General features: G+C 35.8%; 204 protein-coding genes, 6 tRNA genes, 3 rRNA genes and 5 pseudogenes (1 of these 218 only partly in view). 98 read left to right on the top strand and 120 right to left on the bottom strand.

Going from position 1 to position 221,870, the window contains the following annotated elements; all coding sequences use genetic code 11:
* The 30 genes and pseudogenes from IP358_RS07425 to IP358_RS07570 all read right to left on the bottom strand — a co-directional run.
* A protein-coding gene (locus tag IP358_RS07425; RefSeq protein WP_006803058.1) for a capsular polysaccharide biosynthesis protein crosses the window boundary here: on the bottom strand, positions 1-682 show its beginning. 1,394 nt of this gene lie to the left of the window's left edge; 682 of the gene's 2,076 nt are visible here — the first part of the coding sequence; it begins with the start codon at positions 680-682; its stop codon lies beyond the left edge, outside the window.
* A gap of 146 nt (positions 683-828) precedes the next feature.
* Entirely contained in the window at positions 829-1,020 is a 192-nt protein-coding gene (locus IP358_RS07430; protein ID WP_040498761.1) for a hypothetical protein, read from the bottom strand.
* Positions 1,021-1,420: 400 nt separating this feature from the next.
* Positions 1,421-2,101: a D-glycero-D-manno-heptose 1-phosphate guanosyltransferase gene (hddC, locus tag IP358_RS07435; RefSeq protein ID WP_006803057.1), complete on the bottom strand. Its 681-nt coding sequence runs from the start codon at positions 2,099-2,101 to the stop codon at positions 1,421-1,423.
* Positions 2,089-2,694 carry a D-sedoheptulose 7-phosphate isomerase gene (gene gmhA2 / locus IP358_RS07440; protein WP_006803056.1) on the bottom strand — a complete coding sequence of 202 codons (606 nt, stop codon included), beginning with the start codon at positions 2,692-2,694 and terminating at the stop codon, positions 2,089-2,091. Before gmhA2 ends, hddC begins: the two co-directional genes overlap by 13 nt.
* Positions 2,682-3,707: a D-glycero-D-manno-heptose 7-phosphate kinase gene (gene hddA, locus IP358_RS07445; protein WP_006803055.1), complete on the bottom strand. Its 1,026-nt coding sequence runs from the start codon at positions 3,705-3,707 to the stop codon at positions 2,682-2,684. Before hddA ends, gmhA2 begins: the two co-directional genes overlap by 13 nt.
* Positions 3,708-3,711: 4 nt before the next feature.
* The gene (locus IP358_RS07450; RefSeq protein ID WP_006803054.1) at positions 3,712-4,740 is read right to left on the bottom strand and encodes a GDP-mannose 4,6-dehydratase; all 1,029 of its coding nucleotides are present in this window, start codon (positions 4,738-4,740) and stop codon (positions 3,712-3,714) included.
* A gap of 72 nt (positions 4,741-4,812) precedes the next feature.
* The gene (locus tag IP358_RS07455; protein ID WP_257534929.1) at positions 4,813-5,460 is read right to left on the bottom strand and encodes a hypothetical protein; all 648 of its coding nucleotides are present in this window, start codon (positions 5,458-5,460) and stop codon (positions 4,813-4,815) included.
* Positions 5,420-5,716, bottom strand: a complete 297-nt coding sequence (locus IP358_RS07460) for a hypothetical protein (RefSeq protein ID WP_257534913.1) — start codon at positions 5,714-5,716, stop codon at positions 5,420-5,422. Before IP358_RS07460 ends, IP358_RS07455 begins: the two co-directional genes overlap by 41 nt.
* A gap of 9 nt (positions 5,717-5,725) precedes the next feature.
* Entirely contained in the window at positions 5,726-6,970 is a 1,245-nt protein-coding gene (locus IP358_RS07465; RefSeq protein WP_006803052.1) for a protoporphyrinogen/coproporphyrinogen oxidase, read from the bottom strand.
* Positions 6,971-7,011: 41 nt separating this feature from the next.
* On the bottom strand, positions 7,012-8,064 hold the full coding sequence (locus tag IP358_RS07470; protein ID WP_101357066.1) for an NAD-dependent epimerase/dehydratase family protein: 1,053 nt from the start codon (positions 8,062-8,064) through the stop codon (positions 7,012-7,014).
* Positions 8,065-8,625: a dTDP-4-dehydrorhamnose 3,5-epimerase family protein gene (locus IP358_RS07475; protein ID WP_101357067.1), complete on the bottom strand. Its 561-nt coding sequence runs from the start codon at positions 8,623-8,625 to the stop codon at positions 8,065-8,067.
* 71 nt (positions 8,626-8,696) lie between these two features.
* Positions 8,697-9,773 carry a GDP-L-fucose synthase family protein gene (locus IP358_RS07480; protein ID WP_101357068.1) on the bottom strand — a complete coding sequence of 359 codons (1,077 nt, stop codon included), beginning with the start codon at positions 9,771-9,773 and terminating at the stop codon, positions 8,697-8,699.
* On the bottom strand, positions 9,774-10,331 hold the full coding sequence (locus IP358_RS07485) for a dTDP-4-dehydrorhamnose 3,5-epimerase family protein (RefSeq protein WP_101357069.1): 558 nt from the start codon (positions 10,329-10,331) through the stop codon (positions 9,774-9,776).
* Positions 10,332-10,496: 165 nt separating this feature from the next.
* Positions 10,497-11,702 carry a DegT/DnrJ/EryC1/StrS family aminotransferase gene (locus IP358_RS07490; RefSeq protein WP_370525634.1) on the bottom strand — a complete coding sequence of 402 codons (1,206 nt, stop codon included), beginning with the start codon at positions 11,700-11,702 and terminating at the stop codon, positions 10,497-10,499.
* Positions 11,694-12,941: pseudogene (locus IP358_RS07495) on the bottom strand (protoporphyrinogen/coproporphyrinogen oxidase); the annotation flags it as partial. The pseudogene IP358_RS07495 and the gene IP358_RS07490, both read right to left, overlap by 9 nt.
* Positions 12,942-12,990: 49 nt before the next feature.
* Entirely contained in the window at positions 12,991-15,291 is a 2,301-nt protein-coding gene (locus IP358_RS07500) for a discoidin domain-containing protein (protein ID WP_101313251.1), read from the bottom strand.
* A 61-nt stretch (positions 15,292-15,352) separates the two neighbouring features.
* On the bottom strand, positions 15,353-16,447 hold the full coding sequence (locus tag IP358_RS07505; RefSeq protein WP_006803045.1) for a hypothetical protein: 1,095 nt from the start codon (positions 16,445-16,447) through the stop codon (positions 15,353-15,355).
* Positions 16,444-17,457, bottom strand: coding sequence for a hypothetical protein (locus IP358_RS07510; protein ID WP_006803044.1), 1,014 nt, complete (start codon positions 17,455-17,457; stop codon positions 16,444-16,446). The genes IP358_RS07505 and IP358_RS07510 overlap by 4 nt, the downstream gene beginning before the upstream one ends.
* Complete coding sequence (locus tag IP358_RS07515) at positions 17,445-18,626, bottom strand: hypothetical protein (RefSeq protein WP_006803043.1); 1,182 nt, start codon at positions 18,624-18,626, stop codon at positions 17,445-17,447. The genes IP358_RS07510 and IP358_RS07515 overlap by 13 nt, the downstream gene beginning before the upstream one ends.
* On the bottom strand, positions 18,626-20,005 hold the full coding sequence (locus IP358_RS07520) for a bifunctional cytidylyltransferase/SDR family oxidoreductase (protein WP_006803042.1): 1,380 nt from the start codon (positions 20,003-20,005) through the stop codon (positions 18,626-18,628). The genes IP358_RS07515 and IP358_RS07520 overlap by 1 nt, the downstream gene beginning before the upstream one ends.
* A 26-nt stretch (positions 20,006-20,031) precedes the next feature.
* Positions 20,032-21,687, bottom strand: coding sequence for a polysaccharide biosynthesis/export family protein (locus IP358_RS07525; RefSeq protein ID WP_006803041.1), 1,656 nt, complete (start codon positions 21,685-21,687; stop codon positions 20,032-20,034).
* 1 nt (position 21,688) lies between these two features.
* The gene (locus IP358_RS07530; RefSeq protein ID WP_006803040.1) at positions 21,689-22,804 is read right to left on the bottom strand and encodes a capsule polysaccharide transporter; all 1,116 of its coding nucleotides are present in this window, start codon (positions 22,802-22,804) and stop codon (positions 21,689-21,691) included.
* Positions 22,794-23,465, bottom strand: a complete 672-nt coding sequence (locus IP358_RS07535; RefSeq protein WP_006803039.1) for an ABC transporter ATP-binding protein — start codon at positions 23,463-23,465, stop codon at positions 22,794-22,796. The genes IP358_RS07530 and IP358_RS07535 overlap by 11 nt, the downstream gene beginning before the upstream one ends.
* A complete protein-coding gene (gene kpsM / locus IP358_RS07540) occupies positions 23,462-24,238 on the bottom strand; it encodes a capsule polysaccharide transporter KpsM (protein ID WP_006803038.1) in 777 nt (258 codons plus the stop codon). The genes IP358_RS07535 and kpsM overlap by 4 nt, the downstream gene beginning before the upstream one ends.
* Before the next feature lie 77 nt (positions 24,239-24,315).
* The gene (locus tag IP358_RS07545; RefSeq protein WP_006803037.1) at positions 24,316-24,669 is read right to left on the bottom strand and encodes a hypothetical protein; all 354 of its coding nucleotides are present in this window, start codon (positions 24,667-24,669) and stop codon (positions 24,316-24,318) included.
* Positions 24,666-26,039 (bottom strand): cytochrome P450, encoded by a 1,374-nt coding sequence (locus tag IP358_RS07550; protein ID WP_006803036.1) that lies wholly within the window; start codon positions 26,037-26,039, stop codon positions 24,666-24,668. Before IP358_RS07550 ends, IP358_RS07545 begins: the two co-directional genes overlap by 4 nt.
* A gap of 11 nt (positions 26,040-26,050) precedes the next feature.
* A complete protein-coding gene (locus IP358_RS07555) occupies positions 26,051-27,190 on the bottom strand; it encodes a hypothetical protein (protein ID WP_006803035.1) in 1,140 nt (379 codons plus the stop codon).
* A 135-nt stretch (positions 27,191-27,325) separates the two neighbouring features.
* The gene (gene trpF / locus IP358_RS07560) at positions 27,326-28,825 is read right to left on the bottom strand and encodes a bifunctional indole-3-glycerol phosphate synthase/phosphoribosylanthranilate isomerase (RefSeq protein ID WP_006803034.1); all 1,500 of its coding nucleotides are present in this window, start codon (positions 28,823-28,825) and stop codon (positions 27,326-27,328) included.
* The gene (locus IP358_RS07565; protein ID WP_006803033.1) at positions 28,825-30,444 is read right to left on the bottom strand and encodes a bifunctional anthranilate synthase component II/anthranilate phosphoribosyltransferase; all 1,620 of its coding nucleotides are present in this window, start codon (positions 30,442-30,444) and stop codon (positions 28,825-28,827) included. Before IP358_RS07565 ends, trpF begins: the two co-directional genes overlap by 1 nt.
* Positions 30,441-31,946 carry an anthranilate synthase component I family protein gene (locus IP358_RS07570; protein ID WP_006803032.1) on the bottom strand — a complete coding sequence of 502 codons (1,506 nt, stop codon included), beginning with the start codon at positions 31,944-31,946 and terminating at the stop codon, positions 30,441-30,443. Before IP358_RS07570 ends, IP358_RS07565 begins: the two co-directional genes overlap by 4 nt.
* An 81-nt stretch (positions 31,947-32,027) precedes the next feature.
* Here IP358_RS07570 and trpB point away from each other — a divergent pair, with 81 nt between their 5' ends.
* Together trpB and trpA are read left to right on the top strand one after the other, a co-directional pair.
* Positions 32,028-33,299: a tryptophan synthase subunit beta gene (gene trpB / locus IP358_RS07575; protein WP_006803031.1), complete on the top strand. Its 1,272-nt coding sequence runs from the start codon at positions 32,028-32,030 to the stop codon at positions 33,297-33,299.
* The gene (trpA, locus tag IP358_RS07580) at positions 33,292-34,077 is read left to right on the top strand and encodes a tryptophan synthase subunit alpha (RefSeq protein WP_006803030.1); all 786 of its coding nucleotides are present in this window, start codon (positions 33,292-33,294) and stop codon (positions 34,075-34,077) included. The genes trpB and trpA overlap by 8 nt, the downstream gene beginning before the upstream one ends.
* Positions 34,078-34,096: 19 nt before the next feature.
* Here the strand turns inward: trpA and IP358_RS07585 are convergent, their stop codons facing one another.
* The 8 genes from IP358_RS07585 to IP358_RS07620 form a co-directional block, all read right to left on the bottom strand.
* The gene (locus IP358_RS07585; protein ID WP_006803029.1) at positions 34,097-34,765 is read right to left on the bottom strand and encodes a YggS family pyridoxal phosphate-dependent enzyme; all 669 of its coding nucleotides are present in this window, start codon (positions 34,763-34,765) and stop codon (positions 34,097-34,099) included.
* 9 nt (positions 34,766-34,774) lie between these two features.
* Positions 34,775-35,845 carry an RIP metalloprotease RseP gene (gene rseP, locus IP358_RS07590; RefSeq protein ID WP_006803028.1) on the bottom strand — a complete coding sequence of 357 codons (1,071 nt, stop codon included), beginning with the start codon at positions 35,843-35,845 and terminating at the stop codon, positions 34,775-34,777.
* Positions 35,846-36,391: a CDP-diacylglycerol--glycerol-3-phosphate 3-phosphatidyltransferase gene (gene pgsA / locus IP358_RS07595; protein ID WP_006803027.1), complete on the bottom strand. Its 546-nt coding sequence runs from the start codon at positions 36,389-36,391 to the stop codon at positions 35,846-35,848.
* Positions 36,392-36,400: 9 nt separating this feature from the next.
* Positions 36,401-37,180 (bottom strand): enoyl-ACP reductase, encoded by a 780-nt coding sequence (locus IP358_RS07600; RefSeq protein WP_006803026.1) that lies wholly within the window; start codon positions 37,178-37,180, stop codon positions 36,401-36,403.
* Complete coding sequence (gene dapA / locus IP358_RS07605) at positions 37,180-38,082, bottom strand: 4-hydroxy-tetrahydrodipicolinate synthase (RefSeq protein WP_006803025.1); 903 nt, start codon at positions 38,080-38,082, stop codon at positions 37,180-37,182. Before dapA ends, IP358_RS07600 begins: the two co-directional genes overlap by 1 nt.
* Positions 38,083-38,090: 8 nt before the next feature.
* Entirely contained in the window at positions 38,091-39,359 is a 1,269-nt protein-coding gene (locus IP358_RS07610) for a M16 family metallopeptidase (RefSeq protein WP_040498797.1), read from the bottom strand.
* A gap of 56 nt (positions 39,360-39,415) precedes the next feature.
* Entirely contained in the window at positions 39,416-40,480 is a 1,065-nt protein-coding gene (pyrD, locus tag IP358_RS07615) for a dihydroorotate dehydrogenase (quinone) (RefSeq protein ID WP_006803023.1), read from the bottom strand.
* A 136-nt stretch (positions 40,481-40,616) separates the two neighbouring features.
* A complete protein-coding gene (locus IP358_RS07620; protein ID WP_006803022.1) occupies positions 40,617-42,728 on the bottom strand; it encodes a methyl-accepting chemotaxis protein in 2,112 nt (703 codons plus the stop codon).
* A gap of 99 nt (positions 42,729-42,827) precedes the next feature.
* Between IP358_RS07620 and IP358_RS07625 the strand changes: the two genes are divergently transcribed.
* Complete coding sequence (locus IP358_RS07625) at positions 42,828-43,856, top strand: SLAC1 anion channel family protein (protein ID WP_006803021.1); 1,029 nt, start codon at positions 42,828-42,830, stop codon at positions 43,854-43,856.
* 11 nt (positions 43,857-43,867) lie between these two features.
* Here IP358_RS07625 and IP358_RS07630 read toward each other — a convergent pair whose 3' ends face one another.
* From IP358_RS07630 to IP358_RS07660, 7 genes are read right to left on the bottom strand one after another with little or no spacing between them, the layout of a single operon-like run.
* The gene (locus IP358_RS07630) at positions 43,868-44,761 is read right to left on the bottom strand and encodes a methyltransferase regulatory domain-containing protein (protein WP_050754830.1); all 894 of its coding nucleotides are present in this window, start codon (positions 44,759-44,761) and stop codon (positions 43,868-43,870) included.
* A 50-nt stretch (positions 44,762-44,811) separates the two neighbouring features.
* Positions 44,812-45,423, bottom strand: a complete 612-nt coding sequence (locus tag IP358_RS07635; protein WP_050754829.1) for a class I SAM-dependent methyltransferase — start codon at positions 45,421-45,423, stop codon at positions 44,812-44,814.
* 57 nt (positions 45,424-45,480) lie between these two features.
* Complete coding sequence (locus IP358_RS07640; RefSeq protein ID WP_006803019.1) at positions 45,481-46,377, bottom strand: sulfate/molybdate ABC transporter ATP-binding protein; 897 nt, start codon at positions 46,375-46,377, stop codon at positions 45,481-45,483.
* A complete protein-coding gene (modB, locus tag IP358_RS07645; RefSeq protein ID WP_006803018.1) occupies positions 46,374-47,045 on the bottom strand; it encodes a molybdate ABC transporter permease subunit in 672 nt (223 codons plus the stop codon). Before modB ends, IP358_RS07640 begins: the two co-directional genes overlap by 4 nt.
* Positions 47,035-47,421 (bottom strand): hypothetical protein, encoded by a 387-nt coding sequence (locus IP358_RS07650; protein ID WP_006803017.1) that lies wholly within the window; start codon positions 47,419-47,421, stop codon positions 47,035-47,037. Before IP358_RS07650 ends, modB begins: the two co-directional genes overlap by 11 nt.
* A gap of 16 nt (positions 47,422-47,437) precedes the next feature.
* Entirely contained in the window at positions 47,438-48,202 is a 765-nt protein-coding gene (modA, locus tag IP358_RS07655) for a molybdate ABC transporter substrate-binding protein (RefSeq protein ID WP_006803016.1), read from the bottom strand.
* Between the two features lie 9 nt (positions 48,203-48,211).
* The gene (locus IP358_RS07660) at positions 48,212-49,015 is read right to left on the bottom strand and encodes a TOBE domain-containing protein (protein ID WP_006803015.1); all 804 of its coding nucleotides are present in this window, start codon (positions 49,013-49,015) and stop codon (positions 48,212-48,214) included.
* Between the two features lie 144 nt (positions 49,016-49,159).
* Between IP358_RS07660 and IP358_RS07665 the strand changes: the two genes are divergently transcribed.
* From IP358_RS07665 to leuB, 3 genes are read left to right on the top strand one after another with little or no spacing between them, the layout of a single operon-like run.
* Positions 49,160-49,375 (top strand): hypothetical protein, encoded by a 216-nt coding sequence (locus IP358_RS07665; protein ID WP_040498750.1) that lies wholly within the window; start codon positions 49,160-49,162, stop codon positions 49,373-49,375.
* Positions 49,376-49,378: 3 nt separating this feature from the next.
* The gene (locus IP358_RS07670) at positions 49,379-49,891 is read left to right on the top strand and encodes a 3-isopropylmalate dehydratase small subunit (RefSeq protein ID WP_006803013.1); all 513 of its coding nucleotides are present in this window, start codon (positions 49,379-49,381) and stop codon (positions 49,889-49,891) included.
* On the top strand, positions 49,878-50,945 hold the full coding sequence (gene leuB / locus IP358_RS07675; RefSeq protein ID WP_006803012.1) for a 3-isopropylmalate dehydrogenase: 1,068 nt from the start codon (positions 49,878-49,880) through the stop codon (positions 50,943-50,945). The genes IP358_RS07670 and leuB overlap by 14 nt, the downstream gene beginning before the upstream one ends.
* 27 nt (positions 50,946-50,972) lie before the next feature.
* Here the strand turns inward: leuB and IP358_RS07680 are convergent, their stop codons facing one another.
* Positions 50,973-51,389, bottom strand: a complete 417-nt coding sequence (locus IP358_RS07680) for a universal stress protein (protein ID WP_006803011.1) — start codon at positions 51,387-51,389, stop codon at positions 50,973-50,975.
* Between the two features lie 103 nt (positions 51,390-51,492).
* On the opposite strand from IP358_RS07680, the gene selA reads away from it, so the two are divergent.
* Genes selA through IP358_RS07700 form a run of 4 tightly spaced genes read left to right on the top strand, consistent with a single transcriptional unit; the run spans position 51,493 to position 56,949 of the window.
* Complete coding sequence (selA, locus tag IP358_RS07685; protein ID WP_006803010.1) at positions 51,493-52,878, top strand: L-seryl-tRNA(Sec) selenium transferase; 1,386 nt, start codon at positions 51,493-51,495, stop codon at positions 52,876-52,878.
* Entirely contained in the window at positions 52,866-54,689 is a 1,824-nt protein-coding gene (gene selB, locus IP358_RS07690) for a selenocysteine-specific translation elongation factor (protein WP_006803009.1), read from the top strand. Before selA ends, selB begins: the two co-directional genes overlap by 13 nt.
* A 10-nt stretch (positions 54,690-54,699) precedes the next feature.
* Positions 54,700-55,710: a hypothetical protein gene (locus IP358_RS07695; RefSeq protein ID WP_006803008.1), complete on the top strand. Its 1,011-nt coding sequence runs from the start codon at positions 54,700-54,702 to the stop codon at positions 55,708-55,710.
* Positions 55,711-55,719: 9 nt separating this feature from the next.
* A complete protein-coding gene (locus IP358_RS07700) occupies positions 55,720-56,949 on the top strand; it encodes a molybdopterin molybdotransferase MoeA (RefSeq protein WP_006803007.1) in 1,230 nt (409 codons plus the stop codon).
* Here IP358_RS07700 and IP358_RS07705 read toward each other — a convergent pair.
* A complete protein-coding gene (locus IP358_RS07705; protein ID WP_040498747.1) occupies positions 56,944-58,452 on the bottom strand; it encodes a Na+/H+ antiporter NhaC family protein in 1,509 nt (502 codons plus the stop codon). The genes IP358_RS07700 and IP358_RS07705 overlap by 6 nt on opposite strands.
* Positions 58,453-58,533: 81 nt before the next feature.
* Positions 58,534-61,176, bottom strand: coding sequence for a phosphoenolpyruvate carboxylase (locus IP358_RS07710; protein WP_006803005.1), 2,643 nt, complete (start codon positions 61,174-61,176; stop codon positions 58,534-58,536).
* 149 nt (positions 61,177-61,325) lie between these two features.
* Here IP358_RS07710 and IP358_RS07715 point away from each other — a divergent pair, with 149 nt between their 5' ends.
* Positions 61,326-62,519: an aspartate aminotransferase family protein gene (locus IP358_RS07715; RefSeq protein ID WP_101313261.1), complete on the top strand. Its 1,194-nt coding sequence runs from the start codon at positions 61,326-61,328 to the stop codon at positions 62,517-62,519.
* Between the two features lie 35 nt (positions 62,520-62,554).
* On the opposite strand, the gene IP358_RS07720 is transcribed toward IP358_RS07715, so the two are convergent.
* From IP358_RS07720 to IP358_RS07740, 5 genes are all read right to left on the bottom strand, one after another.
* Positions 62,555-63,070, bottom strand: a complete 516-nt coding sequence (locus IP358_RS07720) for a c-type cytochrome (protein ID WP_040498942.1) — start codon at positions 63,068-63,070, stop codon at positions 62,555-62,557.
* Between the two features lie 9 nt (positions 63,071-63,079).
* The gene (locus tag IP358_RS07725) at positions 63,080-66,493 is read right to left on the bottom strand and encodes an autotransporter outer membrane beta-barrel domain-containing protein (protein ID WP_370525615.1); all 3,414 of its coding nucleotides are present in this window, start codon (positions 66,491-66,493) and stop codon (positions 63,080-63,082) included.
* A gap of 317 nt (positions 66,494-66,810) precedes the next feature.
* Positions 66,811-67,719 (bottom strand): tetraacyldisaccharide 4'-kinase, encoded by a 909-nt coding sequence (locus IP358_RS07730; protein WP_006803003.1) that lies wholly within the window; start codon positions 67,717-67,719, stop codon positions 66,811-66,813.
* An 8-nt stretch (positions 67,720-67,727) separates the two neighbouring features.
* Positions 67,728-68,858: a DegT/DnrJ/EryC1/StrS family aminotransferase gene (locus IP358_RS07735; protein ID WP_006803002.1), complete on the bottom strand. Its 1,131-nt coding sequence runs from the start codon at positions 68,856-68,858 to the stop codon at positions 67,728-67,730.
* Positions 68,859-68,870: 12 nt separating this feature from the next.
* Positions 68,871-69,629 carry an NAD+ synthase gene (locus IP358_RS07740; protein ID WP_040498792.1) on the bottom strand — a complete coding sequence of 253 codons (759 nt, stop codon included), beginning with the start codon at positions 69,627-69,629 and terminating at the stop codon, positions 68,871-68,873.
* A 132-nt stretch (positions 69,630-69,761) separates the two neighbouring features.
* On the opposite strand from IP358_RS07740, the gene IP358_RS07745 reads away from it, so the two are divergent.
* Positions 69,762-70,685 carry an OmpA family protein gene (locus tag IP358_RS07745; RefSeq protein WP_006803000.1) on the top strand — a complete coding sequence of 308 codons (924 nt, stop codon included), beginning with the start codon at positions 69,762-69,764 and terminating at the stop codon, positions 70,683-70,685.
* A 9-nt stretch (positions 70,686-70,694) separates the two neighbouring features.
* Positions 70,695-72,089, top strand: a complete 1,395-nt coding sequence (locus IP358_RS07750; RefSeq protein ID WP_006802999.1) for a chemotaxis protein CheX — start codon at positions 70,695-70,697, stop codon at positions 72,087-72,089.
* Here IP358_RS07750 and ruvX read toward each other — a convergent pair.
* Genes ruvX through fliW form a run of 5 tightly spaced genes read right to left on the bottom strand, consistent with a single transcriptional unit; the run spans position 72,066 to position 75,945 of the window.
* A complete protein-coding gene (ruvX, locus tag IP358_RS07755; RefSeq protein ID WP_006802998.1) occupies positions 72,066-72,506 on the bottom strand; it encodes a Holliday junction resolvase RuvX in 441 nt (146 codons plus the stop codon). The two genes, IP358_RS07750 and ruvX, sit on opposite strands and share 24 nt — an antisense overlap.
* Before the next feature lie 56 nt (positions 72,507-72,562).
* On the bottom strand, positions 72,563-73,816 hold the full coding sequence (locus IP358_RS07760; RefSeq protein ID WP_006802997.1) for a glycosyltransferase: 1,254 nt from the start codon (positions 73,814-73,816) through the stop codon (positions 72,563-72,565).
* A gap of 27 nt (positions 73,817-73,843) precedes the next feature.
* Positions 73,844-74,743 (bottom strand): tRNA (adenosine(37)-N6)-dimethylallyltransferase MiaA, encoded by a 900-nt coding sequence (gene miaA / locus IP358_RS07765; RefSeq protein WP_006802996.1) that lies wholly within the window; start codon positions 74,741-74,743, stop codon positions 73,844-73,846.
* A 21-nt stretch (positions 74,744-74,764) separates the two neighbouring features.
* Positions 74,765-75,508: a pyrroline-5-carboxylate reductase gene (locus IP358_RS07770; protein ID WP_006802995.1), complete on the bottom strand. Its 744-nt coding sequence runs from the start codon at positions 75,506-75,508 to the stop codon at positions 74,765-74,767.
* Between the two features lie 8 nt (positions 75,509-75,516).
* Positions 75,517-75,945, bottom strand: coding sequence for a flagellar assembly protein FliW (gene fliW, locus IP358_RS07775; protein WP_006802994.1), 429 nt, complete (start codon positions 75,943-75,945; stop codon positions 75,517-75,519).
* Positions 75,946-76,167: 222 nt separating this feature from the next.
* On the opposite strand from fliW, the gene IP358_RS07780 reads away from it, so the two are divergent.
* From IP358_RS07780 to IP358_RS07815, 8 genes are all read left to right on the top strand, one after another.
* Complete coding sequence (locus tag IP358_RS07780) at positions 76,168-76,836, top strand: outer membrane protein assembly factor BamD (RefSeq protein WP_006802993.1); 669 nt, start codon at positions 76,168-76,170, stop codon at positions 76,834-76,836.
* An 8-nt stretch (positions 76,837-76,844) separates the two neighbouring features.
* Entirely contained in the window at positions 76,845-79,304 is a 2,460-nt protein-coding gene (gene lon, locus IP358_RS07785; RefSeq protein ID WP_006802992.1) for an endopeptidase La, read from the top strand.
* Entirely contained in the window at positions 79,304-79,936 is a 633-nt protein-coding gene (locus IP358_RS07790) for a ribonuclease HII (protein ID WP_083781400.1), read from the top strand. Before lon ends, IP358_RS07790 begins: the two co-directional genes overlap by 1 nt.
* 81 nt (positions 79,937-80,017) lie before the next feature.
* On the top strand, positions 80,018-80,818 hold the full coding sequence (gene minD / locus IP358_RS07795; RefSeq protein WP_006802990.1) for a septum site-determining protein MinD: 801 nt from the start codon (positions 80,018-80,020) through the stop codon (positions 80,816-80,818).
* Entirely contained in the window at positions 80,815-81,048 is a 234-nt protein-coding gene (minE, locus tag IP358_RS07800; protein WP_006802989.1) for a cell division topological specificity factor MinE, read from the top strand. The genes minD and minE overlap by 4 nt, the downstream gene beginning before the upstream one ends.
* Before the next feature lie 6 nt (positions 81,049-81,054).
* Entirely contained in the window at positions 81,055-82,134 is a 1,080-nt protein-coding gene (locus IP358_RS07805) for a divergent polysaccharide deacetylase family protein (protein ID WP_006802988.1), read from the top strand.
* 76 nt (positions 82,135-82,210) lie between these two features.
* On the top strand, positions 82,211-84,340 hold the full coding sequence (locus IP358_RS07810; RefSeq protein WP_006802987.1) for a WD40 repeat domain-containing protein: 2,130 nt from the start codon (positions 82,211-82,213) through the stop codon (positions 84,338-84,340).
* Positions 84,337-85,140, top strand: coding sequence for a DNA-processing protein DprA (locus IP358_RS07815; protein ID WP_006802986.1), 804 nt, complete (start codon positions 84,337-84,339; stop codon positions 85,138-85,140). Before IP358_RS07810 ends, IP358_RS07815 begins: the two co-directional genes overlap by 4 nt.
* A gap of 4 nt (positions 85,141-85,144) precedes the next feature.
* Here IP358_RS07815 and IP358_RS07820 read toward each other — a convergent pair.
* The 5 genes and pseudogenes from IP358_RS07820 to IP358_RS07840 all read right to left on the bottom strand — a co-directional run bounded on the left by IP358_RS07820 (position 85,145) and on the right by IP358_RS07840 (position 89,559).
* A pseudogene (locus IP358_RS07820) lies at positions 85,145-86,004 on the bottom strand (hypothetical protein).
* A gap of 92 nt (positions 86,005-86,096) precedes the next feature.
* Positions 86,097-86,669: a C39 family peptidase gene (locus IP358_RS07825; RefSeq protein ID WP_006802984.1), complete on the bottom strand. Its 573-nt coding sequence runs from the start codon at positions 86,667-86,669 to the stop codon at positions 86,097-86,099.
* Entirely contained in the window at positions 86,669-87,553 is an 885-nt protein-coding gene (locus IP358_RS07830; RefSeq protein ID WP_006802983.1) for a hypothetical protein, read from the bottom strand. Before IP358_RS07830 ends, IP358_RS07825 begins: the two co-directional genes overlap by 1 nt.
* A 187-nt stretch (positions 87,554-87,740) precedes the next feature.
* A complete protein-coding gene (locus IP358_RS07835) occupies positions 87,741-88,181 on the bottom strand; it encodes a hypothetical protein (RefSeq protein ID WP_006802982.1) in 441 nt (146 codons plus the stop codon).
* A gap of 193 nt (positions 88,182-88,374) precedes the next feature.
* Positions 88,375-89,559: a cation:proton antiporter gene (locus tag IP358_RS07840; RefSeq protein WP_006802981.1), complete on the bottom strand. Its 1,185-nt coding sequence runs from the start codon at positions 89,557-89,559 to the stop codon at positions 88,375-88,377.
* A 176-nt stretch (positions 89,560-89,735) separates the two neighbouring features.
* Here IP358_RS07840 and IP358_RS07845 point away from each other — a divergent pair, with 176 nt between their 5' ends.
* The 4 genes from IP358_RS07845 to IP358_RS07860 all read left to right on the top strand — a co-directional run bounded on the left by IP358_RS07845 (position 89,736) and on the right by IP358_RS07860 (position 93,425).
* On the top strand, positions 89,736-91,007 hold the full coding sequence (locus tag IP358_RS07845) for an aminotransferase class V-fold PLP-dependent enzyme (protein ID WP_040498786.1): 1,272 nt from the start codon (positions 89,736-89,738) through the stop codon (positions 91,005-91,007).
* Between the two features lie 76 nt (positions 91,008-91,083).
* Positions 91,084-91,317, top strand: a complete 234-nt coding sequence (locus tag IP358_RS07850; protein ID WP_006802979.1) for a hypothetical protein — start codon at positions 91,084-91,086, stop codon at positions 91,315-91,317.
* A gap of 3 nt (positions 91,318-91,320) precedes the next feature.
* A complete protein-coding gene (locus tag IP358_RS07855; protein WP_006802978.1) occupies positions 91,321-91,545 on the top strand; it encodes a hypothetical protein in 225 nt (74 codons plus the stop codon).
* 5 nt (positions 91,546-91,550) lie between these two features.
* Positions 91,551-93,425: a primosomal protein N' gene (locus IP358_RS07860; RefSeq protein WP_006802977.1), complete on the top strand. Its 1,875-nt coding sequence runs from the start codon at positions 91,551-91,553 to the stop codon at positions 93,423-93,425.
* Here the strand turns inward: IP358_RS07860 and murD are convergent.
* Together murD and mraY are read right to left on the bottom strand one after the other, a co-directional pair.
* On the bottom strand, positions 93,418-94,686 hold the full coding sequence (gene murD / locus IP358_RS07865) for a UDP-N-acetylmuramoyl-L-alanine--D-glutamate ligase (RefSeq protein ID WP_006802976.1): 1,269 nt from the start codon (positions 94,684-94,686) through the stop codon (positions 93,418-93,420). The genes IP358_RS07860 and murD overlap by 8 nt on opposite strands.
* Before the next feature lie 10 nt (positions 94,687-94,696).
* Positions 94,697-95,755: a phospho-N-acetylmuramoyl-pentapeptide-transferase gene (gene mraY, locus IP358_RS07870; RefSeq protein ID WP_006802975.1), complete on the bottom strand. Its 1,059-nt coding sequence runs from the start codon at positions 95,753-95,755 to the stop codon at positions 94,697-94,699.
* Positions 95,756-95,839: 84 nt separating this feature from the next.
* Here mraY and gpmI point away from each other — a divergent pair, with 84 nt between their 5' ends.
* The 3 genes from gpmI (at position 95,840) to IP358_RS07885 (ending at position 99,401) form a co-directional block, all read left to right on the top strand.
* Positions 95,840-97,309, top strand: coding sequence for a 2,3-bisphosphoglycerate-independent phosphoglycerate mutase (gene gpmI / locus IP358_RS07875; protein WP_006802974.1), 1,470 nt, complete (start codon positions 95,840-95,842; stop codon positions 97,307-97,309).
* Between the two features lie 80 nt (positions 97,310-97,389).
* A complete protein-coding gene (locus IP358_RS07880) occupies positions 97,390-98,085 on the top strand; it encodes a hypothetical protein (RefSeq protein WP_006802973.1) in 696 nt (231 codons plus the stop codon).
* Positions 98,085-99,401 (top strand): peptidase U32 family protein, encoded by a 1,317-nt coding sequence (locus IP358_RS07885; RefSeq protein WP_006802972.1) that lies wholly within the window; start codon positions 98,085-98,087, stop codon positions 99,399-99,401. The genes IP358_RS07880 and IP358_RS07885 overlap by 1 nt, the downstream gene beginning before the upstream one ends.
* Here the strand turns inward: IP358_RS07885 and IP358_RS07890 are convergent.
* The 4 genes from IP358_RS07890 to IP358_RS07905 are packed head-to-tail and all read right to left on the bottom strand — an operon-like array spanning position 99,398 to position 103,774.
* Positions 99,398-99,937: a gamma carbonic anhydrase family protein gene (locus IP358_RS07890; protein ID WP_040498742.1), complete on the bottom strand. Its 540-nt coding sequence runs from the start codon at positions 99,935-99,937 to the stop codon at positions 99,398-99,400. The genes IP358_RS07885 and IP358_RS07890 overlap by 4 nt on opposite strands.
* Before the next feature lie 57 nt (positions 99,938-99,994).
* A complete protein-coding gene (locus tag IP358_RS07895) occupies positions 99,995-100,840 on the bottom strand; it encodes an aldo/keto reductase (protein ID WP_006802970.1) in 846 nt (281 codons plus the stop codon).
* Positions 100,841-100,850: 10 nt separating this feature from the next.
* Complete coding sequence (locus IP358_RS07900) at positions 100,851-103,532, bottom strand: AAA domain-containing protein (protein WP_006802969.1); 2,682 nt, start codon at positions 103,530-103,532, stop codon at positions 100,851-100,853.
* A 41-nt stretch (positions 103,533-103,573) separates the two neighbouring features.
* Positions 103,574-103,774 (bottom strand): hypothetical protein, encoded by a 201-nt coding sequence (locus IP358_RS07905; protein ID WP_006802968.1) that lies wholly within the window; start codon positions 103,772-103,774, stop codon positions 103,574-103,576.
* Between the two features lie 12 nt (positions 103,775-103,786).
* Here IP358_RS07905 and IP358_RS07910 point away from each other — a divergent pair, with 12 nt between their 5' ends.
* The 3 genes from IP358_RS07910 (at position 103,787) to IP358_RS07920 (ending at position 104,546) form a co-directional block, all read left to right on the top strand.
* Positions 103,787-104,089, top strand: a complete 303-nt coding sequence (locus IP358_RS07910; protein WP_040498740.1) for a hypothetical protein — start codon at positions 103,787-103,789, stop codon at positions 104,087-104,089.
* Positions 104,090-104,157: 68 nt separating this feature from the next.
* The gene (locus tag IP358_RS07915; protein WP_248613412.1) at positions 104,158-104,349 is read left to right on the top strand and encodes a CrcB family protein; all 192 of its coding nucleotides are present in this window, start codon (positions 104,158-104,160) and stop codon (positions 104,347-104,349) included.
* Positions 104,346-104,546: a fluoride efflux transporter FluC gene (locus IP358_RS07920; protein WP_232086830.1), complete on the top strand. Its 201-nt coding sequence runs from the start codon at positions 104,346-104,348 to the stop codon at positions 104,544-104,546. The genes IP358_RS07915 and IP358_RS07920 overlap by 4 nt, the downstream gene beginning before the upstream one ends.
* A 21-nt stretch (positions 104,547-104,567) precedes the next feature.
* Here the strand turns inward: IP358_RS07920 and IP358_RS07925 are convergent, their stop codons facing one another.
* The 6 genes and pseudogenes from IP358_RS07925 to IP358_RS07945 form a co-directional block, all read right to left on the bottom strand.
* Positions 104,568-105,149 (bottom strand): NAD(P)H-dependent oxidoreductase, encoded by a 582-nt coding sequence (locus IP358_RS07925; RefSeq protein WP_006802966.1) that lies wholly within the window; start codon positions 105,147-105,149, stop codon positions 104,568-104,570.
* A 124-nt stretch (positions 105,150-105,273) separates the two neighbouring features.
* Positions 105,274-105,705, bottom strand: a complete 432-nt coding sequence (locus IP358_RS07930) for a MerR family transcriptional regulator (protein ID WP_006802965.1) — start codon at positions 105,703-105,705, stop codon at positions 105,274-105,276.
* Positions 105,687-105,977 (bottom strand): ABC transporter C-terminal domain-containing protein, encoded by a 291-nt coding sequence (locus IP358_RS08700; RefSeq protein WP_409337788.1) that lies wholly within the window; start codon positions 105,975-105,977, stop codon positions 105,687-105,689. The genes IP358_RS07930 and IP358_RS08700 overlap by 19 nt, the downstream gene beginning before the upstream one ends.
* Before the next feature lie 177 nt (positions 105,978-106,154).
* Positions 106,155-107,588 (bottom strand): annotated as a pseudogene (locus IP358_RS07935) (ABC-F family ATP-binding cassette domain-containing protein); the annotation flags it as partial.
* A 58-nt stretch (positions 107,589-107,646) separates the two neighbouring features.
* Positions 107,647-108,474, bottom strand: a complete 828-nt coding sequence (gene lgt / locus IP358_RS07940; RefSeq protein ID WP_040498738.1) for a prolipoprotein diacylglyceryl transferase — start codon at positions 108,472-108,474, stop codon at positions 107,647-107,649.
* Between the two features lies 1 nt (position 108,475).
* Positions 108,476-108,772: a hypothetical protein gene (locus IP358_RS07945; RefSeq protein ID WP_006802962.1), complete on the bottom strand. Its 297-nt coding sequence runs from the start codon at positions 108,770-108,772 to the stop codon at positions 108,476-108,478.
* A 77-nt stretch (positions 108,773-108,849) separates the two neighbouring features.
* On the opposite strand from IP358_RS07945, the gene IP358_RS07950 reads away from it, so the two are divergent.
* Together IP358_RS07950 and IP358_RS07955 are read left to right on the top strand one after the other, a co-directional pair.
* The gene (locus tag IP358_RS07950; RefSeq protein ID WP_006802961.1) at positions 108,850-110,112 is read left to right on the top strand and encodes a homoserine dehydrogenase; all 1,263 of its coding nucleotides are present in this window, start codon (positions 108,850-108,852) and stop codon (positions 110,110-110,112) included.
* Positions 110,102-110,470 carry a YraN family protein gene (locus IP358_RS07955; protein ID WP_006802960.1) on the top strand — a complete coding sequence of 123 codons (369 nt, stop codon included), beginning with the start codon at positions 110,102-110,104 and terminating at the stop codon, positions 110,468-110,470. The genes IP358_RS07950 and IP358_RS07955 overlap by 11 nt, the downstream gene beginning before the upstream one ends.
* Here IP358_RS07955 and IP358_RS07960 read toward each other — a convergent pair.
* Positions 110,467-111,873 (bottom strand): TrkA C-terminal domain-containing protein, encoded by a 1,407-nt coding sequence (locus IP358_RS07960; RefSeq protein WP_006802959.1) that lies wholly within the window; start codon positions 111,871-111,873, stop codon positions 110,467-110,469. The two genes, IP358_RS07955 and IP358_RS07960, sit on opposite strands and share 4 nt — an antisense overlap.
* Before the next feature lie 55 nt (positions 111,874-111,928).
* Between IP358_RS07960 and tgt the strand changes: the two genes are divergently transcribed.
* Entirely contained in the window at positions 111,929-113,062 is a 1,134-nt protein-coding gene (gene tgt / locus IP358_RS07965) for a tRNA guanosine(34) transglycosylase Tgt (RefSeq protein ID WP_006802958.1), read from the top strand.
* Positions 113,063-113,086: 24 nt separating this feature from the next.
* On the opposite strand, the gene IP358_RS07970 is transcribed toward tgt, so the two are convergent.
* Together IP358_RS07970 and IP358_RS07975 are read right to left on the bottom strand one after the other, a co-directional pair.
* On the bottom strand, positions 113,087-113,245 hold the full coding sequence (locus IP358_RS07970) for a YgaP family membrane protein (protein ID WP_083781398.1): 159 nt from the start codon (positions 113,243-113,245) through the stop codon (positions 113,087-113,089).
* A 10-nt stretch (positions 113,246-113,255) separates the two neighbouring features.
* The gene (locus tag IP358_RS07975) at positions 113,256-114,611 is read right to left on the bottom strand and encodes an NAD(P)/FAD-dependent oxidoreductase (RefSeq protein WP_040498735.1); all 1,356 of its coding nucleotides are present in this window, start codon (positions 114,609-114,611) and stop codon (positions 113,256-113,258) included.
* A gap of 231 nt (positions 114,612-114,842) precedes the next feature.
* Between IP358_RS07975 and IP358_RS07980 the strand changes: the two genes are divergently transcribed.
* From IP358_RS07980 to IP358_RS08045, 14 genes and pseudogenes are all read left to right on the top strand, one after another.
* Positions 114,843-116,384: a YifB family Mg chelatase-like AAA ATPase gene (locus IP358_RS07980; RefSeq protein WP_006802956.1), complete on the top strand. Its 1,542-nt coding sequence runs from the start codon at positions 114,843-114,845 to the stop codon at positions 116,382-116,384.
* A gap of 59 nt (positions 116,385-116,443) precedes the next feature.
* A complete protein-coding gene (locus IP358_RS07985; RefSeq protein ID WP_006802955.1) occupies positions 116,444-118,150 on the top strand; it encodes an ABC transporter ATP-binding protein/permease in 1,707 nt (568 codons plus the stop codon).
* Positions 118,150-119,091 (top strand): glycosyltransferase family 2 protein, encoded by a 942-nt coding sequence (locus IP358_RS07990; protein ID WP_006802954.1) that lies wholly within the window; start codon positions 118,150-118,152, stop codon positions 119,089-119,091. Before IP358_RS07985 ends, IP358_RS07990 begins: the two co-directional genes overlap by 1 nt.
* A 2-nt stretch (positions 119,092-119,093) precedes the next feature.
* Entirely contained in the window at positions 119,094-120,242 is a 1,149-nt protein-coding gene (locus tag IP358_RS07995) for a glycosyltransferase (protein ID WP_006802953.1), read from the top strand.
* On the top strand, positions 120,242-121,405 hold the full coding sequence (locus tag IP358_RS08000) for a glycosyltransferase (protein WP_006802952.1): 1,164 nt from the start codon (positions 120,242-120,244) through the stop codon (positions 121,403-121,405). Before IP358_RS07995 ends, IP358_RS08000 begins: the two co-directional genes overlap by 1 nt.
* Positions 121,406-121,452: 47 nt before the next feature.
* Positions 121,453-121,854: a CoA-binding protein gene (locus tag IP358_RS08005; protein ID WP_006802951.1), complete on the top strand. Its 402-nt coding sequence runs from the start codon at positions 121,453-121,455 to the stop codon at positions 121,852-121,854.
* The gene (gene ilvA, locus IP358_RS08010; protein ID WP_006802950.1) at positions 121,851-123,053 is read left to right on the top strand and encodes a threonine ammonia-lyase; all 1,203 of its coding nucleotides are present in this window, start codon (positions 121,851-121,853) and stop codon (positions 123,051-123,053) included. The genes IP358_RS08005 and ilvA overlap by 4 nt, the downstream gene beginning before the upstream one ends.
* A 7-nt stretch (positions 123,054-123,060) precedes the next feature.
* Positions 123,061-124,248 (top strand): glycosyltransferase family 39 protein, encoded by a 1,188-nt coding sequence (locus IP358_RS08015; protein ID WP_006802949.1) that lies wholly within the window; start codon positions 123,061-123,063, stop codon positions 124,246-124,248.
* A complete protein-coding gene (locus IP358_RS08020) occupies positions 124,245-124,919 on the top strand; it encodes a pilus assembly FimT family protein (RefSeq protein ID WP_006802948.1) in 675 nt (224 codons plus the stop codon). Before IP358_RS08015 ends, IP358_RS08020 begins: the two co-directional genes overlap by 4 nt.
* 13 nt (positions 124,920-124,932) lie before the next feature.
* Entirely contained in the window at positions 124,933-125,763 is an 831-nt protein-coding gene (rsmA, locus tag IP358_RS08025) for a 16S rRNA (adenine(1518)-N(6)/adenine(1519)-N(6))-dimethyltransferase RsmA (protein WP_006802947.1), read from the top strand.
* An 11-nt stretch (positions 125,764-125,774) separates the two neighbouring features.
* Positions 125,775-127,784: a ribonuclease J gene (locus IP358_RS08030; protein ID WP_006802946.1), complete on the top strand. Its 2,010-nt coding sequence runs from the start codon at positions 125,775-125,777 to the stop codon at positions 127,782-127,784.
* A gap of 34 nt (positions 127,785-127,818) precedes the next feature.
* Positions 127,819-128,102: pseudogene (locus IP358_RS08705) on the top strand (hypothetical protein); the annotation flags it as partial.
* A gap of 365 nt (positions 128,103-128,467) precedes the next feature.
* A complete protein-coding gene (locus IP358_RS08040) occupies positions 128,468-131,152 on the top strand; it encodes an N-6 DNA methylase (RefSeq protein WP_006802945.1) in 2,685 nt (894 codons plus the stop codon).
* Complete coding sequence (locus IP358_RS08045) at positions 131,127-132,824, top strand: restriction endonuclease subunit S (RefSeq protein ID WP_083781397.1); 1,698 nt, start codon at positions 131,127-131,129, stop codon at positions 132,822-132,824. Before IP358_RS08040 ends, IP358_RS08045 begins: the two co-directional genes overlap by 26 nt.
* Positions 132,825-132,856: 32 nt before the next feature.
* Here IP358_RS08045 and IP358_RS08050 read toward each other — a convergent pair whose 3' ends face one another.
* On the bottom strand, positions 132,857-133,096 hold the full coding sequence (locus IP358_RS08050) for a DUF2443 domain-containing protein (RefSeq protein ID WP_006802944.1): 240 nt from the start codon (positions 133,094-133,096) through the stop codon (positions 132,857-132,859).
* Between the two features lie 162 nt (positions 133,097-133,258).
* On the opposite strand from IP358_RS08050, the gene ilvC reads away from it, so the two are divergent.
* Genes ilvC through IP358_RS08065 form a run of 3 tightly spaced genes read left to right on the top strand, consistent with a single transcriptional unit; the run spans position 133,259 to position 134,809 of the window.
* Entirely contained in the window at positions 133,259-134,284 is a 1,026-nt protein-coding gene (gene ilvC / locus IP358_RS08055) for a ketol-acid reductoisomerase (protein WP_006802943.1), read from the top strand.
* A gap of 7 nt (positions 134,285-134,291) precedes the next feature.
* On the top strand, positions 134,292-134,486 hold the full coding sequence (locus tag IP358_RS08060; RefSeq protein ID WP_006802942.1) for a hypothetical protein: 195 nt from the start codon (positions 134,292-134,294) through the stop codon (positions 134,484-134,486).
* A 20-nt stretch (positions 134,487-134,506) separates the two neighbouring features.
* A complete protein-coding gene (locus IP358_RS08065) occupies positions 134,507-134,809 on the top strand; it encodes a hypothetical protein (RefSeq protein WP_148401147.1) in 303 nt (100 codons plus the stop codon).
* Between the two features lie 98 nt (positions 134,810-134,907).
* On the opposite strand, the gene IP358_RS08070 is transcribed toward IP358_RS08065, so the two are convergent.
* The 5 genes from IP358_RS08070 to IP358_RS08090 form a co-directional block, all read right to left on the bottom strand.
* Positions 134,908-134,984: transfer RNA gene (locus IP358_RS08070), tRNA-Asp, on the bottom strand.
* A gap of 5 nt (positions 134,985-134,989) precedes the next feature.
* Positions 134,990-135,065: transfer RNA gene (locus tag IP358_RS08075), tRNA-Val, on the bottom strand.
* 26 nt (positions 135,066-135,091) lie between these two features.
* A tRNA-Glu gene (locus IP358_RS08080) sits at positions 135,092-135,166 on the bottom strand.
* A gap of 12 nt (positions 135,167-135,178) precedes the next feature.
* Positions 135,179-135,254, bottom strand: a tRNA-Lys gene (locus tag IP358_RS08085).
* A 42-nt stretch (positions 135,255-135,296) separates the two neighbouring features.
* Positions 135,297-136,340 (bottom strand): CinA family protein, encoded by a 1,044-nt coding sequence (locus IP358_RS08090; protein ID WP_006802941.1) that lies wholly within the window; start codon positions 136,338-136,340, stop codon positions 135,297-135,299.
* Between the two features lie 76 nt (positions 136,341-136,416).
* Here IP358_RS08090 and ppk2 point away from each other — a divergent pair, with 76 nt between their 5' ends.
* The 5 genes from ppk2 (at position 136,417) to IP358_RS08115 (ending at position 141,137) form a co-directional block, all read left to right on the top strand.
* The gene (ppk2, locus tag IP358_RS08095) at positions 136,417-137,319 is read left to right on the top strand and encodes a polyphosphate kinase 2 (protein ID WP_006802940.1); all 903 of its coding nucleotides are present in this window, start codon (positions 136,417-136,419) and stop codon (positions 137,317-137,319) included.
* A 191-nt stretch (positions 137,320-137,510) separates the two neighbouring features.
* Complete coding sequence (locus IP358_RS08100) at positions 137,511-138,548, top strand: glycosyltransferase family 8 protein (protein ID WP_248613416.1); 1,038 nt, start codon at positions 137,511-137,513, stop codon at positions 138,546-138,548.
* A gap of 95 nt (positions 138,549-138,643) precedes the next feature.
* Complete coding sequence (locus tag IP358_RS08105; protein WP_006802938.1) at positions 138,644-139,033, top strand: twin-arginine translocation signal domain-containing protein; 390 nt, start codon at positions 138,644-138,646, stop codon at positions 139,031-139,033.
* Complete coding sequence (locus IP358_RS08110; protein WP_006802937.1) at positions 139,030-140,709, top strand: FAD-binding oxidoreductase; 1,680 nt, start codon at positions 139,030-139,032, stop codon at positions 140,707-140,709. Before IP358_RS08105 ends, IP358_RS08110 begins: the two co-directional genes overlap by 4 nt.
* Positions 140,706-141,137 (top strand): c-type cytochrome, encoded by a 432-nt coding sequence (locus IP358_RS08115; protein WP_040498733.1) that lies wholly within the window; start codon positions 140,706-140,708, stop codon positions 141,135-141,137. Before IP358_RS08110 ends, IP358_RS08115 begins: the two co-directional genes overlap by 4 nt.
* A 13-nt stretch (positions 141,138-141,150) precedes the next feature.
* On the opposite strand, the gene IP358_RS08120 is transcribed toward IP358_RS08115, so the two are convergent.
* Positions 141,151-142,407, bottom strand: a complete 1,257-nt coding sequence (locus IP358_RS08120) for a glutamate-5-semialdehyde dehydrogenase (RefSeq protein ID WP_006802935.1) — start codon at positions 142,405-142,407, stop codon at positions 141,151-141,153.
* 140 nt (positions 142,408-142,547) lie between these two features.
* Here IP358_RS08120 and IP358_RS08125 point away from each other — a divergent pair, with 140 nt between their 5' ends.
* Together IP358_RS08125 and IP358_RS08130 are read left to right on the top strand one after the other, a co-directional pair.
* On the top strand, positions 142,548-143,213 hold the full coding sequence (locus IP358_RS08125; RefSeq protein WP_006802934.1) for a bacteriohemerythrin: 666 nt from the start codon (positions 142,548-142,550) through the stop codon (positions 143,211-143,213).
* A gap of 7 nt (positions 143,214-143,220) precedes the next feature.
* Positions 143,221-144,966 carry a flagellar assembly protein A gene (locus IP358_RS08130; RefSeq protein ID WP_006802933.1) on the top strand — a complete coding sequence of 582 codons (1,746 nt, stop codon included), beginning with the start codon at positions 143,221-143,223 and terminating at the stop codon, positions 144,964-144,966.
* A 15-nt stretch (positions 144,967-144,981) separates the two neighbouring features.
* Here IP358_RS08130 and hisF read toward each other — a convergent pair whose 3' ends face one another.
* On the bottom strand, positions 144,982-145,773 hold the full coding sequence (gene hisF / locus IP358_RS08135) for an imidazole glycerol phosphate synthase subunit HisF (RefSeq protein WP_006802932.1): 792 nt from the start codon (positions 145,771-145,773) through the stop codon (positions 144,982-144,984).
* A 100-nt stretch (positions 145,774-145,873) separates the two neighbouring features.
* Here hisF and trpS point away from each other — a divergent pair, with 100 nt between their 5' ends.
* The 7 genes from trpS to IP358_RS08170 all read left to right on the top strand — a co-directional run bounded on the left by trpS (position 145,874) and on the right by IP358_RS08170 (position 151,821).
* Complete coding sequence (trpS, locus tag IP358_RS08140; protein WP_006802931.1) at positions 145,874-146,869, top strand: tryptophan--tRNA ligase; 996 nt, start codon at positions 145,874-145,876, stop codon at positions 146,867-146,869.
* Entirely contained in the window at positions 146,869-147,480 is a 612-nt protein-coding gene (gene bioD / locus IP358_RS08145; RefSeq protein ID WP_006802930.1) for a dethiobiotin synthase, read from the top strand. The genes trpS and bioD overlap by 1 nt, the downstream gene beginning before the upstream one ends.
* Positions 147,481-147,560: 80 nt before the next feature.
* Positions 147,561-148,112, top strand: coding sequence for a DUF507 family protein (locus IP358_RS08150; RefSeq protein WP_006802929.1), 552 nt, complete (start codon positions 147,561-147,563; stop codon positions 148,110-148,112).
* Positions 148,112-149,257, top strand: coding sequence for a glutamine-hydrolyzing carbamoyl-phosphate synthase small subunit (gene carA, locus IP358_RS08155; RefSeq protein ID WP_006802928.1), 1,146 nt, complete (start codon positions 148,112-148,114; stop codon positions 149,255-149,257). Before IP358_RS08150 ends, carA begins: the two co-directional genes overlap by 1 nt.
* 5 nt (positions 149,258-149,262) lie before the next feature.
* Positions 149,263-150,447, top strand: coding sequence for an aminotransferase class I/II-fold pyridoxal phosphate-dependent enzyme (locus IP358_RS08160; RefSeq protein WP_006802927.1), 1,185 nt, complete (start codon positions 149,263-149,265; stop codon positions 150,445-150,447).
* Positions 150,434-151,078, top strand: a complete 645-nt coding sequence (locus IP358_RS08165) for a pimeloyl-ACP methyl esterase BioG family protein (protein ID WP_006802926.1) — start codon at positions 150,434-150,436, stop codon at positions 151,076-151,078. Before IP358_RS08160 ends, IP358_RS08165 begins: the two co-directional genes overlap by 14 nt.
* Positions 151,078-151,821: a methyltransferase domain-containing protein gene (locus IP358_RS08170; protein WP_006802925.1), complete on the top strand. Its 744-nt coding sequence runs from the start codon at positions 151,078-151,080 to the stop codon at positions 151,819-151,821. The genes IP358_RS08165 and IP358_RS08170 overlap by 1 nt, the downstream gene beginning before the upstream one ends.
* On the opposite strand, the gene IP358_RS08175 is transcribed toward IP358_RS08170, so the two are convergent.
* Entirely contained in the window at positions 151,805-152,122 is a 318-nt protein-coding gene (locus tag IP358_RS08175) for a rhodanese-like domain-containing protein (RefSeq protein WP_006802924.1), read from the bottom strand. The two genes, IP358_RS08170 and IP358_RS08175, sit on opposite strands and share 17 nt — an antisense overlap.
* Positions 152,123-152,216: 94 nt before the next feature.
* Between IP358_RS08175 and IP358_RS08180 the strand changes: the two genes are divergently transcribed.
* The 5 genes from IP358_RS08180 to hemB all read left to right on the top strand — a co-directional run bounded on the left by IP358_RS08180 (position 152,217) and on the right by hemB (position 156,012).
* On the top strand, positions 152,217-152,465 hold the full coding sequence (locus IP358_RS08180) for a tetratricopeptide repeat protein (protein ID WP_006802923.1): 249 nt from the start codon (positions 152,217-152,219) through the stop codon (positions 152,463-152,465).
* Positions 152,456-152,857, top strand: a complete 402-nt coding sequence (locus tag IP358_RS08185) for a CiaD-like domain-containing protein (protein ID WP_006802922.1) — start codon at positions 152,456-152,458, stop codon at positions 152,855-152,857. Before IP358_RS08180 ends, IP358_RS08185 begins: the two co-directional genes overlap by 10 nt.
* 256 nt (positions 152,858-153,113) lie before the next feature.
* Positions 153,114-153,797, top strand: coding sequence for a response regulator transcription factor (locus IP358_RS08190; RefSeq protein WP_006802921.1), 684 nt, complete (start codon positions 153,114-153,116; stop codon positions 153,795-153,797).
* Positions 153,790-155,028, top strand: a complete 1,239-nt coding sequence (locus IP358_RS08195) for an ArsS family sensor histidine kinase (protein ID WP_006802920.1) — start codon at positions 153,790-153,792, stop codon at positions 155,026-155,028. The genes IP358_RS08190 and IP358_RS08195 overlap by 8 nt, the downstream gene beginning before the upstream one ends.
* Positions 155,029-155,037: 9 nt before the next feature.
* Positions 155,038-156,012, top strand: coding sequence for a porphobilinogen synthase (gene hemB, locus IP358_RS08200; protein WP_101313241.1), 975 nt, complete (start codon positions 155,038-155,040; stop codon positions 156,010-156,012).
* Between the two features lie 41 nt (positions 156,013-156,053).
* Here hemB and IP358_RS08205 read toward each other — a convergent pair whose 3' ends face one another.
* The gene (locus tag IP358_RS08205; RefSeq protein ID WP_370525616.1) at positions 156,054-159,959 is read right to left on the bottom strand and encodes a hypothetical protein; all 3,906 of its coding nucleotides are present in this window, start codon (positions 159,957-159,959) and stop codon (positions 156,054-156,056) included.
* A 169-nt stretch (positions 159,960-160,128) separates the two neighbouring features.
* On the bottom strand, positions 160,129-162,234 hold the full coding sequence (locus IP358_RS08210) for an RNA degradosome polyphosphate kinase (protein WP_006803283.1): 2,106 nt from the start codon (positions 162,232-162,234) through the stop codon (positions 160,129-160,131).
* Between the two features lie 147 nt (positions 162,235-162,381).
* On the opposite strand from IP358_RS08210, the gene purM reads away from it, so the two are divergent.
* Genes purM through IP358_RS08235 form a run of 5 tightly spaced genes read left to right on the top strand, consistent with a single transcriptional unit; the run spans position 162,382 to position 166,772 of the window.
* Entirely contained in the window at positions 162,382-163,374 is a 993-nt protein-coding gene (gene purM, locus IP358_RS08215; protein ID WP_040498888.1) for a phosphoribosylformylglycinamidine cyclo-ligase, read from the top strand.
* A 47-nt stretch (positions 163,375-163,421) separates the two neighbouring features.
* Positions 163,422-164,162 (top strand): SH3 domain-containing protein, encoded by a 741-nt coding sequence (locus tag IP358_RS08220; protein WP_006803281.1) that lies wholly within the window; start codon positions 163,422-163,424, stop codon positions 164,160-164,162.
* 2 nt (positions 164,163-164,164) lie between these two features.
* Entirely contained in the window at positions 164,165-164,947 is a 783-nt protein-coding gene (locus tag IP358_RS08225; RefSeq protein WP_006803280.1) for a shikimate dehydrogenase, read from the top strand.
* Between the two features lie 39 nt (positions 164,948-164,986).
* Complete coding sequence (gene hpf, locus IP358_RS08230) at positions 164,987-165,547, top strand: ribosome hibernation-promoting factor, HPF/YfiA family (RefSeq protein WP_006803279.1); 561 nt, start codon at positions 164,987-164,989, stop codon at positions 165,545-165,547.
* Entirely contained in the window at positions 165,525-166,772 is a 1,248-nt protein-coding gene (locus IP358_RS08235; protein ID WP_006803278.1) for a polynucleotide adenylyltransferase, read from the top strand. The genes hpf and IP358_RS08235 overlap by 23 nt, the downstream gene beginning before the upstream one ends.
* Here IP358_RS08235 and IP358_RS08240 read toward each other — a convergent pair.
* Genes IP358_RS08240 through rfaD form a run of 4 tightly spaced genes read right to left on the bottom strand, consistent with a single transcriptional unit; the run spans position 166,749 to position 170,311 of the window.
* A complete protein-coding gene (locus IP358_RS08240; RefSeq protein WP_006803277.1) occupies positions 166,749-167,183 on the bottom strand; it encodes a hypothetical protein in 435 nt (144 codons plus the stop codon). The two genes, IP358_RS08235 and IP358_RS08240, sit on opposite strands and share 24 nt — an antisense overlap.
* Entirely contained in the window at positions 167,184-167,744 is a 561-nt protein-coding gene (gmhA, locus tag IP358_RS08245) for a D-sedoheptulose 7-phosphate isomerase (RefSeq protein ID WP_006803276.1), read from the bottom strand.
* Positions 167,745-167,754: 10 nt separating this feature from the next.
* Positions 167,755-169,293: a D-glycero-beta-D-manno-heptose-7-phosphate kinase gene (rfaE1, locus tag IP358_RS08250; protein WP_006803275.1), complete on the bottom strand. Its 1,539-nt coding sequence runs from the start codon at positions 169,291-169,293 to the stop codon at positions 167,755-167,757.
* A gap of 4 nt (positions 169,294-169,297) precedes the next feature.
* Positions 169,298-170,311 (bottom strand): ADP-glyceromanno-heptose 6-epimerase, encoded by a 1,014-nt coding sequence (rfaD, locus tag IP358_RS08255; protein ID WP_101312933.1) that lies wholly within the window; start codon positions 170,309-170,311, stop codon positions 169,298-169,300.
* Positions 170,312-170,421: 110 nt separating this feature from the next.
* Here rfaD and IP358_RS08260 point away from each other — a divergent pair, with 110 nt between their 5' ends.
* Positions 170,422-171,231: an HDOD domain-containing protein gene (locus IP358_RS08260; protein ID WP_006803273.1), complete on the top strand. Its 810-nt coding sequence runs from the start codon at positions 170,422-170,424 to the stop codon at positions 171,229-171,231.
* 1 nt (position 171,232) lies between these two features.
* On the opposite strand, the gene ispG is transcribed toward IP358_RS08260, so the two are convergent.
* The 3 genes from ispG to gltX form a co-directional block, all read right to left on the bottom strand.
* Entirely contained in the window at positions 171,233-172,315 is a 1,083-nt protein-coding gene (ispG, locus tag IP358_RS08265; protein WP_006803272.1) for a flavodoxin-dependent (E)-4-hydroxy-3-methylbut-2-enyl-diphosphate synthase, read from the bottom strand.
* Between the two features lie 12 nt (positions 172,316-172,327).
* Positions 172,328-174,505 carry a WD40 repeat domain-containing protein gene (locus IP358_RS08270; protein WP_006803271.1) on the bottom strand — a complete coding sequence of 726 codons (2,178 nt, stop codon included), beginning with the start codon at positions 174,503-174,505 and terminating at the stop codon, positions 172,328-172,330.
* 65 nt (positions 174,506-174,570) lie between these two features.
* On the bottom strand, positions 174,571-175,992 hold the full coding sequence (gltX, locus tag IP358_RS08275; RefSeq protein WP_006803270.1) for a glutamate--tRNA ligase: 1,422 nt from the start codon (positions 175,990-175,992) through the stop codon (positions 174,571-174,573).
* 194 nt (positions 175,993-176,186) lie between these two features.
* Here gltX and IP358_RS08280 point away from each other — a divergent pair, with 194 nt between their 5' ends.
* The 12 genes and pseudogenes from IP358_RS08280 to IP358_RS08335 all read left to right on the top strand — a co-directional run bounded on the left by IP358_RS08280 (position 176,187) and on the right by IP358_RS08335 (position 183,916).
* A complete protein-coding gene (locus IP358_RS08280) occupies positions 176,187-177,878 on the top strand; it encodes an acetolactate synthase large subunit (RefSeq protein ID WP_006803269.1) in 1,692 nt (563 codons plus the stop codon).
* A gap of 3 nt (positions 177,879-177,881) precedes the next feature.
* Positions 177,882-178,355 (top strand): acetolactate synthase small subunit, encoded by a 474-nt coding sequence (ilvN, locus tag IP358_RS08285; protein WP_006803268.1) that lies wholly within the window; start codon positions 177,882-177,884, stop codon positions 178,353-178,355.
* 9 nt (positions 178,356-178,364) lie between these two features.
* Entirely contained in the window at positions 178,365-179,369 is a 1,005-nt protein-coding gene (gene lpxD / locus IP358_RS08290; RefSeq protein WP_006803267.1) for a UDP-3-O-(3-hydroxymyristoyl)glucosamine N-acyltransferase, read from the top strand.
* A 69-nt stretch (positions 179,370-179,438) separates the two neighbouring features.
* The gene (locus IP358_RS08295; RefSeq protein ID WP_006803266.1) at positions 179,439-179,732 is read left to right on the top strand and encodes a hypothetical protein; all 294 of its coding nucleotides are present in this window, start codon (positions 179,439-179,441) and stop codon (positions 179,730-179,732) included.
* Between the two features lie 2 nt (positions 179,733-179,734).
* Positions 179,735-179,986, top strand: coding sequence for a hypothetical protein (locus IP358_RS08300; protein ID WP_006803265.1), 252 nt, complete (start codon positions 179,735-179,737; stop codon positions 179,984-179,986).
* Positions 179,987-180,142: 156 nt separating this feature from the next.
* On the top strand, positions 180,143-180,361 hold the full coding sequence (locus IP358_RS08305) for a FeoA family protein (RefSeq protein WP_006803264.1): 219 nt from the start codon (positions 180,143-180,145) through the stop codon (positions 180,359-180,361).
* Positions 180,361-180,773, top strand: a pseudogene (locus IP358_RS08310) (FeoB small GTPase domain-containing protein); the annotation flags it as partial. The gene IP358_RS08305 and the pseudogene IP358_RS08310, both read left to right, overlap by 1 nt.
* Entirely contained in the window at positions 180,747-182,042 is a 1,296-nt protein-coding gene (locus IP358_RS08315; protein WP_370525635.1) for a nucleoside recognition domain-containing protein, read from the top strand. The pseudogene IP358_RS08310 and the gene IP358_RS08315, both read left to right, overlap by 27 nt.
* The gene (locus IP358_RS08320; protein ID WP_050754838.1) at positions 181,930-182,610 is read left to right on the top strand and encodes a nucleoside recognition domain-containing protein; all 681 of its coding nucleotides are present in this window, start codon (positions 181,930-181,932) and stop codon (positions 182,608-182,610) included. The genes IP358_RS08315 and IP358_RS08320 overlap by 113 nt, the downstream gene beginning before the upstream one ends.
* Entirely contained in the window at positions 182,607-182,915 is a 309-nt protein-coding gene (locus tag IP358_RS08325) for a hypothetical protein (RefSeq protein WP_006803262.1), read from the top strand. The genes IP358_RS08320 and IP358_RS08325 overlap by 4 nt, the downstream gene beginning before the upstream one ends.
* Before the next feature lie 10 nt (positions 182,916-182,925).
* Positions 182,926-183,726 carry a DUF4198 domain-containing protein gene (locus tag IP358_RS08330; RefSeq protein WP_006803261.1) on the top strand — a complete coding sequence of 267 codons (801 nt, stop codon included), beginning with the start codon at positions 182,926-182,928 and terminating at the stop codon, positions 183,724-183,726.
* Positions 183,727-183,775: 49 nt separating this feature from the next.
* Complete coding sequence (locus tag IP358_RS08335) at positions 183,776-183,916, top strand: FeoB-associated Cys-rich membrane protein (RefSeq protein WP_101312930.1); 141 nt, start codon at positions 183,776-183,778, stop codon at positions 183,914-183,916.
* Here IP358_RS08335 and IP358_RS08340 read toward each other — a convergent pair.
* From IP358_RS08340 to IP358_RS08360, 5 genes are all read right to left on the bottom strand, one after another.
* On the bottom strand, positions 183,909-185,360 hold the full coding sequence (locus IP358_RS08340; RefSeq protein ID WP_040498897.1) for a replicative DNA helicase: 1,452 nt from the start codon (positions 185,358-185,360) through the stop codon (positions 183,909-183,911). The two genes, IP358_RS08335 and IP358_RS08340, sit on opposite strands and share 8 nt — an antisense overlap.
* Positions 185,344-186,099: an EI24 domain-containing protein gene (locus tag IP358_RS08345; protein ID WP_006803259.1), complete on the bottom strand. Its 756-nt coding sequence runs from the start codon at positions 186,097-186,099 to the stop codon at positions 185,344-185,346. Before IP358_RS08345 ends, IP358_RS08340 begins: the two co-directional genes overlap by 17 nt.
* Before the next feature lie 4 nt (positions 186,100-186,103).
* Positions 186,104-187,531, bottom strand: coding sequence for an Asp-tRNA(Asn)/Glu-tRNA(Gln) amidotransferase subunit GatB (gene gatB / locus IP358_RS08350; RefSeq protein ID WP_006803258.1), 1,428 nt, complete (start codon positions 187,529-187,531; stop codon positions 186,104-186,106).
* Positions 187,532-187,629: 98 nt separating this feature from the next.
* On the bottom strand, positions 187,630-188,694 hold the full coding sequence (gene flhB, locus IP358_RS08355; RefSeq protein ID WP_006803257.1) for a flagellar biosynthesis protein FlhB: 1,065 nt from the start codon (positions 188,692-188,694) through the stop codon (positions 187,630-187,632).
* 2 nt (positions 188,695-188,696) lie between these two features.
* Complete coding sequence (locus IP358_RS08360; protein ID WP_006803256.1) at positions 188,697-189,275, bottom strand: molybdenum cofactor guanylyltransferase; 579 nt, start codon at positions 189,273-189,275, stop codon at positions 188,697-188,699.
* A 94-nt stretch (positions 189,276-189,369) separates the two neighbouring features.
* Here IP358_RS08360 and moaA point away from each other — a divergent pair, with 94 nt between their 5' ends.
* The 4 genes from moaA to queF all read left to right on the top strand — a co-directional run bounded on the left by moaA (position 189,370) and on the right by queF (position 192,758).
* Positions 189,370-190,368: a GTP 3',8-cyclase MoaA gene (moaA, locus tag IP358_RS08365; protein WP_006803255.1), complete on the top strand. Its 999-nt coding sequence runs from the start codon at positions 189,370-189,372 to the stop codon at positions 190,366-190,368.
* 95 nt (positions 190,369-190,463) lie between these two features.
* On the top strand, positions 190,464-190,901 hold the full coding sequence (locus tag IP358_RS08370) for a Dps family protein (protein ID WP_006803254.1): 438 nt from the start codon (positions 190,464-190,466) through the stop codon (positions 190,899-190,901).
* 171 nt (positions 190,902-191,072) lie between these two features.
* Complete coding sequence (gltS, locus tag IP358_RS08375) at positions 191,073-192,284, top strand: sodium/glutamate symporter (protein ID WP_040498884.1); 1,212 nt, start codon at positions 191,073-191,075, stop codon at positions 192,282-192,284.
* 3 nt (positions 192,285-192,287) lie between these two features.
* Complete coding sequence (gene queF, locus IP358_RS08380; protein WP_006803252.1) at positions 192,288-192,758, top strand: preQ(1) synthase; 471 nt, start codon at positions 192,288-192,290, stop codon at positions 192,756-192,758.
* Positions 192,759-192,787: 29 nt separating this feature from the next.
* Here queF and uvrB read toward each other — a convergent pair whose 3' ends face one another.
* The gene (gene uvrB, locus IP358_RS08385) at positions 192,788-194,764 is read right to left on the bottom strand and encodes an excinuclease ABC subunit UvrB (RefSeq protein ID WP_370525617.1); all 1,977 of its coding nucleotides are present in this window, start codon (positions 194,762-194,764) and stop codon (positions 192,788-192,790) included.
* A gap of 111 nt (positions 194,765-194,875) precedes the next feature.
* On the opposite strand from uvrB, the gene IP358_RS08390 reads away from it, so the two are divergent.
* Entirely contained in the window at positions 194,876-196,468 is a 1,593-nt protein-coding gene (locus tag IP358_RS08390) for an ABC-F family ATP-binding cassette domain-containing protein (RefSeq protein ID WP_006803249.1), read from the top strand.
* Between the two features lie 5 nt (positions 196,469-196,473).
* On the opposite strand, the gene IP358_RS08395 is transcribed toward IP358_RS08390, so the two are convergent.
* Entirely contained in the window at positions 196,474-197,358 is an 885-nt protein-coding gene (locus IP358_RS08395) for a fumarylacetoacetate hydrolase family protein (protein ID WP_006803248.1), read from the bottom strand.
* Between the two features lie 151 nt (positions 197,359-197,509).
* On the opposite strand from IP358_RS08395, the gene IP358_RS08400 reads away from it, so the two are divergent.
* Both IP358_RS08400 and IP358_RS08405 read left to right on the top strand, forming a co-directional pair.
* Positions 197,510-198,046, top strand: coding sequence for a hypothetical protein (locus IP358_RS08400; RefSeq protein ID WP_006803247.1), 537 nt, complete (start codon positions 197,510-197,512; stop codon positions 198,044-198,046).
* On the top strand, positions 198,043-200,508 hold the full coding sequence (locus tag IP358_RS08405; protein WP_248613420.1) for an ATP-dependent nuclease: 2,466 nt from the start codon (positions 198,043-198,045) through the stop codon (positions 200,506-200,508). Before IP358_RS08400 ends, IP358_RS08405 begins: the two co-directional genes overlap by 4 nt.
* A 204-nt stretch (positions 200,509-200,712) precedes the next feature.
* Here the strand turns inward: IP358_RS08405 and rrf are convergent.
* The 5 genes from rrf to IP358_RS08430 all read right to left on the bottom strand — a co-directional run bounded on the left by rrf (position 200,713) and on the right by IP358_RS08430 (position 206,300).
* A 5S ribosomal RNA gene (rrf, locus tag IP358_RS08410) occupies positions 200,713-200,828 on the bottom strand.
* Positions 200,829-201,221: 393 nt separating this feature from the next.
* A 23S ribosomal RNA gene (locus IP358_RS08415) occupies positions 201,222-204,105 on the bottom strand.
* A 443-nt stretch (positions 204,106-204,548) separates the two neighbouring features.
* A tRNA-Ala gene (locus IP358_RS08420) sits at positions 204,549-204,624 on the bottom strand.
* A 14-nt stretch (positions 204,625-204,638) separates the two neighbouring features.
* Positions 204,639-204,715 (bottom strand) — tRNA-Ile (locus IP358_RS08425).
* Between the two features lie 86 nt (positions 204,716-204,801).
* Positions 204,802-206,300: ribosomal RNA gene (locus IP358_RS08430) — 16S ribosomal RNA — on the bottom strand.
* Together the 16S, 23S and 5S rRNA genes with 2 tRNA genes alongside form the textbook arrangement of a ribosomal RNA operon.
* A gap of 817 nt (positions 206,301-207,117) precedes the next feature.
* Between IP358_RS08430 and IP358_RS08435 the strand changes: the two genes are divergently transcribed.
* Positions 207,118-207,993 carry a DMT family transporter gene (locus IP358_RS08435; protein ID WP_006802332.1) on the top strand — a complete coding sequence of 292 codons (876 nt, stop codon included), beginning with the start codon at positions 207,118-207,120 and terminating at the stop codon, positions 207,991-207,993.
* Here IP358_RS08435 and IP358_RS08440 read toward each other — a convergent pair.
* Genes IP358_RS08440 through IP358_RS08455 form a run of 4 tightly spaced genes read right to left on the bottom strand, consistent with a single transcriptional unit; the run spans position 207,983 to position 212,634 of the window.
* Positions 207,983-209,107, bottom strand: coding sequence for a glycosyltransferase (locus tag IP358_RS08440; protein WP_232086787.1), 1,125 nt, complete (start codon positions 209,105-209,107; stop codon positions 207,983-207,985). The two genes, IP358_RS08435 and IP358_RS08440, sit on opposite strands and share 11 nt — an antisense overlap.
* Complete coding sequence (pglF, locus tag IP358_RS08445; protein ID WP_006802330.1) at positions 209,079-210,887, bottom strand: UDP-N-acetylglucosamine 4,6-dehydratase (configuration-retaining); 1,809 nt, start codon at positions 210,885-210,887, stop codon at positions 209,079-209,081. Before pglF ends, IP358_RS08440 begins: the two co-directional genes overlap by 29 nt.
* Entirely contained in the window at positions 210,888-212,009 is a 1,122-nt protein-coding gene (locus tag IP358_RS08450) for an aminotransferase class V-fold PLP-dependent enzyme (protein WP_006802329.1), read from the bottom strand.
* A 10-nt stretch (positions 212,010-212,019) separates the two neighbouring features.
* Positions 212,020-212,634, bottom strand: coding sequence for an acetyltransferase (locus IP358_RS08455; protein ID WP_006802328.1), 615 nt, complete (start codon positions 212,632-212,634; stop codon positions 212,020-212,022).
* A 123-nt stretch (positions 212,635-212,757) separates the two neighbouring features.
* Between IP358_RS08455 and IP358_RS08460 the strand changes: the two genes are divergently transcribed.
* Both IP358_RS08460 and IP358_RS08465 read left to right on the top strand, forming a co-directional pair.
* Positions 212,758-214,044, top strand: coding sequence for an adenosylmethionine--8-amino-7-oxononanoate transaminase (locus IP358_RS08460; RefSeq protein WP_006802327.1), 1,287 nt, complete (start codon positions 212,758-212,760; stop codon positions 214,042-214,044).
* 21 nt (positions 214,045-214,065) lie between these two features.
* Positions 214,066-214,521 carry a hypothetical protein gene (locus IP358_RS08465; protein WP_006802326.1) on the top strand — a complete coding sequence of 152 codons (456 nt, stop codon included), beginning with the start codon at positions 214,066-214,068 and terminating at the stop codon, positions 214,519-214,521.
* A gap of 1 nt (position 214,522) precedes the next feature.
* On the opposite strand, the gene dcuC is transcribed toward IP358_RS08465, so the two are convergent.
* The 8 genes from dcuC to ruvC form a co-directional block, all read right to left on the bottom strand.
* Positions 214,523-215,986 (bottom strand): C4-dicarboxylate transporter DcuC, encoded by a 1,464-nt coding sequence (gene dcuC / locus IP358_RS08470; protein ID WP_006802325.1) that lies wholly within the window; start codon positions 215,984-215,986, stop codon positions 214,523-214,525.
* 147 nt (positions 215,987-216,133) lie between these two features.
* Entirely contained in the window at positions 216,134-216,391 is a 258-nt protein-coding gene (gene rpsR / locus IP358_RS08475; RefSeq protein ID WP_006802324.1) for a 30S ribosomal protein S18, read from the bottom strand.
* A gap of 9 nt (positions 216,392-216,400) precedes the next feature.
* Positions 216,401-216,952, bottom strand: coding sequence for a single-stranded DNA-binding protein (locus tag IP358_RS08480; protein ID WP_006802323.1), 552 nt, complete (start codon positions 216,950-216,952; stop codon positions 216,401-216,403).
* An 18-nt stretch (positions 216,953-216,970) separates the two neighbouring features.
* Positions 216,971-217,357 carry a 30S ribosomal protein S6 gene (rpsF, locus tag IP358_RS08485; RefSeq protein ID WP_006802322.1) on the bottom strand — a complete coding sequence of 129 codons (387 nt, stop codon included), beginning with the start codon at positions 217,355-217,357 and terminating at the stop codon, positions 216,971-216,973.
* A 96-nt stretch (positions 217,358-217,453) separates the two neighbouring features.
* Positions 217,454-218,467, bottom strand: coding sequence for a DNA polymerase III subunit delta (gene holA / locus IP358_RS08490; RefSeq protein WP_006802321.1), 1,014 nt, complete (start codon positions 218,465-218,467; stop codon positions 217,454-217,456).
* Positions 218,467-220,626 (bottom strand): RNB domain-containing ribonuclease, encoded by a 2,160-nt coding sequence (locus tag IP358_RS08495; RefSeq protein WP_006802320.1) that lies wholly within the window; start codon positions 220,624-220,626, stop codon positions 218,467-218,469. The genes holA and IP358_RS08495 overlap by 1 nt, the downstream gene beginning before the upstream one ends.
* Positions 220,619-221,251, bottom strand: a complete 633-nt coding sequence (gene thyX / locus IP358_RS08500; RefSeq protein ID WP_006802319.1) for an FAD-dependent thymidylate synthase — start codon at positions 221,249-221,251, stop codon at positions 220,619-220,621. The genes IP358_RS08495 and thyX overlap by 8 nt, the downstream gene beginning before the upstream one ends.
* Entirely contained in the window at positions 221,242-221,733 is a 492-nt protein-coding gene (gene ruvC / locus IP358_RS08505) for a crossover junction endodeoxyribonuclease RuvC (protein ID WP_006802318.1), read from the bottom strand. The genes thyX and ruvC overlap by 10 nt, the downstream gene beginning before the upstream one ends.
* Positions 221,734-221,870: the final 137 nt, after the last annotated feature.

The raw sequence follows: 221,870 nt of genomic DNA on the forward strand, positions 1-221,870 counted from the left end.
AATATCCTAAAAGCTCTATGGGATTATAATTCTCCTTTAATAAAACGCACTCTTTAGGAATCATATTAACATCTATATCGCTTGTTTTTTTGCCGCTTAAAACATCAGGATGAATCTTAATATAAATCCTGCTTGTAGGATTTTCCCTAATAGCATCATCAATTAAATCCAAAGTAGAAAAGCTATCTGCTAAGCCATATTTTAAAGAAGCATCGTTGGCAACTTGAGTAATCACTAAAATACGACTCTCATCTCCTACAAAAAAGTCTTTAGGGATAGAAAGATTATTATTATACTTACTAAGCCTTTCGTGTTTAATCTGTTTTATCGCCAAACTTGCTTCAGTCAAAAACCTATCATCAAACTCATAAGTATTTAAGATTCTCTCTAATTCACTCTCACTTGTTGCATCATAATAGATACCAACAGCATCCTTTACAAGAGAAAAGCTAGGGCTATTTTCAACTCCTAAATCCAAAGAACGCAAAAAACCATCTTCCAACAAAAGAAAGCTGGAATTATTTTTTTTTGCCAATTCAATTGCTTTTAAGCCTGATTTCTTTCTTCCCCATCCTAAAAAAATATCATTTTTTTGAATTTTTTCACATCCCTTATACAAAATGGCGCAATAAAAATTCTTAACATTAACAATAAGTTGCCTAGAAGTAGAATAAAAAACCATACGCCTAATTCCTATTTTAAATTCTATTTCTGATTATACTAAAACTTCTCTTCTCAACTTCCAAATTTTAAATAATATGCCAATATACCCCCCCCCCCCGCCAATAAAAGAAGTATTAGTTGTCTCAATTAAATCCTTTCCTATTTTTAGGCTAAACACTCTTTTTCTTTTAAAGCTTCTTTATAATCAGGATAGGATTCCAAAGGCGGTAATTTTAAAAAAATATCTTTACTAGTTTCCTTTTGATAGGCTTTTAATTCTTTTTGATGTTTTCTAGCAATACGCCATATCGTAAATGGCATCCTAATGCAACCAAATAGAGATTTAGAATTTAACATTACTGCTAGTCCCAATTTGTAAGAAAGTTGATTTTGAATTCTAGCTTTAGCAGTTCCATAATTTAAAGCAAAACGATTTTAGATGTATTGTTATAAATATATCTAAAAAGAAACTCTAATTTTTTCATCGGGAACGCTAAATCATCTAATATCTTATCTATTAATTTCGGGCACAAAAACTCTTCTTTTCTAAATTCATATTTAAAGTCATTTTTTACCATAAACTCATATTGAGCACTATGTTCTAATGTCCAATTATGTACACATTCTCCCGACCAAAAATATTATCTTTTACCTGAGCACAAGGAACGCCTACATTAATTGTATTTGAATAGTAAACTTTATTGACTAAACTTTTGGTTTGTATAAAAAAATAATATTTCCATTTTTATCAATTGTTTTAAGCATGCTCCTCCTTATATTTTCCAACAAACAACGCATAATCACTTGGGATTCCAATATCTATAAAATAATCATCAAATACCTTAGATTTAACTTTTAATCGCCCGCAATTTTCTTGCAAAAATTCCTCAAAAGAAAATTTATCTTGCAATGAAAAATTATCAAAAATATCCTTCTTTATATGATAAATACCGCCATTAATAAAGCCCTTTTTTTTATAAACTTTTTCCTCAAAAGATACTACAAATCCTTGATTGTCTATATTTATAGAACCATATCTATCAAAATTTTTCATTTGCTTTAAAGCTATGCATATCTTACTTTCTTCTAGAGATAACTTTTTTAAATCAATATCAAAAAAAGTATCACCATTTAAAACATAGGCTTCATCATCAATAAACCTTAAGGCATCTTTTATAGCACCCCCAGTTCCAAGAAGATCTTTTTCTATATTATAAATTATATTAATTCCACAAAATCTATTTTTAAAATAATCTTGTATAACTTCATACTTATAAGAGACACTTAAAACAACTTCATCAACTCCCTGTTTCTTAAGATATTCTAACACAAATGCCAAAAATGGCTTATCTCCAATAGGAGCCATAGGCTTTGGAGCTTCCTTAACAATACTTCTTAGCCTAGTCCCAAGCCCACCAGCTAGAACTATAGCTTGCACTCAAATCCTTTACCAAAAAGCTCTTCTTCTACAATAGCGCATAAAATATGCCCAACAACAATATGCGATTCTTGAATTCTAGGAGTGCAAGTTGATGGAATCTTAATACAATAATCGCATAAATCTGCCATTTTCCCACCACTTTGTCCAGTTAGCCCAATACTAACAATGCCCTTATCTCTGCAGACTTTTAAAGCCTCTACAATATTTGCACTATTTCCGCTCGTAGATATCCCTATAAATACATCTCCCGCCACACCCTGTGCCTGAACCTGCCTAGCAAAAAGCTTATCATATCCATAATCATTACCAATAGCGGTCAAAACACTTGTATCCGTCGTGAGTGCGATACTTGGAATTCCTTCTCTATCAAAATAAAACCGACTCACAAACTCTCCAGCTATATGCTGTGCATCAGCAGCGCTTCCTCCATTACCAGCTATTAAGGTTTTATTGCCATTTCTATAAGCTTGAGTTATCTTTAATGCAATTTCTTTAATTAATCCTATAAGTGCATCATCTTGCAAAATAATATTTTTAACAGAAATAGAATCAATAAATTGTTGTTTAATATAAACACTTAAATTGTCCATGACTTCACACCTTCTTTCACAAAATTAAATTCAGCCACATACCCCCCCCCTCCCTCGGTATTTAACTTTTTCACAAGATTATATTTTCTAATAGGATCTACCATAAAAAACATAAATCCACCAGCTCCAGCACCACTAATCTTTCCACTGTAAGCACCGCTATCCATAGCTAGTCTATAAATTCTATCTACTTCATCATTGCTCACAATCTCAGAAATTACCTTTTTTGACTCCCATGACTTACCAAGTATCCTAGCAATATTTTTAAAATCACCCTTTAGTAATGCCTCTTTCATATCGCTTGCGTCTTGCTTAATTTGATGCATAGCTTCTAAAGATTTGCCTCCTTGCAACTTCCCTTTCTTATGAGATTCTATATCTTTTGCCTCTCTAGTAATATTTGTAAAATACAACACAACTTGAGACTCTAACTCGCTAACAATCCAATTTTTAACCCTAAGAGGATTTACAATCACGCGCTTATCACCATAAAACTCCATAAAATTAAATCCACCAAAAGTTGCAGCATACTGATCCTGTGCACCGCCAACTATTCCCATTTCTTCTCTTTCTATTTCAAAAGCAAGTTTGGCGACATCATACTCCCCAAGTGGCAAATGTAACCATTCTACAAAAGCAGCAATGATAGCAACAACTAATGTGGAACTTCCCCCCAAACCACTTCCACTAGGAGCATCAGAATAAGTGTGTAAAGAAAAACTAAGAGGTTTCTTAATAAAATCTCTCACTAAACGATTATAAATACATTTATACAAATCAAGCATTCCATCAAGCGCTAAAGACTCTGCACTTTCATACTCCACAAGACAATTTGTATCAGGAGAATCAAAAACAATCTTGCCATCATCTCTTTCTTTAATAGTACAACGAATATACATGGAAATTGTTGCATTTAAAACATACCCGCCATATTTTTCACAATACAAATCAATATCTGTTCCACCACCTGCCAAACCTAATCTCAATGGAGCTTGCGAACGCACTATCTTCATTGTTTTACCTATTCAATGGAATTCTACCCCTAGAGATTTCATCTCTCCAATGGTTTAGCAAATCTTCAAACATTTTTCTAGCTGGAATCTCTGGCTTCCAATTAATAAAACTTTTGATTTTTGTATTATCAAACATTTGATAATCAGCATCAATGGGTCTCATTCTCTCTTCATCCTGCTTGATTTCTATATCTTTTCTTGTTGAAAATCCTAAAAGTATTTCTATCACCTCAGGTAGCTTAAAAGCCTCTTCTCCAGCAATATTAAATGCTTCACCACAAGGCACATTCCCTTTCTCGCTTTCAAGAGATAGCAAATAATATGCCCTAATAGCATCACGACAATCCTGAAAAGTCCTAACACTTGATAAATTTCCAACCTTAATCACAGGCTCTTGGAATCCCGCTTCAATCAACGCGATTTGTTTAGCAACAGTACTTTCAAAAAAGACATCACTGCGTCTTGGTCCACTATGCGTCCCCATTCTTGTAACAAAGGTTCGGATTCCATAAGCCTCACCATAAAATCTTCCTAGATAATCTGTTCCAATTTTGCTGATGCTATATGGACTTGCCCCATGAAATGTTGTCTCTTCATTTAGTTTCACACCAACTTTTGCGCGCCCATAAACCTCACTAGATGAACAAATATGCACCACAGGATCATAACTATCTTTATCTCTAAGATTTCTAATATTTTCTAAAATATTTGCCGTACCTATAATATTTGTTTGCAATGTCTCTATGGGAATATCAAAAGAAGTTTTTGGATAAGATTGTGCTGCAAGATGAAAGACAACATCTGGCTTCTTGCTCTCAAAAAGTTTTTGGATACTAGAATAATCATTTAAATCTGCATAAAATACACTAATTCTATCTTTTTTATTTATCCTATCACTTAAATGATAAATATTATCCATAGGCTCTTGCCAACGCATCATTCCAATAACTTCATAATTTGTATGCTCAAGCAAATAGTCTGCCATCTGCGACCCAACTTGCCCTGTAAAACCTGTAATTAATGCTGTTTTCATTGTAGTCCTTTATTGTTTAGTATTATATCATAACAACATTAAATCATTAGCTACTTAATTATATATTTACATTTATTCCCAACAAAACTTAATAGGAATTTCAGGATTAGAAGGATGCACTGGAAAATCAAATCCTTCCACAATACCTTCTTTTCTGTATCCATATTGCATCAAATTTTTAGAAATATCTTTTCTCAAATAGGAAACCTCCAAGGTAACACTAAAAAATAAATTCCTACAATAAAAGATCTTTCCGTGATTGTTAAAATGAAAATGTATTGGTTGATAATATTGATTTATTCTCTCCAAAATCTCAAATCTTCTCTTTGCTTCAAGCGTTTCTTCTGGATTACATCCGTGAAATTCAAAAATAACTTGTTCAAAATATCGATTAATTAATTCCATATCTATTCTTTCAAAAATATCCCATTCGGCATTTTCAATATCAATTTGCAAAATATTTGGCAGAGCGGAATTTAACTCATTGCTCTCAATGATTGCTTCTAAAGTCGTCATATTATCACTATTTTGCAATCCTACAAACTTCTTATAAAAACAAATATTTGGATGATCGTATGGTCCTTTATCTATGCTAGAATCGTATTCTAAAACCTTATACCCCCTTTGCGCCATTTCTAAATCCCAAGGAGAATAATCAGAAACGCCAAGAGAAATCGCTTTAGGAGATAATGCCCCCCCCCCCCGATACCAATAAATCATTATACATAACATACCCGCCATCACCGTTACCGCCAATCCTAACAAGCTTATCATTTGGAATATTTAATGGCTTTAATATTTCTAAATATTTACAAATATTATTAAAGCATTCAGGGTTGTTATTAATTCTAATATAATTCCTGTCCCTATTTTGCAATAACAGCAAAAGAATCTCTTTATCTTTTTTGTTAATATCTAAATTTGCAATTATATTTGACATTAACAAGCAATAACTAATCTGTGTGTTCAAATCCATCTTGTCTCCCTATAAATATTTTTCTTTAATTTTTTTAGCCAAATCTATAGATCTCTTGATGCATATATCCATATTATAATATTCCCACTCACCAAAACGCCCGTGAGAAATAATGCCCAAGGAATCCAAATATTTTATTGCCTTTTCTTTAGAGTCTTTGTAATTCAAATCAAACAAAACATAAGCATGATCGGTAATATTATGTCCGACAATTCTTTTTAAGAATGGAAGTTTTTTACCTTCTTTTTCAAAATAATCTACACTGCGCACACCAATAGACTCAGTAACACAATAATTCTTCTTAGGAGTCACCACAAATCCAGTATTTGACAACCGATGAATACCAATCTCCGGAATTGGGATATATGCCCAAGTTACATCCAAACTACCGTCTGTCTCCCAAAGCGCATTTGAAACTTTATTATACTTTAATTTCTTAAAATATTCTTTTGCATCATTTGCAACATCGCCCAAAAGCCCAACAAACAAATCCAATGGAGTAGTATTAATAATCACATCATACTCTCTCTCTCCATTTATAACCCACTTTTTTGCATTTTTCTCTATGCTTTTTATAGGATAATTTAAAATGATATTTACTCCATTCCCAATTGCTTCTATAAAGGTATTTTGATTGTTAGTCTTTGGGTAGTAAAAATGCTGGTGTGCCATGCCATCATTCACATTTCCAAATAGCGACTCAAAAAATCTTACTTTATCTGGCACAGGAAGCTTCATCTGTTTATCATCTATAGTCCAAACGCTATCCATATTTTTGGGCTCAATACCCCAAATTTTAGTATTATAAGGTATAAAATACTCTCTTGCTAAAGTTGGTCCAAAATGATTTATGAACCATTCTTCTAGATTTTTTCCTTTTTCATAAGATGCATTAAGCATTTCATAAGTAATATCAAATGCTAACTTTGAATCAATATCATTAATCTGTTTTACAGAAAATTCTATCGGATACGAAATCCATTTACCCCTAAAATAAATCCTTGTTTCTCTTTTTATGCCATTCCACTCTGTTTTGGACAAAACCTTATTAAAAACAAACTCTTTTACATCTTCATATTTAGAATCAAAGCAATGTCCTCCATTTACATGGTATGTCATCCCATCAACATCTTTGGTTCTAGCTATACCTCCAACAACAGGCTCTTTTTCTAAAACTTCTACTTCAAAATCATCTTTTAAAAGCCTTGCAATAGATAATCCAGAAATTCCAGCTCCTAAAACTCCAATTTTCATCTTATACTCCTAAATTTAATTAATAAATACAAATCATTTATTTAATGATTCATATACCATTGACACATTGCTTCTAATCCTTTTTCTAATGAAATTCCACTTTCAAAGCCAAGTTTATTAAATTTTTTTCTACTCATACTTTTATATAATGTTCCATCATTGGAATCCACCTCCTTTTCAAAAATTAACTCTCCCTTATATCCTATAAACTTTGCCATTAATAAAGAAAGCTCTTTAATGCTAACGGGGGATTCGTTAGCGAAATTCACAAAAGAGCTTAATAAATTTCCGCCTTCATCATATTCACACAATGCCTTAAAATCCACATTATTTGCTAAGTAAATACAAAAATTCGCAAGATCTCTTGCATTTGCAAACTCCCTAGCAGCCTTTCCTGTGCCAATCATCTTTATATAATCTTTAAAGATTCCATATTTTTCACAAAATTGAATTGCGTCTTGCTGGTTAAGGTTTAAATCCATACATAAAGCTTCAAAATTGTTTTCATTTAAATGTTTTGCCAAGAAAATTTTTCTAAAAATTCCAGCTTGCACATGGGAATCTTCTATATCAAAATTATCATTTTCTCCATAAATGCTAGTTGGAGCAACACATAAAAAATTAGTTCCTTTCTCTAAGTTTAAATATTCACACAATTTAATTCCAGCCACCTTGCTAATCGCATAGCTTTCATTGTTTGGCTGAAAAGATCCGCTTAACATATATTTTTCCTCCAATGGCAAAGGAGCATCTTTAGGATAAACACACGCAGAAGCAAGATAAATTAGCTTCTTAACATTAAATTCTGCCGCACAATAAATCACATTATTTTGCATCATCAAATTGTTATATAAAAATTCAGCAGGATATTTTCTCTGCTTAATAAAGCCACCTACAAATGCTGCACAAAAAAACACATATTCTGGCTTTTCTTTTGCAAAAAACTCTTGCACTACTTTTTGATTGATTAAATCAAGCTCTTTATGTGTTTTATAGATAAGATTTGTATAGCCTTGCTTTTGAAGCTCTTGCAAGATTGCACTCCCTACAAGCCCTCTATGCCCTGCTACATAAATTTTAGAATCTTTTTGCATTTAAAACCCTTTTGTATGATCTTGTGTCATAGCTTCAATATCTCTATTTGATAAAATAGGATTTTCAACTCCCCAATCAATGCCTATGCGTGGATCATTCCAAGCAAAAGTGAATTGATCCTTTGCATCCATATACTCACCGTCATAAGCCAATTTATAACAATACATAGAATCGCATTTTGAGCTGACATATTGCGCATTACCAAAATATGGGGGGATTAAAATTAATTTTTGATTATCAGAATTAATTATAAACTTTTCCCATTTTAAATATGTTGGAGAATCCTTTCTGCAATCCACCACAACTTGATAAATCTCTCCCGTTATACAAGTTACAAGCTTCCAAGACTTATGATCTCCGTGTATCCCTCGCAATACATTAGGTTTAGATAGAGTAAATTTATCAAGCACAAATTCTAAGCCATTAGGCAAAAGATGACCAATGGCATCTTTGGAATAACTTGACCAAATCTCCCCTCTTAAATCTTGAAATTTGTTAGGGGTAATAATATAAATGCCTTTTAGCTTTTTAGATTCCTTAATATCAAATTCTATTGCCATCCCTTCCCCCTTATGCAGCTTTTGTTGTATAAACAGGAGAAATAGCTCTAGAACTTTTAAAGGCAACTAGGTTATGCCCCCCCCCCCCGACTACTAGATTCTAATCCTTGTGTTAAATACCATTGATACATCATTTTGATTCCTTGTTCTAAATTGATTTTATGTTTCCAGCCTAAACTTTCAAGCTTTGAGCCAGAAGTTAGCTTATGCATTGCCCCATCAGGACGCCTATCATTAAAGGTAAGCCTACCTTTAAAGCCCACAATCTTCTGAATTAATTCCGCAAGTTCTTTAATGCTAATATTTGCATTTGGAGCGACATTAATGTGTGTATTTTGCACCTTTGCTTCACTCTTATGCAAATCTTTAAAATCTATATTGCGCATTATAAATAAACAAGCACTTGCTAAATCATCACTATGAATAAACTCTCTCGTTGGTTTACCGCTACCCCAAATCTCTACTGCATCTGCAGAAACTCCAAAGCTAGCAAGATAATCTTTTGCTTTCTTAAAATCTGTCATCTTTAAATCAGCCAAAATCTCATTGCTTCTACCCTCTCTTAAAAGATTCGCCAAATGCATTTTACGCAAAACAGCTGGTAAAACATGGGAATTTTCAAGATTAAAATTATCGTTATTACCATAAAGATTCGTTGGAACAATAGATAGAAAATTAGTATGATTTTGGAGATTGTAACTTTCACACATCACAAGTCCCGCAATTTTAGCAATTGCATAAGGCTTATGAGAATATTCCAAATCACCTTTTAGCATTTGATCTTCATCAGTGGGCATAATTGCATTTTTGGGATAAATAGCAGTCGAAGCGATAAAGACAAGCTTCTTAACTCCACTAAGATAAGCATTATGAATCACATTGCACTCTATCATTAAATTCTGATAGATAAAGTCTGCCCTGAAAGTATTATTTGCTGCAATTCCCCCCGCTTTTGCTGCACAAAAAAACACATATTCTGGCTTTTCTTTTGCAAAAAACTCTTGCACTACTTTTTGATTGATTAAATCAAGCTCTTTATGTGTTTTATAGATAAGATTTGTATAGCCTTGCTTTTGAAGCTCTTGCAAGATTGCACTCCCTACAAGCCCTCTATGCCCTGCTACATAAATTTTAGAATCTTTTTGCATTTAAAACCCTTTTGTATGATCTTGTGTCATAGCTTCAATATCTCTATTTGATAAAATAGGATTTTCAACTCCCCAATCAATGCCTATGCGTGGATCATTCCAAGCAAAAGTGAATTGTTCATCAGCATCAACATACTCCCCCAAATAAGCACATTTATAGTAATAAACTGCGCTTTTGCTCCTCACACAATGCGCATTTCCAAATCCCGCTGGCACTAAAATAATTTGTTGATTTTCTTGATTAATTGTAAATTTCTCCCATTGAAGATATGTTGGAGAATCCTTTCTGCAATCCACCACAACTTGATGAATCTCGCCATAAACACAAGTTGCAAACTTATATGTTTTTAAATCTCCGTGGATTCCACGAATCACATTGTGATGAGAGTAAATAAATTTATCGTGAATAAATCTCAAGCCACTTGGCAAAAGTTTATCAATCTTTTCGCTAGTAAATGCAGTCCAAATCTCTCCTCTTAAATCTTGAAATTTGCTTGGGGTAATAATATAAACGCCTTTTAGCTTTTTAGATTCCTTAATATCAAATTCTATTGCCATACTCTCCCCCTTATGCAGCTTTTGTTGTATAAGCAAGATTTTGTAAGCAAGAGATTTGAGAAGGATTAAGTTTTAAATGTGATGTATTGTTTTTTATAGAAGAAGCTAAATAAATAGTAAAAATAATAGAAGTAGCATTAAAATCTTTAATGCTACTAAAGGCAACTAGATTATGCCCCCCCCCCCGCCGATAACTTTGGCAAATAATTTAATAGAATCAGAAATATCCACTTGATGATTCCCTACAAAAAATCCTTTTTCTTGAAGATACTTTGCATTTTTAAGCTCTTTGTGGATTGTGTAGTCAAAATATTTTATCACCTCATTTTGTGTGAAATCCCCTGTGGCAATAGGGCGATATTCAATATTATTTTTTTCTAGCTTTTGGATAATTTCATTTCTTTGTATTTTAGAATCAGGACGAATAATTAAGGAAAAACCAAACCAAGAACTAGAACCGATTTCTTTTTGTATGATAAAATCAGGGTGATTTGCAAAATAACTACAAAATAGTTTTGCATTTTCTCTGCGATGCTTTAGAAAATCTGGAAGTTTTTTAAGCTGCTCTATTCCTATTGCACCGCTCATTTCAACAGGACGCACATTATAGCCGGGCAATACAAATCTAAAAGACTCACTAAACCAATCATCACTCTTTTTGGCTACCAAATTATCCTTTGGCAAATTTCTAGTCCAGCCGTGCGCCCTTAAACACAATAAAATATGATAGAGCTCCTCATCATCAGTTACAACAAACCCCCCTTCCATCGTTGCCATATGATGAGAATAAAAGGTGGAAAATGTCCCCATAACCCCAAATGTTCCAGCTTGCTTACCTTTGTATTCTGCACCCATAGATTCACAATTATCCTCCAACAAAATAATATCCCTGTTAGAAATCATTGCCTTAATAGCATCAAAGTCATTAGGATTTCCTAGCAAATTCACACACATTATCATTTTTGTAGAATCTGTAATAGCAGTTTTTAAAGCTTCTAAATCATAATTAAGCGTCTCCAAATCAATATCTACAAATTTAAGCTTCAATCCATACTGATAAAGTGGATAATAAGTGGTACTCCAAGAAACAGCTGGCACAATCACCTCATCACCCCTTTTTAATCGTGGAGTCTTTGTATAAAATAATGCTGCTGTGGCAATTAAGTTTGCTGTTGAACCTGAGCTTGTCATTACAGCATACTTAGATCCTACAAACCTAGCAAAATCTTTTTCAAACCCTGCAACCTTCTTACCCATTGTAAATATATCACTTTTGATAACTTCTTGAATTGCTTGTAACTCTTTTTCATCCCAAGTAGATGAGGCTAAAGTATATCTAGTTTTTACATCATCGGTCTGCGATTTCTTCATTTCTTTAATTTTTTTAGCCAAATCTATAGATCTCTTGATGCATATATCCATATTATAATATTCCCACTCACCAAAACGCCCGTGAGAAATAATGCCCAAGGAATCCAAATATTTTATTGCCTTTTCTTTAGAGTCTTTGTAATTCAAATCAAACAAAACATAAGCATGATCGGTAATATTATGTCCGACAATTCTTTTTAAGAATGGAAGTTTTTTAATCTCCTTTTCAAAATATTCTATAGAATGACTTCCCAAGCTTTCAGCAAGGCAATAGTTCCTATTGGGCGTAAAAAAGGTCCCCATATTTATAGTTCTATGAATACCTATATCGCAATCCGGTATATATGCCCAGGTAAAATCCACACTTCCATCAGTCTCACACAACACATTTGAAATTCTATTAAATTTCAAGTTTCTAAAATATTTTTCTATTTCATATGGAATATCCTTTAATATATCAACTATTGCATCCAATGGAGTAGTATTAATAATCACATCATACTCTCTCTCTCCATTTATAACCCACTTTTTTGCATTTTTCTCTATGCTTTTTATAGGATAATTTAAAATGATATTTACTCCATTCCCAATTGCTTCTATAAAGGTATTCTGATTGTTAGTCTTTGGGTAGTAATATCCACTTGCTTCAACCATACCATCTACACCTTTTCCACTTACCAAAGATTTATAAAAATTTTCCTTAGTGGGTATAGGAAGCTTCATTTGTTTATCATCTATAGTCCAAACGCTATCCATATTTTTGGGTTCAATACCCCAAATTTTAGTATTATAAGGTATAAAATACTCTCTTGCTAAAGTTGGTCCAAAATGATTTATGAACCATTCTTCTAGATTTTTTCCTTTTTCATAAGATGCATTAAGCATTTCTTTAGTAATTAAAAAGGCTAGTTCTGTATCAAACTTATCGATCTCTAAAACAGAGTTTTCTATAGGATTGCCAATCCAATGTCCTTTAAATAATATTTTTGCATTTTTGACATAAGAATTCCATTTATTCTTCTCTAAAACACTAGAAAAAACAAACTCTTTTACATCTTCATACCTTGATGCAAAGCAATGTCCTCCATTTACATGATATGCTACCCCATCAACATCTTTGGTTCTAGCTATGCCTCCAACAACAGGCTCTTTTTCTAAAACTTCTACTTCAAAATCATCTTTTAAAAGCCTTGCAATAGATAATCCAGAAATCCCAGCTCCTAAAACTCCAATTTTCATTTCTATATCCTTTAAAATTTATACATTATTATATCATAACTAATGTTCGTCACCTATTTCTAATCGTTCCTAGCTCAAACAAAAACTTGATATATCCTCCCCTCCACCAAGTCCTATTTGCTTCAATCAAAGCCTCTCCAAGCCTATAAGAAAGATGATTTTTATATTTCAATGCTTCTTTATAATCCGCATAAGATTCTAAAGGAGGCAATTTCAAAGAAGGATTTTTTTTAATTTTTTCTTGATAAGCTTTTTTTTCTTGTTTGTATTTATAAACAATACATAATAATTCATAGGGCATTCTCATATAACCAGATAGAGATTTAGAGTTTAGTATCATTTCTTGTCCTAATCTGTAGGAAAGCTGATTTTGGATTCTAACTTTAGCAGAAGGTGTGCTATTTTTATGAGAAGATTTGGCTTTAGAGAATTGTTCTAGTTTAGTCAGAGAAAGCTGTTTTGGATCTTTTGCCTGTTTCATTGGTTTTGACAATAAAGCCTTGATATCTTTTTGATAAGATAAAAATTGTTGATTGTCAGGCTCTGCTTTTAAAGAATCATCAATAAATTTCAAAGCATCATCTAAATGCTTTCTACAAACAGAGATTTTTGCTGCCATATAGCTGATATAGGGATATTTCGCACTAGCAAACTTTAAATACCTATCCCTCAAAGGATCATAAATAGGAAAAGCCCATTTATTCATCACATTATGTAATCCCCAAATCGCTTCAAAAAAATGCTCTCTATTTAGACACTCTGTTTTCAAATAAACATCTGCTGTTTTTAAATCCCTTTTTGCAAATAGCAAATCTACCATAGCAACTCTATAAAAATCATTTTCAGAATCTTCCTGCATCGCCTTAGATAACCATTGATATGCAACATCAAGCGGCTTATTAAGCTTTTTTGCAAAAGCATAAAGTCTATAATAACAATACGCTCTATGTAAATTTCCAATCTCTAAGCAATGAATATTCTTTTGAATAATATTATAAAGTTCTTCATCGCTATAAATATCATAAAACGAACAAACAAGTTCTCTCCCAGCAATCATACTTGCCGTATTTGAAAATACAGAAGAACCCGTAGAATAAATTTTTTTTGCCTTGCTTAAAAAATTCATATCAAAAAATGCTCTTTCTTGATTTGTATAATTGTAACGCCCTTCAATAAGAGAATCCACTGAATAAATTTGAATATCTTTATTAGGTTTAATCTGATTTAAATAATCTTCTAAAATCCGATTAGACTTGAAATCTTGCCCAATAATAACGATATGATTTCTCTCCCACTCCATCTTTGCAATCTCAATTGCAACCTCATAGGGAAAATGCTTAGTATGCATCCATAATTCTGGTGCGATTCTAAATTCTCCAAGAACCACTTCCCCCCCCCTTAAATGCATTATCACAAAATCATTAGCAATAATGTCACTACAAATATATTCCACTTCTTGAATCATTTGCGCACACCTATCTGACCACTGAATACTTTCGTAGCATTTTTTTAAATCTTTTAAAGCCTCTTCTGGCACAAGATCACGCATACATTTATGAGGACCCACTTTGCCTGTAAAGGCACCCCATTTATGTCTTAGAAAGCTACTCTTAGAATCTTTAAAAGATAGATTCACAATATCATTTCCATGGGAGCGATATTTTGAAGAAATCAGATGTTTCTGCAAAAATTCTTTTGAAAAAATCTTCTCTGCCATCAATATCTGATTGCAAAAAGATACACCTTCTTGGCCTTTGACATCACATCTGCCATCATCGTTTGTTCCATTTAACCACGAAAAAACAAACTTAAACTCTCCCCCAAGCTTCTCTGCAACATACATTGCGCTTATAATTGTGGCAAGTCGCATTCCAAGACCATCCAAACGACTCCCAGCAATATAGTGATACCTTCTTTGCAAAACCTCAACCCTTCTTAATACCAAATGCCCCCTAGTGTTTAAAGAAATTTTGATATATCTAGCCTTTAAGGATTGCAACACATTAATCTCTAAAACTTCTAAATCCGTCCATTCAAATAAACTTAAATCAAGATTAATCCAATTTGCTTTATCCAAAGAGCATTCAACTTTTAAATTTTTATTGATTTTTTGATGTTTTAACTCTTTTCGATTTGTAATCCTTATACAATCAATCGCATAAACACCCTCTAAATCCACCATCCAAAAAGGATTATTCTCCATTCCCGTATGAAAAGCAAAATTTACATCTTCCAAACTAGCATCAATTGCCCGATTTGCATCATCAATATGCGACCATTTACTCACAGAACTCTGAATAGCCTTTTTGCTTTCTGTTAAATCCACTACATCTTCTTCTTTCCAAATCATAATCAACCTTTCTTAATTTTATAAAAACAAACATTTACACAACAAATCTATTGCTACACTTTTACTCCCTAGTTACAAAATCCACCAACCAATCTACTCTCTTGTGCTTTGGCATATCTTTAAGTTCTTCAAAAGAATAACTAATATAAAAATCTCTAATCTGCTCAAGATTTTCTACAAGCCCAAAATCGCCACTTTCTTTTACTGCAATTTGGTTATAATAGTCTTGCAAGAGAAAATCTTTAGGAATTACATTTTCTGCTTGATTTATAAAAATATTTGTTTGTATCAATTTATTTAAAAGCTGAATTTCCATAGCAGAAACATCAACAAATGCTCTATAAATGCGATAGGTTGTTTCAGTTGCTTTAATAGCTCCTCTATTGAATAGTTTCGCCAAAAATCCCTTATGCTTATATCCTAGAATATTTACCTGTAAAGCATTTTTTCTTAAAAGACTTATACCTTGCTCCAAATACTGCCTATATTTCTTATCTCTATGTCCCGTATTTGGATGTGGCTGAATAAGAACTTTTTCCAACCCGCCAATTTTTGCATACTGAGCAATCTTTTTAAAGGCATACAAATCCGCACTAAGACTGCTATACTGCTCCGCTTTGATTCCGCCCTCCCAAGTTGGCGCATAAAGAATATAAGCCCCCTCCTTTTGATAAGCTTTTTTATAAGGATTGCCACCAATAAAAGTATCTCCCATCTTCAAAACTCTATATCGACAGACATCATCCTGTGTAAAAATTTTATACTGTAAATACCTTCTTACCCCAACATCCCCAGCGCAAATAATGTAATCATAAATCCTTATAATAGGCTTTATACTTGCAAGCTTATTACTTTCTCCATGCGTAACAAAAATATGTTTAGCATTTCTAAAAGTCAAGATTCTGCAATTTGATTGTGCGTTAAAAAGATAGAAGACAACCTTATATTTGCTCATATCTAATCTATTGATATTTAAAAAATATCTATGTGGGATTTCATATTTTTCTAATGCCTGCTTATAATACAAAAAAGATTCCTTATAGCTTTTAAAAACCACTTCCGTATTATCTCTGCTAAACACACCTTCTTTAAAATAACTAATAAGTTGCCTAATTGCACCTTTAACTTTACTATCTATGTAAATAGCACTCATCATTCTATCGCCCTTAAAAGCTTCTCAAAAGTATTATTAAGAATATAAGATTTGCCAATCCAATATTCTGCAAAAGCTTCTCTTTCTTGCTTTTTAAAATCTCCTTCATTTAAAAACATTTCAAATCTATTTAAATCTGAAAAAAGATACAACCCATCTAAAGAAACATATTTATCCTTTAAAAAATCCTGCATAAAAGCTTCATTTGGAATGTAAGTATAAATAGGAGCATTAAGCATTAAAAATTTCTCTATATATGTGCGCAAATCACACACCAATCCTTGGCAACCAGCAAATATTGCATTCTCCATTTTGCGATGCACTCTACACTTGATAGCATTTATGGCAAGTAATCCATCAAGTTTTCTATAAAAAGCCTTTAAAGCATAAGTTTTTTTAGAAGTTATTATAAAATCAACAGAGAGTTGATGATTAAAAGCATATTTTATGATGGTTTGCATAATCACAAAAGACATTAAGCTCTCAAAATTAGACAGCACACACACTAGATTATCTTTCTTTTTTACGCTATATAAATCAAGCAATTGCGGTTTACCAATCTTCATCACTTCCATTGTCGATAAACCTTCTATTTGGGACATCTTTTCAACTCCAGCTTGAGATGGTAGCCAAATTGCATCATAAGCCCTAATTACCTTTGATAAGGCAGAATCCCTAATAGAGTTCTCGCTCCCGATAAAGATATGCTTAAATCTAGAAAAATTTAACAAGTGAATATTTTTTGGATGATGTGATAAATAAAAAATTGCTTTTAAATTTTTAAATTTAAATATATTATCCTCAACCTCTACCACACTTGGCGCGCAAATGATATGGCATAACTCAAAGTGACTCTTCAATTTGTCATACAAAATTCTATCACGAACCAAAATACTAAATTTTACATTTATTTCTAAAAAGATTGGAATCCAATAGGACAAATGATTATATCCCACTTTTGCATTCTCTCCACTTTGAAGCAATACTATAGAATCATAAACTACTCTAGACATATATCCTCCCCAAACTGTTTTAGATGTCCAATAAAAGCATTGTTGAGCGTCTCTTCTTTCCCTAAGATATATTCTTGTGCTTCAAGTCTTCCTTTTGCTAAAAAATCATTCCCCTCTAATACATTTTTAATGCTATCATACAATTCACTAGGCGAAGAAAACAAATAGCAATACTTCTCATAAGGCATATTACTCTGTGCAATTTTAATCTCTTTTTCTTTGGGAATATACAAGAAAATAGGGGCATTTGCTGCCAAACATTCAGTAACTACACCAGAAATATCGCAAATAAAGAGATTTGTTTTTTTGATTAATTCACTCACATTAGTCTCTACAGGCTTAATCTCTGCTAAATTCTCTTTTTGTAGCTCTTTATCAAAATATATAAATTTCTTTTCTCCATTTCCCATATGGGGATGAAATTTAACAGACAACTCAAAAGGCAAGGGCTTTATTTTAACTAGATTATCTCTTAGCAATTCCAAAGAGGAGTAATCCTGCTCCTTATATAGTCCCTCCCAAGTAGGAAGATACAATAGTCTTAAATCCCCTCCAAATCTTTCTCTCCATCCTAAATCTATCTCATCAAAAACTTCTTTAAGAGTTGGACGCCCAACTTTAACAAACTGCAAGCCATTCAAAGAAAATCCAGCATTTAAAAATCTATCTCTATGAGCATCTCCGGCAATCCAATTCTCATCATACACTCTAAAGAATTTTCGAAAACTCGACGCTTTATCACTATCTCCATGCCCAATAAAAATATGCTTAATTCGAGTCTGATAAAGAAGGCTCATATTATTACCTGTGTTTGAAGGATAAAAACAAGCCCTAATCCCAGAAAACACATTAAAAAATTCATCTACTTCTTTTTTTGTTTTTGCATAAACAATATTTGCCTGTGGATACTTTTCAACCATTAACTCAAATACTTCCAATTTTCTAACAAGGATTACAAATTTTACCTTAGATTCTTCAAAATAAGGATACCAAAGGTTAAGATGAACTAAAGCCGTATATGCAATTTCACCCGTATGCAAAACTACTCTAAAATCAGTATAAAAAACCCTACAAGCCGAATTTGGAACGCGACCATTATTTTTAAGATTTAAAAACATATCCTTAAAAAATAATCTAGGGGTTTTAATTAGCTTGGATAATTTACTCATTATTTTTCCAAATTTACCTCTACAATTTGTCCAGTAAAATCAGACAACAAGGTGTTAATTGCAACATAAGCAACATCTTTTGGATCCAACAAGGTATCAGGATTCTCTTTTCCAAAGTTAGCTGTACGCATAGGCGTTAAAGTCCTCTGAGGGCTAATACAATTTACCCTCACTTGATTAACACTTTTAAACTCTTCCGCCAATGCTTGTGTTAAATTAACAATTGCTGCTTTTGAAGAGCTATATAAGGAATAACCGGATCTTCCTCTTGTATAAGAGCTTGAAGCAAAATTTAAAAGTTGCCCCGAAGTCTTTTCCAAATATGGGAGCGATGCTTTAGCAACATTTATTGCCCCAAGATAATTAATATTGATAGTGTCTAAAATATCGCCATAACTCATAAATTCCAAATGTGACTTTATCAAAATAGAAGCTGTATTTACAACAAAGTCTATTGAACCATATTTTTGATAAACACTATCCAAATCTCTCTCAACATCAGACAACAAAGCAATATTTGTATTGGTAGCTGTTCTACTAAAAACTTCTACTTTAGCACCATAAAGTTTAGTCAAATTTACAATATTTAAACCTATACCAGATGCTCCACCGAACACCACAACAACTTTATCCTTAAGATTTTCTTGATAGTATTTTTCACTATGTATAAAATCGTTTCTTATATTTCTGAGTTGAAAGATCTTATCCGCAATGCTTATATCGCATGGATATGTGATTTTAATATTTTCCAAACTACCCATCACTACATGAATTTTTTCATCAGGCAAATACTTTTTAACAATTCCACAATCATCAGTTGAAACAAAATCAGAATCTTTATCCGCTATTAAATAAGCCCGTCTAATCGTTTCCAATTTGAAAGCTTGCGGTGTTTGCCCTTGCATCATAAATTGCCTCTGTGGAATACTAGTTATAAAACCATCTTTTACTTCAATGATAGTGTCAGTGGAAGGTATCGCAACATCTACCGCATTACAATATTGCAAAGATTCTATAATATCATCAATAATTCTGTTATCAACAAATGGGCGAACCGCATCATGAAATATCAAATTAATTTCTTTCTCATTTTCATAGGACAATATAGCGCTTAATGAAGAATCCCGCCTTTCTTCGCCCCCAAAAATAATCTTTTTAACTTTAGAAAATTTATTCTTAGCAACAATTTCTTCTATTCTATTCTTCCAATCTTTCTTAATAACAATACAAATCTCATTAATATTCTTATGCTCAGAAAAAACTTCTATCGTATGCTCAATAATAGTCTTCCCAGCTAATTTTACAAATTGCTTTGGAATATCAAGACCAAATCTATTTCCCATTCCACCTGCTAAAATTACAGCAACATTCTTTCTCAATGCAAACCTTTCCAATAAAATATCTTCTACAAATTTAACACAACATTTGTTGCAATTGCAATTTGGTATAAAATCTGTGTCAGCATACCAAAAATCTGCAGATTTTGTGTATCTACTTTTGGAAGCACCAAAATAGAATCTCCAGCTTTAATATCAGCAGAATTCCATCTACCATTATATTTGCTAGCTTTTCCACTATTATTAATAACTAAAACTCTTCCAACATCCGCTCTCTTGCTATAACCACCTGCTAAATCTATATAATATTTTAAATCTTTCTTATCCAAATAAACAAAAGCTCCAGGTATTGATACCTCCCCTTGCACAATTACTAAATTATTTTTATTTGGGACATTAACAACATCACCATCTTCAAGAACCACAGATGCATATGCCCTAACATCGTCAATAACAATTTGTCCTTTAGGTTGAGCTTGCTTTGCGCGTTCAATAAACTCTAAAATCGTTTTTGCTTGTGTTGCTCTAATAGCCGCTTGCTCTGCATTTACAGATGAGCTTGTAAGAGCTAAAGTTTCAAGCTCTTTAAGCTGCGCATTAATAAGCTCCTTTTGCATTAAAGCTACACTTTTTCTAAACACCTGCAACGCGTTAATATCAGATTGATTGTTAGTTGCAATCATTTTTACAACATCTGCTAGAGTTGTTCCCTTCCTTACTACAATAGAGCGCAAGCCATTATGCTCTCCTTCAATATTAATATTAATATTTTCCGCCACATAATCTGGTCTAAATTCTATTTCATCTCCAGCATAAAGTTTCACACTTCCAAATTGTTTCTTATCATAAGCATCAACAACAAGTTGTCTATCTTGTCTATGGCTTCTAACCACTGCATTTGTAACAATGGGCTTAACGCCGGATACTCTAGCAATATCAAACAAGCTTTGAATATCTTTTCCTAATTCAAATCTAAAGGGCTTTTGCACATCACCCTTAACAAACACATAATCTTGCACACTGCCTACCAAAATCACATCACCCATTCTAAAAGGAAAAAGCTCAATTCTACCCTCTAACAAAAAATCATACAAATCTACATATTTTATAACTTTATTATTGCGCAAAATTTGTATATCTCTAAAGCTCCCATATTCTAAATTAATACCAGCTGCTTTATCAATATATTGTATGATGGAATCCGAACTCAATCCTTGATAAAGACCGGGCTTATTGACATTTCCAGTAACAAATACAGAAATGTTTTGATAAATATCCAAATCCGCATACACAAAGACATTATTTTTATAAACTTTATTGATTGCTTTTGTAATAACTTTTACTAATGCGCTATTTTTAACACCCAGCAAATTAATTGCGCCAACCATTGGAATAAATATATTTCCTTGAGAATCCACCACTAAAGTGCTAGAAAATTCAGTTGCACCCCAAATTTTGACATTAATTCTATCTCCAACTGCAAGTTTATAATCTGGATTATAAATGTGCTGTCTAAATTGTGTAAAATTTCCATTAAATAAATGTTCACCAAAAATCCCAACTAAAGATTCTTCTTTTGTTACTTCTTTGTCTGTAGTATTTTCTGCTTTAGATTCTATTTCAGATTCAACCACATCAATTGTTTGAACTTTTGAAATTTGAGAAACATCTACTGCACCAAACACTAGCAAAGGAAAAATTAGTAGTAATAAAATTCTTTTCATTTTAATATCTATGCTCCTCTATAATCATTCTAATAAATTTAACCACCCCAAAAACCAATGAAAAAATCATAAAAGCCGTAAGGATATTATAAATTTTTTCTGGATACTTCGCACTTTGTGGCAAGCTTGGATTTTGTATTACAACCACTTGTTTAATTTTTCTTAAAGCCTCAATTCTTGCTGTTTCATAAGCTTTTAGGGCAGTTGTATAAGCATTTTCCGCAAAAGTAACTTCAATTGAGAGATCCTGAAATTGTGCAGCGAGATCATTCAATCTTTGCGAAGTTTTAGGGGAAGCAACTTTATTTTTTTCCACACGCAACTGCTTCTTTAATGCTTCAATTTCTGATTTGATAGTAACAATTTGTGGGGCACTCTCATTAATATAACTCTGCATCATTAAAAGCTCCGCTTCTTTGGTTGCCATCTTAGCCTCTAAACTCCCTATTAATTGCAACCTTCCCTCTGCCTGTTTTAATGGATCAAAGATTCCATATTTATTCTGAAAAGCTAAGAGATCATCTTTTGCTTTCTGGTATCTCTCTTTAAAACGCAAAAGCTCCTTTTCTGCAAACTCCATTTGTTCTCTAGCTGCCCTATGAGAGATTTCATTAATAAACCTTTCACTCTCTTTAACGATTGTTGTGGCAATAAGATGCGCACTTTGCGCGTCAAAGCCTTCTACATCAACTCTTAAGATACCATCTCCTAAACCATCTTGCAAGATTTTCACGCGATTTTGGTAATACTTCAATAAACCTTCTTGTGTAGATTCCAATGCAACACTATAAAAGAGATCAATTGTTTGCTCTGCATAAAGCTCTCTTATATTAATTTTTTCTTCAAGAATTTTTAGCATATCAAGCGAGTGGATATAAGATTTTAGAAACAAAATATCTTCATTAGATAAAGAACCATTATTGAGCAAAGAAGCTAAACCATTAATTTCTCCTGTGCTTTGTGTCGTTGCCTTTACACTTAAGATACTCTCACTTACATAGCGATCTTCTGCTATAAAAACATAATAAAATGCAACAAAAAGAGTGAGAATAATAACAATTTTAAAGGAATGTAAAATCTCTAAATTTTTAACTCTTTCTAAAAAATTATTTAGCATTAATTTTTCCTTGATACACAGCTATCCCTTCATCTACATCATCATAAACAGTCGCTTTGCCTTCTTGCATAAATACGATTTTATCACACCACTGCTTAATCTCTGATACATTATGAGAAACCATAATCACCTTAGACTTAGACAATCTCTCCTTATAAATCCGATTGCTTTTTTCCTTAAATTTGGGATCTCCAACTGCTCCTGCTTCATCAATTAAATAATAATCAAAATCAAAAGCCATACTCAATCCAAAAGCTATTCTTGCTCCCATTCCAGCAGAATAAGTTTTCATAGGCTCATCAAAAAACTTGCCAATTTCTGCAAACTCTTCTACAAATTCTACCTTTTCCTTTAAAGCTTCCCCTTTATATCCATAAACTCTAGAAATAAAACGCACATTATCTCTTGCAGAAAGACTTCCCTGGAAAGCGCCAGATAAACCTAAGGGCCAAGAAAGCTTTTTATTAATAATAATCCTGCCTCTATCTGGCAACAAAGAACCACTAAGAAGTTTCATTAATGTAGATTTTCCTGCTCCATTTCTCCCCATTAATCCTATACTACAATTATCAGGAAATTCAAAGGTTAAGTCTCTAAAAACATAATGCCTACCACCTTGTGTGAGAGAATAAGATTTTGTAAGATTTAATAATTTTATCATCTTGTGGCAATCAACTTTTCTCTAGTAAAATAATAAAAAAATAGCCCCAAAAAAAGAATAGCAACCAAACAAATAAGTGGATAATAGTAGTTGTAATTATCTAACAAAGGATAATTTACAAAGAAATTATATTTTAAAAGCTCCATAATATGCAATAAAGGATTGTAATAAAAATACTCAAGAATAGGCTTTGGGATAATCCAAGCAGGAATCACAACAAAAGAGGTCCAATATAAAATTGCATTAATATACCCAAAAAGCTTTTGAATTGGTTCAGAAAAATACCCAGCTATCGCAAAACACATCCCCATTGAAAAACCAAATAAAACCAACATTACAAAAGAAAACATAACCTCTAACATATGCTGCGGAATCACATGCATATGAAAAAACCAGCCCGCCAAAAACATAACACAAACAAAAATCGTCAAATAAATACAAAACTCCAATAATGCCCTAGCAATAAAAACATGGATAGGACGAATAGGCTTATAGGCAAAAAGGGCTAAATTTGCTTGAATTCCACTTAAGATCTGTGTAACTATGCTTCTAAACATAAAAAATGGAATAATCCCGATAACCAAAAACATAAAAATTGAAATCCCATCAGGCATAATTTGATGGCGAAACTCTCTAATTGCAGTAACCAATGAAGCAATCACCAAAATCACCATCATAGGCTCACCAATTACCCAAAAATACCCTAAGTATTTATTGATTCCAAATCTAGTTTTAAGCTCTCTAAAAAAGAGAGCATGCACAACATTAATCATCTACTTCCATTTTCTTTTAATCAAAGTTGCCATTTTACTACACATTATGCTTACAAAACATTAATTAAAACAAAATTTTATAATTGTTTTCCAATTGTCTGTTCTGTAAGTTTTTTTTTAATAACTAGATCTATAATGGGCTGCTCCCTTTTATTTGCTTTCTTGCAATGATCTTTATCAAAAAAATCTGTAATCCTTATAATAACTTTTGCCCATCTTTTATTTCTCTTTCTCCAAGCATGTGAAGATAAAGATTCCCAAGCATAGCCATTAAATAATGTTGCATTTACGAAATGATCAAGAGCTCTTACGCCCTGTCTCACTCTATCTGTCTTTCCAAAAGTCCCTACTATAACAATAAAAAGATAACTAACAACCGCCAAAGGCACAATTGCACACAGCAAAATTGTGCCTGCTAACTTTTCTCTCATTGATTTCTCTTGATAAATTTAATGCGCATTCCATTAGCCGATCTAATAGTCAATCTCCCTACAATATCTGGCACAAAGTTTTCTTCTAATTCTAATTTATATTTTCTAATAATATTTGCAAGAATCAGCACAGATTCCTGCATAGCAAATCCCTGTCCTATACAAATTCTCTCTCCCATTCCAAAGGGCATATAAGTATCCTTCTTAATATTACTCTTGCTTTCGTGCCTTGTTGGATCAAATTCATGAGGATTTTTCCAAAAACGCTCATGCCTATGGATAAGCCAAGGAGCAACCACAACTCCCGAGCCTTTCTTTACAAGCTTATCTCGCATTTTTCTATCTTCTCTTGTTTCTCTTGCAAAAAAACCAACAGGTGGATAAAGCCTTAATGCCTCTTTAAAAATACTTGCTACATAATGCATTTCTTTGATATGTTCTATCTCAAAAACTCCATCACCTGCAACCCTAATAATTTCTTTATAAGCTTTTTCTTGCTCATTAGGAGCTATGCTTAAAATATAAAGAGTCCAAGTTAAAGAGCTTGCAGTTGTCTCATGCCCTGCCAAAAAAAGCATAGAAACTTGATCTAAAATCTCCTCAAATGTAAATCTTTGATGAGTTTCTGCATCAACAACTTGCAATAAAGAAGATAAAATATCCTCATACTTCCCTAAATCACTTTGTGCATTATGATATCTAGGAGCGATAATATCAGACAAAACTTTGCGAATCACAGAGGCAGCTTTTAGTCTTTTATTTTCCCCTAAAAGCCTAGAAAGCCATTTAGGAAAGCAAAACATTGTTCTTAATGCCGTCTTAGTTGTCTCCTCTTGCACGGTCCCAAATGCTTCCAAAACGAGTTTGCCCTTTGCTTCATCTAACTTAGAGGACATAATTGTTCTAAAAATTACATCAGCTGTTACAAAAGTCATAATTGCATCCACTTCAATAACTGCACCATTTTGACAACTTGCAAGCTTTCTCATCATATCATCTGTAGCATCGCGCATAAGATTGAAAACTTTAGAAATTCTTGTCATCTCAAAAGAAGGTCTTAAAAGTTCCCTTTGCTTTTTCCACATCTTATCATTAGTCGTGAAAATACTCATTCCTAAAAGAGGCTCTAAAAGCTCGTGTAAAAGCTGACTTTTAGGAAAGTTTTTCACATCATCTACCATAACATGCCTAACTTCCTTTGGATCATTAACAACATACAAATCAAATCCGGGCATTTTAACCCTGCCCATCATCATTTTATAACTGCGCTCATACAATCCATCTAACCAAGATCTTCTTTTAAACAAAAAAGTTGCAAATGTCGAAGCTTTAGTTTTATAAGGTTTTGGATGAAATGGACACACTCCCATAGGCAACTCCTTTATTGTATTTTATTCTCAAGCATTAAATTTCCAATCACAAAATCAAAAAAATCATATTGCCCTTTGATTTGCGTGGCAAATAGATATAAAAAATGCGCTTTGTATTTATCCCTTTTGATGCTTTTATATTCTCTTGGCTTATAAAGCGTATGAAATCTAGCAGATAAATATTTTGGAGTAAATTTGGCATTAATTCCGCTTGTTTTTAGAAAATCAACTTGCGGAAAACAAGCTCCATCAATAATAGAAGTGAAATCATACCAAATAATCTTTCTTTGAGCGATAAATTCTAAATCTTTTTTAAAAATTCTTGCTTCCTTATGAAAGCTTACTAAAGGAATACATTCCCCCAATGTTAGAATCTTTAACTTTGAATAATCAAGCTTTGCTTTTTCGCACTTTCTAAAAACTTCTGCCAACACACAAACACTAAGCATTGTGCCCACGCTATGCGCAATAAGAATAGCCTCATATTCTTCATCATTTTGATGTTCTTGTAACTGCTTCAAAATCTTTTCACTAAAGGAATCAATTTTATCTTTAAGTAAGGTTTGTCTATAACTTTCCCATTTGGAGCTAAATGCACAAATTCTTGCAATCCAAAATATTGCAAGCTTTTTGCCAACCCTAAACATTAATTGTGGTAAATAAAACAAAATCAATACACCTAAGGCAACCCCCAACAAAAAATGAAATTTCTCCCAAAAATAGAACAAACCCCCAAATGCAAAAAATAAAGTCAATATCACGCTAAAAAGCACATAAAAAAATGGATAAAACCCTGTAATAAGCTGATAAAAAGATTCCTTTCCAAACTTAATAAAAAATCCTGTAATAACATAAAATCTAAAAAAAACAAAACAATCTAACAAAGTATCTTTAATGCTATCTGACCAATTCTCTTTAACAATTTCATTCCAATTTAAAAAAGTATATTTAATCTCTGTCTTTGGTGTTTTAATTTGCCAAAATGGATAACCATCCACACCAATTTGACTTCTTGAAATCTCATAATCATAGGATAGAATCTGATTTTGCAAGGATAAGTTTTTCTTGAAAATAGAATAATAATGCCTATATCCCCTTGGATCATAGCCTGCAATATAAAACACATCTCTTTTAAAACACTCTTTTTTCATAAAAAGCTCTCTTTTAATTACGCAATATCAAAGTATAACTCACTATTACTTTTTATCGCTTTACACAATAAGATTAATCCTTAATTTTTAGATTCCTTAAGTGTCTTGCATCTCTCCTGTAAATATTTTATGCTCCTAAAGATAGTCTTTAAGATTAGAAATTAAAGCTTGTAATTTGTCTTTATCCTTGTTGCCTGCACACTTTTCAATACTGGAATTTATATCTAGCATCTTAGCTCCCATTTGTTTTAGTGTTACGATATTTTGGATTCCAACTCCCCCAGCCACGCACAAATACTGCATTTCTAAAGATTCCAACACACCAATATCAATACATTCTCCACTTCCTCCACCTAATGCACTTTTAGAATCTAGCAACACAAAAGGACTTGATAGCTCATCTAAATCTTCTAAATCTTTCTTAAGCCCCACATTGACGACCGCATAATACGCAAATTCTGCTTCCTTTAAATCCATTCCACCAAAATACTGAGATTTTACTCCATGAAGTTGCAAAGCGTCAATTTTACCACTTTGATAAAACTCCAAAGCCTTTTGCATTTGCTTCACATCATCTTTAATTACTGCAACTTTTAGCACATTTGGATAATCTTTTAGCACATTTAAAATTCCATTTAAATCTTGCACAAAGCGTGGTGATTTTGGCTCCAAGATAAATCCGAGTGCGCCAACTTTTTCTATATTCTCCTGTCTTAATTCATACAAAGCCTTGGCGCACATCTTGGCGTCTTCTGTGTTTGTGATTCCACAAATTTTAACAAATCCTAGTGCGGAATCTAAAAGCTTAAACACATTCTTATAAAAAGCATTAGTGCTCTCTTTCCCTTTTTGCATCGCACTTTTTAGCTTTTTTAATGTTTCTTTAGGATTCTTGCTTCTTACTAAATAACTCCCACACAAAATTCCATCAAAACCCAAATTTCCCACCACAAAACCATCAAAACTACAATTTAACGAAGACTCAAAAATCACCTTAGCATTAGGATTTACACATTTTATGGAATCCAAAAGATTATATGCTCTAATTTTATCAATACCAAAGGTATGCAAATTACGCGAATTTACGCCAATCAAAGATGCATTTAATGGCGCGATAAACTCCACTTCAAAGACATTATGCACTTCAATTAAAGGAGTTAGATTCCATATTTTACACGCATTATAAAGCTCCAAAAGGCGCGCAAATCCACCATTATTCTCATCTAAAAACACAGCGGCAATCAAAAGCACCATATCTGCACCAAAATCATAAGCTTCTTTAATCTGCTCCACTTCTGTAATAAAATCTTTTCTTAGCACGCAAGCACTCTTAAACGCATTTTTTACAACTCTTAAATCCTCTAAATCTCCGTGAAAATAATCTTGCTCACACAGCACAGAAATAGCTAAAGCACCCGCTTGCAAATAAGATTCCGCTAAGACACTAGGCTCTAAAATCTCGCTAATCTTTCCAGCACTCGGACTTGCTCTTTTAATTTCTGCAATCACAAAAATCTGTTCCAAATTCGGCATATTCAAAGGAACATTGCGTGTGGCGTGGCAAATTTTATGTGTTTTTTTCTTTGCTAAAATTTCTTGTAGAATCGTAGGAACTTGTGTTACTCCTAATTCCATTAAAATCCTTTTAAATACATATTACTAATTTTTTGAAAAGACTTTACAACTTCAAAAACAGCACCATCTTTAATAATCTTTTTTGCTCTAAAAAAACCATCTCTAATAGAATCCACCAAATCGCATACATACAATGCAGCTCCCATATTTAAGGCAACCAAATCAAGCTTTGGTGAGTTTAAACCCCTAAAAATATCTTGGCTAATTTCTAAATTCTCACACGCATCGCCACCCTTTAACAAAGAATAAGGCACAAAAGAAAGCCCAACTTCAATAGGATTAAAAATATAAGTTTTAAGCTCTCCTCCTTTAAGCTCAGTTATCTGTGTAGGTGCACACAAGGAAATTTCATCATAACCATCTAGCCCACTAACAACCATTGCACGCTTGATACCTAAAATCTGCAACGCCTTTGCCATAATCTCTGTATAACTTTTCTCAAACACTCCAATGAGTTGATGTGAAATAGGTGCAGGATTACTTAAAGGACCAATAAGATTAAAAGCAGTTTTAAAGCCTAAAGTGCTACGTGCTGGGGCTGCAAAACGCATTGCAGCGTGAAATCTTTGTGCAAATAGAAAAGTTAAATGTAATTCCTCATAAGCTCTTAAAGCGTTTTGAAGCTCCATATTTGCATTAATTCCAAGTGCATTTAGTAAATCTGCTGAACCGCTTTTAGAAGTAATTGCACGATTTCCATGCTTAATGATTCCAAAATTTTCTTCTCTAGCCACAGAAGCCAACAAAAGCGCACAAGTTGTTGAAACATTAAAAGTCTTTACACCGCTTCCTCCAGTGCCTACTAGATCAAAATTTTTCTCAAACTTTCTTTTAGGCGCAAAACGCACCGCTTTTTGCTTTAACACAGAAGCAAATCCTGCTAACTCATAAGAATCTACACCTTTTATCTCAAGACTTGTTAAAATGCTTCCAATCTGCGCATCACTTAGATTTCCCTCTGTGAGTTCATCCATTAAGTTGTAACTTTCTTGAAAATTTAACGACTCTTGTTTAAGTGTCTTTTTTAGGTATTCTTTTATAGGAATAGGTTCTCTTGCATAATGTAAGAAATTTTGGAGCATTTTTATCCCATCTTTTGTGCCTATAGACTCTGGATGAAACTGCAAGCCCACAAGATGATATTGCTTATGCTCTACTGCCATAATCTCCCCATCCTTACTTCTTGCACTCACAATAAAACACTCTGGTATCTCATCTTTTTTGCCTACAAGCGAATGGTAACGCACAATAGGTGTTCTTTGTGGAATATGGCGAAAAATCCCTTTTTCATTATGAATTAGTGGTTCAACTTTTCCGTGAATAATATTCTTAGCATTAACAATCTCCACTCCAAAGGCTGCCAAAATAGCCTGATGTCCTAGACAAATTCCCAAAATAGGATAAATTCCTTTGAAATTTTGCACAATTTCAATATTAAGCTTAGAATCCCTAGGCGACTTAGGACCCGGACCCAAAATAATATAGCTTGGATTTAATGCTTTAATTTCTTCAAGGCTTGTTTTGTCGTAGCGTACAACTTTAATTGGATAACCAAGCGTGCTAAAGGCTTGATAAATGTTAAAGGTAAAGGAATCGTAATTATCAATTAAAAGTATCATTGTTTATTCCCCATAATTGCCTCAACCAAGGATAGCATTTTGTTTTGAGTTTCTTTGTATTCTTCACTTGGGATAGAATCATACACGACGCCAGCACCCGCTTGCAAATAATATACGCCTTTTTGATAGATAGCTGTGCGAATTGTGATTGCAAAATCCATATCACCATTTTTAGAAAAATATCCAATCGCCCCTGCATAGATTCCACGCTTATGAGATTCTAAACTTTCTATGGTTTTTATTGCTTGAATCTTTGGCGCACCACTTACTGTTCCCGCTGGAAATGTGGCAAACAAAGCGTCTGTTTTTTTATGAAGCTTCAAATCCATTTTGCCTTGCACTTCAGAGACTAAGTGCATTACGCGTGCATATTTTTCTATAATTCTCTCCTGTGTTACGCACACGCTATTTGGTAACGCAACTTTACCTATATCATTACGCCCTAAATCAAGCAACATTAAATGCTCAGCATTTTCCTTTATATTATCTTTTAATTCCCCTTCAAGCTTAGAATCTTCTAATGCATTTTTCCCTCTTGGGCGTGTGCCAGCAATTGGACGCGTAGTAAGTAAGGCAAAATTTTCTTCACTATCACTTTGCACCTTAATAAGAACCTCCGGGGAGCTTCCTATAATTTGATATTCTCCAAAATCAAAGTAATACATATAAGGACTAGGATTGCTAGCTCTTAAATTTTCATAAGCCTGCAAAGGGGGTAAATCACTTGTAATTTCAAGGCTTTGACTTGGCACACATTGAAGCAAATTTCCTACATAAATCTCATTTTTTAGCAATTCTACCATTTGTATATAATAAGATTCTTTATTCTTAGGATTTATTGCTGTTTTATATGCCCTATTCTCTTTTTTGGGTATTTCGATGCTTGCTAATTTATCTAATAAATCCTTATTGCATTTTTCTAAATCAAGATTGCACACTTCATTTTCATACACAACATTGACAGCATAAAGCATTTCGTAAAAATGATCAAAAATCACAAACTCTCTCCCAAAAATAAAAGCATTTTCACTTGCTTGATATAATGGAGGATTATGGAATTGCATCTCTTCAATTTCGCTAAAAAACTCATACCCAAAATACCCAACACCTCCTAATGGCAGAGGCAAAAAGCTTAAATCCTCTGAAAAAATTGCCTCACTAACCTGTGGTGCAAGAGCCATAAAAGCCTCTAAAAAATCAAGGAATTTTGGATTTTTTGGCAAAATAAAACTACTGATTTTTTCTAAGGAATTCAGTAGATACTTATTAGAATCTTTTTGTAATAAATATTTAGAATCTTCTTTTATGACTCTAAACGCCTCTTGCGTGATTAAAAGAGAGAATCTCCCCTTACCTGTTGTTAAAAATGCAGATTCTAGTAGCACTGGTGCTTTTAGAGATTCACATACCATTAAGGGCGTGATCTTTGAAGCAGAGATTTTTTGAATTTTAATTTGCGCTTTTGCGCCTTGATTGTTAGATTGTTGTAAAAATGCAAACATTATTAATCTTTTAAAAAATTTGGGTGAAATTATACAAACTTTTTGCTACAATGAAAATTATTTTATCTTAAAGACTTATAAATGAAGAAGATATTCCTAAAATCCAAAGAAGGTTTTTTTGGTGAAAATATAGAAAATTATATGCACGCATTTGGCGGACAATATGTTCCTGAAATTTTATATCCCGCACTTAGGGAATTAAAAGATTGTTATACAACTCTCTTAAAGACAAAGTCTTTTAAAGCCGAATTAAAGGAGCTTTATCATTCCTTTATTGGACGTCCAACACCCCTAATTTATGCAAAAAATGCTAGTTTATTATTAGGGAATTCTATTTATTTAAAGTTTGAAGGACTGGCAAATACAGGCGCACACAAAATCAATAATGCGATAGGACAAGTCTTGCTTGCCAAAAAAATGGGAAAAACACATATTATAGCTGAAACTGGCGCAGGGCAACACGGGCTTGCCACAGCAGCGGCATGCGCAAAACTTGGGATTAAATGCACAATTTTTATGGGTGCCCGTGATATTAGACGGCAATTCCCAAATGTATTTAATATGGAACTACTTGGAGCAAAAGTTGTAAGTGTAGAGAGCGGCACACAGACGCTAAAAGATGCAGTAAATGAGGCTCTAAGGGAATGGAGCAAAGATTCTAAAAACACTTTTTATGTACTAGGAAGCGCACTTGGTCCCCATCCTTATCCTGACATTGTGCGTGAATTTCAAAGTGTTATTGGAAAGGAATTAAAAAAACAAACACAACGCTTTTTTAAAGGCAATCCTGATATTATGATTGCTTGCGTAGGTGGAGGAAGTAACGCAATAGGATTTTTCAGTCACTATCTTAAAAGCAAAGTAGAATTAATTGGTGTGGAAGCTGGTGGATTAGACGACAAAAACAATGCAATTAGAATGCATAATGAGAGTTCCAAAATTGGAATTGCACAGGGTTATAAAAGTTATTTTCTAAGTGATGCTTATGGAAATTTATTAGAAACTTATTCTATTTCAGCTGGACTTGATTATGCAGGCATTGGTCCTCAACTTGCACATTTAAAAGAAATTAAACGCATACAATTCATAAACGCAAATGACAAAGAAGCCCTTGAAGCCTTACAATTTTTTGCCAAAAATGAAGGAATTATTGCCGCATTAGAGTCTAGCCACGCATTAGCAGGAGCTTTAAAAGTCGTAAAAGAAGTTAAAAACAAAAAGATTCTTATTAATGTGTCTGGGCGCGGGGATAAGGATATTTTCATCACCGCAAAAACCTTGCAAAAGGGACGCTGGAGCGAATTTTTAAGTCAAGAAATCCAAACAATGCAAAAGAAGGAAAATAATGAATAAGGCAACACAAAACATTGCATTAATGGGACATATTGTAGCAGGCTTTCCAAATTTTGCGCAGAGTTTAGATTCTGCAATTGGAATCGCAATTGGCGGAGCAGAGTATTTAGAAGTGCAATTTCCTTTTTCTGATCCAAACGCAGATGGAATCGCTATTGCAAATGCGTGTGAAATAGCACTGAAAAATGGCTTTAACACTGATCTTGGATTCCATTTTATTGCAGAGTTACAAGAAAAACTAAAAACACTTAACTGCCACACAAAACTTATTATTATGACTTATGGAAATATTTTGTTCTGCTATGGTATTAAGAAATTTTTACAAAAAGCTAAGGAAGTTGGTGTATGGGGACTTATTGTTCCAGATTTGTCTTTACAAAACGATGAAAATCTTTTCAAAGATAGCAAGAAATTAGGACTTCAAAATATTGCTCTTATTGCCCCTTTTACAACACCTAAACGCATGCAAGAATTAAATAAAGCTAGTGGGGAAATTCTATATGTTATTGCACGCAATGGAATAACAGGTGATACAACCATCATCAACCAAAACTTGTTAGACTATATCACCCTAGTTAAAACAAATTGCACTAAACCCATTGCACTAGGGTTTGGAATCCAAAACAAAGAGCAAATCCAAAATTTACGCGGAGTCGTTCCCATTGTTGTTGTAGGAAGCGCCTTTGTGCGATACATCACAAATCTTTGCTACAACTCAAAAGATCACAAGACAATCACACAATCCTTAAAAAATTTCACGCAAAATCTTTTAGAATAAATCTTGCGTGCTTATAATTTCATTTAAATAATGTGCTTCCTAAGCGCACACAATTACTTCCACAAGCAATGGCAAGTTCAAAATCTCCACTCATTCCCATACTAAGCACTTCTGCGCCTTTGATTTGCGAAAAAAGATTCTGTGTAAGTTCAAAACTTTTTTGCACCAACGCCTTATCCTCTGTGTGCGCTCCAATACTCATAAGCCCACAAAGCTTAATATTCTTGCATTCCCCTTTAATCCTTGCATACGCTTCTAGGGCAACTTCTGGCATAAACCCACTTTTGCTAACCTCTTTTGCGCTATTAACTTGTAAAAGAGCGTTAAGCTGTTGATTTTCTCGCTCTAAGCGTGATTGCAAGGCTTGCGCTAATTCTAAAGAATGCAAACTTTGCAATAAATAAGGCTTAAGTTGCAAAAGCGCATTGATTTTATTACTCTGCAAAGAGCCAATAAAATGCCACTCTAGCGGCAATGCTTCTAATGTGCTTGCTTTTTGCTGCAAATCCTGCACTTTATTTTCTCCAAACGCTCTTTGTCCGCAAGCATACAAAGTGGCAATCTCTTCTTGTGTAGAGTATTTACTCACAGCAACTAATTGCACAATGCGCCTTCTATCCACAGCAATTCTTGCCTTTTCAATTCTTTCAATTGCTTCCAGTAAATTTTGATTTAACCGCGCCTGCATTGCATTCCTTCAAAAAGGCATTGTGCCATTAATGATTCTTAAAACATCATTATATAATCCAAGTCCCATAAGCCCTAAAAGCACTATCCACCCAGCAAGACTTAGTCGATAAAGCGTTTCTTGCGTAGGAATCCTTTTGCTAATCATCTCATAGAGCGTAAAAAGAATGTGTCCTCCATCTAATGCGGGAATGGGAAGCAAATTTAAGATTCCAAGATTAACAGAAATTAACGCACTAAAGGCAAAGAGCGTTACAATTCCAAGCTCTGTTGCCTTTTTTGTAATACTAACAATAGAAACCACTCCACCCACTTCACTTAAAGGCACAACTCCAACTAGCATTTTTTCAAGGCTTTGCAAAATAAGCTTGCTAGACTCTTTAGTCTCTTTCAAGCCATAAAAGATGGAATCCAAAATACCATAAGACACCACACGCACTTCACCGCTTGCCACAATCCCAAGCAAAGGGCGTTGAATGCTCTCTCCAAAGAGATTTTTAGAATTGCCAAATTGCGGCGTGATTGTTGTTTCATATTCTTTATTTTCACGCAAAAAGACAATTTCAAGCTCACCTTTAGATTCCGCTATTGCACTACTTAGATTCCCCCAAGTGCGAATTTTCTCTCCATTAATTGCCACAATCTCATCACCACTTTTTAGCCCGGCTAAACTTGCTGGCATATTAGATTCCACCTTGCCAACAATGGGTGCTAACTCATTTTTGCCAATTAATCCAATCGCAACAAAAAGCAAAAAGGCTAAAAGCAGATTAAAAAACGAACCTGCCGCTAAAATCACTAGCCGTTTCCAATGTGCGATTCCATATAAACTATCAGAATCGCTATTGCGTAACTTTGGATCTATATCGCTCTGCCCTTTAAGCTGCACAAAACCGCCCAAAGGAATCGGGCGCAAAGAATATTCTGTATCGCCAATTCTCTTTTTCCATAAGCGTTGTTTTCCAAAGCCTATGCTAAAGGCTTCTACTTTCACGCCAAAAAACTTTGCAGCCAGAAAATGTCCTAGCTCGTGAAAAAATATCAAAAAAGAAAGAACTAAAATTGAACCAATTAATCCCATCTACCTAGCCTTTACATACATTTTTACATAATCATAACCTGAATATAGCGTTAAAAATACTGCAAGCCAAAGCGTAGCATTGCCAAAGGAATAATCCATTAACAAAAACGCAATCGCAGTAATTTGCAATCCTGTTTTATATTTGCCTAAATTTGAAGCAGCAACTCTCACACCCTTACTTGCTGCAACCACGCGCAAACCGGTAATAAAAAACTCTCTACTTAAAATCAAAAACACCGCCCACACATTAGCCCTACCTAAAACTAGCAATCCAAGCAAAGCTGCTAACATTAAAAGTTTATCTGCTAAGGGATCAAAAATCTCTCCAAACACGCTACCTGCGTTAAAAGTGCGCGCAATAAATCCGTCAAAAAAATCTGTAATGCTTGCAATACAAAATACTAAACACGCAAAATAGTTAATCCAACTTGGATGAATAGGGGGCGGCAAAATAAAGCTTCCATAAAGTATTAATCCAAGCAATAAGAAAGCTAAAACAATGCGTAAAAAAGTAAGAAAGTTTGGCAAAGATTCTAATTTTAACATATCATTTACTTATTTAAAGCTTGTTCCCCCATCAATAACAATCGTCTGCCCTGTTAGCCAAGAGCTAGAATCGCTATCACACAAGAACAAACAAGCCCCAGCAATATCACTTGGCTGCCCCATACGATTAAGCGGACTTTGCGATTCCACCGCTGCTTTAATCTCTGCATAATCTGGAAAGGCTTTTAGCGCGTCTGTATCAATAGGACCACCACTTACAGCATTAACACGGATATTAAACTCTCCTAATTCCATTGCTGCGTATTTAACCATTGTTTCTACTGCATTTTTAGAATTTCCGTGTCCTGCATAATTTGGCATATACACTAAATTTCCAGTAGAGCTTAAAGAAATAATGCTTCCCCCACCAATTTTCTGCATTCTTTTAGCTGCTTCTTGCGCTCCAACCACAAAAGCTAGCACGGTAGCTGTATAAATATTATTTAGCCCCTTTGGCTTAAGTCTCATAAATGGCGCAAATCCACCGACAACACTTTTACCATAAATGATTGCATTGCTAATAAAAAAATCCACACGCTCAAAATCTTCATCAATTTTTACAAACAAATCCTTGTAAGTTTCAGGCTCAAGCACATTTAGAGGATAAGCTTTTGCTTTAATCCCATATTTACTTTCTACATCTTTAATAATATTTTGTGCTTCTTCTTCATTTTTATTATAAGTAAATGCAATATTGACTCCATTTTGTGCGAAGCGATATAAAATTGCCTTACCGATTCCACGCGTTGCGCCACTAATTACTAATGTTTTTCCTTTAAAATTTTCCATTATTTAACTACCTCATATTGTTTTAAGATTTTTTCTAAAAGCTGCAAATTCTCTGCACTTGGAGCCACTAATGGCAAGCGATATTCTAGTGTTTTTAAAAGCCCACTTAAATACATTGCTGCTTTAATAGGAATGGGATTACTCTCTATAAATAAAGCCTTATTGATTGCATAAAGCTCGTTATTTATATTCTTTGCTAGTTTGTAATTTTGATCTCTTAGAAGTGCGTGTGTTAATTCTGCAATTTTATTAGGTAGAAGGTTAGAAGTTACAGAAATTACGCCTCTTCCACCACAGCTAAGAATAGGATAATTGATTGCATCTTCACCACTAACAATACACAAGCTCTCTGCTTGTGTATTTAAGTCAATCACCTTTTCAATGCTTCCACTTGCCTCTTTGATGCCATAAATATTTGGCACTTCCTTAAATAAATGCAAAATTGTAGCACTCTCTAAATTTACTCCTGTGCGTCCTGGAACATTATAAAGCATTAATGGAATTTCAACAGCATTTGCAACAGCTTTATAGTGCTGAAACAATCCTTCTTGCGTAGGCTTATTATAATAAGGGGTTACACATAAAATTCCATCAGCCCCACAAGATTCTGCAAACTTTGCCAACTCAACGGCTTCTTGCGTGGAATTGCTACCTGCACCTGCTAAAACTTTAACATTAGCATATTTTTTACACACACTCACAGCAACTTCAATACACTCTCTATGTTCCTTATGACTTAGCGTTGCACTCTCCCCTGTTGTTCCAACAGGAATAAGAGCATCAATTCCATTGCGGATTTGACGCTCTATTAAACCTTCATAGCTTTCTAAATCAAGCGCACCATTTTTAAAAGGCGTTACTAATGCTGTCATCGCACCTTCAACTGGATTTTTTACCTGCATAAACTTCCTTATTTTGTTAGGGTTAAAATTGTTGCATTTTCAGATGCAAAATACTTTTGCGCCACTTCAACAATATCTTTTAAAGAGAGATTTTCAAATGCTTCTTCAAATTGCAATAAACTTTCTAAATCTCCACGAGCAATATAACTTCCAAAGAGATTTGCCACACCACTGCTAGATTCTAAATCATACAAAAAACTTGCACGCATATTTGTTTTAACCTTTTGCAAATCAGCTTCTTTAATTTTGCCTTGCTTAATCTTCTCAATCTCTTGTAAAATTGCTTTTTCTAAACTCTCTAACTTCACTCCAGAATTTGCAATCCCCATAAAAATAAAAAGTCCCGTATCCACTAAATCCATATTGTATGCATACACTTCTGCTGCTAACCGTTTTTTATCCACGATTTCACGCACAAGCTGACTACTCTTACCTCCACTTAAAATCTCACTTAAAGCACTAAGGGCAATTTGATCTTTATGGTTAAAAGGAGGAATTTTATAGCCAAGCGCTAAAACTTCAATTTCACTTTGGCGATGAATTTTTGCGCGTCTTTCCCCATCTTGCTTTGGCTCTTGCATATACACAGATTGTGGAATCTCTTTTGTATTTTTAATCCCTTCAAAATGTTTTTTAACCGCCTTTAATGCTTCCTTTTCATTCACATCACCAGCAATCACAACGACTGCATTTTTGGGCTGATAATAAATACTATGAAACTCTTTTATATCCTCAATGCTCCAATTTCTAATATCATCCATAAAACCAATAGGTGTCCAATGGTAAGGGTGATACACAAAAGCTGTATTAAAAAGTCTAAAATACAAATATCCCATAGGATTATTATCTGTTCGCCATAATCGTTCTTCTGCTACAACATTACGCTCAGGTTGAAACTCGGAATCCTTCAAGTTGAGATTTTGCATAAGTTCCGCAAAGAGTTCTAAAGATTTTTCTAAATTTTGTGTGCTAGATTTTATATAATAATGCGTATAGTCAAAGCCTGTGGAAGCATTTGTAGCCCCACCATAACCTTTAACGATCCTATCAAATTCCCCAGCCTTTAAATTTTTTGTGGATTTGAAATTTAAATGCTCTAGCATATGTGCGATTCCGCTTTTTCCCATAACTTCATTGCGACTTCCCACTTTATAAAACACATCAGTTGTGATTACTCCACTTTGATTTTTTAGAGGAATAATTACGACTTCCAAACCATTTTTTAATACGCTTTTATAATGCTTAGGAAGCACAGATTGATCTGCTAAATTAGCCATTAAAACTCCTGCAAAAAATATTTTTACACAAAAAATAAATAAAATCGCACGCAATTTCATAAATCCACACCAATTGCTTCGCTAATATGGTTAAATCCATCACGCTCTAAATATTCTTTCAGTCCCTTATTGATATTCTTAACTAGACTTGGACCCTCAAAAATCATTGCACTAAAAACTTGCACGAGATTTGCGCCCAAACGAATCCTTGTATAGGCTTCTTGTGCATTTGTAATTCCACCTACACTAATGAGCGTTGTTTTGCGTTTGCTTACCTTAAGAGTTAGAGCGATTTGTTTTAGCATTTCACGCGCTTTTGGTGCTAAAACTTTCCCAGAGATTCCACCCTTTTCTTTAGGATTTACCACAAGAGAATAATCCAGCGTTGTATTAGTCGCAATAATCCCTTTTGCCCCATTATCTATCGCACATTCTACTAAACTTAACGCACTTTCAATGCTTAAATCAGGGGAGAGTTTTAGATAAATAGGTTTTTTATAAATTTCACACAATGCTAAAAATAACTCTTTTACAAAAGTTTCATTTTGCAAATCGCGTAAATTTGGGGTATTTGGCGATGAGATATTAACACTCAAATAATCTGTATTTTTCTCAAAAATCCTAGCAAGCGCAGTATAGTCCTTAATTGCATTTTCTTGTGAAGTTAATTTATTTTTACCAATATTAACCCCAAGAGGCAACACAAAAGGATAGCATTTATCCAAGCGCATACTCACCGCATTAGCACCATCATTATTAAAGCCCATCGCATTTTGGATAGACTCTTCATTAATATGTCGCCAAAGTCTAGGTTTTTCATTTCCACTTTGCGCCAAAGGTGTTACAGCCCCCAATTCTAAATGTGAGAATCCTAATGCACAAAGGGATTCCAACATTGTGGCATTTTTATCAAACCCTGCTGCAAGCCCCACAGGATTATAAAAACGCATTCCATCAATTTCTTGAAATAAAATAGAATCATCAAAGCAAAATTTTTTAGAAACAAAAGGAAGTAGTGCTGGAATCTTTGGAGCAAATGCGCAAACAAACTCTACAATACTATGTGCAACTTCTGGATCTAAGCGAAAAATAAATTGGCGTAAATTCTGATAATGCAGCATTTCTACCTCGAATTCAATTTCAAATTAAAAGACTCAAAATTGTAGCATTTTTTAATAAAGTTACCATAAAAAAGACAGAAGATCCTAACCTTGCCAAAAGCAATTAAAAAACAGAAGTTAGAATCTTTTTTAAGCCTTAATATTTTTTCTTATTGACATCTTCTAAAATCGCATCCGCTAATTTTGCAACATCTTGTCCAATCACACTCACTTCTTTGGCAATCAAATTATTTTGCTCTGTAATTTCCTCAACCGCATTGATAGATTGTGTAATTGCATTCATTGCACTTGCTTGATTATTGATATTTTCCCCTGTTTGATTAATAGATTGCACAAGCGTATTTGTATAGGCTTCAATCTCACTTAGGCTCTTTCCTGTGCGCTCTGCTAATTTTCTCACTTCATCTGCAACAACTGCAAAACCTCTTCCGTGCTCCCCAGCTCTTGCTGCTTCAATGGCAGCATTAAGTGCTAGCAAGTTTGTTTGATCGGCAATATCTTGGATAATTTTTAAAATATTTTTAATCTCATCGCTTTGTTTTGCTACTTCTTTAATCATCGTATTGCTATCTTGCATATCTTGTGCGATTTGCGCAATAGCATGCGAACCTTCTTGTAGAGAGTTTGTTTGCGTGTTAGACTTTTCTGCCAAATCATTTAAAAGATTCATTAAAGCATTGCTTTTTTCATTAAGCGTATTAGAGCATTCTGCGCTAAAGCGCAACATTTTTGAAACTTCTGCTCCTAGTTTATTTGTGATAATCTCCACATCTCCCTTTGGATCTTTAAGAGAGCGTGTAAAATCTAGCTCTGAAAACGCCTTATGCACATTTGCAATCTCACGCAAATTTATCCCAATATGTTGCTGCAAGGAGTCTAGCATCATATTTAACACATTTTTTAACTCTATAAGCTTTGGATTATTTGGTTTTGAGTTAATGCGCACACTTAAATCCCCATGCTCAATTTTTGCCACTGTTTCAAGGGATTCTTTAATTGCAACTTGATCTTTCTCTAATCCTTCTTTAATTGTTTGTGCATTTTGGTTAATCATCTCTCCCATCATTCCTAATTCATCGCGATGATTGATAATAATATTTTCAAAACTTTCGCGCTTATCATTAAGATAATCAAAAAACCCTTGCAAGCCACTTTTAATATTATTTAAATGCTTAGAGATAATATGTCCTACAAAATACATTGCTACACAAATTATTAAAAGAACAACCAAAGAGATTATTGCGGCAAAATTTCTATTTTCTTTAGCTGTTTGTAACATTTCATCAAGAGGAATATTTGCAAACACTGCCCAATGGATTCCATCTTTACCTAATGTCAAAGGCTCCATAATTGTTGTAATAGGTGCATTGGTGTTTGGGCTAATGCGCTCAAAGACAACTTCCTTGCCCTTTAAAGCTTCCCTTAGATGCGAATCTGCGCTTTTATCAACTTGCTCCATTTTGCGATTAAAAACATGAAAAAACTTATGGTGCAGCACAACACTATCTTGCGAAAGCAACACAATAAAGCCACTTTCTAAAATTTTCACCTTTTTAACAGATTCTCCAAGCTCTTGCATATCAAATGCGATTCCACTTATTCCTAAAGTTTGGGAATTATAAGTGATTTTATTCAGCAAATAAACAGGCGCATATACAGGTGTTTTATCGGCACTATCTTTAGATTTTGGTTGTATGTTTGGGATAAAAATTGCTTGAGATTTACCCTCTTCAAAAAGTGCGTTTAGCTCACTATCTGACATCTTTAAGGGTAATACATTTTGCGCATTCTCACTTGCATAAACTTCACCATTAAAAAAACGCACAAAAGCGGATTGATACATCGTATCTTGCGATATTGTAGCATTTAGATAGCCACGCAGCATTACTGCACAACTATAATCACACAAGCGTGTTGAGTTAAAATCTCTTAAAGTTTTTAAACTTTCTGTTGCAATTGTGGCAATATTTTGTGCATTTTCAAGCCCCAAATCCACACGCTTTTCAATAATTCTTGCCTTATCTTTTAAAATTGCTTGTGCGTAATTTGTCGTAGTTTCCTTAGCAAATTCAAAGTTTCTATCACCCACTAAAATCACAACCATAGCTAATCCAACAAACGATACCGCAAGTCCTGCAATAATAATTTTAGCCTTCAAACTAATATCATTTATCTTTGATAATTTTTGCAAAATCCCCATCTTTCTAACATTCTCCATAAAAAAGTAAATTCTTAACTTTACTTTCATTGTAACATATTTTACTTATATCTATTGTAATTTAATCACAGATTAAGATGCCACTTTAGAATATACTTCCGCCTTAAATTTAAAACTGAAAGGAACATTATGGAATCACAAAATACACAATGTCAAATAGACTCCAAACAAAGTTGGTTACAACATTTTCCTATTATGTTTTTTGCCAGCATTATGGGCGTTGGTGGATTATCCCTTGTTATTAACAAATCTATTAAAATTTTTGATTTATCTTTACATTGGCTTTTTCTTGCGTTTGTAACACTTAGCGCCTTTTTATTGTGCCTTATCACATTACTTTATGGATTAAAAATCCTAAAATATAAAAACGCCTTTAAAAAAGAGTTGAAACACCCTATTCGTATTAATTTCTTTGCGGCAACTTCAGTTTCCATTTTGATTGTTTTGATGCTACTTTTACCCTTTATCCCAAAAGGCTTTGCGCTCACTCTTTTTTATTTAGGGGCTGGTTTGCAACTTATATTTAGTTTATATGTTGTGCGTTTTTGGTTTATCAACGAAATGCAGCAAAAAATGGCGAACCCTGCTTGGTTTATCCCAATTGTAGGTAATCTCATCGTGCCACTTGCTGGAATGCAACTAAGCATACAAAGCTACATTATCCCTTTTGAAATTCTTATTTTTTACTTTGGAATGGGAAGCTTTTTTTGGATTTTACTAAATGCTGCTTTATTGATTCGTTTAGTCTTTGGTGAAAATTTACCGCAAAAATTCCTTCCAACTCTATTTATTTTTATCGCCCCGCCTAGTGTTTTTGCGCTTGATATTCTTGCGCTTTTTGGCAAACTTGCAAATGCAGGCGTGTTATATGGAATCGCAAGCGCAAGCTTTAGTATCGCACTCTTTTTTATGTTTTTAATGGTAAGTATGTTTGGAGTATTTAGAAGCATTAAATTCGCACTTTCTTGGTGGGCTTTTACCTTTCCAACAGCTGCTTTTACGCTTTGCGCATTAGAGCTTTATGCAATCTCTTATTCTAAATTCTACGCATTTTTAGGAATCTTTGGAATTGCATTAACGACAATCATCGTAGCTGTCGTATCTTTTCGCACATTAACAGCGATTAAAAAGCGTGAAATTTGCGTATTAGAAGAATAAGCTCAATGCGCTTATTCTAAAATTCCAAGTGCTTTATAAAGTGGCACTTTTTCTAAAAACTCTTTAACCACTTCTTTAATCACCGCTTTATTTTCCGCTTCTGACTCTAGGATTTTTCCTTCTTTGATAATCTCTCTTTTATTCTCTTTGAAGAGTTTTACAATGAAATTAACAAGTTCGGTTTCTTTTTTGGTTTCTTTGATGTAAGCACTTATAGCTAGTTGTTCTATGCTTGATATCATTAAAGCTGAGGCAGTAACAGGGGAAGCAAGATAACTTGATTGACCATAGCGAACCAATCTTTTTAAAAGATTGGCATTATAAACTTTAACCCTTTTTTCAATATCTGGTGTTAAAGGCTGTGTTGGACTAATAATGTTTTGATGGACCCCAAGCATTAAAAATTCTAAAACTTGCCCAAATTTTAACTTGCACTCCTGTGTAATCTTTCGCATTGTTTTTGGTTGAAAGTCATCTTTTTCTAAGACATTTAAGACAGGTTGATAAATTTCTCTATTAAGATTAATCTCCCCTACGGCACATTGAACTTTATCTTTAAGATTTTTGAAAGAATTGGTTAGAATAAAATGTGTATTCATAAGCCTATCCATTGCTTGTTTATATGTAATAGCCCTAGCACCTTTCACATAAATATCTCTTCTAAATTGGCAATTTAAATAATAATCTTTTAATTGTTCTTTAAAAATTTTATTTTGGATTTTGTTAAAAAATTCACTCGCATTAGACATAATATTGAATCTATCAAATTGACCAAGGCAATCTGCACTAGTTGCAAAGGAACATTTAGCTTCTTCTATCATTTTTGCCACTTGGTAGAAATAAAAACAATCCCAATTTTGATTAAAATATTCATGTGAAATGTATGCAAAATTTTCATTCTTCACATCTTCTAAAAATTGCCTATTTTGAGGAACATTAATGGCATAACTAGGATTTATTTTAAAAATTCCTCTATAAACCCTAAACTGCTTTTAACAAAAGCTTGAGTATCCATTTCCGCAGAACCATATAATTCTTTATAAAGCGATAGAAGTTCTCTAGAGGGAGTTTTTGCAGACCAGCCGGGCATACAATTATAACTATTATAGACTACACCCCCAACTTTTAAAAATTTTCTAATAATCTCTAAAATGACATTGCGATTTTCCTGACTAATCCAAGAAAAAATGCCATGAAGAACAATATAGTCAAATTGTGGCTGTTCTTTTTCAAAACGCTCTAAAAGCTCCCTAAAACTATCATCATATAAAATAATATTATCGCCTACTGCATAATCTCTTGCGATTGCTACTTGCATAGGATTAAAATCCGTGCCGACATAATTTCCGCTTGTTGTTGCCGCATGCACATTAATGCTCGCTCCTTGCCCAAACGCAAGCTCTAAATAATTAAAACTTTCTGGAGGACAAATATCTTCCTCCCCCCTGCAAGGAATATCATACCCGGCTAATGTTAAATTAAGATTTAAATATAATGGACTTAACTCTCTAAAATAATAATTTACATATTCCACATCTGTAAAATACCCCTCACTCCAAACTGCCATAAACTCTCCTATTTTTGCATTAAAAGTTCAAGATTGTAACACAATTCAAATTAACATTTACAGATTTGCTATTTTTGTTACCACTGGATTCCACGCTTTTGAAGAGAGCATTACACAATCGCCACTTTTTAAATCCACTACCTCCTCTTCTTGTGCAGTGATTTGTGCGATTTCATTGCCGATTAATACGCTTAAAACATACACTAGCCCACTTTTTTTAATCTCTAGCACCACGCCACTATGGCGGAATTTGCCACTAGGTAAATCTTGCAAAAACACGGAATGCGGGCTTCCTTGCTTGTGTATGATTCCTTTTTCAATGAATAAAACGAAGTTTGAGAGAAAAAACACTTCACTAAAATTATGGCTAACTAAAAATGTGGTGAGATTAAAATGGCGATGGATTTTTAAGAGTTCCTTTTGAAGTTTATGCGCCATCACGGAATCTAAAGCAGAAAATGGCTCATCTAAGAGCAAAATTTCAGGGTTCCTAACCAATGCTCTAGCTAAAGCCACTCTTTGTTGCTGTCCGCCACTTAGCGTGTTTGGCTTCTGTTTAGCGAGAGCTTGTAATTCCGTGATTTCTAGCAATTCTACAACCTTTTTTTTATCAGCCCCTTTAGGTAAAGCAAAGCTCAAATTCTCTTCCACACTCATATTAGGAAAAAGCGCGTAATCTTGAAATACAAAGCCTATGGTGCGTTGTTGTGGTGGGAGATTTATGCTAGCCTTTCTTGCTTCTTTTGCCTTCTCAAACCAAACTTTATCCCCCACTTGCACACGCCCAAAATCTGGTTCAACTAAGCCTGCTAAAATCCTTAAAATCGTTGTTTTACCTGCTCCACTTTTTCCAAAAAGCGTGATTAAATCTTGCTCTTTAAGAGTGCAAGCTACTTTTAAAACAATTTCACCTTGCGCACTCAAAAGGCGTTTTTCAAAGTCTAAAATAATCACTTTGCCCCCCTTTTATTTAAATAAAAAGTCAAAAGCAAAATCAAAAATGTAACCGCAAATAAAGTCAAAGCATATTGATGTGCTAGGGCATAATTTAGGGATTCTACCTCATCATAAATCGCAATACTTGCCACACGCGTAACGCCCTCAATATTCCCCCCTATCATCATCACTACGCCAAATTCCCCGATAGTGTGCGCAAAGGTTACTACAATTCCAACAAGCAAAGAGCGTGAAATATTAGGCAATAACACCGCATAAAGAATTCTAATGCGATTTTTTCCAAGTGTTAAAGCCGCTTCAAAAAGTGATTTAGGAAGCGTAGAAAACCCTGCTTGAATAGGATTTACCATAAAAGGAAGTGAAAAAATCACAGAGCCTACAATCAACCCTTCAAAACTAAAGACAAGTTTAAGATTAAAAGTTTCCAGTAAAAACTTCCCCAAAAAGCTTTGCGGACTAAAGGCAATTAGCAAATAAAAACCCAAAACACTAGGCGGAAGCACCAAGGGCATTGACACAATCGTTTCTAAAACGGGCGTGATTTTGCTTTTATTAAAAGCTAAAAAATATGCTAGCGGAATTGCAATTATAAATAGCACAAAAGTTGTTATTAACGCTACTTTGAGCGTTAAAAGCATTGTGATTAAAAAACTATCAATTTGCATAAATCATCACAGCATTTTCAGGGATATGCCACTTCACATAATCCCCCTTTTTTAAAGCATTTTGGCGGATAAAATCTAGCGGACACAAGGCAGTGATTGCCTTATCTTGCACTTCTAATGCTAGCCTTGCAAATAACTCATCTTGTTGTATATCTAAAATTTTGGATTTAAAAGTATTGTGCAAGCCCTTTAATTCCAAGCCCACAATTACACTACTTTCTTTAAAACCTAATTCTAAAGTTTTTTGTAAAAATGATTCTAAAAATGTAGAATCCTCTAGCAAAAGCGCATTTAACATTTGCGATTCCATATTTTTAGAACCATCGCATAATTGCACACAAAGGCGTAAAATACCTTCTTGTGCGTCAAAATGCATTAAGATACCTTGAAGTCTATTCAACGCTATATCCAAATTTGACAAATTTTTCTTTTGCGTTTTTACTTAAAATATAGTCTTTAAAATCCTTAGCAAGTTTAGAATCTTTACCATAATTTGTAATCACAAGTGCTTGTTCAATGGGTTTATAAAGCTTTTCATCAATGGCTACATAACTCATTGTAGATGTATTAATCCCACTATCTCCTAACATTGATAAAGCAGTAAAGCCCACTTCCGCATTTTTAGATTCCACATAAGTTGTTGCAGCACCTATGCTCTCCCCTGTTACAAACTTCGCTTGCACTTTTTCAAGCATCTTTGTAGCTTCCAATGCTTCCATTGAAGCCCTACCATAAGGGGCAACTTTAGGATTTGGAATCGCGATATGTGTGATTTTAGGATTTAAAATATCGCTAAATTCTTTAATCTTAAAGTTTTCATTATTGCTCCAAAGCACTAATTTCCCTTTAGCATAAATCTCTTCTTTGCTTGGGGCTAACTTTTCTTCATAAAGTTTTGCAGGATAGCTCACATCAGCAGCAACAAACAAATGTGTAGGCGAGCCATTTTTAATTTGCGCATAAGCCTTGCCACTTGAGATATAAGAAATCTCAATTTTATCGCCTTTTTTATTCTCTAAAAAATCTGTTTTAATCTCTTCTAACACATATTTTAATGAAGCTGCTGCTAAAACTTTAATCTCTTCAGCTTGCGCACTAAGGCTAAAGATAGCTCCACAAATTCCAACGATAATTGCTTTTTTGATTCCACTTAACATTTCCTCTCCTTAAATTCCTAAAATTACATTGTTTGCTTTAAAACCAAACCACACTTTTTGCCCAACTTTTAAAGCCAAATTTGTTTTAGAATCTTCTGTAACCACAGCACTCAACTCCGTTCCGTTGCAATTAATGCTAACTTCTGCATTCACCGCGCCATCTTTTAAATGGCTCACTTCTCCACAAAGGCAATTACGCAAGGACATTCCCTTAGGCTCTTGCGTGAAAACCACAATCCAGTTTGCCTTAATAAGTGCATAAGCTTGCATCCCTACCTTTAATCCAAGCTCTTTTAGGGAATGCAAAGTGATTGTACTTACAATTTGGATTCTATCTTGCACACTTAGTGTAACTTCTGCATTCACCGCTCCTTCTTTAATCGCTATAATCTCGCCTTGTAGTTGATTTCTAGCACTTGTTTTTAACATTACGCTTCTCCTTATTGTTTGTATGGATTCTTTTGTTTTACCAAGTAAGGAATCCCAAGCCTCCAAATCTCCTTCAAAAAGCGTATAAAGCTCTTGTGAGATTCTCTCCATCTCGCGAAAAATCCTAATTGCTTCTAAGCCTTTTTGAGTAACTTGTGTTCCGCCGCCGCCCTTACCACCTGTTACACGCACTACAAGGGGTTCGCTTGCGACTTTATTCATCAAATCTACGCTATCCCAAGCCGCTTTGTAACTCATTCTCATTTCTTTTGCCGCTTTAGAGATTGAACCGCTTTTTGCAATCCGCTCTAGCAATTCAATCTTGCCGTGTCCTAAGAAGTTTTTATCTTGTTCTTTAATCCAAATACGCCCTTGAACCTGCACAACTTTTCTCCACAACAGATTTTAAAAGATAGGTCAAATTATATTTTAATATATAACGATTTGTCAATTTTATAATCTTAAGTTTTATTTAAATTATTTTATTAATTCTTTTTGCTATAATAAGCCCTTATGCAAGGAGAAAAAATGACAATTATTAATCAAGAAACACGCGATGTCTTAGTAGAAAATGTCAAAGCTTCACCAGAAAACTTAATCTTAGGAATTGAGCACGCTCTAATTTCAAATGATATAGACCCACAAAGAGTATTTTTTCTAAAAGTGCCAGAGTCTTGCAAAAAGGCTCTTTTTAGCAAAGATTGGTATTGGAATGGTTCAAAGCTTGAAGTTTATAAGGATTAAAAAATGCAAGAGATAAAAAACGCAAGGGCGTGGAAATTTGGGGATAATATAGATACAGATCTAATTATTGCAGCGCGTTATTTAAATACAACAGATTCTGCAATTTTAGCCTCCCATTTAATGGAAGATGCAAGGAATGGATTTGTAAATTTAATTACAAAAGGCGATATTATTGTAGCAGGTGAAAATTTTGGTTGTGGCTCTAGTAGAGAACACGCACCAGTAGCCATTAAAGCGGCTGGGATTAGTGCAGTAATTGCCAAGAGTTATGCAAGAATTTTTTATCGCAATGCTTTTAATACAGGCTTGCCTATTTTAGAGATTCAAGAAGCAGATTCTATTAATGAAGGTGATATTTTAGAGATTGATTTAAAAGGCGGTGTGATTAAAAATCATACGCAAAACTGCGATTATGCCTTTAATGCGATTCCACCTTTTATGCTAGAGCTTTTAGAGAGTGGCGGATTAATCCCTTATGCAAAAAACAAGCTAGGAGAAACAAATGCAAAATTATAAAATCGCTGTAATTAAAGGCGATGGAATCGGACCTGAAATTATTAATGAAGCTTTAAAGGTTTTAAAAGTTACAGCAGAAAAGTTTTGTTTTAACTTAGAATTTGAAGATTATTTAATGGGCGGAATCGCTTATGATTTAACAGGCTCTCCCTTGCCTAAAGAAACTATTGAAGGCTGCTTAAAAGCAGATGCTACACTCTTTGGTGCAATCGGTGGTGAAAAATGGGATAATTTGCCGCGTGAGTTGCGACCAGAGAGTGGATTATTGCATTTAAGAAAAAGTTTAGAAGTTTTTGCAAACTTCCGCCCTGCTAAAGTTTATGATGAATTAGTTGATGCTAGCACACTAAAGGCTGAAGTAATAAAGGGCGTGGATATTCTAGTGGTGCGTGAGCTAATTGGAGGAATCTATTTTGGCACGCCAAAGGGGCGCGATAAAGATAGGGGCTTTAATACAATGGTGTATAGCGTTGATGAAGTTAGGCGCATTGCTCACACTGCCTTTGTTGCAGCAAGAAAACGCAAGCAAAAAGTGTGTTCTGTAGATAAAGCAAATGTGCTTGATGTTAGCCAGCTGTGGCGTGAAGTTGTTAGTGAAGTGGCAAAAGAATATCCAGATGTAGAGTTAAACCATATGTATGTAGATAATGCGGCAATGCAGCTTATTAGGAATCCTAAGCAGTTTGATGTGATTTTAACAGGCAATCTTTTTGGAGATATTTTAAGCGATGAAGCAAGTATGCTAAGTGGCTCTATTGGCTTGCTTCCTAGTGCGTCTATTGGCGCAAAAGCAGCGATTTATGAGCCCATTCATGGAAGTGCGCCAGATATTGTAGGAAAAGGGATTGCCAACCCTATTGCAACCATTGCTAGCGCTGCTATGCTTTTGCGCTATTCTTTAGGACAAACTCAAGCAGCAGAAGCGATTGAAAGATCAATTGAAGAAGCATTAAAAGAAGGATTCCGCACAAAAGATATTGCAGATTATGGCGCAAAAGAAATTTGCAGTTGTGAGCGTATGGGAAGCGTGATTGCAGAGAAAATCAAAAAGTGAAAAGTTAGAATCCAAAATTGGATTCCATTATTTCACAATTAAAATTGGAATGGGAGATTTTTCTGAAAAATCGTTTTGATTAGATGAAAAAATCTTATTCCAAAAGCTCTCCTCACTCTGTCCAATAACTAGTAAATCAAAGTCTTTTGCATAATTTAACACTTCAGTAACCGCTTCCCCTTCTAACAACTTTTGGCTAACATTAACACCCTTATTAGTAAAAATTGCACTAAAATCTTCTAAAAGCTTATCACTTTGCGCATTTTCTTTTTTTTCAATCTCTTCATAAGCAGCCAATGCTGCCTCCCCATAAAGCATAATAGGAGTTTTTACATGGATAATGCTAATTGCACAATCTTCCCTATCTCCAAAAAAATCCACCACAAACTGCGCTGCCTTTTGACAAGATGGTGTCGCATCAACAGCAAATAAAATCTTTTTCATAGCTTTCCTTATCTTTTAAAATTACAAAGATTATAGCAAATTTCACAGAAAATAAAGTAAAGTTTTAGTAAGCTTGTCAAATCAATCCACCAAGAGAGTCGTAATGCAAACGCCTTTAGAGCAAATTCCAAAAACAGACAAGCTTTTAAATGCGCTAAATTTAGAGCTTAAAACACCAAATCCAAAACTTTTAAAATCTCTAACTTTAGAATTTCTAGATAACTATCGCCAAGAATTGCTAAAAGGTGGAGAGTTGCTAGACTTTAAAAGTTGCGTCAAGCGCATTATAGCGTTGTATCAAAACGCTACACAAAAATCCCTAAAACCACTCATTAATGCCACAGGGATTGTTGTGCATACAAACTTAGGGCGTAGTGTGTTTTCAGAAGAGATTTTAGAAGAAATCAAGCCCCTTTTAACGCACTACAATAACTTAGAATATGATGTGCAAAAAGGGGAGCGCGGAGAGAGATATATCCATTTACAAAGGCTTTTTAAAACACTCTTAAACGCAGAAGATGTGCTAGTTGTTAATAACAATGCTGCTGCTGTATTTTTAATCTTAAACACCTTTGCAAAAGGCAAGGAAGTGATAATCTCGCGCGGGGAGCTAATAGAGATTGGCGGAAGCTTTAGAATTCCGCGCGTTATGGAAGACTCTAGGGCAATTTTGCGCGAAGTTGGCACAACAAATAAAACCCATTTAAAAGACTACAAAGATGCTATCAATGAAAACACTACTATACTTTTTAAGGCACATAAATCAAACTTTGCTATCACAGGATTTAGCAAGGAAGTAGAGTTTAAAGAGATTGTAGCCCTTGCAAAAGAATGTAATTTGATAGATTATTATGATTTAGGGAGCGGATATTTTAGCATTTTAGATTCCACATTTAAGGGATTTGAACCTTCCCTAGAAGTAATTTCTAGTCTTAATCCAAGCCTTGTGAGCTTTAGCGGAGATAAACTTTTAGGAGGAACACAAGCTGGGATTATCTTTGGAAAAAAAGCATTAATTGACAAACTTAAACAAAATCAACTCTTAAGAATGTTACGCGTGGATAAATTCACCATTGCTGCCCTTGAAGCAACGCTAAATGCCTATTTACAAGGCAACACAAAAGCGATTCCAACTTTACAAATGCTTTTAAGGGATAAGGATTGCTTGTATGCTTTAGCACAAGAACTTGCAAAAGGGATTCCTCCCTGCTTTAAAGCACAAGTGATTCCCACAAAAAGTTTTAGCGGTGGTGGGGCAATGCCAAGCCATTATTTAGAATCCTTTGGCGTAGCAATTTTTAAAAAGGATTTAGAAGCCTTAAATCTTAATGAAAGCAAGCTAGAACAGCATTTGCGCAAAAGCGGAATCATTGCACGCTTAGAAAACTCCGCCTTAATTTTAGACGCACGCACACTTTTAGAGGGCGATTTAGCTCAAATTGTGGAATCCTTTTTTGTATTACTTAAGGAAGCACAATGCAAAATCTAATTATTGGCACAATGGGACATATTGATCACGGAAAGACAAGTCTAATTGCAGTACTTAATGGATTTTGGGGAGATAGCACACAAAGTGAAAAAGAGCGTGGAATCACACTTGATTTAAGCTTTTCCAACCTTACACAAGGGGATAAAAACATCGCTTTTATTGATGTTCCCGGACACGAAAAATTAGTCAAAAATATGATTGCTGGAGCTTTTGGTATAGATTACGCACTGCTTGTGATTTCCGCAAATGAAGGGATAATGTCCCAGACTTTAGAGCATTTAAGAATTTCGTATTTACTAGGAATTAAGGATTTTATTGTTGTGTTAAGCAAATGCGATTTAGTAGAAAATTCTTTATTACAAAAACGCAAAATAGAAATTGCCACGCTATTTTCCAACTTTAAAGACTTAAAATATCTCCTTTTAAATGTTTCTATTTATGATAAAGCTAGCATTGAAGCACTTAAAAACACACTCTTTTCACTTCCAAAACTTAAGCGTTTAGATTTAGGATTTTTTCGCTATTACATTGATAGAGTTTTCACTCTTAAGGGTTCAGGTTGTGTGGTAAGCGGCACGCTAATGGACGGAGATTTAAGCATAAAAGATAAAATATGGTGCGCACAATTAGAACAAAGTCTTAACATTAAAAATCTCCAAAGCCACGGAAAAAACACAGAAATTGCCCACAATGGTGCGCGTGTGGCAATCAATCTTAGCGGAATCTCTCATCATCAACTCAAACGCGGTGATTTGCTGACTAAAAAGGGCTATTTGCGTGGATTTGATAAGATTGAAGTGGAGCTAGAACGCTTTGAAAACCTTGAACACAATAGCGAAGCGATACTCTATTTAGGCGCATTGCGCACAACTTGTCGTGTGTTATTTTTGGATTCCAACAAAAAATTTGCCACACTAAAAGCTAGGATTCCACTCTTTAGCATTTTTAATGAACGCTTTATTTTGCGCGATGATAATCAAACACTAGGCGGTGGAAGAGTTTTAAGCCCTATTATAGATCCTATGAAAAAATCTCAAAAATTGCAATATTTAGAATGCTTAAGCCAAAAAGATTTAAAAGGCGCATTTGAAATCCTTTTGCAAGCACATAAAAAGGGGTTAGGACTAATTAGCTCAATGCAACGCTTTAGGATTCCACAAAATAAAGCTTTAGAAATTGCAAAAGAAATTCCCCATTGCTTTGTGTGTGAAAAAGCACTTATCGCTTACCCAAAAAGCGCTAGAACACTTATAAAAGAAGTGATTACACAAATTTTAGCCAAAAATCCAAACGCGCTTTTAAGTGCTGCACTTTTAAGCCAAAAACAAAGCTTTATCGCTGAAGAATTTGCCCTAGATGTGCTCAATGAACTTTTAGCACAAAACACATTGTGTAAGTTGGAATCCTTTTTTGTATCGCCTAAAAATTCCTTACAAGACACAAAAGGCGTTGAAGACTATCTTTATACAACCATTTATAACACATTGTATCATCAAGGCTATGAACCCATCGCCCCTTATAATCTTTATGATAGCCTAGATATTGATAGAAAAAGTGGTGATACAATCTTTAAACGCTTAACAAGTGAAAAAAAGATTTTACGACTAAGCCATAAGCTTTTTATTTGCGCAGAGCATTTAACAAAACTTTTAGAGCTAATGCGCGAAATCATCAAAAAAGAAGGCTATTTGGACATTAACAACTTCAAAACCCATTTAAATCTTAGTCGCAAATATCTCATCACTTATTTAGATTATTTAGATAGTTTCAACGATATAGAAAACGACAATGGTAGGCGTATATTTAAATAAGGAATCTTAAATGCTAGATAGACTCCAAAACACAGAACTAAATCTTGATTTAAACGCAAAACTTCTTGCGACTAGAACTTGCAATTATCAAGCCATAACGCCAACGCAAATCCAGCAAATCCGTCAAGAAAATAAAGAACTCTGCGCCCTTTTAAACACTCAAATTGCACGCCCTTTTAGCTTTAGCGTAGAATCCTTTTATTTTCTTTTGCACTCTCTCTCTAAGCATTATAAAATCGCTCTTGCCCTAAGTAGCCACAACCTTCTTTATCAAGCCTATTTACTCTTAGAAGAGAGCAATATTATCCCCTTACTTCCTGATTCTACACTTGGTTATATCACACAAGCCACCTTGCAAAACGCCTTAGATAATGGCGCAGATTGTTTCATAATCCCTCATATTAATGAAGACATTCTAACACAAAATCCCCTAGAATATTTACCAGAGAATGTGCTAAAAATTGTGGATATTAGCTACACAATTCCTTTAAATCTACCTTTGCCAAAGGCGGATTTACTGCTTGTAAATGGAGAGAATTTAGGAATAATGCGCCCCTTTGGAATCATAGCTTCCAATAATTCAAGTTTTTATGGGTTACCTAGCGTTTATTTAGAAATTCAAAATCTCTATGCAGTTTTTAAAGAAGCAATTTTAAGCAAACAAGCAAATACACAAGATCTTTCACAAAGCTTCTTCCATTGTCTTCAAGCAAGTTTAAAAGAACAATGCTACTGCTTCTATCAAAGCCCAAAAAACACTTTGTGCTTAGGACTAAAAGGCATTAAGGCTAGAAATCTTATTCAAAGCCTTATGTTTGATGGAATCCATATTATCAATGGGCAAGAATGCTTATTTGGCTTTAGTCAGCCTTCTTTTGTCTTGCGCTTAATGGGCTATAAAGAAGCGCAAGCAAGAGAGCTAATTAGTCTTAGCTTTTTAGAAATATCCCCTAGTCTTATTCCACAAATTGCGCAAAAAATTGCTCAAAAATATCTCCAACTAATCAAACTTCAATCCTAAAGGAATCCTATGCAAACTCTAAAAGAAGCAAAAATAACTCTCTATAATATTGCTAAAGAATATCAAAATAAAAATAAAGAAATTTTGCCTCTTTTGCAAGCACAAAATAAAATTCTAGCTTGTGATATTTATGCTGCAAAATCTCTCCCTAGTTTTGATAATAGCGCAATGGACGGATATGCACTAAATCTTAAAAATGCGGGCAAAACCTTAAAAATACAAACAAGCATTTTTGCAGGTGATTGCCAAGCAATCACACTAGAGCCACACGCGTGTGCGAAAATTATGACAGGGGCTAGGATTCCACAAGGGGCGGATTGTATTGTGCCTTTTGAAGAGATTGAGGGGGGATTTAACAACACTTCACAAATCACCGCGCCACAAAATCTAAAGCTCTTTGCAAACATTAGAAAAGAAGGCGAAGAAATAATGCAAGGCTCTTTGCTTTTAGAAAAAGGAGTGCAACTAACTTGCGATAGACTAACACTTCTTGCAACACAGGGAATTAGCAATGCATCTGTGTTTAGCCCACTAGAGATTGCAATTTTTACAAGCGGAAATGAGCTAAAAGAACCTTGGGAACCAGCAAATGCTTCTGAAATCTACAATTCAAACGCTACAATGGTGCAAAGCACCTTGCAATCTTTGCATTTTAAAAGCAAATATTGTGGAATCTTAAAAGATGATTTTAGCGCAGTGGAGCTTGCCTTACAGACTCCCAGTGATGTGATTTTTACAACTGGTGGTGCTAGCAAGGGAGAGGCAGACTTTATCCGCCAAGCTTTAGTGCAAAGTGGAGCAACACTTTTAATTGAGAGAGTGGATATTAAGCCCGGCAAGCCTATTATGGTTGCACATTTTAAAGGTAAATTTATTGTCGCGCTTCCGGGAAATCCCTTAGCTAGTAGCGTAATGCTTAGAGTGCTTATTCTTCCATTTTTAGCACAACTTAGTGGAGCAAATGCGCATTATCCAAGCCCTATTATCTTAAAAGCAAGCACACCATTAAAGCGCAAAGCACGCGCTGAAGTGCTTTTAGCTAAAATACAAAATGACTCCATAAGCTTCACAAAAGGCGGTAAATATGGCTCTGGAGAAGTTACACCAATGGCGCAAAGTGATGCGCTTGTGATTTTAGATTCCAACTTCACAGAAATTAAAGAAGGTGATTTGCTAAAAGTCTTGCCCTTTTACGCCCCTTTTAACACAATAGAGCAAGAATGTATTAATCGCTTATAAACTTAAAATATTTTTTCTAAATACTCTTTTATAAAGCCAAAATAGCGTGATTAAAGCTGGGATTCCAAAAATATATCCCGCTAGCACATTATCAAAATACCCTGCAATCCCAAAAGAAAGCAACGCGATAAAAGCAACACTTGTAACATAAGGGAATTGCGTTATAAAATGGCTATGCACGGAGCAACCCGCCCCTGTGGCTGATAAAATTGTCGTATCAGAAATCGGTGATGCGTGATCCCCATACACAGCACCAGATAGCACAGCGCACACAGAGAGATTTAAACTCACATCATTACTTAGCGCAATCCCAGCTCCAATAGGTAACATAATTGCAAATGTCCCCCAACTAGTGCCTGTGCAAAAAGCAATAAAACTTGAAGCAAGGAATAAAATTAATGGAATAAAAATTTGTGGAGAGAGTGAGCCATTGCTTAAAAACTCTTTGCTTAAATTTGCTAGATACACACCTGTTTGCAAATCTCCTTTAATCACAGGACCAATCGCCCAAGCAAAAATTAAAATCAAATTTGCAGGTAACATTAGCAAAAAGCCATCTTTAATAATCAACCAATACTCATTTGCCAAGATTCTATTAAACGCTAAAACCACTGCCACAAAAAGCGCGCAAGCTCCACCCCAAAATAGAGCAAATCCCGTTTGAGCTTCTGAAAGCATTGCGATAAAATCAAGATTTCCTACAACTCTATATCCACTATAAAAAATAAAAAATCCCACAAATATAAACAACGCTCCAAGTGGCAAGAGTAAAAGCCACATACTTCCACCACTATGCTCTTTTATCTCTTCAAACTCCTGCACGCCAGCATTTTGGTATTTTACCATTTGAGGCAAATTGATTTGCCAAAGGATTGTCAAAAACACTCCAAGCAAGGCAAACCACGCATAAAAATTTCCCATAATACTATTTGCTAACACACTAAAACTCTTATCCACTCCAAAAATACCGCCCATAATCCCTAAAATATATGCTCCCCAGCTAGAAATTGGCATTAAAATACAAATCGGCGCAGAAGTAGAATCTATAATATAGGCTAAACGCTCTCTACTAGAATGATTCACATCATTTAGCGGACGCGCGATTTGCCCAACACTTAAAGCATTAAAGTAATCATCAATAAAAATCACAATTCCAGCAATAAACGCTAAAAACTCTGAACTCCTAGGGCTATTAACCTTCTCTCTAGCCCAAGCAACAAATGCTGCAATCCCACCAGAACATTTCATAAGCTCTGTTAAAACTCCAAGCATTATTAAAAAACCAAAGACATAAATTGCTGAACTTTGCACTTCTCCATCACTATAAAAGACAGAAGAAATCCTTTGGGATACATAGCCAAAAACACCCAAAATACTATCTTGTAGCATAAAGCCAGCAATAACAATTCCTGCAAAAAGCGAAAGCACCACGCGCTTTGTAATAAAAACTAAAACAATCACCACAAGTGGCACAACAAGGCTTAAAGCAGAATCTGCATACATTTTTGCTCCTTTTAAAGGCGCAATTCTAACCTATTTATATGCTTGTTTTCAAGCTTTAATACACTATAAAACTTTCACAAATCACCCCGTATTTCTAATCCCCTGTGCAATTCCAACAATGGTTGTAACAATCTGTTTAGCAATGCGTTCCTTTTGTTCAGCATAATGCGCTTCTTTATAAGCACGCATTAAATGTAATTGAAAGAAACTAAGACTTGTTAAAAATGGCTTTCTTAACAAAATGGATTCTTGGATAAGCTTCTCGCTTGCCAGCAAATGCTCTTCGTTGCGCACATATAACAACCACTCTAGCGTGCGATGATATTCTTCTTCAATCATCTGCCAAATTTTTTCTCTTAATTCTACATTCTCTACAAAAGCATTGTAACGCTTTGCAATATCTAAATCCACTTTCAAAAATGCTTGCGAGATATTATCAATCGTGGTTTTAAAAAACAAATTTCCTTGATAGCATTGTCTTAAAAACTCCTTCTCTCCACATTCTTTAAATGCTGCTTCTAAGCCACTTCCCAAACCATACCAAGCAGGGATAATTGCCCTATTTTGCGTCCAAGCAAATACCCAAGGAATCGCGCGCAAATCCTCTACATTTTGTGTATCCTTACGCTTACTAGGACGCGAACCTATGTTTAATTGCTGGATAAAATAAATAGGCGTGGCACTTTTAAAATACTCTATAAATCCTTGTGTTTCATACACTAATTTCCGATAGGCTTTATAAGATTCCGTGCTAATTATCTGTAAAATTGGCTCAAAATCAACCCCACCTTGTTCAAACTTCATCTTAAACTTATCATACACAGACTTTTTAAGCAAGGTTGCAAGCGCACTTTCAAAATTAGATTCCGCCTTTTTAGGATTTAAATATTTCTCGCTAATCACTTCCCCTTGTTCTGTAGTTTTTAAAAAACCAGCAACACTATTTGTTGGCGATGAAAGCAGCGCGTCTTCTAATGCACCACCTCCACGACTCACACTTCCACCTCTTCCGTGAAATAGTCTAAACTTAATTTTTAGCTCATCTTCTAAAGCAATCAAATTCCCAATAGCTTGTTTTAGTGAATAATTGCTAGCAAAAATCCCTCCATCTTTACTAGAGTCTGAATAACCAATCATAATTTCTTGGTAATTTTTGCGCGATTGTAGATATTCTGCATAATGGGGATTTGCGCATAACTCTCGCAAGATTGCTGGCGCAGATTCCAAATCTCCAATAGTTTCAAAAAGTGGTGAAATAGAAATGCGCGTTTTTTTGCCCTTGCGCCACAATCCACTTTGTTTTGCAAACCAAAGCACACAAAGCAAGTCATTTGCACTTTGGCACATTGAAATAATGCAAGAATCAATAATATTATCACTAATCCTATCCTTTGCCCATTTAAAATTTACAAAGGCTAAAATTGTTTCTTGTGTCTGTGTGCTTAACTTCCCATAAAGCGTGTTTAAATCAAGCAATGGCGCATCAAGAGCAGTGTTTAAAATCTTTGTGCGCTCACTTTGCGGTAAAAGCAACAAATCCCCTTGTACATAACCCAAATGCGAAAAAATCTCTGCTAAGGCATTCCAAAACACATCTCTATGCTGACGAAAATCTAATTGCATTAAATGGAATCCTGCTAAAATTGCCAAGTTTTTTAACTCTTTTAGATAAATACTGCTGCGCTCATCAAGAGATTCTATCATCATATCAATATCTTTTATAAACTCCTTTGCATTAGCATACATATAAAGCTTATTTTCATTTAAAGCACTTTGGGGCAAGTTTAGTGCTAGGATTCTGTTTTCAAGTTTTTGTCGCATACAAGTGAGCTTTGCACGAAATGGCTCTTGTAAGAAAAGTTTTTTTGCCATAGAATCTAAATGTTCTTTTTCTGTCTCTAAGCTCTCCAAAAGCGCCTGTGAAGGCGCAACAAATTCTTGCGCAATGGATAGCTCGCGACTTAATTTATCAATATGTTTTAAATACTGGTGAATAATTGTTTGATGCTGGCGTTTCATTACTTCTAACATTACAGCATTTGTTACATAAGGATTTCCATCTCTATCCCCTCCAATCCAGCTTCCAAGCCGAATGGGAGATTTTTTTAACACTTCTTTATCACCTAATTCTGCTAATGCCTCTTGCACTTCTTTTAGCACGCTAGCACCACTTCTTAAAATGGAGCTTTCCATAAAATACAGCAGATTATCTAACTCAAAAAGCACTTCAATCTTTTCACTTCTGACAATATGGCTATTCCACAGCAAATTTAAGCGGTATTTTAAATGTTCTTTTGCCTGTGTATCGCTAAATTTAAACCACGCTTCTAAATCATCACTCATTTCGTGGTAACTCTCTAAAAAAGTTCTCCGCAAAGATTCTGTGGGGTGAGCGGTAAAGACAGGATAGAATCGGATTTTTTTCAATACAGATTGAATATCTGCATTATCGTATTTTTGGGCTTTAAGCTCTGTAATTGTGGTTAAAATTGCCCCATTTTTTACTTGACTTAAACGATGCCTTTCATCAATAATATTTAAAAGCAAATGATAAAGCGTGAAAGCTTTAATAAGATTTGAAATCTCTATTGCGCTAAGAGTGTTTAAATCTATTTCTTTACCTTCTTTTAATGCCAAAAATAAGGGTAGAATCTGTGGTGCAACCGCGTCTAATTGCTCACACATTAACGCAAAAATAAACTTAATTTCCTGCAATTTATCCATTTGCGATTCCTTTTACCTAAAATTTACAAGAATTATAACGCTTTTATGTAAAATCCTTGAAAAATTTATATTAAAACTTTAAAGTTTTTATAAGTCTCACTAAAACTTTAAGCTGGTAAAATGCTCCAAATTTCTTTACAAGGCTTTTTATGAATGCACAAACCCTAAAACAAATGGATTTAGATTATGTTCTACACACTTATGCACGCAATTATGTGCATTTTGTGCGTGGAAGTGGCGCGCGTTTATTTGATGAAATGGGTAAGGATTATATTGACTTTGGCTCTGGGATTGCTGTGTGCAGTGTGGGACACGGCAATAAACGCCTAGCAGACGCGCTTTATAAACAAGCACAAAACCTAATTCACACTTCTAATCTCTATCTTATAGAACCACAAGCAAAACTTGCAAAAAAGCTTGTGGAATTAAGCGGATATGATATGCGCGTATTTTTTGCAAACTCTGGTGCAGAAGCCAATGAAGGAGCATTAAAGATTGCTAGAAAGTTTGGCGAAGTCAATGGCGAGCTAAAACGCTATCAAATCATCACTTTAGATTCTTCTTTTCACGGACGCACCATTAGCACACTAAAAGCCACTGGGCAAGATAAAATGCACAATTACTTTGGTCCTTTTCCTGATGGCTTTGTATATGCAAAAGATTTAAACGATATTCCAAACAAAATTAGCAATGTAACTTGTGCTGTGCTTTTAGAGCTTGTTCAAGGCGAAGGGGGAATCACACCTTTTAACAAGCAAGAAGTGCAAGATTTAGCAAAACTTTTAAAAGAAAAAAACATTCTCTTAATGGTTGATGAAGTGCAAACTGGGATTTACAGAAGCGGAGAGCTTTTTGCCTCCCAAGCATATGGAATCACACCTGATGTTATTACCACAGCAAAAGGGCTTGCAGGGGGCGTTCCAATCGGTGCAGTGCTAACAAGCCTAAAGGATATTTTCTCACCAAGTGATCACGGAAGCACTTTTGGCGGAAACTTCCTATCCACTGCTGCTGCCTTAGAAGTGCTAGAGATTTTAAGCGCGCTTAAGGCAAGTGGAGAGCTTGATAAAACAATCGCGTATTTTTCAAAAAAACTCCAAGATTTACAAAAAAACCATAGCGCGATTTTCACACAAGAAGTTGGCTTAGGGCTTATGCGTGGGCTTAGAGTAAGAGATGCAGAAACTTTAAGTGCATTTTTGGAATCTAGTTTTAACAATGGAGTTTTAGTGTTAAAAAGCGGCAAAAACACAGCACGCTTTTTACCAAGCCTTACTATCACAAAAGAAGAAATTGATTTAGGTTTTGAACGCTTAGAATTCACTTTAAAAGATATTTATTAATTTAAATTCCAATAGCACCTTTTTGGTGCTATCCCCTACTCCATCTCCTTATGCCCTAAATCTGTAATATACTCTGCTAGTTGTTTGATTTCTTCTTTAGTGTATTGGTATTCATCCATTACTGCAAACATAATAAAGTTATTTCCCGGTGTTCCTCCTTTATCACTTGCATAATCAATAAGTCTTTGATACACATAATCTTTTAGCATTGCACCAATAAGTTGTGTTTCTCTACCTCCAGGTGGAGCTTTTAATCCATTTGCTCCATGACAGATAGAACAATTTTGTTTATATTCTTTACTAGGATTAAAATTGTCTTTTGCTTGTGCAAGATTTAAACTTCCTAATAAACATAATCCTAAAAAAGAAGTTAGTGTTGTTTTAAAGACTTCATAGGAAGTCTTTTTGTTTTGTTTGTTGATTTGTTTAACTTGTTTTATTTGTTGTTTGCTTTGTTTATTTTGTTGTAAAGCCTGCTGTATTTGATAGCTTAGACTTTTGTTTTGTTTTATTTGTTTCTCTTGTTGTAAAGTTAGTATTATTCTTTGCATTTTCTCTCCTTACCACCAATATCCAATTCTAGCAAAGGCAGTATGTCCTTGAATATCTTTTGCAAAGTTTCCTTGATAGTTTAGACTTAACTCTACATTATCTCCTAGAAGTTTAACAAGACCAAATTGCACATAATAAGAAGTATCTGGAAGTTTAATATCTCTTGTAGCAAACAAAGGATTTGCTAATGTCTCTCCTGCAATTTTCATTTGACTTTTTGCATCATCATAGAGTCTAAACTTAGCTCCTAGTGCTGCATTAAAGCGTGTAGTTTGATTATAAGCGTGATGGAATCTTAATCCTGCAACCCCTTCTAAGAGATTAATTGTTGTTTTATCATAATATTCTGTAAGCTTTGTATGTTTAATCTCATAAGAATCTACTGCCATTCCTGTATAGATTAAACCTAACTCTGGTGTCCAATAACTATTAGTTAAGACATTATAAATATTAACTCCAGCTCTTAGTTCTGCTCCATAATTTAATGAATCAAAGTCAAAATCATCTTTATAAGAATCACTATCTATCATAGAGACATCACTCTTTGTAGTTCCTAGCATTGTATTAAGACTAACATAGAGTTCTTTATTAGAAAATCTATGGAAGGCATTGTAATAAGTTAATCCTGCTAAATAACTTGTGCTATCTGTATCTGTGCTTGTTGTGTTGTTTTCTCTCTTAGAGTTTTCTAAATTAATATAAAAGCCATAAACTCCATAATTAGAATTTAATTGTCCTCCAGCTAGCAATCCATAACTATTTGTTTTTGTGGTGCCTAATCCTAAAGATTTATCTTTAATGTAATTATAATAAGGCACTGCATAAGTATAAAGATCACTTTCTTTTTTATTTTGCTTAATAAAAATATCATCTAAGGCTCTTAAGAGATCTAAATCTGTATAGCCTTTATTGATTTCATCATAGAGTAAAGCATCAGATGCACCAGCTTGTGCATAAGTAGCATAAGTAGTAATTTGTTCATCTGTGGCATAAGCTTCTAAGTTAGTGTTATTTGAAACATTGCTTAAAGTGTTATTCCCTGAAGTGTTGCTTGCAGGATTTGTCAAAGCATTTATATTACTTACATTACTAGCAATATTTGTATTACCTGGGTTACTAGTATTATCCAATAGATTTATATTATCATTTAAAGAATTCTTTGCATTATAACTCAAGAGATTATTATTGGTATGATTTTTTAAATTATTACTAGAAAGATTCTTGTTTGTAGGATTGTTATCTAAAGAATTATTCTTTGAAGCATTTTTAGAATGATTATAAAGAGCATAAGCTACTTGTTCTTTTAGAGTATTATAGCTTGAGAGATTAGTATGCTCTGTTCTAAAAGTTTTAGTAGAGATTTCTTTAAGGGTGTTAAAGGTTTGTGTCATATTAGTATTTAGTGCATTAATTTGATTAGAACCAATAGTGGAGCCGGGAGTATCATCATTAACTTTTAATTCACCAATTAAACCATCTGCTTGAACAACAGGTGCAATAGTATCTCCACCACCAACACTAAGTTTAATGACTTTTCCTTCATGGAGTAAGGTTGCAAAGTTACTTTCTCCATTAGCTCCTGCTCCCCCTTCAATAAAATGTCCTGCTACATTATGTCTGCCGTCTTTATCATAGATACTGATTTTTCCATCTTTAAGATCCTTTTCTTCTTCAGGGGTTAAAACAAGGTATTGGACATAAGAGCCTTTAGCGAAGATTTTATCATCGCCAAAGAGGGTGATTGTTCTATTCATTTTATCAGGAAGCAGTAAGATAGGTTTGCATCCATATAGATTAGGATTAAGTCTGCATTCTTCAGAATCTCCTGGAAGAGCATTAGGATCGCTGGGATATTCAAACACTCCAAATGCTACATTTTCAAGATTTTTATTATCACCATTTGTGTCTATAATAACTCTTCCATTTGTTTTAAAATCCCAACCATCTATTGCTATTGTTCCACCATTGGTGTTTTTAAAGTGATAGCCAGAATTCTCATAAGCTTTTTTAAAGTTAATACCATTTATGTTTTGCAATAACCATTTATCATCAAAATTTACTATCTCAATCGTTCCCCCATTATTAATAATACCTTTTTCAATTGCTAAAGAATTTTCTTTGTGTCCGTGTATTCTTATGTATGCTTTATCACTAGCAGTAATTTGACCAGCTACGCGGCTAGTCGTTACAGGTGAAGTAGTATAATAATGTTTATAGCTCGAAATTTCAATACTAGCTCCTTCACCTTTGGCTGTAATCTCACCAGAAACTATTGAAGATTCTCTAGCGTCAATCTCAGCTTTTGAGTTCTTACCAACTTTAATATCACTTGTAATTTCAGAATCACCTAATGCAAGATAGATTCTACCTCCCCCACCTCTCTCGTCTGATTCCTCTAAGGTTATCTTGCCAGTCATCAATGATTTTCTTTCCATTGATAATGTAGCATACTTGCTTTTCCCCACGCTTAAATCACCAGTCATTTTTGAATTATAATTTAAGTAAATAGCAGGACCAGTTATGCCAAGAGCAGTCTGGTGCAAATTCAATATGTAATTATCATGATAATCCATATCTCCATAAATTCCTAATACTGCGTCTGCTACTCCAGCATTACTATCTTTAGCCCATATATTACCTGAGATTTCTCCCCCATTATTTACACTTATTTGGATTCTGCTAGGCGCATTTTCATCACTTATATCTGAAGCAATCGTTCCACCATTTGTAGTGATTGATAAATGTTCCCTAGCATAAATACTATCAATCACCAAATCCGTTTTCTCAAACCCTATCGTATGCCCTTTTGCCCCTAATGTCCCTTTGTTAAAATAAATATCAAGATAACCATTACTTGTTTTTATATCTCCTGCAACATTTAATGTATCAGCTTTAATAGACATACTGCCTTTATTATTGATTGAGTCAATGTTTATAGTAGAACCATTGTCGCCTTTAATGGAGAGTTTGGGAATATCATTAAAAAAATCTTCTGCCTTATTAGCATAACCATTATCTTCAAAGTATTTCAACCATTTCTCTCGGGTATTTTCATAGTTATTGCCAGATACATCAACCCCAAATTGCGCCTTTAAATTTTCAAACAAAACTGCTGAAGTAAGCTCTTTTATTGTGTTATTCCCTGCAAAATTAATTGTAACGCTTTTTTCTTTTAATTCTTTGTTTTGAAAATCAACTTTATCAAAATTTTTATTTTCATATTTATTACTTGGAGTAAAGTTATTGTCAATTTCAAGAGATTCCGCATAAGCTGGTGAGTGAAAAATAAAAGTAGAAAGTGAAGTTGCAAGAACACTATAATAAATTGCCTTGCTAGTAAATGGATTTAAATATCTCTTAAATGCCCCCCCCCCCGCAGGAATATCAATCATATTAGAATGATTATTCAATGTTTTTTCCATTATTTTTCTCCTTTGTTTGAAGTGTGATTTTGATTTTAAACCTTACCATTTTATAATAAATCCTTTTAAAATTTAAGTGATATTGTTACTATTTTTTAAATGAAATAAAAATCATTTTTATTATGTAAAGAAAAATATAAAGATTAATTCCATATTATAGGGATTTATTAAGTTTTATAAAAAGATTAGGTATGTTTTATAAATTTAATTTAGAAGTTACATTTGGTAACAGATAATAAAAATATTAAGAAAGTTTTATTGATTTTTAAAATAATAATGTCTGCTAATTGTATTTTTTAAGAAGTTTGATACAAAAATTAAAATTTCTTAAATCTTGCAATATAATCTTTAATGTGCTTTATAATTATAGGATTTACCTTTAAACGCAGTTGCAAAAGCGATAAAGGCACACCAAAATCTTCCAGCTTTGGCGCATCTTTTTGTGTAACGAGTAAGGAAGTTGCACCAAGCTCTTCATAAGTCTTTAAAATACTTTCCTTATTAAAAAAAGAATGATCTTTTAGCGTGATTTTCCCTACAACATTTGGCAAATATTCATCTAAACGCGCAGGATTTGCAATAGCTGTTAGCAAAAGCATTCTGGGCGTGCCATTAATTAGCTCCACTTTTCTTTCATAATCTACACCTTCTTTTGCCACAATATCAGCTTGCTTATATGCGCTTTTGTGTTCTCTATATCCACCACTTGGAATACAAAAGCTAAAATATGGCTCTAATTTGGGCTGCAAAAGGATATTTAATTTCTTAAAATTAAAGCGGAATCCGTCATCTAAAAACACGATTTTAGCCCCTATTTCTTTAGCTTTTTGGATTCCAATTTCACGCTTTTCACTCACAATCACACTTGCATTTGGCAGAGCTTTTGCTAGCATTATTGCTTCATCACCTGCATTTTCTACGCTCTCTTGTATCACCCCCTTTAAGCTCACAATTTTTAATCCCTTAGCCTTGCGCCCATATCCACGCAAAACCACGCATACATCGGCATAATCTTTAGCAACTTCTATGATAAAAGGCGATTTTCCACTGCCTCCTAATACCAAATTTCCCACACTAATAATAGGAATCTCAAAATCTTTAAAACGCGCAAATTTGCGCTTTAGCGTTGCAATAACACAATAGATAAAACTAAAAGGCAATAACACAAAAGCTAGAAGCTTTTGCGCTCCACTTGGAGCATAGAAATATCGCTCAATTTTACGCATTTATTCCCTTATACGCGCACACTAGCAAGACTTAACACTTGTTTGCAAACATAATCCATATCTGCTTGCTGCATCGCACTATAAATTGGCAAACTCAAAATTTGCTGATAATTCCTAAGCGCAACAGGAAAATCACTAATTTTGTATTTGTATTTACTTTTATAATAGGTTAGTAAGTGGTTTGGCACAAAATGCAAAGCGGTTTCGATTCCACATTCTTTAAGCTCTCTTGCAAAATGATCGCGATTTTTATCTACTTTAATAATAAAATGCAAAAAGGTATGCTCACTTTTGACAACAGGCAGTGAAATATGTGGCACATTCTCTAAATTCTCACGATAATATTTTGCAATCTCCTGTCGCCTTTGGATAATATAATCAATGCGCCTAAGCTGGCTAAGACACAAAGCAACATCTAAATAACTCACATTATATTTATTGCCAATACCCACCACATCGTATAAATACTGCGGGCGCGTGGAAGTTGTTTTTTCGCTCACGATTCCGTGGTAACGCAATAACACTGCCGCTTCTGCAAGCTCTTTATTGTGCGTAGTTAAAACCCCTGTTTGCGCTACTGGATTAAATGCGTCTAAAACAATGCTAAAAATGCTTGCAAAACTCTTTTTAGCCCCTATTTTTACGCCATTATGCGTAAGCCCTAAAGCCATTGTCGCATCTTCAATGATTTTAATATTATGCGCTTGTGCAAGCTCAAAAAATGGCTCTATATCCATAGCCTGCCCAGCTGTATGGCTAATAATAATTGCGCGAAGTTTTTTAACGCCAATTTTTTCAATCGTTGCTTTGCATTTTTCAAAAGACATAAAAAAAGTATCTTCTTCAATATCTACAAAAATAGGCTCTGCATCAAAATGGCGGATAATCTCTGGAAACATAGGATGGCAATTTACAGAACAAATAATCTTATCTCCCCGTTTAATATCCATAGCAAATAAGCACAGATGAAAAGCTGTTGTCCCACTAAGAGTGGCTATGGCATACTCAACACCAATAAACTTTCTAAACTCCTCTTCAAGCTCACTTACAATATCATAACTAGGATTTTCTAAAACACCATTAATAGCATCTTTTTCTGCTTTAGTGATATCGGGGATAAAATAGGGAATCTTTCGCATACTCTTTCCTTACTAAATTTGTGCAATCTTTGGCATTTCTTGCTTAAATGCAAAGCGTTGCATTCTCTCTTTAACTAGTTGTAATGCTTCTTTTGGCAAGCCTTCCTTTAAGATTACTGCATCGTCCTTTTCTTCGTGCAATAGTAGCATAATTCTATCTAAGATTGCATAAGAAAATCCTAGCTCCTTTTCATCGCTCTGTCCTGCATACAAATCCGCACTTGGTGGCTTTTGCAAAATACTTTGTGGAATGCCTAACACCTTTGCTAGTTCATAAATTTCTGTTTTATAAAGGTTGCCAATGGGATTAATCGCACAAGCTAAATCCCCAAAAATCGTTCCATAACCTAACAAAATTTCTGATTTATTGCTTGTGCCAACAACAAGGGCGTTTTTTGCAAAGGCATAATCATACAAACAAATCATTCTTAATCTTGCACTAAGATTACCTAAACGAATTTGGGATTGTGCAATGTTTGGTAAAGTCTGTAAAAATGCACTTTGTGGCTCTTTAATGCTTAAAATCTCATAAGCGATTCCAAACTTTTGACAAAGCTCTAGTGCATCTTGCAAGCTTTCTTTACTGGATTGATTAGAGGGAAGCATTAAGGCTTTATGCGTTTTCTTAAATGCAAGCTGACAAAGCCTAGCTACCACCGCAGAATCAATTCCCCCACTTAATCCAAAAACAACAGCGTTAAATCCACGCTTTGTAACCTCATCTTGGATAAATGTAACAAGTTTTTTTGCGATTGTTTCAAAATCTCTCATAATAAAACCTTGCAAAATAGGCATTTACAAAACTTTAAATAAAGAATTATAAAGAATTTATAGAATCTAATTTTATCTAAATTATTTATTAGATAAAATACACAATTATCTTAAAAACAAAAGGATTGAATTATGAAAAAGGCAATTGCACTTTCTTTAGTGCTTAGCTCTGCTGTGTTTGCCGCAGATAATCTTGTAGAGATTACTCCGCAAATTGGAGGAAGCTGGCATATTGATAACAATAGATATGCTGATGATATTGATTTAAGCTATGGATTAAAATTTGCTACGCGTGTTATGCCAAGCGTGCTTTTAGAAGTGGGGTATGAGCGCATTGATGATGCAGATTACAGCTTTCCAAATCAATCAACAGATGTTAGTCGTTACTATGTAGATTTAGTGAAAGAATTTAACATTGATAGCAAAATTTCTCCTTATATTCTAGGTGGTTTTGGTTATGAGCATATCTCTAATGAATTTAATAGTATGGATAGTGCCTTATTTGGGCAATATGGTGTAGGTGTGCGTTATGCTCTAGCAGAATTTTTACATCTTAAAACCGAACTTAGACATCTTATAAGTCTTGATGGGCGCAGTGATATTATCGGTATGGTTGGCTTTAGTATTCCTTTTGGAACTTACGCAAGAGAAGTAGAAGTTGTAGAAGAGGTAGAAATTGTAGAAGAAGTGGCGCAACCAACTCTTTCACATATCCATACTTTCTCAGTGCAATTCCCCTTTGATTCTTCTGTTGTAGCACCAGAATACAATGCAGAAATTAAAGATTTTGCACAATCAATGAAAGAAAATCCAAGCCAAACTGCTATTATTAGCGGGCATACAGACTCTACTGGAAATGATGAATACAATCAAAAATTATCAGAACGCCGTGCAAATGCTGTCAAAGATGCAATCATTGAAGAAGGTGTGCAAGCAGAACGCCTACAAGCAAAAGGCTATGGAGAGTCTAAACCAATTGCTGATAATGCAACAAAAGAAGGCAGACAAGAAAACAGAAGAGTAGAAGCAGAAATTTACACAAATTCTAGCAACTAAGTTTTTATTATGCGTCCAATCATTAAACACGATATCGCCATTTATGCACCTGATGTGCATTTAGATATGAAAGCTGCTAAAGAGATTTGCCAAGTGCTTATCTCAAATAGCGCAACAATCCGCTCTCTTGCGCTAAAAGCAGTGTATTTTTCTTTTGAAAATGTGCGTGAGTTTGATGAAGGCGCAACGATTCTAATCGCAAGAGCCTTACTTGCAATGCAAAATAAAGTTAGTGTTGCAGTGGCTTTTGTAGATTACAATGATGAACAATTCCCAAAACTCAAGGCTTTGTTTCCCAATAAAAGCTTGCCATTATTTCGCACTGAAAATATGGCAAACTTACTCCTAGGATTAAAAACACTACCTCTTAATCAAACCATCGTATATTACGATAAAGACAATATGATGCAAACACTAATTTCTCAAGAGTTAAGCTCCAAAGGCTATCAAGTGATTTGTATTAATACTAGCAGTGAGTTTATCGCTAAACGCCGCCAACTCTTAGATAAAGCCATTTATCTTTATGATATTTATTTTGATATTACTAGCAATTTTATCCCTGTAACTATCGCAAATGGAATCGTAACTTACACGCTTTATAAAAAAGTGGATAAAAATATCACTCTATTTTTTAATATCCAAGCACATAATTCTAGACTTAGAGAGGGCTACAAGGTATTTATTTTTGATGCAAGCGAAACAAAAGAGTTTAATTTAGCAGTGCTTGATTTTATAATGTCTCTAGCTTTAAATAATGCACGATTTGAATCTTGTATAGCCATTTGTGGCTTAAATACTAACTTAGATAGCGATAAACAAAATCTTTGTGCGCGTAGCCATATTTTATTTTTCAATAGCATTGAAGAATGCAAAAAAAATCCAAAAATCCAAGCACTAGCTAAAAGCCATCAGACAACAGAACAAAAACGCAAAGGCTTAACAAAACAGCTCGTTGCACAACTGCCTGTTTTTATCAACGCAGCAATTGAAACACTTTCATCACTTACTGGCGGAAGCGCAAAACGCACGGATTATAAAGTTACACAATACAATAAAACTTCTCAAACTGATATTATGGGCGCAATGATTGAATTTGAAGGCGATGTGAATGGGCTAGTCGCACTTTGTTTTAGTAAAGCTATCGTCAAAGAAGCTTCTATGATGCTTTTAGGCGAAGAATCCCAAAGCGATGAAGAATTGCTAGATGTAATTTGTGAATTTACAAACATTATCGCTGGACGCTCAAAGGCTGTGTTATCCGAACATAATGTTTCTATTGGAATCTCCTTGCCAAATGCTTATAAAAGCGAAGATGAAATTGCCTCTACACTAAGCGGAAAACAAGGTGTACAGGTAAATTTGCTACTTAATGACAAACCCTTAGTATTGTTTTTGGCACATTAAATACCGCTCTAAAATCACAAGAGCTGCAAGAGAGTCTAAACTACCATCTTTACTATGTGCTTTTTTGCGCATTTTTTTATCATCAAGCTTTTCTAGGGCTTCTTTGGAGCTAAATGACTCATCAAAAAAGACAATTTCAATTTTGGATTCCAACTCTAAAAGCCCAACAAAGTGCTTAATGCGCCGCTGCATTGCACAAATAGAATCATTTGCCTTGCTAACATCATCTACAAAAGGAATTCCAACCACTAACACATTAGCTTGCAATTCTAAAACTAAAGTGCGCACAGCATTTGCTGCTTGATTACGATTTTTACGCAAAATTGGCTCTAAACACAATGGGATTCCGCGAATACTTTTTGCAACTCCAATGCGCTTTAAACCAATATCAATGGCTATGATAATCTTAGATTCCATAAACAAATCCTTTTAGAATAAATCTATATTTGCTTGATATTATTTTAGATTTTAGCCTAACGAAAGCTTCCATTATGCTCCATTCTAAAAATTCCCCTTTGGATTATATGCGGATTCTGACTTGCTTTTTTAGCAAAAACTGGTTCTAAAATCTCTAATAAGCGTTGTGTGCTAGTTTCTATATCTAAGGTAACTTGCGCCTTTTTAAACTCTTTAGAAAAATCCTTTTTAAGAATCTTTTTAAGCGTATCTAGCCATTCTTTAATCTCTTTATCTGTGGGGATTCTTAAATGATCCTTTAAGCATTCTTCTGGCACATTTACTGCAAAGCCCATTCCCGCCATTGCCTCTTGCAATCCTCCACCATTATTAGCACTAACAATCACTGGAATCTTATTTAGCACCGCTTCACTTACTACTCTCCCCCAAGACTCGTAGGCTAAAGATGGTGCAATAAGCACTTTTGCAAGCTTATAAATCTCTTTCATATCACTTGTGTTAGAGGCAATATCTACATTTTGAAACATTTCTAGCGTATAGGGTGTTTTTTCGCTATTTGGCAAATGCAACGCACTTATGGATTCTGCAAAGCTTCCGCGTCCATCTAAAGCTAAAAACTTCACATCTGGCAATTCTTTTTGTGCAATTTGCGCAAGTTTTGCAAAAATACTTAAACCTTTTGAAGGGCAAGGATTTACCATTATCACATACTTAGGTTCTCTCTTTTTAGAAACAACCAAATCTTGATTAATAAATATCCCTGTTGCTTGCACATTTAGCCTATCGCGCGCTGCATACAATTCCGCTGTGGCTTGTGATTCTGTAATAAGCAAATCACAATCTTCAAAAGTATAATAAGGATGATTAGCATTGCAAATAGGATACACAAAAGGAATCCCGCGCCTTTTTGCTTCTGCGTGAATGGCAACTCCGCTTGTTCCAACGCCATATCCCATTGCAATATCTGGGCGAAAACTATTGCAAAGTTTGCTAAAATATTGAAAAAAACTCCACGATTCCACATAAGTAAAATCTTCTATTGCACGGCTTTGGCAAATGGTATAGTGATATTCAATTCTATTTTCTTCATCTTTCACAATTATGGGTTGTATCCCACGATTCTTTAGTTCTTCTTCTAGTCTTGGAAAATAAGTTGCCCCCCTTGGAGAATCAAAGATAAAACTCCCAAGCACTTTAACTTCTATCCCTTTTTTAGTAAGCTGCTCTAGCATTGTCTTACATTGCACTGCAGCACCTGAGCTTGTATCATGCAAACTAAAAGGGCTTACCCATAATAATTTTTTTTTCATAGATTTCCTTTAAATATCTTAATGCTATTAAAGCGCACGCTCTAGGGCTACTTTAACCTCTAAATATCCACCACAAAAATGGGGCGCAAATTGCGTTTTATTAAAAGTCCGTTGTCGCTTTGCAAGTTGTGCAGTATGTATTGTAATTTGTTCTTCTAACCCTTGTAAGCTTAATAGCCCTTTTTGATAGGCTAAAACTTCTTTAATTCCTATACTTTTTGCCCATTGATGTGCCTGCCCATAATGCTTTATTAAATCTTTAACTTCAACAATTAGCCCTTGCTCCAACATAGTTTTAGTGCGATAAGCAATCCTTTCTCTTAAAATTTCCCTATCTAGCACAATCTCAAAAATTTCACATTCTCTTAAAATTGGCTTTGGCGGATTCTCTCTAAAATACACGCTAGGAATACAATCTGTATCAAAATAAATCTCTAATGCACGCGCAATACGATAGGAGTCTTTGGGCTTAAGAGAGTTTGCAAAGTTGGAATCTATTTTTTGCAAAAACGCATATTGCGAGATTAAATCCCCCAAATTTTGAATTTTCTCCTGTGTGGTGGATTTATGCTTGGGCAAAGCAGAGATTCCATTTAACAAAGTTTTTAAATAAAAGCTACTTCCCCCAACAATTAACAAAGGCTGATTGTGCTTATTACAAAACTCTTTTGCTTTTTTAAACTCTGCAATGAAGTTTTGCACATTTTGCGCTTGACTTGGCAATAGCACATCAATTCCAAAATGTGTGATTTCTCCACGCTCTTTTACGCTGGGTTTTGCGCTTGCAATATTGATTTTTTTATAAATACTTAAAGAATCTAAAGAAAGAATGGAGCAAGAAAACTTCTTTGCAATCTCTAAAGAAAGAGCAGTTTTGCCACTTCCGCTCCCCCCTAAAATTGCAAGAGTTTTGACAGAATGCTGCAAATTAAAATTCTTAACTAAGTTTTAGGCGAAATTTTTAGAAGCCAGCACCGCTTCTAAAAAGGCATTTTTAAGAGCATGCTTTTCTAGCATAGCTACACCTTGTGCAGTAGAACCTCCCGGGCTCATTACACTTTCTTTCAAAAGCACAGGATGGCTTTGCTCCAAAAGGCTAGAAAATCCACTAAAAAGTGTTTGCACAATCTGTGTGGAATCTTCTCTGCTTAAGCCATAAGTTACTCCACTATCAATAAGAGATTCTGCAACAAGTGCTAAAAATGCAGGCGCACAACCTCCAAGTGCAGTCGCTAATGAAAAATGCTTCTCTTCCAACCAAATGCTTTTTCCAATAGCATTAAAAATTCTCAATGCATCTTCTTTAACCTCTAAATCACCGCAAAGACTTGTGATAGACTGCTTTATACTTGCGCAAACATTAGGCATTGCGCGAATATAAAATTGCGATTCCATTATTGCCTTTAACTGCTCTAAACTCACTGCATTTAAGATAGAATACACACATTTTGCTTTGCCTTTAAAACCAAAAGAAGTAAGTGCGTAAGGTTTCACACAAAGCAAAACTTCAGCATCTGCAATCTCTAAAATGGAATCTTTTTTTAAAGGAAGCGGAGTTAGCCCCAAAGCGTTACAAAAACTTTGGATTTTTGCAGAATCTCTGCCTGTTACTAAGATTTTATAAGTGTCTTTTAAGCCCTCTGCTAGGGCTTTTGCCATTTTGCCATAACCAACAAGGATTAAGGTTTTCATTTAAAGAATTATTGCTGTGTGAAATCAAAAAATTTAGAAATCGGCTCTGCTAATCCAAAATTTTCGTATTTTTGATTTTCTAGCACAACTTGTGCAAGTGTTTTATTTTCAAAGTTAAATAATACAGGGGCTAAAAAGTTAATGGTAGAATTTTGAATAGGTTCTTGAATGCAAACAATATTAAGTGTTACAACTTGATTGTCTTGTGCAGAAACATTTGTAGAGTCTTTCACTCCCAATGCTTCTTTAATGGGGGTTGGAATCTCAAACTCATAATCTGAGCGAACACTATAAGGATTAATCAAAGTAAAAGAAATTCCATCATCGTGCAAACTTTTAAGTTGCATAAAAGTTTCATCATCTTGCGCAACTCTCTCTAATTTCATTTTTTTAATCTGCTCAAAACCTAAAATTGGCGATTTTACTTCAAATTCCATTCCTTATTCCTTCTACCATTACTAATGTTATTTAGCCATTATGGCGTTTATTAAAGTCTTGCGTGTGATTTTATCGCAATTAAAACAAAAAATCAATTTTATTTATCTAAATTTTAGAAAAATTATCCACAAATCCGCTATAATTACGACTATTAATGGATTTTTAATTTCTAAGAATTTGGGTTTTAGCCCTTTAAATAAATTAATTAAGGAAGCTTCAAAGTGTTCAGGATTATTAAAATTGCCATCTTTAGCCTTTGTTTGGCGCTATTCTTTAGTGCTTGTTCATCCAAAACAAATAGTGGTTTGGCCCTTGATGAAATCAATAAACCAGCAGATTATTGGTATCAAAATATGTTAAAAGAAATCCGCAATGATGACTTAGAAAAGGCAGATAGCTATTTTGTATCTTTACAGAGCGAACATCTAAACTCACCGCTTTTAAGTGAGGCAATGCTGATTTTAGGGCGCGCACATATGCAAGAAGAAGAGTATATGCTAGCAGGATTTTATTTTGATGAATTTACAAAACGCTTTGGAAACACAGATAATATCGACTTTATTAGATTTTTAAAACTCCAAGCCAATTATTTTGCTTTCTCTAAGCAATTTCGCGATCAACAATTGCTTTTAGATTCTATTAAAGATGCTAAAGAATTTACTCAAAAATACCCTTATTCCCGCTATCGCCCAATGGTGGATTCTATGCTTTTACGCTTAGAGTTATCAAATCTCACACTTAATGAAGAAATTGCACGCCTTTATGAACGCAAGAAAAAAGGCAGTGGAGCAGAATATTACAAAGAGAAAACGCAAGAAGTGCAATGGCTAAAAGATGTCTTACGCGATGATGTTAAATCGCCTTGGTATCAAAAACTCTTTGAATGGTAGGAGAGAGTATGCAATTAACCCGATATGGAGAGTTTCCAAAAGACTTGCCGCTTATTATTGATGAGGATATGCTTTTATACCCCTTTATGATTGCTCCTTTATTTATTAGCGATGAAGACAATCTAAAAGCCATTGATTTAGCAATGAATAGTCAAGATAAACTCATTTTTATCGCTCCTTCAAAGCCTAACAATAATGATACATTAGACTTTTATGATGTAGGTGTAATTGGCACTATTATGCGTCGCGTTGCGCTTCCTGAAGGGAGAGTTAAGATTCTTTTTCAAGGCTTAAGCCGCGGCAGTGTTTTAAAAATGGAATCCATAAATCCACGCATTGCAAGTGTTATGCCAATTATCTCTCAACCCTATGATGCCATACGCATTGAAGCAATTTTAGCAGTGCTGAAAGAAAAATTGCACACACTCTATAATATTTCTCAACATTTCCCTCAAGATTTGCTAAAAAGCATAAATGATACAAGTGATCCTAATCGCGCAGCAGATTTAATCTCAAGCGCGATCCGCTTAAAAAAAGATCAAGCTTATAAGATTTTTAAAGAAGATAATCCTGAGGAGCGATTGTTAAGCCTGATTGAAATCACAATGGAAGAAATCCGCGCCCAGCAAATCCAAAAAGAGATTAAAAACAAAGTTAATTCTCAAATGGAAAAAGTCAATAAGGAGTATTTCTTAAAAGAACAATTAAAACAAATCCAAAAAGAACTTGGGGGGGATTCTAATAAGGATTCTGAAATTGAAGAATACCGCCAGAAGCTGGAATCCCTAAAATCATTTATTCCAAAAGATACTTATAAGGAAATCCAAAAACAAATCAATAAACTCTCAAGAATGCACCAAGATAGCGCAGACGCAAATCTCTTGCAAAATTATTTAGAAGTGGTGCTTGAAATTCCTTTTGGAACTTATGCGAAAAAAAATTTAGAAATTAGCGAAGTAGAAAAACAACTAAGTAAAGATCACTATGCCTTAGAAAAACCAAAAGAGCGCATTTTAGAATATTTTGCAGTGCGCAAACTCCTTGAAGTGCGTCAAACTAACTCTTCAAAAAACAAAGATTCTTTTATTTCAGAGGAAGCTAAAGGCACGATTCTTTGCTTTTATGGACCTCCGGGCGTTGGTAAAACAAGCCTTGCAAACTCTATTGCCACAGCCTTAAAGCGCAAATTAGTAAGAATTGCGCTAGGGGGATTAGAAGATGTGAGCGAATTGCGCGGACACCGCCGCACATACATTGGTGCAATGCCCGGCAGAATCGTGCAAGGACTAATTGATGCAAAGGAAATGAATCCAGTAATTGTGCTAGATGAAATTGATAAAATCCGCAACTCCTTTCGCGGAGACCCATCCTCTGTGCTTTTAGAAATTTTAGATCCTGAACAAAACAAAGAATTTAGAGATTACTACACAAATTTCAATTTAGATTTAAGTCAAGTTATTTTTGTAGCCACTGCAAATGATATTAGCGCAATTCCCGCACCTTTGCGCGATAGAATGGAATTTATCAATATTAATAGCTACACACCCGATCAAAAAGAACAAATTGCAAAAAAATATCTAATCCCCCAAGAGCTTAAAAAACATGGACTACAAAGCAGTGAAATAAGCTTTAATCTCCCAGCCATTAAAATGCTCATTGAAAAATACACAAGAGAAGCTGGAGTTAGAAACCTAAGGCGCAAGATTGCAGAGATTTTACGCAAAGTCAGCAAACAAATTCTTCAAAATACAGAAGAAAATACAGAATCCAAAACACAAAAAAAGATTCTTATCACTCCAAAAACGCTTCCAAACTACTTAGATAAGATTGTCTTTGAGTTTGAAAACGCAAGCAAAAATGCAGAAGTTGGGCTTATTAATGGGCTTGCCTGGACAAGCGTTGGTGGCGATGTGCTAAAAATTGAAGCTTTAAAAATTAAGGGTAAGGGTGGCTTGCAAATCACTGGAAATCTAGGTGATGTGATGAAAGAGAGTGCCAAAATTGCTTATTCTTACGTGAAATCCCTTATTGATAATGGCACACTCAAGGTTGATTCCAAGCTAATTCCACTCACTCCAAAAGAAAAAGAGGAGAAGCTACAACCAAGTGTGAGCGAGATTTATAACCGCTTTGATATTCACTTGCATATCCCAGAAGGTGCTACGCCAAAAGATGGACCAAGTGCCGGAATCGCGATTGCAAGCGCGCTATCATCGTTGCTTACAAATAGAAAAGTGCGTGGTGATGTTGCAATGACAGGAGAGCTGACTTTGCGTGGCAAAGTTTTACCTATTGGAGGTTTGCAAGAAAAACTCATCGCTGCTTATAAATCCGGAATGCAAGAAGTATTAATCCCCAAGAAAAACTTTGAAAGGGATTTAGAGGAAATTCCACAAGAAGTTAAAAATGGGTTAAAAATCCGCCCGGTAAGTGATTTTAAAGAAGTATTGGCAATTATCTTAAAATAATGCTTGAAACTTTAGAGCTAGAGTCAAAAAAAATAGTTTCTGATTTTAAAATTTTAAAATCTTTAAATATTCCACCAAATACGCAATTTTGTGGCATTGATGAAGCTGGAAGGGGCTGTGTAGCAGGATCACTTTTTGTATGCGGTGTGGTTTTAGAAAAACTCCCAGAGTCTTTAAAAAACTCTTTAAGAGATTCTAAAACTCTAAGCCAAAAAAAGCGCGATGCACTAGCAAACATTCTAAAAGACTACGCAACATTTAAAATCATCAAAAAAGAAGCAAACGAGATTGACACTAAAGGCTTAAGCGCGTGTATCAAAGAAGCTTTACAAGAAATCTTAAGCACAATTTATGCACCTTTTTATATCTTTGATGGAAATTGTAATTTTAAAATTCCGCATTTAAAAACACTCACTAAAGGCGACTCCAAACTCCATACAATCAGCGCAGCAAGTATTTTAGCAAAAAGCGCAAAGGACGCTGAAATGCTAGAGTTTCACGCACTCTATCCCCACTATGACTTCGCGCGCAATAAAGGATATGGCACAAAAGCGCATATACAGGCAATTGCAACACACGGCTTATCGCCTATCCATCGCAAAAGCTACCGCATAAAATCCTTAGATTTTTAGATAAAAATTTATAATTTTTATCGCTTTTTTAGCGAAGTAATCGCTATAATTGCGGATTTATTTTATGATAAGGTATGTATTTTGAGCGGATGTGTGATAACAATTACTTCAGGTAAAGGCGGTGTTGGTAAATCAACAACTACTGCAAATCTAGCGGTAGGCTTGGCGCAACTTGGAAAAAAAGTTGTAGCGGTGGATTTTGATATTGGATTGCGCAATTTAGATATGATTTTAGGCTTAGAAAATCGCATTGTTTATGATATTGTCAATGTTATGGAGGGGGAATGCAATCTTTCTCAAGCCTTAATTAATGATAAAAAAACAAAAAATCTCTACTTCTTGCCAGCAAGTCAAAGTAAGGATAAAAATGTCCTAGATACAGATAAAGTCGCAGGATTAATCAACAAATTAAAAGAAGAATTTGACATTGTGCTTTTAGACTCTCCAGCGGGGATTGAAGGAGGATTTGAACATTCTATTTTTTTAGCCGATAGAGCATTAATCATTTCTACACCAGAAGTTTCAAGCGTGCGTGATGCTGATAGAGTGATTGGAATCATTGATGCAAAAAGTCAAAAGGCGAAAAATGGCGGAGAAGTGCAAAAGCACATTATCATTAACCGCCTAAAGCCAGAAATGGTGGAGAAAGGAGAAATGCTAGGCGTTGAAGATGTGCTAAATATTTTAGCATTACCACTAATTGGAATCGTTCCAGAAGATGAAAAAATCATCTCATCTACAAACACTGGAGAACCAGTAATTTATGGCGACTCCCTAGCATCTAAAGCCTATCAAAATATTGCAAAACGCATTTTAGGCGAAGATGTGCCATTTTTGGAATTAAAAGCTAAAAAAGGCTTTTTTGCAAGGTTGTTCCAATGAGTTTCTTAGATATTTTCAAAAGCAAAAAAAACTCCGCTCAAGAAGCAAAGGACAGATTAACTCTGATTTTAGCACACGAACGCACTATTAATGTGCCTTATATGGACGCAATGAAACAAGAGATTTTAGAAGTGATTAAAAAATACACAAAAGCTCAAAAAATAGATATTAAAACTGATTCCAACCAAAACTTCAACACTCTTGAAGTTGAGATTTTGCTAGAAAAATAAATCTAAATGGATAAAGTTAAGCCTCTTACAATAGGCATTATTGCTTTATTGTTAATTTTACTAACCTTTAACTTTATCCCTAAACATTCAAACCCCCAAAACAAAACTTTACAGCAAAATCTCCAAGATACTGAAAATCTCCACGACTCCCCAAAAGCACACCAAAGCAACGCTACACTTGCAACAAACAACGCGGAGCTTATTCAAAAAAATATTAATTTTTTAAAAGAACATTTAGAACAAATCAAAAAAGATTCCATAATTCCTAACTCACCACAAGGATTAAATCAAAATAGCACACCAAGAAAAACCACGCCGCATGAAGCGAAGCAAACCATACAAGAGTCACAAAGACAGGAATTACTAGCACCAAGCCCCAAATTAGATTCCAACTTTTGTGTGCGTAACAAACCCCAGCTTGCCATTATTATTGATGATGTTAGCAACTTTGCGCAATATCAAGCCATAAAAGAGATTCCTTTCAAGCTCACACCCTCTTTATTCCCCAAAAGTAAAGTCAATCCCGACACTCCAAAAATCGCTAAAATCGCTCCTTTTTATATGATTCACTTACCCCTTGAAGCTCTCAATTTTCATCAAAAAGAGCATAAATGGCTCTTTGCTGGCGATTCTAAAGACAAAATGGAATCCTACATTGCTGCAATCAAACACGATTTCCCAAACCTAAGCCATATTAATAACCACACAGGAAGTAAATTCACTCAAAACTTAGAATCTATGTCGCTACTTTTAGAAACATTAAACAATCATCATATCAATTTTATTGACTCTAGAACCATCGCCACTACAAAAACTAACTCCGCCTATGCAAAATCCCCTTATATAGCATTTAATCCCTGTCAGCAAAAACCACTAGAACGCGATGTATTTTTGGATAATGTCCTAGATATTCCAAAAATTACAGAACAACTCATACAAGCGGTTCAAATTGCCAAACAAAAAGGTTATGCAATAGCCATTGGGCATCCACACAAAGCCACGCTTCTAACACTTAAAAATGCTACTGATTATTTACAAAAAAGTGGAGTAGAACTTGTTTATATTAATGAAATCATCACACCATAAATACCTATCTTTAAAGAAAATATGCTAAAATAGGGGCTTTAAGCTTTTAGAAATTGCGAGATAAGGGAAATCGCGTATGACAACTCCAAAATCCACACAACAGCTACAAGGTAGCGTTTTAAGCATTATGCAATCCAAAGAAACCACATTATGCGTGGATAATACTTTTCATATTGTGGAAATTAACTCTTCTTTAAAAGTTTCTAAAAGCATTCAGGTTACTAAAAATGCAGAATCCCCACACCGCTATTCCCACGCCTTTGGAATATCCTCTCTAACATATTTTTGCATTCCAATTTTTGGCGAAAAAAAAGCATTTATCATAGAATTTGATGGCTCTAAGCCTAAACCTATCGCCACTTTAGACGACCACGATGGCGATATAGAATCTTCAGCCTTTTCACAAGATGGGCGTTTTTTTGCCACAGGCGGACAAGATGGGCGCGTATTTTTTTATGATGGACGAAGCTTTTTGCCCATAGCCTCCCTTCTTGCGCGTTCTGATTATATCTCTACAATTCGTTTTTCTAAGAGTGGCGAGTTTGTAGCCATTAGCGGATTTGATAAATTTACCCTTGTGTTTGATATGCTCCGCCACAAAATTGCCTTTAACTTTGTAACTAGCGATGTTGTAGAAGATTCTGCATTTTTTGATAAAGATGAAAAGCTCGTTCTTGTGTGTCGCAATAATGCATCTATTATTTTTAGCCTAAAAGATGGTAAAATAATCTCCCAAGAATACCCTTTTGCCTTTTGGCCCACAAGTATTGCAATAGACTCTGAAGAAAATTATGCTCTTGTTGGCACACGCTCTGATACGCTTTATGTTATCGCGCTAAAAGACAATACAAAAGCAATGGAAATCAAAGATGAACACGCTGGAATTGCTTCACTAACCTTTTCGCATAATCACTTGTATATAGGCTCTATTGATGGATCTTTGCTTATTATTGATTATAATGAAGGCAAAGATGAACTAAAAGCAAGCCTTGATAGAAAAGATTACAAAAGTGCTAGAGAAGCAATTAACAAGAATGTTTTCTTAAGTATTCACCCTTTAACAAAAGTCTTTGATGAAGTATGGCCAGAGATTTTACACCAAGCTATTGATTTGCTAAATCAAGACTGCATTGAAGAAGCTGTTGAACTAACTGCACCTTTTGTGGTTAATCCTTCTAAGAAAAATGAATTTGACTTTTATCTTGCCCAAAAAGATGGTGTCAAGACTTTTTTAGAACTCATTTCTAAAAAAGACTACCCAAAAGCCTATGAAATGCTTCAAACAACAAAGTTTCTTGTGAAAACTCAAGCATATGAAAAGCTAGAAAATATTTGGAATAAGGCTTTTTTTAATGCAAAAAAACTCTTAATTGAAAACGCAAATGTTAATAAACGCCTAGCTGAACAAACACTAGCTCCCTTTAACAATACTCCAAAAAAAGAGCTGATTGTTCAACTTTTACGAAATTGCGATGTTTTTGAAAAAGCCGAAGCCTTGATAAAAAAACAAAATTTTAAAGAATATTTTAGTCTAACCTTTCAATTTTCCTTTTTACGCGATACAGATTTGTATAAAAAGGTTTTGCTTGTAGGCGAGAGAATGCTAGCTAATTTAATTGAGCTAGAGAAAAACTTCCGCTATGATGAAGCAAAGAAAATCGCTGAAACACTACTTGTTTTTCCGACACTAAAGCGTAATGCAAACGAACGCATTGTTTTAATGCAGCAAAAAGAGAGTCTATTAACTGCCATTGAAGCAAAAGATATTAAAAAAGTGTATTCTCTAATTGATGAGATTGAGAGCTTGCGTTCAATGCAGCAGTTTAAGGACTTCACAAAAGACTTCTTGCGCCATTATGAAGAAGCAAAACCTTATGCGTATAGTGGCAATGCAAAACACGCAATGGTGCTTTTTGGTGAGTATTTAGAGATTAATTATTGGGTGGATAAAATCGGCTCTTTGCTAAAAATTGCGTATTTAAAACAAATTGAAAAAAACTTGCACAATATTGAAGTGAATTGGGTGATTACCCTAAAACGCTATTTTGAACGCTATGGTAAGAGCTTTGAACTCATAAAACTTCTCCAAAACCACGAAGCAAAAGCAATTTTAGATCAGTTTGAAGGAGATGGAGAGGGCGATGGCTACCGCAGATATGGCTTTGTGGATTCCATTGTAATTTATCTTGTGCAAAAAGAAGAATGATTTTACAACTTAAGCAAATTCCTCCATCACTCACACATATTAAAGAGCTTGAAACACTCTATTATTGCGGTAATTTAGGGCTTTTAAAAGCACCTAAAGTTACAATCATTGGCACGCGCAATCCAAATCCTTATGCTCAAAGCTTCACCCAAACTCTAGCGCAAAAACTCAGCAAATATGGAATTGTAATTGTAAGTGGTGGCGCATTAGGCATTGATATTATCGCTCACGCAAACGCCCTGCCAAATACCATTATGATTTCCCCAAGCTCATTAGATTACATTTATCCCAAAAGCAACGCGCCTATTATTTCTAAAATCTACAAACAAGGCTTGATTCTTAGTCAATTTACCCCCACTTACACCCCACACCGCTATTCTTTTTTAGAGCGTAATAAAATTGTAATAAGTCTTGGTGAATGCGTGATTATCCCCCAAGCGGATTTAAAAAGTGGCTCTATGCAAAGCGCACAATATGCCCTAAGCCTTGGTAAAACGATTTTTGTCCCGCCTCACCATTTAGGACAGAGTCTTGGCACGCAAAGTTTAGCCAAAAACAATCAAGCACGGGTGATTTGGGATATAGATGTTTTTGTAAATGAGCTTTGCGCAAGCATTTTAGATTCCAACATTACGCCAAATTTAAGGGCGAGTTTAAGGGATTCCAGAGATGAAATTTTAGAATTTTGCCAAAGCAATCCCTTTTTTGAGGAAGCCTTTTTACGCTTTGGCGAAATGTTATTTGAATACGAATTAGAAGGCAAAATCCGCCGAAACAATGGACGCATAGAAGTTGTGTAAATTTCTAAAACTTTTTCCACAAACTAATTGTAAAAACACTATCAGGGGCTGATGAGCTTCCCCCAGCGGTGCCAGAGACAGAAATAGCGGTATCAGAATTTAAGCTATAAGTAGCCCCCAAAGAAAATGTGGGAATAGAATAAGAATTAGAAGTCTTTCGCCCTTCAAATTTAGAGCCACTTTGGTATCCTTGTTCTAATCCCGCATCTAAAGAGATTTTAGGACTTAAAATCACAGACATATCAAATCCAAAATAAAAGCTATTGCCATATTCCAGTTTTCCATAATCAAAGTTTCTATCTGCATTATAAACCCCGCCAATATAAAGCGATGAAATCACAGGGTCAGAATAATTTTTGAGTGCAAATTGAGCCGAAAAGGATTTAAAGGCAAAGTTTTTTGATTCATCAAAATGCTCCTCTCTTTGAATCACGCCACCTTGCAAGGTACTTGAGGGATAAACATACCGCCAATGCTATCACCTGTATAGATTCCACCAATCCACAAAGAATCAAAATCAAAATTTCTCTCACTTCCATAAGAAAATCCAAAATTACTTACATACTCATTTTGTTTATAGCTTCCATTACCCTCTACAAGAATATCAAATTTAGGTGTAAGAGTGTAAATAAAAGTTTGACTAATAGAAACTTGCTTTGTATCTGTCCAAGTCTTTGTATCAGGCTGTGCTACAAGTGTGGGATACATATTGTAAATGTAGGCATTACCGCTACTTAGGTAACTTACGCTTGTGATACTCCTTAAGCCAATTTGCTTTTTAAAAAGCGAATCCATAGTAATGGGATCAGAGGCAAAACTTATTGAAATAAATACAAAAAAAGAGACTAAAATCCTTTTTAACATTATAATCCTTTATAAAAATAGATGCTAAATCTTTAGCAACAAGTATTCCATATTTGGTTTTAAGTGTTTAAGTTTTAGAATAAGATTGTAAATTATTTAAAAAACACTTCACTAGGAAACTCTAAAACTTTTATGTTGGGTTTAGAATTTTCTTTGCCTGCAATGATTAAAGCAAATCCACCTGTATGATTTCTATCCCATACAGAATAAAACTCTTTTTTGGTTGCTTTATATTGCCCAAAATTAGGATCAAAGACTTGAATAAAATCACCTTTGTGATTGATAATTACTACAAAATGAGGGAATCTAGGATCATTTTCTATTCTTACAAGCAAGGGATAAGAAGTTTGCTCTAATATTTCCCTTTGAAGTTGAAAGCCTTTAGTGGTATAGCCTAGAGTATTTGCCACTTCTTGCAATTCTTTGAAGCTTAACATATCGGTTTTTTGATTTAAAAAAGCAAGTATATCTTGTTCGCTATATTGTCTCAATTCAAAGAGATTAAGTAAGGTTGCTAAAGCAGAAGCCCCACAAGATTCTTCATATTGCTGCCTTATAACATTTTGATTGTGGAGTTCTTGTAGAGATTTAACACTAAAAGCAAAAGTAAAGCTTACCATACAAAAACAAGCAAAAAGAATGTGCAATAAAGGTATTTTTTGCATTATGCTTTTGATTCCATTGTAGGAAATTCTTTTATCTCCAATACTTTTTGTAAAAACCAATCAATGAAATTTTCTTTTACCTTTTTGCTTATTTCTTGAAAGGTAGAATCTTGCAAAATAGAGGGACTTTCTAACCAAGAATTTGGAAGTCCTGCTAAATATTTACCATATTCTCCAAGTTGGCTATTTTCGGATTTGGCATAAGCCTCCCCATAATTTACCAAAGAGAACAACATAATAACACCCTCTAAAGCAATTTTTTCTTCCCCATTTTCCATAAAAGTATAATCCTCCACAAGAGCAATATCACCCCTTAAACTATCCATAAAATCTTCATGGTCTTTAAAAATATTCAATAATTCCTCTTTTGTATAGTTATCTTTGATGTCTATAAATTTTTCCAATGAATCAAAAGCGTTTTTCAATCCACCCCCTAAATCTACACTATCAAAGTAGTTTGAAAAGTAATCATTTCCACTGCTGTGATGTTCGTAAAATGGTAGCGTAAGGTAGTTTTTGATAGCTTGTAGAGAATTACTATGAAATTTCAAACCCTCTGGCAATCCCGATTCTTTTAAAAACTCATTTCCAATAAAACCATAGTTATCAAGGGGATATTTTTCAAAAGTTTTGTTGGAATTTGTTACTGAATTTGCTTTTGCATTTTTAAAATCCTCTTGATCAAAAGCTGTATCTTTAGAATTTTTGTTAATTGCACCGATAGTGCAATAATTCAAAGAATCTAAAAAATTTTCTAATGCGATAGATTGAAAATCGTCATGGTTATCGTTGATTATGTTATCTAAATCCTGCTTAGAAACTTCTTGAAAAGCTTTGCTAGAATTATATTCAATATTTTGAGTATCTTGCCTTGTGGATTGCATAAATGGAGTATTTATGTTTTGATTAGAAGTTTTGTCTATGATGCTTGAGATTTCTTTAGAAGAGTTGTAGTAAATATTTAAATAATTAGAATAAAAAGAATTAGATATGTTAGTTATTTGCCTACCTTTTCTAAAAATTATAAAAAAATTTAAGAAAAAGTAAGCAAAAAATATACCAGACTTATATCTAGCGGAAGTTTTTATCAGCAATCTTATAAAATTTTGTTGAGTTTCCAAAGAGACTTATATCCCTTCCGGTCTTGGTGGAAGTATTAAAAGCAGCAATATATGTTCCCCTAGAATCAACAGCCAAAGTTAATACCTCATTATTATATAATTTACCACTCAACCATTTGTATTCATTTTCAACATTTCTTTTATCAGAGGTCGAAAGCCCTTGATAGACATCTTTTTGAGCTTCAATAAAATAATATTGTGTCCCGTATGAAGAAGAGCCAAGATAAACAAATCCCCCCACAATCTCACTCATCTCTTGATTATTAAGCGTTTTAACACCTAGAGAATTTTCATTAGATTTTCCATTAGTGGCCACAGAAATTAAATCAATAGCAAAAGCATTGCTTAAAAGACCAACAATTATAGATAAAGCTAGTAATAACTTTTTCATTAACAAATCCTTTAAAAAATTTTCAACATCACTATACTAATTTTCTATTTAGTTTTTTTATTATATTCCTTGTTTTACCAAAATTTATTGACAGATTGGATATTTTTGCGTGAATCAGTAACACACAATCTAAAATTTAGTGGGTGCAGAATCAGGGGAACATAGAATAATCCATTCTGTATTTACAACATCACTAAGACAATATTACTTGATTTTTCTCTTTCTTTTTTATCCAATAACTATAAAGCATTTTAATTCCAATAGTTAGGAAAATCCCCTCCATTAATGCTGCTAGAATTAGCGCGTAATATTCTTCTGTGCTAATTGCACCAAACTGCATTCCAAGCTGTGCTGTGGCAACTAAGAAAGTTAAAGGCATCGCGTGGCTAAAGGCAAAGAGAGCGGTTTTAATATAGCTTTTAAAGTATTTGCTATACGCTATAAATGTCGCAATTAAACGTAAAGAAACCATAATAGCGATAATACTTAGCGTTAAAGAAAGTAAATGCAAGTTTTTTAGCATTAAATTTAAATCCAGCGTAGAGCCAACATAAATAAAAAATAGTGGGATAAAAAAGCCAAAGCCAAACTCATTTAACTTTTCTGCCAAACCTTTTTGATGATGAAAATAAGTTGCTAAAATCATTCCAGCCAAAAATGCTCCAAGCACGCTTTCTAACCCTAAAATTTGCGTGATTCCAATTAAAATAAAAAACAACATTGCGCTAAAGCGAATGTCTTGATTTTTGCTAGATTCTTTAGGGATTAAGAAAAATTTAAACGCCGGAAACCACCAAAATAACACATCAGCAATCTTAAACACTCCAACAATCACACTTAAAAATAAAAACAACACGAGTAAAGTCTTATATAACTCCCAAGTTAGCCCGTGCGAATACGCACCATTTAACACCACAAGCGCCACAATACTAATTAGCTCACCTAGGATTCCAACATTTAGCGCAAGCTGTAACCAAGGTGTGTTTTTAGGATACTCTTTTAGCATTGCCATAATCATTCCAAGGCTCATAACAGGCAATGCAGCAATATAAAACTCTGATAAATTTGTATTTACAACATACAAAAATGCCATTCCATATAACACTAAAAAATAAAAAAATGCAGATTTTAAAAACCCCTTACCAAGCTTTGTAAAAGTTTTTAAATCCACTTCCAAACCACATAAAAACATTAAAAACAAAAACCCAATATGTGCAACAAACTCCAAAGATTCCGAATGCGAAAATAGTCCAAAATGAAAGGCTAAAGCGCCTAACACAATCTCCACAGCTACTAGTGGCAAACGCGTAAGAGAGCTTAAAAAGGGAGCAACAACAATTAAAATCGCAATAATTCCAAAAGTAATAATGTTTTCCATAAAGACTTAAAAACTCCAAAAATCAAGGCGCAAAATAAAGTTGAAAGTATAGCATTACTTAGAATGCAATCTTAAAAATTGTGGTAAAATGTGCCATTTTTACTAAATTTAGGAAAATTATGGATTTTTTTGCCCCCCTTTTTAATGCCCTATCTAGCAATACCTTATCTAGCGATATGGAATCCAAGCGCGCGATTTTAAAAAAAGACTGCATTTTACAAAAAGGATTCCATTATTTTGACTGGACAGCTAGCGGACTTGGCGCAAAATGCACAGAAGAGCGCATTAACTCCATTTTGCCTTTTTATGCAAATACACACTCTCAAAGCAATACAAATGCAGAATTTATGAGCGAACTTTATGAGGGTGCTAGAGAGCATTTAAAAAGCTTTTTTAATTTAGATTCCAATTTCGCCTTAATTTCCTGCGGCTTTGGTTCAACAGCGGCGATCAAGAAGTTTCAGGAGCTTATAGGCATTTATATCCCCCCTAAAACACGCGCAATTTTGAACCTATCAAAGATTGATAAATCCACACTTCCCTTAGTTGTCGTAGGACCTTATGAGCACCATAGCAACGAACTAAGCTTTAGAGAAGGCTTATGTGAAGTAGTGCGTGTGCCACTCAATGCGCAAGGGCTTTTTGACCTTGACGCCTTAAAGCACATTTTAGATTCCAACAAAGGACGCAAAATCATCGGTTCTTTTGCGCTAGGTTCAAATGTTAGCGGAATTGTTATCCCTTACCAAGAAATTTCTTATCTTATACGCAAACATAATGGGATTGTTTGTTTTGATTGTGCAAGCAGTGCTTCTTATTTACATATTGAGCCACAATTTTATGATGCGATTTTTCTCTCCCCTCACAAACTCTTTGGTGGAATTGGAGGTAGTGGAATCTTAATTGTAAATCGCGCCTTAATTGATAAAACACTTCCGCCAACTTTCTGTGGTGGGGGCGTTGTGGGCTATGTTTCACGCACAAGTGCCAAATATTTTGGTATTGATGAAATAAGAGAAGAAGCAGGAACTCCGGGAATCTTAGCCTTTTTGCGCGCATATTTAGGCTTTGCCTTGCGTCAAGAAATCGGCTTAGAATGGATAAAAGAGGCTAAACTCCCTTACATTAAACAATTTAGAGAGTTTTTAGAAAATGAACCACGCATTACGCATTATGGAAACTTAACACATAATGTATTAGGGATTTTTGCCTTTAATCTTAAAGGTTTTGAACCCTTTGCATTAGCAGAAAAATTATCCAAAGAATACGGAATCCTAGTGCGTGCAGGTTGCTCTTGTGCCGGACCTTATGGACACGATTTGTTAGGTTTAGAAGATGGCACAATTTTTACTCAAAAGCCCGGTTGGATTCGGCTAAATCTCCATTACACGCACACACAGCAAGAAGTTACGCATTTAATTAACACGCTAAAAGCCTTGCTTTCTTAAAAAGTTTTAACAAAACTTCCAAAAACTTTAAAAAAATAATGCTAAAATACGCACGATTTAAATTTAAGGAATTGCAATGGAAGAAGCCAAAAACATTTCAAATAAACTTTTAGAAAGCGTTGAAAGTCTTGTTGAAGAACTAAGAAAATTGCGCGATGAAAATCAATCTTTACGCCAGCAAATTGTGCTTTTAAAAGCTGAAAATGAAGCCAAAAATTCTGAAATTAGCTCTCTGTATGATGAAATTAGCGCAAAAGATCGCGATTTAGAAGGCGCATTAAATAAAATCCAAAATGCGCTAGGACATTAATATATGGATAATGCGTTTCGCGTGAGCCTTGCAGGGCGTTTCTTTGATATTCCCACACTAGAAATCTCCCCAGCCACTCTTGAGGCATTAAAGGCTATCACAGATAATGCAGGCGTAATAAATCCGCGTGATCTTTTGCGTGCGTTTTTAGAATCTTATGAAATCAAAGCCACGCTAGAATCAAGCCTTGCAACTGCGATACAAAAGATCCAAGACGCTAAAAATTAACGCATTTGCAAGAATTTTTCTATCACATCATAATCTTAAAGCGCAATTCTCCATTGCTCACTTACTTTAGTAAAACTTTCCTTGAAAAAGGCACGCTTGTTAGCATTCCCTTGCATTCTAAAATCCTGCAAGGAATTGTGCTTAAGCAATGTCAAAAGCCCAAATTTGAATGCAAAGAAGCCACACCCTTAGACTTCCACTTCTCCCAAGCACAATGCACCCTTGCGGAGTTTATCACAAGTTATTATTGCACTTCTCACTCCCTTGCATTTAGTCTTTTTACGCCCTTTAATAGCGCGCAGAATCTAAATTTACAACCCCTAGACTTTCCGCTAAACTCTTTGAATAAAAGCCAGCTTGAAGCCTTTAACTTCATCAAAAACCGCCAAGATTCCTTGCTTTTTGGCGATACAGGTAGTGGCAAGACAGAAATTTATATGCACTTGTTTAACGCAAGTTTAAAAAAAGGCAAAAATGCGCTTTTTTTAATGCCTGAAATTTCTCTAACTCCGCAAATGGAAAAGCGGTTAAAGGCTGTTTTTGGAGATTGTATTGCATTTTGGCACTCTAAAGTTACAAAGGCTAGAAAAACTCAAATCTTACAAGATTTAAAAGAAGGCAAAGTTAGGATCTTAGCAGGCGCTCGTTCAGCCTTGTTTTTGCCCTTATCAAATTTAGACACCATTGTCATTGATGAAGAGCACGATGATGCGTATAAATCAAGCTCCACTCCTCGCTACCACGCACGCGATGTGGCACTCTATCTTGCTAAAACACAGAATCTAAGAATCGTTTTAGGCTCGGCAACTCCGCTTGTTACAAGCTATCAACGCGCCAAGCAAAACCATAGCCTTTTTCGCTTAAAAGGCACACATTTTAATACACAAAAACACTACCACTTTTGCAAAAATACGGAATCCACACAAATACAAACTACACCCATAGAAACAACTTTGCAAAGAGTCCTAGAGAGTGGCAAGCAAGCCATTGTTTTTTTGCCTACGCGTGCGAATTTTAAACATTTGCTTTGCATAGAATGCAATGAAGCTATTGAATGCCCAAATTGTAGTGTATCTTTAAGCTTGCATTCTAAAGATTCCAGTCTAAAATGCCATTATTGCCACTATACACGCCCCATTCCACAAACTTGCCCTAAATGTCAAGGAATGTTACAAAGCCTACGCATAGGCACACAAGAATTTTCTAAAACCTTGCAAGAGTCCTTACCAAAGGCTCGCATTACCTGTTTTGACCGCGATTCTATTACCACGCAAAAAAAGCTCTCCCAAATTCTTGATGCATTTAATCACCATAAAATTGATATTTTAGTAGGCACACAAATGCTCTCCAAAGGACATGATTATCATAATGTCGCACTAAGCGTAATTTTAGGGCTTGATTATCTTTTAAAAGGAAGTGATTATAGAGCAAGAGAAAGAGCCTTAGCCTTAATGTTTCAAATCTCAGGGAGAAGTGGCAGAAAAGAAAATGGCGAAGTGTTAATCCAAACACAATATGAAGATTTTTTTAAAAAATACTTAAACGATTATCAGATATTTCTAGAAGACGAACTTCTTATGCGTGAAAATTTATATCCACCTTTTATGCGTTTATCTCTTATCCATTTTAAAGATAAAAATCAAATAAAAGCAAAATATCTTATGCAAAAAGCCTTAAAAATTTTACAACAAAAAATCAAAGAAAATACACTTAATGTAGAAATTGTAGGCAGTGGTGAAGCCCCAATTGAACGCATTTTAGACAAGTGGCGTTATTTAATAATGCTCCGCTCTAAAAGCTCTAAGGACTTACACATCGCGCTTTTACCCTTGCGCAATTTTGCTTGCGAGATTGATATAGACCCACTTGAGTTTAACTAAGAGCATAAAGTTTAAACTTCTCTCCCCTTTCTTTATAAGATTTAAATTGATCCAAACTTGCAGCAGCAGGAGATAGCATTGCCACACATTTTGTGGAATCTTTTTTGAATTCCAACAATCTCTTCTTTATACTATCTACCGCCACTTCAAGCGTATAGCACGCTTTAGATTCCACAATCCCAAGTGCAAGCTTACAAAGCCTATCTGTGTTGCTCCCAATCGCAAAAATCTCTATTCCATTGCCCTTTTTTAAAACTTTGATTAAATCAAACAGCGGGCTTAAATCAGCCCCTTTATCATCGCCCCCCAGCACAAGCAAAATCCTTTGATTTTGGTAACTTTTTAAAGCTTCCATTGTGGCATCAATATTTGTCCCCTTGCTATCATCAACCCAAAGATTCCCCGCCCTATCATAAAATTCTTCCATTTTATGCGCCCCAATTTTAAAGGCGTTTAAAAGCGTATAATCTGTTTGTAGCGTTAAAATCTTTGCCCCACACAATGCTAGCGTTGCATCCAGCAAAAAAGGCTCTTTAAAAGCAATTTTTTCTAAATCTATCCCAAAAATTTGCGCTAAATCGTTAGAATTTTCATAAAACACAAGCTTCCCAAGAGACTTTTTACAAAAAGTATGCCCCTCCACACTCTTTGGCAAAATCGCAATTTCTTTTTCTTTTAGCAATAAAATAGGCTTTAGCTTGTCTTTAATATAGGCTTCATAGCTCCCGTGCCAACTAATGTGATCTTGTGAGAGTGGCAGCAAAAGATACAAGCTAGGCTTTGCTAGATTTGTATAATGGAGTGTAAAAGAGCTTGTTTCTAGCACCCAAAGTGGAGAATTAGAATCCAATTTTGCTAAGGGAGTTCCAATATTTCCGCCACTTTGAGCGTTTAGATGTGCTAGCAAATGTGTTAGCATTTGTGTGGTTGTTGTTTTACCATTTGTGCCACTAATCCACACAGAAGAAGGCATTGTATGGGCAAAAAAATCATATTCACTTAAAAGGCGCATTTTAGAGTATTTTCTAGCAAAAAAACGCGCTGTTTGCACCATTGTGTTATTTGGTGGAATCCCTGGGCTTACGAGAATTGTCGCATCAAATTGCGTAGATAAAATCTCTGATAGATACGCGCTAGGATACAATGCATTATCAAATTCATCGTAACTTAACGTTTTAAAACTATCATCAAAAACCAAAAGCGGCGCGTAAGATTCCGCAATTGCACGATTTGTCCCTCCAAACCCTAAGAGTATCAGCATAACAATTCCTTTAGCGCAGTTTCAAACTCAAAAGCGCAATTAAATTACTCATTAACGCCACAATCCAAAAACGCACGATAATCTTACTCTCACTTAAACCCTTCTCTTCAAAATGATGGTGCAAAGGTGCCATTAAAAAAATTTTCTTACCCCGCGTTTTGTAACTTCCAATTTGTAAAATCACAGACAAAGCTTCCACTACAAAAATAAATCCAATCAAAAATAAAAGAATCTCATTTTTAGAAACAATCGCCATATACGCGATAAACCCCCCAAGACTAAGGCTTCCGCTATCTCCCATAAAGACTTGTGCTGGGTGGCAGTTATACCACAAAAAACCAATCAAAGCCCCAATTAACGCTGCAGATAAAATCACAAGCTCCCCACTATCTAGCACCTTTGGATAGAGTAAATACGCACTAAGTCCGCTATGTCCAGCCACATACACAAATACACTCAAAGAAGTTAGCGCATAAATTGATGGAATCGCAACTAAGCCATCTAAACCATCTGTTAAATTCACCGCATTGCTTGTTGCCACAAACACAAGTGTCCAAAATAAGATTCCAAACACTCCCCAATCAAACAGAGCATTCTTAAAAAAAGGTAAATAAAACTCTGTATTTAAGGTCGTCCAATACAATGCTAAAGAAAGTAAAAAACTCATAAAAATCTGTAAATAAAGCTTTTTTCTTGCCGACATTCCTGCGTTTTTATTCTGCGAGATTTTAGAATAATCATCACTTATGCCAAGAAATGCAAAAAGAAGTAGCGTAGCAATCCCTAAAAGCACATAAATATGTGTAAGTTTTGCACATAATAAAGTGGCAAGCAAGGTTGTGCTCACAAAAACGATTCCACCCATTGTGGGCGTGTTTGCCTTTTCTTGATGATTTTTGGGAGCAAACTTTGAAATAGGCTGATTTGCTTGCTTATTTTGAGCCCACAAAATGTAATAAGGCATTATAAAAATCGTCAAAAGCAATGCAATAAAAAACGCAATAGCTGAACGCACCGTGATATACTGGAACAAATTAATATCAAAAAACGCATAAAGGTAGTAAAGCATAAATCTAGCACTTATAAATGAAATTTTAGGAAAAATTTAGATAGGATTCTACCTAAAATAACTTTAAAACTAGGAAATTCTTAAATGAAAACCCTTTTAATCATCACCGATGGAATTGGCTTTAATGTTAATCCCGACTTCAACGCTTTTTTTCACGCCAAAAAGCCAACTTATGACAAACTTTTTAAAGAAGTGCCTTATGGTATGATTGAAACCTTTGGTTTGTCTGTGGGCTTACCAGAAGGGCAAATGGGGAACTCTGAAGTGGGGCATATGAGCTTAGGAAGTGGAAGAATTTTGTATCAAGATTTAGTCAAAATTAACAAGGCAATAGAAAATGGAAGTTTAATGCAAAACAAAGCCCTAGATTCCATTAAAACTTGTAAGAGAGTGCATTTAATTGGATTAATGAGTGATGGCGGGGTGCATAGCCACTTAAATCATATTTTAGCCCTTGCAGAAGGATTGCAATCGCAATGTGAAGTGTTATTGCATTTAATCACCGATGGGCGTGATGTCTTACCAAAGACTGCTCCAAGCTTTTTAAATGAAGTAGAAAAAGCAATACAAGGCAAAAATATCCGCATTGCAAGCCTTAGTGGGCGTTATTTTGCAATGGATAGGGATAATCGCTGGGAGAGAGTAGAGCTTGCCTACAACACAATCGCGCTTGGTGAAAATCCACAAAATACAAGCCTAAAAGAATATTTGCAAGCACAATTTGCAAAAGAAATCTTTGATGAATTTATTGAACCTGCGAGCTTTAATGGCTATGATGGAATCCAAAAAGAAGATGGAATCGTTTTTGTAAATTTTAGAAGCGATAGGGCAAGAGAGATTGTAAGCGCATTAGGAAATGTAGAATTTAGTGGATTTATGCGCAAAAACTTTACTAAAATTCCACTTATTACAATGACGCCTTATGATAAAACATTTAATTTTCCTATTCTTTTTCCAAAAGAGAGCATTAAAAACACCCTTGCTGAAGTGATTTCTAAGCATAATTTACGCCAATTCCACACCGCAGAAACAGAAAAATATGCCCATGTTACTTTCTTTTTTAATGGGGGAATAGAAGAGCCATACCCTAATGAAACGCGCCTTTTGGTGCCTTCACCAAAGGTTAAAACTTACGATTTACAACCACAAATGAGCGCAAAAGAGGTTGGCGATGCGGTTTTAGGTGCAATGGAGAGCGGATATGATTTTATTGTTGTAAATTTTGCAAATGGCGATATGGTAGGACATACAGGAAGCTATGAAGCAGCAATTAAAGCCGTAGAAGCGGTGGATTTTGAACTAGGCAGAATCTACACAAAGGCGCAAGAGCTTCATTATGGTTTTATCCTAACAAGCGATCACGGAAATTGTGAAGCAATGAAAAATGAAAAAGGCGAACCACTGACTAATCACACCATAGGAAGTGTTTGGTGTTTTATCGCTGCTAATGGCGTAAAAAGCGTAAAAAATGGAGGTTTAAACAACATTGCTCCAAGTGTTTTAAAACTAATGGAATTAGAAATTCCAAATGAAATGGACGCACCGCTTTTTTAGATTTTTCACTAAGATTTAAACAAAAATATACAAAGCATTATGTATAATCTTACATTTTAAGTTCACTTTTAAGGGCGATGATGACACAAGAAGAATTAGATGCATTGCTAAATAGCGATATTGACGCTACTGAAGAGCCAGAACCTGTGCAAAGCCAAGAAGAGCCAAAGCATTCAGATCCAACTATTGAAAGCGGAGCAGTAACTGCTGACGATTTTAAAATCAACCAAGATGTGAGTTGGCCTCCACCGCCTCCGACAACAGAACACAAAGTTGTGCATCAACTTGATGATGTAACGCGTGATTCAGAGATTAAAGCCACAGAAATGTTTGACAAACTGGAGAGCATTAACAATCTAGGCGCAGATATTGAAGATGCTTTTGGAAAAATCCAAGATTTCATTAACTCCCAAGAAGAATTGCTTCAAAAACTCCACGCAAAATTCCCAGATTTTCACACTTTTAGTGAAAAACTAGAAGAGATTGCTAACATTAAAGCAAACGCGCAAAAAATCTCTGACTCCTTACAAGAAATCTCAATGGCTTCTTTAGATGCAATGGAGAGTATGCAATACCAAGACATTCATCGCCAAAAGATTGAACGCGTTATTAATGTAATGCGCGCGCTCTCACGCTATATGAGCTCTTTATTTGAAGGCAAGATTGAAGATAGCAAGCGCGTAAGCTCGGCTGTGTATATTCAAGGAGATTCCGCGGATAATGTGATGCACACAGATGATATTGAAGCATTGATTGAAAAATTTGGCACAAATTAATGCGTCTTCCAGAACTTCTTTCGCCCGCTGGAAATCTTAAAAAACTAAAGATTGCCTTAGAATACGGAGCAGACGCTGTTTATGGAGGTGTCAGCCATTTTTCTTTGCGCAATCGCTCAGGCAAGGAATTTGATTTTGAAAGCTTTAAAGAAGGTGTGGATTACACACATTCTAAAGGTAAAAAAATCTATGTTACCATTAATGGTTTTCCTTTCAACTCCCAATTAAAACTTCTTCAAACCCATATTGAAAAAATGGCTTCCTTAAAACCTGATGCTTTTATTGTCGCAGCACCGGGAGTTGTGAGATTAGCACGCCAAATTGCTCCAGAGATTCCAATCCATCTCTCCACCCAAGCAAATGTTTTAAATGTGCTAGATGCGCAAGTGTTTTATGATTTAGGAGTGAAGCGCATTGTTGCGGCAAGGGAGCTTAGCTTAAAAGATGCTATTGCCATTAAAAAAGCGATTCCGACTTTAGAACTAGAGATTTTTATCCACGGCTCAATGTGTTTTGCGTTTTCTGGGCGTTGTTTAATCTCTGCTTTGCAAAGTGGAAGAGTGCCAAATCGTGGGAGTTGCGCTAATGATTGTCGCTTTGATTATGAATATTATGTGCGAAATACTGAAAATGATGAGCTTGTGCGTTTTAGCGGCAAAGAAATCTATGCAAGAAACCCCGATAATGGCGTAATGATGCGCTTAGAAGAGGAAGAGGGAGTAGGGACACATATTTTTAATTCCAAAGATTTAAATTTAGCAGAGCATATTCCTACGATTTTAGAATGCGGTGCTATTGATTCTTTAAAGATTGAAGGGCGGACAAAATCCGCATATTACGCAGGAATTACAGCTTTTGCTTACAGAGCAGCACTAGATGATTATGCCAAAGGTGCATTTGTAGAGCAGAAATACACACAAGAGCTTGATACGCTAAAAAATCGTGGCTTTAGCGATGGCTACATTATCCACCGCCCTTATGAGAAGTTAAACACACAAAATCATTTTACTGCCATTAGTGAAGGGAGCTATCAAGTTAATGCTGAAGTTAGTGAAGATGGCAAAAGTGCGCTTTGTCGCCACACAATCCGCCCCAATGAGCCAAAAGAAATTATAAGCGCGCAGCTAAATAGCATTAAGGATTGCAAAAATGAAATTGGAGAGATTTTTACCAAAGATGGCAAGAAGTATCTAAAACTTTTTAAAATCCTTTTAGAAAATGGAAAAGAGCTAGAATCTATCCATAGTGGCAATGAAAATCCTTTCTTGCTCCCCTTTCCACTTCCCCCTTTTAGCTTTTTAAGACAGAGGGTTTAAGCTAAAAACCCATTCTTAAAACGCACATAATTTTGTGCAGACTCCTTAATAAGTGCAACTTCTTCATCTTTAAGTTCTCTTACCAATTTTGCAGGATTACCAAGTATTAAAGAGCGTGATGGGAATTTCTTGCCCTTTGTTACCACACTTCCAGCCCCAACAATGCTATCTTCTTCAATCACAGCCCCATCCATTACCACAGCATTCATCCCCACCAAAACACGATTTTTCAACACACAAGCGTGGATTACACAATTATGTCCTATGGTTACATCATCGCCAATTTCTACAGGATAGCCATTATCTAGCACATTACCTTGCGCATCGTAGGTTTTATGCCATACATGCAGTGTTGTTAAATCTTGAATATTTGTGCGTTTCCCAATTTTTATGGAATTAACATCACCTCTAAGCACGCAATTAAACCAAATGCTAGAATCTTGCCCAATCTCTACATCACCAATCACCTTAGCACCCTCAGCAATCAGCACATTTTCCGCAATCTTTGGTATTTTATCTTTAAACTTTATCAGCATAATAAATCCTTCCATTTAAAAATTTCTAAATAAATCAAAGAATTGCTTTAAAAATCTTTAATAACAATCCCAACCAAAAAGGCTTTTATTTGTATCAAGTTGCGTGATAGAATCTCTCTCTTGTTGTGTCAAGCTAAAGTCAAAAAGTGTGAGATTTTCTTGCAGTCGCTTTAGACTTGAAGCCTTTGGGACAATACTTATTCCTTTATCTAGCAGAAATTTTAGGGCAATTTGTGCAGTGCTTTTATGGTGAGTGTTGGCGATACTTTGTAAAGTCTTGTTTGTAAAAATGCCATTTCTCCCACAAGCCAAAGGACTCCACGCTTGCAAGTGAATATTTTTAGATTCTAAAAATTTTTGCAATGTGTGCTGTTGGAAGAAAATATGTGCTTGGACTTGATTTAGCACAGGCTTAACACGCACAGAATCTAAAAAATCCTCCAAAAATCTGCCATAAAAATTTGAGATTCCAATCGCACGGGTAAGCCCCTTGCGATAAGCCTCTTCGCAGGCTTTATACATCTTCTTAGCATTTACATAAGACCCGTGGATTAAAAGCAAATCTACATATTCTAGCCCTAGATTTTGCAAACTCTGCTCTATGCTTTGCCACGCTCTTTTATAAGACATATTAGATGAAAGCTTTGTAGTGATGAAAAGCTCATTTCTTTGCAATGGGCGGCTTAAATCGTTTGTATGCAAATTAGAATCTTTTAGACTTTGCGTAGCTAGAGCTTTGCCCACTTCCTTTTCATTCTCATACATTTGTGCGGTATCAATTAGCTTGTATCCAATTTGCAGGGCGTTTTGTATTATCTCTATGCCCTTTTGTCCCTGCAGTTCATAAGTCCCAAGCCCAATGTTAGGCATTTTTATGCCATTGTTGAGAGTGATATATTGCATTGTTTTTCCTTTAATTCCCCTCATTGTTATCAAGCAATGTTTGAAGCACATCAGCTATGCGTTTAGATTCTGCACTTTGTGTGGTGCTAAGACGCAAAAGTGGCAAATGATGCTTTTTGCAAATGCTATCTTTAAGCCTATCGCGATTTAGCTGCTTATGCGTATGGTGAAACGCATAGCCATCAATCTCAACAGCAAGCAGGGGGGCTTTATCCATAATATGATAGATGATAAAATCAAAATGCGTGAGTGGATTTTGTGCATAGAGCTTTTCTTCTTGTGTGAGAGTTTCATCTATTTTAATGACTTTAGCAAGGGGTATATGTGGCAAAACATCAAGGCTATGGTAGGAATCTTGCTGGAGTATATCTTTGATAAAAGCAAAGGCAATATTTTCTGAATCAAATTGTGAGATACGCCTTTTGCCCTTGAGATACAATGCCCTTGCTTGTGCATTTGCTTTATAGAGTAAATCAAAGATTGAATAAATTTTGCTCTCTATAGGCTTGGCACTTTGATAAGTAATATAGCGGATAAAGTCATTGATATTTGTGTTTTGTTTATGACACACATCATAAGATACGATGAGTTTTAGCTGTTTTTTAGCTCGTGTAATGGCGACATTTAGCATTTTGCTATCATCGATAAAATCATTGCTTTGATTATCGGTAGTTGCGATGATGATAAGGTCTTTTTCTCTGCCTTGGTATTTATGCACGGTGTCTGCTTCAATCTCGCCAACTGCATTTTGCAGCCGCGCTTTTTGCTCATTATAGGGTGTAATAATGCCTATTTCTTGTGGCTCTATGGTGGTGTTTGGCAGAATTTCATTGGCAATAATGTCAATTTCTCTTTGATTATAATGCCCTCTTGCGTGATTTCCAGCAGGGCTAACATACGCTTCTAGCACATTTGCTTCCCCATTATCTTCGCTTAAAATGACAAGCTCGCTGCCATAAAACTTTTGATTGCAAAAATTGATGATTTTAGGGTGGCAGCGATAATGCTCTTTAAGCAAAACTCTAGGAGCATTTGGCAAAACACTACACACAGAGCTTAGGAAAGAGTGCTGCATATAGTCATAATGTGGAGGTATTTTATAGCGTGTGGTAAGCTCTTGGATTTGTTGAGACATCGTAGGGTCTATCACATTTGGCAGCTGCTTTGTGTCTCCTACAATCACAATATTTCTAGCCACACTTAGAGCTAAAACACCTGTTACCAAATCTACCTGCGAGGCTTCATCAATGATTAAATAATCAAAGAGAAAATCTCGCCCAAAGCAATTTTTGATAGCGTGTGTGGTGCTAAAAATTATAGGATATTCATCGCAAAACTGCTCCGCATTAGTCAAAAGATCTTTTTCGCTAAAAATGGGTCTTTGCGTGTGGCTGCCATATCTAATCCGCAAAGATTCTTGTAAAAGGGTTAAGGAATATTCTTGTAAATGCTCTAGGGTCTGTGTATCGCGTAATATTTCTAACCGCTTTGTATCGTGCGTGAGTATTTCTCTAGCAGTAGCGATGCTTTGCATATAATAGGCATATTCAAAATGCTGGATAATATCTTGCAGGGGAAGTTTATAAAAAGTAAAATTTCCAATGCGTTGTATTAAGAAAAGTTTGCATACAAGTAAAAAATATCGCCAGCCTTTTGGGGTGTTTTCAAGAGCAATTTTTGTCTTTAACAAAAGAGTAGAATCCTTCTGCAAAAGTGTTAAAAAATGTGGTCGTATCGTTAAGTTTTCTTGCATTGTAAAATGGTGAAATTCTAGCTCTAATGCACTAAGCATAGTCTTTTGTTTTGCGATTGCATTTTGCAAAGTAAAGATTTCTTGTGCTTGTATATTGAGCTTTTTGATAGCTTGGATAAGGGTATCTTTCCTTTCTTGTGTAATAGATTGTGCAAAATCTGGGTAGGTATGTGATTGATTCTGTAAAAACTGCTTGATATTATCTTTTTTGCCAAGTTTTGCACATAAGTATGTTAAGCCATATTTTTCTAACTTCATAAAAACATTATCCGTGGCAGCATTATTGTTAGAAACCACGGCTACATTTTTTCCAAGAAATAGACTATTTGCAATGATGTTTAATATGCTTTGTGTTTTACCTGTGCCGGGTGGTCCTTCTATGATACTTATTTGAGATTCTAGAGCATTGCAAATTGCTTGGAATTGTGAGGCATTTAAGCCAAATGGCGAAAGTATGGGAGCATTTATCTCATTAGTCCTATGCGGCTGACTTGGGTGTAAATAATTGCTCAAAACACTCTCTTTTACTAACATATCTATTTTATTGTATGCTCTTGATAGAAGCGATTCATTATCTTCATTTTTTACCCCCACGATAGTAGCCAACTCTTTGCAATACAAAAACACATTAGCATTACTGCTTTTTACATTTGGTAATAGTATTGCTGTTTCTAGCAATTTTGTTGTCCCATTGTCAAAAAATATTTTGCAATATTTTTCAAAAATAAGAGCAAATTTAGCATTATAAATACCAAGCTTCTCTGGCTTTGTGTGTCTTTGTGGATTTGTAAGAAAGATAACTTTATCGTATTTATAAGTATAGGTTTTTGCCGTATTAGCAAATGTGATGCGCCATACATCATCTTGCTTTTTTATACTTGCAATAGATTCTGTTTTATCTTCACCATTAAGTATAATCAAAAACTTTGTGCTATCCATAAATGCTCCATAATAAGTTTATGATATTATAAGATAAAATATTACACCACAACCACCCCTTGCATTTCACTCTCATAATCTTCTTGTATCTCAACAAAGGGGAGTTTATACTTTTTGCATTGCTCTTTTAATGCACTATGTTCTTTTATAAGCTGTTCTTTATTAGCCCCATAAGATTCTTTGCGTTTTATTGTGTAATAATGCTTTAAAATATATTGCTTTGAAAAGATAAGAAACAGCACTTTATAGGTGAAATGGGCTTAGAATCTAGCAAATTTCGCACATTTTTTGGCGTTAAGTATATGCCTTCTAGTATGAGATTTTGCTCATTGCAAGTCTCAATAATGCCTTGCACGATATTCCATAAAAATGCAGTGATTTTAGAATCTTCTTTTGCACTAAAAGGCGGATTCTCTAGCTCCATAATTTTTAGTGATGATGAAAGCCCATTTTTAAATGGTCTAAACTCATATAAGGATAATGATATATTTCAAGTAGCCTTTGTGTTAGAAGTGTTTTGCCTGTATGGCTTTCCCCACCGATTAGAATTATCATAGTTTTGCCTTTCTGTTTTTTGTGTATTTTCTTGTATTATAGTGTGAAAATTTTATACAAAAGGACACAAATGCTAACCAAACTCGCGCTTATCAGCTTAGGTGGTGGTATAGGGGCAGCATTACGCTTTTATGTAGGCTATGGTATTGTACCTATGTTATCAAGCTGCTTGTCAAATCAATATCTGCATTATAGTTTCATAGCGACATTTTGTATTAATATGTTAGCGTGTTTTGGCATAGGGCTATGTGTGTGGCGATGATAAAAGGGCAAGATTCACTCTTATTTGTGTTTCTTACTATCGGTTTGCTTGGGGGCTTTAGCACATTTTCTACCTTTAGCCTAGAAGTGCTAAATCTCTTGCAAAATCATTTTATTTTTACTGCGATACTTTATGTGCTACTCTCCAATGTATGTGGAATCTTATGTGTGTATCTAGGCTATGTGTTTAAGGGCTAGATTCTACAAAGCTTTAAGATTCTAGCCTTTCACATACTTTTGCAAATGTGCTTTATATTCGCTTATGTATCGCTCTATTTGCGGATTTTTCACCACATCATTACACATAAAAATGGGCAACCACTCCATACCACAAAACTCGTGTGCCTTGCGTAAGTGCAAATACACGCCTTCCACCCCCACGCCTTCAAAAAAGCCATTAGACTCTATAAAGGCTTCTTTTGGGGCATTCCAAGTTACACTTAGCATTACTTTTTTATCCTGTGCTAGTCCGCCACTGCCATATTTTAAGCTCTCATTTGCACGACTTCGCCTATCATTTGCAAACAAAATAGAAACACCGCTAAGATACACTTCATCAATATATTTTTTCACAATCCAAGGCTCACCCATCCACCACGCAGGCATTTGATAAATAATAAGGCTAGATTCTTTAATCTTTGCTATCTCCTCTTGTGGTGTGTAGCCTTTATCAATGATAGTCTCTAGCACCTTGTAGCCCTTAGATTCTAAAAATTCCTTTGCCACACTTTGCAAAGTGCCATTAAGCCTTGTGCCATCATTGCCAAACTTTTTACTGCCATTTATAAGTAGTGCTTGCATATCTAATCCTTTTGTATAATTTGCGTGATATTATAAAGCCTGACACTTGGTGTCTGTCAAGGGGGGATTTAATAAAAATTACAAAATATGACTCTTACCCCTTATGCTTTGGCAATGTAATATGTTATTCCTCCCTATCCTTAGAATCTGGCGGACATTGATAGGCTGTATTGTTTGGGTTTAAATAGTCAATGCCTGTTTTTATCATCTCGTTGTAAAAGGCGATTTTTGTCTTTATTTTTTTATGTGCAGTATGCAGAATCTCAAGCTCTTTGTTTAGCAAATCAAAATGCCGCTCTAATAGCTCTTTTCTCTCTTTAGCAGTCTCTATGCCACCACTTGTAAGCTTGATATAGTGCTTAATATCATTGATACTCATACCGCAACTTCTTAGGCAATCCACCCATTCCACCCACACAATATCACTTTTTGCAAAGTAACGCACCCCATTTTCATCTCGCTCTACAAAGGGGAATAGCCCCTTATCAAGCCAAAATCTAATCTTTCTTGATGGAATCTTTGTTGCCCTCTCAACTTCTATGATTGTATATGCCATTGTTTTTCCTTGGTCCCGCTACAACTTTCCATCTCTTCTAAATCTAAATATTGTAGAATCTTTGCTTCACAAATTGCTTTTTTCTCTTCAAATTCTTTTGATTTTTCTTGTAATTCTTGCGTGCTTAAATTTCCATTATAGAGTAGATTTTCCAAGGCTTTAAGTTCTGTTTCTAGGGCTTCAATTTCTTGGGGCAAAATCTCTAAAAGTCGCTTTTCGTGATAGCTTAGTTTTGTTTTCTTTTGGGCTTCTTTAGGAGAATTTTTGGGCATAGATTCTTGTTTAGATTCCAACTCTAGCTTCGCATATTCCCTTAGCTCGCTTTGAATCTCTAAATACTCGCTAAAGCTTCTGTGTGATTCCACAATCTCACCATTCCCCTTAAACACATACAAGCATTTTGCGATTTTATCCACAAAATAGCGGTCGTGGCTCACAAAAAGAATTGCCCCCTCAAAACTCTGTAAATACTCTTCTAAAATATTAATAGTAGGAATATCCAAATCATTTGTAGGTTCATCTAAAATCAAGCAATCATAAGCCTTTGTAAAAAGCAATGCCAAAGCAACGCGATTCTTTTCCCCACCGCTTAATGCGCGAATTTTCTTATCTAAAAATTCCTTAGGAAACAGGAAGTTTTTAAGATAGCCAAAAATGTGCATACTCTTGCCACGCACTTCAATATGATCCCCTCCAAAAGGACAAAAAGTCTCTAGCAAATCCTTGCTATCATCTAGCATTTCTCTGTGCTGGTCAAAATAGCCAATTTTAACTTCACCTCGTTCAATACTCCCACCACTTGGCACAACACTCCCTAAAAGCATTTTTAATAGCGTGGATTTCCCAGAGCCATTACGCCCAACAATAGCGATTTTATCGCGCTGTAAAATCCTAGCACTAAAATCTTTAATCAAGGTCTTGCCATCAATCTCCTTGTGTAAATGCTTCATCTCAAAAAGCATTTTTTTGCGATTTACCCCTTCTTCTTGATTAAACGCCTTGCGTTCTCTCTCAAGCTCCAAAGTCATTTTGCGAATAATTGAAGGATTGGTTTTTGCCACTTTTCGCATTTCCATAATACGCTCTTTTCGTCCTTCATTGCGCTTAACTCTTGCACGAACGCCACGCGCTAGCCATTCTTCTTCAGCCTTTAGGTGCTTTAAAAGTGTCTCATGACTTTTAGCAAGGCTTAAAAGCAAGGCTTCCTTTTGGCGTAAATACTCACTATAACCGCCCTTAAAACTTCTAATCTTGCCCTCTTCAACCTCCACAACACGGGTAGCAATTTTATCAATAAAATACCTATCATGGCTAATAAACACAAGCGTAAAGTTCCCACGCATTAGCATTTCTTCTAAAAACTCCACCATTTGCACATCTAAGTGGTTTGTTGGCTCATCAAGCAGCAAAATATCAGGCTTGTGTAAAAGCAAACACGCTAGAGCAACGCGCTTTTGCTCCCCACCACTTAGTAAATTCACATAACGATCTTGTAAATCTTCTAATTCAAAGGTTTCTAACACCTGCTTGATTTTAGATTCCATATCCCAAGCATTGTGATGGTCTAAAAAACTCGTAAGCTTGGCGTATTCTTCTAAAAGCATCTTATCATTTGGCGCATTTTCAAGCATTTTTCCAACTTCTAAATACCGCTTTTTTGCGAAGTTTTGCTCACTTAGGGCTTCAATAATTGCTTCTTTAGTGGTTTGTCCAGCTTTAAAATCTGGTTTTTGGATTAAATGTTTTAACTCCAAATTTCCCTCTAAAATCCTAATCCCATCATCGCTTTCTAACTCCCCGCTTAAAATCTTAAGAAGTGTGGATTTTCCCGCACCATTACGCCCAACAATCGCCACGCGTTCGTTTTCTTCAATATGCAAAGATACATCTTGCAAGATTGCCTTATAATCGTATTGTTTAGAGACATTTTGTAGTGAGATATTAGCCATTTTTTTTCCTATTTTGCGCACTTTTATATAACCAAAGCACAAAGCAAAATGCCCCAATTAGCAAGGATAAAAGTTGCCCTTGTGTTAGCCAGCCAAAAGCAATGAAGCCTAGTTGAGAGTCTGGCTCTCTAAAAAACTCCGCTAAAAAGCGCATTAAAGAATATAAGATTCCATATAAGATTCCAATTTCCCCTACAAAGCGTGCCTTTTTGCGATAAAAATACAAAATAACAAATACCACAATCCCTTCTAAAAACGCTTCATACAGCTGGCTTGGGTGGCGCAAGACTCCATCAACCAAGATTCCAAAACTACTTGTTGTTTCTCTTCCTATAAGCTCTTGATTTAAGAAGTTTCCAATCCGCCCAAACACATATCCTAGCGGAATACTAAGCCCTGCTAAATCCATAAACAGCCAAAAATTGACTTTTTTAACCTTTGCAAACAACACTGAAGCAATCAAAAATCCAATCACCGCCCCGTGATAGCTCATTCCGCTGATTCCTACAAACTCACCATTTGTATCAAAGGGATTAAAAATTTGCCAAGGATTTGTAAGATAATAGCTTGTATAAGGGTCATAAAAAATAATATACCCAAGCCTAGCACCCAAAATCACACCAATTTCAACCCAAATAAAATAACTATCAAGCAGTGCATTTGTAATAGGATAGGAATCCTTTTTCACAAGCCACTTTGCTACAACAAGAGCTAGTAAAAGGGCTAGCACATACATTATTCCATACCAATGCACTAAGATTCCAAATACACTAAAAGCAACAGGATCAAAATGGCTATAAAGGCTATTCCACATATTCATCTTAACTTCCATTTTCTAATTCAAAAAATGTATGCAGTCCAAAACGATGCAGACTATCATATAAATAAGGGCTAGTAATTAAAAAATGGAATTTAAAACCATCTTTTCGTGCAAGTTTTAGCAAATAGCCAAGAATATAGAAATTTATCTCTCTTGCTTGTGGAATTTTAAAATACACCTCTAATTCTCTGGCTTCTTTACGCTTTTCTAAAAGTGCTTTTAAGTCATTATAGTCGCTAATTTCTTTGATTTTTCCATGTAAAATATAAACATTTTCATCAATTTGTTCTATACGCAAAACTCACCTTTAAAGTAAATGGCGCATTTTAGCAAAAAACGCTATAATCTCGGCTTTAGTTTTCACAAAGGGTGTGTATGAAACAACTCTCATTAGGAATAATTGGCTTAGGCGTTGTTGGTAGCAGTGTTGCAAAAATTTTAAAAGAAAACCAAACCTTAATTGCAGCGCGCGCAGGCTGTGCAATCCACGTCAAAAAAGGTGCGGTAAAAGATCTTTCAAAAAGTCGTGAAATTTTTGATTTCCCAATCACTAATGATGTCAATGAAATCCTAGATGATCCTGAAATTGATATTGTAGTGGAGCTTACAGGTGGAGTGGAAGCTCCCTTTGAAATTGCAAAAAAAGCCCTAAGAAACTCTAAAGCTTTAGTTACCGCAAATAAAGCAATGCTAGCCTATCACCGCTACACACTCCAGCAAATTGCTGGGGATTTACCCATAGGCTTTGAAGCAAGTGTGGCAGGTGGAATCCCTATCATTAAAGCCTTGCGCGATGGCTTAGGAGCAAACCATATCTTAAATATTCGCGGAATCATTAATGGCACTTGCAATTACATCTTAACCAAAATGAAAGATTTTGGTGTAGAATTTGATGAAGTGCTAAAAGAAGCCCAAAAATTAGGCTATGCAGAAGCAGATCCAAGCTTTGATATAGGCGGTTTTGATGCAGCGCATAAGCTTTTAATTTTAGCAAGCATTGCCTATGGGATTGACGCACGCCCTAATGATATTTTAATTGAAGGAATCACACAAATCACGCAAGAGGACATTGCCTTTGCTAAAGAATTTGGTTACCATTTAAAACTTTTAGGCATTGCCAAAAAAGATGGGGATTTTATAGAATTACGCGTGCATCCTACTTTCTTGCCAAAAGATGCGCTATTAGGCAAGGTTGATGGCGTGATGAATGCCATTAGTGTTGTTGGTGATTATGTAGGAGAAACGCTATATTATGGGGCTGGTGCTGGGGGAGAAGCCACTGCTAGTGCCGTGATTTCTGATATTATTGAAATTGCTCGCACCAAAAGCTCCCCAATGCTAGGCTTTAAAACAACAAGTGGTGTATTAAAACTAAAGCCAATTGAAGCAATCACTAGCGCGTATTATTTGCGCATTTTGGTGCTTGATAAACCAGGTGTTTTAGCGCAAATTGCTAAAATTTTTGGTGAAGTTGGAATCTCTATTGACACATTTTTACAACGCAACGACAAGCACCACTCCACCTTGCTACTCTCCACGCACACTTGCACAGAAGCAGACATTAAATGTGCAATAGATCGTATAAGCACGCTTGAAGTTGTGAAAGCACCGCCTGCAATGATTCGCATTGAAAAATAAAAACACTGCAAACACCACACAAAAGGGTAAAGAAGCCGAAGACTTTGCTTGTGCGTTTTTAGAAAATGAAGGCTATTCCATAGAAGCACGCAATTTTAACACACGCTTTGGGGAGATCGATATTATCGCCAAAAAAGATGGAATCTTGCATTTTGTGGAAGTAAAAAGCGGAATAGGATTTGAACCAATTTATAATATAACTCCAACTAAAGTTCAAAAAATTATCAAAACCATAGAAATTTATCTAAAAGAATATCACCTAAACTTGCCCTATTGCCTAAGCGCATTGATTTTAAGCAAAACCGCTAAACAAGAAGTCTTTAGCGTGAGTTTTTTGGAAAATATCACACTTTTTTAAACAGAAATTGGCACAAAAAGTTGTGGAATTTTAATCAAATATGCACTTAGATTTTCTACATCGCGCATTGAAAAAATTGGATTCCGTTTAATTCCTACCTTTCTTAAAGGCAAGATTTGAAGCATATTTTGCTGATGATTAAGCCAAAGAATAGGATTTTGCGTGCTTGTATTGTCAATCTCTAACTTTTTGTTGAAGACTTTTGCAATATGTTTATAATAATCTAGTGCTTGTTCGTGATTTTCTTCATTGGGATCAAAATCATACAATAATATTTTCAAGCCTAACTGCGTAGAAAAATCAAAAACAACAGATGAAATTTTCTCTGCTTCTTCTGTAATTTTTGGAAGCACAACGGCACTATGTGTAAGATTATTCAATGTTTGCTCACCAAACTTTAAAAGCGGAATCCCTAAATCCAATAAATATCCACGATAACGCGTAAAACAATATTTCTCTAGCAAGATTAATCCAATATTTTTACTAACCTTGTCCTTTTCAATTAGTGCTTTTAAAGATGTTTTGTGATATTCAATTCTCCAGGAAATTTCCCCAGCATTTAAAAGCGGATGATTTTCAATTTTTTCAATTGTTGCAATATCCGTAGGATTTAAAAAACACACTTCTAAACGCTTGTTTTTAAAGTGCTTAAAAAGCCAGATTGTTTGCTGTAAATAACACTCCAAATCTTTAGAATACAGCAAGTCAAAATATAGCACAACATCGCGCCCAAAGGGAGTTGGGAACTGACCAGATTCTTCTTTGATGCGATGATAAATATCCCAAAGCGTATCAGGTTCTCCTACAAGCAAAAGTGCATCATTGGGCAAAATTGTAGTAGAATATTTTGGCAAAATCAAACCATTATTGCGATAAATTGCAACGATTTTCCACTTCTTTTGCTTAATCACTCCCACGCTTCTATACGCATAAGGGCTTCCAAAAGGCACGCTAACTTGCATAATCTCACCCTCTCCCAAACCAATGCTTTTGGCAGTTTTTGGCACATTTGGAAACTTTTCAAACAAGCGACTACTTAGCAAATGGGTTTCATTTAACATAAGCAGTTGCTTATCACTATGCTCTAGCGGGATCTCCCCTAGCATTGTGATTTGTAGCATTTTGCTATAAGCACGCAGTGTGTGATATACAGCCTCACAATCTTTTATATCATCTAACACCACATAACAATCCGTAATTTCTGGGGTTAGAATTTCTCTAAGTTTATTAGAAGCACTTGGATCAAAATTATAAGTTTGACTCTCTTGCGGGAGGTTTTTTGGTAAAAGGTTGGAATCTAAAGACACAAAAATATATGCATTTTTATCTAAATGTTTTAATGTGAGAGTTGTTAGGAATTCTTTTGCTACAATTCCGTTCAAAATTAAAAGCACTTTTCGCATATATTCCCTTAAACGCGCTAAAATTGAGCGGAAATGTAGCAAAAAAAGGTTGAAAATGGAATTTAATCTACAAAAAACTGACAATAATGCACGCGCTGGAATACTAAAGCTCGCACATGGAGAAGTGCCAACGCCTATTTTTATGCCCGTTGGCACACAAGCAAGTGTTAAAGCATTAGATTTTAATGACCTTTTAGCCCTTAATGCTCCCATAATTTTAGGCAACACTTACCATTTGTATTTACGCCCAAATGATGAGATTATAGCCACACTTGGAGGATTGCATAGCTTTACAAAATTCCCTAGAAACTTCCTAACAGATAGCGGCGGATTCCAAGCCTTTAGCCTAAATTCTAATGTCAAACACCAAGAAGATGGAATCCTTTTTAAAAGCCATATTGATGGTTCAAGACATTTTTTTTCCCCACAAAAAGTGCTAGATATTCAATACAACCTAAATAGCGATATCATGATGATTTTGGATGATTTAGTGGGCTTGCCAGCTAGTAAAGAGCGCATTTTAGAATCCATAAATCGCACAACGAAATGGGCAAAAGATGCAATTACTTATCACAACTTCAAAAAACAAGAAGCTATAGATTGTGGAAACCCTTTAACCAACAATATCTTTGCGATTGTGCAAGGCGGAACAGATAAAGAATTTAGAGAGGCAAGCGCTAGGGATCTGACAAGTCTTGGGGATTTTGATGGTTATGCAATCGGCGGACTTGCAGTAGGCGAACCAAACGCGGAAATGTATGCCACGCTTGATTTTACAACACCCCTTTTGCCAAAGGACAAACCCCGCTATTTAATGGGAGTTGGCACACCACAAGATATTGTAGAAGCAATTGCTAGGGGAGTGGATATGTTTGATTGTGTGATGCCTACGCGCAATGCTAGAAATGGCACGATTTTCACGCATTTTGGGAAGCTTGCGATTAAATCACCTCGCTATAAACTTGATACACAACCCTTAGATCCTAAATGCCATTGCTATACTTGCACAAATCACACGCGTGCGTATTTGCACCATTTATTCCGCGCAGGCGAGATGAGTTACTTCCGCCTTTCAAGCATTCATAATTTAGCCCATTATTTGAATCTTGTAAGAAATGCTAGAGAAGCAATTTTAAAAGGGGAGTTTATGCAGTTTTATAAGAAATTTTATGCAGAACTAGAAAGCTAAACCTGCGATAAATCGCAGATTTAGTTATTTTTTAAAGATTTTATAAAGTGGGCAGTATCCATAAACTGCGCTTAATAGCGGCAATAAAGAAATTAACCACCACCAGCTTTGGCACACAAAACCAAACATAAAATACAGCACCATTGCTAAAATCAAACGGATTGTTTTATCTAAATTACTCATTTTCTCTCCTTTATGCTTTTGCTTTTACCATTGCTTGCATAACCATAGGTTTCATTAAATACACTTTTACAAACCAATTCATCCAGCTCTCTCTTGTAGCCCCAAAGCAAGGCATACTAGGTGCTGTCCCTTCATAATCAAACTCAACCATAACCGCTTTTCCATAGCGTGTTAAAAGTGGGCAAGCTGTGTAACCACTAAACTTCGCTTCTAACGGCTTCCCTTCCAAATGTGCGATAAGATTTTCTGCAATTACAGGATATTGCTTGCGGATACTTGCGCCTGTTTTACCTTTTGGAATCCCAGCACAATCACCGATTGCAAAGATATTTGCAAACTTTTTATGCTGCAGTGTGTATTGATCCACATCCACCCAATTTCCAGCAGTGTGTCCCTTGGTAATCGCAAGCCCTGCTTCTGTAATGAAGTCTGCTGTTTTCATAGGCGGAATCACAAAAAGATAATCATAGGGCTTCTCAACGCGCTCTTTTGCCATTTTTTGCTCACCATTTTCTGTGTAAGGCATAAGTTTTTCAAAAATCGCCACATTGCGCGCAGTATCCACTTCTACAAGCATATGACGCATAGAATAAGGCATTTTGCGTTCAATAAAAAATTGCTCAATCATTTTTGCATGCACTGGGCTTGATAACATTCCAGAACCACCTGTAAATAATGCCATATCCACCTTTTGGCGTGTGCCTTTTGTGGTTGTTAAATCATCAAGCAAGAAGTTGATTTTTTTATTTGCACCACCACATTTAATTGGAGTGTTTGGCTCTGCAAAAATCACTTTTCCACCATCTTTTGCGATTTTTTTAAACATTTCTTGCGCCTTTACTGCGCCATCTGCTGTATAAATACTTGTAACATTTGTGGCAGGATCGTTAATAAACTCTTCGCTTAAGCCCTTGTATTTTTCAAACATATTAAATGTTCCTGTGCCAATAACAAGATAATCATAATTATGTGTTGTACCTGCTGTTGTTGTTAGTGTGTTGGCATCAGGATTAACAGAAGCGACATTTTCCTTAACCCAATTCACTTTGGAATTAATCAAATCTTCTTTTTTATATTCTGTATCCTTTTTATTATAAATGCCACCAGCAATTAGTGTAAATCCGGGTTGATAATACAAAATAGGATCCGCATCAAAAAGCGTAATTTTTGCATTTGGCAAATCATCAACTAATCTTGCAGAGAGTGAAATTCCTCCAAGCCCTGCACCAATAATTGCAATATTTGGTGCTTTGTCTGACTTTGCTTTTGCCTGTGTTGGCACGGCTAAACTTGCACCTCCTAGAGCAATACCCCCAACGCCCATTAACTTCAGCAAATCACGGCGATTTAACTTTTCTTGTTCCATAGATTTTACTCCTTTCATTCAAAACGCTGAAAATTATATCTCATTGCCTTAATGATATTTAAGTAACATTATCACATTTCCTGCTTTAAATGTTTAAAATAAATTAACTTAAAAGCAAAAAGTTACATTTATACACATAATTTTTCAAAATTATGTGTAATTTATTAAAAATAACTTATTCATTTAATAATATTGTTAGAATTAAGAATATTATTATTTTAAGGCTTAGGAATGCACACATTGTTTTGCGCCGCACAAGTTGGGATTGGCGCACAAGAAGTAGAAGTTGAAGTGAGTTTCACGCGCGCTTTGCCATCGTTTTCTATCACAGGACTTGCTGGCAATGCAATCCAAGAATCACGCCAAAGAGTGCAATCCTCACTCTTGGCAAATGGCTTTAAATTCCCACCCCTTAAAATCACGGTAAATCTCTCTCCATCAGACTTACCAAAACAAGGAAGTTTTTATGATTTGCCAATCGCGCTTCTAATTGCTTTATATAACACACTAGATTCTAATTTCTTAGAACCTAATTTACAAGATTCTAAAACACCGCCCAAGCTCTTTGCCTTTGGTGAGTTAGGACTTGATGGTCGCATTAAGGACGCACCAGCAATTTCTCCACTTTTACTATCCTTGCTTAGTGAGACAAAAGGACAAAATCATCTCTTTATTCTTCCAAAAAGCGCCAAAGAGTTTTACTCTAAGATTCCAAATTTAAAAGCCTATTATGCGGAATCCCTAAAAGAAGCCTTAGAGATTTTACAAAATCCTCCCCCCTTAGAGTCCTATGATTCCACCTTGCCCTTTGAAAATTTTACAATTCAAAAACAACGCTACTATTACACGCAAGATTTCCCCCTAGATTTTCACTCTATCATCGGACAAGAGCGTGCTAAACGCGCCGCACTAATTGCTGCTTGTGGATTCCATAATATCCTTTTTGAAGGGAGTGCTGGGAGCGGCAAGAGTATGATTGCTTCAAGAATTCCGTATGTTTTGCCCCCTTTAACCTTAAATGAAATGCTCCAACTTGCTGTAACTTCGCTTAAAATAACTCCCCACCGTCCCTTTAGAAATCCACACAACAGCGCGACAAAAGCAGCGATTTTAGGGAGTGCCGTAGGACAAAGTATAAAGCCCGGTGAAATAGGGCTTGCAAATTTGGGCGTGTTATTCTTTGATGAGCTTCCGCATTTTCCAAAAAGCATTTTAGAATCCCTAAGAGAGCCTTTACAAAACTACCATTTCACAATCTCACGCTCACAAGCAAAAATCACTTATCCTACCGATTTTATGTTTGTAGCAGCGATGAATCCTTGCCCTTGCGGGAATCTCTTAAGTCTTAACAAAGAATGCCGTTGTAATCAGAAAGAAATCAACGCCTATAAATCCAAAATTTCAGAACCCTTTTGGGATCGCTTAGATTTGTTTGTAACAATGCAAGAAAACGCGCATTTAGAATCTAAAACAACCGCGCATCGCATAGATTCTAAGACCTTGCAAAACCAAGTGCTAAATGCTTTTAGATTCCAAAAAGCGCGTAAGCAAAGTTGCTTTAATGCAAGGTTACAAGGCATAGAATTTGAACGCTTTTGCTCCCTTGAATACAACGAGCAAGAAGTCTTAGAAAAAGCAATCCAAAAATTTGGAATCTCAAAGCGTGGAAGTGATAAAATCTTACGCGTAGCAAGAAGTATCGCAGACTTAGAAGAAAGCACACAGATTCAAAAATCGCATTTGCTAGAAGCGCTAAGTTTTCGCCGCATTTAAAAAAATTCATATAAACTTTATCTTATAATGCGCCAAAAATTTAAGGCTTTATGAATTTTATGCTTTCTAAATTAAAATTTATTCTCTCAAACCACGATCGGCGTTATATTTATGGGCTTTTACTTCTGTCTTTGCTTGTGTCTTTAATAGAGCTTATAGGAATCTCCGCTATTGCACCTTTTATGGCTATAGCAAGCGATTTTACCTTGATTGAAAGCAAACCTTACTTTGCCTTTATTTACGAAATTTTTAGATTCCAAAATCCAAGAGATTTTGTAATTGCTTTTGGTGTGGCATTGCTTGTGTTTTATGTCTTTAGAAGCCTTATAAATCTGTTGTATCAGCATTTATTAGCTCGCTTTACCTTTGGGCGTTATTATCTCATTGTGGGGCGACTTTTTAGGAATTATTTGGGGCTAAATTATGAAGAGTTTATTACAAAAAATACAAGCTATTTAACAAAAACAATCACCACAGAAGCCCATAACTTCACTATTTTGCTAGCAGCGGCTTTGTTTATGACTTCAGAAGTTTTTGTGGTGCTTTTAATCTATGGCACGCTTTTGTTTGTGAATTTTAAAATCACTTTGGGTTTAACGCTTATGTTAGCACTTTTTGGATTCCTTATGGCACGCATTATCACCTTAAAAATTAAAAAGCAAGGGAGAGAGAAAGAAGCACATCAAAAAGGATTTTTTGAAACCTTAAGTTCAAGCTTTGGAAACTATAAAATCATCAAACTCCAAAGCGATGATAGCGCGATTATGCAAACCTTTTCAAGCTCCCTTTGGGGATACTCTCTGGCAAATATCAAAAACCAAACATTCTTCCACATTCCGCGCCTTTTGCTTGAAGCATTAGGTTTTTGTATGATGATTGCTGTGGTGCTGTATCTTTTTATCAAAGATTCTAGCAATGTTACAAGCTATCTTCCCTTGCTGTCAATGTATGTTTTAGCTCTTTATCGACTTTTGCCATCTATTAATCGCATTTTAGATTCCTATAATAAAATTATTTTTAACTTCCGCTCCCTTGAAATCATCTATCAAGATTTAAACGCAAAAATCAAGGATTTAGGCGATGAAAAGATAGATTTTAAAGAGCAAATTACCCTAGAAAAACTCTATTTTGGCTACCAAAATAAGCCTATTTTAAAAGATATTAACCTAAGCATTAAAAGAGGCGAAAAAGTCGCTTTTATCGGCGAATCTGGGAGTGGTAAAAGCACACTTGTTGATATAATCATCGGCTTATTAAGCCCAAAAGAAGGTAAAATCCTAGTAGATAGTACAGAAATTAACGCAAATAACCTTAAAAGCTGGCGTTCAAAAATCGGCTATATCCCACAAAATGTTTATCTCTTTGCTGGAAGTGTGGCAGAAAATGTCGCTTTTGGGCGTGATTTTGATGAAGAAAAAATCATTGCTGTGCTAAAGAGTGCAAACATTTATGACTTTTTAATGCAAAAAGAAGGACTTGATACACAAGTGGGCGATGGCGGAATCGCATTAAGCGGTGGTCAAAAACAACGCATTGCCATTGCGCGCGCACTTTATGGCGAACCTGAAGTTTTGGTGCTTGATGAAGCCACAAGCGCACTAGATTCCCAAGTGGAAGCTAAGATAATGGAGGAGATTTATAAGATTGCTACAAACAAAACGCTACTCATTATCGCGCACCGCCTAAGCACGATTGCAAATTGCGATTCCATTTATAAAATGCAAGATGGCTCTTTAACCTCTGTAAATTACAAGGATATTCTCTAATGCAAGCAACTCCTAAAGAATTTTCTCAACAATTCCCAAAAGTTAGCATTATCCTAACAACCTATAACAGAGAATATTTTTTCACAGAGTCCATTGAAAGCCTGTTAGAGCAAGATTATCCAAACCTAGAGATTATCATTAGCGATGATGGTTCAAGCGATAATACCTTTAACATCGCCTGTGAATACGCACAGGAAAATCCCCATATTAAAGTCGTGCAAAACGCCCATACTAAAGGTAGTGCAGGCAATCGCAACAATGGCTTAGACCACGCAAGCGGGGAGCTTGTGATGCTTTTAGATGATGATGATTTGCTTTTTAAAGAAGCCATTTCACAGATGATTAATGTGTATTTAAGCTTTGATCGCCACTATGGAATCATTATTGCAAACTGCACAAGAAGTGATGATGGATTTTTATCCGGGCAGGGCATTAGCGAGTCGCGCGAGATTAGCTTCCAAGAAGTTTTATGTGGAAAGTTAGATGGTGAGTTTTTGACACTTTTTGAACGCAAACTCTTAGGGCAAAGGCGATTTAATGAAAATTTACAGCGCGGGAATATGGGGCTTTTATGGTTAAAACTTCATAAAAACCGCCCCTGCTACTATCTCCACAAACCCTTAAAATTTTACAGAATCCACGCAGAATCCCTAACGCAAAACCTAAAATACAAGCCCTTAGAAATGGTTAAAAACTACGAGCAGGACATTTTGCTTTTTTATAGAGATCGCTTAAAATATTGCCCCGCTCATCTTGCTAAACTCTGTGCCACAGCGGCTTTGCTTTATCGGCAAGGGGGGAATCGCAAAAAAGCCTTCAAAAAAATCTTACAAAGCCTTGCAATCCGCCCAAATTTACTTGCAATCCAAGTGTTTTTCTGCCTATTTTTACCCATCTCTTGCTTGCCAAAACTAAAAATCCGCCAAAGAGTTGAGAAGTAAAGATGGAATCCAAAACACAAACAAAACCTTTTAAAATCCTTCTTGCAATCCGTTCGCTTGACTTTGGCGGAGCGGAGCGACAATGGGTGCTACTTGCAAAAGAACTTGCTAAAGATAAATCCATAGACTTACACCTTTGCACCATTTATGGTGGCGGAAAGCTAGAATTAGAAATCCAAGGTATTCCGCACACTTGCTTAAACAAAAAAGGGCATGGCGATTTTGGCTTTTTATTGCGCTATTACAAGCTTATTAAGGCATTTAATCCAAATTGTATTTACGCCTTTATGCCTGAGATGAATCTCTTTAGCCTAATTTGTGGAAAACTCTATAAAAAAGAGTGTAAAGTTGTTTTTGGATTCCGTTCTAGCGCAATTAATGTTAGCAAGCTTCCCTTTGCGTCCAAGCTGTATTTTTACGCGCAAAAATTCCTAAGCCCCTATGCAAATGCGATTATTTGCAATTCCCAAGATGCGATTAGTTTTTACAAAGACAAGGGGTATTTTATGGATAGGGCGTTTGTAGTGCATAATGGGATTGACACAGAACGCTTTTGTCCAAGTGATTCTAGCACGCTAAAACAAGAGCTTGGAATCGCACAAGATTGCTTTGTTTTTGGAATCTCTGCTAGAATGAATGCGGTTAAAGACTATCCCCTTTTTGCAAGTGCGGTAAAGGAATTTTTAGAGAATCTTAAGGATAAAAATAAAGTTGCTTTTATCTCTTTGGGCAAGACTAATCCAGAGATTATGGAGCATTGTAAGGCAATTTTAGCGCCCTACGCAATGGAATTTTTGGGAGCAAAAAACTCCATAGAGCGTTATTATCCGCTTTTTGATTGCATTGTTTCTACTTCTTATACAGAAAGTTTTTCAAACTCCATAGCCGAAGGAATGGCTTGTGGTTGCGTGCCAATTGTTAGTGATGTTGGCGAGAGCAAAATTATCGCAAACTTTAAGCAAGATTCCTATCAATTTTGCTTCAACCCAAAAGACACAAAAGGCGCGTTAGAGTGCTTTAAATCCCTTTATGTGCTTAAAAACTCCGCACAACTTCTTGCGCTAAAAAAACAAGCAAGGGAGCATATTATAAACGCCTTTAGCCCAAAACAAATGCTAGCAAAAACGCTAGAAGTTTTAAAAGGGCTTTAATGAAACAGCGCGTTAATATTCTTTTATATTCTTTAGGTGCAGGCGGAGCGGAGCGCATTACTTCCTTGCTTTTAGAGGCTTTACAAAAGGAATGCGAGCTTAAACTCATTTTGCTAGAAGATGTTTGTAACTACACAATCCCAAAAGCGATTCCAACAATCATCTTAGGAAGCAACAGCGCCAAAGAAAGCGGAATCCAAAAACTCATCAAAATCCCATTTTTAGCCCTCAAATACAAAAAATTGCTTAAAAATTGTGATGTTTCCCTATCATTAATGACACGCCCAAACTATATTAATATTCTAGCGGGCTTTTTTTGTGGCGTAAAAAAGCCTAAAATCCTAATCTCAGAGCGAAGCCACCCTAGCTTACAATATGGCTATAAGAATCTAAGCTCAAAAATCAATCGTTTTTTAATCAAAGCCCTTTATAACAAAGCTGATAAAATCAGCGCGAATTCTCCACAAAACTTGCAAGACTTAATCCAAAATTTCTGTGTAAATCCTAGCAAAGCCACACTTTTGTTAAACTTCTTTAACCTTGAAAAAATCATCACCCAAAGCAAAGAAAACTCTCCCCTGTCCCAAAAAATCCTAAAGCAAAAAGCTCAAGGCAAATTTATTTTTGTAAGCATAGGGCGTTTAGATAGTGGCAAAAACCATCGCCTATTAATTGACGCAATGCAAAATTTCAAAGACAAAGCTACACTTTTTATCCTAGGGAGCGGAGAGCTAGAAGCTACCTTAAAAGCGCAAATCTTAGAGCTTAACCTAGAATCTAGCGTATTTTTACTAGGACGCACTCCAAATCCTTATGCGCCTTTAAGCTTGGCAGATTGCTTTTTGTTTGGCTCAAACCACGAAGGATTCCCAAATGTTTTAGTAGAAGCCCTTGCATTAAAAATTCCTGTTATTTCCACAGATTGCGCGCCTAGAGAGATTTTAGAGCCTAAGGGGGAATTTTTGGATTCCAACTTACAATGCGAAATTGCAAAAGGTGGAATCCTAATTCCACTAAATGCTAAAAACGCACTATGTTTTGCTATGGATTTTATGCTAAAAACCCCGAACTTTTTTGACAAATCCACACTTTTCGCACAAGCACAACTTTTTAGCCAAGAAATACAAATTCCTAATTATAAAAAATGGATTTTAGAATCTTAAAAATTCTTTTTTGCTAGAATAAAAGAAATCCACACAAAAGGCTGCCGATGAAAAAAGTCTTAGAAAACTCTAAAAAAATCGCTATTTTAGGCTTATCCCCGGACGCACAAAAACCTAGCAACAAGGTCGCAAAATACTTGCAAGATAAAGGTTATAGCATTATTCCTATTTATCCAAAAGGTGGTAAGATTTTAGGAATTAAGGCTTACACAAGTTTGCAAGACGCTTTTAGCCAAGAAACAGACATTGATCTTTTAAATGTTTTTAGAAAAAGCGAAGCGCTCTTAGAAGTCGCACAAGAGGTTTTAAGTCTGCCCTATCTTCCAAAATGCGTATGGGTGCAACTAGGCTTAAACAATAAAGAAGCTAAAGAATTGCTAGAAAATGCTGGGATTACATATTTTGAAGATGCTTGCATTAAAATTGAACATCAAAGGATTTTTCAATGATTCCAATCTCTAAAATTATGGATGCAAAAGCGCAATTAAGTGGAATTATCCAACACACAAAGCTTGCCTTTGCTCCAAAACTTAGCCAACTTAGTGGTGCAAAAGTTTATCTCAAGCAAGAAAATCTCCAAAACACAGGCTCTTTTAAGCTCCGAGGTGCGTTTAATAAAATCGCTTCTTTAACTCAAGATGAACGCGCAAAAGGTGTAATTGCAGCAAGTGCGGGAAACCACGCACAAGGTGTTGCATACAGTGCGAAGTATTTTGGAATAAAAGGTGTTATTGTGATGCCAGAAGCTACACCATTGCTTAAGGTAATGGGCGTTAAAGAACTTGGTGCAGAAGCGATTTTAAAAGGAAATAATTATGATGAAGCCTATTCTTACGCACTAGAATATGCCAAAAAACACGCTTTGCAGTTTATTCACCCTTTTGCTGATGACGCGGTAATTGCTGGTCAAGGCACGGTTGCACTAGAAATGATTGAAGATCAAAGCCACTTGACTAGCATTGTTGTGCCAATAGGTGGCGGTGGATTAATCGCAGGCATTGCAGCAGCCTATAAGCAAATGCTTCCAAATGTGCGCATTATCGGTGTTGTAGCAGAAGGTGCGGCAGGAATGTATCATTCCTTTTATAAAAAGGAAATCCAAACAACCGCTTCTGTACGAACAATCGCCGATGGAATCGCTGTAAGAGATGTTAATCCTATAAATTTTTCTTACATTTTAGAATCTGTTGATGAGATTGTCAAAGTTGATGATGAAGAAATCGCAAATGCGATTTTATATCTTTTAGAAAATCAAAAGCTTGTTGTAGAAGGTGCTGGAGCAAGCGTTGTAGCTGCCCTTTTACACAATAAATTTAGCTTGAAACACAACGAATCTTTGGGGCTTGTTTTAAGCGGTGGAAACATTGATGTTACAATGCTTGGCAATATTATTGAAAAAGGTTTGGTGCGCTCACACCGAAAAATGCGCTTTTGTGTTACGCTTATTGATAAGCCCGGTAGCTTGCAAGGACTTAGCAATCTACTCTCACAACTTGGAGCAAATATTGTCAAAATTGACTTTGATAGAACTTCAACTTCCTTTGGCGATGCAAATGTAACAGTGAGTCTTGAAACAAAAGGCAAAGAACATCAAGACCATATTAAAGCGCAACTTCAAGCAAACAATTACGCCTTTGTGGAGATTTAATTAACAAATGGAATCGCAAATCCGCATTTATGCGTGGCTTGGCGCTATACTTCTTGCAAGTTTAGGCGCACTTGTATGGCTTTTAAACACACTAAGCCTTAGTTATGATGAAGCGCAAATTTTCTTTGGGATACCAGAATTTGCAAACTTTGCACACTTCTCTAGCAATTTAAGCACTAAAATTTTTGGGCAAAATGATTTTGCCTTACGCTTGCCTTTTTTACTCTTGCATTTTTGCAACACGCTTTTAATGTATGCTTTGTGTGCAAACTTTTTAAAGCGCAAAAGTGATGCGCTTTTTGCAACACTACTTTTTTGCTTACTTCCGGGAGTAAATGCCATTGCATTACTTGTATCAAATGCTGGAATTGTGGTATTTTTCACACTTTTACTTTGTATTATTGTGCAAAAATTAAATAAGATCCCATACTTCTTGCTCATAATGATAACTTTTATTAATGCAAGCTTTGCTCTTCTTTTTTTAGCCTTAATGTTTTATGCAATTTCTAAGAAAGATACAAAGCTTCTTTTTTCCTCTCTGCTACTTTTTGGGCTTAATATGTATCTTTTTGGACTTAATATCGGCGGACATCCAAGGGGCTATTTTTTAGATGCAAATGGGCATTTAATGCTGATTTTCTCCCCACTTTTATATCTGTATTTTCTCTACACTCTTTACCGCTATTTTAATGCCAAAACAAAGCCTTTAATATGGTATATCACCTTTTGTGCGTTAATGTTTATTTGGCTTTTATCCTTGCGCCAACGCGTGCAAATTGAACAATTTGCCCCCTTTTTGTTGCTTGGGATTCCACTTATGAGTAGCCTTTATCTCTCAGGGCTTAGGGTGCGATTACCGCAATTTCGCTCAAGGTATAGAATCCCATTTATTGCCACATTTATTGTGCTTCTAACAGGCTATGCCACGCTTTTTTTATCCAAACCTCTTTTCATTTTATTCCCAAACCCAAACGAACACTTCGCCTACCGCCACTTCATTGCAAAGGATTTAGCAAACGCACTCCATAAACAAGATATAAAATCCGTAAAAACTGATGAAGATTTACAACTTCGCTTACAATTTTATGGAATCAAAAAAGGCGGATCAACCTTGTATGACTCCCCAAAAAATGATGCCAAAAAGATTCCAATTTTTTACCGCGACAAAACCATCGCTACTTTTTATCTTAAATGAAATGCCACGCCTTTAGTCTTTTTGAAACACTTCTAACCCTAGCAATCCTTAGCATTTTTGCTACTTTAGGTTATTTTTGGATTCCATCTTCTAAGCTCCATCTAGCTCAAAACCAAATCCTAGAACATTTAAACTACACACGCTACCTTGCCCTAAATAACGCAAAGCACATTACCCAAAGTGCCTTTTGTCAAAGCGATAATTGCAAGCAAGAACGCACACGCTGGAATGAGAGCCTATGGAGAATGCAATTTTCCCCCCTGCAAGATATTGGCTATGCGTATTATATTTTTAGTGATTCTGCGCGATCTGTCCGCACAAAAAACTTTGATGACCGCCCACGCGATAGGCAAGAAATTGCTAGAGATTTGCTAGATAACAGATATTTAAATGTCTATAATAGCGATAATTCTAAATTTGCAAACCCTTTGAGAAATGGCAATTTAGCTATCACACAACGCTATGGAATCCAAAATGTGAAACTTAGTGGAGGTTGTGGAGAGGGCAATGAGGCTAGAATTTTGTTTGATGAAAAAGGATTTTTGCTCTGCAAAAAACCTTATGAAAAGCCCACAATTCCAAATGGAGTTGTGTTTTTAGAACTTTTTAATAAAAGTGGGGAGCGTGTGAAAATCTGTATTTCACCAAGTGGATTTATCCAAAAATGCTAATTCTTTAATAATTTTGTGTTACAATTTCAGAATTTTTAAGGATGCTGCCATAAAAACAAAACAAATTTTAGCAAAAAAACATTTTGGGCAAAACTTCTTAAACAATGAAAATATTTTAAATGCGATTATCCAATCCATTCCCAAAATAGAGAAAAACATTGAACTTATAGAAATTGGGGCTGGCTTAGGTGATCTAACAAATAAGCTACTAAGCTTAGGGAATATCACTGCTTATGAAGTCGATAAGGAACTTGTTCCTTATTTGCAAGAGCGTTTTAAAAGCGCATTAGAATTTGGGCATTTAAACCTTGAGATAGGTGATGTATTAGAGATTTGGAAGGGTGAGAGTTTGCGCAAACAAGCTTACTTTCTTGTGGCAAATTTACCCTATTATATTGCAACTTTACTTGTGATAAAAACCATCAAAGACCCCCTATCAACAGGCTGTGTCGTGATGACACAAAAAGAAGTTGCGCAAAAATTTTGCGCACAATGTGGAGAAAGTAACTTTAGCGCATTAAGCGTGTTAGCACAAAGTGTGGGAATGGCAACACTGCTCTTTGATGTGCCACCTACTGCCTTTGTGCCACAACCTAAGGTTATCTCATCGGTGTTTTTGCTCCAAAAAATAGCAAATCCACCTAGTTTTAAGGACTTAGAGCATTTAGAATCTTTACTTAAAGTTGCCTTTAGCGCACCTAGGAAAACAATTCTAAATAATCTAAGCAAAGCCTATCCAAAACAAGCTATTTTGGACGCTTTAGAATCCTTACAGATTGCCCCTAGCAAACGACCTCACGAGATTGATACCCAAGACTATCACCGACTTTTGAAAATTTTATAAAAGGCGGAAATATGGAAGAACAAACTAACCCAAACATACAACCAAACAAAGAAAATCGCGAACCAAACAAGCGTCGTTTCAGACCACGCAAAGACAGAATGGAATCACAAAAGACAGATTCCACAAAAGAAGGCGAAAGCGGGCAAAAGCCACAAAATCGTAACCGCTATAATCCGCGTTTCAAAAAAGATACAGATAAAAACAACACAAATACGCGTGAAAATCGCCCAAAGCAATACAATAAAAACTTTGCAAGCTCAACTACACAGGCTTCTAACCTTGAACTTAGAAAAGCCGTAGAGCTTAATGCAAAAATCCACGAAGACGCGCTTGCTCCGCACTCTAAGATTGAGTTTAACCCCAATGCAAAGGTGCGTATCACGCCAATTGGTGGCTTAGGGGAAATTGGCGGTAATATGACTATTATTGAAACACAAAACTCCGCAATCATCATTGATGCAGGAATGAGCTTCCCAGATGAGAGTATGCACGGCGTGGATATTTTAGTGCCAGATTTTAGCTATTTAGAAGTGATTAAAGATAAGATTGTGGGCATTATTATCACGCACGCCCACGAAGATCATATCGGTGCAATGCCCTATTTGTTTAAAAAATACCAATTCCCAATCTATGGCACAGCTTTGCCTCTAGGACTTATAGGCTCTAAATTTGATGAACACGGACTTAAAAAATTTCGCTCCCTATTCCGCGCAGTAGAAAAGCGCAAGCCTATGAGAATTGGCGAGTTTGAAATTGAATGGATTCACATCACACATTCTATTGTGGATTCTAGTGCTTTAGCGATTAAAACAGAAGCGGGGCTGATTTTCCACACAGGTGATTTTAAAATCGACCACACACCAATTGATGGCTATCCTACTGACTTAAATAGAATTGCGCATTATGGCGAACAAGGCGTTTTATTGCTTCTTAGTGATTCTACAAACTCTCATAAACCCGGTTACACTCCAAGTGAAGCAAGCGTTGGACCAGCTTTTGATTTACTTTTTTCACGCGCTAAGGGACGCGTAATTATGAGCACCTTTAGCTCTAATATTCACCGCGTGTATCAGGCGATCCAACACGGCATTAAATATAATCGCAAAGTCGCGGTTATTGGGCGTTCAATGGAAAAAAACCTAGAAATTGCTAGAACTTTAGGCTATATTGAGCTTCCACAAAATATTTTTATTGAAGCGCACGAAGTGGCAAAATATGGAGATGAAGAGGTGTTAATTGTTACCACAGGCTCACAAGGGGAAACAATGAGTGCTCTCTATCGTATGGCGACAGATGAACATCGCCACATTAAAATTAAACCAACTGATACCATAATCCTTTCAGCAAAAGCAATTCCGGGCAATGAAGGTTCTGTGTCTAACATTTTAAACTTCTTAAACAAAGCAGGGGCAAAAGTATATTACCAAGACTTTAGTGAAATTCACACAAGCGGACACGCCGCTCAAGAGGAGCAAAAGCTAATGCTTCGCCTTGTGAAGCCTAAATTTTTCTTGCCAGTTCACGGAGAATACAATCATATCTTAAAACACAAAGAAACAGCGGTTTCTTGTGGTGTTGATGAACGCAATATTTATCTAATGGAAGATGGCGATCAAATGGAAATTGCACATAACTTTTTACGCAAAGTAAGAAGTGTAAAAACAGGCAAAACTTATATCGACAATCAAGTCAATACTGCGATTGCCAATGATGTGATTTTAGAGCGACAAGACTTAGCAGAAAATGGAATCTTAATTATTTCTGTAGATTTTAACAAAGAGAAAAATTCTATAATTGGCAAACCACGCATCCAAACAATGGGAATTATTGCAAACAAAGAAACACAAGCTTTTAACAAAGAAATTGAAGAGTTTTTCACACTCTTTAGTAAAAATTGTAAAAAAGAGCTTTATAACAGCCAAAAAGCAATGGAAAATGAATTAAGAAATGCCCTAAGAAAACTAATGTTTAAAAAGACTAAAAAATACCCCACAATTTTCCCAATGGTAACACTCATTTAGCCTATACTTTTTAGGCTGTGGGGAAAGGTAAGTAATGATTACTAAAGAAAATCTAAAAGAAGTGCTAGAGATTCTAGGCTTTGAAGCTCTCTCTAGGGGGGGGGCAAAAAGCTAGAATCTAAAAGTATAGATTCTAAAAGTCAAAAATCTCAAAAGATAGAATCTAAAACAATAGAATCTAACAAGCTAGATTCTAAAAATACAAATATCTACACAAAGACCATAAACTCCTACATAATGCAAGTGGATTTTACAAACCAAAGGCTTATTTATCCACAAGGCATAAAGAAACACGACACCACGACTTCAAATTTTTCTCACCCTGAAAATTTTGTCGTGTTTGAATGTGTGCATAGATTATTAGAAAAAGGCTATAAAGCAGAATCTTTAGAGCTAGAGCCAAGATGGCGAGTAGGTGGAGAGCTAAAAGGCGGAAAAGCGGATATTTTAGTGCGTGATAACCAAAATGAAACTTATCTCATTATAGAATGCAAAACCGCAGGGGAAAATAGCAAAACTAAAAGCGAATTTGACAAAGAATACGCGCGAATGCAAATTGATGGCGGGCAGCTTTTTAGCTATTTTCAGCAAGAAAAAGCTACAAAATTCCTATGCCTTTACACCAGCGACCTAGAATCCACCCAAGAATCTAAAGCCATAACATACCAAAATACATCATCAATATGCAGGATAATGAAGAGTTCTTAGCGCAAAACAAAAAGCAAGGCTACAAAGACGCTAATTCCAATAAAGAAGTCTTCAAAGTATGGAGCGACATTTATGCCAAAGAAGTTGAAAAAAGCGGAATTTTTGAAGATGAAATTGCCATTTATAATATCACCAAGCTCAAGCCCAAGCTAGAAAATCTAAAGCCTATGAGCCAAAGCGAAATCCAAAAAAAGCGACACGAATGGGCGACAATTTTACGAGCAAATGCAGTGGGCGATAGGTCGTTAGCACTAAATGGGCTAATGAATCTTTTTCTTTGTAAAATCACCGATGAGCTAGAAAACACAAATGATTTGCAGTTTAGCTGGCGTGGCAATATGCAAGATTCTGCCTTTGATTTAGTCGATAGACTCCAAAAGCTCTACAAAACAGGAATGGAAAAATATTTAAAGCAAAAGATTACTTATGTTTCTAAAAATGATATTGACAAAGCTTTCGGTGCAAGTATTAAAGCCATAAGTCCTAGAAAAGCCATATACGAGATTTTTACGCGATTAAAATATTTTTCTAATGGCGATTTTAATTTTATAGAAGTCTATAACAAAGAGCTTTTTTATAAAAATTTTAAGATTCTTCTACCCATAGTGCTAAAGCTAGAGGACACCGCTTTCACAAAAAACGCAGATTCTAATATCTTAGGCGATTATTTTGAAAGCTATATCCACGATATGCCCCAGCAAGAGGGGCAGTATTTCACCCCTGTGCCATTAGTTAATTTCATTATCCACTCCCTGCCCGTGCTAAAAGATTCTAAAGTGCTAGATTTCTCTTGCGGGGCGGGGCATTTTCTCACCCAATACGCCGAAATCAACAAGCCCTATCAAAAAGCCAAATTCCTAGGTCAAGACAAAGACCCCCGCCTAGCCAAAATCGCCAAAATCGCCAAAATCGCCTCCTTTATGCACCAAACCAAGATGGAAATTCTAGCCAACGACTCACTTGAATGCGGCATAGAAGATTCTAGCTTTAATGTGCTTATTTCAAATCCCCCTTATTCCGTAGATGGCTTTTTAAATGTGCTAAGCGATGAGACAAGAAGATCCTATGAGCTTTTTAATGATAATCTTAATATAGAATCAAATGACACAATACAATGTTTTTTTATTGAAAAAGCAAGTAAAGCCCTGCAAAGCAATGGACTTTTATCCCTTGTCCTGCCAAATACCATATTAGAAAACGATAAAGGTATCCCACTTAATAAACCAACAAGAGAAATTTTATTACGCGATTTTTATATTATTGCTATCTGTGAGTTAGGTTCAGCAACATTTTTTAAAACAAATACCAGCCCAATCGTGCTTTTTGCCCTGCGTAAGCAGAAAAACACACGAGCGCAAACTACGCAAAATAACGATTATGAGGATTTTTGCGCCCACATTTTGCAAAATGACATAGCCTATTTGAAGGAAGATTCAAATACATTTTTACCACTCATACACTCCTATTGCGCCTTTAGAGCGTATGATAGAGATGAGTTTTTAGCCCTTTTAGAGCTAAATTTGCAAGAAGATTCTACACTCTATCAAAACGAGCTTTTTAAAGAATACACAAATGCCTACAATGCTTTAATCCAAAAAGAAAAAGACGAATACAATAAAAAAAGCACCAAACACAAAGCGGCAAATCCTTTCACCCCAAGCCAAAGTAAGCAAGAGTTTATAAGAGAGCTTGAAGCGCAGAAGTTTTTATACTTTTGCTACTCTTTAGATTCTACCCCGCTCATCATCAAAGCCCCAAGCGATACCAAAGAGCAAAAGAAATTTCTAGGCTATGCTTGGAGTAGCTCCAAAGGCAAAGAGGGCATACAATACATTACCACTTCAGGCATAAATGCTATAAGCGAAATTCTAACCCCTCTTTATAATCCTAAAAATCGTTTTGATAGCTCTAAAATTAGCTTTTACATTATGCAAGAATATTTAAATAAACTTGATGTAAAATCCTTAGACAATCACTTTCAAAAAGACATAACAAAAGAGCAAGAAGCTCAACAAGAATTAGAATCTTATATCAAACAAAAACGCCTTATTGATATGCTAGATTTTGATGAAGTGGATTTTAGGAAAAGAATCAAGCCAACACAAAAAGTCAAAATTATATCTTTGTGGAAAAGTGATATTGAGCAAATTGCACTTGCAGAATGTGGAGAATTTATAGGTGGTTTATGGACAGGCAAAAAACCTCCCTTTATAAAAGCAAAGGTCATTAGAAATACAAATTTTTCATTAAAAGGCACTTTAAAGCTAGATTCTGAATACCCAGAACTTGAAGTTGAAAAAAGTCAATTTGAAAAAAGAAAACTAGAATATGGCGACATCATCATAGAAAAATCAGGTGGAAGTAGCACTCAAGCAGTAGGCAGGGTTGTTATTTTTACCTTTCAAACAAATGAGCCTTATTCTTTTTCAAATTTTACAACAAGACTAAGAGTTACGCGAGATGATATTAATCCCTTTTTCTTGCATTTAGTATTGCATTATATCTATCAGCAAGGCATAACTTTTGCAATGCAAGGGGGAATGAGCGGTATAAGAAACTTGGATATGAATCTATACAAACGCTTAAAAATCCCAAAACCAGATATAAAAATCCAAACCCAAATCGTAGAAGAATGTGAAAAAAGTAGAAGAGCAGTATAACACCATAAGAATGAGCATAGAAAAATACCAAGAATTGATAAAAGCTATTTTAGTCAAATGTGGCATTGTAGATTCTAGTGAGGGGGGGGGCAGTAGAGACTTCATCGCTTCCTTGCTAGATTCTATACAAGAGCTAGAATCTAAGCTAGATTTTTTTGCAAATTTTGCGGTGGCAAAGCACGACTTTGCCACAATAAAAATCAATGAAAGTGCGAAGCACAACCTTGAAAGCGTTGTCGGGGTGGGGGATACACAAGGGGGAGGGAGCGACTTCGCAATTCAAGCCCCTCCCCCTTGTGAAAAAGAAAAAATAGAATCTAAATTAGACACTTCACGCTCAAAGCCCTTCAGTATGACAAATACAAGCGGCTTAAAAACCCTTTTAGATTCTATCCCCACCCCACCAAAACAAGGCTGGGAAGTAGAAAAAATAGGTAATGTTCTTTCTTTAGAGTATGGAAAAGCATTGCAAGAAAACAAGAGGATAAAAGGCGACTATCCTGTTATGGGTTCTAATGGTATAGTAGGCTATCACAATGAATATTTTGTAGAATCTCCTGCTATTATTGTGGGGCGTAAGGGTTCAGCTGGCAAAATAACTTATATTGAAAAAAATTGTTATCCCATTGATACAACATTCTATGTAAAAAGAAAAAAGCAATATAACCTGAAGCTACTTTATTTTGTTTTGCAAAATCTTAATTTGGAAAAAATGCAACTTGGCATAGGTGTCCCGGGCGTAAATCGTAATGATATTTATACTATCAAAATCCCACTCCCACCCATTGAAGCACAAGAAAAAATCGTAAGTGCTATTGATAGCGTAGAATCTCAAATCGCTTTGATAAATTCTAAACTTGAAATGTTAGAAAAAGCAAAAGCAGAGATTTTAGCTAACGCCTTGAATGCCAACAACGAGAGAGAGAGAGAGAGAGAACAGGCAGAGCTTAAAGAAATCTTAAGCGAGATAGAATCTCTCCTTTCACAAAGAAAGACCTTACAACGCTTCATTACAACAATCTTGAAAAAAGCCGGACTTACTCAAAGCCTAGAATCCTTGATAGATTCTCTCCCTACTCCACCAAAACAAGGCTGGGATACAATCAAGCTTAATAATAAAAAATACCTTACCCTTAATCCAAGCAAAAAAGAAATTGCAAATATTGATGAAAATACCATCATTTCTTTTGTGGAAATGGCAAGTGTGACAGATAAAGGCTATATCCAAAACAAAGTTGATAAGCCGCTAAAAGAGCTTAGAAAAGGGAGCTATACCTATTTTGCGGAAAATGATATTTTGATAGCTAAAATCACGCCTTGTATGGAAAATGGAAAATGTGCCATTGCAAAAAATCTTACAAATGGTTTAGGCATGGGAAGTAGTGAATTTCATATTTTTAGAACACATAAGGGGCTAAACAATAAATTTTTATTTGCTTGTCTTAATCAAGATTCTATAAGACAAGAAGCGGCGAAAAATATGACAGGCTCAAGCGGACACAGAAGAGTGCCAATAAGCTTTTATGAATCCTTGCAAATCCCACTCCCGCCCATTGAAGCACAAGAAAAAATTATATCCGCTATTGAAAATATAGAATCTACAATAAGCCTTTTAGATTCTAGCTTATCGCAACTAGATTCTAAAAAAGCAGAATTTTGCAGTATTTTTTAAAGACTTAGCTTCACGCGCATTTTAGATTTCATCTACCAAACCAGAACTTCCCTTTTGATTTTATTGAGCGCGTCAATTGCATCTTTTAGGCGTGAAACTTCATTATCAATTTGCTGGAGATTCCACGCGCCAAGTCCCTCTGGAATATCTTGCGCACCGCGTTTTATCATAATATAATCCACAAAAGAAATTTTTGCCATTCCTAAAAGCAGTTGAATCTCTGCTTGCGCCTCTTCAATCTCTCGCAAAATTCCATCAATGCGTTCAAACATTCCATATTCCTCCAAAACATTTTAAACGCATATTCTAGCATTTTTTACATTTTTTTCACACCTTAAGAATTTTCAAGTTGGAATCCAGCAGGCAAAGTATCAACTAAGGAAAAATGCAATATAATCGCCAATCTTACATTTTACTTAAACAAGGTGTTTGCTATGGCATTAAAAGTATTTTATGACAAAGATTGTGATTTAGGACTCATTCAAAAGAAAAAAGTTGCCATTATCGGCTTTGGCTCTCAAGGACACGCCCACGCGGAGAATTTGCGAGATTCAGGTGTAGAAGTAGTTATTGGACTTTACAAAGGTGGCAGAAGCTGGAGCAAAGCAGAAGCTAAAAACTTCAAAGTCTTAGAAGTTGGCGAAGCAACAAAATGGGCAGATTTGATTATGATTCTAATCCCTGATGAACTTCAAGCTGATGTGTTTGAACGCGACATTGCTCCACATTTAGCAGAAGATAAAATTATTGCCTTTGGACACGGCTTTAATATTCACTTTGGACAAATCAAGGCTCCAAAAGGCGTGGGAGTAATAATGGTAGCCCCAAAAGCTCCTGGTCACACGGTTAGAAGCGAGTTTGTGCGCGGTGGTGGAATCCCTGATTTAATCGCAGTGGAACAAGACACAAGCAAAGGCGATGCAAAGGCGATCGCACTAAGTTATGCGAGTGCTATTGGTGGCGGACGCAGTGGAATTATAGAGACAACTTTCAAAGACGAAACAGAAACCGATCTTTTTGGTGAGCAAGCAGTGCTTTGTGGGGGAGTTAGCAGCCTTGTAAAAGCAGGATTTGAAACACTAGTGGAAGCTGGATACCCTGAAGAAATGGCATACTTTGAGTGCTTACACGAACTAAAATTGATTGTGGATTTAATGTATCAAGGTGGGCTTGCAGATATGCGCTATTCTATTTCAAACACCGCAGAATATGGAGATATGGTAAGCGGTCCGCGTGTAATTAATGCGGAATCTAAAAAAGCTATGCAAGCAATCCTAAAAGACATACAAGAAGGGCGTTTTGCAAAAGACTTTATTTTAGAGCGAAAAGCAGGCTATGCAAGAATGAATGCAGAGCGTAAAAACCTAGCAAATCACCCTATTGAAAAAGTTGGTGAACGCCTAAGGGCAATGATGCCTTGGATTGGTGCTGGAAAACTAGTAGATAAAAATAAAAATTAAGCAAATAATGAAATACAAGCCTGACTTGCTAACCTTAGAGCGTATCGCACTCACTTGCCAAGAAGCACTTAAAAATAAACCAAGAATCTTTATCGCTCTTAGTGGATTACCGGGGAGCGGAAAAAGCACTCTTGGAGGTTATATCCGCAAAAATGGCTTAAATACAGGGGGGGGGGGGCAAAATTCTATCCTTATGAAATAGCAGTTATTGATGATAATGTGATGAGTCTAAATTTATTTGTAATCCGCCCCAAAATAAAATTCAAATTAGACAACATAGCGCAAAGAGATAACTTAAAGCCTTTTTTAAGACTCTTACCACCTTATGTAAAAATCGTATTCTGCATAGGCTCTAGCATACATCGCCTTGATAAAGCAGATATTTTTATCTATTTAGATACCAAAGAAGAAGTCCGAAAAACGCGCCTATTACAAAGGGAGGAAAATAATAAGAATTATTTAGAATTATGCGCAGCCTCATCTGTTTTAATTTTGCCCCACAAATTCAAAATCATAATACAATAAGCTGCGCCATATATTTTTCTAATTAATTTAAAAAGACAGCCAAAGCTCAAAAATATTAAAAACAGAAGCTACTAAAGATTTAAATAAAATTCAAGAAGTGGCGGAGCGGACGGGGCTCGAACCCGCGACCCCCTGCGTGACAGGCAGGTATTCTAACCAACTGAACTACCGCTCCAAAAGTGGTGGTCGCTATAAGACTCGAACTTATGACATCCACCTTGTAAGGGTGGCGCTCTACCAACTGAGCTAAGCGACCAAGAAAGATTAAATAAAAAATAAAAGTGGTGACTCCTAGGGGATTCGAACCCCTGTAGCCACCGTGAAAGGGTGGTATCCTAACCGTTAGATGAAGGAGCCACTTTTATTTAGTGGTGACCCGCGTTGGATTCGAACCAACGGCCCATTCCTTAAAAGGGAATTGCTCTACCGACTGAGCTAGCGGGTCGCTAAAAAGGAAGTGTAATTATAGAGATTTAAAGCATAAAAGTCAATAGTTTTTAAAAAAAATTCTTAAAAACAATAAATATGCGTATAAAGTTGCCTGCTCTTGAATAAAATTCCTATCCCCACTAAAATGCAACCGCTCAATAATTTCTAATCCCTCAATACTTTTTGCTCCGATATACACGGTGCCAACTGGCTTACTTGCACTCCCCCCACTAGGTCCTGCAACTCCACTTGTTGCAAGCGCAAAATCTGATCCAGAGAGTTTAAGCGCGCCATTAAGCATATCACGCACTACTGCTTCACTTACTGCTCCAAACTGCGCTAAATTTTGCGCCTCTACGCTTAACCACTCTTCTTTAATTACATTTGCATAACTAATCACACCACCATCAAAAACTGCACTTGCGCCACTTTGACGCGTCAGCGTAGTAGCAATTAGCCCACCTGTGCAACTCTCAGCACTTGTGATTTTAAGATTTCTTTTCTCTAAAAGCTCAATCACGCTTCTAGCTAAATCAAATGTTAAAAAAATCTTCTCCCCAAATGCTTCTTTAACTGCCAACCTAAAACCTTGCAAATCCCCATTTCTAGCACTCAAAACACCTAAATGGGATTGTGTATTTAGCGCATTTACACATACTCCAAAATCCTTTGCAATCCCTCCTAGAAGCATTTGTGCTGAAGTTGCATCAACCCCCAAAGGATAAAGATACAAAAAAGATTCCATATTTTCACCAACAACACTAAAAAGCTGTGTCAATTCTTGCTGTGCTGCATTTTGTAAATCTAGCAAAATAACTTGTAATTGCGCATTTTCTACACAAATTACATTGTTAGATTCCATTCTTTTATTAGATATTAAAAACGCCTGCAAAATATCATCAAACATTTCTTTTGGAGCAATAATTAAACATTTGCTGTATATGTTTAATCTCTCTTGGATACTACCAAAAATATCTTTGACTTCTTGTAAATAAAAAATGGAATCCAAAACCCCAAACATTGTCCTAGCAGTATTTTGAACATATTGATTTAAAGGCGCGAAATCACGGTAATTCTCACCCACACAAATTAAAAGATTCAAATTTTTCCTTTTTGTTTTATTTTTAATCCTTGTATGGTAGAATTTTAGCTATTTTAAGCTAAATTTGGAGGAAATTATGAGCAAAACTTTAGTGGTGCGCCCAGAAGATGAAAAACCAGGCGAAGTTTATAACGACAAAGGCAAGATCAATAAAAAATTCTATGAAAAAGAAATCGTAAAGTTACAAATTGAACTCATCAAACTACAAAACTGGGTCAAAAAACACCAAAAGAAGATTATCATCATTTTAGAAGGGCGTGATGCAGCTGGAAAAGGTGGAACAATCAAGGCTTTAAGGGAGCATTTAAATCCGCGTGGAGCGCGCGTTGTTGCGCTTCAAAAACCTAGCGATGTAGAAAAAACACAATGGTATTTTCAACGCTACATTGATGAGTTGCCAAATGGCGGTGAGATTGTGTTTTTTGACCGAAGTTGGTATAACCGCGCAGGCGTAGAAAAGGTTATGGACTTTTGCACAAACGAGCAATACAAAGAGTTTATTATTCAAGTCTCCCACCTAGAACAAATGCTAATTGAAAGTGGCTATATTCTCTTTAAATTTTTCTTAGATGTGGGCAGGGAAGAGCAAAGAAAGCGTATTGAAAGCCGCAAAGATGAACCACTAAAACGCTGGAAATTAAGCCCTATTGATGAACTTTCTTTAAACTTGTGGGACGAATACACAGAAGCGTTTGAAAAAATGTTTTCACGCACACATACGCCTTTTGCTCCGTGGTTAATTGTAGATTCCAATGACAAAAAACGCGCTAGAATTAATCTTGCTAGAATTTTGCTCTCCAAAATTGATTATGAAGACAAGGACGCAGAAAATGTTTGCTTGCTAGCAGATCCGGGCGTTGTGTCTTATTATTCTAGTGTCAAAATGTTTTCAAGTGACGCAAATAGAGAAATAGGTAACAAAGATGCAGAAAAAGCAAAGAGCAAAAAAGAGAAGAAAAAGAAAAAAGATAAAGAGTAGTCTAAAAGCTAGAATAATCTAAAAAGGAGATATATACAAGAAACTTACCCCATTATTTTAAGCTCTGATGAAAATTACATTAAATATGCAAGTGTGCTAATTACAAGTATCATTTATAACACTAACAAGCAAAAAATGAAGGGGGGGGGGGGCATAATAAGCCTTATTGCTTCCATATTTTAAGCGATTTTATTGCAGATTCCACACAACAAAAGCTTCAAAATCTCCAAAGGAAACTTTCTAAAATCTATCCCCTAGAAATCAAGCTTCATCTTTGCAGTAATGCAGAATTTACTCACTTAAATGCGCTTAATGGCAACCATTTAACCTATTATCGCTTATTCCTTACTAGGTTTATAAAGGATAAGAAGGCGTTGTATTTAGATGTGGATATGCTAGTTTTAAAGGATTTGCGAGAAATTTTTGCCATAGATTTAGAAGGTAAAATTTGTGGCGCGGTGCTTGACTACAAAGCAAATCGCATTTTAGAGCCAAAAAACAAAGCTCTTCCAATGCTAAATCTTTCAAAGGATTATTTTAATGCTGGCTTACTCTTAATAGATTTAGAAAAATGGAAATCTCAAAAGTTGGAATCCAAGCTCATAGAAACCCTAAATCAATACCATTGCAAAGAACACGACCAAAGTGCCTTAAATGTGGTTTTAAAAGATAAGATTAAAATTTTACCACTATCTTGGAATACTCTAGTGTATTATTATGTTAATGCAAAAGCCTGTGATGATACAAAAAATTTTAATCTTTTTTATACGCGCAAGGATTTAAATAAAGCTTTAAAAAATCCCCATATTTTACACTATTATCTAGGCTTTAAGCCTTGGAATGATGATAAGATATATACAGATATAAAAGGGGAATTTTTGGGAGAGCATTGGTGGAATATGGTAGAAAAAACGCCCGAATTTAAAGATATGATAATACCTTTAAAAACCAAAGCTAGCAAAAAAGCAAAACTTCAAGTGTCTTTAGGATACACTTTATTGACTTTTGCGCGTTACAAGCTTTATTTTTTGATTCCTTTTTACGCACTTTTAAATTCCAACTCCTATAAGGAAATCCCAAAAGATTACTATAATCTTAGTTTTGAAATTGGCAAAGAAGCTTTAAAAGCAAAGCAAAAGGGCAGGGGTAGAGTGTGGTTACTGCCTTTTAAGGTAATCAATCTTATGAAAAGATTTCAACTAGAAAAATCCCTAAGAGAATCTTGCTAGTTATCAGCGCAATTTAAGTTCTAGCTTCTATAATTTCAAGCGCATTTAGTTAAATATTTTTTAACTTTCTGTAATCCAACAACACAAGGAGTTGTATGTCTAAAATCTCCCGTAGAAATTTCCTAAAAAGCTCTGCTGTTGTTGCTTTTGGAATCTCTAATTTAGACGCAAAAATGTTAGATTTTTCAAAGCAAAGCCAAGAAAACATTAAAGCAACATATTTCATTAAAGACTTAATGTGTAATGGCGATTTTAGCAACATACAAGCAGATAAGGCTTTAGAGGTTAATGGCGATATTCGTGCGATTTATAGCGATTTAAAAACCGCATTTCAAAGTAAGGCAATTATTGCAAGCATAAGCACAGAAGCAACCTTTTTTGTCCTTAGCACAATGGCAGCAGATTATGGGTTGCGTGTGGCTTATAATGCAAAAAATAATGGAGTGCGCACTTGGGTGCTTACACCAAAAGGAGTTAAACTATGATTTTACCAATAGATGTTAAAGAAAACGATTTTCTAGCCGCTTGTAAAGAGTTTGAAAAGGCAATAGGCAAGGAATGGGTTTTTAAAAGTGAAGAAGATTTGGGATTATATCGCGATGCTTATAGTCCGCAATGGGACGATGCTGATGAGCCTATCCCATCACTTGCCCTAGCTCCAAAAAGCACTGAAGAAGTGCAAACAATCGTAAAAATTGCTAATAAATATAAGATTCCACTTTTTCCTATCTCCACAGGTAAAAATCTAGGCTATGGAAGCTCCGCGCCACAAAGAAGGGGCGATGTTATTGTGGATTTAAAGCGTATGAATAAAATCATTGAAGTTGATGATAAGCGTAATTTCTGTATTGTTGAGCCGGGCGTTAGCTATTTTGACCTTTATGAATATGTAGAACGCAATAATTTAAATGTCTTTTTAGATATTCCAGATCCAGGCTGGGGATCTCCTGTAGGCAATGCTCTAGATCACGGCTGGGGATATAGCTATGGAATGTATAGAGACCACTTTGGCTCACATTGTGGAATGGAAGTCGTGTTAGCAAATGGAGAGATTTTGCGCACAGGTATGGGGGCGTTGCCCGGAGCAAAAACATTTGCAGAAAACAAATACGGCTATGGTCCTTATGTAGATGGACTCTTCTCTCAATCAAACTTTGGAATCGTAACTAAAATGGGTTTTTGGATGATGCCAAAACCTGAGCATTATTTACTTCTTTCTTTAACAATGAAACATAGAGATGACTTAATCCCGGCTGTTGAAATTCTAAATTACTTAGAGGATAGCTTTATTGTCGGTTGGCCTCTTTATCGCAGTCCTTTAAATCCTCCACACGGTAAAGCAATGGATCCAGAGTTAAAAAGCTATCTCACCTCCAAAAAAGGCTTGCCGGATTTAAACAAAATCCAAAACTATGCTTTAAATAAAAACATTCCTTATTGGCAAATTGATATTCCCATTTATGGTTGTAAAGACACTTGCTATGCAAATATGAATTACATTAAAGAGCGTTTTAAGGTTGTCAAAGACGCTGAAATTAAAGTCGTGCAAGAGTTTTCACTCCCATTAAATGCGGAGCAAAAAACACAACTTAAACATAAAGTAAGCTTAGGGATTCCAAATATGGAGATTTTCTGGCTTAGCACAAGGGGTGAAGCTACCACCCCAAGCGATGGACATGTATGGTTCTCCCCTATTATTCCACGCGATGGGAAAGAGTTACTAAAATGCCAAGATGTGTATATCCAAGTTTTCCACGATTTGGGAATGGAATCGCCAATTACACCATTTGCTCACCCTAGAAGCTGGATGTATCGGGCTTTTTGCTTTATGTTAGCTTTTGGTAATTCACGCACTGACCCAGAGCATAATCTAAAGCTCCGCCAAGCATATCGCACTATGGTTAGGGTTGCAGCAGAAAATGGCTGGGGCGATTATCGTGCCGCACCAACTTTCCAAGATGATGTCATGGGTGCGTATTCTTTCAACAACAATGCTTTATTGCGTTTTAATGAACAACTTAAAGATTGCATTGATCCAAATGGAATCCTAGCTCCTGGGCGTGGTGGAATCTATCCGAAAAACGCAAGATCGCAACGCTTTGCTAATAGCAAACTTGATGAGATTACTCTAAAAAATTTAAAACAAGGGGATAAAAAATGAAAAAGCTAATTCTTGTTACACTTGCTTTAGTCTATCTAGCGCACGCAGATTCTTTTAAAGAATGGCTGCCAAAGGGTAAGAGCGTGGGAGCTTTTGAATATATGCCAAATACTCCACACTCTCCAGCGGCATTTTCATCTGTGGATGCAAAAAAACTCACCAAATCCCAAAGAAAAGGGCAGCAAATTTATAGCAAATGGTGTCAGCCTTGCCACGGTGTAGGAATGCCCGGAACCAATGCGCTTGCTGTTGCCTATCAAGGGCTTGGAATCCCGGCTATGCTGGAAGAACGCACAGATTTAACACCTGATTTAGTTAGCACATTTGTGCGTTACGGCAAACACTCTATGCCATTTTTTCGCAAAACAGAAATTAGTGATGAAGAGTTAAAATTCTTAGGTGATTATTTGGGACGCAACGCCAAATAGAATTTGACTTGCTCTAGCGCACTTGATAGTTTCCGCGAATCTTGTATTTATAACTCGTTAGCGATTCTACGCCCATAGGACCACGGGCGTGGAGTTTTGAAGTAGAGATTCCAACTTCAGCCCCATAACCAAACTCCCCACCATCACTAAAGCGCGTAGAAGCATTGACATATACACAAGCAGAATCTACTGCATTTAAAAACTCTTCAATCACGCTATAATCTTCACCTAAAATCGCCTCACTATGCCCACTGCTAAAAGTGTTAATATGCTCTAATGCACCGCTTAAGCCCTCCACAACACGCAAGTTTAAAATATTCTCCCCATATTCCCTATGATATTCGCTTAAAGAAATTGGCTCACACTCAATGTTAGATTCCTTTAAAATTTCACAACTTCTAGCACAGCCCCTTAAAAGCGTGCCTTTTTCACGCAATTCCCTTGCCACTTTTGGCAAAAATTCTTCTGCAAAGCTGGAATCTAAAAGCAAGGTTTCACACGCATTGCACACGCTAGGACGGGAAGTTTTTGCATTAACAATCACAGAAATTGCGCTCTCTTGCTTGCAAGTGTGATGTGCAAAAATATGGCAAACCCCCTTATCTTGCTTAATCACAGGAATCCTTGCATTCTCACTTACAAAACTAATCAAGCCCTCTCCGCCGCGTGGAATTACTAAATCAATTAGCCCCTTAGCATTTAAAATCTCTTTTAACTCATCGCGATTTTTCATAGATGGAAGTAACACCATACAATCTTTAGACAACCCAAACTCCCCTAAAACTTTATAAAACACTTCCATAATCGCTTCATTACTATTTTGTGCTTCCTTGCCTCCCTTTAGAATGCAAGCATTTCCACTTTTAAAACAAAGAGCTGCTACATCACTTGTTACATTAGGGCGCGACTCATAAATCACGGCTATCACGCCTAATGGAACACTTATTTTTTCAATCTTTAAATCACAATGATTACTAAAACCGCCTATTACCTTATTTAATGGATCTGGAAAATCTGCAATTTGCCGCAAAGATTCCGCCATATTTGCTAACTTTTTAGAATCCAACTCCAAACGCTCTAGCATTGAAGCGCTTAAATTTAAGCTCTTAGCTAGTTCTAAATCTTTTGTGTTTGCCTTAAGAATTTTAGATTCCATCTTTAATAGCACTTCGGCACATTTGCGCAAAAACTCTTTGCGAATATCGTGCGGAAGTGTAGATAGCACCCTTTTTGCCACCTGTGTTTTTTGGAGTTGCTCTTGTAAAGACATAGTGTTTCCTTAATTTTAAATAGCACATTATAACGCACAAAATAAATTTTCTATTCTAAAACTAATTTTAAAACATTAAGCATTATAATTGTGCTTTAAAAAATAGATTCCAACTTATAAATTCTAGCTTAGGGGCAAAAGTGTTAGAGTGGAACGAAGAGTTTAGCATCAAAAATCAGCATTTAGATGAACAGCACAAAAAATTTATGCAGCAAATCTCTGATGCGCTAGAGCTTACAAAATACACAGGTGATGACAAATCTCAAAAGCTTGAAAAACAAATGAATGAAGTTATTAGTAGCTCGCAAGAACATTTTAAAGCCGAAGAAACCTATATGCAACACATTGGCTATCCTTTTTTAAACAAGCACAAAACCTTGCACAGAGAACTTGTTTCTAATGTCTCAATGCTAATGATGGAATTAGAAGAAGCCGATAATTGTGCGCAAGAATTTTATATCTGTTTGAAAAACTGGCTTATTGATCATATTTTAGTAGAAGATAAACAAATTGAAAGCTACCGCAATCGCTTACACGACATAAAAGAGATTCCATATAGCCTAGAGCAAAGAACAAAAATCCTAGCAGAACGCGCTGATGTGGCAAATGAGCCTACACATAAATACATTTGTCTCTGCCATTTAAAAGAGTTTCAAGTTTGCGATTCTTTACATAAAATTATGCAAGAAGAAAGCACCTTTATCCGTTGCAAAACTTGCAAACAACCACTAATTTACCGAGATTTAAGGCTAGATGATGAAGATAATTTTGAAGCCTTAGCCAAGCAATATTTTAAGCAATTTTAGGAATCCTATGCAGTTTCAACCCCGTGGTTTTAGAGTATTTAATGATGTTACAAACTTGCGCAATACACTTTTACAACTCCAAAAAAAAGTCGGTAAAGAAATTGACTTTTATCTTTTGGATTTTCGCACATTTTACAGCAAAAAAGGTGAAAACAAATACAAACCTGTAAATGATTTAAGCCTTTTTTCTAAAAACGCAAATTTTATTGCCAATATTGATATTAAGCAAACCTATAAAATTGAAGTGTGTAAAAAATCCCAAAAGCCAGAACGCACCTTTGGTTTTAAGCTTTTTACTGACGAAAGCACGATTTTACGCGCTGTGCTTTTGTGTAATAATAAAATCAAATATCACGATTCCATTAAAAATGAAATCTACCAAGAACTCTATAAAACAATGGCTTTACAAGGCTACCTTATAGGAATTAGGGAATACAATAAACTCTCCCAACAAATTGATGCTTTTATTTTTGTCTTAAAACAAGGCAAAATTGCTCCAAAACTCACGCTAAATATCGGTGTTGGCGTAGCAAGCACAGAAGGAAAAGATGGCGTTTTAGAGTGCCTTTACACACTTCAAGAGGATACCACACAACAACCAATAGACTCTTTTTGCCCCCGTGTTTGCGTGCAAGCTGTGCATAAAGGTGATGAGATTTTTACCTATACCAAGCCTATTAGCGGACAAATTGGACGGAATCTAAAAGGCGAGTTTATCCCCATTAGAAGCATTACTACAAATGCCATTCAAACTGATACTAGCATTCGCGCAAGAAGCGATTCTAACATTATCAAATACCAAGCCACGAAAGATGGCTTTTTAAAAGAAATTAAGCCCTTTTGCTACATTATAAGCGATGAGCTAACCACTGCAAAAAACGATTCCAACTCTGCAACGCCCAAGCAAGAATCCCTAAACATTGATGGACAAACACATAGCAATGCAAAAATCCAAACCGATATAGCCTTTATCGGCTCTCATCGCGGAGAGATTAAAGCGCACACGGTTGTTATTGATGTGCTAGAAAAAGGCTCTGTTGAAGCAAAAGTGGCTTATATCAACAGCACGCTAGGTGGAAAAATCATCGCAGATTATATTTATATTAAAGATGTGCGCTCTTATAATGAAATCTATCCGCGTTTTAGCCTTGTTGTGGATAATATTTTAGGTGAGCATAACACCTTTGAGCTAAACCCATCAAAATTTGCTTTTACAAGGCGTGATCGCATAGAATATGTAATGCTATCAGATCAAATCAAAATCCGCTTGCGCCACTTAAAAAAGCAAATGGATGAAGTGTATGCTTATTTGTTAGCAAGTCAAGGAAAAGCTCATAAAATCCAACACGATGCTGAAGAAAAACCAGAAGAAAAACTTCCTAAAAATCTACAATGTATCGTAGAACAATACGAAAAAGCCCTTGAACAATACAAGCATTTGCTCAAAGAATACAAAGACATCATTAATCTTTACTACACAAATGAAATCCGTTTAAAAGGCATTGATGAGGGTGCTCTTTTGGCAAAAATGATTATCCGCGGTGAAATCTCAGAACCAGAAACTATGGTGAAGTTTAAAGCCTATGCTGGAAAACACGAAGAAACTTTAAAAACTATTCTTAGCCAAGCTACCCCAGCACGCTTCTTTGAAGTAGAAAAAGAAGGGGATTTTTTTCGCCTAAGAAGCCACCAAGAATACAATCCGGAGCTATTAAACTGGATTGAAGAAAAACGCCCACAAAAAGAATCTTAAATTTTAAATTCTAACTTACTCTCTAATTACAATTCCATTTGTTTTTAAAAACTTTTTTAATTCCTTAATGTTAATCTCTTGATAATGAAAGATTGAAGCTGCCAGTGCTGCATCTGCTCCACTTTCAAAAGCTTGCAAAATATGCTCCATACTTCCAGCCCCCCCACTTGCAATTAGCGGAATCCCCACGCTACTAGAAACCGCTTGAAGCTGCTTTAAATCATAGCCACTTTTAGTTCCATCGCAATCCATACTTGTTAGCAAAATCTCTCCAGCCCCCCTATCATAAGCTTCCTTAGCCCATTCTAGCAAATCAATTCCTGTAGGATTCCGCCCTCCGTGCGTGTAAATCTCCCACCCTCCATTTAGCTTGTGTTTTGGATTCCATCTTGCATCCATTGCCGCCACAATACATTGCGAACCAAAGCGTTTTGCGCCTTGCGTGATTAAATTGGGATTTTTAATTGCCGCAGAATTAAGGCTAATCTTATCACAACCCACATTTAGCAAATCATACATTTGCTCTAAACTTGCAATTCCACCACCAACGGTTAGGGGAATAAACACTTCTTTTGCCACTTGTTCAACCATTTGCAAGGTTGTTTTTCTAGCTTGAATAGTTGCTGTAATATCTAAAAAGGTGATTTCATCTGCACCTTCATCGTTATAACGCTTTGCCACCTCAACAGGATTCCCTGCATCTTGAAGCCCTAGAAAATTCACCCCCTTTACCACACGCCCATCTTTAATATCAAGGCAAGGAATAATACGCCTTGCAAGTCTATCTTGTATTTTGCTTTTCTCCATCATTCCATTTCTTTCATAATTTTTTACAATCTTAACAAATTGTGCTTTAAAACAATGCTTTTTGTTATAATTCCGTCTCATTTTATTCTTAAGGATTCTTATGCAAACACAAAAAGCGCGTGTCTTTTCTGGTATTCAGCCCACTGGTAATATCCATTTAGGCAATTATTTGGGTGCTGTTAAAAACTGGGTGGATCGCCAAGATTCTTATGAAAATATTTTTTGCGTGGTTAATTCTCACGCAATTACGATTCCACAAGATCCAAAAACACTTAAAGAAAAAACCTATGATTTATGCGCAATGTTACTTGCTTGCGGGATTGATCCCAAAAAATCCACACTTTTTATTCAATCGCAAGTGCAAGAACACACTTCTTTAGCTTGGCTTTTAACTTGTATCACACCTATGGGAGACTTAAGCCGTATGACGCAATTTAAGGATAAAAGCCAAAAGAATCCTAAAAGCATTTTTGCAGGGCTTTTTAATTATCCTAATTTAATGAGCGCGGATATTTTGCTTTATAAGGCTAAGTTTGTGCCTGTGGGTGAAGACCAGAAGCAACATATTGAGCTAGCGCGTGATACAGCAATGCGTTTTAATCGCGATTATGGAGAGATTTTTGTTGTGCCTGAACCTTTGATTATGCAAGAAGGGGCTAGGATTATGGGGCTAGATGATCCAACTAAAAAGATGAGTAAAAGCTCAAGTGATAAGCCAAATCATTCTATTGCTTTAATTGATGAGCCTGATGTGATTTTAAAAAAGATTAAAAAGGCAACAACAGATAGTGAAGGCATCATCGCCTTTGATAAAGAACGCGCGGGAGTGTTTAATTTACTAACTATTTATCAATGCTTTTGCAAACAAGATAAAGTAAGCATTGAAGCAGAGTTTAGCGGTAAGGGATATGGAATCTTGAAAGAAAGGGTTGCTGAAGCGGTGATTGAAGGCTTGCGTCCCATTCGTGAAATGTATTCTAAATTGATTATGGAACAGGATTATTTACATAAAATCTTAGAAGAAGGCACGCAAAACGCCCAAGCAATCGCTAGTGCAACTTATAAAGAAGCCAAAGAAAAAATGGGGCTAATTTAGTGCAAATTTTCATTGCTGGAAGCCATACAGATGTTGGTAAAACTGCTGTGAGTGCCGCACTTTGCTATGCTTTTGATTTAGAGTATTTTAAGCTTGTGCAAGCTGGGATTCCACAAGATTGTGATAGGGTTAAAACTCTCTCTCCAAAAACCAAAATCCACACTAATGGAATCACCTTACAAACGCCTGCAAGCCCACATATTGCAATGCAAAAGGAGGGGGTTTTTTATAAAGGGCTAGAAATTCCGCTCCCAAAGGCGCGAAATCTCTTAGTTGAGAGTGCAGGGGGGCTTTTTACTCCGCTTGATTTAAAAATGTGTATGATTGATTATTTAGAAGCCTCTAAACTCCCTTGTGTGCTTGTTGGGGGATATTATTTAGGGGGCATTAATCATATTTTATTAAGCTTGAAAGCCCTAGAAGCGCGTGGGATTCCGCTTTTGTGTTTAATAATTAGTGGAGATCAAAATCCACAAATGGATTCCTTTATTGCAAAATATGCAAAGATAAACATTGCACACTTTCCTAATTTTTATGATACTAAGAGTTTTGAAAGCCAAACACAAGCATTAAAACAAGAAATAATGGCTTTCAAAATTTTTAATCTCTAAAGCTTAAGTAAGCCTTACTTTAAGACACAAAACGCTACAATAGCAAAAATTTATCAAAATATTTACACAAAGGCACGCTTATGAAATTTAGACTTGCACACGCACCTTATATCGCAAATAAAATTGCCCTAGATTTATCCACTTGTGGCTTTGTCAGTATTTTACACGGACTTGAAAGCATTGCCAAAGTTGCAGAACAATACATTTCCCAAGATATTCAAGAAGAAGCTCGCATTGAAGAAAAAGCTAGAGATTTACTAGAAGAAAATTTAGATGAGATTGAGTTTATGCAAGCTGATGAACACCAACTTTTCTGGCGCATTAAGAAAAAACTTGCAGAAAATGAAAACTTTATTTTGAACTTTGAAGATCGCTACAACAACCTTGCACACAAAATCTTAAATGAACTTTTTGAAGAAGACTTGATTGACTCTGCCACTTCTGAGACACGCATTGTTAATGTAATCTTTAAAGCCATTAATGGCTATTCAAAAATTTATAGTGAAATTGAAGATATTGTCCAAGAACGCATTGCAAATTATAAGCGCAAAATCATTTTTGGAAGCGAAGAGTATGAATTAATTTTTGATAAACTTTACCAAGAGGAACTCAAAAAGAAAGGATTCTTATAATGCAAACTTTTTTAAAAAATGCTTGGATTTACCTAGAAAATGGAATGTTTTTTCAAGCAAAAAGTTTTGGAGCTGAAATGACGAGTGTAGGAGAACTCGTTTTTAACACTTCCCTAACAGGCTATCAAGAAATCACCACAGATCCAAGCTATGCAGGGCAATTTGTATGCTTTACAATGCCAGAAATTGGAATTGTAGGCGCAAATTCACAAGATATGGAAAGTTGCGGAATCTTTGCTAAAGGAATCTTGTGTCGCCACTACAATGAAAATTACTCAAATTTTCGTGCAACAGAGAGTTTAAGCGCATTTCTTAAACGCCACAATACAATGGGGATTTGCAAAATTGATACGCGCCTTTTAACAAAAACACTGCGTGAAGAAGGCGCAATGATGATGGTAGCTTCAACAGAAGTTTCAGACAAGGAAACATTAAAAAAAATTTTACAAAACAGCCCAAGAATTGAAGAAATTAACTACATTAAAGAAGTTAGCACAAAAGCTCCTTATCAACACACAAATGGAAATTTTGACTTTTCTATAATGAAATACTCCACCCCTAACACACAAAGAAAAATCCTAGCCATTGACTTTGGAATCAAGCGAAGCATTTTAAATCAGCTTGTAAGTGCTGGATTTAGCGTAGAAGTGATTCCCCATAGCTTTAACGCACAAGAGCTTATTGCGCGTTTTGCAAAAAGAGAATTTGATGGAGTCTTTTTGTCTAATGGACCCGGAGATCCACAAGTTTTAACCCAAGAAGTTGCTAGCATTAAAGCCCTAATTGACGCTAGAATTCCTCTATTTGCGATTTGTTTAGGACATCAGCTTTTATCTCTTGCGCAAGGCTATCCCACTTATAAGCTAAAGTTTGGACACCACGGCGGAAATCATCCTGTGAAAAACTTACTCACAAATCAGGTTGAAATCACCGCGCAAAATCACAATTATTCTGTGCCAGAATCCATTGTAGAAATCGCAGAAGTAACACATCGCAATCTTTTTGATAACACCATTGAAGGAGTGCGTTATAAAAATGCTCTAATTTGTTCTTTTCAACATCACCCAGAAGCCGGACCGGGACCTTTAGAGTCTGCCGCTCTTTTTAAGGAATTTTCAAAGCTTCTAGATAGCGCAAACACATAGCAATAATGCACTCTCTACATGCCAAAGCCTTAGCGCATTTGGAAAACTTAAAAAAGGATTCCAACTTCCGCTCTCTAGCTCCACAAAAACACAATGGCGCAAGGTTAATCACTAAAGATTCCACGCTTTTAAATCTAGCAAGCAACGATTATTTGGGCTTATCTAGCAATGCAGATTTTAATGCACACTTTTTGGATTCCACATTATTTAAAGAACATTGCCATTTTAGCGCGTCTTCTTCACGCCTACTTAGTGGAAACTTTGAAATTTATAGCCTACTAGAAGCGCATTTAAAAACGCTTTTTAACAAAGAAGCTTTGCTCTTTAATAGCGGTTACCACGCAAATGTTGGAATCCTAAATGCACTAAATACACTCAATGTGCTTTTTGTCGCGGATAAATCCATTCACGCAAGCCATATTGATGGACTAAAGGACTTTAAAAAGCCACATTTAAAACGCTTTTCTCATAATAATATGGAATCTTTAGAATCCTTACTTGCGCAAAATACAGAGCATTATGATGCGATTTTAATTTTAAGCGAAGGGCTTTTTAGTATGGAAGGCGATTTTGTACCTATACAAAAACTTGTGGATTTAAAAAAGAAATTTAAAAATGTGCATTTATATATTGATGAAGCCCACAGCATTGGAAGTTTTGGCAAAAATGGGCTAGGGCTTTGCAAACATTTAGATTTGCTAGAACACATTGATTTTTTAATTTTAACCTTTGGCAAAGCCCTATCATCTATGGGAGCTTGTGTGCTATGTAATGCTACTTTTAAGAATTATTTTATAAACACCGCGCGTTCTCTTATCTACTCTACTGCCCTGCCCTCTGTTAATCTTGCGCGCACATTTTTTGCTTTTTTAGAGCTTCCCAAACTAGAAGCACAAAGGACGCATTTAGAAAATTTAAGCAAACATTTTAAAGCTCTCTTGCAACAAAAGCTAGATTATGAAGTTTTGGGCGATTACAACATTATAAGCCTAGTTTTAAAAGAGAATGCAAAGGCGGTGCATTTTTCTAAAATGCTTGCAACAAAAGGCTATTTTGCCCCAGCAATTAAAACACCAAGCGTGCCACCAAATAAAGCCCTTTTACGCTTTTCACTCACTGCAAATATGGAATCTAAGCCTTTAGAAAACTTAGTAAAAGTGCTAGAAAAGATAGCCTATGCAACTTTATAAATCTTATAACAACACGCAAGAAGTTTTCTTAATCTTTGGTGGATTTGCTTCACATTTTAGCCATTTTGAACCATTTTTTAGAGATTATATTCTTCTTTATAATTACACACATTTAGATTTTAACGCGCTTGTAAATTCCCTAAATGCCTTGCCAAAGGATTGCAAAATCACACTCATTGCCTTTTCTATGGGTGTTTTTGTAGCGCGCATTTTTCTAAGCACGCACGCTTTTAAGCCCCACAAAGCTATTGCCATTAATGGCACAGAATATGGAATCCAAAACAACTATGGAATCCCCCTAACACTTTTTAAACGCACACATCAGCAATTTTTAAAGCATAAAGACCTAGCAATTACGCAATTTAAAAGTAATCTTTTTGGAGAACATTTAGATAAGGCACGAAATTTTAGCTTTTTGGATTCCAACTTTTTATGCGATGAACTTGCCTTTTTTATGGAATCTTGCGCCAAACATAGCACTCTTTTAGAGCCAATTACTTGGGATTTTGCTCTTATTTCAACGCGAGATTTAATCTTTAACCCGCAAGCACAGCGCGCATTTTGGGGCGGGAGAACAAACATTGTAGAGCTTAATGCGCCACATTTTGCCTTTTTTAGCTGGAAGTTTTAATGATCCACAAAGATTGCATACAAAAGAGATTCCAAACTTCTAAAGCCACTTACAAACAAAGTGCGAAAATCCAAAATGCAATGCAAAAAACCTTGCTTGCCCTTTTCAAAAAACACACACCAAATAACTTAGAATCTGTTTTGGAGCTTGGTTGTGGTAATGGGGATTTTAGCAAGAAAATTATGGAATCGTTTTTGTGTAAAGATTATTACGCGCTAGATTTGGTAGATTTTTCTAGTGATTTTGTGGATTCTAACATTTGCTTTTTACAAGGGGATTTTGAACATTTGGATTCCATTTTACCAAACTTAAATTTTAACTGCATACTCTCTAATGCGGCACTGCAATGGAGCAATCAGCGCGCCTTACTTCCACAATTAAGCCAAAGATTAAAGCCAAATGGAATCTTATTATTTAGCACCTTTGGAACAAATAACTTCAAAGAGCTAAAAGAGTTGTTTTGTTTGAGTCTTGATTATTTAAATTTACAAGATTATCCCAAGCTTTTAGAAAATTGTGAAATTTTAGATTCCTTTGAATCCACACAAACTTTACACTTTGATAGCTCTTTAAATGTCTTTAAACACTTTCAAAACACAGGCGTTAATGCGCTAAAGCAGAATTTCACACTCACAAAAGCACATTTAAAAGCATATGAAACAAGATTCCAAAACACCCTAACTTATCACATTCTTTTTATTTGCGCAAAACTAACAAGAACAAAACTCACAGACAAGAGCTAATCTCTTCATCTAAAAAATAGATATTTGCAAAACCGCTATTAACTAAATCACTCCCCAGCAAAGATACCGTGTGCCCGCTGTAACAATTTAATAAAATCTTTTTATCCACATTGTTTTTTAAAAGCGTTTGGAGTTCTTCTTGCGTTGTGAGATTAACTGCCCCTTGCAAATGCCCCTCCATAAAGTCTAGTGGCATTCTAATATCCACAATTATCCAATCCTTTGCGCCAATAACCTTTGGCAAGTCTTCTTTAAAAATTGCTCGCGCTAGACTTTGATGATTTTTTCCATAAGCTTGCATTAGATTCCTTTTCAATGTTTTTATTTAAAGTATATTTCACATTAACACAATAACTCTTAAATTATGCTAGAATATCGGCTTTAAAAGGTGCGTTATGAAAACTCTAACTCTTGCTAGCATTTACGAAATCCAAGGGCATCGCCACGAAGCTGCGGAGATTTATCAAGCCATTTTAGAAAAAGACCCTAGCAACGCAGAAGCAAAAATCGCATTAAAACGCCTAGTTAGCAATCGCAAAAACTACGGCAAAGCAAATGAAGATATGCTAAATTTATTTATCCAAATGGATAGCAATGTGGAATTTAACGAATTTGAAAGGTGGTTATTGCAATTATGGAATTAAAAGAAGCGATTTTACAAACCTTAGCTGAAATTGATACAAATGCAGAATCTATGGAATCCAAACCCGCTTTTGAAGCACCCAAACTTGAACGCGATGCGCTTTTAGATATACTTCCCACAGAACAAACCACCAAAAACACGGATATGCAAAGCCCTTATGCACGCAAAATTGAAAAACTAGATTTTAAAAATACAGAAGAATTAAAAACACTTCTTAGCAAACAATATTTAGAAGAAGAAAAGTTTTTAAACGCACTGCAAGAAAGAATCCTTGTGCTATTTGAAGGCTTACAATCTCCAAATAACCGCAATATAGAAAATAAAGTAGATATGATTCTAAACTTTTTAGAATATACGCTAGCTATTATTGATGAAAAAAAGAGCCAAAGATGAAAAAAAAATTATTATTTACTTTTGATTTACCATTTTTCTTTATAATTTCGCCATCTCAACAGGATGAGTTGAGAGACAAACTTAAGCAATTAAGTTTGGTTATCCTTTTAGGAAGTGTATTTCATCCACTCCTCCTTTGTTTAAGGACACTTAGTGTGAGTAAGTTCTTTGAAAATATTTTTTCTAGCTGGTGTTTTCCTAGATTTTTATTTAACCCCCTAAAATACCCAATCCTCCTTTTTGTTAGGAAAATGCCATGCTAGAAGTGTTGATGATAGAAGATGATTTAGAGCTTGCGACCATTCTTAGCGAATACTTGAAAGCTCACAATATTAATGTAACGAATTATGATGAACCATATACTGGTATGAGTGCGATAAACACTCGACATTTTGACCTCCTTCTTTTAGATCTAACACTCCCAAACTTAGATGGGCTAGAAGTTTGCAAGAAGGTCGCGAAAGAAAAGCGTATCCCGATAATAATCTCTTCTGCAAGACACGATATAGATGATAGAGTCTTAGGACTAGAATATGGTGCTGATGACTATATTCCAAAACCCTATGATCCTAAAGAACTCATCGCAAGAATTCATAGTGTCCTTCGTAGATATAATTTAGCAAAAAACCCAGATAATACAAAAGTCTCTATTCTTCCTTTTCGCTTAGACAAAGGAAGCAGAGAGATTTATTTAAATGGAGAACTTTTAGAACTCACTAAAGCAGAATATGAAATTTTATGCTTTATGCTAGAAAATGTTAATCAAGCCTTAACGCGCGATTCCATTGCAGCACACTCTGATTCAATTAATCCAGACTCTAGCAACAAAAGCATTGATGTTATTATGGGGCGTTTACGCGCTAAAATTGAGAAAAACAATAAAAAATATATATATTCCGTGCGCGGGATTGGATATAAACTGCAATTAAAAGATGATTAAAAATTCTATTATTGTTAAAATTTCGATTCTATTTATTGTAGCAATAATTGGCTTAGGTGCATTTTCTTACTATTTTATCCGCGAAGAGATAAACAAAGAAATCCTAGAAAATCAGCTAAAATACAGCCAGTTTCTAGCTACAATCAACCAGCTTGTGCGTTTTGGTGGCAATGTAGATTTAATTGAAAAATATCTCTATGAACTAGGATTGCAACAAATCCAAGAAGAAAAAGCTCTAAAAAACTTTGAAAATCACTTAACGCCAAACCTAACAAATGGAATTATTGCTAAGGTTATTAAACAGGAAAATGGTGTGTATTTATTTCTTCAAACCCCAACAGAATGGAAACTCTATGGAGATTTTCATAAAAACAAGCTTTTCAATTACTATCTTATCACATTTTTTGCATTTTTGGTCGTTGTGTTTTTGTTTGCCCTTGTGATTAAAAGCATTTTGCCTCTTAAAACCTTGCGTAAAGAGATTAGAAAATTTGCCAATGGGCAAACAAACATTGCTTGCAAGATTAATCAAAATGATGAAATCGGGGAGCTTTCGCGAGAATTTGAAAACGCAGTAGAAAAAATTAACGCGCTCAATCAATCACGCCATTTGTTTTTACGCGCCATTATGCACGAGTTAAAAACACCCATTACAAAAGGCAGAATCACAGCAGAAATGATTGATAATTCTGTGTATAAAGAGCGTTTATGTAGTGTGTTTGAACGCCTAAATTCCCTAATTAATGAATTTGCAAAAATTGAAGAATTAAGCTCGCGCAATTATTGCTTAAATAAGCAAAATTATGTGTTGAAAGATATTTTAAATCAAGTATTTGCAATGTTACTTTTAGATAAAACACAAATCCAAGAGCTTTTTAGCTTGCCTAATGAAAACTATATTTTACGCTGTGATTTTGAAATGCTAACTTTAGCAATAAAAAACTTACTAGATAATGCCCTAAAATACAAAAGCAAGGGCAAGGTAGAGCTTCGTGCAAAAGGTGATGATTTAGAGATTCTAAACTTTGGCACACCACTTCCTTACTCACTAAAAGACCACTGCAAGCCATTTTTCAAAGATGAAAAATCTAATAAAAATGGTGGGCTTGGGCTTGGAATCTATATTGTCAAAAGCACGCTAGAATCACAAGGCTTAACCCTTGATTACACACATATCAACGATATGAATATTTTTATCATAAAAGGCGTTATCGCCCAAAATCCAAAATAAAGGAATTCTATGTTTAAGCGTTTAAGAAGAGTTAGATTAAATAGCGTGGTGCGCAATCTTGTAGAAGAAAATAGCCTAAGAGTGCAAGATCTTATTTATCCACTTTTTATCACACACGGAGAGAGCGTTAAAAACACAATTGCAAGTATGCCTGATGTCTATCAACTAAGCATTGATAACGCACTAAAAGAATGTGCCGAGCTTCAAAGTCTAGGAATTAATGCAATAATGCTTTTTGGGATTCCGTCTATTAAAGATAGTATAGGCTCTGAAGCACTAAGCGAGCAAGGAATCATCGCACAAGCTTTGCGTGCAATCAAAGAGAAATTACCAAATTTACTTTTATGTGTGGATTTATGCTTTTGTGAATACACAGACCACGGACATTGTGGAATCCTAAACCCAAAACTTCAAAGCGTAGATAATGATTTAACGCTAGAGATTTTAAACAAGCAAGCCCTTGTGCTAGCAAAGGCTGGTGCGGATTTAATTGCACCAAGCGGAATGATGGACGGAATGATTCTATCTTTGCGCCAAGCCCTAGATAATGCAGGATTTTCACACATACCGCTAATGAGCTATTCTACTAAATTTGCTAGTGGCTATTATGGACCTTTTAGAGATGTCGCACAAAGCACACCAAGTTTTGGAGATAGAAAAAGCTATCAGCAAAACCCAGCAAATCGTAGAGAAGCAATTCTTGAGAGCCTAGAAGATGAAGCGCAAGGGGCGGATATTTTAATGGTAAAGCCCGCTCTTGCTTACCTTGATATTGTAAGAGATATTAGAGAAAGAAGTCTATTGCCTCTTGCTGTGTATAATGTAAGTGGAGAATATGCAATGCTAAAGTTTGCACAAAAGGCAGGATTAATTGACTATGAACGCGTATTAATGGAAACAATGATAAGCTTTAAGCGCGCTGGAGCAGATATTATCATCACTTACCACGCAAAAGAGATTGCAAAATTATTAATTAGAATCTAAAATGTAAATACATTTTAGATTCTAATTAGATTCCAACTCCCCTACCACCACCAAGCAAACTTCACAAACACACTATGAGAGTTTGCTTTGCTTGAGAGTGTAGAGATTCCATTATAGTTTAATGAGAGATTAGCATTTTCTAAGAAATCATAAGATAATCCCATTTGCACAAATGCATACCATCTTGCAACATCAATTTCACTTGTAAGGATATTTCTATCTAGCTTTAATCTTCCTTCTGCATCTTTATAAACATTGTATAAACCACCTACACTAAAAGATGTTCTTAAACGATTACTATAAGGGGATTCTATTTTTATAGAAGCAACTGTATCTATAAAGTTAAAATATTGTGCCTTATAATGTTCATTTGTTCCACCTAAGTGTTGTAATGTAAAGTCTTTAGAATGCATTCCTAAATAATTAAATCCTATCTCTGGAGTTACTCTTAAATAGTTATGCAACATATAATGGCTTAATCCAACTCTTGCATTTACTCCATATCCATAAATCTTTGCAGTAGAATCTACTTTTGTAACACCATCTGTATAAGTTTTGCTAACATCTGCATTAGTGTAATCAAGATTTGTTGTAAGACTCACAAAATATTGTGTTAAACCTTTTCTATAAAAAATATCATAATAAGATAATCCCCCAAAGTAAGATTTATTATCAAACTCTAATCTTTGGTTAGAAACATCTTGATCTGCACTTTCAAATCCGCCATAAACACCTAAGATTCCATAATCATTTGGAAGTAGTCTTTGTGTTCCTATTAGCATTCCTGCAGAATTAGATTTTAGTTTTCCACTGCCCCCTTCCATATCTGCACTAAAGTATTGATAATAAGGAATTACAAAGGAATGGTTTTTAGATTCTAAGTTATTATGGTTAATATAGAGTTTTTCAAACTCTGATAAAACATCTGCATCTGTTGGTGCTTCTCCTTCTTTAGAGAGTTCCATATCTTCTATGGCATTAAAGTTTGTTGCAAAGTTCTGTGTGGTGGTAGCTCTTAAAAGATTTGAAACGCTCATATTTCTAAGTCTTGAAGAATACACAACAGATTGTGCTAAGGTTTTACCACTTAATTCTGCACGATTAATTTTTGCTCTATATCCCCCATTATTGTTTGCACTCTCAAAGGTATAAATTCCAGAGATAGAATGGATATTATTAGCATCAATTCCTTGATTAGTATTAATTTGCTCTCCTACTGCATTTCCATCTTTATCTGCAAAGAAAGTATTAGAATCATAGATTTTATCTATATCTAAATCTTCAGTGTTAATATAGACTTTCTCTAAAGAGATTCCAGCAATATTATCTCCACCTACAAGTAAAGAGCCATCTTTTCTTTCATCATTAGTTGTAAATTCGGGTGCTTTAAAATACCAATCTTTAATAGAGAGTTTAGCATTTACTCCATTGTTTTCTAATTGCACACCATTATTGTTTTTACCAATGATTCCATTTGCAAGATTACTTACTGCTCTTGTTATACCATTATCAAGGTTATTAGCAAGAGTCATAGTTCCACTATTAGTAATACCTTGAGAAATATTTCCAGTATTAGTAAGAGTTAATTCACCAGAGTTAGTGATATTTTCAGTAATTGTTCCAGAGTTAGTTAGAGTTAAATTACTATTAGCATTATTAGTAACTCCCTTAGAAATATCTCCAGTATTAGTTAGAGTTAATTCCCCAGAGTTAGTGATACTTCCTGTGATGTCTTTGTGGTTATCTAAGGTAAGATTTGCATTGGTATTGTTAGTAATATCTCCTGTAATGTTCTTTTGATTAACTAAAGTGAGATTTGCATTAGTGTTGTTAGTAATACCATTAGTGATAGTTCCACTATTAGCTAGAGTTAGTTTTCCAGTTCCATTATTAGTAATACCATTTTTAATGTTTCCAGAGTTTATTAAAGTGGTATCTTTTTTACTCTCACTTTCAAATCCATTTTCTAATGTCCCAGAGTTTGCTAATTGTGCAAGCTCTCCTTTGTTTGTGAGTTTATCATTAATAGTTCCTTCATTAATTAGAGCATCAAGTTTAGCAGTATTGGCAAGTTCTACTTCTTTAATAGTTCCTTCATTACTTAAAGCTTTTAGAATAGAATCTACTTTAATAGTTCCATTAAAGTTTCCTTTATTAGAGATTCCACCTACTTCCCCTTTTATATCTAGTGTTCCATTAAAGGTAGAACCCTCTTCATAAGAAATATATCCTACTTCTCCACCTTTATCTACTGTAAGACTACCTGAAAATGTTCCTTTATTAACAACTCCGCCTAAACTTGCATTGTTTTCTACTTTGATTGCGTCATTAAAGGTTGAATTTTTTTCATTAATAAAAGCTCCTGCTACTTTACCACCATCTTTAATAGTAAGATTTCCTTTAGCGTTATTGCTATAAGTAATATTACCTGTGATGTTTCCACCATTATTAACATCTATTTTAGAAAGATTTCCAGAATTTGTAATATTACCTTCTAAGCTTGCTTTATCAATTGTGATACCATTTGTGATTGTGCCTTCATTAGTAATATTACCTACTTTAGAATTATTAGTAATACTTACTTCTTTAATGGTTGCATTTTTAGCATTGCTTAGAGCAGTTAGGATTCCACTATTTAGTCTAATAGCTTCTTGAATTGTTCCAGAGTTAGAGATTGCTCCAACCTTAGCATTAGAGCTTATATTAATTTCTTTAGAGATTGTTCCACTATTAGTAATATCGCCTATTGTTCCATTGTTTTCTAATTTAATAGCTTCTTGAATTGTTCCTTTGTTATCAATGCTTGTTAGTGTAGCATTATTTACAGAAATGTTTTTTGCAATGATTGCACCAACAGCATTAGAGATTGTTCCAACCTTAGCATTAGAGTTTATACTAATATCTTTAGAGATTGTTCCGCCATTGTTGTTAATGGCTTGAACACTCGCACCATTACTAAGATTTAAATCTCCATTGAAATCTTTAGAATTGTTAATTGTATTAACACTAATGTTATTAAGATTTAAATCACTATTAAATGTTCCTTCATTAGAGATTGTTCCAACATTGCCTTTTAAATCAAGATTGGCACTAAAAGTTGAGTTTGCTCCTTTGTTTTGAATACCACCTAGGCTAGAGCCTTTATCTAGTGTAATTGTATTTGTAGCTTCATAATTTGCACCATTTTCATTGATGATAGAACCACCAACACTTCCACCATTGTTAATAGTAATGTTTCCTGTTTTTGCATTGGTTCCGCTGTTTTTAATGTCGCCACCTACGCTACCGCCATTGATAATAAGTGCAGTCATTATATCTTCGTTTTTAATGTCCCCATTAATAGTTCCACTCACCTGAATATTTTTCATTGTGCCAGATTGATTTTCAACTCCGCCTTTAATAGTCCCTGTTACAATAATTTCATCAATCACACTTTTACCAGTAACTAAACCTTGGGTAGCAAACCAAGAATTAATAATTGCGCCTTCAAGAACACCTGTTTTCCCTATGTTAATTGTTCCAATTTTTGTTTGGCGAAAATTTATAATACTAGCATTGGAGTTACCAGCGCCAATAGAACCTTCAACATTTAATGTATTAATTTTCCCTCGACGGGTATAAATTCTACCATCTAATCTGCCACCTTCTTCTATAAATATACTACTATCATTAGTGCTATTACCAACAGCTATGGAAGAAGTGCTAGCATTATAGCTATCAACAACTGGTGTCCCCTTTGATACAATCCCTCCCTTTTTAATTGTAACTGTTGTTCCATTGATACTAAATGGATTACTACTCCCTGTAATATCCCGTGCATTGACATTTGTAAGTAAGGTTGTTAAAACTAATGAACCATAAAAGAATGAAGAAGTAAGTCGTTTTAGTGGCTGATAACTAGGATTTGCCCCCCCCCCCCGCTGGGTTAATTGAACATTGTTTTGCATTTATTTCTCCCTTATTTGTAAAAATAAAAATGTGTAATTATACTTCTTTGCATAAGAAAAATAAATAAAACATTTTTAATTTACTTTTTTTTATTACTTTTTATGCCACTTTTTATATCCAAGCCTTTATGTTTAGGTTGAAAGACTTACAAGGAATCCTAAAAAAATTCTAACTCTCTTTAAACATTCTGCTTGCTAGTTTTTTTGCTTTAACGGCGCGCTCTTCTTGCTTGAGCGAAGAATACAACGCATTTGTGTGTTCTTCTAGCATTTTTTGGCTATTTATTAACTTTTCATTTTCTTTTGGAGATAATTTTTTGTATTCCCCATTAGAGCCTAATTCGTGCGCTTTAGCGTTATCTTCACTTTGGATTTTGATAATTTCAAAAAGCTTGTTTGCTAGCTCATCATCAAAAATAGGCGTCATTAGCTCTACACGGCGCTCTAAGTTTCTTGGCATTAAATCCGCGCTTGCAAAGTAGATTGGCACTTCTGCGTGCTTAAAATAATAAATTCTTGCGTGTTCTAAATATTTACCCACAATAGAAACCACACGAATATTCTCGCTAACCCCCTTAATTCCCGGTCGCAAGCAACAAATTCCACGCACGATTAAATCAATCTTAACCCCAGCATTTGAAGCCTTGTAAAGCGCTAAAATCACATCAGTATCTACAATGGAGTTTGCCTTTAAAATAATGCGCCCCTCACTTCCCATTCTTGCTTCATTTTCAATTAAATCCAAAATTTTTGGCTTGATTTGCAAAGGGGCGGCAAGCAATACGCTTAGTTTAGATTTGTGTGAGAAACCAGAGAGATTGTGAAAAAACTTAGTCGCGTCTTGCGTAAATGCACGCTTAGAAGTCATATAGCTAATATCTGTGTAAATTTTTGCTGTGCTTGGATTGTAATTTCCTGTGCTTAAATGCACATATTCGCGCAATTCTTTTCCAATGCTTTTAATCACTAAGGCAATTTTAGCATGCACCTTAAGTCCCGGAACACCATAAATTACATGCGCCCCAGCGGATTCTAATGCCCGCGCCCAATGGAGATTATTCTCTTCATCAAATCTTGCTTTTAGCTCCACAAGAGCAGTTACTTGCTTGCCGTTTTCAGCCGCTTCAATGAGAGATTTTACAATGGGTGAGTTTTTGCCCACACGATAAAGTGTCATTCTAATAGAAAACACATCAGGATCTTTTGCGGCACTTTGGATAAAATTCACCACAGGATCAAAGCTTTCATAGGGTTGAAAGCTTAGAATATCTTGACTATCAAGCACAGAAAAAAGATTGACATTAGAATCAAGTGGTGGTAAAACCTTAGAAGTGTAGCTTGGAAAAGTTAGTTTTGCAAAATTTTTATTCCCGACAATCTCCCAAAGAATACTAGAGTTCATCGGCACTTCAGATTCATAAATATCTTCTGGGGCAACTTGAATGTATTGCGTGATGAAGTTTTTTAGCTCTAAATCATCAGTTTTTCCAATTTCAAGGCGGATAATCTCTCCTTTTCGGCGCGACTTTAATCCCTCTGTCATTAACGCCATAAAATCATCGCCCTCTTCTTCTTCAATCTCCATATCTGCGTTTCTTGTAACCCTAAATGCACTCCAACTTAACGCTTTAAAGCCCGGAAAAAGCTCATTTGTAAATTCCGCCACAATAGAATCGGTGCAAAAATAAGTATCCCCTAATTGCACAAACCCCGGAAGCATTCTTGAAATGCGTGTCATACCAAACTTTATCTCATTGGGATTATCTAAATTTTGAAGCTTTAAAGCAAGCACATAGCTAAGATTATTTAAATGCGGAAAAGGATGTGTTGCATCTACAGCAATAGGCACAACAATAGGGTAAAGATGATTTAAAAAATACTCCTGCAATTCTTGCTTTTCTTGCTTATTGCCTTGCGCATAAGTTTTAATATGCAATCCAAGCTTTGCCAAACCCTCTTTAATAGAAAAATAGCAATCCTCTAGGCATTTTTTTTCTCTCTTTAAATAGCTTCTAATTTGTTCTAACTGATCTTTTGGCGTGAGTCTATCAGGACCACTCTCTGTAATGCCGGCACTATAAAGGCGTTTAAGTCCCGCTACGCGCACCATATAAAATTCATCTAAATTTGTGCCATAAATCGCAATAAACTTAAGCCTTTCTAAAAGCGGATTATTTTCATCTTGAGCTTCACTTAAAACGCGCGTATTAAATCGCAACCAAGATAACTCACGATTAATAAAATTAGCAGATTTATTCAAAGAATTTTGTGGCATAGCAACCCCTTTATTGTGTGGAAATTTGCTTTATTATATATGGAATTGCGTTAAAAAGCCTTGAACGCTTATAGAAATGTTAGAATTTGTAAGCTTTAAGTTGCTTTTGTGTATCATTGCGACTTAAAATTTGCTTTGGGATTAACAATGGAGAAATTAAACTATAAAGATTCTGGCGTAGATATTGCCGAGGGAAACGCACTTGTAGAAGACTTAAAAGGGCTTGTTAAACAAACCTTTAATCAAAATGTCTTAGGTGGAATCGGATCTTTTAGTGGTGCATTTTTGTTGCCTAGTGGCTATAAAGAGCCTGTGATTTTAGCTGCCACAGATGGCGTTGGCACGAAGCTAAAGCTAGCTATTGATAGTGGAATCTTAAATAGTGTTGGGATTGATTTGGTTGCAATGTGCGTTAATGATTTGATTTGCAATTTTGCAACGCCTATGTTTTTTTTAGACTATTATGCCACTGGCAAGCTTGATAAAAATGCCGCATTGCAAGTGATTAGTGGAATCACACAAGGTTGCTTAGAAGCACAATGTGCATTAATTGGTGGAGAGAGCGCGGAAATGCCCGGAATGTATAAGGATAAGGATTTTGATTTAGCAGGCTTTGCAGTAGGAATTGCTGAAAGAGAAATTGTAGAGCGTCCGCTTCAAGCAAGCATAGGCGATGTATTAGTCGCGCTTCCAAGCAGTGGAATCCACTCTAATGGCTATTCTTTAGTGCGCAAAATCCTAGAAAAGCACGCGATTAATTTAGATTCCAACTTTAATGGAAAGCCTTTAATTGAAACTTTACTAACGCCTACAAAAATTTATGTTCAAACTTTTAAAAAACTCCAAAGCAAAATCAAAGCCTTAGCGCATATTACCGGGGGCGGACTTGTAGAAAATCTTCCGCGCGTTCTGCCTAATGGAATTTGCGCAAAAGTGATTGAAAAAAACATTCAACAATTACCAATTTTTGAAATGCTTTGCCACTATATCCAAGATACTGATAAATATCGCACCTTTAATATGGGTGTTGGAATGGTGCTAATTGTGGATTCTAAAGACGCGGATTTTGTTGCTAAAGAATCTGGAGGTTATATCTTAGGAATGCTTGAAAGTGGAGAAAAAGGTGTAGAATTTGTGTAGAATATGATTTTTTGTTATAATCTAGCCCAAAAAGAGAAAAGATACTAATGCTTGAAAACCTAAAAAAGATTCTAAAGGTTTATCCCTTACCTGTTTTTGTGTTCTTGCTAACATTTGTAGCGTATTATTCCGCTTTTGAGCTTTTAAAGGAAAAAGAATCTGCACAACCCCCTATTTCTGAAGAAGAATCTATGCAAAGCGTAGCAGAAATCCCACAAAGCGCACAACAAGTTTTAATTCAAGAAGCTAGAACGCAACCTAGCCAAATACCCTTAGAAGCGCCGCTAACAACACCACAACAACTTCCAGAATCTAATCCTATCATTTTTTTAACAAGTCTTGTAAAATCCTTAAATATCCGCCAAGATACAAACACGCAATCCCCTATCGTTGGCAAACTCACTCCAACGCAAACCGCTATAAGTCTTGATGAAAGGGACGGCTGGGTTTTGCTGGCAGATTCTAATACTAAAGAACCTATTGGTTGGTCTTTAAAGCGTTTCACAAAAGAAATAGAAGCACCACAAAAGTTAGAATCTAAAATTAATGTTGCAACTCCGCAAACACTGATACAAACAGAAACTAAACAAGCACTTTATGCCTCTAAAGTGCCAAGCTTAAATATTAGAGAAAACCCTAGCACGGAAGCTAGAATCCTAAACAAACTCACACCAAGTGATGCGGTTAGCATTGTAGAAACAAATGGAATTTGGGTAAAAATCCAAGACTCAACCACTAGTGGCAAAAATGGCTGGGTTGTGCGCCGCTCCCTAATTTTGCGCGATTAATTATGCAATTTGCAGTCATTGGCAATCCAATTTCCCATTCACTCTCTCCTATCTTACACAATCACGCTTTTAAAATGCTAGGAATACCGGGCTTTTATGGGCGTTATTTATTGCAAGAAAATCAATCTTTCTATCATTTAAGAAGCTTGCATTTAAAGGGCGCAAATATTACCGTGCCTTTTAAAGAAGTTGCTTTTAATTCTTGTGATGAAATCTTTGGAATCGCTCGTGAAATCGGAGCTGTTAATACCATTATTTTTGAAAAAGGCAGAATGCTAGGGTATAACACCGATGCTTTAGGATTCTATCTTTGCATTAAAGATTTAGCACCAAAAAATGCCCTAATCATCGGTGCTGGTGGCTCAGCAAAGGCTGTTGCTCACATTTTAAAGCAAAAAGCAATTTGCGTAACACTTATTAATCGCTCAAAAAAACGCTTAAAGGATTTTAAAAACTTTGAATGTTTTACCTTTGATACATTTACGCCTAAAAATCCCTATGATTTAATCATTAACACTACTCCAGCAGGGCTTACAAATAGTGATTTACCTTTAGCAAAAGAGTATTTAAGCCCCTTGCTTAAAAAAGCGCGTCTTGCCTTTGATTTAATTTATGGCAGACAAACACCTTTTTTAACTCTTGCAAAATCCATAAATATCGCAACTAGTGATGGCAAAGCAATGCTAATTAATCAAGCCATTTTAGCCTTTGAAATTTTTATGGAATCCCAGAATATCACATTTGATACAAAAATTTTACACCAAAGTATGCAACATATCCTTTAATATGCTACAATAATCTCAATTTCACTACAAGGATAGCAAATGCAAACAATCATTACTTCCCGCCACTTTGAACTTACTCAAGCAATGAAAGACTATATTTTCAGTCTTACGCAAAGCCTTGAAAAATACCAACTTGACATTCTAAGCACGCGTGTTATCGTAACTTACCAAGAGAAAAAAGGTAGCAAAAAAGGTGAAAAAAAGAAAAAACGCACCTTTGGTATTGATATTACCCTATCCTTAGCACATTCTAATACGCTTGTGATTAATCAAATTGATAAGGATTTTTATGCAGCTGTGGATTTAGCAATTGGCAGAATGCACAAGATTTTGCGTCGCTACCACGATAAGCACAACAAAAAGTTTGCCACTCCAACGCAGGATTTAATGGTAACCACGATTTTGCGTGATGAAGCCCTAGCAAACAAGGGCGAAGATGAAATTGTGCCTATGGATTTAGATTTACACAAGCCTTTGGATATTGAAGATGCACTAGAACGCCTAAAAAGTAGCTCGCAGCAGTTTTTTGTCTTTAACGATAAGGATTCTAAAATGCGTGTGATTTACAAGCGAATTGATGGAAAATACGGACTTTACTAGAAAAATCTATCTTGTTGGCGGAGCTGTTCGCGATGGGCTACTTAAGCTCCCCATTAAAGATAAAGATTATGTAGCGGTGGGCTTTAGCGAAGAAGATTTTGCACATTTGCCTAAAGTCGGTAAAAGCTTCCCTGTTTTTCTACAAAAAGATGGCTCACAAATCGCTCTAGCAAGGCGTGAGAAAAAGACACAACACGGCTATAATGGATTTAGCATAGAAACACAGCAAGTTTCTTTGTATGAAGATTTAAAACGGCGCGACTTAACACTAAATGCCATTGCCTTTGATGAAACCACACAAACTTACTACGATCCGTTTAATGGAAAAAAAGACTTAGAAAATAAGATTTTACGCCACATTAGCGAAGCCTTTTGTGAAGATCCTTTGCGCGTGCTTAGGGCTGCAAGACTTCGTGCTAGACTTGGTATGGAGTGGAAAATCCACCAAAGCACAAAAGTTTTAATTTACAAAATGCGCGATGAGTTGTGCTATTTGGAGAAAAACCGCGTGTATAAGGAAGTAGAAAGTGCGCTTTTAGGGCAAAATTCCCATTTATTTTTTGAAAGCCTTTTTGAACTTGGCGTGCTTGATATGATTTTCCCTAGCATTTACGCGCTAACCACTTTAAAAGAAGGCAATTTACACCACCTAGAAGCATCTGTCTTTGCGCACACAATGGAAGTCTTAAAGCACACAGACTCTCAAAAAAACACCAAGCAATGCTTGATTTTAAAGTTTGCCGCACTCTACCACGACATTGCAAAGCCCTATTGTTATCGCAATTTTGGCAACTCACAAGGACACGATAATTTAAAAATCATCGCTCCACTTTTAGATATTTCAATCCCAAATGCCATTAAAAAGCCTATGCTACTTTTAATCCAAAATCACATTAAAATCTACTTACTTCCGCAAATGCGCCTTAGTAAATGCGTGAAGTTTTTTGATTCTTACAAAAAAGATTCTATATTGCTAGAACTTCAACTTGACTTGCTTTTAGCTGACAAACAAGGACGAATAAGCCAAAAATTTTTAGATTCCAACTTTTTAGACTTTAAAAAAACTTTGCTAAATACCTTTAATACGCTTTTAAACTATTCTCCAAAGGAATGGATCGCACAAAATAACCCCACTCCAAATGCCATACAAACACAGGTTTTAAAAGAAAAAATTAGAATCTTAAAAAAAGATTCCACATTTTTATCCCTTCAAAAATGCCTTTAAATCTCCATTAAATCCTGTGATTTTGACACATTCTTGGCATAACTCTAAAGGCTTATCATTAAAAAACTTCATTTGAATTTTATGCGAATAAATCCCTAGAAAAAAACGCAACTCATAAGCAATCACTGCTAGAAAATCAGGACTTTTAAGCCCATCTAAACAAGCCTTACAGCCACATAAATGCACACCTGGATCGCCTTGTGCTCTAAAGAGAGATTCTTGGATTTTTGCTTGATAGAGCAAAACTTTTTGTTGTGAGTTATTAGGATAGGAAAAATAGATTCCATCTAAATCCGCACTCAAATTACTAAAATCCGCTTGAATCCCACCATTTTGAAGTTGTTTAAGGAGTGCGTTTTGCAGAGAAAAGCTTTCATCAGAGCATACAGAGATGATTTTTTCAAAAAACATTTAATAGCTTTTTTCAATCAAATCACAAAGAATATGCCCCATTAAAATGTGCATTTCTTGGATTCTTGGCGTATCATTACTTGGAGAGATTAATAACACATCACAAAAATTTTGCATAGCCCCACCATCTCTGCCACTAAAACCTAAAGTCTTGCAGCCCATTTTGCGTGCCTTTTCTAGCGCGTTTAGCACATTTTTACTATTTCCGCTTGTTGAGATTCCCCATAGCAAATCCCCATTTCTTGCCAAGGCTTCACATTGCCTAGAAAACACACAATCATAGCCATAATCGTTGCCAATAGCTGTAAGCGCACTTGTATCTGTTGTAAGAGCTATGGCACTAAGCCCTTGTCTCTCCTTTTTATAACGCCCTGTAAGCTCTGCGGCAATGTGTTGTGCGTCTGCGGCACTTCCGCCATTGCCGCAAAGTAAAATCTTGCCTCCACTTTTAAGTGTGTCAATTAGCATTTTTGCCGCCACTTCTAAGCTAGGCACGAGAGATTCTAATTTTTTGGCACTTTGTAAATGTGCTTGTATTTCACTTAAAATTAATGTTTGCATTATGATTCCTTTATAAACTCTTAATTTTTTGGATTAAATGCGTTGTGCTTTTGCCCTCTATAACATCAATCAAACGCACTTCCTTGCTAAATTTTGCGCCCACAACTTCTTTATTTGCATAATCCGCACCCTTAACAAGAACATCAGGGCGGATTTTTGCAATCAGCCACTCTGGCGTGTCTGCATCAAACACTACCACAAAATCCACACATTCTAAAGCACAAAGTTGCGCGATTCTATCCCTTTGGCAATTCACAGGACGCAACTCCCCTTTTAAGCGTTTAATGGAAGCATCGCTATTTAATCCAACAATTAGTAAATCCCCTAATTTACGCGCCTTGTGGAGATAATCCAAATGCCCTAAATGCAAAAGATCAAAACAACCATTAGTAAAAATCACCTTAAACCCTTCTTGCTTTAACTGCTCTAAGCTCTCTAAAAAGGGCGTAAAATCACTCTCTCTAATCCACTTATCCCCATAAAAATTAAGTGTTTTGCGTTTTAAAATCTTGCTAATTTGCGAGCTAAAACCAAAACTATTTTGCTCTACATCAAAGATTTTTAAAAACTCTGTATTTGCAAGTGTAGAATCTAAAAGATTATTGCGCTTTAAATACGCAAAAATCTCTTGCTTGCTTGCTGTTGCTGAACCTAATTTGCTAACCACCACAGCAGCAGCAGCATTTGCAAAATACACGCTTTGAGAGATTGGCTCACCTAAAGCTAACATATAGGCTAATGATGCAATCACCGTATCTCCAGCCCCAGTTACATCAAAGACTTCCCGCGCAATAGTTGGAATCCTTTTTATCTCTTGTGTTGTGCTATCTTTAAAAGCGATTCCATCTTCGCTAAGTGTGATTAAAGAAATCTCTAAATCACACAAATCCTGCAAGCATACAAGGGCTTCTTTTAAGCTTTTTTCATCGCAAATTGTGATACTGGTGGCTTCTGCGGCTTCCTTTTTATTGGGCGTTAGCAGTGTTGCGCCTTTGTATTTTGTGTAATCCCTGCCCTTTGGATCAGCCAGTATTTTTACACCTTTGCTTTTTGCTAGGGCAATTAAGCGTTGTGTAAGCTCCACACTTAGCACACCTTTTTGATAATCGCTTAACACAATACACGCGATGTTGGAATCCAAAATCAACGCCTCTGTGAATTTTAAAATAAATGCTTCGCCCTCTTTTGTAATTTTCGTCTTATCCTCCCTATCCACACGCACAACTTGCTGATGCCCGGCGATGATGCGCGATTTTTGCGTGGTTGGGCGATTATTTTCAAAAAAGATTCCATCTGTGTGAATCCCTAGCTTTTCTAGCTCTGCTTTTAGCGTGCTTCCCGCCTCATCTTCTCCTGCAATTCCACAAATCCAAACGCTAGAATCTAAACTCACAAGATTGCTTGCCACATTACACGCACCGCCTAAATTTAGGGATTCTTTTTTTACATCAATGACTTGCACAGGGGCTTCTGGAGAAATACGCTCACAATTTCCCCAAATGTAATGATCTAAAATTAAATCCCCAACAACTAAAATCTTTGGCTTCACTTACTTATCCTACAATTGCATTCCACAAGCCATTTGCGTGGATTGCCTTAATTTCAGGCAAATAATTTTTCACCCCAACTTCTAAAGAAAAGCGCGGAGTGTAACCTAAAAATTCCTTTGTCAGCGTGATATTTGCCTCTGTGTGTGTTTGAAAAAACGCATAAGGATTATCAAAATACTCCACTTCAAACTCCCCTAAATCCATTTTCAAACACGCAATAATATCGTTAAAAGAGCGCGCATTGCCACTTCCTACATTATACACACCACTTTTTTTAGATTCCATTGCCTTGATATTTGCTTGAATCACATCTTCAATATACACAAAATCACGCTTTTGCTCTCCCATTTTAAAAAGTCTCACCCTTTTTTGCTCTAGGGCTTGCAATCCAAGCTGTAAAATCATTGACGCGGTTTTGCCTTTATAGACCTCTTTGTTTCCATACACATTAAAATAACGCAAGCCCACAATGCTTAAATTAGGGTATTGCTGCAAATATTTTTGCGTAAGATTATCCATCATTAGCTTTGAAAATCCATACACATTTTCTGGAATCTCTCCGCTTCCTATGCTATTTGGCGCAGGGGAATTTCCATACACTCCCGCACTTGAAGCATAAATCATTTTTGCCCCTTGACGCACGCATAAATCTAGCAAATCCTTATAAGCATTAACATTTGCGCGCAACACCGCTTCTTGATCCATCACCGTTGTATCAGAGATTGCTGCTTGATGAAAGATATAGTCAAAATTATAAGATTCTAAACGCTCTAAATCTGCTTTATTTGTTATATCTCCAGCAATCACTTCACCTTTAAAATCTAATAAATTCTTAAAATGCCCAAGCGATTTAAAATGCCCATTACTAAAGGTTTTCTCGCTTCTAAAGCTATCAAAAACAACAACTTCTGCCTTATGGTATTTTTGAAAATAAAGTGCTAAATTTGAACCAATAAATCCAACCCCACCTGTAATTAAAATCTTTTTGCCTTCTAAAGAATCATTAATATATTGCATTTTATCTCCTAAAAAACTTTTAATAATTCTGACGATTATAACAAAAACCGCGCAAAAATGCGTATTTTATGTTATATTTATAAAAATTTTATATTTTAAGGGTTGCTACTATGCAAAGTCTCATTAGTGCTGATATTGAAGCACTTCCTCCCTTGCCACAAACCATATCTGAACTTCAAAAAGTCTGCCTAGATGAAGAAACCACTATAAAGCAGGTTGCTAACATTATAGAAAAAGATCCCTTTTTAACCGCAGAATTAATAAAATACGCAAACTCTCCCATTTATGGTTATGCAAGACAAATACACTCTGTGTTTCAAGCAGTTTCTATGTTTGGAATCTCCACCGCAAAAGGATTAGCCATAGCAAGTGCTGTTAAATCTAGCTTCCAAATTGATTTAAGCCCTTATAAAATCAGCACAAAGGATTTTGTAAATAGCGCAAACTTAAAAAGTGCGTTTTTGCTTCAATGGTATGACAACAAAAGAGAGTTTTTAGGGATTTTAATACCTTGTGCGCTTGTAATGCACATCGGAATGGTTGTGATTACAGATTGTTTAAAAAAGCAAAATAAAGAGCTAGAGTTCGCACAACAATTTGACCCAAAAGACTTCTTAGAATCCGAAAATAGGCTCATAAATTGTAATCAATTTAAGATTTTAGGGCTTTTATTTGAACACTGGAATTTTGAAAGCACAATGGTGCAAACTGCAAATCATCTCTTAAGCGATGAATTACCAACAAATTTAGCATCCTATGTCTATCCACTAAGGGTGATAAACGCGCTTATTAGCCCTTTTAGCATTGCTAATGAAGCGCAAATCCAAGCCGCCTTGCAAAATGCACGCAACTATCAATTAAACCTAGAATCTTTTAATGCCACACTTGAAAACCTTGAAACGCTTCAAAAGTTAGTCTAATCTATCTCCCTTCTTTTTGGGCTTGTAGCATTTCACTTTCTGTTTTTACCACTTCCTTAATAAAGACATCAATCAGCTCATCTTGCTTGTATTTTCCAACAATCTCACCCTTTTTAATCACAAGCCCATCGCCATTCCCAAAGGCAATAGCAACATCAGCGTGCTTTGCCTCACCCAGAGCATTCACAGCGCAACCCATTACAGAGAGTTGCATTGGTGCGGTGATTTTTGGCATTCTCTCTTTTAATTCCTTTAAAATCGGCACTAAATCTGCTTGTAATCTCCCACAAGTAGGGCAAGAGATATAAGTAATCCCTTCCTTTTGTCGCCCACTATAACGCAAGATTCCACGCGCAACTTCAATCTCTTTTTCTAGCTCCCCTGTGATAGAAACACGCATTGTATCGCCAATTCCCTCCATTAAAAGCCCACCTAATGCCATAGAGCTTTTAATCATAGAAGATTCCAAATCACCAGCTTCTGTAACCCCTAAATGAAAAGGATACTCCACTAAAGGACGCAACATTCTATAAGCCGCTATTGTGCGTTCCACATCGCTTGCTTTTAGGGATACTTTAAGGTTTGTAAATCCAAAATCTTCTAAAAGCTTGATATTATACAAAGCGGATTCCACCATTCCCTTGGGCGTTGCGCCATATCTTTCTTCAAATTGCTTCTCTAAGCTTCCAGCATTTACGCCAATTCTAATAGGAATCTCTCTTTCTTGGCACGCATTAACCACAGCTTTAATCTTCTCTTTTGAGCCAATGTTGCCGGGATTTATGCGGATACAATCCACAGATTCTGCAGCAATTAGTGCAAACTTATAGCGGAAGTGAATATCGGCAACAAGGGGCAAGGAAATCATACTTTTGAGTGCTTTTAGTGCGTTTGCATCTTCAATATCACTCACAGCTACACGCACAATATCACACCCTGCAAGTTGCAAGCGATCAATTTGTGCCTTTGTTGTCTCTAAATCAGCAGTTTTGCTAAAAGTCATACTCTGCACAGAAATAGGTGCATCACCACCTATTAACACATTTCCAACTACAATTTGCTTTGTTTTATAACGCTTTTTCAAAATGGATTCCAACTATTTACCCTCTTCTTCGTGCTGATGAAGTGGCTCATCGCCAATGGCTAGCAAGGAATCGGCGATAATTGTTGTAAGATAGCCTTTAGGATTGCCTTCAAATGGAATGCTATCTAATTCTTTTTGCAAGCCCATCTCGCTAACAACTTTCTTTAATTCTTCATCTTTACCATAACGCTCAATATAATATTGAAAAGTCTCTTTCCAAGAAATATTTTCTAACGCCCCTGTTTTTCCCGGTGCATTTTTTGTAAATTCTGCCAAATATGCAATTTTTAAAATCGCTGCAATCTTATCTGCCCAGCATTCAATATGTAAATAGTCTTTTAAATTATCCAAAGCACTCTTGCCATTGCCAGCAACAGCAAAGTTAAAGGCAATTTTCTCGTGCTTTTTAAAAGTATCATAGAGCATTTTATATTCTGGCATTGAACGCAACTCATAATGCTCTTCTGCAAGTTTAAATGCTTCACTTAGCTTGCGTTCTCTGCACGCTTGTGAAAAATCCTGCTTAAGCTGAATAACCCTAACTTTAGAATTTGCTTCATTTCTAAAAGGTGCCATAGAAGCTAGTAATTTACACACTTCAAGAGCTTTTGCAAACTCATTTTGATTTTCTAGTGCATTAACCCTTTGGATAATTTGATCCCCAATTAAAAGCGCGCTTTTATAGATAAGCACATCTTTTAAAAAGGGGAAGCGTTCTGTCATTTTAAAATATTCTACAAAGTTTTTTGCGCGATATTCTTTATCAGCTTGCACATATTTATCACTGTTTCTAAGTAACATCATTGCAGAATCCTTTTTGCATTTTACAAGCGTGAAAGGGCGCAACAAGTCTTGTGCTTTTGCTAAGTTTCCTTGTGGATCTTGGAATAATAAGCGTTTGCAAACTTCAAAAGTCTTATTCCACAAATTCTCTACCTCTTCATAGGCAAGCGTATCTTTTAAATAAGGGTGTTGTTCGCTTAGGCGATAAGCTTCTGTGTAGTTTTTGGCTTCTAATGCATCCATAAATTTTGCTGTAAATTCCTTTTGTTGCCAATAATAATCAAACTCTTCTTTTTTAGCTTTATCTAACATAAAAGGCTCAATAGCCGCTGTTGCTTCTTGCATTTGATCTTTTGCTAGAAAATCAATGGCTTTTGCTAGGGCTTCTTTCCATTGCGATTCCAACTTTGTGCAATACACATTATCCGTTTTTAAGAAAATATTTTTTTGCTGAATCACACCTAATGCACCCTTTAAATCATCTTTATTTAAAAGTTCAAGCATTTCATCGCGCGCTTCATCAATATCTACAATCTCAACTGCACCATCAGAGTAACCAAGATAAAGCAAGTTTTCATCAAAACGCATTGTGGTAATTCCACTTTGCTCTAAAGAGATAGAATCTATTAACACATTATCGCTTAGGCGGATAATCCTAAGTTGCTTATCCTTACCCCCAACAATGGCAAATTCTTCGTCCGCAAGCTTATGGCAAGTTGTAAGCCAAGCACCTTGAAGCAACATTTCGCTAATAATTTTGTCTTCTTTAATATCATAAATTATAATTTTGCCCTCTTTTGTTACGCAAAATAACTTCGTATTTTCTGCATAAAAAAACGCGTCTTCAATAAGATAGTCTATTTTTAGTGTGGCAACTTGCGTGTTTTTAACAATATTAAAGATTGTCGCACTCTTTCCATAGCACGCTGAAAGAATTAGACTATCATCTTCGCTAAAAACAATAGATGAAATCGTATCTGGCAAAGGTGGAAGACTTAAAATTAATTGATGATTATCCGCAGAATATACCAGCACACGCCCATCTTCACCTCCTGTTGCAAGCAGTCCATCATCGTGAGAATAAACAATTTTTGAAATTTGTAATTTTTGCCAAGTAAGTTGAGCAATAGGGGCAATATTGGAATCGGTTTTTACTATAACACCTTTTGTAGATTTTGTAAAACCTAGGGCAACTTTTTCTGTCGCATAAGAAACTGCTGTAGCTTTGCTAAAATGGTGCAAAGGCTCAATATCTTTTACAAGCTGTAATGCGCTATCAACCACATAATGTTCTTTTGCAAATTTAGAAACATTATAAAAATTATCCACACAAATTACAAAATCCTTGCCAATTCCTATTCCTAACGCGCTTCCAACAAGTCTTATCTTTCCCTTTATCGGAAACATTACAAACTCCTATCTCAAAATTCCTAACTAATAATCATTATACCCTTTATTCTTTTAAACCTATTTTAGAATGATTTTTCTTCTTTGCCAATATCTTGCAAACTCTCTAATGCCTTTAAAATCCGCTCTTTTGTTGCCTCAATTCCTAAAGCTGCAATAAGTGGTGCAATTCCAACTCCACCGCTACTTCCCAACATTGCATAGCGCAAAGGCATAAATAAACTTTTTGCCTTTAATCCTTGAAAATCCGCAAATGCTGCAATCTCACTCTCTACCTCTTGCGGGGTTTTTAAAGGTTTTTTAAGTGCATTTAAATATACAAGAAATTCTTTAAAAAAATGAATGTTTTCATCATTTTTGACTTTTTGGTGCAATTTTTGATCAAAGGATTCCACAGGATTTAAGCATTTTTTTAAAATCTCTACAAACTCCACTAAAGTTTTTGAGCGCTCTTTAATCTCTGGGTATAAAATCTCTTGCACTTCTTGATTTGGCACATTTGTACCATAAAAAGGTAGAATCACATTTAAGGATTCCGTATTTAGCATATTTAGATAATGCGCATTTAGCCAAAGAAGTTTTTCTGCATTGTAAGAAGAGGGAGCAGAGTTTAAGTTGCTAGGATCAAAAAACTCTAGCATTTCTTGCATTGAAAAAATTTCTTGATCCCCATAGCTCCAGCCCAAACGCACTAAGAAATTTAAAAGGGCTTGGGGCAAATACCCTAAATCTTTATACTCCATTACACTCATTGCGCCATCGCGCTTGCTTAGTTTTTTACCTTGCGGGCTTAAAATCATCGGCACATGAAAAAAGCGTGGCACTTCAAATCCCAATGCTTCATACACCACAATTTGTTTGGGCGTATTACTCAAATGGTCATCTCCACGGATTACATCAGTTACTCCCATTAGCGCATCATCAATTGCAACAACAAAATTATAAGTAGGTGTGCCATCACTTCTTGCGATAATAAAATCATCTAATTCCTTAGCGCTAATGCGCATTTCCCCTTTTACGCCATCTTTAAACACAATCTCGCCCTCAAGTGGAGCTTTAATTCTAACAACAGGTTTCACACCCTCTGGTGGCGTGCCATTAAAATCTCTATAACGCCTATCATATTGCCACACTTGCCCATTTGCTTCAGCTTCTTTGCGTTTTTCCTCTAATTCCTCTTTTTGCATATAGCAATAATACGCCTTGCCAGCTTTTAAAAGCTTTTCTACATATTCTGTATATAGAGAGAATCTTTGGCTTTGATACACCACTTCACCATCATAATCCATTCCTACCCAATCAAAAGCTTGAATGATTGCATCTTTAGCATCTGTGGAGTTACGCGCCAAATCTGTATCCTCAATGCGCAATAAAAACTTCCCCCCATTTGCCCTAGCATACAAATAATTAAACAATGCCGTGCGCAATCCTCCAATGTGCAAATAACCTGTGGGGGATGGCGCAAAACGCGTTACAATATTGTTCATAAATGCTCCTTAATAAGGATTAATCCTTAAATCTTAATATGGAATCTTATCTTAAAGATTCTAAATTTTTGCCCTAAAATTACAGAATCTAGAGCAAGAAAATCCATAAATGGCTACCTTAAACTTAGAACATTAAAAGCGTTGTTAAAGTTTTGTTAAAGTAGAATCAACCAAAAATTAATTTAGGAATATTTATGCGCTTAAATGGTTCTGAAATGGTAATGCACGCCCTTAAAAATGAGGGCGTAAAAGTAGTTTTTGGCTATCCGGGCGGAGCTGCGTTAAATCTTTATGATGAAATTTATAAACAAAACTTCTTTGAACATATCCTAACACGCCATGAACAAGCTGCAGTACACGCGGCAGATGGTTATGCTAGAGCTAGTGGCAAAGTGGGAGTTGCTATTGTTACAAGTGGTCCGGGATTTACAAACACCATTACAGGTATTGCAACAGCTTATATGGATTCCATTCCGCTAGTGATTATTAGCGGACAAGTGCCTACAAGTCTAATAGGAACAGATGCGTTTCAAGAAATTGATGCAGTTGGAATCTCACGCCCTTGCACAAAGCATAATTATCTTGTTAAAAGCATTGAAGAATTGCCTAGAATCCTAAAAGAAGCCTTTTATATTGCACGAAGCGGACGACCGGGACCTGTACATATTGACTTACCAAAAGATATTAGTGCAACAATAGGCGAGTTTGATTATCCAAATGAGATTAAACTCCAAACTTATAAGCCCACTTACAAGGGCAATTTAAGACAAATCAAAAAAGCTGCAGAGGCTATAAAATCTGCCAAAAAACCTTTGCTCTATCTTGGCGGTGGCGCCATTGCTTCAGAGAGTGCGGAGACTATCAAAGAATTGTGCGAAACCACACAAATTCCAGCTATTGAAACACTAATGGCGCGCGGAATCCTATCGCATAATCACCCTAATTTATTGGGAATGGTGGGAATGCACGGAAGCTATGTTGCAAATATGGCAATGAGTGAAGCAGATTTACTCATAGCACTTGGTGCGCGATTTGATGATAGAGTTACAGGAAAACTTAGCGAGTTTGCAAAATATGCACAAATCATTCACATTGATATTGATCCAAGTAGCATTAGCAAAATTGTGAATGCAAATTATCCTATTGTTGGGGATATTAAAAGCGTTTTAGAAGAGCTGCTTCCACTTTTGCGCGAAGGATATAATCCTAAAACTACACTTTCGTGGAGAGAGCAATTAGAGCGTTATAGAAAACTTCATCCTTTGAGCTATCAAGATTCCATAACTCCACTAAAACCACAATGGGTACTTGAAAAGCTTGGTGAAATGCTAGGCGATTCTGCTCTTATTAGCACAGATGTGGGACAGCATCAAATGTGGACAGCGCAGTTTTATCCTTTTTCTAAACCTAGACAATTTATCACAAGTGGTGGCTTAGGCACTATGGGCTTTGGCTTGCCTGCTGCAATGGGAGCAAAAAAGGCATTCCCTGATAAAATCTCTATTAATATTAGTGGCGATGGTTCAATTTTAATGAATATCCAAGAATTAATGACTTGTTCTGTGTATAAAATCCCTGTAGTTAATATCGTGCTAAATAATAATTATTTAGGAATGGTTAGGCAATGGCAGACTTTCTTTTATGAAAATCGCTATTCTGAAACAAATTTAGAACAACAGCCAGATTTTGTGAAACTTGTGGAGTCTTTTGGTGGCTATGGAAAAGTGTGTTACACAAAAGATGATTTTACAAATGCTTTGCAAGAAGCAATTGCCTCTAATAAGCCTTCCTTTCTTGATGTGCGTATTGATAGAATGGAAAATGTCTTGCCAATGGTGCCAACAGGTGGCGCGCTGTTTAATATGATGTTAGAATATAAGGAGTAAGCAATGGAGATCAAACGCACAATCACGGTTACTGTTCTTAATGAACACGGCGTTTTATCGCGCATTAGTGGATTATTTGCAGGACGAGGTTACAACATAGAATCCCTAACCGTTGCACCCATTTTAGATTCCAACCTTTCGCGTATAACCATTGCCACAAAGGGAGATAATAAGGTGCTAGAGCAAATCATTAAACAGCTTCATAAGCTTATCCCTGTGTTAAAAGTGCTTGAAGATGAGCAAATTATTGAGCAAGAATCCTTGCTTGCAAAATTTGGCATTGAAGGAAATTTAAGTGCGATTAACACACTTTTTAATGGCTTTAATGGAAGGCTTTTAGAGGCAAATGACAAATATGCAATTTTTGTAGCTTGTGATACACATACGCGCATTAACACACTCTTAAACGCTCTTAAAATCCACAAGCCAAAGGATATTACGCGCAGTGGAATCCTAGCGATTGAATCAAATAACTAAGGGGGAATTATGGAGTTAAAAGAGATTATCACGCTTTTAAAGGATAAAGATGCTCTAGAATGCGTAATGTGCTTTCAAAACGGCGATTGGCAAGTGCATTCTAACTTTTTGGATTCTAACTTTATAACCAACATAGAGTCCCCACAAAATGCAACTTGTGATTGCATTACATTCTTAGAAAAAGAGAGTTATATTCCAGAAATTAAAACAAGCAAGGCAAAGGCAATCTTGGTGCGCAAGAGCCATTTAAATGCGATTCCAACTTCCGCCTTTGCACTTGTGTGTGAAAATCCCTATCTTGCAATGGCGTATCTAACAGAATGTTTTGCTACTCCGCTTTTTAATATGGAAACTCCACCAAAAATTGCTAAAAGTGCGCAAATTGCTAGCAATGTAACCATTGGAAACGGAAGCGAGATAGGTGAAAATTGCGTGATTTTAGCAAATGTAACCATTGGAGAGAATGTTAAAATCGGCGCAAATTGCGTGCTATTCCCCGGAGTTTGCATTTATAGAGATTGTGAAATAGGGGATAATGTTAGAATCCACGCAAATAGCGTAATTGGAAGCGATGGTTTTGGCTATGCTCACACTAAAGATGGGAAGCATATTAAAATTTATCACAATGGAAAAGCAGTGCTTGAAAATGATGTAGAAATTGGCGCAAACACGACAATTGATAGAGCTGTGTTTGGTGAGACACGCATAAAGCAAGGCACAAAAATTGATAACCTTGTGCAAATTGGGCATAATTGCAACATTGGTGAGTTTTCTATCATTGTTTCACAAGCAGGAATTTCAGGCTCTACTTCCACAGGACGCAATGTTGTTTTAGGGGGACAATGCGGAAGTGCTGGACATTTACATATCGGCGATTTTACACAAGTGGGCGCACGCGGAGCAATCTCAAAAAGCTTACCAGCAAATGGAAAGTTTTCTGGACATCCACTTCTACCAATTAATGATTGGCTAAAACTCCAAGCATTACTAAAGAAAATGTTAAAAAGAGAGTAAAATTATATTTATAAGAGTAACTTAAGTTACTTTACTATAACCTATCCCTAAAAATAACGGAGGCAAGTCATGAAAGAGGCAAAAATTTATAAAAGCATCCCATTAAACGGAAGTGAAAATGGGTCATTGGATTTTGCAATCATTGAAGAACCCTATGGTGTAGATAGTCAAGCTGTGGTTAGCATTTGCGCATCAATTAGTGATACGCAATCGTGGAAAATTCACTTACCGCTTAATCAAATAAAAGCCGTCCGAAAAGCCCTAAAGGAATCTAAGGCAGCGCACAAAAAACTCAAAAAAGAGAGCAAAAAAGGCAGAAAAGCTTGCCAAAGTGAAAAAATCAAAAAAATCCCTAAAGCATAATAATGAAGCAAAAAATTAAAAAACTCTCTTATAAAATCCCTTTAAAAAGTAGCCTTTTTAAAAAAGGCTCTATTGAAGTTTCCACCTTTGATATTCCAGGGCAAAGTGGCAAAGACAAAGGAGCGATTTCTATCAAAGTCAGTGTTGATGATACTCTAAGGGATACCACACAAAATGAACAATTTATAATGATTCCAAGAAAACAAATCAAAGCCTTGCGCAAAGCATTAAAAAAAATTAGCAAAAAACTTTAATCACCGCCTTTTTCTCCCATCAAGTTTTTCTAAAAGACTAGTTTCCATCAAAAATATTTAATTAAGAAATAATAATCGTTATTAATATTTACTTAAGTAAATTTAGATAATAATAACTCTTATCATTTATTAGATAAAATACTCTAGGAAGTTAAGATGTGTTTAAATGACTGCAAAGTAGGAGATAAAGTTACAATCAAAACAATAAATTTAAAAGGAGAGATTTTTCAAAAACTCTTGGATATGGGATTTGTTCCGGGCGCTACTTTAGAGATTCGCAAACACTCTTTGCTTAATGATCCTATACAAATTAAAATCCACAATTATCTTGTAGCAATCCGCTCCAATGAAGCTAGAGCCATTGAAGTAAAATAATGAAACACTTAAATATTGCATTAATTGGACAGCCAAATTGTGGCAAATCAACGATTTTTAATCTCTTTAGCCCAATCAAACAGCATATTGCAAATTACCCCGGAATCACAATAGATAAAAAAGCACGCGGTTTAATTACAGAGATTATATTCTTGAAATTGTTGATTTACCCGGTCTTTATAGTTTTGCTTCTTATTCCGAAGAAGAAAGTGTCGCTCTAAATGAACTCAAAACAGGCAAAATTGATGCAATTATTAATATTATTGATGCAAGCAATCCCAAAAAAAGTCTCTATTTAACCTTACAGCTTTTAGAGCTTGGAATTCCTACAATTCTATGTTTTAATATGATGGATATTGCAAAAGATTTTGGTTACACATTTGACATTGAAGGATTAGAAAAAGCTTTTAATATTCCTATTGTAACAAGCATAGGCTACAAAAATAATACAAAAGAGAAAATTTTAGAACGCATTATTGCTCTAGTGGAATCTAAAAATTTTGCCCCCAATACCTACAAGACAGACAAAACTTTAAGTGATATTGAAATTGCAACAAGGCGTTATGATTTCATTGAAACAAAATGCAATGGCAAAATCATCAAATACACTTCAAAACAAAAAGATTTCACGAAGTTAATTGATAAAATCGTGCTCAATAAATTCTTAGCTCTACCGCTAATGCTTTTTGTAATTTACTTACTCTATGATTTATCTATTGTGCGCGGATATGAGCTTACAAATTATACTTGGCCCCTGCTTGCAAGCTTTAAACAATTTATAGTGGATTTGCTTCCTCCATCTACGCTTACCTCATCTCCACTCATTAGAGAATTTGGAGTTTGGATGGTAAATAGCGTTCTTGCACTTTTAAACTATATTCCTATTTTTATCATACTTTTTGCGATTATTGCAATTATTGAAGATAGTGGATATATGGCAAGAATGGCATTTATCCTAGATAGGGTTTTTAGAAGTTATGGATTACATGGGCAATCTATTCTGCCTTATGTTTTAGGTGGAGTTTTTGTTGGAGGTTGTGCAGTGCCAGCAATAATGGCAACAAAAGGAATTGCGGACAAAAGAGCAAAGATTGCTACAATCCTTACAATTCCATTTTTAAACTGCCTTGCCAAGATTCCATTTTTTGTGTTATTAGTTTCCATATTTTTTGTGGAATCTAAGGCTTTTGTAATGTTTTTCATATCAACAATTACAATAATGGTGGCACTAATTATGGCAAAACTTCTCACACTTAGCGTTTTAAAAACAGAAAAAACAGCACCTTTTGTGCTTGAAATGCCAAACTATCATTTGCCTCGCATAAAAAATGTGTTTTTATCCGTCAAAAACAAAATTTGGCTTTATCTTAAAAAAGTCGCAACCATTGTTGTAGCAGTAGCTGCTGTGCTTTTTGTGCTGATTCAATTTCCAGGACTCTCACAAGAGAGCGCAAAAAAATATGAAACATTGGCACAACAAGGATTAGAAAAGTTTTGGAATCAAATGCAAAATAGTGTTTATTTTTATTCTATTAATACAAGAGAAAAAATTGATGCTCTTCTAAATTATGAAGAAACTTACAAAAAACAAACGCGCCCAAATCAAAACAAAGGAGGCTTTAGAAAAACTAGATACACAATTCAAACAGGACAATGCAGTTTTTTACAAAATTATTCGTGATCGCAAAGACAAAGAAGCAAGAGCTATTGGCAATGCATTAAAATCGCTCACTTATCTTAAAAAAGATATTTTAAAACAAATCAATCTTGAAAAAATTGATAATTCCTATCTTGGCAAAATAGGACGAGCATTAGAGAGCATTACACAATACGCAGGATTTGACTGGCGCATTAATGTCGCATTTCTTAGCTCATTTGCAGCAAGAGAGAGTTTTGTTGCTACACTTGGAGCACTTTTTGAGGGAGAAAGATCTGAAAATGCTAATGCTCTAGAAAACAGCCCTTATACAGATCTACACGCATTAGCTATGATTTTGTTTATGGCTTTAACTCCCCCTTGCATTGCAACACTTATTGTTTTAAAAAGCCAACTAAGCTCTTACCGCTGGATGCTCTTTGCCTTGATTTACCCTATGGCATTAGGGCTACTTATCGCTTCCTTAACTTATAGCATTGGAAGCGCATTTAATATCGGCACGATTCCATTAATGAGTGGAATCTACGCGTTATTTATTATACTACTTATTGGAGTAGGAATAATTAAACCCAAACAAAAGGAAATATTATGAAAAAGTTACTTATCTTAAGTGGAATTGTGCTTGGACTCTCAAGCTCTGTATTTGCGCACACTGCGATTATGAATTGCTTTGATAATGGCGATGGTAGCGTAACTTGCGAAGGCGCATTTAGTGATGGCTCAAGTGCGAGTGGTGTTAATTTCTATGTTAAACAAAACGGCAAAAATCTCATAGAAACAAAATTTAACGAGCACGGAGAAGCTGTGTTTAAAAAACCAAACGGAGAATATGAGGCGGTATTTTTTGGTGGAGAGGGACATGAAGTAAAAATTCTTGGCTCTTCAATTTTAGAATAAAGGACAGACAATGAAAAAAACAATTTTAAGCTTAATGCTTGGAGTGAGCCTATTTGCAAGCTCTGCAATGGCGCATTTTCAAATGGTTTATTTGCCAGAAAGCGCACTTTCAAAACAAACCAAAGAAAAACTTTCTTTAGTTTTTACACATCCTTTTGCCGATGAACATACAATGGATATGGAATCTGTTAATGCCTTTTATGTAATTAACCCAAAAGGACAAAAAGAAAATTTAAAAAATTCCCTAAAACCTATAACTTGGAAAGGAAATACAAATAGTGGCAAAGGTTATGAGATAACTTACAACTTTAAACGCCTTGAAGATTATATCTTTGTTCTTGAGCCTGCTCCGTATTTTGAAAAGAATGAAGATTCTTATATTCAACAATTTACAAAAGTAATTGCAAATCTTGCTGGCGCTCCAACAGGTTGGGACAGGGATTTAGGGCTTGAAGCGGAAATTATTCCTCTAACAAAGCCTTATGCGATTTGGGAGGGAAGCACATTTACGGGAATTGTAAAAAGCAACGGCAAGCCTGTTCCTTACGCAGAAATTGAAGTGGAGTTTTTAAACTATGAAGTCAATCAAACCAACAATGCCTTTGGCAAAACACCAAAATTAAACGCCCCACAAGATTCTTTTGTAACCATTGGAATTAAAGCAAATAAAGATGGTGAATTTACCTTTGGTATTCCAAAAGCAGGCTGGTGGGGATTTGCAGCACTTGGCATTGGACCAAAAAGCAAATTTAAAGGCAAAGAGCTTAGTCAAGATGCAGTCATTTGGGTGCAAGCAAAGCCTTTACAATAAACACTAAAAATATTGGAATCCATTTTGGATTCCGCTTTTAAGGAATAATATGAGCGATTCTCTTTTACTTGGCATAATTTTTGTTCTCTCTGTTGGCTATTTAGCCTATAAACTCTACCCCAAAAACAACGGAAGTTGTGGTTGTGGAAACTGTGGCTGCAAAACAAAAGAAGACAAAAAACCTAAATAATTGGTGCGTCTATCTTATCTCCCTGTCCATCACCTTGTAGCGGAATAAATTTTGTTTGCGTATTTTCAGAAGTTTCATATACAATTTGCATAGGAGAACCCATCTCACTTGCATCCATAAAACGCGTGCAATGTTTTTGAAAAACAAGCTTTACCATACCAGTTGGACCATTGCGTTGCTTTCCAATAATAATTTCCGCATCCTCCTCATTTTTGGCAATAAAAGTGCTTTTATATTCTTTTCCTTCTTTTTTAGCGGCTTCTTCTTTTTCCCTTTCATCTTTTTGCTTATACACCGCATCGCGATACACAAATAAAATAATATCCGCGTCTTGCTCTATAGAACCAGACTCTCTTAGGTCTGAAAGCATAGGGCGTCTATCACTTCTTTGTTCAAGACTTCTGTTTAATTGAGAAAGGGCAATAATTGGAATCTCTAATTCCCTTGCAATCATTTTTAGCCCACGGCTAATTTCACTGACCTCTTGGTGTCTATCTTTATTGCTTGCTCCACTCATTAGTTGCAAATAATCAATTACAGCAAGCCCAATCTCTGGATGTTTGGCTTTAATTTTGCGCAACTTAGTGCGGAGTTGATGAATAGTTAAAATACTATTATCATCAATAAATAAAGGTGCTTTACTCATTACATCTACAGCATTTGAAAGATTTTCCCACTCGTTATCTTGCAAATTTCCCACGCGCAAATTCTGTAAAGCAATAGAAGTTTTTGCCGCAAGCATTCTTAGCATTAATTGCTCTGCTGGCATTTCAAGGCTAAAAAATGCTACTCCTCGCCCCGTATCTAAAGCTTTTTGCGCCATATTTAGCACGAGCGTTGTTTTTCCCATAGCAGGGCGCGCTGCAACGATAATTAAATCTCCATTGCCAAAACCTGTTGTCATTTTGTTTAAACTCGCAAAGCCTGTATCCACACCAATCAATAGGTGATTCCCGCGTGCTTTCATTGTATTAATATATTCTAGCGTCGCCTCTGAAACCTCTTTTGCGCCCCTAAAATCACGATTTTCTTGTATATTTGTGATTTTATAAAGCTCGCTTTGGAGATAATCCATAATTTCTTGCGTGCTAGAACTTGCATCGCTTGTAGATTCTTGAATCTTGGTTGCAAAAGAATGCAGTTTGCGTTTAATGGAAGCATCTTTAATTTCTGTCGCATAAGCTTTTATATCACCAATTGGACTTGTTGTTAGCACATTTAAAAGCTCTTCTTGCTCAATAGGATGAGCCTTTGTAGAAAGCTTCATAATAAATTCTTCATCAATAGGGCGATCTGTGCGACGCAATTCTAGCATTGCAAGAAAAATGTTTTTATGTGGCGTATAAGAAAAATCTTCTGGAACTATTAATTCAGAGAGCACATCTAAACGCTCTGGATCAAAGAGAATTGAACTTAAAACTGCCCTTTCAATTTGGATGTGCATTTCCATAGTTTTCCTTTAGTTTTATATCAAAAAACAAATGCGCCAGCACACTTAAGGCATATACAGGAGAAAAAAAACCAACAATTGGAATAAGATTTATTAAAAAAAGTGGGATAACCGCACTTCTAACCTTTCCTTTTTGTGTTTTTTTTAATTCTTTAAAAGCTTCTTTTTTAAAAATCGTCTCCCCAACATCAGCAATCATTGTCTTAGAGAATAGCCAGTAACTTGGAATTAACATTACAAACCCTCCAACAAAAGGGATAAAATACAAAGGTAATAACGCCAGTAAAAACAAAGCATAACACACATACACGCCAAATAGCCACAGCAAAACAACAAAAGTATTTGCATTGCCTTCAATGCTGCACTCTTGATAGTGCAAATCACGGATATAACGCACCACATAAGGCGTGACAAAGGCACACACAGACAAGGAAATCAAAAAAGACCCAGCAAGCACTCCAAAAATAAAAAGCACAATAACAGAAGCTTTAATCACATAATCAAAAAGTGATTGTATCCAAGCTAACCACGCACTGCTAAACCCAAAATCCACGCGCAAAGATTCATACAAAAACACATACCATTCTCCGCCAAAAATATACAAAATTCCACATAGCAAGGCAAAACCAAAAAATAAGGGCAGAAATGCAAGTTTTAACAGATAGGGCGTAAAAAAATCACGCCTTCCAAGTTCAAAGTATTCTTGCGTGTTTCTTAATATTTTAGATTCCATATCGTTATTGTAACTTCTCTTTTAAAAGCTCATTGACTCTAGCAGGATTTACTCCCTTTGCATTTTTCATCACCTGCCCAACAAAAAACCCAAAAAGCTTATCTTTGCCGCTTTTATATTCCGCGACCTTATCTGCATTTGCACTCAACACAGAATCAATCACTCCCAAAATCGCTCCATCATCATTGACTTGTTCCAAGCCCATTTCACAAATTAAAGAATCCACATCGCCACCACGATTTCCCACAAGCACATCTAAGATTTCTTTTGCGCTTTTTCCGCTAATTTTACCTTCATCAATGCGCTTTACTAAAGTTGCCAACACGCTAGATTCTATCCCGCAATTTTGCAGAGTATTTTCGCCCTTTAATCGTCCCAAAAGTTCAGTGGTTAGCCAAGTTACAGAACCTTTAGCGCTTGCTCCAAAATCAAGCATAGACTCAAAATACAACGCCATTTCAAGCTCACTTGTTAGCACGCTTGCATCGCTTGCTTTAATCCCAAAATCTCGGATATACCTCTCTCTTTTTTCATCAGGCATTTCTGGGATTTGCATACCTTGATTCATTAACTCTTCATCAATAAACACAGGCAATAAGTCTGGATCTGGGAAGTAACGATAATCAGCCGCTTCTTCCTTACCGCGCATTGAACGCGTTACTCCCTTTGCAGTATCAAAAAGCCTTGTTTCTTGCACAACTTGCTCTTCATAATTGCCATCTTCCCACGCTTCAATCTGTCTTTCCACTTCGTATTCTATGGCTTTTTGGATAAATTTAAAAGAATTAAGGTTTTTAATTTCAACACGCGTATAAAGTTTAGAATCCCCTTTTGGACGGATAGAAACATTAGCATCACAACGAAAACTGCCTTCTTGCATATTGGCATCACTAATGCCTAAAAAACGCACAATAGAATGCAGCTTTTTAAGATACGCGATTGCCTCATCGCTACTTCTCATATCTGGCTCACTTACAATCTCCAAAAGTGGTGTGCAAGCGCGATTTAAATCCACTTTAGAAAACTGCCCTTCGTGAATATTTTTTCCCGCATCTTCTTCCATATGCGCACGCGTTACCCCAATAATTTTTTTCTCTCCACCCACTTCAATTTCAATCTCTCCGCGCCCAACAATAGGAATCTCAAATTGACTAATTTGGTAAGCTTTAGGTAAATCTGGGTAAAAATAGTTTTTTCTTGCAAATACAGAGTTTTGATTAATTACTGCATTAATTGCTGCGCCAAAGCTGATTGCTTTTTTTACGACTTCGCGATTTAGCACAGGCAAAGCACCTGGCAAACCCAAACAAGTAGGGCAAACATTTTTATTGGGATCTTCACCAAAGCTTGTTGCGCACGAACAGAATATTTTCGTTTTTGTATTTAATTGAACATGCACCTCAAGCCCAATAATTGTTTCAAAAGCACTCATTTTAATCCCTTGCAATAGTTTTCATAAGATTTTGAGCAATTCTAGCGTTTTTTACTTTTTATAAACATTATAAAAAATAGATTCCAACTTTTTTATCTCTACACACTTTTGCGTCTATCATTAATGCGTTTAACTTCTAGCAAGACATTAACCATTGCTTGATAAAGCGACTCTGGAATCTCCATATCCAAATCCACATCTTTATACAACGCTCTAGCAAGTGGGGGATTTTCTATAATAGGAATTTCGTGTTCTGTGGCAATCTCTTTAATGCGCTGCGCTAAAAAATCAACTCCTTTAGCAAGCACTCTAGGCGCGCGTTCTTTTTTGCTATCATAGCGCAATGCTACAGCATAATGCGTAGGGTTTGTTACAACCACATCCGCACTTGGGATATTTTGCATCATCCTTTTTCTTGCCGCTTGGAACATTAAAGAACGGATTTTACCCTTGACTTGTTGATCCCCTTCTTGGTTTTTAAACTCATCTTTAACTTCTTGTTTGCTCATACGCAAAGACTTAAAATACTGATAGCGTTTAATCATATAATCCACGCTTGCCATCACCAAAAAAAACGCCAAAAGAATCCCAATAAGAATAATTGCCTTATCCCTAAACCATAGCATTTGATCACCTAGCGGGAAGAGAGCCACAGTTGTTAGCTCGTGCATAAATCCCAAAAAGACAAAAAATGCGATGATAAAGGCACTTAGCACCTTAAAAGTAATCAAAAAGCCATCAAGAAGTTTTTTAAGAGAAATTAGATTCTTCATTCCAGTGATGAAATTGAGTTTTTGAAGTTTAGGTTGAATTGCCTTTGCCGTTAATAAAAAACCACTTTGAGAAACATTTGCAATCACTCCTATTAGCATTAAAGCCCCAAAAATAGGTGCGAGTAAATACAGCACTTGAAAAACCAAAGAAAGAGTTATAGACATTGCATTTGCGCGTGTGAATTCTTGAGAGAAGCTTTGATAAATTTGTTCAAACACGCTCCCTAATCCACGCACCCAAAAGTTAAAGCATAAAAACACAAGCGCCAATCCCACAACAAGCCCCAAAAATGCATTGACATCAGGGCTTTTTAGGACATTCCCTTCTTCGCGCGCTTTTTCTATCTTTCGAGCGGTGGGCTCTTCTGTCTTTTCTGCATCATCTGCCATAGCTATCCTTTAATCAGCTTGCAGGCTTCTTTATAATCTTGCTGGGTATTAAGATTTTGCGTTTGATCCACTGCAATCTCTACAAACTCAGCTTCAATAATCCCCAATAAATCCATTAATTTATAATTTTGTCTTTCAATTTGTGCTTGAATGAAATCCAAAACATCAAAACGATAAATCCCTAAAAGTGGATGAATTTTTATATTTTTAGCAAACACGCTTTTATCTTTAAAATCCGATTCTATAATATTTAAAACAGACTCACAAGAAAAAAAGGGCGCATCTATACTTAGCACGAATATATCACTTTGCAAATTCTTTAATGCACTAAATAACCCAAAAATAGGTGCTGTGGAATCCTTTTTAAATGCACAATCGCAATCTAAAATCGTATCCACACCAAAAGCATTTTTAATAGGAATTTTTGCTGAAAAATACACATTTTCAAAGCTTTCCCTTAAACGCTTTGCTTGAAAATTTGCCAATGTGGAATCCAAAAAAGGTAAATCTTGCTTAAATCCACCCATTCTTTTCCCAATTCCACCACTTAAGATTACACAAGGCATTGTAAATTTCGCCAAAATCTCTCCAAAATATAGAAAATTTGCACAAAATTATAGCTTTTTTTTACAGGCTTTAGTATGATTACACACTTTAATTCTTTGGGAGTGGGCGTTGTTAGTTGATAGCTTTGGACGAACCATTGATTATATGCGAATTAGTGTAACAGAACGCTGTAATTTCCGCTGTGCTTATTGTATGCCAAATACACCAATGGATATAGGCGATGAAAGCTTAGATGTGCCCTTGGAATCTGTGCTAAACTTCATTAAAGTCGCCACCAGTGAAGGAGTGAAAAAAATTAGAATCACAGGCGGCGAACCACTTTTGCGCTCTAAAATCGTAGAATTTATCGCTAATATTTGTAAAATCGCTCCTCACATTGATATTGCCCTAACCACAAACGCCTTTTTGTTAGCTCCCATAGCACAAGACTTGAAAAATGCCGGCTTGAAGCGTATTAATATCTCTCTAGATTCCTTAAAAAAAGAAAATATTAAATGTATCTCCAAAAGAGATGGACTAGATAAGATTCTACTTGGCATTCAAGCCGCGCAAAAAGCAGGATTAAAAATTAAGCTTAATATGGTGCCATTGCGCGGGATTAATGATTGTGAGATTGTAGAGATTTTAGAATACGCCATAGGTTTAGGTGTGATGGTGCGTTATATTGAGTTTATGGAGAACACGCACGCAAAGAGCGAAATAAGAGGCTTAAAGTTAGTTGAAATTCTAGCGCATATCCACACAAAATACACAGCAAATATTTTTGAAAAAGAAATTTTTGGACCCGCCACGCTTTTTAAGATTCCAAAGGAAAATATCCAAAGCATTTTAGGCAAAACGCTAGATTGTGATTATGTTTTTGGTGTGATTGCACCACATAATGATGATTTTTGTAAAACTTGCAATCGTATCCGCCTAAGTAGCGAAGGCAAACTTATTCCCTGCCTTTACCACGAAAACGCTATTGACATCAAAGAAGCAATGCTGCAAGGCAACACGCAAGAGATTTTAGAGCGCTTAAAACTCTGTATCTCCACAAAGCCCGAGAAAAACGACTGGGATAGTGATACAGTCTCTAAGCGCGCTTTTTATCAAACAGGCGGATAAGTTAAAATCGGAAATTTAATTTTATAAATAATAATAATTTTCTTTTAAGATTAATTATAATATAATCCCACAAATCAAATTTTAAGGAGAAACTTATGAGCAAAGTTATTCAAAGCCTAAAACAAATTCAAGCAGATTCCGCTGTGTTTTACATTAAATTACACAATTACCACTGGAATGTTAAAGGATTAGATTTTCACCCTGTGCATTCAGCCCTAGAAGCAATGTATAATGAAGCAGCAGAACAAATGGATTCTGTGGCGGAGCGCGTGTTACAACTTGGCGATAAACCTTATGTCACACTAAAAGATATGCTAGCCGTTAGCAAAATCCAAGAAGATAGCGCGACAAGTTTTGATTCTAAAACTATCTTAACAAAAGTTTTACCAGATTATGAGCATTTTTTAAAGGCTTTTAGAGAGCTTTCAGATCTTGCGGGCGAAGCTAACGACAAAGCAAGCGTTGCACTAGCAGATGAAAAAATCGCAGATTTAGAGAAAGCAATTTGGATGCTAAAAGCACAGCTTGCATAATCAACTCTCTATTTAGAATCCTTATTTGGGATTCTAAATGCTACTTTTATTCTCATTTTATCCATACTGATACAAAAAATCTACAAAAAGATATAAAATTTTTAACTTCTTATGCGCTTCTAATTATTGCTACTTTAGAATAACACTCAATCTTCACAAAAAGGTATGTTTATGGTTTTAACATTTAATTTTTATGCAACCTTGCTTGCTATGGTTTTTGTTTTGCTTCTAGGAAGATTAATCATTAATCGCAGTAAATTTTTGCGCGATTATAATATCCCAGAGCCAGTAGTTGGTGGAATCATCGTTGCAATTTTGATTTTTATCCTTTATACCTATGGAAACATTGAACTCAAGTTTGATGGCTCATTAAAAGATCCTTTAATGCTTGCATTCTTTACAAGCATTGGTTTAAGCGCAGATTTTGCTTCACTTAAAAAAGGTGGAAAACTTTTAATAGGATTTTTGTTTATTGTAACAGGATTATTATTCTTGCAAAATATCGTGGGCGTCAGTGTAGCAACACTTCTAGGTGTAGATCCTACGGTTGGACTTTTAGGCGGCTCTGTTACAATGAGTGGAGGGCATGGCACAGGTGCCGCATGGGCAGATATATTCAAAAATCCACCTTATAGCTTTGGTGCTGCAATGGAAGTGGCGATGGCAAGTGCAACATTTGGGCTTGTAATGGGTGGAATTATTGGCGGTCCAGTGGCACACTATCTTGTCAAAAAACACAATTTAACACTTCCATCAGCAAGCATGCAAGAAGAAGCACCAACAGGCTTTGAAAAGCCGGAAAAGGAACGCTTAATTACTGCAACTTCCTTTATAGAATCCCTTGCGCTAATTGTTATTGCCTTATTTATTGGAACAGAAATCGCAAAACTCTTTCAGGGTGGTAGCTTCACATTGCCAACATTTGTTTGGTGCTTGTTTATTGGAGTAGTTTTACGCAATGTTTTACAAGCAACAAAGGTGCATCAGGTATTTGATAGAGAAGTTTCAGTTATTGGAAATGTCAGTTTATCGCTATTCCTTGCTTTTGCGCTAATGACAATCAACCTTTGGCAACTTGTATCTTTAGCGCTTCCTATGCTAATCATTCTTGCTTGCCAGGTTGTGATGATGGTGTTTTATGCGATATTTGTTACTTTTAGATTTTGCGGAAAAGATTATGATGCAGCCGTTCTTGCAGCAGGGCATTGCGGATTTGGACTTGGAGCAACACCAACAGCAATGGTAAATATGCAAACTGTAACGCAACACTATGGACCAAGCCACACAGCATTTATCGTTGTTCCACTTGTAGGTGCATTTTTCATCGATATTATTAATGCAATCGTAATTAGCGGAACGCTCAAGCTACCATTTTTTGGTTAATAGATGGAATCTCTAAAACATTTAGGCACAAGCACGCAATATGTGTTTAGTTATGATAAAAATCTTTTAGAAACCTTTGAAAACAAACACAAAGAGCGTGATTATTTTGTGAAATTTAATTGCCCAGAATTTACAAGTCTTTGCCCAATCACAGGGCAACCAGACTTTGCAACCATCTACATTAGTTACATTCCAGAGCTTAAAATGGTGGAATCTAAATCACTCAAACTTTATCTTTTTAGCTTCCGTAACCACGGAGAATTCCATGAAGATTGTGTAAATACTATTCTTAATGATTTAGTAGAACTTATGCAACCGCGCTATTTAGAAGTATGGGGAAAATTTACTCCACGCGGGGGAATTAGCATTGATCCTTATGCAAACTATGGAATCCCAAACACAAAATATGCAAAAATGGCAGAATACCGCTTGCTAAACCATGATTTATATCCAGAAAACATTGATAATCGTTAAGACTGGAATCTTAAATTAGATTCCAACTTTTATAATGCGCGCAGTTTTGCAATCTCATCGCGCAACCTTGCCGCCTCTTCAAACTCTAGCTTTTTAGCGGCTTCTTGCATTTGCTTGCTTAATTCTTTAACAAGCTTTTCCCTTTCGCTTTTTGGCATTTTTTCCTTACTTGCTTTTTTTGCCCTTTCATAAAGCATTCCCAAATCTTGATTTTTTAAGTCTTCATCAAGCTTCCTTGAAACACTCTGCGGTATGATGTTATGGGCTTTATTATAGGCTTCTTGCTTGGCTCTACGATAATCTGTAATTTCCATAGCCTTTTGCATAGAAGGCGTGATTTTAGAAGCAAAGAGCAGCACACGCCCATTAACATTTCTAGCAGCTCTTCCCATTGTTTGAATGAGGCTTGTTTCACTTCTTAAAAATCCTTCCTTATCCGCATCTAAAATCGCAACTAAGGACACTTCTGGCAAATCTAAGCCTTCGCGCAAAAGATTGATTCCCACTAAAATGTCAAACTCCCCTGCTCTTAAAGCGCGAATGATTTGATTGCGCTCAATGGCATCAATATCAGAGTGCATATAACGCACCCTTAAACCTAAATCATTGTAGTATTTCGTTAGCTCTTCTGCCATTTTTTTAGTGAGCGCAGTTACAAGCACTCTCTCTCCCCTTGCAATCACTTCTTTTGCCCTATCATAAAGAATTGTAACTTGCTTATCCACTTCTAACACTTCATACAAAGGATCTAGCAAACCTGTTGGACGGATTAACTGCTCCGCTGTATGTTCTTGGCTTAAGTCTAGCTCTTTTTGTGCAGGTGTTGCAGAAACAAAAAGAAAATGCGGTGCTTTTATGATAAACTCCTCATATTTTAGCGGACGATTATCCAAAGCGCTAGGCAAGCGGAATCCATATTCCACAAGCACTTCCTTGCGACTTCTATCGCCTGCATACATTCCTCCAAATTGTGGCAAGCTAACATGGCTTTCATCAACAATTAACAAATAAGGTTGATTTTTTTGCGCAAAATAATCTAACAAAGAATAAGGCGTTTCCCCGGGCTTTTTACCTGTTAAATGCCTTGCGTAGTTTTCAATCCCCTTACAAATCCCTGTTGCTTGTATCATTTCTAAGTCAAATTCTGTGCGTGATTTTAACCGCTCATATTCTACCATTCTACCTTGTTCTTTAAAAAACTTTAAGCGCAAATGTAACTCTTCTTCAATGCTTTTAACTGCCTGTTTTAACCTATCTGCCCCCACAATAAAAGGATTTGCCGCATAAAGCACAAAGGATTCTAACTTTTTAAGTGGCTTTTTCTCTATGGAATCTAAAAGCGTAATAGATTCTAATTCATCACCAAAAAACTCCAAACGCACAATCTCTTCTTCACTATATGCTGGAAAAATATCAATCACTTCCCCATTAACTCTAAAATCCCCCCTATCAAAAAAATTATCATTACGCTTATAGCCCATATCCACAAGGCGTAAAAGCAAAGATTTTTGATGGTAATCTTGTGCCACTTCAAACTTTTCAATCATTTCTAAATATTCTTTAGGATTTCCTAAACCATAATTTGCCGAAACGCTTGCCACAACCACGCAATCATCATAAGCCAAAAGCGAAGTTGTCGCGCTTAAGCGCAATCGCTCTAGCCCTTCATTAATACTAGAATCCTTTTCAATAAATAAATCTTGTCTTGGAATATAGGCTTCTGGCTGATAATAATCAAAGTGAGAAATGAAATATTCCACATGATTTTTTGGAAAGAAGCCTTGAAACTCGCTATAAAGCTGCGCAGCAAGAGTTTTGTTATGCGTCATAATCAAAGTTGGCATTTGTAATTCTTGTATGATATGTGCCATTGAAAAAGTTTTACCACTGCCTGTAACGCCAATTAGCGTTTGGTATTGACTGCCTTTTTTAATAAAAGAACTAAGTGTTTTAATGGCTTCTGGCTGGTCGCCTGATGGCTTAAATTGTGAGTGCAAAGCAAACATTATTTAACCTATTTATGGATTTTAAAAGTGCGTATTTTACCTTTCTTTTGATAAAATTACAGCGTTAATAAAATCTTATGTGGAATCCAAAACTTAAAAGAAAGGAAAATTATGGTTCAAATTACAGGGCTTGGTATGCAATATGCCACAAAAAAACTTTTTGAAAATGTGAATTTGAAATTAGATAAGGGCAAGCGCTATGGACTAATTGGAGCAAATGGAGCAGGAAAATCCACCTTTTTAAAAATCCTAAGTGGGGAGATAGAACACACAAGTGGCGATATTGCCTTTGACCCAAATGCGCGCTTAGGAGTGCTTGGACAAAATCAATTTGCTTTTGAGGATTACAGCATTAAAGATTGTGTGCTTTATGGAAACAAACGCCTTTATGATGCTATCAAAGAAAAAGAAAGATTATATAGCGAGGGGGATTTTAGCGATTCTGTGAATGAGCGTTTAGGGGAATTGGAGATGATTTGCGCCGAAGAAGACCCAACTTATGAATATGATGTGCAAATTGAAAAGATTTTAGAGGATTTAGGATTCCCTTCTAATCTCCACGAAAATTTAATGCAAACCCTAACAGGTGGCGATAAATTTAAGGTTTTGCTAGCGCAAGTGCTTTTTCCAAAGCCTGATATTCTCTTTTTAGATGAACCTACAAATAACCTTGATTTAAAGACAATTAGCTATCTTGAAGAGCAACTAAAGCGACACGAAGGCACACTTGTGGTCATCAGCCACGATAGACACTTTTTAAACAGCGTTTGCACGCATATTTTAGATTTAGATTTTAAAAGTGTGCGTGAGTTTAGCGGGAATTACGATGATTGGTATATTGCTTCTACTCTAATTGCAAAACAGCAAGAAATGGAGCGCAACAAAAAGCTTAAAGAAAAAGAAGAGTTAGAATCCTTTATTGCGCGCTTTTCTGCGAATGCGAGCAAGGCAAAACAAGCCACTTCACGCCAAAAGCAACTAGAAAAACTTGATATTAAAAACCTTGAAGTCTCAAGCCGCCGTGATCCTAGCATTGTTTTTAAGGCAAATCGCACCATTGGTAATGAAGCCCTAAACATCGAAAATCTTAGTTTTAATTATGGGGATTTGTGTGTATTAAAAAATTTAAACCTAACCATTCTGCCCGGTGATAAAATCGCACTTATTGGACGCAATGGAATTGGAAAAACTACATTTTGTGAGCTAATTTGTGAAAATTTAAAGCCAACAAGTGGAAGCATTAAATGGGGAGCAACAATTGAGCGGGGCTATTTTCCACAAAATACAACCGAACAAGTCAAAGGCGATGAAACGCTTTATGAATGGCTAAGGGGATTTGATAAGAAAAAGGAAGCAGGAGAGATTAGAAACGCACTTGGAAGAATGCTTTTTAATGGAGAAGAGCAAGAAAAAAGTGTGAATTCCCTAAGTGGTGGCGAAAAACATCGTATGATGCTAAGTAAGCTAATGCTAGAAGGGGGGAATTTTTTAGTGCTTGATGAACCTACAAACCACCTAGATTTAGAAGCCATCATCGCACTTGGTGAAGCCCTGTATAAATATAGCGGGAATGTGATTTGCATAAGCCACGATAGAGAGCTAATTGACGCGTATGCAAACCGCATTATTGAGTTTAAAGAAAACAATGAAATTGTAGATTTTCGCGGAAGCTATGAAGAGTATTTAGAATCGCAAAATATGTAGCGATTCTACTCTATAACATTGCATAAAATCCCGATTCCTTCTATCTCGCAGCGCACTTCATCTCCACTTTTTAGAAACTTTGGCGGTGTAAATCCCATTCCAACGCCACTTGGCGTCCCCATTGAAAGAATGCTCCCAGCTTGTAATTTACAATAAGAAGACAGCTCACAAATCACACTTGCCACATCAAAAATCATTAAAGAAGTGTGCGAATTTTGCCTAAGCTCCCCATTAACATAGCTTTTAATACTTAAATTTTGTGGATTTAACTCTGTTTCAATCCAAGGTCCCATAGGCAAACTACCCTCTAAACTCTTGCCCATATACCATTGCTTATGCTTTTGCTGCAAATTGCGCGCTGAAATATCATTTATAATGGTATAGCCAAAAACATACTCTAAAGCCTTATCTTTTGACACCCTATACGCATCGCGCCCGAGAATCACGCCAAGCTCCACCTCATAATCTAGTTGATTTGTAAGTTCTGCATGTGCTGGAATCTTAGCATTTGGAGCCACTGCCATATTCACGCGTTTGCTAAAATACACCGCATTTTCTCTTTTTTCATCTAAGGCTTCTTGTTTAAAGCGCGCGGATTCCTTAGCGTGCTCTAAATAATTAATCCCTAGACAAATCACATCTTGTTTAGGGTAAGGAATGGGAGATAGCAATTTCACAGAATCTAATGCGCACAAAGGTTCATATGCACTTGCTTGTTTTAGAGATTCTAACATTTCTTGTGTATGATGCGCGATAAACACATTCATATCTGCATAAATCTGTGGAATCTCGCTTTTAAAAATAGAGCTAAAGGGATAAACCAAATCTTTCTTCGCAACACCAAGTTGTGGAACATTGCTTAAAGGATGCAAAAATGTAATCAAACGCATAAAAAAATCCTTTAGAATTTTACAAAGATTTTAGCATAAATTACAAACATAAAGTAATAGGTTACTATATTTTACATATAACGTAAAAATATATTTACATAATATGTAAATATATGCTACAATATGCCATAAAAAATAAAAGGGCTCCCCATTGATATATAAAAATAAGGCTCAAAAGGTAAATCAATTTCCACCAAAACTACTAAGAGAGCGACTAAAAGAAGTTGAGATTCGGCTTGTAGATTTAGCGGACTTTTTAGGTATCTCTCGCCCCACCGCATACAAATTCATACAAATGTATGAGACAGGTTATAAGGACAGCATAGAAGCAAAGTTATTAAAATTCTTTGATTTTGTGATGACTGAAAAAGGGCTTGATAAAAGCAAGGCAATGAGCTATATCGTGGAAAATCTCGTGCAGCCAAAGACAAAAAGCACACAAGATAGGGCTCAAATCATTGCAAATCTTTTAAAAAAGGAGAACAGCGTGAAAATAGAATTTATTGATATGGTAGCACAAACGCAGGTGCTAGATCCTATTTTAGAGTATTTGCTAGAGTGCCAAAAGATTCTAGCAAAGAGCAAAAAGGCATTAAACGAAGAGGAAGTGGCAAAAATCACACCACTAAATGAGCTTTACAACAAGCTTGGCTTACGACTTGACATTAAGATAAAGGAGCAAAAATGAAAATAAATACGCGAAATATAGAATTTGAAAATTTTAGGAATCTAGGCATAAAAGATTCTAAGCAAGAAAATCTTAGCAATAAATTGCAACTAGGATCTATTGATAAAGAGCATATCGGTGGATTATTAGCCCTACTTGGCAGCAATAATGATGGAAAAAGTAATGTGTTAGATGGTTTGGCTAGTTTTTCAAATGCTGCACTAAAAGATAGCGATAAGCCAGACTATCGCGGACACAATGGAGAGCCAAAGCTAATCCTAGAGTATAAAATCACAGATGCAAAAACATTAGAAGCGATAACAGAATCCACAAAAGATACACAAGAGCAAGACATAAATTCTAATTTTTCGGGTAAAACTTTTGGGATATTTTTTACTGAAGGTAGCCTAGAAAAAGGTGTGGAGCGCAATGAAAGTGATACGCAAGAGGAGTATTGTGAGCTTATCCAAAATATGTTTGAAAGCTCTCAAGTATATGGAATCTATGGCTATGATGAAGCGGGAAATAGGAAAGAAATCCGCCTTATCTTGCTAGAGCATAATCGTATATTACTTTGCAGTGTAGATCAAGGTGGCAAGGCATTAAAGTGTTTTAGTGCCGTGCAGAAAAAACACAATGAGATTAAAGACAAAGATAGAGCAATTAAACTTGCTTGTAAGTTTGTAATTGGTGATACTAAAGCTCCCAAAAATTGTGATGACGCAAAAGAATTGCGAGAGTTTTTAAAGGACGAGTTTGAAAAAGCAGAATTCAACCAAACAGAATCTCAATCAAGCATTAGTGCTTCACAAGTGAAACCATACATTTTTAGGGCAACGCTAACACCTAATGGATTAGAAACAAATTTGCCAAAAGAGTTGGAAATATACAAAGATTTTGATATTGAACAGGCAAAAGAGCATATAAGAAAATGTTTAAGTCAAGTATTTAAAGTTTTTGGAGATTCTTATTATAATCGCAATGATAAAGAAGCGATACAGAATCTTCAAACATCTCTTAATCAACACAAAGAACTAGAAAGTCTGCAGAGATTATACAAGAACTTAAAAGATGCTGTTAAGAATAATTCCTCGCTTAAAAGAGATGAGGATCTACAAACTCTCTTGCAAACACCACTTAAGAGTTTCCAAAAAGATATGCAAAGGCAAAAGGATAGAGATATTATTAAAGAGCATTTTGATATTGCATTTTTGCCCAACATCGTGCTGTATAAAGAAAATGCAATTGCCAAAAAGGACTTAAAAGTAGAGCCTAGCAAGATAAGCGAATCAGACTTCTTTCAAGCACTTTTTACAATCTTGGAGAGAAATATAGCGATGATACAAGAGGCTTACGAAAAAGATGATAGCGATTATCTCACCACCACGCAAGATGAGATTAACGATCTTTTTACAAGCACGATCAACAAACGCTTTAATGATTTGTATTGTTTAGAGCAATCTGTGTATAGCTTTCATATTAAATTAGATTCTGCATTTGTGGAGCTAAGTATAAGAAAAAATAATGACACTATCAATCTAGAGCGACAAAGCACAGGGTTTAGAAAATTTTTCAATCTCTTTTTTAACTTTCTCTACAAAGGCGAGATTGGCAGGGGCGATATTGTCTTAATTGATGAACCAGAAAATAGCCTAAGCATACCCACCCAAAAGGATTTGCGTAAGTTTCTTAAAGACTATGGCATGAAAAGTGGGATTTTATTTATCATTGCTACACACTCGCCCTATATGCTAGATATTACCCACCTTGATGAAGTGCGGATTGTAAAGGCATTAAATTCTTTAGAATCTAATGGTAATGGCAAAGGCTCACTTATTATTAATGACTTTTCAATGCTAGGCTATGGAGAAAGTGATGCGTTAAATGATATATGCAAAGCATTAGGTGATAACATTAGGTTTGATGAAACAAGGCTTATATTTGTAGAGGGTATTATGGATTACAATATTCTAAACGCATATAGTCAAATTTATGATTACAAAGATTCTAATAAGCTTATATTTTTGCCTCTTAGCGGACTTGGCGGTAAAGACGATACAGAACCTAGTAATGAAAATAACGATGAAGAACTACATTTTAGCGATGAGCAAAAACAAAAAGCACAAAATCTCATTACTTTTGCAAAAAGATTGCGTATCCACCCCATTTTGCTAGTAGATAATGACAAAGCAGGACAAGCTATGAAGAACGGTGCAGAAAAAGAATTTACACATAAGCTTTCGGTAATTACACTGCAAGACCCATTTCAAAACGGCAGAATCTCCGTTAAAACAATAGAAACACTCTTTGATGATAAAGATAGAGAAAGACTCTACATTGACAACTGGAAGTCTAATAAGATAGCAGGCACTGCTTCAAGCTCATTTAAAAATTCAAATCTGGATAATCTTAGTGATACCAGCACAAATCACTTCAAAATCTTATTCAAATATCTTGTTGAGTTTAATAAAGAAATAAATTGAACACAAGTTTCAAGAAATCAATGCAGATTAATCACATAACAAGGGCAATACAATCTCACAACGAGATTTCTTGCTCATTTATGCTACACACAAACAACTTAGCTTATATCAACCATTAAAGCCCAAACAAAGTAAAACTTAAAATGAAAGAATTAATCCCTACGAAGCAAATGCAGAATCCAACACAATCTTATTACACTCTCATCTCCGCACCGTCCTACTTTACCACTCCTGAAAGGAGCAGTATCATCAGCGAAGAAGAGCTTAACTTCTAGGTTCGGAATGGAGCTAGGTGGAACCTCTTCTCTATTAGCACGAAGATGACAATGTAATACTCATAAATAATACTAAGCCTATATAAGCTTTATCCCTTTAAAGCATAACCTAAGTAACTTTACTAACACTTTAGCAAAGATTTTAAAAGAATCTAGGTTTAATATTTAAATTATGATACTAAGCCTATATAAGTTAATTTGATTAAATACTTTAAAAGAAAAGTAAAATCAACCAAATAAGTCTTTAATCATTTAACTCTTTAAAGTTTCAATTTTTAAAGCTTGAATTCTTTAGAAGCTTTTAAATCTTTATCTTAATATCCTTTTAGCTACTTAAACTATTCTAAAGGCTTTAAAGATATTAAGAGATACTATAAGTAATGCAATAACTAAAAATCTATCTTAATGGATTACACTCATTAAGGCAGTGGCTTTTTATCAATTAAGCCAAACGGTCTATTAGTAGTAGTCAGCTAAACATATTACTATGCTTACACCCCTACCCTATCAAGCAGGTAGTCTTCCTGCGACCTTCAGGGAAAGTTCATCTTGGAGTTGGCTTCACGCTTAGATGCTTTCAGCGTTTATCACATCCATACGTAGCTACGCTGCGATGCCCATAGCAGGACAACAGCTACACCAGTGGTATGTCCATCCCGGTCCTCTCGTACTAGGGACAGATCTCCTCAACTTTCCTACGCCCACGGCAGATAGGGACCGAACTGTCTCACGACGTTCTGAACCCAGCTCGCGTACCGCTTTAAATGGCGAACAGCCATACCCTTGGGACCTGCTCCAGCCCCAGGATGCGATGAGCCGACATCGAGGTGCCAAACCTCCCCGTCGATGTGAGCTCTTGGGGGAGATCAGCCTGTTATCCCCGGGGTACCTTTTATCCTTTGAGCGATGACCCTTCCACACAGAATCACCGGATCACTATGACCGACTTTCGTCTCTGCTTGACTTGTTTGTCTTACAGTCAGGCTGGCTTATGCCATTACACTCTACAAATGATTTCCAACCATTTTGAGCCAACCTTTGCAAGCCTCCGTTACTTTTTAGGAGGCGACCGCCCCAGTCAAACTACCCACCAGGCATTGTCCTACTAGAGGATAACTCTAGCTAGTTAGCAGACAGAAACATTAAGGGTGGTATCTCAACGGTGGCTCCATCTCTACCGGAGTAAAGATTTCAAAGCCTCCCACCTATGCTGCGCATAATGCTCCCATCGGCAGTGCCAAGCTGTAGTAAAGGTCCACGGGGTCTTTCCGTCTTGCCGCGGGTAGGAGGAATTTTCACCTCCACTACAATTTCACTGAATCACTCTTTGAGACAGCTCCCATCTCGTTACGCCATTCATGCAGGTCGGTATTTAACCGACAAGGAATTTCGCTACCTTAGGACCGTTATAGTTACGGCCGCCGTTTACTCGGGCTTCAATTCAAAGCTTCACCTTGCGGCTGACTAATCCTCTTAACCTTCGAGCACCGGGCAGGCGTCACACCTTATACTTCCTCTTACGAGTTGGCAAAGTGCTGTGTTTTTGGTAAACAGTCGGGAGGGACTCTTTGCTGAGACCACTTAAAGTGGCACACCTTATCGCGAACTTACGGTGTTAGTTTGCAGAGTTCCTTAAAGAGAGTTCTTTCACGCGCCTTAGAATACTCATCTCATCTACCTGTGTCGGTTTACGGTACGGGCAACATTAGCTAAACTTAGAGGCTTTTCTTGGCACGACGATCTTAACAATTCACACCGCTACCCGAAGGTTTTGGTATGCCTGTTGGGTTTGGGATACGGGAGCGGATTTACCAATCTCCTAACTTGCACCCTTCGACTGACACTTCTATCCGTCAGCTTGTCTTGACCCTATGCGTCCCCCCATCGCACACTAATGTTGGTATAGGAATATTAACCTATTTTCCATCGACTACCCATTTCTGACTTGTCTTAGGACCCGACTAACCCTACGATGACGAGCATAGCGTAGGAAACCTTAGATTTTCGGCGAAGTGGATTCTCACCACTTTTATCGCTACTCATTCCTGCATGCTCACTTCACACCGCTCCACCACTCCTTACCGGTATGGCTTCAACGCTGATGTGAACGCTCTTCTACCACTGTGCATCAGCACAATCTACAACTTCGGTGTCTATCTTAGCCCCGTTATATTTTCAGCGCAGAATCACTAGACCAGTGAGCTGTTACGCTATCTTTAAAGGATGGCTGCTTCTAAGCCAACCTCCTGGTTGTCTGAGTAACTCCACATCTTTTTCCACTTAGAATAGAACTTTGGGACCTTAGTTGGTAGTCTGGGTTGTTCCCCTTTAGACGATTGATTTTATCACCCACCGCCTGACTCCCAAGATACGGTAATAGGTATTCGTAGTTTGACAGGGGTTGGTACCGCGGTGAGCAGCCCTAGCCCAATCAGAGCTCTACCCCCTATTACTATCACTTGAGGCTATACCTAAATATATTTCGAAGAGAACCAGCTATCACTGAGTTTGATTGGCCTTTCACCCCTATCCACAGCTCATCCCAACCCGTTTCAATGGGTACGAGTTCAGTCCTCCGGTAGGTGTTACCCCACTTTCAACTTGGCCATGGATAGATCACTCAGCTTCGGGTCTGCAGCATCTGACTAAATCGCCCTTTCAGACTCGCTTTCGCTACGGCTTCACATTAGTTTAACCTTGCCAGATACCACAACTCGCAGGATCATTATGCAAAAGGCAGTCCATCACCCTGATAAATCATAGGGCTCTGAATGATTGTAGGCAAATGGTTTCAGGTTCTATTTCACTCCGCTCACTGCGGTTCTTTTCACCTTTCCCTCACGGTACTGGTTCGCTATCGGTGTAGTAGTAGTATTTAGGGTTGGAGAGTGGTCTCCCCTGCTTCAGCCCGGATTTCACGTGTCCTGACCTACTCTGGATCCTGCTACCTAGAAAGACTCTTTCATATACGGGGCTATCACCCTCTGTGGCTATCCTTTCCAGAATGTTCTATTAGAGTCTCTCCGTGGATGTTGCAGTCCTCAACCCCAGTAGCAAGCTACTGGTTTGCCCTGTTCCCCGTTCGCTCGCCGCTACTAAGAGAATCTCTATTGATTTCTTTTCCTCTAGTTACTGAGATGTTTCACTTCACTAGGTTCGCTCCATTTAAGGTAATACATATTGCTATGTATTGGGTTGCCCCATTCGGAAATCTATGGATCAAAGCATCTTGACAGCTCCCCATAGCTTATCGCAGTCTAGTACGTCCTTCATCGCCTCTACTACCCAAGGCATCCACCATTTGCCCTTCACAAGCTTAACTGACTTTATATTCTAACGCCACTGCCTTAATGAATGCAATGCAAACATTAAGACAATCTTTAGTTATTTGCGTGATTGTAGTTATTACTTATATAGGCTTTGACAATGTGTTGTTAAATATCATTTAGAATCTCTACTAAATCTATTAGGTTTTATAAAGATTCTAATGTAAATGTTTGAGATTTAAAACACTTACATTAGAATCACTTGAGAATCACTTTAATTATCTAAGTATATCCCAGAATTACTTTAAAAATATTATTTAAAGAAATAAAAAGTTTATCTTTTATTGTTAATTCTATTACATTAGGCATTAATATCACATACTAACAGGCTTACTTATATTTAAAAAGTTAGCTTTTATAGATAACATATTTAAGTATAACTCATTTACAAATAAACTGCTCTACTAAATTTGTTATTAGCGCATTGTCTTTTAAGACTTGGTGGAGAATAGCGGGATCGAACCGCTGACCTCCTGCGTGCAAAGCAGGCGCTCTCCCAGCTGAGCTAATTCCCCAAAAGAATTTCATCTGGTGGGCTTAGGAGGACTTGAACCTCCGACCTCACCCTTATCAGGGGTGCGCTCTAACCACCTGAGCTATAAGCCCCTACTTAAAGTCTTATGATCTCTGAAAACTAAGCAGGATAAAGAACAACTTAAACTCAATAAACAAATATTGAGTTATCTCTCTTGAAAGGAGGTGATCCAACCGCAGGTTCACCTACGGTTACCTTGTTACGACTTCACCCCAGTCGCTGCATCCGCCGTGGGCGGTAGCCAGTTTGGCATTCCGACTTAAGGCGAATACAACTCCCATGGTGTGACGGGCGGTGAGTACAAGACCCGGGAACGTATTCACCGCAACATTGCTGATTTGCGATTACTAGCGATTCCAGCTTCATGTAGTCGAGTTGCAGACTACAATCCGAACTGAGATATGTTTTATAGATTTGCTCCACCTCGCGGTATTGCTTCTCTTTGTACATACCATTGTAGCACGTGTGTAGCCCTAGGCGTAAGGGCCATGATGACTTGACGTCATCCTCACCTTCCTCCTCCTTACGAAGGCAGTCTCCTTAGAGTGCTCTACCGAATAGTTAGCAACTAAGGACGAGGGTTGCGCTCGTTGCGGGACTTAACCCAACATCTCACGACACGAGCTGACGACAGCCGTGCAGCACCTGTTTTCAAGTTCTAGCAAGCTAGCACTCCACTATCTCTAGCGGATTCTATCAATGTCAAGCCTAGGTAAGGTTCTTCGCGTATCTTCGAATTAAACCACATGCTCCACCGCTTGTGCGGGTCCCCGTCTATTCCTTTGAGTTTTAATCTTGCGACCGTACTCCCCAGGCGGAATGCTTAATGCGTTAGCTGCATTACTGGAGTGACAAGCACCCCAACAACTAGCATTCATCGTTTAGGGCGTGGACTACCAGGGTATCTAATCCTGTTTGCTCCCCACGCTTTCGCGCATCAGCGTCAGTAATGTTCCAGCAGGTCGCCTTCGCAATGAGTATTCCTCTTGATCTCTACGGATTTTACCCCTACACCAAGAATTCCACCTACCTCTCCCATACTCTAGAATAATAGTTTCAAATGCAGTTCTATGGTTAAGCCATAGGATTTCACATCTGACTTATTATCCCGCCTACGCGCTCTTTACGCCCAGTGATTCCGAGTAACGCTTGCACCCTCCGTATTACCGCGGCTGCTGGCACGGAGTTAGCCGGTGCTTATTCGTTAGATACCGTCATAATCTTCTCTAACAAAAGGAGTTTACAATCCGAAAACCTTCATCCTCCACGCGGCGTTGCTGCTTCAGGGTTTCCCCCATTGAGCAATATTCCCTACTGCTGCCTCCCGTAGGAGTCTGGACCGTGTCTCAGTTCCAGTGTGTCCGATCACCCTCTCAGGCCGGATACCCGTCATAGCCTTGGTGAGCCATTACCTCACCAACAAGCTGATAGGACATAGGCTGATCCTTTAGCGAAAAACCTTTCCCCCGTAGGGAATATCCGGTATTAATCACCGTTTCCAGTGGCTATCCCAGACTAAAGGGCACATAACCTATGCATTACTCACCCGTGCGCCACTAATCCACTTCTAGCAAGCTAGAAGCTTCATCGTTCGACTTGCATGTATTAGGCACGCCGCCAGCGTTCACTCTGAGCCAGGATCAAACTCTCCATAAAAATTATGGAAGTTTGTATCAAAAATAAATAATGATTGCAAACTCTCCATAAGATAAAGAAAGAAAAGCTTAAAAGAATAAAGATTTAAAGATTCTCTAAAGAGTTTCTTTAAATTTTAAGATTTAAGTTTTACTTGGTTTTAGATTCTTATTAATAAGTTTAAATTATCTAAAAAGAATCTGTGTTTGGATTAGTTTGTCCTAAAATCTCAAAATCTCTGTTTTAGATTTGTGTTTTATGCAAACAATCTTTAGTGTGCTTTAGTTATAAGTTTAGTAAAAAGTTCCAAAATATAAAGAAAGAATTAATCTTTCTATAATAAGAAACTCAAAAAAATATAAACTTTTAACAAATGACATAAAGACTGCTTTAAAGAATAAAACCACAAAGCAATAAATTGAGTTTGTTGTATAAGAATTTAGAAAATAATTTAAGAAGTTGTTGTTCTTTATTATTTCCTGCTTAGTTGTCAAAGATCATTTAACTTTAATGCGCATACTACATTAATATGTATATTACATAATCTAAAGTTAAAGAACATTTTTACATTAAAGATTAAACCTTAGAAAAGCCTGCATCTTAAGTTTTAAATAAAATCATTTGCTGGATTCTTGATTATAATCAAGAAAAGTAAAGATTTATAAAACTAAGGATTAAATGAGTGAAATTCACTTATTATAATCTGTTACAATGTGCTAATTTAAGGGATTAAAATTTAGCGCAAAAAAGGAAGTGGAATTATAGCTAGAAAAGCTTAAGGGGAGATTAAAATTGGGGGGATAAGATTCTACTTTTAAATTTTATAGAAAGGCAAGCGTTGAATAAAGAGCAAATTGGCGCGCTATGGATGGTTAGCGCAAGTGTTGCGTATGGCTTTATGCCTATTTGGACGGTTCTTGGACAAAATAGTGGGCTAACAACAGATTTCATTTTGTTTTTCCGATTTGCCTGCACAAGCGCGTTATTGCTTGCGCTTGCGCGTTTTGAGAGAGTGTCTATTCTCTTGCCTAAGCGCAAAATTTTAGAATTTGTCTTTTTAGGCGGAATCTTGTATTCTATTCAGTCTTTTGCCTATTTAGATTCCTTAAAATACATTCAGACTGCACTTTCTGTAATGCTCTACCACATTTACCCTGTGATTGTTACGCTTGTAGCCCTTGTGTTTTTTAAAGAAAAAATTCAGTCAAAAACGCTTCTAGCTTTAGCGCTTTGCACCATTGGACTAGTGATAATCTTACAAATCCCAAAAGACATTACCCTTAATTATCTTGGCGTTGCGCTCTCTTTAATTGGAGCATTGTTTTATGGACTTTATGTGATTTTTAGCCAAAGCATTACGCGTAATTGCCATTTTCTAGTTTCTAGCTTTTATGTGTGCTTTTTTTCATCTCTTGCGATGCTTTTTAGTATGCTAAAAGCACACGAAAGTATTCCAAATCTTTTTGAGATTCCACCTATTGGAATCTTTGCTTTGCTTGCGCTAACAATACTTTCTACACTTTTTGCAATGGTTGCGTATTATCTAGGAATGCCAAAAATTGGAATCACAAAAACCGCAATTTTAGGAATGATAGAACCACTTGTCGCTGTGGTGCTATCTATTTGGATTTTGGGGGATAGCTTAAGCGCTTTACAATATTTTGGGGCGTTTTTGATTATCTTTGGTTCGATTCTTTTATGCCTTAGGAGATAAATTCTTGGATTAAAGCGCGCCATTTTTCAAGCACAACAGCTTCACTAAAGCGTTCGTTGATTTTAAGTGCATTTTTTGCCAAAGAATCTCTATTTTCTAAAGTTTTTTCAAAATGCTCCGCTAAGGATTCCACATTTCCAAGCTCCACAAGATAGCCATTATTTTCTATAATCTCACTAGGTCCATAAGGGCAATCATAGCTGACCACAGGAATACCACACATTAATGCTTCAATTAGCACATTGCTTAAACCTTCTTTATGGCTTGAAAGCGCGAAAAATTCCGCATTACTATACGCATTATAAAGAGTTTCTAACCGCCCTAAAAACACCGCCTTTATCCCTAAATCTTTAGCTTGCTTTTCTAATTTTTCTCTCTCTTTACCATCTCCGGCAAGAAGCAAGAAAAACTCTTTGTGCTTCCCATTATTCTTTTTGGAAAAAATCGCAAATGCCTCTAAAAGTTCATCAAAATGCTTACTCTCTATCATTCGCCCAGCACTTAGCACATAAGGCTTAAATACGCTATAATCCCTAGAATCATCTTGTGCCACGCAAATAGGGTTTGGCATCACACGCACATTTTTTAAACACGCATAGTGGCGCAAATCCTTGTGCGTAAGCGTTGTAACACACGAAGCATAAGGATAAACAAGCTTGCGCAAATACGCCCAAATGCCACTTAGGCTTGTGTAAATGCTATGTTCTGTGGCAATAGTTGGAATTCTTTTTGCGCTAGCAAGAATTGCTAGGATATTGCTTTGATGGATAAAGCTAATCACAAGATTTGCCCTTTGTTCTTTAAAGAGTTTTGCAAGAGCATTAATTTTCTCAAAATTTCCTAAAATTCCATGCCTTTTGCTTGTGATTTCTATAACTTTCACACTAGGATCTAGCGTGTAGAATTGCTCTTTTTTGCTCCAAAGCGCTAGCACAATCCTATATTCATTAACTAGCGCATTTGCCAAGAAGCTTGCCACTTTCTCCGCTCCGCCCATTCGTAAAGACGATACAACAAGCACTATGCACTTTTGCGTTAATTTGGATTCCATCTTTTTAGATTCTATTTTGCTCGCTTCTAAACTCTCACCCGCCATTATGATTAAACTCCACAACAATTTCCTTAAGCTTTGCAATTCTATCTTTTGTGATTAACAACTCATCAATATCACTATTTAGCTTGTTTATATCATAATGCGTTGGTCGCGCCACTTGGATAGAAGGGTATTTTGTTTTACTCTCACTCTCGCCAATTAGCAACTCTTCATAAAGCTTCTCCCCTGGGCGCAATCCACTAAATTCAATAGCAATTTCATCCTCTTTATCATACAGGCGCAACATATTCTTTGCCAAATCCACAATTTTTACAGGCTCTCCCATATCTAAAATAAAAATCTCTCCTCCCTTAGCAATCGCCCCCGCTTGCAAAACAAGCTGACACGCTTCTGGGATTAGCATAAAATAGCGCGTAATATCTGGATGTGTAACCGTGATAGGTCCGCCACTTTGGATTTGTGCTTTAAATTTTGGCACAACAGAACCGCTACTTCCTAGCACATTACCAAAGCGCACCGCTACAATCTCACTTTTTTTGGATTCCACATTTTGCGCGTATAACTCCACAATGCGCTTGGTTGCACCCATTACATTTGTAGGACGCACCGCTTTATCCGTAGAAATCATAACAATCTTTGGCACTTCCGCTTTAATCGCACAATCTACGACATTTTTACTTCCAATCACATTATTTTCAATCGCGCTTTTTTGGTTATATTCACACAATGGCACATGTTTATAAGCTGCGGCATGAACAATAATATCAGGGGCTTCTTCTTTAATAAGAGCTAAAAGCCGTTCTTTTTCTAAAATACTTAGCAAGCAAGGGCGGAAAAGCGCCATCTCTCCCATTGTTTTTTGGGGATATTTTTGATTTAATTCTTCTAAAATCGCATACAAATTAAACTCACTATGCTCCACAAGCACCAAGCGTTTAGCTCCAAAGTCCGCGCATTGTCGCACAATCTCACTACCAATGCTCCCCCCAGCCCCCGTAATTAGAATCTTTTTATCTTTTAAAAATTCCCTAATTGTCGCCTTATCTAAATCTTTAATTGGACGGCTTAATAAATCTTCAATAGAAATATCCTTTAGGCTCTCTTGCTCATCTTTTAGCATTGTGGCGATTTTTATCTCTTCAATGCCAAGCTTTGTAAGCTCATCAAACAAGTCTTTTAAAGGGGGCTTTGCGTAATCGCGCGTTAGAATTGCACTTTTTATCTTATGCTCTGTCATCAACTCTTTTAACGCGCTTTTTGGATACACCTTAAGATTTGAAATATAGCTTCCAATTGCCTTGTTATCTTCTTCAATAATCGCTAAGGGATAGAAAGGAATCTCACTATTAAGAGCCGCTTTAATAAGCGTTGGCGTTTGTGTATTTGCGCCAAAAATCACCGCTGGCTTTGGCGAGTGTTTGGGAGAATTTTCTAAATAAATGCGTTTTGAGATTCTAATTGCTCCAATTAAAATACTAGAAATCACAAAGTCAATCCCAATCACACTTAAAGGAAAATCTCCAAAAATCCCTAAAAATGCGATTCCACAAAAGATTCCATACGCCAAAGTATGCGCATAAAACAATCTCAACGCCTCTAAAAGCCCAAAAAATCTCCACGGCACTAAATAGAGCCTAAACATAGCTAACGATAAAACCTTTAAGCCAATTAAAACAAAGAAGACTAAAACAACGCTTACCTTAAACTCCAAAGGCACTTGAAAACTAAAGCGCAAATCATAGGATAAAATCAATGTAAAATACGAAACAAGAATATCAATAAGCACAAAAAACGCAATGCGCTTGGCATTACTAGGGCGAAAAAGGGCCGATTTTAACACTTAGCAACTCTTTATAAAATCTAAAATCAAATTAGAAATCCAATCAATATCATTTTTTTCTAACGCACCACCGCTTGGCAAGCAAATTCCGCTTTCAAAGAGTTTTTGACTCACACCATTAACAAATGCTTTAGAATTCTTAAAGAGTGGTTGTAAGTGCATAGGCTTCCATAATGGACGCGATTCCACGCCTGCTTTTGCAAGATAATCCACCAAATCTAAAGGATTAATTTTAGAATCCAAAAAGCGTAAAGTTGTCAGCCAGCGATTACCCCTAGAGTTTGGAATCTCAGGCATAAACTCTAGCTTTTGTTCAACTTGCTTTAGCGACTCTTTATACCACTCAAAAATCTCTCTTCTCTTTGCCACTCTTTGTTCAATTTGCTCTAATTGCCCTACACCAATAGCCGCACAAACATTGCTTAAGCGGTAGTTGTAACCATAATCTAAATGCTCATAATAAGGCAAATTCTCCCTAGCTTGTGTGGAATAAAACCGCGCTTTTTCTATCTTTTCTCTATCCTTTCCAAGTAGCATTCCACCCCCACTGCAAGTGATGATTTTGTTCCCGTTAAAGGAAAGCGCACCAAACTCCCCAAAGCTCCCACTATGCTTACCATCATAAAACGCCCCTAAAGATTCCGCCGCATCTTCAATCAATAAAATTCCATATTTCTTACAAATCTCCATAATCTCATAAATCTTCGCACATTGCCCATACAAATGCGTTAAAATCAATGCTTTTGGCTTCTTAGGCAATAATTCAATCGCCTTTATAAGCAACTCTGGATTAAGATTCCAAGAATCTAAATCACTATCAATAAACACAGGTTCAGCCCCTTGATACAAAATCGCATCAATTGAGCCAATAAAGGTAAAACTACTTGCTAGCACAATATCCCCTTGCGTGATTCCCCCTACTCTTAAAGCAAGGTGCAGTGCCGCTGTACCAGCATTTAATGCTAGCGCATTTGGAGAATGCGTATAAGCCTTAATATCCCCTTCAAAGCGATTTACAAACTCCCCCAAAGGCGCGATATAATTACTTGCAAACACATCGCTTACATATTGTTGTTCATTTCCGCCCATTTGTGGCGGAGATAAAAAGATTTTAAACGCCATTTTTTCTCCTTTAAATTTCTTTTTTTGCCGGATTGCCAACCATTTTTTTAAAAGATGGAATCGCATTTATAACTACACTTCCAGCACCAATTACGCAATTCTCTCCTACGCTTTTACCTTCAATTACAACGCTTCCAGCACCAATATGGCTCAAATCTCCAATGCCAACGCTTCCACAAAGTGTTGCATTTGGCGCAATGTGTGCAAACGCTCCCACACTACAATCGTGTTCTACAACACTTGCTGTGTTAATAATCGCCCCTATGCCAACTTTGGCACGCGCATTAATCACAGCATTTGGAAAGACCACCACAGCATCAGAAATCCTAGCAGATTTTGAGATTATAGCACTAGGATGAATAACAGATGGTAAGCAAAAACCTTTTTGTAAAAAAAACTCATAAAGACTTTTGCGTGTAGCATTATTGCCAATGGCTAAAACCACGCCGTATTCTTTAGCATTTTTTAAAGCCAAAAATTCCGCCTTTGTAATTGCTTCAATTCCGTTAAGTTGCTTTGTTTGGGGCGTATCATCAATTACAAGATACACAATATTAAGTGCTTCTAAAATATCTGCTATCACCGCGCCGTGTCCGCCCGCACCAAAAATTGCTAACTTTTGCATTTGTTTCCTTATATTTGCACTTTAAATCTCTGCGATTTTAACGCATTTTCTTAACATTTGCGCTTTAAATTTATCTTTTAAGGGATAAAATACACGCAAAAATTCCCTATAAAAAGGCAAAAGATGGAATCGCAAATCCTAAAAGAGTTAGATTTATCTTGCATTTGGCATCCTTGCACACAAATGCACGACCACGAAAATAATATTCCATTAATCCCCATTAAACGCGCTATTGGTGCGTATCTCTATGATTTTAACAACAAGGCATATTTAGATTGCATTTCTAGCTGGTGGGTGAATCTCTTTGGGCATTGTAACCCTTATATTAATGCAAAACTTAAAGAACAATTAGAATCTTTAGAGCATATCATTTTTGCAGGTTTTACCCATAAGCCCGTAATTGACTTATCTAAGCGGCTTTTAGGGCTTTTGGATTCCAACTTTGGCAAATGTTTTTATGCAGACAATGGCTCAAGCGCCATTGAAGTGGCTCTTAAAATGGCATTCCACGCAAGTGCGATTAAAGGAAATAAAAAAAATAAATTCCTATGCCTAGAAAATGCCTACCACGGAGAAACTATTGGAGCTTTAAGCGTAGGTGATGTTGGAATCTATACAGATGTTTATGCGCCCATTTTGCTAGAAACACTAAAAATTAAAGCCCCTGTGGGAGAAAACATTGATGCTTCCCTAGAAGCCCTAAAAATCTTGCTATCCACGCAAAAAGATTCCATTATTGCCTTTGTGCTAGAACCACTCATTCAATGTGCGGGAAATATGAATATGTATAGCCCGCGCTTTGTGCAAGAAGCTACAAAACTTTGCAAAGAAGCAGGTGTGTATGTTATTTTTGATGAAATTGCCGTAGGATTTGGGAGAACAGGCAGTCTTTTTGCCTATGAGCAATGTGGCGTTGTGCCGGATTTTCTTTGCCTTAGCAAAGGCATTACAGGAGGTTATTTACCGCTTTCTGTGGTTGTTACAAGTGATGAGATTTATCAATTATTTTATGCGCCTTTTAGCGAGAACAAAGCCTTTTTGCACTCCCACTCTTACACAGGAAATGCGCTAGCTTGTGCGTGTGCAAATGCGGTTTTAGATATTTTTGAACGCGATAATGTGCTTACGAAAAACAAAGAATTATCTGCATTTATTTGGGAGAGAATGCAGGCTTTAAGGAAGTTTAGCTGTGTGGGGAATTTGCGTCATCAAGGAATGGTTTTTGCTTTTGATTTAATAGGATTTAAAGGGGAGCGTAAAGGCTTAGAAGTCTTTAATAAAGGCTTAGAAAAGGGGCTATTACTCCGCCCTTTAGGCAATACAATCTATCTAATGCCCCCTTATATCCTAACTCAAGATGAAGCCACTTATATTTTAGATTCCATTTGTGAAATTCTAAAAACATTTTAAGGGCTTAAAAAGGATTCCATAATGGCATTTAAAATTGACACACAAATGCAAGCACCAGCATATAATAATACACCACAAAAACCAAAACTAGAGCCAGAGACAAATCCTCAACAAAAACCAAAGCCTCTAACAAATAACAGCGGGCAAATCCACGCTCGACCAAGCTATCCTAGCCAAAATCTCATTGACAAATACAAAACACCCGGCGCATTTATCAACGCACAAAACACTATGGGCAATCAATTAGGAATCCAAAATGTTATCAAACCACAAGAACAAGATATAGGGCAAGACGCGCTTTTAGAATTTTTACAGAGTCAAAACTCTGCACTTGAATCTTTAAATCAGATTCCACAACTTAGCTTTCAAGAAAGTTTGGAGCTTGAAAAAACTCTGCAAGAAATGGCACAAAAGCGGGAGCTAGCGCGTTTAGATTCCACCACTCTTGCTGAACTTTTAAGAAAAATCCAGCAATAAACTAAGAATCTCTTTGTTGAGCTTGTTGCTCCACTTTTACGCTAGACTCTACTTGTGGTGGAAGCGGATTTGTCTTAGCAAGATAGAAAGCAACTAGGATATTTACCACCATTGCAATGAGCAAAAGTGGCGTTGTGCGCTTAATAATTTCCACAGGGGATACCTTTGCAAATCCAGCAAGCGCCAAAATCCCCCCAGCAATAGGCGAAGCCGCTCTTCCTAAACACGAAGCAATTTCAATAGGCAATACTAAAGTAATTGGCGCAACTCCAAGTCTTGTCGCAATATCAGGTGCCAATCGTCCAAAAGCATTAAATGCAGCGATTCCACTTCCCATAATCACCGCAAATCCATACACTAGGAAGCTAAGTAAAGTAATACTTACAAACACAGCAATACTTGCACTCTCTCCACCTAAAGCACTCACCGCATTTGCTAGGATTCCAACCCCACCAAGGGACTTAATCCCTTCTGCAAACACAGAAGCGGCAATGATAATGCTAACAACGCTTACAAAAATCTCCGCCATAGCCTTTAAGATTACCACCATATCTTCACCTAGCTTCTTGCCATCTCTATGGCGCGCAAACTCCACAATGAATACAAGGGCGATACTCACAAAGTTTGCCGTTACCACATCAAGTTTTATACCCAAAAAATAAGCTATAAACAAAAACACTACAGGCAACCAAGGGAATAAAATATAAAGTGTAGGGCATTTTGGATCTATAATCTCTGGTGCTTCTACTTCTTCACAAAGCACACCTTTAGCCTTATCTCTTCTATCCACCCACGCAAAATAAAGTGGAATCAAAACTGCAATCACTGCCACATAAGCAACAACGCTCCAAATTTGATAATTCAAAAAAAGCCCCACAACATTGTCTTTTTGTCCTACCATATCCGCCATATTAATAGAATTTCCATCTTTTGGTCCATAATCTAGTGCAATTAAAGATAGCACACAAACAGCTGTGATAGGACGAATTTTAAGCGCGATTAACACAGGATAAATACAAGCAAGTAGCAGCAAAAGTAATCCTGCATAACTTGAAATAACTATTTTTAACGCCATACCTACAACAAAAGTTCCACTTAGGATTAAATATTTATTTTTAATCTTTCCAAGAGGCTTATTTGCCAAAAAAGCTAGTTTTGCTGAAGCGTTAATGTGCTTCATATAAGCCGCAAAACCTGCTACACTCATAATAATTAACCCCACTCCAGCAAGTTGTGTTTTAAAAGTTGCTGTAATAAAAGCAAAGCTATCAAGCAATACATCTAAAAAACTTGCACTCTCTCTAACGGGAGCTTTTGGTATAGGAACGCCTGTAAAATAAAATGCAAAAATAAGAATTAGCATTCCAGAGAATAAAAAAACAAAAATGGGATTATATTTTTTTAGAATATAATATGCCACAACTGCGACAGCAATCAATGTTGAGATTATCATAAATGCCGACATATTCCACCTTCCTTGAACACCAAAATAAACTTCGTATTATAAAGAAAAAATGTTTAAAATTTTTAAAATTTGATTAATCTAGCAGAATTACTGAGCATAAATTAAAACTCCCCAAAAAAGGGGGGAAATAAGAATAAAAGACTATTTTTAGATTTTAAAAGGATTTTCAACAACTCTTTTGCGATCTACAATATATGGAATAAGAGCCATTTGTCTTGCGCGTTTAATCGCAACTTCCACGCGCTCTTGCCACTTTTTAGAATTCCCTGTTAAGCGACGTGGCATAATCTTATAACGCTCTGAAAGTGAGTGTTTTAACATTTCTACATCTTTGTAGTCAATAAATTCAATTTTTGCCTCTGTGTAGCGACAATATCTTTTAGAATATCTTTTTTTCTCTGCCATAATGTTCCTTTAAAATGGTATTTCATCATCATTAATATCAATCACTGGAATCTCTTCTTGCGCAGGCTTTTGAGCTTCTGACTTTTGGTAATTTGATTGATGGTTATTATAACCACTTTGGCGATTGCCATTATTTGCATTATAACTGCCATAGTTACCACTAAAGCTCTCTTGATCATAACCTCCTTGATAGTCACTATTTGGGTTATATCCGCCATTTTGGATTCCACCTTCTCCCCTTGAACCTAGCATTTGCATACTTTCAGCAGTAATGCTATGCTTACTTCGCTTTTGACCATTATTATCTGTCCAACTCTCTAGCACCAAACGCCCCTCAATTAAGATTTGAGAGCCTCGTTTTAAATACTGATTTGCCACCTCAGCTGTGCGCCCAAAAAGATTCACATCAACAAAACACACTTCCTCGCCTTGTGAACCATCTTGTTTTTTATAACGACGATTTGTAGCAAGTCCTAGCTTTGCTAATGCACTTCCATTTGGTAAATAGCGCAACTCTACATCACGCGTTAAATTTCCAACTAAAATGACTTTATTAAACATCCAATTCCTTCTTTAGACTTAAGCGTCTTGTGGCTTATCCTCTACTTCTTTTAGTGGTGTTGATTTTTTATTATTAATCGCACGATCAACTAATGTTTCCCACGCTTTTTGCTCTTTCTTGCTTTCATATTTAATCACAATAAAGCGCAAAATTTCTTCATTAATGCGATACAAACGCTCTAATTCTAAAACAAGCTTTGGCTCTGCTTTAAAATAAATTACAAAATAATATCCACGCTTATTTTTCTTAATTTCATAAGCAAGATTGCGCATCCCCATATCTAAAGTCGCGCTAATTTCACCACCATTATTAAGAATTGCGGCTTTGTAAAAATCAATCTTTTGCGTGATTTCTTCTTGTGTCAAAGTGGGTTTAACCACAAACATTGTTTCATAAAAACGCATATATTCTCCTTATGGATTTTGCCCTTTATCCTAACAAAAAAGAGCAAGGATTTTATAGGTTTTTTACAATTTTTACAAAATGTAAAGGGGTAAATTCTATCTTAAAACTGCTTGTATTTTTATTAAGGCACTTAAAAATCCATTGCCACGATTCATTCCTTTAAATAATTCCTCTCTCCAAGTGTTTAAAATCAAAAATATAGACTCATATTGCGCTTCTCTAATGGCTGTGGCAAAAGATTTCTTTCTCTCTAAAATCGCCTTTGGAGGATTATAGCCTAATGCATCTGCAAGATTAGAATCACCTTTTAAACGAATATGACTTGTAAGCAAAAAAAGGGTAAAAAAATACTTCTGCACTGCTCTTACTAGTTGATTTTCATCAAAACCCTGTTCCAGAAATTGTGAAAGCTTTGCAAAATAAGGCTTTTTAAGAAGCAATAACTCTAAAATTTCATCTACCTCAACACTACCTAATCCATAACCCAAGCTATCTACCATTTCTGCGGTGATTTCTTGCGTAAAGATTCCATATTTTCTAAGTTCAGAGATACTTAAACCTAAATCTAAATTTTGCTGCTCAAAAATTTTGTGGAGCAAAAAATCTGGAATCTTAATCTGTAATTCTCTTGCATATTCTTGTAAAATTGGCATTGCTTCGTAAAAATTAGGCGCAAAAAAACGCACTTCAAACACGCCCTGTTTTGCTAAACTCCCACCAAAACTTCCCACCATAGCCTTAGCATCTGCCATATACTCTGCGTTTGTTTTATTCTCTGCTTGATAAAACTCTAAAATCAATACTCCACTGCCATTTTTAAGCAAAGTTTCTAGCAAAGTATCAAGCTGTTTTTTTGGAATCTTTTTTTCTACTTTTATCCAAACAAGTGCTTCATCTCCAAAAAGTGAACCTTGTGAAAAGCAATTTAGCGCGTTTTGAAAATCAAATTCTCCAAAATAAAAGCTGTTTTTTTCACAACCCCTATCAAGCGCAATTTTTGCGATTTTTTCCCCATAATGTCCAATTAAAAATGTATCTGCTCCATAAAGAAAAATCGCACGAATTTGTGTTTTTTGAGCAAGTTTTGTATCTAATTCTTTTTTATACATTATTTTCCTTTATGGCGTGGCTTGTATTTTGAATGTTTAAAACTTTTAGATTTTTTAAGATTTTTTTGTATTTTCTTTGCATTAAACTTTGCTCTATTCTGTGCATTTTGCGCCTTTGCAAGCGTTTTTGTAAAAAGATATTTAGAGATTTGCTCACTTTGGATTCCAAATCCTTCATTAAAACATTCTAAAATTCTGCCATACACCTTTGCTGTAGCAAGATTAACATCAAGAATTTGCACACGCACTTTTTGGTATTTCACACCTACACCCTTCAAACACACAACACGCGCGCCTTGTAAAGGGGGAGTTGTTAGGGCAACTAATTCTGGACTTTTATCATTTATGATTACACCTACATAGGCTTGTCCAATTTTTTTATTTAAATAGCGCGCAAATTTACGATCTTTAAAATCTAATTCTATCTTTGCCACTTCTCTTTCTTTTTGGCTTAAATCCTCACAAATTTGCGGTAGAGATTCTAAGGAGTTTGGATTAAATTGAATTTTGTCTTTTAAAATTCTATGTAAAAGCAAATCGCTATAACGGCGAATAGGCGAAGTAAAATGGCTATAACTTTCAAATCCTAACCCAAAATGCCCGATATTATGGCTTGCATAAGTTGCTTGCTGCATTGAGCGAATGATAAGTTTATCCACTTCTGCTGCCATATTAGAATGCTTTGTTAAAGCTTGGATTTCTAAAATTTCTTTGTGAAAATCTTTAGTGTATTTTGGAATCTTTTTTTTATGATAGATTCCAAGCAAGCGAAATTCTGTAAATAAATCTTGGATACTCTCCAACTTTGGTGCATTATGCACACGATAAATTCCTAATTTTAACCGCTCATCTCTTTGTGTGCTTGGTGTGCTTTGTTTGCTTTGCAAAAGCGCGCTTTGGATATTTGCTAAAAGCATACATTCTTCAACTAATTGATGACTTAGCGTTTGGGATTGTAATTTTAAATCTTTTAATTCTAAATTTTTATCAAGCTCCATTACACTCTTATCACCTAAAAAGTCAAATCCATTTTTCAGCCGTTTTTGACGCAATTTTTGCGCTAAATCATTAAGAGCAAATAGCATTGATTTTAAATTTGTTTTGATTGTTTTGCTTTTTTTAGATTCCAACAATAAATCCACTTCTTCATAAGTGAGTTTTTGAGACACTTTTATAATTGCTTCAAAAAGCTCACTATTTAGCACCGCTTTTGTGCATTTATGCAAGCGGATTTTCCACACCATTGCTAAACGCAATTCTCCTGCACTTAGCGAGCAAAGATTCTCACTTAAAGTCCTTGGTAACATAGGAATAGATTTATGCGGAAAATACACGCTAAAACCACGCATTTTTGCTTCTAAATCAAGGGCAGAATCTTTTTTAACATAATAACTTACATCTGCAATGGCAATATAAAGCGTAGAATTTTCTTCATCATAAAAAATTGCATCATCGTGATCCTTTGCCCCCACAGGATCAATCGCACAAAATGGCAAATGTGTGCAATCTGCCCTTTCTTTAAAATCCTTTAAACGCACAGGCTTAAAACTCTCTGCTTCTAACTCTGCTTGCAAACTAAAAGATTCTTGCCTATCATACAAACTTAGAGCGATTGTTTCATCAATTTGTGGATCACTTAATGCCCCTAAAATCTCTAAAATCTCACCATTTTTTGGATTAAGTTTTAAAAGCGTATTTGGCGGAAGTGTTTTTAAGGATTTTTGTGTAGCTTTAATTTTATAAGGAATCTCATTTGGAATAGAGATTGCCATACAATCTAATTTGTATTTTTCTAAATAGCATAATACGCTGCTTTGTTTTGTCTCTAGGATTTCAATTACTTTTGCATAAATGCGTGTATTGTGCGATTTATTAAGCATTTTTGAAAGCACAATATCACCCTTTTGTGCGCCTTTTAGCAAATGTTTTTCCACAAGCCAATCTCTCCCATTTCCCTTTGGCAAGGGAATCACAAACCCATATCCTTCTTTTGTAAGCTCCACTTTACCTATACAAAATTTTCTTTTTAAAACATAACGATTTTTACGCACTTCTAGCACATCAAAAACACGCAAAGATTCTAAAAGATTCAAAAAGGATTCTGCAAGCTTGAAATCCAGCGGAATCCCATTATTAAGAAGGTTTAAAAATTCAAGCATCTTCTTCTTTTAAAATCCCATCAAAAATAAATTGATGCTCCTTAGGAAGCGCATTAAAAACATTTAACGCTAACTCTCTAATCTCCCATAAAGCAGCCTTTGAAAGACGCAATGCTAAAAAATTTTGCAAACTTCTTGCATTAATACTCCAAGTAAGCTCTGTTTTATAAGATTCTGGCATTGCAAATTTTGCTAAATCATTACTAATATTTGTAACAAGCAATTTTCTTAAATTTTCTAGTGCGTAAATAGATGCTTCATTAACTGCTTGATTTTCTGTAAAAACTAAAAATTGCTCCGCTCTTTTATAATTTTCACTACAAAGTGGCAAAAAAGATTCCATCTCTTTAAGTTCTTTAAGAGTATAGCGACTAGATTTCACGCTTAAAGATGCCATTCTATGCCTTGCTAACTCTTGCAAACAAGCCCTACTAATCCCTTGGATATAAAAAGTATAATGTAAATGTTCAAGCGTGGAAGCGTGTTTAAATTTATTTCCCACTCTATCAATAAGTTCCTTATCCTTCTCTCCGCCATTATCGCCCTTTTCAAAACTCTGCCAACAAGTCCTTATTGCGTGAGAGCAAATGTTTAATTCTGTATAAGATAATAATTCTATTTGCATTGTTGTCCTTTTTGAAGTTTTAGTCGTTGCACATGCGTAATAGCAATAGCAATAGCATCGGTAATATCTAAAGGTTTAATCTCCCCCTTAATCCCTAAAAGTCTTTTTACCATAAAAGCAACCTGTTCTTTTGCCGCTTTTCCATTACCTGTGAGTGCTTTTTTAACTTGTAAAGGTGTGTATTCTGCAAAATTTCCTAATTCTTGTAAAATTTTAAGACTTAAAGCCCCCCTAAATTGTGCAAGCTTAATCACAGTTTTAGGATTATACGCATAAAACATATCTTCAATCGCAACACTATCAATTTTATGCTGTTTTAACACTAAATCAATTCCTTCTACAAATTCTACAATCTGATCTTGTAAAATTCTCTCTTTAATCTTAATTAATCCCGCTTCAATTAAGGAAATTGCACCATTTTCTAGCTTTATAATCGCATAGCCACAATTCCTACTCCCCGGGTCAATTCCTAAAATATTCATCACTACCTTAAATGTAAAAATAACTTTGGGATTCTACTAAAGTTATTTGTTTTTATAGATTAAATAAAAAAATTTGCTAAAATTTCACAACTTATTCACATCATTTTCACACTCTGTGAATAACTTTGGAGAGTCCT

It is taken from the genome of Helicobacter winghamensis ATCC BAA-430 (assembly GCF_028751035.1).
In the GTDB taxonomy this organism is placed as follows: Bacteria; Campylobacterota; Campylobacteria; order Campylobacterales; family Helicobacteraceae; genus Helicobacter_D; species Helicobacter_D winghamensis.

Bases quoted from the DNA above. Each gene is read 5' to 3' on its own strand.
- IP358_RS08220 (WP_006803281.1), top strand. From the start codon at position 163,422: ATGCTTGAAAACCTAAAAAAGATTCTAAAGGTTTATCCCTTACCTGTT.
- IP358_RS07825 (WP_006802984.1), bottom strand. From the start codon at position 86,669: ATGCAAAAAATACCTTTATTGCACATTCTTTTTGCTTGTTTTTGTATG.
- IP358_RS07720 (WP_040498942.1), bottom strand. From the start codon at position 63,070: ATGCAAAGAATAATACTAACTTTACAACAAGAGAAACAAATAAAACAA.
- IP358_RS07490 (WP_370525634.1), bottom strand. From the start codon at position 11,702: ATGAAGAAATCGCAGACCGATGATGTAAAAACTAGATATACTTTAGCC.
- IP358_RS07830 (WP_006802983.1), bottom strand. From the start codon at position 87,553: ATGCAATCCACAAGGCAAGATACTCAAAATATTGAATATAATTCTAGC.
- IP358_RS07555 (WP_006803035.1), bottom strand. From the start codon at position 27,190: ATGAAAAAAGAGTGTTTTAAAAGAGATGTGTTTTATATTGCAGGCTAT.
- pgsA (WP_006803027.1), bottom strand. From the start codon at position 36,391: ATGTTAAAATTAGAATCTTTGCCAAACTTTCTTACTTTTTTACGCATT.
- IP358_RS07665 (WP_040498750.1), top strand. From the start codon at position 49,160: ATGACAATTATTAATCAAGAAACACGCGATGTCTTAGTAGAAAATGTC.
- IP358_RS08455 (WP_006802328.1), bottom strand. From the start codon at position 212,634: ATGCAAAAGTTAGCAATTTTTGGTGCGGGCGGACACGGCGCGGTGATA.
- IP358_RS07930 (WP_006802965.1), bottom strand. From the start codon at position 105,705: ATGGCATATACAATCATAGAAGTTGAGAGGGCAACAAAGATTCCATCA.
- IP358_RS07430 (WP_040498761.1), bottom strand. From the start codon at position 1,020: ATGTTAAATTCTAAATCTCTATTTGGTTGCATTAGGATGCCATTTACG.
- IP358_RS07915 (WP_248613412.1), top strand. From the start codon at position 104,158: ATGCTAACCAAACTCGCGCTTATCAGCTTAGGTGGTGGTATAGGGGCA.
- IP358_RS08110 (WP_006802937.1), top strand. From the start codon at position 139,030: ATGATTTTACCAATAGATGTTAAAGAAAACGATTTTCTAGCCGCTTGT.
- IP358_RS07535 (WP_006803039.1), bottom strand. From the start codon at position 23,465: ATGATAAAATTATTAAATCTTACAAAATCTTATTCTCTCACACAAGGT.
- IP358_RS07970 (WP_083781398.1), bottom strand. From the start codon at position 113,245: ATGAGTAATTTAGATAAAACAATCCGTTTGATTTTAGCAATGGTGCTG.
- flhB (WP_006803257.1), bottom strand. From the start codon at position 188,694: ATGGCAGATGATGCAGAAAAGACAGAAGAGCCCACCGCTCGAAAGATA.
- IP358_RS07995 (WP_006802953.1), top strand. From the start codon at position 119,094: ATGGAATCCAAAACACAAACAAAACCTTTTAAAATCCTTCTTGCAATC.
- IP358_RS07790 (WP_083781400.1), top strand. From the start codon at position 79,304: ATGCTTGAAACTTTAGAGCTAGAGTCAAAAAAAATAGTTTCTGATTTT.
- rpsR (WP_006802324.1), bottom strand. From the start codon at position 216,391: ATGGCAGAGAAAAAAAGATATTCTAAAAGATATTGTCGCTACACAGAG.
- IP358_RS07925 (WP_006802966.1), bottom strand. From the start codon at position 105,149: ATGCAAGCACTACTTATAAATGGCAGTAAAAAGTTTGGCAATGATGGC.
- IP358_RS08175 (WP_006802924.1), bottom strand. From the start codon at position 152,122: ATGCAAGCTTATGGAAAAAATCATCAAAGTCTAGCGCGAGCAATTTTT.
- IP358_RS08225 (WP_006803280.1), top strand. From the start codon at position 164,165: ATGCAATTTGCAGTCATTGGCAATCCAATTTCCCATTCACTCTCTCCT.
- IP358_RS08120 (WP_006802935.1), bottom strand. From the start codon at position 142,407: ATGTCTTTACAAGAGCAACTCCAAAAAACACAGGTGGCAAAAAGGGTG.
- ilvN (WP_006803268.1), top strand. From the start codon at position 177,882: ATGGAGATCAAACGCACAATCACGGTTACTGTTCTTAATGAACACGGC.
- IP358_RS07710 (WP_006803005.1), bottom strand. From the start codon at position 61,176: ATGGATAAATTGCAGGAAATTAAGTTTATTTTTGCGTTAATGTGTGAG.
- IP358_RS08210 (WP_006803283.1), bottom strand. From the start codon at position 162,234: ATGCCACAAAATTCTTTGAATAAATCTGCTAATTTTATTAATCGTGAG.
- IP358_RS07740 (WP_040498792.1), bottom strand. From the start codon at position 69,629: ATGAGAGATTTTGAAACAATCGCAAAAAAACTTGTTACATTTATCCAA.
- IP358_RS07980 (WP_006802956.1), top strand. From the start codon at position 114,843: ATGCACACATTGTTTTGCGCCGCACAAGTTGGGATTGGCGCACAAGAA.
- modA (WP_006803016.1), bottom strand. From the start codon at position 48,202: ATGTTAAGTGGAATCAAAAAAGCAATTATCGTTGGAATTTGTGGAGCT.
- IP358_RS07585 (WP_006803029.1), bottom strand. From the start codon at position 34,765: ATGCAGGCGCGGTTAAATCAAAATTTACTGGAAGCAATTGAAAGAATT.
- IP358_RS07815 (WP_006802986.1), top strand. From the start codon at position 84,337: ATGATTTTACAACTTAAGCAAATTCCTCCATCACTCACACATATTAAA.
- lgt (WP_040498738.1), bottom strand. From the start codon at position 108,474: ATGAATATGTGGAATAGCCTTTATAGCCATTTTGATCCTGTTGCTTTT.
- gltS (WP_040498884.1), top strand. From the start codon at position 191,073: ATGGTTTTAACATTTAATTTTTATGCAACCTTGCTTGCTATGGTTTTT.
- IP358_RS08195 (WP_006802920.1), top strand. From the start codon at position 153,790: ATGATTAAAAATTCTATTATTGTTAAAATTTCGATTCTATTTATTGTA.
- IP358_RS08295 (WP_006803266.1), top strand. From the start codon at position 179,439: ATGAAAGAGGCAAAAATTTATAAAAGCATCCCATTAAACGGAAGTGAA.
- IP358_RS07505 (WP_006803045.1), bottom strand. From the start codon at position 16,447: ATGATGAGTGCTATTTACATAGATAGTAAAGTTAAAGGTGCAATTAGG.
- carA (WP_006802928.1), top strand. From the start codon at position 148,112: ATGCAAACTTTTTTAAAAAATGCTTGGATTTACCTAGAAAATGGAATG.
- IP358_RS07950 (WP_006802961.1), top strand. From the start codon at position 108,850: ATGAAACAACTCTCATTAGGAATAATTGGCTTAGGCGTTGTTGGTAGC.
- trpB (WP_006803031.1), top strand. From the start codon at position 32,028: ATGAAGAAGATATTCCTAAAATCCAAAGAAGGTTTTTTTGGTGAAAAT.
- IP358_RS07735 (WP_006803002.1), bottom strand. From the start codon at position 68,858: ATGCGAAAGATTCCCTATTTTATCCCCGATATCACTAAAGCAGAAAAA.
- IP358_RS08030 (WP_006802946.1), top strand. From the start codon at position 125,775: ATGGAAGAACAAACTAACCCAAACATACAACCAAACAAAGAAAATCGC.
- IP358_RS08015 (WP_006802949.1), top strand. From the start codon at position 123,061: ATGGAATCGCAAATCCGCATTTATGCGTGGCTTGGCGCTATACTTCTT.
- queF (WP_006803252.1), top strand. From the start codon at position 192,288: ATGGAATCTCTAAAACATTTAGGCACAAGCACGCAATATGTGTTTAGT.
- IP358_RS07770 (WP_006802995.1), bottom strand. From the start codon at position 75,508: ATGAAAACCTTAATCCTTGTTGGTTATGGCAAAATGGCAAAAGCCCTA.
- ilvA (WP_006802950.1), top strand. From the start codon at position 121,851: ATGATTCCAATCTCTAAAATTATGGATGCAAAAGCGCAATTAAGTGGA.
- gltX (WP_006803270.1), bottom strand. From the start codon at position 175,992: ATGAACAATATTGTAACGCGTTTTGCGCCATCCCCCACAGGTTATTTG.
- IP358_RS07565 (WP_006803033.1), bottom strand. From the start codon at position 30,444: ATGATACTTTTAATTGATAATTACGATTCCTTTACCTTTAACATTTAT.
- IP358_RS07885 (WP_006802972.1), top strand. From the start codon at position 98,085: ATGCGTCTTCCAGAACTTCTTTCGCCCGCTGGAAATCTTAAAAAACTA.
- IP358_RS08480 (WP_006802323.1), bottom strand. From the start codon at position 216,952: ATGTTTAATAAAGTCATTTTAGTTGGAAATTTAACGCGTGATGTAGAG.
- IP358_RS07855 (WP_006802978.1), top strand. From the start codon at position 91,321: ATGGATAATGCGTTTCGCGTGAGCCTTGCAGGGCGTTTCTTTGATATT.
- IP358_RS08235 (WP_006803278.1), top strand. From the start codon at position 165,525: ATGGAAAATACGGACTTTACTAGAAAAATCTATCTTGTTGGCGGAGCT.
- IP358_RS07880 (WP_006802973.1), top strand. From the start codon at position 97,390: ATGACACAAGAAGAATTAGATGCATTGCTAAATAGCGATATTGACGCT.
- ruvX (WP_006802998.1), bottom strand. From the start codon at position 72,506: ATGGAATCTAAGATTATCATAGCCATTGATATTGGTTTAAAGCGCATT.
- IP358_RS07730 (WP_006803003.1), bottom strand. From the start codon at position 67,719: ATGCGTAAAATTGAGCGATATTTCTATGCTCCAAGTGGAGCGCAAAAG.
- IP358_RS08395 (WP_006803248.1), bottom strand. From the start codon at position 197,358: ATGCGTTTGATTACATTTTTGCATCCTTTAAGCAATGTTCCACAACTT.
- IP358_RS08180 (WP_006802923.1), top strand. From the start codon at position 152,217: ATGAAAACTCTAACTCTTGCTAGCATTTACGAAATCCAAGGGCATCGC.
- IP358_RS07465 (WP_006803052.1), bottom strand. From the start codon at position 6,970: ATGAAAATTGGAGTTTTAGGAGCTGGAATTTCTGGATTATCTATTGCA.
- IP358_RS08040 (WP_006802945.1), top strand. From the start codon at position 128,468: ATGCAGGATAATGAAGAGTTCTTAGCGCAAAACAAAAAGCAAGGCTAC.
- IP358_RS08320 (WP_050754838.1), top strand. From the start codon at position 181,930: ATGAAGAAACTTACAAAAAACAAACGCGCCCAAATCAAAACAAAGGAG.
- IP358_RS08185 (WP_006802922.1), top strand. From the start codon at position 152,456: ATGGAATTAAAAGAAGCGATTTTACAAACCTTAGCTGAAATTGATACA.
- IP358_RS08160 (WP_006802927.1), top strand. From the start codon at position 149,263: ATGCACTCTCTACATGCCAAAGCCTTAGCGCATTTGGAAAACTTAAAA.
- dapA (WP_006803025.1), bottom strand. From the start codon at position 38,082: ATGCAGGTAAAAAATCCAGTTGAAGGTGCGATGACAGCATTAGTAACG.
- IP358_RS08060 (WP_006802942.1), top strand. From the start codon at position 134,292: ATGAAATACAAGCCTGACTTGCTAACCTTAGAGCGTATCGCACTCACT.
- gmhA2 (WP_006803056.1), bottom strand. From the start codon at position 2,694: ATGGACAATTTAAGTGTTTATATTAAACAACAATTTATTGATTCTATT.
- IP358_RS08460 (WP_006802327.1), top strand. From the start codon at position 212,758: ATGGAATCGCAAATCCTAAAAGAGTTAGATTTATCTTGCATTTGGCAT.
- IP358_RS07835 (WP_006802982.1), bottom strand. From the start codon at position 88,181: ATGAAAAAGTTATTACTAGCTTTATCTATAATTGTTGGTCTTTTAAGC.
- IP358_RS08405 (WP_248613420.1), top strand. From the start codon at position 198,043: ATGAAAATAAATACGCGAAATATAGAATTTGAAAATTTTAGGAATCTA.
- IP358_RS07650 (WP_006803017.1), bottom strand. From the start codon at position 47,421: ATGCATTTTGACGCACAAGAAGGTATTTTACGCCTTTGTGTGCAATTA.
- IP358_RS08495 (WP_006802320.1), bottom strand. From the start codon at position 220,626: ATGCTTGAATTTTTAAACCTTCTTAATAATGGGATTCCGCTGGATTTC.
- IP358_RS08465 (WP_006802326.1), top strand. From the start codon at position 214,066: ATGGCATTTAAAATTGACACACAAATGCAAGCACCAGCATATAATAAT.
- IP358_RS07515 (WP_006803043.1), bottom strand. From the start codon at position 18,626: ATGAGTAAATTATCCAAGCTAATTAAAACCCCTAGATTATTTTTTAAG.
- IP358_RS07450 (WP_006803054.1), bottom strand. From the start codon at position 4,740: ATGAAAACAGCATTAATTACAGGTTTTACAGGGCAAGTTGGGTCGCAG.
- IP358_RS07480 (WP_101357068.1), bottom strand. From the start codon at position 9,773: ATGCAAAAAGATTCTAAAATTTATGTAGCAGGGCATAGAGGGCTTGTA.
- rpsF (WP_006802322.1), bottom strand. From the start codon at position 217,357: ATGCGTTTTTATGAAACAATGTTTGTGGTTAAACCCACTTTGACACAA.
- IP358_RS07895 (WP_006802970.1), bottom strand. From the start codon at position 100,840: ATGCAATATATCACTCTCAACAATGGCATAAAAATGCCTAACATTGGG.
- IP358_RS08165 (WP_006802926.1), top strand. From the start codon at position 150,434: ATGCAACTTTATAAATCTTATAACAACACGCAAGAAGTTTTCTTAATC.
- lon (WP_006802992.1), top strand. From the start codon at position 76,845: ATGCAATTAACCCGATATGGAGAGTTTCCAAAAGACTTGCCGCTTATT.
- IP358_RS08190 (WP_006802921.1), top strand. From the start codon at position 153,114: ATGCTAGAAGTGTTGATGATAGAAGATGATTTAGAGCTTGCGACCATT.
- IP358_RS07475 (WP_101357067.1), bottom strand. From the start codon at position 8,625: ATGGCAATAGAATTTGATATTAAGGAATCTAAAAAGCTAAAAGGCATT.
- IP358_RS08305 (WP_006803264.1), top strand. From the start codon at position 180,143: ATGTGTTTAAATGACTGCAAAGTAGGAGATAAAGTTACAATCAAAACA.
- lpxD (WP_006803267.1), top strand. From the start codon at position 178,365: ATGGAGTTAAAAGAGATTATCACGCTTTTAAAGGATAAAGATGCTCTA.
- IP358_RS08205 (WP_370525616.1), bottom strand. From the start codon at position 159,959: ATGCAAAACAATGTTCAATTAACCCAGCGGGGGGGGGGGGCAAATCCT.
- IP358_RS08330 (WP_006803261.1), top strand. From the start codon at position 182,926: ATGAAAAAAACAATTTTAAGCTTAATGCTTGGAGTGAGCCTATTTGCA.
- murD (WP_006802976.1), bottom strand. From the start codon at position 94,686: ATGCTGATACTCTTAGGGTTTGGAGGGACAAATCGTGCAATTGCGGAA.
- IP358_RS07715 (WP_101313261.1), top strand. From the start codon at position 61,326: ATGAATGCACAAACCCTAAAACAAATGGATTTAGATTATGTTCTACAC.
- hddA (WP_006803055.1), bottom strand. From the start codon at position 3,707: ATGAAGATAGTGCGTTCGCAAGCTCCATTGAGATTAGGTTTGGCAGGT.
- IP358_RS08335 (WP_101312930.1), top strand. From the start codon at position 183,776: ATGAGCGATTCTCTTTTACTTGGCATAATTTTTGTTCTCTCTGTTGGC.
- IP358_RS08280 (WP_006803269.1), top strand. From the start codon at position 176,187: ATGCGCTTAAATGGTTCTGAAATGGTAATGCACGCCCTTAAAAATGAG.
- IP358_RS08150 (WP_006802929.1), top strand. From the start codon at position 147,561: ATGAAATTTAGACTTGCACACGCACCTTATATCGCAAATAAAATTGCC.
- dcuC (WP_006802325.1), bottom strand. From the start codon at position 215,986: ATGTCGGCATTTATGATAATCTCAACATTGATTGCTGTCGCAGTTGTG.
- kpsM (WP_006803038.1), bottom strand. From the start codon at position 24,238: ATGATTAATGTTGTGCATGCTCTCTTTTTTAGAGAGCTTAAAACTAGA.
- uvrB (WP_370525617.1), bottom strand. From the start codon at position 194,764: ATGTTTGCTTTGCACTCACAATTTAAGCCATCAGGCGACCAGCCAGAA.
- purM (WP_040498888.1), top strand. From the start codon at position 162,382: ATGGAGAAATTAAACTATAAAGATTCTGGCGTAGATATTGCCGAGGGA.
- IP358_RS08170 (WP_006802925.1), top strand. From the start codon at position 151,078: ATGATCCACAAAGATTGCATACAAAAGAGATTCCAAACTTCTAAAGCC.
- hemB (WP_101313241.1), top strand. From the start codon at position 155,038: ATGTTTAAGCGTTTAAGAAGAGTTAGATTAAATAGCGTGGTGCGCAAT.
- IP358_RS07705 (WP_040498747.1), bottom strand. From the start codon at position 58,452: ATGTATGCAGATTCTGCTTTAAGCCTTGTTGTGCCACTTGTGGTGATT.
- IP358_RS08005 (WP_006802951.1), top strand. From the start codon at position 121,453: ATGAAAAAAGTCTTAGAAAACTCTAAAAAAATCGCTATTTTAGGCTTA.
- IP358_RS07990 (WP_006802954.1), top strand. From the start codon at position 118,150: ATGCAAGCAACTCCTAAAGAATTTTCTCAACAATTCCCAAAAGTTAGC.
- IP358_RS07890 (WP_040498742.1), bottom strand. From the start codon at position 99,937: ATGCTGATAAAGTTTAAAGATAAAATACCAAAGATTGCGGAAAATGTG.
- IP358_RS07545 (WP_006803037.1), bottom strand. From the start codon at position 24,669: ATGAGAGAAAAGTTAGCAGGCACAATTTTGCTGTGTGCAATTGTGCCT.
- IP358_RS08105 (WP_006802938.1), top strand. From the start codon at position 138,644: ATGTCTAAAATCTCCCGTAGAAATTTCCTAAAAAGCTCTGCTGTTGTT.
- IP358_RS08340 (WP_040498897.1), bottom strand. From the start codon at position 185,360: ATGCACATCCAAATTGAAAGGGCAGTTTTAAGTTCAATTCTCTTTGAT.
- ppk2 (WP_006802940.1), top strand. From the start codon at position 136,417: ATGAGCAAAACTTTAGTGGTGCGCCCAGAAGATGAAAAACCAGGCGAA.
- IP358_RS08450 (WP_006802329.1), bottom strand. From the start codon at position 212,009: ATGGCGTTTAAAATCTTTTTATCTCCGCCACAAATGGGCGGAAATGAA.
- IP358_RS07760 (WP_006802997.1), bottom strand. From the start codon at position 73,816: ATGAAAAAAAAATTATTATGGGTAAGCCCTTTTAGTTTGCATGATACA.
- tgt (WP_006802958.1), top strand. From the start codon at position 111,929: ATGGAATTTAATCTACAAAAAACTGACAATAATGCACGCGCTGGAATA.
- IP358_RS07455 (WP_257534929.1), bottom strand. From the start codon at position 5,460: ATGATTTATTGGTATCGGGGGGGGGGGGCATTATCTCCTAAAGCGATT.
- IP358_RS08370 (WP_006803254.1), top strand. From the start codon at position 190,464: ATGAGCAAAGTTATTCAAAGCCTAAAACAAATTCAAGCAGATTCCGCT.
- trpS (WP_006802931.1), top strand. From the start codon at position 145,874: ATGCAAACACAAAAAGCGCGTGTCTTTTCTGGTATTCAGCCCACTGGT.
- IP358_RS07680 (WP_006803011.1), bottom strand. From the start codon at position 51,389: ATGAAAAAGATTTTATTTGCTGTTGATGCGACACCATCTTGTCAAAAG.
- trpF (WP_006803034.1), bottom strand. From the start codon at position 28,825: ATGGAATTAGGAGTAACACAAGTTCCTACGATTCTACAAGAAATTTTA.
- IP358_RS08130 (WP_006802933.1), top strand. From the start codon at position 143,221: ATGCAGTTTCAACCCCGTGGTTTTAGAGTATTTAATGATGTTACAAAC.
- IP358_RS07695 (WP_006803008.1), top strand. From the start codon at position 54,700: ATGCTAGATAGACTCCAAAACACAGAACTAAATCTTGATTTAAACGCA.
- IP358_RS07810 (WP_006802987.1), top strand. From the start codon at position 82,211: ATGACAACTCCAAAATCCACACAACAGCTACAAGGTAGCGTTTTAAGC.
- IP358_RS07960 (WP_006802959.1), bottom strand. From the start codon at position 111,873: ATGCGAAAAGTGCTTTTAATTTTGAACGGAATTGTAGCAAAAGAATTC.
- selA (WP_006803010.1), top strand. From the start codon at position 51,493: ATGCAAACGCCTTTAGAGCAAATTCCAAAAACAGACAAGCTTTTAAAT.
- ruvC (WP_006802318.1), bottom strand. From the start codon at position 221,733: ATGAATATTTTAGGAATTGACCCGGGGAGTAGGAATTGTGGCTATGCG.
- rseP (WP_006803028.1), bottom strand. From the start codon at position 35,845: ATGGGATTAATTGGTTCAATTTTAGTTCTTTCTTTTTTGATATTTTTT.
- fliW (WP_006802994.1), bottom strand. From the start codon at position 75,945: ATGGAATTTGAAGTAAAATCGCCAATTTTAGGTTTTGAGCAGATTAAA.
- IP358_RS07550 (WP_006803036.1), bottom strand. From the start codon at position 26,039: ATGGGAGTGTGTCCATTTCATCCAAAACCTTATAAAACTAAAGCTTCG.
- leuB (WP_006803012.1), top strand. From the start codon at position 49,878: ATGCAAAATTATAAAATCGCTGTAATTAAAGGCGATGGAATCGGACCT.
- IP358_RS08260 (WP_006803273.1), top strand. From the start codon at position 170,422: ATGCAAAGTCTCATTAGTGCTGATATTGAAGCACTTCCTCCCTTGCCA.
- IP358_RS08065 (WP_148401147.1), top strand. From the start codon at position 134,507: ATGAGTCTAAATTTATTTGTAATCCGCCCCAAAATAAAATTCAAATTA.
- IP358_RS07620 (WP_006803022.1), bottom strand. From the start codon at position 42,728: ATGAAAGTAAAGTTAAGAATTTACTTTTTTATGGAGAATGTTAGAAAG.
- IP358_RS07725 (WP_370525615.1), bottom strand. From the start codon at position 66,493: ATGGAAAAAACATTGAATAATCATTCTAATATGATTGATATTCCTGCG.
- IP358_RS07525 (WP_006803041.1), bottom strand. From the start codon at position 21,687: ATGAAAAGAATTTTATTACTACTAATTTTTCCTTTGCTAGTGTTTGGT.
- minE (WP_006802989.1), top strand. From the start codon at position 80,815: ATGAGTTTCTTAGATATTTTCAAAAGCAAAAAAAACTCCGCTCAAGAA.
- gpmI (WP_006802974.1), top strand. From the start codon at position 95,840: ATGAAAACCCTTTTAATCATCACCGATGGAATTGGCTTTAATGTTAAT.
- thyX (WP_006802319.1), bottom strand. From the start codon at position 221,251: ATGCAAATAGAATTATTATCTTATACAGAATTAAACATTTGCTCTCAC.
- IP358_RS08325 (WP_006803262.1), top strand. From the start codon at position 182,607: ATGAAAAAGTTACTTATCTTAAGTGGAATTGTGCTTGGACTCTCAAGC.
- IP358_RS07625 (WP_006803021.1), top strand. From the start codon at position 42,828: ATGGAATCACAAAATACACAATGTCAAATAGACTCCAAACAAAGTTGG.
- hpf (WP_006803279.1), top strand. From the start codon at position 164,987: ATGCAAACAATCATTACTTCCCGCCACTTTGAACTTACTCAAGCAATG.
- modB (WP_006803018.1), bottom strand. From the start codon at position 47,045: ATGCAAATTGATAGTTTTTTAATCACAATGCTTTTAACGCTCAAAGTA.
- IP358_RS07910 (WP_040498740.1), top strand. From the start codon at position 103,787: ATGGGCTTAGAATCTAGCAAATTTCGCACATTTTTTGGCGTTAAGTAT.
- IP358_RS08700 (WP_409337788.1), bottom strand. From the start codon at position 105,977: ATGCCCAAAAATTCTCCTAAAGAAGCCCAAAAGAAAACAAAACTAAGC.
- IP358_RS08050 (WP_006802944.1), bottom strand. From the start codon at position 133,096: ATGTTTGAACGCATTGATGGAATTTTGCGAGAGATTGAAGAGGCGCAA.
- IP358_RS07570 (WP_006803032.1), bottom strand. From the start codon at position 31,946: ATGTTTGCATTTTTACAACAATCTAACAATCAAGGCGCAAAAGCGCAA.
- IP358_RS08020 (WP_006802948.1), top strand. From the start codon at position 124,245: ATGAAATGCCACGCCTTTAGTCTTTTTGAAACACTTCTAACCCTAGCA.
- IP358_RS07670 (WP_006803013.1), top strand. From the start codon at position 49,379: ATGCAAGAGATAAAAAACGCAAGGGCGTGGAAATTTGGGGATAATATA.
- IP358_RS07845 (WP_040498786.1), top strand. From the start codon at position 89,736: ATGGAATCCAAGCGCGCGATTTTAAAAAAAGACTGCATTTTACAAAAA.
- gmhA (WP_006803276.1), bottom strand. From the start codon at position 167,744: ATGCAAACATTAATTTTAAGTGAAATACAAGCACATTTACAAAGTGCC.
- gatB (WP_006803258.1), bottom strand. From the start codon at position 187,531: ATGAGTGCTTTTGAAACAATTATTGGGCTTGAGGTGCATGTTCAATTA.
- holA (WP_006802321.1), bottom strand. From the start codon at position 218,467: ATGTATAAAAAAGAATTAGATACAAAACTTGCTCAAAAAACACAAATT.
- rfaD (WP_101312933.1), bottom strand. From the start codon at position 170,311: ATGCAATATATTAATGATTCTTTAGAAGGCAAAAAGATTTTAATTACA.
- IP358_RS08270 (WP_006803271.1), bottom strand. From the start codon at position 174,505: ATGTTTCCGATAAAGGGAAAGATAAGACTTGTTGGAAGCGCGTTAGGA.
- IP358_RS07900 (WP_006802969.1), bottom strand. From the start codon at position 103,532: ATGGATAGCACAAAGTTTTTGATTATACTTAATGGTGAAGATAAAACA.
- hisF (WP_006802932.1), bottom strand. From the start codon at position 145,773: ATGGAGAAAAGCAAAATACAAGATAGACTTGCAAGGCGTATTATTCCT.
- IP358_RS07485 (WP_101357069.1), bottom strand. From the start codon at position 10,331: ATGGCAATAGAATTTGATATTAAGGAATCTAAAAAGCTAAAAGGCGTT.
- IP358_RS07610 (WP_040498797.1), bottom strand. From the start codon at position 39,359: ATGGCTAATTTAGCAGATCAATCTGTGCTTCCTAAGCATTATAAAAGC.
- IP358_RS07600 (WP_006803026.1), bottom strand. From the start codon at position 37,180: ATGGAAAATTTTAAAGGAAAAACATTAGTAATTAGTGGCGCAACGCGT.
- IP358_RS07840 (WP_006802981.1), bottom strand. From the start codon at position 89,559: ATGGAAAACATTATTACTTTTGGAATTATTGCGATTTTAATTGTTGTT.
- IP358_RS07985 (WP_006802955.1), top strand. From the start codon at position 116,444: ATGCTTTCTAAATTAAAATTTATTCTCTCAAACCACGATCGGCGTTAT.
- pyrD (WP_006803023.1), bottom strand. From the start codon at position 40,480: ATGCTGCATTATCAGAATTTACGCCAATTTATTTTTCGCTTAGATCCA.
- IP358_RS07510 (WP_006803044.1), bottom strand. From the start codon at position 17,457: ATGTCTAGAGTAGTTTATGATTCTATAGTATTGCTTCAAAGTGGAGAG.
- IP358_RS07530 (WP_006803040.1), bottom strand. From the start codon at position 22,804: ATGCTAAATAATTTTTTAGAAAGAGTTAAAAATTTAGAGATTTTACAT.
- IP358_RS08345 (WP_006803259.1), bottom strand. From the start codon at position 186,099: ATGGAATCTAAAATATTAAGAAACACGCAAGAATACTTTGAACTTGGA.
- IP358_RS08000 (WP_006802952.1), top strand. From the start codon at position 120,242: ATGAAACAGCGCGTTAATATTCTTTTATATTCTTTAGGTGCAGGCGGA.
- mraY (WP_006802975.1), bottom strand. From the start codon at position 95,755: ATGCTTTACTACCTTTATGCGTTTTTTGATATTAATTTGTTCCAGTAT.
- IP358_RS07460 (WP_257534913.1), bottom strand. From the start codon at position 5,716: ATGGATTTGAACACACAGATTAGTTATTGCTTGTTAATGTCAAATATA.
- selB (WP_006803009.1), top strand. From the start codon at position 52,866: ATGCAAAATCTAATTATTGGCACAATGGGACATATTGATCACGGAAAG.
- IP358_RS08115 (WP_040498733.1), top strand. From the start codon at position 140,706: ATGAAAAAGCTAATTCTTGTTACACTTGCTTTAGTCTATCTAGCGCAC.
- ilvC (WP_006802943.1), top strand. From the start codon at position 133,259: ATGGCATTAAAAGTATTTTATGACAAAGATTGTGATTTAGGACTCATT.
- IP358_RS07920 (WP_232086830.1), top strand. From the start codon at position 104,346: ATGATAAAAGGGCAAGATTCACTCTTATTTGTGTTTCTTACTATCGGT.
- IP358_RS07470 (WP_101357066.1), bottom strand. From the start codon at position 8,064: ATGCAAAAAGATTCTAAAATTTATGTAGCAGGGCATAGAGGGCTTGTA.
- IP358_RS07635 (WP_050754829.1), bottom strand. From the start codon at position 45,423: ATGGCAGTTTGGAGTGAGGGGTATTTTACAGATGTGGAATATGTAAAT.
- IP358_RS07805 (WP_006802988.1), top strand. From the start codon at position 81,055: ATGGATAAAGTTAAGCCTCTTACAATAGGCATTATTGCTTTATTGTTA.
- IP358_RS07745 (WP_006803000.1), top strand. From the start codon at position 69,762: ATGAAAAAGGCAATTGCACTTTCTTTAGTGCTTAGCTCTGCTGTGTTT.
- IP358_RS08390 (WP_006803249.1), top strand. From the start codon at position 194,876: ATGGTTCAAATTACAGGGCTTGGTATGCAATATGCCACAAAAAAACTT.
- IP358_RS07750 (WP_006802999.1), top strand. From the start codon at position 70,695: ATGCGTCCAATCATTAAACACGATATCGCCATTTATGCACCTGATGTG.
- IP358_RS07850 (WP_006802979.1), top strand. From the start codon at position 91,084: ATGGAAGAAGCCAAAAACATTTCAAATAAACTTTTAGAAAGCGTTGAA.
- IP358_RS08240 (WP_006803277.1), bottom strand. From the start codon at position 167,183: ATGTTTTTTGAAAAAATCATCTCTGTATGCTCTGATGAAAGCTTTTCT.
- IP358_RS07700 (WP_006803007.1), top strand. From the start codon at position 55,720: ATGCAAACTCTAAAAGAAGCAAAAATAACTCTCTATAATATTGCTAAA.
- IP358_RS07975 (WP_040498735.1), bottom strand. From the start codon at position 114,611: ATGGAACAAGAAAAGTTAAATCGCCGTGATTTGCTGAAGTTAATGGGC.
- IP358_RS07500 (WP_101313251.1), bottom strand. From the start codon at position 15,291: ATGATTTGGAAAGAAGAAGATGTAGTGGATTTAACAGAAAGCAAAAAG.
- trpA (WP_006803030.1), top strand. From the start codon at position 33,292: ATGAATAAGGCAACACAAAACATTGCATTAATGGGACATATTGTAGCA.
- IP358_RS08300 (WP_006803265.1), top strand. From the start codon at position 179,735: ATGAAGCAAAAAATTAAAAAACTCTCTTATAAAATCCCTTTAAAAAGT.